The 226,703-nt window shown below is 72.0% G+C and carries 203 protein-coding genes, 1 pseudogene and 2 riboswitches (2 of these 206 only partly in view); of the genes and pseudogenes, 86 read left to right on the forward strand and 118 right to left on the reverse strand.

The features are described from left to right. From ACIRG6_RS00665 to ACIRG6_RS00675, 3 genes are all read right to left on the reverse strand, one after another. Window positions 1-464: the 5' portion of an ABC transporter permease gene (locus ACIRG6_RS00665; RefSeq protein WP_318218181.1), read on the reverse strand. 355 nt of this gene lie to the left of the window's left edge; 464 of the gene's 819 nt are visible here — the first part of the coding sequence; it begins with the start codon at window positions 462-464; its stop codon lies beyond the left edge, outside the window. A 119-nt stretch (window positions 465-583) separates the two neighbouring features. Then, complete coding sequence (locus tag ACIRG6_RS00670; RefSeq protein ID WP_239771498.1) at window positions 584-1,558, reverse strand: ABC transporter ATP-binding protein; 975 nt, start codon at window positions 1,556-1,558, stop codon at window positions 584-586. A 120-nt stretch (window positions 1,559-1,678) separates the two neighbouring features. Further along, window positions 1,679-2,905 (reverse strand): NYN domain-containing protein, encoded by a 1,227-nt coding sequence (locus ACIRG6_RS00675; RefSeq protein ID WP_365020622.1) that lies wholly within the window; start codon window positions 2,903-2,905, stop codon window positions 1,679-1,681. Window positions 2,906-3,130: 225 nt separating this feature from the next. Here ACIRG6_RS00675 and ACIRG6_RS00680 point away from each other — a divergent pair, with 225 nt between their 5' ends. Then, window positions 3,131-3,295, forward strand: a complete 165-nt coding sequence (locus tag ACIRG6_RS00680) for a hypothetical protein (RefSeq protein WP_350718875.1) — start codon at window positions 3,131-3,133, stop codon at window positions 3,293-3,295. 83 nt (window positions 3,296-3,378) lie between these two features. Here the strand turns inward: ACIRG6_RS00680 and dnaE are convergent, their stop codons facing one another. After that, window positions 3,379-6,918, reverse strand: coding sequence for a DNA polymerase III subunit alpha (gene dnaE / locus ACIRG6_RS00685; RefSeq protein WP_239771374.1), 3,540 nt, complete (start codon window positions 6,916-6,918; stop codon window positions 3,379-3,381). Window positions 6,919-7,153: 235 nt separating this feature from the next. Here dnaE and ACIRG6_RS00690 point away from each other — a divergent pair, with 235 nt between their 5' ends. The 5 genes from ACIRG6_RS00690 to ACIRG6_RS00710 all read left to right on the forward strand — a co-directional run bounded on the left by ACIRG6_RS00690 (window position 7,154) and on the right by ACIRG6_RS00710 (window position 12,168). Continuing rightward, complete coding sequence (locus ACIRG6_RS00690; RefSeq protein WP_364677833.1) at window positions 7,154-8,479, forward strand: DUF2252 domain-containing protein; 1,326 nt, start codon at window positions 7,154-7,156, stop codon at window positions 8,477-8,479. 69 nt (window positions 8,480-8,548) lie between these two features. Next, entirely contained in the window at window positions 8,549-9,256 is a 708-nt protein-coding gene (locus ACIRG6_RS00695; protein WP_403320089.1) for a hypothetical protein, read from the forward strand. An 85-nt stretch (window positions 9,257-9,341) separates the two neighbouring features. Next, window positions 9,342-10,142 carry a DsbA family protein gene (locus tag ACIRG6_RS00700; RefSeq protein WP_364677832.1) on the forward strand — a complete coding sequence of 267 codons (801 nt, stop codon included), beginning with the start codon at window positions 9,342-9,344 and terminating at the stop codon, window positions 10,140-10,142. 85 nt (window positions 10,143-10,227) lie between these two features. After that, window positions 10,228-11,913 (forward strand): alkaline phosphatase D family protein, encoded by a 1,686-nt coding sequence (locus ACIRG6_RS00705; RefSeq protein WP_364817760.1) that lies wholly within the window; start codon window positions 10,228-10,230, stop codon window positions 11,911-11,913. Between the two features lie 99 nt (window positions 11,914-12,012). Beyond that, complete coding sequence (locus ACIRG6_RS00710) at window positions 12,013-12,168, forward strand: hypothetical protein (RefSeq protein WP_403320091.1); 156 nt, start codon at window positions 12,013-12,015, stop codon at window positions 12,166-12,168. Here the strand turns inward: ACIRG6_RS00710 and ACIRG6_RS00715 are convergent. Then, window positions 12,153-12,743, reverse strand: a complete 591-nt coding sequence (locus tag ACIRG6_RS00715; protein ID WP_403320093.1) for a dienelactone hydrolase family protein — start codon at window positions 12,741-12,743, stop codon at window positions 12,153-12,155. The genes ACIRG6_RS00710 and ACIRG6_RS00715 overlap by 16 nt on opposite strands. Before the next feature lie 105 nt (window positions 12,744-12,848). Between ACIRG6_RS00715 and ACIRG6_RS00720 the strand changes: the two genes are divergently transcribed. Then, complete coding sequence (locus tag ACIRG6_RS00720) at window positions 12,849-13,973, forward strand: mechanosensitive ion channel family protein (RefSeq protein ID WP_318218189.1); 1,125 nt, start codon at window positions 12,849-12,851, stop codon at window positions 13,971-13,973. Window positions 13,974-14,000: 27 nt separating this feature from the next. Here the strand turns inward: ACIRG6_RS00720 and ACIRG6_RS00725 are convergent, their stop codons facing one another. The 5 genes from ACIRG6_RS00725 to ACIRG6_RS00745 all read right to left on the reverse strand — a co-directional run bounded on the left by ACIRG6_RS00725 (window position 14,001) and on the right by ACIRG6_RS00745 (window position 18,551). After that, window positions 14,001-15,587 carry a Na+/H+ antiporter gene (locus tag ACIRG6_RS00725; protein WP_364677826.1) on the reverse strand — a complete coding sequence of 529 codons (1,587 nt, stop codon included), beginning with the start codon at window positions 15,585-15,587 and terminating at the stop codon, window positions 14,001-14,003. 89 nt (window positions 15,588-15,676) lie between these two features. Further along, window positions 15,677-16,150: a GNAT family N-acetyltransferase gene (locus ACIRG6_RS00730; protein ID WP_351135830.1), complete on the reverse strand. Its 474-nt coding sequence runs from the start codon at window positions 16,148-16,150 to the stop codon at window positions 15,677-15,679. After that, window positions 16,147-17,091, reverse strand: coding sequence for an RluA family pseudouridine synthase (locus tag ACIRG6_RS00735; protein WP_364677823.1), 945 nt, complete (start codon window positions 17,089-17,091; stop codon window positions 16,147-16,149). Before ACIRG6_RS00735 ends, ACIRG6_RS00730 begins: the two co-directional genes overlap by 4 nt. 57 nt (window positions 17,092-17,148) lie before the next feature. Further along, window positions 17,149-17,742: a signal peptidase II gene (lspA, locus tag ACIRG6_RS00740; protein WP_359392937.1), complete on the reverse strand. Its 594-nt coding sequence runs from the start codon at window positions 17,740-17,742 to the stop codon at window positions 17,149-17,151. 68 nt (window positions 17,743-17,810) lie between these two features. Continuing rightward, window positions 17,811-18,551, reverse strand: coding sequence for a TraR/DksA family transcriptional regulator (locus ACIRG6_RS00745; protein ID WP_364817756.1), 741 nt, complete (start codon window positions 18,549-18,551; stop codon window positions 17,811-17,813). A 612-nt stretch (window positions 18,552-19,163) separates the two neighbouring features. On the opposite strand from ACIRG6_RS00745, the gene ileS reads away from it, so the two are divergent. After that, on the forward strand, window positions 19,164-22,334 hold the full coding sequence (gene ileS, locus ACIRG6_RS00750; protein WP_403320094.1) for an isoleucine--tRNA ligase: 3,171 nt from the start codon (window positions 19,164-19,166) through the stop codon (window positions 22,332-22,334). A 179-nt stretch (window positions 22,335-22,513) separates the two neighbouring features. Here ileS and divIVA read toward each other — a convergent pair whose 3' ends face one another. The 16 genes from divIVA to rsmH form a co-directional block, all read right to left on the reverse strand. Next, window positions 22,514-23,683: an apical growth/hyphal branching protein DivIVA gene (gene divIVA / locus ACIRG6_RS00755; RefSeq protein WP_350718849.1), complete on the reverse strand. Its 1,170-nt coding sequence runs from the start codon at window positions 23,681-23,683 to the stop codon at window positions 22,514-22,516. A 55-nt stretch (window positions 23,684-23,738) separates the two neighbouring features. After that, on the reverse strand, window positions 23,739-24,023 hold the full coding sequence (locus ACIRG6_RS00760; protein ID WP_189228257.1) for a YggT family protein: 285 nt from the start codon (window positions 24,021-24,023) through the stop codon (window positions 23,739-23,741). A gap of 80 nt (window positions 24,024-24,103) precedes the next feature. Next, a complete protein-coding gene (locus ACIRG6_RS00765; protein ID WP_189228256.1) occupies window positions 24,104-24,745 on the reverse strand; it encodes a cell division protein SepF in 642 nt (213 codons plus the stop codon). A gap of 129 nt (window positions 24,746-24,874) precedes the next feature. Next, on the reverse strand, window positions 24,875-25,594 hold the full coding sequence (locus tag ACIRG6_RS00770) for a YggS family pyridoxal phosphate-dependent enzyme (RefSeq protein ID WP_225633703.1): 720 nt from the start codon (window positions 25,592-25,594) through the stop codon (window positions 24,875-24,877). A 6-nt stretch (window positions 25,595-25,600) separates the two neighbouring features. Beyond that, complete coding sequence (gene pgeF / locus ACIRG6_RS00775; protein WP_318218196.1) at window positions 25,601-26,329, reverse strand: peptidoglycan editing factor PgeF; 729 nt, start codon at window positions 26,327-26,329, stop codon at window positions 25,601-25,603. Next, complete coding sequence (gene ftsZ, locus ACIRG6_RS00780; protein WP_189228253.1) at window positions 26,326-27,528, reverse strand: cell division protein FtsZ; 1,203 nt, start codon at window positions 27,526-27,528, stop codon at window positions 26,326-26,328. Before ftsZ ends, pgeF begins: the two co-directional genes overlap by 4 nt. 287 nt (window positions 27,529-27,815) lie before the next feature. Beyond that, window positions 27,816-28,610 (reverse strand): cell division protein FtsQ, encoded by a 795-nt coding sequence (gene ftsQ / locus ACIRG6_RS00785; protein ID WP_365020628.1) that lies wholly within the window; start codon window positions 28,608-28,610, stop codon window positions 27,816-27,818. Window positions 28,611-28,635: 25 nt separating this feature from the next. Beyond that, window positions 28,636-29,730, reverse strand: a complete 1,095-nt coding sequence (murG, locus tag ACIRG6_RS00790) for an undecaprenyldiphospho-muramoylpentapeptide beta-N-acetylglucosaminyltransferase (RefSeq protein WP_225633676.1) — start codon at window positions 29,728-29,730, stop codon at window positions 28,636-28,638. A gap of 6 nt (window positions 29,731-29,736) precedes the next feature. Beyond that, window positions 29,737-31,107, reverse strand: a complete 1,371-nt coding sequence (gene ftsW, locus ACIRG6_RS00795; RefSeq protein WP_364677811.1) for a putative lipid II flippase FtsW — start codon at window positions 31,105-31,107, stop codon at window positions 29,737-29,739. 76 nt (window positions 31,108-31,183) lie between these two features. Further along, a complete protein-coding gene (murD, locus tag ACIRG6_RS00800; protein ID WP_318218199.1) occupies window positions 31,184-32,590 on the reverse strand; it encodes a UDP-N-acetylmuramoyl-L-alanine--D-glutamate ligase in 1,407 nt (468 codons plus the stop codon). A gap of 8 nt (window positions 32,591-32,598) precedes the next feature. Beyond that, a complete protein-coding gene (gene mraY / locus ACIRG6_RS00805) occupies window positions 32,599-33,690 on the reverse strand; it encodes a phospho-N-acetylmuramoyl-pentapeptide-transferase (RefSeq protein ID WP_189228554.1) in 1,092 nt (363 codons plus the stop codon). Further along, the gene (locus ACIRG6_RS00810) at window positions 33,690-35,105 is read right to left on the reverse strand and encodes a UDP-N-acetylmuramoyl-tripeptide--D-alanyl-D-alanine ligase (protein WP_318218200.1); all 1,416 of its coding nucleotides are present in this window, start codon (window positions 35,103-35,105) and stop codon (window positions 33,690-33,692) included. The genes mraY and ACIRG6_RS00810 overlap by 1 nt, the downstream gene beginning before the upstream one ends. 28 nt (window positions 35,106-35,133) lie before the next feature. Further along, the gene (locus ACIRG6_RS00815; protein WP_403320096.1) at window positions 35,134-36,654 is read right to left on the reverse strand and encodes a UDP-N-acetylmuramoyl-L-alanyl-D-glutamate--2,6-diaminopimelate ligase; all 1,521 of its coding nucleotides are present in this window, start codon (window positions 36,652-36,654) and stop codon (window positions 35,134-35,136) included. Between the two features lie 187 nt (window positions 36,655-36,841). Continuing rightward, a complete protein-coding gene (locus ACIRG6_RS00820) occupies window positions 36,842-38,809 on the reverse strand; it encodes a peptidoglycan D,D-transpeptidase FtsI family protein (protein WP_403320097.1) in 1,968 nt (655 codons plus the stop codon). After that, entirely contained in the window at window positions 38,806-39,267 is a 462-nt protein-coding gene (locus ACIRG6_RS00825) for a hypothetical protein (RefSeq protein WP_318218203.1), read from the reverse strand. Before ACIRG6_RS00825 ends, ACIRG6_RS00820 begins: the two co-directional genes overlap by 4 nt. A 58-nt stretch (window positions 39,268-39,325) precedes the next feature. Continuing rightward, window positions 39,326-40,258 (reverse strand): 16S rRNA (cytosine(1402)-N(4))-methyltransferase RsmH, encoded by a 933-nt coding sequence (gene rsmH / locus ACIRG6_RS00830; RefSeq protein ID WP_381688463.1) that lies wholly within the window; start codon window positions 40,256-40,258, stop codon window positions 39,326-39,328. A gap of 451 nt (window positions 40,259-40,709) precedes the next feature. Here rsmH and ACIRG6_RS00835 point away from each other — a divergent pair, with 451 nt between their 5' ends. From ACIRG6_RS00835 to ACIRG6_RS00850, 4 genes are all read left to right on the forward strand, one after another. After that, window positions 40,710-41,258: a beta-class carbonic anhydrase gene (locus ACIRG6_RS00835; protein ID WP_359398412.1), complete on the forward strand. Its 549-nt coding sequence runs from the start codon at window positions 40,710-40,712 to the stop codon at window positions 41,256-41,258. Window positions 41,259-41,530: 272 nt separating this feature from the next. Continuing rightward, a complete protein-coding gene (locus ACIRG6_RS00840; protein ID WP_403320098.1) occupies window positions 41,531-42,604 on the forward strand; it encodes an AAA family ATPase in 1,074 nt (357 codons plus the stop codon). Further along, window positions 42,604-43,968, forward strand: a complete 1,365-nt coding sequence (locus ACIRG6_RS00845) for a DUF58 domain-containing protein (RefSeq protein WP_364677802.1) — start codon at window positions 42,604-42,606, stop codon at window positions 43,966-43,968. Before ACIRG6_RS00840 ends, ACIRG6_RS00845 begins: the two co-directional genes overlap by 1 nt. A gap of 109 nt (window positions 43,969-44,077) precedes the next feature. Then, window positions 44,078-46,420, forward strand: a complete 2,343-nt coding sequence (locus tag ACIRG6_RS00850; RefSeq protein ID WP_403320747.1) for a transglutaminase TgpA family protein — start codon at window positions 44,078-44,080, stop codon at window positions 46,418-46,420. A 182-nt stretch (window positions 46,421-46,602) separates the two neighbouring features. On the opposite strand, the gene ACIRG6_RS00855 is transcribed toward ACIRG6_RS00850, so the two are convergent. The 3 genes from ACIRG6_RS00855 to ACIRG6_RS00865 form a co-directional block, all read right to left on the reverse strand. After that, complete coding sequence (locus ACIRG6_RS00855) at window positions 46,603-47,013, reverse strand: DUF3040 domain-containing protein (RefSeq protein WP_225633584.1); 411 nt, start codon at window positions 47,011-47,013, stop codon at window positions 46,603-46,605. Between the two features lie 279 nt (window positions 47,014-47,292). Beyond that, entirely contained in the window at window positions 47,293-48,120 is an 828-nt protein-coding gene (locus ACIRG6_RS00860; RefSeq protein WP_403320099.1) for a class I SAM-dependent methyltransferase, read from the reverse strand. A gap of 131 nt (window positions 48,121-48,251) precedes the next feature. After that, the gene (locus tag ACIRG6_RS00865; RefSeq protein WP_364677800.1) at window positions 48,252-48,818 is read right to left on the reverse strand and encodes an SAV_6107 family HEPN domain-containing protein; all 567 of its coding nucleotides are present in this window, start codon (window positions 48,816-48,818) and stop codon (window positions 48,252-48,254) included. Between the two features lie 185 nt (window positions 48,819-49,003). On the opposite strand from ACIRG6_RS00865, the gene ACIRG6_RS00870 reads away from it, so the two are divergent. Both ACIRG6_RS00870 and ACIRG6_RS00875 read left to right on the forward strand, forming a co-directional pair. Then, on the forward strand, window positions 49,004-49,633 hold the full coding sequence (locus ACIRG6_RS00870; RefSeq protein ID WP_364677798.1) for a TetR/AcrR family transcriptional regulator: 630 nt from the start codon (window positions 49,004-49,006) through the stop codon (window positions 49,631-49,633). Window positions 49,634-50,116: 483 nt separating this feature from the next. After that, window positions 50,117-51,607, forward strand: a complete 1,491-nt coding sequence (locus ACIRG6_RS00875; protein ID WP_403320101.1) for a phytoene desaturase family protein — start codon at window positions 50,117-50,119, stop codon at window positions 51,605-51,607. Between the two features lie 40 nt (window positions 51,608-51,647). Here the strand turns inward: ACIRG6_RS00875 and ACIRG6_RS00880 are convergent, their stop codons facing one another. The 6 genes from ACIRG6_RS00880 to ACIRG6_RS00905 form a co-directional block, all read right to left on the reverse strand. After that, window positions 51,648-52,586, reverse strand: coding sequence for an SCO2102 family sporulation regulator (locus tag ACIRG6_RS00880; protein WP_403320103.1), 939 nt, complete (start codon window positions 52,584-52,586; stop codon window positions 51,648-51,650). Between the two features lie 56 nt (window positions 52,587-52,642). Continuing rightward, entirely contained in the window at window positions 52,643-53,566 is a 924-nt protein-coding gene (gene metF / locus ACIRG6_RS00885; protein ID WP_364677792.1) for a methylenetetrahydrofolate reductase [NAD(P)H], read from the reverse strand. A 124-nt stretch (window positions 53,567-53,690) separates the two neighbouring features. Next, a complete protein-coding gene (thiE, locus tag ACIRG6_RS00890) occupies window positions 53,691-54,347 on the reverse strand; it encodes a thiamine phosphate synthase (RefSeq protein ID WP_318218214.1) in 657 nt (218 codons plus the stop codon). A gap of 126 nt (window positions 54,348-54,473) precedes the next feature. Continuing rightward, complete coding sequence (locus ACIRG6_RS00895; protein ID WP_189228232.1) at window positions 54,474-54,839, reverse strand: Rv2175c family DNA-binding protein; 366 nt, start codon at window positions 54,837-54,839, stop codon at window positions 54,474-54,476. A gap of 66 nt (window positions 54,840-54,905) precedes the next feature. After that, window positions 54,906-56,147 (reverse strand): NAD(P)/FAD-dependent oxidoreductase, encoded by a 1,242-nt coding sequence (locus tag ACIRG6_RS00900; RefSeq protein ID WP_403320105.1) that lies wholly within the window; start codon window positions 56,145-56,147, stop codon window positions 54,906-54,908. Between the two features lie 32 nt (window positions 56,148-56,179). Beyond that, window positions 56,180-56,530, reverse strand: coding sequence for a hypothetical protein (locus ACIRG6_RS00905; RefSeq protein ID WP_239771405.1), 351 nt, complete (start codon window positions 56,528-56,530; stop codon window positions 56,180-56,182). A gap of 51 nt (window positions 56,531-56,581) precedes the next feature. Beyond that, window positions 56,582-56,693: riboswitch (TPP riboswitch) on the forward strand. On the opposite strand from ACIRG6_RS00905, the gene thiO reads away from it, so the two are divergent. The 5 genes from thiO to ACIRG6_RS00930 all read left to right on the forward strand — a co-directional run bounded on the left by thiO (window position 56,691) and on the right by ACIRG6_RS00930 (window position 62,011). Next, window positions 56,691-57,899, forward strand: a complete 1,209-nt coding sequence (gene thiO / locus ACIRG6_RS00910; RefSeq protein WP_350718812.1) for a glycine oxidase ThiO — start codon at window positions 56,691-56,693, stop codon at window positions 57,897-57,899. Its footprint overlaps the riboswitch before it by 3 nt. Then, entirely contained in the window at window positions 57,896-58,096 is a 201-nt protein-coding gene (gene thiS / locus ACIRG6_RS00915) for a sulfur carrier protein ThiS (protein ID WP_189228228.1), read from the forward strand. Before thiO ends, thiS begins: the two co-directional genes overlap by 4 nt. Before the next feature lie 3 nt (window positions 58,097-58,099). After that, window positions 58,100-58,897, forward strand: a complete 798-nt coding sequence (locus ACIRG6_RS00920; protein ID WP_318218217.1) for a thiazole synthase — start codon at window positions 58,100-58,102, stop codon at window positions 58,895-58,897. A gap of 199 nt (window positions 58,898-59,096) precedes the next feature. After that, complete coding sequence (gene pknB, locus ACIRG6_RS00925; RefSeq protein ID WP_403320109.1) at window positions 59,097-61,085, forward strand: Stk1 family PASTA domain-containing Ser/Thr kinase; 1,989 nt, start codon at window positions 59,097-59,099, stop codon at window positions 61,083-61,085. Between the two features lie 47 nt (window positions 61,086-61,132). Then, window positions 61,133-62,011, forward strand: a complete 879-nt coding sequence (locus ACIRG6_RS00930; protein ID WP_403320111.1) for a deoxyribonuclease IV — start codon at window positions 61,133-61,135, stop codon at window positions 62,009-62,011. A 19-nt stretch (window positions 62,012-62,030) separates the two neighbouring features. Here ACIRG6_RS00930 and ACIRG6_RS00935 read toward each other — a convergent pair whose 3' ends face one another. Beyond that, the gene (locus ACIRG6_RS00935; protein ID WP_318218220.1) at window positions 62,031-62,678 is read right to left on the reverse strand and encodes a sulfite oxidase-like oxidoreductase; all 648 of its coding nucleotides are present in this window, start codon (window positions 62,676-62,678) and stop codon (window positions 62,031-62,033) included. A 182-nt stretch (window positions 62,679-62,860) separates the two neighbouring features. Between ACIRG6_RS00935 and bfr the strand changes: the two genes are divergently transcribed. Continuing rightward, complete coding sequence (gene bfr, locus ACIRG6_RS00940; protein ID WP_351135801.1) at window positions 62,861-63,364, forward strand: bacterioferritin; 504 nt, start codon at window positions 62,861-62,863, stop codon at window positions 63,362-63,364. Here the strand turns inward: bfr and ACIRG6_RS00945 are convergent. Further along, window positions 63,361-63,594, reverse strand: coding sequence for a (2Fe-2S)-binding protein (locus tag ACIRG6_RS00945; RefSeq protein ID WP_073723846.1), 234 nt, complete (start codon window positions 63,592-63,594; stop codon window positions 63,361-63,363). The genes bfr and ACIRG6_RS00945 overlap by 4 nt on opposite strands. 175 nt (window positions 63,595-63,769) lie before the next feature. Next, the gene (locus ACIRG6_RS00950) at window positions 63,770-65,122 is read right to left on the reverse strand and encodes a class II 3-deoxy-7-phosphoheptulonate synthase (protein WP_318218221.1); all 1,353 of its coding nucleotides are present in this window, start codon (window positions 65,120-65,122) and stop codon (window positions 63,770-63,772) included. A gap of 105 nt (window positions 65,123-65,227) precedes the next feature. On the opposite strand from ACIRG6_RS00950, the gene ACIRG6_RS00955 reads away from it, so the two are divergent. Together ACIRG6_RS00955 and ACIRG6_RS00960 are read left to right on the forward strand one after the other, a co-directional pair. Beyond that, a complete protein-coding gene (locus ACIRG6_RS00955; RefSeq protein WP_225634270.1) occupies window positions 65,228-65,284 on the forward strand; it encodes a trp operon leader peptide in 57 nt (18 codons plus the stop codon). Between the two features lie 105 nt (window positions 65,285-65,389). Continuing rightward, window positions 65,390-67,369, forward strand: a complete 1,980-nt coding sequence (locus ACIRG6_RS00960; RefSeq protein WP_403320114.1) for an anthranilate synthase family protein — start codon at window positions 65,390-65,392, stop codon at window positions 67,367-67,369. Here the strand turns inward: ACIRG6_RS00960 and ACIRG6_RS00965 are convergent. The 5 genes from ACIRG6_RS00965 to ACIRG6_RS00985 all read right to left on the reverse strand — a co-directional run bounded on the left by ACIRG6_RS00965 (window position 67,321) and on the right by ACIRG6_RS00985 (window position 72,204). After that, window positions 67,321-68,316 (reverse strand): 2-hydroxyacid dehydrogenase, encoded by a 996-nt coding sequence (locus ACIRG6_RS00965; protein ID WP_403320116.1) that lies wholly within the window; start codon window positions 68,314-68,316, stop codon window positions 67,321-67,323. The genes ACIRG6_RS00960 and ACIRG6_RS00965 overlap by 49 nt on opposite strands. Before the next feature lie 61 nt (window positions 68,317-68,377). Continuing rightward, on the reverse strand, window positions 68,378-69,406 hold the full coding sequence (locus ACIRG6_RS00970; RefSeq protein ID WP_318218223.1) for a 6-phosphofructokinase: 1,029 nt from the start codon (window positions 69,404-69,406) through the stop codon (window positions 68,378-68,380). Between the two features lie 52 nt (window positions 69,407-69,458). Then, window positions 69,459-70,136 (reverse strand): response regulator, encoded by a 678-nt coding sequence (locus ACIRG6_RS00975; RefSeq protein WP_239771424.1) that lies wholly within the window; start codon window positions 70,134-70,136, stop codon window positions 69,459-69,461. Beyond that, window positions 70,133-71,383, reverse strand: coding sequence for a MacS family sensor histidine kinase (gene macS, locus ACIRG6_RS00980; protein ID WP_364677778.1), 1,251 nt, complete (start codon window positions 71,381-71,383; stop codon window positions 70,133-70,135). The genes ACIRG6_RS00975 and macS overlap by 4 nt, the downstream gene beginning before the upstream one ends. Before the next feature lie 26 nt (window positions 71,384-71,409). Then, window positions 71,410-72,204 (reverse strand): lysophospholipid acyltransferase family protein, encoded by a 795-nt coding sequence (locus ACIRG6_RS00985; protein WP_364677952.1) that lies wholly within the window; start codon window positions 72,202-72,204, stop codon window positions 71,410-71,412. 192 nt (window positions 72,205-72,396) lie between these two features. Between ACIRG6_RS00985 and ACIRG6_RS00990 the strand changes: the two genes are divergently transcribed. Continuing rightward, on the forward strand, window positions 72,397-73,200 hold the full coding sequence (locus tag ACIRG6_RS00990; protein WP_239771427.1) for an alpha/beta hydrolase: 804 nt from the start codon (window positions 72,397-72,399) through the stop codon (window positions 73,198-73,200). Then, window positions 73,193-73,855: a hypothetical protein gene (locus ACIRG6_RS00995; protein WP_403320117.1), complete on the forward strand. Its 663-nt coding sequence runs from the start codon at window positions 73,193-73,195 to the stop codon at window positions 73,853-73,855. The genes ACIRG6_RS00990 and ACIRG6_RS00995 overlap by 8 nt, the downstream gene beginning before the upstream one ends. Before the next feature lie 30 nt (window positions 73,856-73,885). Here the strand turns inward: ACIRG6_RS00995 and ACIRG6_RS01000 are convergent, their stop codons facing one another. The 6 genes from ACIRG6_RS01000 to ACIRG6_RS01025 all read right to left on the reverse strand — a co-directional run bounded on the left by ACIRG6_RS01000 (window position 73,886) and on the right by ACIRG6_RS01025 (window position 79,174). Then, window positions 73,886-74,632, reverse strand: coding sequence for an endonuclease/exonuclease/phosphatase family protein (locus tag ACIRG6_RS01000; protein ID WP_350718795.1), 747 nt, complete (start codon window positions 74,630-74,632; stop codon window positions 73,886-73,888). A gap of 141 nt (window positions 74,633-74,773) precedes the next feature. Further along, entirely contained in the window at window positions 74,774-75,727 is a 954-nt protein-coding gene (locus ACIRG6_RS01005) for an ROK family glucokinase (protein WP_189228211.1), read from the reverse strand. Window positions 75,728-75,782: 55 nt separating this feature from the next. Beyond that, entirely contained in the window at window positions 75,783-76,316 is a 534-nt protein-coding gene (locus ACIRG6_RS01010; RefSeq protein ID WP_403320121.1) for a DUF5304 domain-containing protein, read from the reverse strand. A gap of 57 nt (window positions 76,317-76,373) precedes the next feature. Continuing rightward, entirely contained in the window at window positions 76,374-77,546 is a 1,173-nt protein-coding gene (locus tag ACIRG6_RS01015; protein WP_364677773.1) for an ArsA family ATPase, read from the reverse strand. Between the two features lie 293 nt (window positions 77,547-77,839). Further along, on the reverse strand, window positions 77,840-78,280 hold the full coding sequence (locus tag ACIRG6_RS01020; protein WP_239771433.1) for an SRPBCC family protein: 441 nt from the start codon (window positions 78,278-78,280) through the stop codon (window positions 77,840-77,842). A gap of 138 nt (window positions 78,281-78,418) precedes the next feature. Continuing rightward, window positions 78,419-79,174, reverse strand: a complete 756-nt coding sequence (locus ACIRG6_RS01025; protein ID WP_351135935.1) for a metallophosphoesterase family protein — start codon at window positions 79,172-79,174, stop codon at window positions 78,419-78,421. A gap of 351 nt (window positions 79,175-79,525) precedes the next feature. On the opposite strand from ACIRG6_RS01025, the gene ACIRG6_RS01030 reads away from it, so the two are divergent. Beyond that, window positions 79,526-81,322: an AMP-dependent synthetase/ligase gene (locus ACIRG6_RS01030; RefSeq protein WP_350718788.1), complete on the forward strand. Its 1,797-nt coding sequence runs from the start codon at window positions 79,526-79,528 to the stop codon at window positions 81,320-81,322. Window positions 81,323-81,471: 149 nt separating this feature from the next. Here the strand turns inward: ACIRG6_RS01030 and ACIRG6_RS01035 are convergent, their stop codons facing one another. Further along, the gene (locus ACIRG6_RS01035; protein ID WP_403320124.1) at window positions 81,472-82,614 is read right to left on the reverse strand and encodes a glycosyltransferase family 4 protein; all 1,143 of its coding nucleotides are present in this window, start codon (window positions 82,612-82,614) and stop codon (window positions 81,472-81,474) included. 136 nt (window positions 82,615-82,750) lie between these two features. On the opposite strand from ACIRG6_RS01035, the gene ACIRG6_RS01040 reads away from it, so the two are divergent. After that, complete coding sequence (locus ACIRG6_RS01040; RefSeq protein WP_364677769.1) at window positions 82,751-84,004, forward strand: glycosyltransferase 87 family protein; 1,254 nt, start codon at window positions 82,751-82,753, stop codon at window positions 84,002-84,004. A 22-nt stretch (window positions 84,005-84,026) separates the two neighbouring features. Here ACIRG6_RS01040 and ACIRG6_RS01045 read toward each other — a convergent pair whose 3' ends face one another. The 5 genes from ACIRG6_RS01045 to ACIRG6_RS01065 form a co-directional block, all read right to left on the reverse strand. Next, window positions 84,027-85,217: a hypothetical protein gene (locus tag ACIRG6_RS01045; RefSeq protein WP_403320126.1), complete on the reverse strand. Its 1,191-nt coding sequence runs from the start codon at window positions 85,215-85,217 to the stop codon at window positions 84,027-84,029. 49 nt (window positions 85,218-85,266) lie between these two features. Then, window positions 85,267-86,283 carry a C40 family peptidase gene (locus ACIRG6_RS01050; RefSeq protein ID WP_403320128.1) on the reverse strand — a complete coding sequence of 339 codons (1,017 nt, stop codon included), beginning with the start codon at window positions 86,281-86,283 and terminating at the stop codon, window positions 85,267-85,269. Window positions 86,284-86,495: 212 nt separating this feature from the next. Next, window positions 86,496-87,536: a C40 family peptidase gene (locus ACIRG6_RS01055; RefSeq protein WP_318218234.1), complete on the reverse strand. Its 1,041-nt coding sequence runs from the start codon at window positions 87,534-87,536 to the stop codon at window positions 86,496-86,498. 252 nt (window positions 87,537-87,788) lie between these two features. Beyond that, a complete protein-coding gene (locus ACIRG6_RS01060) occupies window positions 87,789-89,138 on the reverse strand; it encodes an NYN domain-containing protein (RefSeq protein WP_403320130.1) in 1,350 nt (449 codons plus the stop codon). An 82-nt stretch (window positions 89,139-89,220) separates the two neighbouring features. Then, the gene (locus ACIRG6_RS01065) at window positions 89,221-89,460 is read right to left on the reverse strand and encodes a hypothetical protein (protein WP_052841425.1); all 240 of its coding nucleotides are present in this window, start codon (window positions 89,458-89,460) and stop codon (window positions 89,221-89,223) included. Window positions 89,461-89,617: 157 nt separating this feature from the next. Between ACIRG6_RS01065 and ACIRG6_RS01070 the strand changes: the two genes are divergently transcribed. From ACIRG6_RS01070 to ACIRG6_RS01080, 3 genes and pseudogenes are all read left to right on the forward strand, one after another. Beyond that, the gene (locus ACIRG6_RS01070) at window positions 89,618-90,379 is read left to right on the forward strand and encodes a rhomboid family intramembrane serine protease (RefSeq protein WP_318218235.1); all 762 of its coding nucleotides are present in this window, start codon (window positions 89,618-89,620) and stop codon (window positions 90,377-90,379) included. Next, a complete protein-coding gene (locus tag ACIRG6_RS01075) occupies window positions 90,376-90,657 on the forward strand; it encodes an Lrp/AsnC family transcriptional regulator (protein WP_077797603.1) in 282 nt (93 codons plus the stop codon). The genes ACIRG6_RS01070 and ACIRG6_RS01075 overlap by 4 nt, the downstream gene beginning before the upstream one ends. A 25-nt stretch (window positions 90,658-90,682) precedes the next feature. Then, window positions 90,683-90,889, forward strand: a pseudogene (locus ACIRG6_RS01080) (glycerate kinase); the annotation flags it as partial. On the opposite strand, the gene ACIRG6_RS01085 reads toward ACIRG6_RS01080, so the two are convergent. The 6 genes from ACIRG6_RS01085 to ctaE all read right to left on the reverse strand — a co-directional run bounded on the left by ACIRG6_RS01085 (window position 90,835) and on the right by ctaE (window position 97,959). Beyond that, the gene (locus ACIRG6_RS01085) at window positions 90,835-92,211 is read right to left on the reverse strand and encodes an aminotransferase class V-fold PLP-dependent enzyme (protein ID WP_365020659.1); all 1,377 of its coding nucleotides are present in this window, start codon (window positions 92,209-92,211) and stop codon (window positions 90,835-90,837) included. The pseudogene ACIRG6_RS01080 and the gene ACIRG6_RS01085 overlap by 55 nt on opposite strands. Before the next feature lie 165 nt (window positions 92,212-92,376). Continuing rightward, a riboswitch (SAM riboswitch) is annotated at window positions 92,377-92,493 on the reverse strand. 85 nt (window positions 92,494-92,578) lie between these two features. Next, window positions 92,579-93,643: an anthranilate phosphoribosyltransferase gene (gene trpD, locus ACIRG6_RS01090; RefSeq protein ID WP_350718771.1), complete on the reverse strand. Its 1,065-nt coding sequence runs from the start codon at window positions 93,641-93,643 to the stop codon at window positions 92,579-92,581. 131 nt (window positions 93,644-93,774) lie between these two features. Next, entirely contained in the window at window positions 93,775-95,412 is a 1,638-nt protein-coding gene (qcrB, locus tag ACIRG6_RS01095; protein WP_364677758.1) for a cytochrome bc1 complex cytochrome b subunit, read from the reverse strand. Continuing rightward, window positions 95,409-96,467 carry a cytochrome bc1 complex Rieske iron-sulfur subunit gene (gene qcrA / locus ACIRG6_RS01100; protein ID WP_364677756.1) on the reverse strand — a complete coding sequence of 353 codons (1,059 nt, stop codon included), beginning with the start codon at window positions 96,465-96,467 and terminating at the stop codon, window positions 95,409-95,411. Before qcrA ends, qcrB begins: the two co-directional genes overlap by 4 nt. Further along, entirely contained in the window at window positions 96,464-97,273 is an 810-nt protein-coding gene (qcrC, locus tag ACIRG6_RS01105) for a cytochrome bc1 complex diheme cytochrome c subunit (RefSeq protein WP_239771448.1), read from the reverse strand. The genes qcrA and qcrC overlap by 4 nt, the downstream gene beginning before the upstream one ends. 65 nt (window positions 97,274-97,338) lie before the next feature. Continuing rightward, the gene (ctaE, locus tag ACIRG6_RS01110) at window positions 97,339-97,959 is read right to left on the reverse strand and encodes an aa3-type cytochrome oxidase subunit III (RefSeq protein WP_077797597.1); all 621 of its coding nucleotides are present in this window, start codon (window positions 97,957-97,959) and stop codon (window positions 97,339-97,341) included. Window positions 97,960-98,147: 188 nt separating this feature from the next. Between ctaE and ACIRG6_RS01115 the strand changes: the two genes are divergently transcribed. Next, window positions 98,148-98,549, forward strand: a complete 402-nt coding sequence (locus ACIRG6_RS01115; protein WP_239771449.1) for a response regulator — start codon at window positions 98,148-98,150, stop codon at window positions 98,547-98,549. A gap of 132 nt (window positions 98,550-98,681) precedes the next feature. On the opposite strand, the gene ACIRG6_RS01120 is transcribed toward ACIRG6_RS01115, so the two are convergent. The 4 genes from ACIRG6_RS01120 to ctaC all read right to left on the reverse strand — a co-directional run bounded on the left by ACIRG6_RS01120 (window position 98,682) and on the right by ctaC (window position 103,170). Then, complete coding sequence (locus tag ACIRG6_RS01120) at window positions 98,682-99,956, reverse strand: L,D-transpeptidase (RefSeq protein WP_364817701.1); 1,275 nt, start codon at window positions 99,954-99,956, stop codon at window positions 98,682-98,684. 129 nt (window positions 99,957-100,085) lie between these two features. Next, entirely contained in the window at window positions 100,086-100,484 is a 399-nt protein-coding gene (locus ACIRG6_RS01125) for a cytochrome c oxidase subunit 4 (RefSeq protein WP_364677753.1), read from the reverse strand. Continuing rightward, entirely contained in the window at window positions 100,481-102,214 is a 1,734-nt protein-coding gene (ctaD, locus tag ACIRG6_RS01130; RefSeq protein WP_239771453.1) for an aa3-type cytochrome oxidase subunit I, read from the reverse strand. Before ctaD ends, ACIRG6_RS01125 begins: the two co-directional genes overlap by 4 nt. Then, complete coding sequence (gene ctaC / locus ACIRG6_RS01135; protein WP_189228185.1) at window positions 102,211-103,170, reverse strand: aa3-type cytochrome oxidase subunit II; 960 nt, start codon at window positions 103,168-103,170, stop codon at window positions 102,211-102,213. The genes ctaD and ctaC overlap by 4 nt, the downstream gene beginning before the upstream one ends. 327 nt (window positions 103,171-103,497) lie before the next feature. Here ctaC and ACIRG6_RS01140 point away from each other — a divergent pair, with 327 nt between their 5' ends. After that, the gene (locus ACIRG6_RS01140) at window positions 103,498-104,880 is read left to right on the forward strand and encodes a cysteine desulfurase/sulfurtransferase TusA family protein (protein ID WP_364677750.1); all 1,383 of its coding nucleotides are present in this window, start codon (window positions 103,498-103,500) and stop codon (window positions 104,878-104,880) included. Between the two features lie 123 nt (window positions 104,881-105,003). Here the strand turns inward: ACIRG6_RS01140 and ACIRG6_RS01145 are convergent, their stop codons facing one another. Beyond that, window positions 105,004-105,978, reverse strand: coding sequence for a carbohydrate kinase family protein (locus ACIRG6_RS01145; protein WP_350718760.1), 975 nt, complete (start codon window positions 105,976-105,978; stop codon window positions 105,004-105,006). A 133-nt stretch (window positions 105,979-106,111) separates the two neighbouring features. Between ACIRG6_RS01145 and ACIRG6_RS01150 the strand changes: the two genes are divergently transcribed. Further along, window positions 106,112-106,321 (forward strand): hypothetical protein, encoded by a 210-nt coding sequence (locus tag ACIRG6_RS01150; RefSeq protein WP_364677748.1) that lies wholly within the window; start codon window positions 106,112-106,114, stop codon window positions 106,319-106,321. Between the two features lie 117 nt (window positions 106,322-106,438). Continuing rightward, entirely contained in the window at window positions 106,439-107,977 is a 1,539-nt protein-coding gene (locus ACIRG6_RS01155; RefSeq protein WP_365020661.1) for a hypothetical protein, read from the forward strand. A gap of 111 nt (window positions 107,978-108,088) precedes the next feature. On the opposite strand, the gene ACIRG6_RS01160 is transcribed toward ACIRG6_RS01155, so the two are convergent. Then, window positions 108,089-108,445 carry an iron-sulfur cluster assembly accessory protein gene (locus ACIRG6_RS01160; protein ID WP_030405042.1) on the reverse strand — a complete coding sequence of 119 codons (357 nt, stop codon included), beginning with the start codon at window positions 108,443-108,445 and terminating at the stop codon, window positions 108,089-108,091. A 251-nt stretch (window positions 108,446-108,696) separates the two neighbouring features. Here ACIRG6_RS01160 and nadA point away from each other — a divergent pair, with 251 nt between their 5' ends. Further along, window positions 108,697-109,881, forward strand: a complete 1,185-nt coding sequence (gene nadA, locus ACIRG6_RS01165) for a quinolinate synthase NadA (RefSeq protein WP_239771457.1) — start codon at window positions 108,697-108,699, stop codon at window positions 109,879-109,881. Window positions 109,882-109,939: 58 nt separating this feature from the next. Here nadA and ACIRG6_RS01170 read toward each other — a convergent pair whose 3' ends face one another. Beyond that, the gene (locus tag ACIRG6_RS01170; RefSeq protein WP_364684566.1) at window positions 109,940-110,728 is read right to left on the reverse strand and encodes an SDR family oxidoreductase; all 789 of its coding nucleotides are present in this window, start codon (window positions 110,726-110,728) and stop codon (window positions 109,940-109,942) included. Further along, on the reverse strand, window positions 110,725-111,822 hold the full coding sequence (locus tag ACIRG6_RS01175; protein ID WP_318218248.1) for a 3-oxoacyl-ACP synthase III family protein: 1,098 nt from the start codon (window positions 111,820-111,822) through the stop codon (window positions 110,725-110,727). Before ACIRG6_RS01175 ends, ACIRG6_RS01170 begins: the two co-directional genes overlap by 4 nt. Before the next feature lie 70 nt (window positions 111,823-111,892). Between ACIRG6_RS01175 and ACIRG6_RS01180 the strand changes: the two genes are divergently transcribed. Beyond that, on the forward strand, window positions 111,893-112,648 hold the full coding sequence (locus ACIRG6_RS01180) for an SDR family NAD(P)-dependent oxidoreductase (protein ID WP_318218249.1): 756 nt from the start codon (window positions 111,893-111,895) through the stop codon (window positions 112,646-112,648). 62 nt (window positions 112,649-112,710) lie between these two features. Here ACIRG6_RS01180 and ACIRG6_RS01185 read toward each other — a convergent pair whose 3' ends face one another. The 14 genes from ACIRG6_RS01185 to ACIRG6_RS01250 form a co-directional block, all read right to left on the reverse strand. Further along, window positions 112,711-113,916 carry a cytochrome P450 gene (locus ACIRG6_RS01185; protein ID WP_318218250.1) on the reverse strand — a complete coding sequence of 402 codons (1,206 nt, stop codon included), beginning with the start codon at window positions 113,914-113,916 and terminating at the stop codon, window positions 112,711-112,713. After that, on the reverse strand, window positions 113,913-115,154 hold the full coding sequence (locus ACIRG6_RS01190) for a phthiocerol/phthiodiolone dimycocerosyl transferase family protein (protein WP_350725627.1): 1,242 nt from the start codon (window positions 115,152-115,154) through the stop codon (window positions 113,913-113,915). Before ACIRG6_RS01190 ends, ACIRG6_RS01185 begins: the two co-directional genes overlap by 4 nt. 232 nt (window positions 115,155-115,386) lie before the next feature. Further along, on the reverse strand, window positions 115,387-116,043 hold the full coding sequence (locus ACIRG6_RS01195) for a response regulator transcription factor (protein WP_318218252.1): 657 nt from the start codon (window positions 116,041-116,043) through the stop codon (window positions 115,387-115,389). A 248-nt stretch (window positions 116,044-116,291) separates the two neighbouring features. Next, complete coding sequence (locus tag ACIRG6_RS01200) at window positions 116,292-116,525, reverse strand: ferredoxin (RefSeq protein ID WP_381688331.1); 234 nt, start codon at window positions 116,523-116,525, stop codon at window positions 116,292-116,294. Beyond that, window positions 116,522-117,886, reverse strand: a complete 1,365-nt coding sequence (locus ACIRG6_RS01205) for a cytochrome P450 (protein ID WP_318218253.1) — start codon at window positions 117,884-117,886, stop codon at window positions 116,522-116,524. The genes ACIRG6_RS01200 and ACIRG6_RS01205 overlap by 4 nt, the downstream gene beginning before the upstream one ends. Next, window positions 117,883-118,974 carry a terpene synthase family protein gene (locus tag ACIRG6_RS01210; protein WP_239771469.1) on the reverse strand — a complete coding sequence of 364 codons (1,092 nt, stop codon included), beginning with the start codon at window positions 118,972-118,974 and terminating at the stop codon, window positions 117,883-117,885. Before ACIRG6_RS01210 ends, ACIRG6_RS01205 begins: the two co-directional genes overlap by 4 nt. Window positions 118,975-118,982: 8 nt before the next feature. After that, window positions 118,983-120,050 (reverse strand): polyprenyl synthetase family protein, encoded by a 1,068-nt coding sequence (locus ACIRG6_RS01215; protein WP_239771471.1) that lies wholly within the window; start codon window positions 120,048-120,050, stop codon window positions 118,983-118,985. Beyond that, window positions 120,047-121,402 (reverse strand): cytochrome P450, encoded by a 1,356-nt coding sequence (locus tag ACIRG6_RS01220; RefSeq protein ID WP_225633227.1) that lies wholly within the window; start codon window positions 121,400-121,402, stop codon window positions 120,047-120,049. Before ACIRG6_RS01220 ends, ACIRG6_RS01215 begins: the two co-directional genes overlap by 4 nt. Before the next feature lie 57 nt (window positions 121,403-121,459). Continuing rightward, window positions 121,460-122,695, reverse strand: coding sequence for a cytochrome P450 (locus tag ACIRG6_RS01225; protein ID WP_318218255.1), 1,236 nt, complete (start codon window positions 122,693-122,695; stop codon window positions 121,460-121,462). Between the two features lie 269 nt (window positions 122,696-122,964). After that, window positions 122,965-126,090 carry an efflux RND transporter permease subunit gene (locus tag ACIRG6_RS01230; protein WP_364817686.1) on the reverse strand — a complete coding sequence of 1,042 codons (3,126 nt, stop codon included), beginning with the start codon at window positions 126,088-126,090 and terminating at the stop codon, window positions 122,965-122,967. A 152-nt stretch (window positions 126,091-126,242) separates the two neighbouring features. Further along, window positions 126,243-126,929, reverse strand: coding sequence for a response regulator transcription factor (locus ACIRG6_RS01235; protein ID WP_350725640.1), 687 nt, complete (start codon window positions 126,927-126,929; stop codon window positions 126,243-126,245). Then, a complete protein-coding gene (locus ACIRG6_RS01240; RefSeq protein ID WP_364684559.1) occupies window positions 126,926-128,146 on the reverse strand; it encodes a sensor histidine kinase in 1,221 nt (406 codons plus the stop codon). The genes ACIRG6_RS01235 and ACIRG6_RS01240 overlap by 4 nt, the downstream gene beginning before the upstream one ends. A gap of 219 nt (window positions 128,147-128,365) precedes the next feature. Next, complete coding sequence (pspAA, locus tag ACIRG6_RS01245) at window positions 128,366-128,650, reverse strand: PspA-associated protein PspAA (RefSeq protein WP_189228165.1); 285 nt, start codon at window positions 128,648-128,650, stop codon at window positions 128,366-128,368. 20 nt (window positions 128,651-128,670) lie between these two features. Then, window positions 128,671-129,456 carry a PspA/IM30 family protein gene (locus ACIRG6_RS01250; RefSeq protein ID WP_267461902.1) on the reverse strand — a complete coding sequence of 262 codons (786 nt, stop codon included), beginning with the start codon at window positions 129,454-129,456 and terminating at the stop codon, window positions 128,671-128,673. A gap of 270 nt (window positions 129,457-129,726) precedes the next feature. Between ACIRG6_RS01250 and ACIRG6_RS01255 the strand changes: the two genes are divergently transcribed. The 3 genes from ACIRG6_RS01255 (at window position 129,727) to ACIRG6_RS01265 (ending at window position 132,350) form a co-directional block, all read left to right on the forward strand. Continuing rightward, window positions 129,727-130,365, forward strand: coding sequence for a DUF3043 domain-containing protein (locus ACIRG6_RS01255; protein ID WP_318218711.1), 639 nt, complete (start codon window positions 129,727-129,729; stop codon window positions 130,363-130,365). A gap of 83 nt (window positions 130,366-130,448) precedes the next feature. After that, window positions 130,449-131,186 carry a class I SAM-dependent methyltransferase gene (locus tag ACIRG6_RS01260; RefSeq protein WP_364817683.1) on the forward strand — a complete coding sequence of 246 codons (738 nt, stop codon included), beginning with the start codon at window positions 130,449-130,451 and terminating at the stop codon, window positions 131,184-131,186. Between the two features lie 69 nt (window positions 131,187-131,255). After that, window positions 131,256-132,350 carry a S1C family serine protease gene (locus ACIRG6_RS01265; protein ID WP_403320146.1) on the forward strand — a complete coding sequence of 365 codons (1,095 nt, stop codon included), beginning with the start codon at window positions 131,256-131,258 and terminating at the stop codon, window positions 132,348-132,350. Window positions 132,351-132,410: 60 nt separating this feature from the next. On the opposite strand, the gene ACIRG6_RS01270 is transcribed toward ACIRG6_RS01265, so the two are convergent. Then, a complete protein-coding gene (locus ACIRG6_RS01270) occupies window positions 132,411-132,623 on the reverse strand; it encodes a hypothetical protein (protein ID WP_189228162.1) in 213 nt (70 codons plus the stop codon). Window positions 132,624-132,804: 181 nt separating this feature from the next. Between ACIRG6_RS01270 and ACIRG6_RS01275 the strand changes: the two genes are divergently transcribed. Next, window positions 132,805-134,004 (forward strand): bifunctional adenosylcobinamide kinase/adenosylcobinamide-phosphate guanylyltransferase, encoded by a 1,200-nt coding sequence (locus ACIRG6_RS01275; protein ID WP_350725649.1) that lies wholly within the window; start codon window positions 132,805-132,807, stop codon window positions 134,002-134,004. A gap of 3 nt (window positions 134,005-134,007) precedes the next feature. Here ACIRG6_RS01275 and ACIRG6_RS01280 read toward each other — a convergent pair whose 3' ends face one another. Continuing rightward, window positions 134,008-134,754, reverse strand: a complete 747-nt coding sequence (locus tag ACIRG6_RS01280) for a class I SAM-dependent methyltransferase (RefSeq protein WP_364684552.1) — start codon at window positions 134,752-134,754, stop codon at window positions 134,008-134,010. Window positions 134,755-134,904: 150 nt separating this feature from the next. On the opposite strand from ACIRG6_RS01280, the gene cobT reads away from it, so the two are divergent. Then, window positions 134,905-135,963 carry a nicotinate-nucleotide--dimethylbenzimidazole phosphoribosyltransferase gene (gene cobT / locus ACIRG6_RS01285; RefSeq protein ID WP_364684550.1) on the forward strand — a complete coding sequence of 353 codons (1,059 nt, stop codon included), beginning with the start codon at window positions 134,905-134,907 and terminating at the stop codon, window positions 135,961-135,963. Between the two features lie 545 nt (window positions 135,964-136,508). Here cobT and ACIRG6_RS01290 read toward each other — a convergent pair. Continuing rightward, window positions 136,509-137,255 (reverse strand): hypothetical protein, encoded by a 747-nt coding sequence (locus ACIRG6_RS01290; RefSeq protein WP_364684548.1) that lies wholly within the window; start codon window positions 137,253-137,255, stop codon window positions 136,509-136,511. Between the two features lie 139 nt (window positions 137,256-137,394). On the opposite strand from ACIRG6_RS01290, the gene ACIRG6_RS01295 reads away from it, so the two are divergent. After that, window positions 137,395-138,177 (forward strand): adenosylcobinamide-GDP ribazoletransferase, encoded by a 783-nt coding sequence (locus ACIRG6_RS01295; protein ID WP_403320151.1) that lies wholly within the window; start codon window positions 137,395-137,397, stop codon window positions 138,175-138,177. Between the two features lie 3 nt (window positions 138,178-138,180). Here the strand turns inward: ACIRG6_RS01295 and ACIRG6_RS01300 are convergent, their stop codons facing one another. Further along, window positions 138,181-138,969 (reverse strand): endo alpha-1,4 polygalactosaminidase, encoded by a 789-nt coding sequence (locus ACIRG6_RS01300; RefSeq protein WP_403320154.1) that lies wholly within the window; start codon window positions 138,967-138,969, stop codon window positions 138,181-138,183. Window positions 138,970-139,201: 232 nt separating this feature from the next. Between ACIRG6_RS01300 and ACIRG6_RS01305 the strand changes: the two genes are divergently transcribed. The 7 genes from ACIRG6_RS01305 to ACIRG6_RS01335 all read left to right on the forward strand — a co-directional run bounded on the left by ACIRG6_RS01305 (window position 139,202) and on the right by ACIRG6_RS01335 (window position 149,988). Next, entirely contained in the window at window positions 139,202-140,740 is a 1,539-nt protein-coding gene (locus ACIRG6_RS01305) for a leucyl aminopeptidase (protein WP_350726789.1), read from the forward strand. 398 nt (window positions 140,741-141,138) lie between these two features. Beyond that, on the forward strand, window positions 141,139-142,527 hold the full coding sequence (gene lpdA, locus ACIRG6_RS01310; RefSeq protein ID WP_364684544.1) for a dihydrolipoyl dehydrogenase: 1,389 nt from the start codon (window positions 141,139-141,141) through the stop codon (window positions 142,525-142,527). Between the two features lie 64 nt (window positions 142,528-142,591). Next, the gene (gene sucB, locus ACIRG6_RS01315) at window positions 142,592-144,376 is read left to right on the forward strand and encodes a 2-oxoglutarate dehydrogenase, E2 component, dihydrolipoamide succinyltransferase (protein ID WP_403320157.1); all 1,785 of its coding nucleotides are present in this window, start codon (window positions 142,592-142,594) and stop codon (window positions 144,374-144,376) included. A 207-nt stretch (window positions 144,377-144,583) separates the two neighbouring features. Next, the gene (locus ACIRG6_RS01320; protein WP_161167398.1) at window positions 144,584-145,207 is read left to right on the forward strand and encodes a GntR family transcriptional regulator; all 624 of its coding nucleotides are present in this window, start codon (window positions 144,584-144,586) and stop codon (window positions 145,205-145,207) included. 422 nt (window positions 145,208-145,629) lie between these two features. Then, complete coding sequence (gene aceE / locus ACIRG6_RS01325; protein WP_318218266.1) at window positions 145,630-148,332, forward strand: pyruvate dehydrogenase (acetyl-transferring), homodimeric type; 2,703 nt, start codon at window positions 145,630-145,632, stop codon at window positions 148,330-148,332. Window positions 148,333-148,387: 55 nt separating this feature from the next. After that, entirely contained in the window at window positions 148,388-149,368 is a 981-nt protein-coding gene (locus ACIRG6_RS01330) for a helix-turn-helix transcriptional regulator (RefSeq protein ID WP_403320160.1), read from the forward strand. 98 nt (window positions 149,369-149,466) lie between these two features. Then, complete coding sequence (locus tag ACIRG6_RS01335) at window positions 149,467-149,988, forward strand: DUF4240 domain-containing protein (protein WP_318218713.1); 522 nt, start codon at window positions 149,467-149,469, stop codon at window positions 149,986-149,988. A 29-nt stretch (window positions 149,989-150,017) separates the two neighbouring features. On the opposite strand, the gene ACIRG6_RS01340 is transcribed toward ACIRG6_RS01335, so the two are convergent. Both ACIRG6_RS01340 and ACIRG6_RS01345 read right to left on the reverse strand, forming a co-directional pair. Then, complete coding sequence (locus ACIRG6_RS01340; protein ID WP_365023948.1) at window positions 150,018-150,746, reverse strand: peptidoglycan recognition protein family protein; 729 nt, start codon at window positions 150,744-150,746, stop codon at window positions 150,018-150,020. Window positions 150,747-150,893: 147 nt separating this feature from the next. Beyond that, window positions 150,894-151,382, reverse strand: coding sequence for a GNAT family N-acetyltransferase (locus ACIRG6_RS01345; RefSeq protein ID WP_350721863.1), 489 nt, complete (start codon window positions 151,380-151,382; stop codon window positions 150,894-150,896). Window positions 151,383-151,445: 63 nt separating this feature from the next. Here ACIRG6_RS01345 and ACIRG6_RS01350 point away from each other — a divergent pair, with 63 nt between their 5' ends. Continuing rightward, a complete protein-coding gene (locus tag ACIRG6_RS01350) occupies window positions 151,446-152,351 on the forward strand; it encodes a TIGR01777 family oxidoreductase (RefSeq protein WP_318218270.1) in 906 nt (301 codons plus the stop codon). A gap of 381 nt (window positions 152,352-152,732) precedes the next feature. Beyond that, window positions 152,733-154,136, forward strand: coding sequence for an NAD(P)/FAD-dependent oxidoreductase (locus ACIRG6_RS01355; protein ID WP_403320162.1), 1,404 nt, complete (start codon window positions 152,733-152,735; stop codon window positions 154,134-154,136). Between the two features lie 31 nt (window positions 154,137-154,167). Here ACIRG6_RS01355 and ACIRG6_RS01360 read toward each other — a convergent pair whose 3' ends face one another. Beyond that, window positions 154,168-155,631, reverse strand: a complete 1,464-nt coding sequence (locus ACIRG6_RS01360; protein ID WP_225636285.1) for a regulator — start codon at window positions 155,629-155,631, stop codon at window positions 154,168-154,170. A gap of 258 nt (window positions 155,632-155,889) precedes the next feature. On the opposite strand from ACIRG6_RS01360, the gene lipB reads away from it, so the two are divergent. From lipB to ACIRG6_RS01380, 4 genes are all read left to right on the forward strand, one after another. Next, window positions 155,890-156,696 (forward strand): lipoyl(octanoyl) transferase LipB, encoded by an 807-nt coding sequence (gene lipB / locus ACIRG6_RS01365; protein ID WP_364684527.1) that lies wholly within the window; start codon window positions 155,890-155,892, stop codon window positions 156,694-156,696. 176 nt (window positions 156,697-156,872) lie between these two features. Next, the gene (gene lipA / locus ACIRG6_RS01370) at window positions 156,873-157,838 is read left to right on the forward strand and encodes a lipoyl synthase (RefSeq protein WP_239768554.1); all 966 of its coding nucleotides are present in this window, start codon (window positions 156,873-156,875) and stop codon (window positions 157,836-157,838) included. A gap of 273 nt (window positions 157,839-158,111) precedes the next feature. After that, window positions 158,112-158,315 (forward strand): SCO2195 family GlnR-regulated protein, encoded by a 204-nt coding sequence (locus ACIRG6_RS01375; RefSeq protein WP_403320164.1) that lies wholly within the window; start codon window positions 158,112-158,114, stop codon window positions 158,313-158,315. 68 nt (window positions 158,316-158,383) lie between these two features. After that, on the forward strand, window positions 158,384-159,085 hold the full coding sequence (locus ACIRG6_RS01380) for a DUF4191 domain-containing protein (RefSeq protein ID WP_189228142.1): 702 nt from the start codon (window positions 158,384-158,386) through the stop codon (window positions 159,083-159,085). Window positions 159,086-159,203: 118 nt separating this feature from the next. Here ACIRG6_RS01380 and ACIRG6_RS01385 read toward each other — a convergent pair whose 3' ends face one another. Continuing rightward, window positions 159,204-159,671: an RDD family protein gene (locus ACIRG6_RS01385; RefSeq protein WP_189228141.1), complete on the reverse strand. Its 468-nt coding sequence runs from the start codon at window positions 159,669-159,671 to the stop codon at window positions 159,204-159,206. Window positions 159,672-159,902: 231 nt separating this feature from the next. On the opposite strand from ACIRG6_RS01385, the gene glnA (ACIRG6_RS01390) reads away from it, so the two are divergent. The 5 genes from glnA (ACIRG6_RS01390) to ACIRG6_RS01410 all read left to right on the forward strand — a co-directional run bounded on the left by glnA (ACIRG6_RS01390) (window position 159,903) and on the right by ACIRG6_RS01410 (window position 164,598). Next, entirely contained in the window at window positions 159,903-161,312 is a 1,410-nt protein-coding gene (glnA, locus tag ACIRG6_RS01390) for a type I glutamate--ammonia ligase (protein WP_189228140.1), read from the forward strand. 130 nt (window positions 161,313-161,442) lie between these two features. Next, on the forward strand, window positions 161,443-161,703 hold the full coding sequence (locus ACIRG6_RS01395) for an SCO2583/SCO2584 N-terminal domain-containing protein (protein WP_239768548.1): 261 nt from the start codon (window positions 161,443-161,445) through the stop codon (window positions 161,701-161,703). 130 nt (window positions 161,704-161,833) lie between these two features. Next, the gene (gene htpX / locus ACIRG6_RS01400) at window positions 161,834-162,751 is read left to right on the forward strand and encodes a zinc metalloprotease HtpX (RefSeq protein ID WP_364677488.1); all 918 of its coding nucleotides are present in this window, start codon (window positions 161,834-161,836) and stop codon (window positions 162,749-162,751) included. Window positions 162,752-162,756: 5 nt separating this feature from the next. Next, window positions 162,757-163,335 (forward strand): PspA-associated protein PspAB, encoded by a 579-nt coding sequence (gene pspAB, locus ACIRG6_RS01405; RefSeq protein ID WP_403320166.1) that lies wholly within the window; start codon window positions 162,757-162,759, stop codon window positions 163,333-163,335. A gap of 78 nt (window positions 163,336-163,413) precedes the next feature. After that, complete coding sequence (locus ACIRG6_RS01410) at window positions 163,414-164,598, forward strand: winged helix DNA-binding domain-containing protein (RefSeq protein ID WP_364677485.1); 1,185 nt, start codon at window positions 163,414-163,416, stop codon at window positions 164,596-164,598. A gap of 155 nt (window positions 164,599-164,753) precedes the next feature. On the opposite strand, the gene ACIRG6_RS01415 is transcribed toward ACIRG6_RS01410, so the two are convergent. Beyond that, complete coding sequence (locus tag ACIRG6_RS01415) at window positions 164,754-165,068, reverse strand: hypothetical protein (protein ID WP_189228135.1); 315 nt, start codon at window positions 165,066-165,068, stop codon at window positions 164,754-164,756. A 174-nt stretch (window positions 165,069-165,242) separates the two neighbouring features. Here ACIRG6_RS01415 and ACIRG6_RS01420 point away from each other — a divergent pair, with 174 nt between their 5' ends. From ACIRG6_RS01420 to ACIRG6_RS01460, 9 genes are all read left to right on the forward strand, one after another. Next, a complete protein-coding gene (locus ACIRG6_RS01420; RefSeq protein ID WP_364677483.1) occupies window positions 165,243-165,602 on the forward strand; it encodes an arsenate reductase family protein in 360 nt (119 codons plus the stop codon). An 83-nt stretch (window positions 165,603-165,685) separates the two neighbouring features. Then, window positions 165,686-165,844, forward strand: coding sequence for a hypothetical protein (locus ACIRG6_RS01425; protein WP_364677481.1), 159 nt, complete (start codon window positions 165,686-165,688; stop codon window positions 165,842-165,844). A 120-nt stretch (window positions 165,845-165,964) separates the two neighbouring features. Next, complete coding sequence (locus tag ACIRG6_RS01430) at window positions 165,965-166,678, forward strand: RlpA-like double-psi beta-barrel domain-containing protein (RefSeq protein WP_364677479.1); 714 nt, start codon at window positions 165,965-165,967, stop codon at window positions 166,676-166,678. Window positions 166,679-166,905: 227 nt separating this feature from the next. After that, the gene (gene glnII, locus ACIRG6_RS01435) at window positions 166,906-167,937 is read left to right on the forward strand and encodes a glutamine synthetase (protein ID WP_318218280.1); all 1,032 of its coding nucleotides are present in this window, start codon (window positions 166,906-166,908) and stop codon (window positions 167,935-167,937) included. A 390-nt stretch (window positions 167,938-168,327) separates the two neighbouring features. After that, the gene (locus ACIRG6_RS01440) at window positions 168,328-168,924 is read left to right on the forward strand and encodes a winged helix-turn-helix domain-containing protein (RefSeq protein ID WP_403320169.1); all 597 of its coding nucleotides are present in this window, start codon (window positions 168,328-168,330) and stop codon (window positions 168,922-168,924) included. Window positions 168,925-168,984: 60 nt separating this feature from the next. After that, window positions 168,985-170,004 carry an SDR family oxidoreductase gene (locus ACIRG6_RS01445; protein WP_403320172.1) on the forward strand — a complete coding sequence of 340 codons (1,020 nt, stop codon included), beginning with the start codon at window positions 168,985-168,987 and terminating at the stop codon, window positions 170,002-170,004. Between the two features lie 52 nt (window positions 170,005-170,056). Further along, window positions 170,057-171,319, forward strand: coding sequence for a sensor histidine kinase (locus ACIRG6_RS01450; protein WP_403320174.1), 1,263 nt, complete (start codon window positions 170,057-170,059; stop codon window positions 171,317-171,319). Continuing rightward, complete coding sequence (locus tag ACIRG6_RS01455) at window positions 171,304-171,957, forward strand: response regulator transcription factor (protein ID WP_318218284.1); 654 nt, start codon at window positions 171,304-171,306, stop codon at window positions 171,955-171,957. Before ACIRG6_RS01450 ends, ACIRG6_RS01455 begins: the two co-directional genes overlap by 16 nt. 132 nt (window positions 171,958-172,089) lie before the next feature. Further along, complete coding sequence (locus ACIRG6_RS01460; protein WP_403320177.1) at window positions 172,090-173,628, forward strand: DUF1996 domain-containing protein; 1,539 nt, start codon at window positions 172,090-172,092, stop codon at window positions 173,626-173,628. A gap of 72 nt (window positions 173,629-173,700) precedes the next feature. Here the strand turns inward: ACIRG6_RS01460 and ACIRG6_RS01465 are convergent, their stop codons facing one another. Continuing rightward, a complete protein-coding gene (locus ACIRG6_RS01465; RefSeq protein WP_364817661.1) occupies window positions 173,701-174,129 on the reverse strand; it encodes a hypothetical protein in 429 nt (142 codons plus the stop codon). Window positions 174,130-174,268: 139 nt separating this feature from the next. Here ACIRG6_RS01465 and ACIRG6_RS01470 point away from each other — a divergent pair, with 139 nt between their 5' ends. The 3 genes from ACIRG6_RS01470 to ACIRG6_RS01480 all read left to right on the forward strand — a co-directional run bounded on the left by ACIRG6_RS01470 (window position 174,269) and on the right by ACIRG6_RS01480 (window position 178,216). Next, window positions 174,269-176,188 (forward strand): hypothetical protein, encoded by a 1,920-nt coding sequence (locus ACIRG6_RS01470; RefSeq protein ID WP_403320180.1) that lies wholly within the window; start codon window positions 174,269-174,271, stop codon window positions 176,186-176,188. A 181-nt stretch (window positions 176,189-176,369) separates the two neighbouring features. Beyond that, window positions 176,370-177,434: a PDR/VanB family oxidoreductase gene (locus tag ACIRG6_RS01475; protein WP_403320181.1), complete on the forward strand. Its 1,065-nt coding sequence runs from the start codon at window positions 176,370-176,372 to the stop codon at window positions 177,432-177,434. 65 nt (window positions 177,435-177,499) lie between these two features. Next, window positions 177,500-178,216: a TetR/AcrR family transcriptional regulator gene (locus ACIRG6_RS01480; RefSeq protein WP_364677464.1), complete on the forward strand. Its 717-nt coding sequence runs from the start codon at window positions 177,500-177,502 to the stop codon at window positions 178,214-178,216. A 1-nt stretch (window position 178,217) separates the two neighbouring features. Here ACIRG6_RS01480 and ACIRG6_RS01485 read toward each other — a convergent pair whose 3' ends face one another. The 7 genes from ACIRG6_RS01485 to ACIRG6_RS01515 form a co-directional block, all read right to left on the reverse strand. Next, entirely contained in the window at window positions 178,218-178,571 is a 354-nt protein-coding gene (locus tag ACIRG6_RS01485) for a 5-carboxymethyl-2-hydroxymuconate Delta-isomerase (protein WP_403320184.1), read from the reverse strand. A gap of 49 nt (window positions 178,572-178,620) precedes the next feature. Next, the gene (gene pulA / locus ACIRG6_RS01490; RefSeq protein WP_403320186.1) at window positions 178,621-184,047 is read right to left on the reverse strand and encodes a pullulanase-type alpha-1,6-glucosidase; all 5,427 of its coding nucleotides are present in this window, start codon (window positions 184,045-184,047) and stop codon (window positions 178,621-178,623) included. A 144-nt stretch (window positions 184,048-184,191) separates the two neighbouring features. Beyond that, window positions 184,192-185,565 carry an alpha-amylase gene (locus ACIRG6_RS01495; protein ID WP_403320188.1) on the reverse strand — a complete coding sequence of 458 codons (1,374 nt, stop codon included), beginning with the start codon at window positions 185,563-185,565 and terminating at the stop codon, window positions 184,192-184,194. Window positions 185,566-185,714: 149 nt separating this feature from the next. After that, window positions 185,715-187,397, reverse strand: coding sequence for a glycoside hydrolase family 13 protein (locus ACIRG6_RS01500; RefSeq protein WP_403320190.1), 1,683 nt, complete (start codon window positions 187,395-187,397; stop codon window positions 185,715-185,717). 150 nt (window positions 187,398-187,547) lie between these two features. Beyond that, window positions 187,548-188,459, reverse strand: a complete 912-nt coding sequence (locus tag ACIRG6_RS01505) for a sugar ABC transporter permease (protein ID WP_239768510.1) — start codon at window positions 188,457-188,459, stop codon at window positions 187,548-187,550. A 13-nt stretch (window positions 188,460-188,472) separates the two neighbouring features. Further along, window positions 188,473-189,477 (reverse strand): carbohydrate ABC transporter permease, encoded by a 1,005-nt coding sequence (locus ACIRG6_RS01510; RefSeq protein WP_225636307.1) that lies wholly within the window; start codon window positions 189,475-189,477, stop codon window positions 188,473-188,475. A gap of 107 nt (window positions 189,478-189,584) precedes the next feature. Further along, complete coding sequence (locus ACIRG6_RS01515; protein ID WP_239768508.1) at window positions 189,585-190,856, reverse strand: extracellular solute-binding protein; 1,272 nt, start codon at window positions 190,854-190,856, stop codon at window positions 189,585-189,587. Between the two features lie 378 nt (window positions 190,857-191,234). Here ACIRG6_RS01515 and ACIRG6_RS01520 point away from each other — a divergent pair, with 378 nt between their 5' ends. Both ACIRG6_RS01520 and ACIRG6_RS01525 read left to right on the forward strand, forming a co-directional pair. Further along, window positions 191,235-192,269 carry a LacI family DNA-binding transcriptional regulator gene (locus tag ACIRG6_RS01520; protein WP_189228115.1) on the forward strand — a complete coding sequence of 345 codons (1,035 nt, stop codon included), beginning with the start codon at window positions 191,235-191,237 and terminating at the stop codon, window positions 192,267-192,269. 84 nt (window positions 192,270-192,353) lie between these two features. Next, window positions 192,354-193,217: a phosphatase PAP2 family protein gene (locus tag ACIRG6_RS01525; protein ID WP_364677456.1), complete on the forward strand. Its 864-nt coding sequence runs from the start codon at window positions 192,354-192,356 to the stop codon at window positions 193,215-193,217. 146 nt (window positions 193,218-193,363) lie between these two features. Here the strand turns inward: ACIRG6_RS01525 and ACIRG6_RS01530 are convergent, their stop codons facing one another. After that, entirely contained in the window at window positions 193,364-196,366 is a 3,003-nt protein-coding gene (locus ACIRG6_RS01530) for a bifunctional [glutamine synthetase] adenylyltransferase/[glutamine synthetase]-adenylyl-L-tyrosine phosphorylase (protein WP_350721839.1), read from the reverse strand. 193 nt (window positions 196,367-196,559) lie between these two features. Between ACIRG6_RS01530 and ACIRG6_RS01535 the strand changes: the two genes are divergently transcribed. Then, window positions 196,560-197,003: a VOC family protein gene (locus ACIRG6_RS01535; RefSeq protein ID WP_364677453.1), complete on the forward strand. Its 444-nt coding sequence runs from the start codon at window positions 196,560-196,562 to the stop codon at window positions 197,001-197,003. A gap of 197 nt (window positions 197,004-197,200) precedes the next feature. On the opposite strand, the gene ACIRG6_RS01540 is transcribed toward ACIRG6_RS01535, so the two are convergent. From ACIRG6_RS01540 to ACIRG6_RS01550, 3 genes are all read right to left on the reverse strand, one after another. Continuing rightward, a complete protein-coding gene (locus ACIRG6_RS01540; RefSeq protein ID WP_364677451.1) occupies window positions 197,201-198,955 on the reverse strand; it encodes an NAD+ synthase in 1,755 nt (584 codons plus the stop codon). A gap of 65 nt (window positions 198,956-199,020) precedes the next feature. Then, window positions 199,021-199,647, reverse strand: a complete 627-nt coding sequence (locus ACIRG6_RS01545) for a DUF305 domain-containing protein (RefSeq protein WP_364677449.1) — start codon at window positions 199,645-199,647, stop codon at window positions 199,021-199,023. Beyond that, window positions 199,644-200,312 (reverse strand): DUF3105 domain-containing protein, encoded by a 669-nt coding sequence (locus ACIRG6_RS01550; protein ID WP_364677447.1) that lies wholly within the window; start codon window positions 200,310-200,312, stop codon window positions 199,644-199,646. Before ACIRG6_RS01550 ends, ACIRG6_RS01545 begins: the two co-directional genes overlap by 4 nt. A 309-nt stretch (window positions 200,313-200,621) precedes the next feature. Here ACIRG6_RS01550 and glnA (ACIRG6_RS01555) point away from each other — a divergent pair, with 309 nt between their 5' ends. Continuing rightward, window positions 200,622-201,983 (forward strand): type I glutamate--ammonia ligase, encoded by a 1,362-nt coding sequence (gene glnA, locus ACIRG6_RS01555; protein ID WP_189228109.1) that lies wholly within the window; start codon window positions 200,622-200,624, stop codon window positions 201,981-201,983. Window positions 201,984-202,100: 117 nt separating this feature from the next. On the opposite strand, the gene ACIRG6_RS01560 is transcribed toward glnA (ACIRG6_RS01555), so the two are convergent. Further along, window positions 202,101-202,520 carry a DUF7144 family membrane protein gene (locus tag ACIRG6_RS01560; protein WP_403320196.1) on the reverse strand — a complete coding sequence of 140 codons (420 nt, stop codon included), beginning with the start codon at window positions 202,518-202,520 and terminating at the stop codon, window positions 202,101-202,103. A gap of 492 nt (window positions 202,521-203,012) precedes the next feature. Here ACIRG6_RS01560 and ACIRG6_RS01565 point away from each other — a divergent pair, with 492 nt between their 5' ends. Continuing rightward, window positions 203,013-203,228 carry a hypothetical protein gene (locus ACIRG6_RS01565; protein ID WP_318218302.1) on the forward strand — a complete coding sequence of 72 codons (216 nt, stop codon included), beginning with the start codon at window positions 203,013-203,015 and terminating at the stop codon, window positions 203,226-203,228. 43 nt (window positions 203,229-203,271) lie between these two features. On the opposite strand, the gene ACIRG6_RS01570 is transcribed toward ACIRG6_RS01565, so the two are convergent. The 8 genes from ACIRG6_RS01570 to ACIRG6_RS01605 form a co-directional block, all read right to left on the reverse strand. Continuing rightward, window positions 203,272-203,481 (reverse strand): DUF397 domain-containing protein, encoded by a 210-nt coding sequence (locus ACIRG6_RS01570; protein ID WP_403320199.1) that lies wholly within the window; start codon window positions 203,479-203,481, stop codon window positions 203,272-203,274. Beyond that, window positions 203,478-203,702, reverse strand: coding sequence for a DUF397 domain-containing protein (locus ACIRG6_RS01575; protein ID WP_403320201.1), 225 nt, complete (start codon window positions 203,700-203,702; stop codon window positions 203,478-203,480). Before ACIRG6_RS01575 ends, ACIRG6_RS01570 begins: the two co-directional genes overlap by 4 nt. After that, window positions 203,699-204,550, reverse strand: coding sequence for a helix-turn-helix domain-containing protein (locus tag ACIRG6_RS01580; protein WP_403320204.1), 852 nt, complete (start codon window positions 204,548-204,550; stop codon window positions 203,699-203,701). The genes ACIRG6_RS01575 and ACIRG6_RS01580 overlap by 4 nt, the downstream gene beginning before the upstream one ends. Window positions 204,551-204,664: 114 nt before the next feature. Then, on the reverse strand, window positions 204,665-205,534 hold the full coding sequence (locus ACIRG6_RS01585) for an alpha/beta fold hydrolase (protein ID WP_403320205.1): 870 nt from the start codon (window positions 205,532-205,534) through the stop codon (window positions 204,665-204,667). 115 nt (window positions 205,535-205,649) lie between these two features. Then, window positions 205,650-206,870, reverse strand: a complete 1,221-nt coding sequence (locus ACIRG6_RS01590; protein WP_364677439.1) for an MFS transporter — start codon at window positions 206,868-206,870, stop codon at window positions 205,650-205,652. A gap of 105 nt (window positions 206,871-206,975) precedes the next feature. After that, window positions 206,976-207,938, reverse strand: a complete 963-nt coding sequence (locus ACIRG6_RS01595; protein WP_403320752.1) for an endonuclease/exonuclease/phosphatase family protein — start codon at window positions 207,936-207,938, stop codon at window positions 206,976-206,978. A 276-nt stretch (window positions 207,939-208,214) separates the two neighbouring features. Beyond that, window positions 208,215-208,838: a TetR/AcrR family transcriptional regulator gene (locus ACIRG6_RS01600; RefSeq protein ID WP_364677436.1), complete on the reverse strand. Its 624-nt coding sequence runs from the start codon at window positions 208,836-208,838 to the stop codon at window positions 208,215-208,217. A gap of 52 nt (window positions 208,839-208,890) precedes the next feature. After that, window positions 208,891-210,483 (reverse strand): MFS transporter, encoded by a 1,593-nt coding sequence (locus ACIRG6_RS01605; protein WP_364677434.1) that lies wholly within the window; start codon window positions 210,481-210,483, stop codon window positions 208,891-208,893. A gap of 226 nt (window positions 210,484-210,709) precedes the next feature. Between ACIRG6_RS01605 and panB the strand changes: the two genes are divergently transcribed. The 3 genes from panB (at window position 210,710) to ACIRG6_RS01620 (ending at window position 213,589) form a co-directional block, all read left to right on the forward strand. Further along, window positions 210,710-211,585 (forward strand): 3-methyl-2-oxobutanoate hydroxymethyltransferase, encoded by an 876-nt coding sequence (gene panB / locus ACIRG6_RS01610; protein ID WP_239768490.1) that lies wholly within the window; start codon window positions 210,710-210,712, stop codon window positions 211,583-211,585. A gap of 160 nt (window positions 211,586-211,745) precedes the next feature. Further along, window positions 211,746-212,774, forward strand: coding sequence for an ATP-binding cassette domain-containing protein (locus ACIRG6_RS01615; RefSeq protein WP_364677432.1), 1,029 nt, complete (start codon window positions 211,746-211,748; stop codon window positions 212,772-212,774). After that, window positions 212,771-213,589 carry an ABC transporter permease gene (locus tag ACIRG6_RS01620; RefSeq protein WP_318218312.1) on the forward strand — a complete coding sequence of 273 codons (819 nt, stop codon included), beginning with the start codon at window positions 212,771-212,773 and terminating at the stop codon, window positions 213,587-213,589. The genes ACIRG6_RS01615 and ACIRG6_RS01620 overlap by 4 nt, the downstream gene beginning before the upstream one ends. 6 nt (window positions 213,590-213,595) lie before the next feature. Here the strand turns inward: ACIRG6_RS01620 and ACIRG6_RS01625 are convergent, their stop codons facing one another. Beyond that, complete coding sequence (locus ACIRG6_RS01625) at window positions 213,596-217,408, reverse strand: BTAD domain-containing putative transcriptional regulator (protein ID WP_403320209.1); 3,813 nt, start codon at window positions 217,406-217,408, stop codon at window positions 213,596-213,598. A 160-nt stretch (window positions 217,409-217,568) separates the two neighbouring features. Between ACIRG6_RS01625 and ACIRG6_RS01630 the strand changes: the two genes are divergently transcribed. Then, window positions 217,569-218,363 (forward strand): site-2 protease family protein, encoded by a 795-nt coding sequence (locus ACIRG6_RS01630; RefSeq protein ID WP_189228096.1) that lies wholly within the window; start codon window positions 217,569-217,571, stop codon window positions 218,361-218,363. On the opposite strand, the gene ACIRG6_RS01635 is transcribed toward ACIRG6_RS01630, so the two are convergent. After that, window positions 218,356-218,544: a hypothetical protein gene (locus tag ACIRG6_RS01635; RefSeq protein WP_189228095.1), complete on the reverse strand. Its 189-nt coding sequence runs from the start codon at window positions 218,542-218,544 to the stop codon at window positions 218,356-218,358. The two genes, ACIRG6_RS01630 and ACIRG6_RS01635, sit on opposite strands and share 8 nt — an antisense overlap. 88 nt (window positions 218,545-218,632) lie before the next feature. Then, window positions 218,633-219,340 (reverse strand): NADPH-dependent F420 reductase, encoded by a 708-nt coding sequence (gene npdG / locus ACIRG6_RS01640; RefSeq protein ID WP_318218315.1) that lies wholly within the window; start codon window positions 219,338-219,340, stop codon window positions 218,633-218,635. Between the two features lie 131 nt (window positions 219,341-219,471). On the opposite strand from npdG, the gene ACIRG6_RS01645 reads away from it, so the two are divergent. Further along, complete coding sequence (locus tag ACIRG6_RS01645; RefSeq protein ID WP_364677428.1) at window positions 219,472-220,074, forward strand: hypothetical protein; 603 nt, start codon at window positions 219,472-219,474, stop codon at window positions 220,072-220,074. 417 nt (window positions 220,075-220,491) lie between these two features. After that, a complete protein-coding gene (locus ACIRG6_RS01650) occupies window positions 220,492-221,793 on the forward strand; it encodes an MFS transporter (protein WP_364677426.1) in 1,302 nt (433 codons plus the stop codon). On the opposite strand, the gene ACIRG6_RS01655 is transcribed toward ACIRG6_RS01650, so the two are convergent. Beyond that, window positions 221,794-222,024, reverse strand: coding sequence for a hypothetical protein (locus ACIRG6_RS01655; RefSeq protein ID WP_318218318.1), 231 nt, complete (start codon window positions 222,022-222,024; stop codon window positions 221,794-221,796). A gap of 57 nt (window positions 222,025-222,081) precedes the next feature. Here ACIRG6_RS01655 and map point away from each other — a divergent pair, with 57 nt between their 5' ends. Next, window positions 222,082-222,939, forward strand: a complete 858-nt coding sequence (gene map / locus ACIRG6_RS01660) for a type I methionyl aminopeptidase (RefSeq protein ID WP_364677424.1) — start codon at window positions 222,082-222,084, stop codon at window positions 222,937-222,939. Between the two features lie 14 nt (window positions 222,940-222,953). On the opposite strand, the gene ACIRG6_RS01665 is transcribed toward map, so the two are convergent. Next, window positions 222,954-223,598, reverse strand: coding sequence for a PhzF family phenazine biosynthesis protein (locus tag ACIRG6_RS01665; RefSeq protein WP_364677422.1), 645 nt, complete (start codon window positions 223,596-223,598; stop codon window positions 222,954-222,956). Window positions 223,599-223,875: 277 nt separating this feature from the next. Here ACIRG6_RS01665 and efeO point away from each other — a divergent pair, with 277 nt between their 5' ends. The 3 genes in view from efeO to efeU are tightly spaced (at most 15 nt apart) and all read left to right on the forward strand, a layout consistent with a single transcriptional unit that may run on beyond the window. Beyond that, complete coding sequence (efeO, locus tag ACIRG6_RS01670; protein ID WP_364677420.1) at window positions 223,876-225,030, forward strand: iron uptake system protein EfeO; 1,155 nt, start codon at window positions 223,876-223,878, stop codon at window positions 225,028-225,030. 15 nt (window positions 225,031-225,045) lie between these two features. Beyond that, window positions 225,046-226,299, forward strand: coding sequence for an iron uptake transporter deferrochelatase/peroxidase subunit (gene efeB, locus ACIRG6_RS01675; protein ID WP_318218322.1), 1,254 nt, complete (start codon window positions 225,046-225,048; stop codon window positions 226,297-226,299). Window positions 226,300-226,301: 2 nt separating this feature from the next. Beyond that, window positions 226,302-226,703 carry the start of an iron uptake transporter permease EfeU gene (gene efeU / locus ACIRG6_RS01680; RefSeq protein ID WP_364677417.1) on the forward strand. 471 nt of this gene lie beyond the right edge of the window, so only the first 402 of its 873 coding nucleotides appear in the window; the start codon lies at window positions 226,302-226,304; its stop codon lies beyond the right edge, outside the window.

The following is a 226,703-nucleotide window of genomic DNA, read 5'->3' on the forward strand; positions in this document are numbered from 1 at the left end:
ATCGGCAGCCCGAACAGCAGGCATCCGACCACCGCCGTCACCACGGTCCCCGGCACGGTGAAGGACGCGTACGCGCCCGCCGCGCCCAGGACCACCGCGGCCGGCGGCACCGGCAGCGTCGCGTAGTGGTCGAGGCCGCCGCTCGCGCGCAGCTGCCCGAAGTACTGGGCGAGGAGGTTCAGCGCGACGAAGGCCACGACGAGCACCGCCGACCCGGCGACCACGGCCTGTGCCTCGCCGCCGCCGTCCACGACGCCGCGCATCAGGATCATGATGCCGATCGACTGGAACGTGGCCACGAACAGCAGCGGGATACGCGCGACCCGCGCCCGGGACAGCTGCGCCCGGTACACCGCCACCAGGGAGGGCCACAGCCGCGCCCGGGGCCCGAGTGCGGCTGCGACGCCCCGCTCCTCGGCGGCCGGGGCACCGTCGGGCAGGACTTCGGCGGGTACGACACTCACGTCGTGCTGCTCCCCTTCACCACTCGTCGCTGAGCCAGTCTGCACTTAGCCAGTCCTCACGCAGGCGCTCGCCCCGTCCGGTACGGACGCGGCGTCGCGCGTTCTCACCGCTCGCGCGCTCACGCCCTGACCAGCCCCTGCCGCGCGGCACCGCCCAGCGCCAGGTACACGTCCTCCAGGCTGGGCGTGGCCAGGGTGAAGTCGTCCAGCGCGGCGAACGCGGCCCCGCCGGTGACGGTGGCCACGACCGTGCGGGCCTCCTCCGGGGCGAGCCGCAGCGTCCAGCGGCGTCCCGACTCGGCGGCCCGGTCGCGCAGCGCGGCGACCTCGGGCACGCCCAGCGGGGCGCTCTCGCGCCACACCAGGTCGACACGGACCTCGCCGGCGACCTGCTCCTTGAGTCCGGCCGGGGTGTCGCAGGCGATCACACGGCCGCGGTCGAGGACGGCGACCCGGTCGAGGACGGTCTCGGCCTCGATGACGTTGTGGGTGACGAGCAGCACGGTCGTACCGCGCTCGGCACGCCGGCGGTCGACGGCGGCCCAGACGGCGCGCCGTGCCACCGGGTCCATGCCGGTGGTGGGCTCGTCCAGGACGAGCAGCGGGCGCTCCCCCACCAGCGCGGCGGCGAAGCAGGCCAGGCGCCGCTGTCCGCCGGAGAGCTTCTTGAGCGGGCGCGAGGCGATGGGGGTCAGGCCCAGTTCGTCGAGGACGGCGTCCCGCTCGGCGCGTGCGTCGGCGGCGTCCAGGCCGCGCAGCCGCCCGGTGGTCTCGGCGGCGAGCGAGACGGTGAGCTCGTCCAGGGCGCTGGACTCCTGACCGAGGTAGGCGAGGATCCGCGCGGCCCGCTCGGGATGGCGCACGATGTCGTGGCCGAGGATCTCCACGCTGCCGCTGTCGGGCCGCATCAGGCCGGTCAGCTGGCGGACGAGGGTGGACTTTCCCGCGCCGTTCGGCCCGAGCAGTCCGAAGATCTCACCGCGGCGGATCTCCAGCGTCACGTCGTCGGTGGCGCGGACCTCGGGGGCGGCGGGAACGCCGCGCCGGCCGCGTACCGCCGCATAGGTCTTGATCAGTCCGCGCACCACGCACACGGCATCGCCACCGGGTCGAAGTGCCTGGGTCGCGCGCGTATTCACAAGGGACGAGAGTACGTGGTCGTGAACCCCGCCTCGCCCTGGGGTCCGCCCATAAGCATCAATTCGGCCGGGGCTTCACTCCCCGGCGGGAGCGCGCTCGGTGGCGGTCCGCACGTCGATCTCCCGCCAGAACCCGGCCCTGATCGCGTACCGGTCGTGCTCGTCGATCTGGTCGTCCTTGTGGGCCAGCAGTCCGAAGCGGGCGGCGTACCGCAGCAGCTCCCCGTCGACCCGGTGCGGGATGCGGGGGTACATGCCCGACAGTTTCTGCAGGTGGCCGTGGTCACCGAGGCGTTCCACCCAGCGGCGGGCGAAGACCTGCCCGACCTCGTACGGGTCGCCGCCGACCGTGGTGATGTCCTCCTCGCGGTCGGCCCAGCGCTGCTCGGCCGTGGTGAGCTGGGCCAGGGTCGGCAGTGCGACGGCCTCGGCCGGCTCGGCGGCGGGCCGGTCGACCCAGCCCTTGTCGGAGGACCAGCGCAGGGTGGCGGTCGGCGGGGGCGCGGCGGACGGGGCGCCGGACGGGGCGCCGGGGGCGCGCAGCGAGGCCAGGTCCTTGGGGGTGGGGACGCCCCTGGCGGGCGTCGCGCGCTCCTCGCTGCCGTTGCGTGCGGCGGCGTCCGCCGCGGGATGCGCGGGTTCCCGGGCGGGCCGTTCGGCCGCGGCGGACAGGGCGGACTCGGGCAGCGGCGCGGACAGGATCGCGGCGATCTCGGGCCGGGGCACGGGGGGCGGGGCGCAGATGCCGCCGACCTCCTTGGCGCGCACCGCCTTGGTGATCCAGGCGCGGTCCAGCACGCGGCGCTCGTCGGCCTCGGCGACCAGGTCCTCGGACTGGTTGTAGTCGCCGTCGGCGGCCTGCACGGCCCACAGGTGGACGGCGACACCGTGTTCCTTGGCGGCCATCATGCCGGGCAGCAGGTCGCCGTCGCCGGTCACCAGGACGACGTCGGAACAGGCCCGGTTGCGGGCCAGCTCGGTCAGTTCGGCGTGCATGGCCGCGTCCACGCCCTTCTGCGCCCAGCGGCCGTCACTGCGTGTGAGGGCGCCGAGGCGGACGGTGACCCGGGGCATCACGCGCAGCCGGCGGTGTTCGGGCTGCGGGACGCGGTCGGGGGCGCCGTCGAACCAGTAGATGCGCAGCAGGGGCTGCTGCGTGTCGGACTCGGCGCGATCGCGCAATCCCTGGATGAGGGCGGCGTGATCGACGGTGATGCGCGAGCGCGAGGGCTCCCCGGCGAGGAGACTGGCGGCCGCCCCCAGCAGGTACCCGGCGTCCACCAGGACGATGCAGCGGTCCACGCGATCCACCCTCTTTCCGGGAGGTTTGCTTCGGGCTTCCTTCGAGTCTGCCCGACGGCGCGGAGGTTAACGGCCCGAACTCGATCTTCGGCGTGGCGTTTCGGCGGTCCGCGGCCCGATGAGCCGTGTCACGCACGGTAATTACCCGATATGCGTTCTTTTTCAGTCTATGTGAATCTGATGCGGTACCTGGCCCGACAGATCCCCCTCAGGAGGTAGATCACCATGGCCAAGAACAAGAACAACCGTGAGCGTAAGCAGTCCCAGTCCGCCCGTGCCCCGCAGGCCGCCGAGTCGGCCGTGCTGGACCGCGAGGAGCAGCACGCCCCGCCGCTGTCGCCCGGCGACGCGGCCTCCCGCAAGCGGCAGAAGCGCTTCGGCCACAACTGACGTCCGGCGCACGGGCCCTTGCGCCCGCCGTGACACGAAGGGGCGCACCCGATGCCGGGTGCGCCCCTTCGCCGCTTCGGTCGTCAGCCCGCCAGGCAGGACGGGCCGAGCAGCACCTTCAGGTCACCGAACAGCGCCGGATCGGGCTTCACCCGGTGCCGGTCCAGGCGCAGCACCGTCGTCTTCGTCGGCCCCTGGAGCTTGATCCGCACCTCGCTGTCGCCCCGGTGGTGGGTGAGGATCTCGCCGAGGCGGCTGACCATCGGCGGAGTGACCCGGGTCGCCGGGATGGTGAGGACCACGGGTGCGTTGGCACCCGCGTTGGACAGGTCGGGGATCATCAGCTCCATCGCGACCAGCCGCGGCACGTCCTCCCGCTTGTCGAGGCGTCCCTTGACGAACACCACGGCGTCCTCGACGAGTTGGGTGGACACCAACTGGTAGGTCGCGGGGAAGAACATGCACTCGATGGAGCCGGCCAGGTCCTCGACGGTGGCGATGGCCCAGGCGTTGCCCTGCTTGGTCATCTTGCGCTGGAGGCCGGAGATGATGCCGCCGATGGTGACGACCGCGCCGTCGCCGAAGTCACCGCCGGTGAGCTGGGAGATGCCCGCGTCGGCCTTGTCGGACAGCACGTGCTCCAGGCCGAAGAGCGGATGGTCGGAGACGTACAGACCGAGCATCTCCCGCTCCTGCGCGAGCAGATAGGTCTTGTCCCACTCCTCGTCGCTGAAGGTGACGTCGAGCCCGAAGCCGGGCTCGTCGTTCTGCTCCTCGCCCATGCCGCCGAAGAGGTCGAACTGGCCCTCGGCCTCCTTGCGCTTGACCGCGACCACGTTGTCGATCATCGGTTCGTACTGCGCGGTGAGGCCCTTGCGGGTGTGGCCCATCTCGTCGAAGGCGCCGGCCTTGATCAGCGACTCCGTCGTCCGCTTGTTGCAGACGACCGCCTCCACCTTGTCCAGGTAGTCGGGGAAGGAGGTGTACTTCCCCTTGGCCTTGCGGCACCTGATGATCGAGTCGACCACGTTGGTGCCCACGTTGCGGACGGCGGAGAGGCCGAAGAGGATCACGTCGTCGCCCTGCGCGGCGAAGTTCGACATGGACTCGTTGACGTTGGGCGGGAGCACCTTGATGCCCATGCGGCGGCACTCGTTGAGGTAGACCGCCGACTTGTCCTTGTCGTCCTTGACCGAGGTGAGCAGCGCGGCCATGTACTCGGCGGGGTAGTTGGCCTTGAGGTACGCCGTCCAGTACGAGACCAGTCCGTACGCGGCCGAGTGCGCCTTGTTGAACGCGTATCCGGCGAACGGGACCAGCACGTCCCACAGCGCCTGGATGGCCTCGTCGCTGTAGCCCTTCTTGCGGGCGCCGGCCTGGAAGAGGACGAAGTTCTTCGCCAGTTCCTCGGGCTTCTTCTTGCCCATCACGCGGCGCAGGATGTCGGCCTCGCCGAGCGAGTAGCCCGCGATGATCTGGGCGGCCTTCTGCACCTGCTCCTGGTAGACGATCAGGCCGTAGGTGACCGCCAGGACCTCCTGGAGGGGTTCCTCCAGCTCCTTGTGGATCGGGGTGATCTCCTGGAGGCCGTTCTTGCGCAGCGCGTAGTTGGTGTGCGAGTCCATGCCCATGGGGCCGGGACGGTAGAGCGCGGAGACGGCGGAGATGTCCTCGAAGTTGTCGGGCTTCATCAGCCGCAGCAGCGAGCGCATCGGGCCGCCGTCGAACTGGAAGACGCCGAGCGTGTCACCGCGCTGGAGCAGTTCGAAGGTCGTGGGGTCGTCCAGCGGCAGCGACAGGAGGTCGAGGTCGACGCCCTTGTTGGACTTCACCATCTTGACGGCGTCGTCCATGATCGTGAGGTTGCGCAGGCCGAGGAAGTCCATCTTCAGCAGGCCGAGCGACTCGCACTGCGGGTAGTCCCACTGCGTGATGGTCACGCCGTCCGTGTGCCGCACCCAGATGGGGGCGTGGTCGACGATGGGCTCGCTGGACATGATGACGCCGGCGGCGTGCACGCCCATCTGCCGGACCAGGCCCTCGACGCCCTTGGCGGTGTCGATGACCTTCTTCACATCCGGCTCGTTCTCGTACATCGAGCGGATCTCGCCGGCCTCGCTGTACCGCGGGTGCGTCGGGTCGGTGATGCCGTTGAGGTCGATGCCCTTGCCGAGGACGTCGGCGGGCATGGCCTTGGTGAGCCGGTCGCCCATCGCGTACGGGTAGCCCAGCACGCGCGCGGAGTCCTTGATGGCGTTCTTCGCCTTGATCTTGCCGTACGTGCCGATCATGGCGACCTTGTCGGCGCCGTACTTCTCCGTCACGTACCTGATCACCTCGACGCGCCGGCGCTCGTCGAAGTCGATGTCGACATCGGGCATGGAGACGCGCTCGGGGTTGAGGAACCGCTCGAAGATCAGGCCGTGCGGGATGGGGTCGAGGTCGGTGATGCCCATCGCGTACGCCACGATCGAACCGGCCGCGGAGCCTCGGCCGGGGCCGACGGCGATGCCCTGGTTCTTGGCCCACATGATGAAGTCGGCGACCACGAGGAAGTAGCCCGGGAACCCCATCTGGATGATGACGTCCATCTCGTACTCGGCCTGCTTCTGGCGGTCCTCGGGGACGCCGCCGGGGAAGCGGCGCTCCATGCCGCGGCGGACCTCCTCCTGGAACCAGGTGATCTCCGTGTAGCCCTCGGGGATGTCGAACTTCGGCATGAGGTCGCGCTTCTCGAACATGCCGTCGGTGTCGACCATCTCCGCGACCAGGAGCGTGTTGGCGCAGCCCTCCTGCCAGGCGTCCGAGGAGTCGATGGCGTACATCTCGTCCGTGGACTTCAGGTAGTAGCCGGTGCCGTCGAAGCGGAAGCGGTCCGGGTCGGAGAGGTTCTTGCCGGTCTGGATGCACAGCAGGGCGTCGTGGGCGGTCGCCTCGTGCGCGTAGGTGTAGTGCGAGTCGTTCGTCACCAGCGGCGGGATGCCGAGCTTCTTCCCGATCTCCAGCAGGCCGTCGCGGACCCGGTGCTCGATCTCGATGCCGTGGTCCATCAGCTCCAGGAAATAGCGGTCCTTGCCGAAGATGTCCTGGTAGTCGGCGGCGGCCTTGAGGGCCTCGTCGAAGTGGCCGAGGCGCAGCCGGGTCTGCACCTCCCCGGAGGGGCAGCCGGTGGAGGCGACGATCCCCTCGGACCACTGGGAGATGGTCTCCTTGTCCATCCGGGGCCACTTCTGCAGCCAGCCCTCGGCGTACGCGTCGGAGGAGAGGCGGAAGAGGTTGTGCAGCCCCGTCTTGTTGGTCGCCCACATCGTCTTGTGGGTGTAACCGCCCGAGCCGGAGACGTCGTCGCGCTTCTGGTGCGGCTGGCCCCACTGGATCTTGCGCTTGTTGCGGCGCGACTCGGGAGCGACATACGCCTCGATCCCGATGATCGGGGTGATTCCGGCCTTCTTCGCGGAGTGGAAGAAGTCGTACGCCCCGTGCAGGTTGCCGTGGTCGGACATGGCGATGTGCGTCATGCCCATCTCATTGCACGCGTCGAACATGTCCTTCAGCCGCGCGGCACCGTCCAGCAGCGAGTACTGGGTGTGGACGTGCAGGTGCGTGAACGGCGGCTTGGACACGTGCGGCCTCCTGGGAAAACTCTGGGCGACGGGCTGCGGTCAGTCCGGGGGGTCAGCGTCGAAGTCTATGCCCCGGGACTGACACTCCGGGGCCCCGGCCGCGTACCTTCGTGCGGGGCCCCGCGTGTCGGACCGGCCCCGGGCCGCGGGCACTCCCGCATGCCCTCGAACGTTGGTCCGAGTGCAGTTTCCGCCCCACTCGCCACGCACCACCCGTACCAGGAGGCACCCAGCGATGTCGGTTCCGCAGCTCAGCGACGAGCACCGCGGCGAGGAGATCCTCGCCGTCTTCGACACCGCCTTCGGCGAGCTCCTGGCCGCCGACCCCGCCGCGTTCCGCGTGAAGTTCCGCAAGATGGCGGCCTCGGCCTTCGCCTTCTACCGGGGCACGGCGTGCCTCTTCTACCACGACCTGGACGCGGAGACCGCGGGCGGCCCGTACCTGGACGAGCGGACCTCCCGGGTGTGGATCCACGGCGACCTGCACGCGGAGAACTTCGGCACGTACATGGACTCGACCGGCCGCCTGATCTTCAACGTCAACGACTTCGACGAGGCCTACGTCGGCCCCTTCACCTGGGACCTCAAGCGCTTCGCGGCGTCCATCGCGCTGATCGGGTACGCGAAGGCGCTCAGTGACGAGCAGATCACCGAGCTGGTGCGGGTGTACGCGGGCGCGTACCGCGAGCGGATCCACTCGCTGGCCACGGGCGCCAAGAGCGACGAGGTGCCGCCGTTCACGCTGGACACCGCGGAGGGCCCGCTGCTGGGCGCGCTGCGCGTCGCCCGTTCGCTGACCCGGTTCGGGCTGCTGGACTCGATGACGGAGATCCGCGACTTCGAGCGCCGCTTCGCCGACGGCGGCGGCTCCGTCGAGCTGGACGCGGCCACCCGGTACAAGGTGCTGGCCGCCTTCGACGGCTATCTGGAGACGCTCCCGGAATCGTCGCTGACCCGCCCGGACTCCTACCGCGTCAAGGACGTCGTCGGCCGCCGGGGCATCGGTATCGGCTCCGCCGGCCTGCCGTCGTACAACATCCTCCTGGAGGGCAACAGCGACGCCCTGGAGAACGACGTGGTGATCTACGTCAAGCAGGCCCAGACCCCGGCGGTCTCCCGGCACATCACCGACCAGGCGATCCGGGACTACTTCCAGCACGAGGGCCACCGCACGGTGATCTCCCAGCGCGCGCTCCAGGCGCACGCCGACCCGTGGCTGGGCTGGACCGAGCTGGACGGCGCCGGCCAGCTGGTCGCCGAGGTCTCGCCGTACGCGGTGGACCTGGACTGGGGCGACATCGACGACCCCGAGGAGATCGCCGAGGTCGTCGCCGATCTGGGCCGGGCCACGGCCGCGATGCACGCGGCGGCGGACGACCAGTCCGGGGAGTCCCTGGTGCCGTTCTCCACCGAGCGGGCCATCGACGCGGCCATCGCGGCCGACGAGGAGGGCTTCGCGCCCCTGCTGGTCGACTTCGCCCACGGCTACGGGGCACGCGCGCGCGCCGACCACCAGACCTTCGTCGACCTCTTCCGCAACGGCCGGATCCCGGGTCTGTGACCGCCGGCTCTCTCACAGGGACCCTTTAGGGGCCTCTTACCGGTCCCCATGACACACTCTTGACTCGCTATGGACATATCCGGAACCCCGCTCAGAGCCGTACGCGCGGCGCTGTTCACGGCACTCGTCGTGACCCTCAGCACCACGTCGCACGTGCTGCTGTCCGGGGTCCCGCTGCCGCTGAGCACGGTGGCCGCGGTCGCCGCCGCCGTGTTCCTGATCGCGTACGCCCTGGCCGGACGGCGCGAGCGCGGCTTCGGGCCGATCGCCGCCCTGCTGATCCCGCTGGAGCTGGCCGCCGACACCGTCTTCACCACCGGCCAGCACGTCTGCTACGGCAGGGCGGGCGGCCCCGTCGCGGGTCCCCTGCGCTCGGTGGGCTTCGACGTCCTGTGCGGCGACGGCATGGGCCTGGGGACCGGGGTCGGCACGCCGTTGACCCGGGTGACCGGTGCCGACACCGACCGGGTGGCGGCCCTGCTCGCCCACGCCGACCCCGCGACCGCCTGGCTGCTGCTGGGCGCGCACGTCGGGGTCGGCCTGGTCGCGGCGGCCTGGCTGCGGCGCGGCGAGCGCGCGCTGGGCCGGCTGCTGAGCGCGGTGGCCGCGACGACCTTCCGTCCGCTCCTGCTCGCCGTCGCGGCCGTGGCCGTCCGCCGGGCCCCGGCGGTGCGCCGCCCGGCCCCGGTGGTCCGCCGCACCGCCGGCGCCCGCGAGCGGATCCTCACGCACTCCCTGGGACGGCGCGGACCGCCGGTCTCGCTCGCCCTCGTGTGACCCCCCGGTCACCGAGCGCCGACAGCCAGCCCCCGTACCCGTTTCCGCACACCCCCGTGTGCGCGTCCCCGGAGAGAACATCACCATGAGCAAGCGGAACAGCCAGTCGGCGAAGACGGCGGCCCGTGAGCGCCTGCGCGAGGAGCGCGAGCGCCAGGCCAAGCGCGACAAGGCCAAGCGGCAGGTCATCGTGGCCTGCTCCCTCGTCGGCGTGCTGGCGATAGCCGGCGGCATCAGCTACGCCGTCGTGCAGATGAACAAGCCCACCGGCTGGGAGAAGGCCGCCGAGGCCGAGGTGGTGGCCCCGGCCCACACCTCGGGCAAGGACGGCACCACGATCGTGGCCGGCGACTCCAAGTCCGACAACGTGATCCACCTCTACGAGGACCCGCGCTGCCCGGCCTGCGCCTCCCTCGAGCAGAACCTCGGCGAGACCATCAACAAGGGCATGGAGGACGGCGACTACAAGCTCTCCTTCACGATCGGCACCTTCCTCGACGGCAACCTCAGCGGAGAGGGCTCCAAGAACGCCCTCAGCGCACTGGGTGCCGCGCTGAACGTCGGCACGGACGCGTTCATCGACTACAAGACCGCGCTGTACTCCTCCGAGTACCACCCCTCGGAGAGCACCGACGAATTCGCCAAGGACGACTACCTGATCAAGGTGGCCAACACGGTCGACGCCCTGAAGAACAACAAGAAGTTCCAGGACGACGTGAAGCAGGGCACCTACGACGCGTGGGCGATGCGCATGAGCAAGTCCTTCGACGACGCCGACGGTGTCCAGTCGACCCCGACCATCAAGATCAACGACAAGGTGATCGAGAACCCGAGCACGGCCGCCGACTGGCAGAAGGCGCTCAAGGACGCGGGCGTCACCAAGTAACCCGAGTCACCGGGCAGTCGACGAGCGGGCGAACTTTCGCGAGTTCGCCCGCTCGCGCGCATACCGATCAGTAACCTGATCGGCCGTGACCAGTCGACACAGATCATCCGAAGAGACCTTCCCCTCGTCCGCCGAGCGCGCCGGCTCCCGCGCGCCCAGCCGCCGTGCGGTCGTCAAGGCCGCGGCGGCCGGCGCCGTCCTCGCGGCACCGCTCGCCGCGGCACTGCCCGCCGGTGCCGCCGACGCCGCCCCCGCCTTCCTGCACGGCGTCGCCTCCGGCGATCCGCTGCCCGACGGCGTCCTGCTGTGGACCCGGGTGACGCCGGTGCCCGAGGCCATACCGGGTTCGGGCATCGGCCCGGACACCGAGGTGAGCTGGGTCGTCGCCACCGACAAGGCGCTCACGAACATCGTCGCCAAGGGGTCCCTCACCGCGACCGCCGCCTCCGACCACACGGTCAAGGCGGACATCCGGGGCCTCGCCCCCGCCACGGACTACTGGTACCGCTTCTCGGCGGGCCCCACCGACTCCCCCGTCGCCCGTACCCGGACCGCCCCCGCGGCCGACGCGGCCGTCACGGGCCTGCGCTTCGGCGTGGTCTCCTGCGCCAACTGGGAGGCCGGCCACTTCTCCGCGTACCGCCATCTCGCGGCGCGCGGCGACCTGGACGCCTGGCTGCACCTGGGCGACTACATCTACGAGTACGGCACCGGCGAGTACGGCACCCGCGACACCGTCGTACGGCAGCACGCGCCCACCCACGAGATCGTCACCCTCGCCGACTACCGCACGCGGCACGCCCGGTACAAGACGGACCCCGACCTGCGGGCGCTGCACGCCGCGGCGCCGGTCGTGGCCATCTGGGACGACCACGAGTTCGCCAACGACGCCTGGTCGGGCGGCGCCGAGAACCACACCGAGGGCGCGGAGGGCAGCTGGACGGCGCGTCAGGCCGCCGCGAAGCAGGCCTACTTCGAGTGGATGCCGGTACGCCCGGCGATCGCCGGCACCACCTACCGCCGGCTGCGCTTCGGCAAGCTCGTCGACCTCTCCCTCCTGGACCTGCGCTCGTTCCGCTCGCAGCAGACCGCCGTCGGCAACGGCGACGTCGACGACCCGGACCGCACCCTCACCGGCCGCGCCCAGCTCGACTGGCTCAAGTCCGGCCTGAAGTCCTCCGACACCGCCTGGCGGCTGGTCGGCAACCCGGTGATGATGTCGCCGTTCGCGGTCGGCTCGCTCCCCGCCGAGCTGCTGAAGCCGCTCGCCGAGCTCCTCGGCCTGCCGAAGGAAGGGCTCGCCCTCAACACCGACCAGTGGGACGGCTACACCGACGACCGCCGCGAACTGCTGGCCCACCTGCGCGCCAACGCGATCCGCAACACCGTGTTCCTGACCGGCGACATCCACATGGCGTGGGCCAACGACGTGCCGTACAACGCGGCCACGTACCCGCTGTCCGGCTCGGCGGCCACGGAGTTCGTCGTCACCTCGGTGACCTCCGACAACCTGGACGACATCCTGAAGGTCCCCGAGGGCACGGTGTCCGCGGTCGCCGCGCCGGTCATCCGGGCGGCCAACCGGCACGTCCACTGGGTCGACACCGACCGGCACGGCTACGGCGTGCTGGACGTCACCGCCGAGCGCGCGCAGATGGACTACTACGTCGTCTCCGACCGCACCGACCCGAACGCGACCTCCACGTGGGCGCGTTCCTACCGCACCCGCAGCGGCACGCAGCACGTCGAGCGGGTCTACTCCCCCGTCTGATCCCCGCCGGTCCGCTCGTACCGGCGGTTTTCGGCCGTTCCGGCACGACGAGCGGATCACCGCGAAGAGACCGCGTGACTACGGCGGGTGGTGTGAACGGTGCACCGAACCGGGACACGCCACCCGCCGGAGAACCCCGCCCACCAGTGCCCCGAGGGCCGCGACACCTGCGCCCGCCAGGCGGGAGCCGACCGGTTCACCACCGGCCAGGTGCAGCGCGTGCAGGACAGCTGGGCGGCCTACCGGGCCGGCTGATCCCGCTCCAGCGAGTCGAGGAAGCCGAGCGCCACCCGCCAGGTGGCCTCGGCCGCCTCCTCGTCGTAGTCCGACAGCCCGGGGTCGGTGTAGAGGTGACCCGCCCCGGCGTACCGGTACACCTCGACGTCGGCGCCGGCCCGGCCCATCTGGAGGTACCAGGCGCTGAGCCAGTCGTCCGTCTCGAACGGGTCCGGCTCGGCCACGTGCAGCTGCACCGGCAGGTCGTCCACCGAGGCGTTGGCGGCGATGTCCGAGGTGCCGTGCAGGAGCAGCAGCCCGCGCGCCCGGTGATCGCCGAGGGCGAGGGTCTGCGCGATGGAGGCACCCAGCGAGAACCCGGCGTACACCAGCCCGCGCTCGGAATAGGGCGCGGCGGCCAGCACGGCCCGCTTCAGCAGCTCCTCCCTGCCGATCTCGTCCTGGTACTGCCTGCCCTCCTCGACCGTGTCGAACGTCCGCCCCTCGAAGAGGTCCGGGGTCCAGACCTGGTGCCCGGCGTCGCGCAGGCGGTCGGCGGCCTGCCGCACCGCGGGCCTCGGGCCGTGGGTCGAGTGAAAGAGCACGATGTTCATGAGGCCATGGTGCCAGCCGGGTGCGACAGGGCGACGGGCGGTGACACCCGGCGGGGGACACAAGTCACAGGTTCATGTTCGGGCCGGGCCGGTTACGTTCGAGGGATGGAGACCGTACTCCGCCCACTGATCGTGGTCGGCGGCTCCGTCCTGCTGACCCTGGTCATCGGATGGGCCACCGACCTGCTGCTGCGCAAGGCCGACGGACGGCACCCCGAGACGCCCCTGTGGGGGCTGCTGCGCCGCGCCCGCATCCCGTACCAGCTCGTGCTGTGCGCGGCGCTGCTGAGAGGGACGTACGTCGAGGCACGGGTGTTCCCGGAGCACCAGGTGGGGGTCGGCCGGACGCTGACGCTGGTGCTGATCGGCTCGGCGGCCTGGCTGGTGATCCGGATCGCCGGGGCCGTCGTCGAGACGTCGTACTCCCGCTACGCCCACGCCCACGCCCAGCGCGACCCGGCCCGGGTGCGGCGGGTGCGCACCCAGGTGTCGCTGATCAGGCGGGTGGTCTCCGCGGTCGTCGGCGTCGTCGCCGTGTCGTCGATGCTGCTGACGTTCCCGGCGATGCGCACGGCCGGCACCTCCCTGCTGGCCTCGGCCGGTGTCCTCGGCATCGTGGCCGGCATCGCCGCGCAGTCCACGCTGGGCAACCTGTTCGCGGGGCTGCAGATCGCCTTCGGCGACATGGTGCGCATCGGCGACACGGTCGTGGTGAACGGCGAGTGGGGCACCGTCGAGGAGATCACGCTGACCTTCCTGACCGTGCGCACCTGGGACGAGCGCCGGATCACGATGCCGGTGTCGTACTTCACGTCCAAGCCGTTCGAGAACTGGTCGCGCGGCACCCCGCAGATGACCGGCGTCGTCTACTGGCACCTGGACCACACCGCCCCGCTGGACGCGATGCGCGAGCGGCTGCGGGACATCCTGCGCGGCTGCCCGGCCTGGGACGGGCGGGCCTACAACCTGACCGTCACGGACACCACCCCGAACACCATGCAGGTACGGGCGCTGGTGACGGCGAAGGACGCGGACGACATCTGGACGGTACGGGTCGAGGTGCGCGAGCAGATGATCCGCTGGCTGGCCGACGAGCACCCCTACGCCCTGCCCCGCGTCAACACGGCGGACGCGGACCGGCGCCCCGGCCGCGACGGTTTCCCCCTCTCCCGGCGCTCGCCGGACGGGGAGGCCCGCCGCTTCCCGCACCAGTCGCGAAAGGCCCTGTGACCCGGGGCCACCGGCCCGGCGGCGCGGTCAGCGCAGACTGCGGACGTCCAGGTGGCGCAGCACCCGGTCGACGATCTCCGGGTCGGCTCCGGGTTCGCTGCGTGCCGCCAGCACCTCGTGGCGCGCGGCACTGAGCATCTCGCCCTGGATGCGGCGGATCCGCTTCAGCCGCCGGGCCCGCTGCAGCTGCGCCTCGCGCCGCTCCTCGTCGCCGATGTCCGGGCTGATCCGGATGCCGATGTCGAAGGCCCGCCGCAGCATCTGCTCGGACAGCTCCTCCGGCAGTTCCTCGACCGCCTCGATCTCCTTGAGCCGCTGCTTCGCCGCCTTCGCCGCGCGCACGGCGAGCGCCTTCTCGTAGTCCTTCTCGCGCTCGGTGTCCGACCGCACCCCGAGCCGGTTCACCAGCCACGGCAGCGTCAGGCCCTGGAGCAGCAGCGTCACCATGATCACCCCGAAGGCGATGAAGACGATCTCCTCCCGCTTCGGGAACGGGGAGCCGTCGGCCGTCTCCAGCGGGATCGCGAGCGCCAGCGCCACCGAGGCGACACCGCGCATCCCCGACCACCACATGACGACGGTCTCCCGCCAGCTGGTCGGGATGTCCTCGTCGTGGTCGCGCCGGGCGTGCAGCCGCTGGGTCAGCCAGGTGGCGGGCAGCAGCCACGCCAGCCGGACGAGGATCACCACGCCGACGACCGCGCCGGCCCAGCCCAGCAGTTCGGTCCAGCGCCCGGAGGCCGTGCGGATGGCGTTGTGCAGCTCCAGTCCGATCAGTCCGAAGGCGACGCCCGTGACGAGGGTGTCGACGACGTCCCAGACCGTGTGCCCGGCGAGCCGGGTCATCACGTCGTCGGCGCCGACCGCGTACTCGGCGAGGAACATGGCGGTGGTCAGCACGGCGAGGACTCCGGAGCCGTGGAGCTCCTCGGCCAGCACGTAGGACACGTACGGCACCAGCAGCGTCAGCCCGATCTGCAGGGTCGCGTCCCCCAGCACGTCCAGCAGCTTGTTGGCGCCCCAGCCCAGCGCGAGGCCCACCGCGACGGCGACGACGGCGGACAGCACCAGGTCGAACCCGGCGCTCCAGGGCGAGAAGGAACCGCTGACGGCCGCGGCGATGGCCACGTGGTAGAGGACGATGGCCGTCACGTCGTTGAAGAGCCCCTCGCCCTCCAGGATGGACACCAGCCGGCGCGGCAGCCCGAGCTGGCCCGCGACGGCGGTCGCCGCGACCGGGTCGGGCGGCGCCACCAGCGCGCCGAGCGCGAAGGCGGCGGCGATCGGCAGACCCGGCACGATCGCGTGGGCCACGGTGGCCACGCACGCCGTGGTGACGAACACCAGCGCGACCGCCAGCAGGAAGATCGGGCGTTTGTTGGCCGCGAACTGTCGCCAGGACGTGCGCCGCACGGCCGCGTACAGCAGCGGCGGCAGCAGCGCGGGCAGGATGAGTTCCGGCGGGATGTCGACGTTGGGCACGAAGTCGAGCAGTGCCAGGACGATGCCGAGGAGCGTCATCAGCACGGGCGCCGGCAGCCCCAGCCGGTCCCCGATCGGGACGCTCAGCAGGGCCCCGAGCAGCAGCATGAACAACAGGGCCAACTGATCCACGGTCACCGCTCCGGTGGGGTCTCGGCGTGCACACGGCGGGTCCCAAGCCTGCCATGTCACCGGCCCCACCAGCCGGTCCGGCTCGGCTCCTACAGGACGCGCCGCATCGCGCGGTGGGGTATCCCCGCGTCGGGGAACTCCGGTCCGTACGCCTGGTACCCCAGTCGCTCGTAGAAACCCAGGGCGTGCGTCTGCGCGTGCAGGTCGACCGCGGTGAGTCCGCGCGCGCGTGCCGCGTCCTCGACGGCGCGCACCAGCGCGGCCCCGACGCCCAGTCCGCGGGCGTCCTGGACGACGGCGAGCCGTCCGAGGGAGCCGACGGCCGGATCCCCGTCGCCGTTCTTCGCCGCGGCGGCCGCGCCGTGCAGCAGCCGCGAGGTGCCGAGCGGTACCCCGTCCTCCCGGACCGCGAGGACATGCACGGCGCCGGCGTCGTACGCGTCGTACTCGATGTCCTCCGGGACGTTCTGTTCGGCGACGAAGACGTCCTTGCGCACCGCGAAGCACGCCTCCCGGTCGGCGGGGTCCTCGGCGACGCGCACCTCGTAGACCTGGGTGCTCATACGTAGGTCTCCTCGCGGACCCGGTCCAGGGCCTGCTGGAGGTCCTCGGGGTAGTCGCTGGCGTACTCGACCCACTGTCCGTCGCCGGGGTGCTCGAAGCCGAGCCGTACGGCGTGCAGCCACTGGCGGGTCAGGCGCAGCCGCTTGGCGAGGGTGGGGTCGGCGCCGTAGGTGAGGTCGCCGACGCAGGGGTGGCGGTGGGCTGCCATGTGGACGCGGATCTGGTGGGTGCGGCCGGTCTCCAGCTTCACGTCGAGCAGGGACGCGGCGCGGAACGCCTCGATGAGGTCGTAGTGCGTGACGGAGGGCTTGCCCTCGGCGGTGACGGCCCACTTGTAGTCGTGCTGGGGGTGGCGGCCGATGGGGGCGTCGATGGTGCCGCTGGTCGGATCGGGGTGGCCCTGCACGAGCGTGTGGTAGCGCTTGTCGACCGTGCGCTCCTTGAACTGGCGCTTGAGCGAGGTGTACGCCCGCTCCGACTTCGCCACCGCCATCAGGCCGGAGGTGCCCACGTCGAGGCGGTGCACGATGCCCTGCCGCTCGGCGGCGCCCGACGTGGAGATGCGGTATCCGGCGGCGGCCAGTCCCCCGATGACGGTCGGGCCGCTCCAGCCGGGCGACGGGTGGGCGGCCACGCCGACCGGCTTGACGATCACGACCACGTCCTCGTCGTCGTGCACGATCTCCATGCCCTCGACGGGTTCGGCGATCACCTGCACCGGCGCGGGCGCCTGGGGCATCTCGACCTCGAGCCAGGCGCCGCCGTGCACCCGCTCCGACTTGCCGACCACCGATCCGTCGACCTGCACCTTGCCCGCCGCGGCGAGTTCCGCGGCCTTGGTACGGGAGAAGCCGAACATGCGGGAGATGGCGGCGTCGACGCGCTCGCCCTCCAGGCCGTCGGGCACGGGCAGGGTACGGATCTCGGGAAGCGTGCTCACCCGTCGAGTATGCCGGACGGGGCGGACAGTCCCGCACGCCCGTCCGGCACGGGGCGCTCAGTCCCGGTGCACGGTCCCGTCCGGGTCCAGGCCGCGGAAGGAGAGGATCACGATCAGGATGCCGCCGCAGACGATCGCCGAGTCGGCGAGGTTGAAGACGGCGAAGTGCTTGGGCGCGATGAAGTCCACGACGGCGCCCTCGAAGACGCCGGGCGAGCGGAAGATCCGGTCGGTGAGGTTGCCGAGCGCGCCGCCGAGCAGCAGGCCGAGCGCGATCGCCCACGGCAGGCTGTGGAGCTTGCGCGCGAGGCGGGCGATCACGACGATCACGGCCGCCGCGATCACCGTGAAGATGACGGTGAAGGCCTCGCCGAAGCCGAAGGCCGCGCCCGCGTTGCGGATCGCGGCGAACCTCAGCCAGTCACCGACGATCTCGATCGGCTCGTGGTGCTCCAGCTTGGCGACCACGATCATCTTGCTGACCAGGTCGAGAAGGTACGCGAACACGGCGACCGCGAACAGTACGGCGACCCGGCGCTTGCCCCGAGGGCGCTCCGGAGCCTGCTCCTGCTCGGCGTCGGGCCGCTCCTGTCCGTCCCCCGCCGCGTCCGGGGTGTCCGGCGTACCGATGATGCGCTCCGCCTCTGCCACGTGAGTCCCTCAGCCTAGGTACCTGACTGAGGACGAGGGTACGGCACGCCTTCCGTCCCGGCTGCGGCTCAGTACCGGCGTTCCTGCTTCTGTTTGCACTCCACGCACAGGGTGGCCCGTGGGAAGGCCTGCATGCGTGCCTTGCCGATGGGATTGCCGCAGTTCTCGCACAGACCGTAGGTGCCCGCGTCGAGGCGTTCGAGGGCGCGTTCGGTCTGGGTGAGCATCTCGCGCGCGTTGGCGGCCAGCGCCAGTTCGTGCTCGCGCGTGATGTTCTTGGTGCCGGTGTCCGCCTCGTCGTCGCCGGCGCCGTCCCCGGAGTCCCGCATCAGGCCCTGCAGCGACCGCTCCGACTGGTCGATCTCGGTGCGCAGGCGGTCCGCCTCGGACTGGAGTTCCCCGCGGGCCTCCTCGACCTCTGCCGGGGTCCAGGGGTCCTCGCCGGGGCGTACCGCGAGGTCGCCGGGCTCCGCGGCGACGCCGCGTGCCTTCGGAACCGCGGACTTGGCCGCCGTGGCCGTGCCAGGAGTCTTCTTCGCAACCACCGTCGTGGCTCCCGTCTGCTCCGCGGCCTCGGCCGCGCCCGCCTTCTTCGCCGTGTTCTTCTCGGCCGTGCTCTTCTTCACCGGGCTCTGCTGCTTCGCCGCGGCCTTCTTCGCCGTGGCGCTCTTCGCCGTGGCGTTCTTGGCCGCGCTCCTGTCCACGGCGTTCCTCTTCGCCGCGGTCTTCTTCGCGGCCGTCGTCTTCTTGGCAGCGGACTTCTTCGCCGTCGCCTCCGACTGCTCTACGGCGGTCTTCTTCGCCACCATGGCCGCGGCCCCTTCACATATTGTGATCTTGCTCGCGAATCGTGCTGGGACGATAAATCGACTCGGGTCCCGCGGCAACGGGGCACGCCGCCCGATTCGCCCGCCCACCGCGCGCGCGTGGCGAGCATGCATGCGTTGTGCCCAGCTCCCCGCCCGGTAATCCGCCCCTCCCGCTCCCGGCAGAGCCCGCCGGAAGCCGGACGCCGGAGCTCGGCATTCGGGTCACGCCGGGCCGCCCGACGCCTTCGCCGTGCCCGGCGCCGAAACCGGTCGGCCGCTGTCCGCGCGGCGCCGTACACTGGGCGGAGCGAAAAGCGTGGATGGGGACGAGTAGCGGCGTACGCAGCCCAGAGCGACCCGGGGACGGTGGGAGCCCGGGGGCGAGCGCGACGTGAAGATCACCCCGGAGCCGCCGGAAGAAAGACGTGACGGGAAGGTCACGGCGAGTAGACCCGGTTCGCGACCCCAATGAGGGGGCTCACCGGCGCACACGACGCACCGGGGGGCCAAGGAGGGTGGTACCGCGGGAGCGCGCCGCACACAGCGGCGTACGTAGCCTTTACGGCTCTCGTCCCTCCGACGGAAGGCAGTACGTCCGCCGGAGGAAGATCGATGACGCAGTACCGTCAGGTGCCCGCCCAGGTCGACCTGCCCGCGCTCGAGCACGCCGTGCTCGACTTCTGGCGCGAGCAGAAGATCTTTGCCAAGAGCCTGGAGCAGTCCGAGGGCCGCCCCGAATGGGTGTTCTACGAGGGTCCGCCCACCGCCAACGGCATGCCGGGCGCCCACCACATCGAGGCCCGCGTCTTCAAGGACGTCTTCCCCCGCTTCCGCACCATGCGCGGGTACCACGTGGGCCGCAAGGCCGGCTGGGACTGCCACGGTCTGCCGGTCGAGCTGGCGGTGGAGAAGGAGCTGGGCTTCTCCGGCAAGCAGGACATCGAGGCGTACGGCATCGCCGAGTTCAACGCCAAGTGCCGCGAGTCGGTGACCCGCCACACCGACGCCTTCGAAGAACTCACGACGCGCATGGGGTACTGGACCGACCTCCAGGACCCGTACCGCACGATGGACCCCGAGTACATCGAGTCCGTGTGGTGGTCGCTGAAGGAGATCTACGGCAAGGGCCTGCTGGTCCAGGACTACCGCGTCGCCCCCTGGTGCCCCCGCTGCGGCACCGGCCTGTCCGACCACGAGCTGGCGCAGGGCTACGAGACGGTCGTCGACCCCTCCGTGTACGTCCGCTTCCCGCTGACCTCCGGCCCGCTGGCCGGCGAGGCCTCGCTGCTGATCTGGACGACCACCCCCTGGACGCTGGTCTCCAACACCGCCGTCGCCGCGCACCCCGGCGTGACCTACGTCGTCGCGACCGACGGCGAGGAGAAGCTGGTCGTCGCCGAGCAGCTGGTGGAGAAGGCCCTCGGCGAGGGCTGGGAGACCACCGGCCAGTCCTTCACGGGCGCGGAGATGGAGCGCTGGACGTACCAGCGCCCCTTCGAGCTCGTGGAGTTCCCGAGCGCCGGCGAGGGAACCCATGGGCACAGCCCCGAGGCCGCCCACTTCGTGGTGAACGCCGAGTACGTCACCACCGAGGACGGCACCGGTCTGGTCCACCAGTCCCCCGCCTTCGGCGAGGACGACCTCAAGGTCTGCCGCTCCTACGGCCTGCCGGTCGTCAACCCGGTCCGCCCGGACGGCACCTTCGAGGAGGGTCTCCCGCTGGTCGGCGGTGTGTTCTTCAAGAAGGCCGACGAGCAGCTCACCGAGGACCTGGCCACCCGGGGCCTGCTGTTCAAGCACATCCCGTACGAGCACAGCTACCCGCACTGCTGGCGCTGCCACACCGCGCTGCTGTACTACGCGCAGCCGTCCTGGTACATCCGCACCACGGCGATCAAGGACCGTCTCCTCCAGGAGAACGAGAAGACCAACTGGTTCCCGGACTCGGTCAAGCACGGCCGGTACGGCGACTGGCTGAACAACAACATCGACTGGGCGCTCTCCCGCAACCGCTACTGGGGCACCCCGCTGCCGATCTGGCGCTGCGAGGACGACCACCTCACCGTCGTCGGCTCCCGCGCGGAGCTGACCGAGCTGACCGGCACCGACCAGTCCGCGCTCGACCCGCACCGCCCCTACATCGACGAGGTCACCTTCGCCTGCCGCCACGACGGCTGCGGCAAGACGGCCACGCGCGTGCCGGAGGTCATCGACGCCTGGTACGACTCGGGCTCGATGCCGTTCGCGCAGTGGGGCTACCCGTACAAGAACAAGGAACTCTTCGAGTCCCGCTACCCGGCCCAGTTCATCAGCGAGGCCATCGACCAGACCCGCGGCTGGTTCTACACGCTGATGGCCGTCGGCACCCTGGTCTTCGACAAGTCCTCGTACGAGAACGTCGTCTGCCTCGGCCACATCCTCGCCGAGGACGGCCGCAAGATGTCCAAGCACCTGGGCAACATCCTGCAGCCGATCCCGCTGATGGACCAGCACGGCGCCGACGCCGTGCGCTGGTTCATGGCGGCCGGCGGTTCCCCGTGGGCGGCCCGCCGCGTCGGCCACGGCACCATCCAGGAGGTCGTCCGCAAGACGCTCCTCACCTACTGGAACACGGTCGCCTTCCAGGCCCTGTACGCCCGCACCACCGGCTGGGCGCCGAGCGAGGCCGACCCGGCCCCGGCCGAGCGTCCCGTGCTGGACCGCTGGCTGCTGTCCGAACTGCACGCGCTCACCGACCAGGTGACCCAGGCGCTGGAGAGCTACGACACCCAGCGCGCCGGCAAGCTGCTGTCCGCGTTCGTCGACGACCTGTCCAACTGGTACGTCCGCCGCTCGCGCCGCCGCTTCTGGCAGGGCGACAAGGCCGCGCTGCGCACGCTGCACGAGGTCGTCGAGACGGTCACCGAGCTCATGGCCCCGCTGACCCCGTTCATCACCGAGCGGGTCTGGCAGGACCTGATCGTGCCGGTCACCCCGGGCGCCCCGGAGTCGGTCCACCTGGCCTCCTGGCCGGAGGCGGACCTGACGGCCATCGACCCGGAGCTGTCCAAGCAGATGGTGCTGGTGCGCCGCCTGGTCGAGCTGGGCCGCGCCACGCGCGCGGAGTCGGGCGTCAAGACCCGGCAGCCGCTGCGGCGCGCGCTGATCGCCGCGACGGGCTTCGACGCGCTCTCCCCCGAACTGCGCACGCAGATCACGGAGGAGCTGAACGTCGAGTCCCTCGCGTCGCTGAGCGAGGTCGGCGGCTCCCTGGTCGACACGACGGCGAAGGCCAACTTCCGTGCGCTGGGCAAGCGGTTCGGCAAGCGCGTCCAGGACGTCGCCAAGGCCGTCGCCGCCGCGGACGCCGCCGCCCTGTCCCTCGCCCTGCGCGAGGGCACGGCGTCGGTCGAGGTCGACGGTGAGACGGTCACCCTCGCTCCCGACGAGGTGATCATCACCGAGACGCCGCGCGAGGGCTGGTCGGTCGCCTCGGACTCGGGCGCGACGGTCGCCCTCGACCTGGAGATCACGGAGGAGCTGCGCCGCGCCGGCCTCGCCCGTGACGCGATCCGCCTGATCCAGGAGGCCCGCAAGAACAGCGGTCTCGACGTCGCCGACCGCATCGCGCTGCGCTGGATGGCCACGGACCCGGCGTCCGTCGCCGCCCTGACGGAGCACGCCGCGCTGATCGCCGACGAGGTCCTCGCGACGGACTTCGCCCAGGGGGAGGCGGACGACGCGTACGGGACCCCGTTCACGGACGAGGGCCTGTCCCTGACGTTCCGGCTCCGCAAGCAGTAACGAACACGACGAAAGGCCCGGCCCCCTCAACCGGAGGGGCCCGGGCCTTTCGTCGTACCACCGCCGCCGTAGCCGCGGGCAGTCGTGCCTCCCCGGCCCCGCACCGCACAAGGGCGGGCCCCGGGTCAGAAACCCGGGGCCCGCCCTGAACGCCGCCGAAGGCTACGCCGTACTACAGATCAGTTGTCGTCCTCGTCGATCAGGAACCCTCGCATCGGCGAAGGCGCCTGCCCCATCGGCGACGGACCCTGCGGCCGCACCGGCGCCATCGGCTGGGTCATCGCCGGCGACATCTGCTGCTGACCGCCGTACGACGGACCGGACTGGCTCGGCCCGCCGCCCATCGACTGGTTGCCGCCGTAGGACGGGGCACTCGCGCCGGCCGGTGCCATCGAGGGCGCCGGGGACGGCGGGAGCGAGGCCGTCGCGGGCGTACGCGGCGGCGCGAGCGAGTCGTCCGCCTGGGTCTCCAGCTGACGCAGCTGGGACTCCAGGTACGACTTCAGCCGCGTCCGGTACTCGCGCTCGAAGCCGCGCAGGTCCTCGACCTTGCGCTCCAGCGTGGCGCGGGCGGACTCCAGGGAGCCCATCGCGACACGGTGCTTCTCCTGCGCGTCCCGCTCCAGGGCGTCGGCCTTGGCACGGGCGTCCCGCTCCAGACCCTCGGCACGCGAACGCGCCTCGCCGACGATCTTGTTGGCCTCGGAACGCGCCTCGGCGATCGCCTGGTCGGCGGTCTGCTGGGCGAGCGAGAGGACACGGGCGGCACTGTCGCCGCCGGGACCACCCTGACCGGGCAGGCCGGGGCCACCGGGGCCCTGCGGACCGCCCATGGGGCCGCCCATCGGACCGGGACCCATCTGGCCCTGCATCGGACCCGGGCCCTGGCCCATCGGCCCCGGACCCTGGCCCATCGGACCGGGACCCTGCGGGCCACCCTGACCGCCGGGGCCGGCGGGCAGCTGCGGAGCACCGCTGGGCAGCTGGGGCGGGCCACCCATGGGGCCACCCATCTGCTGCTGCGGCGGGCCCGATATGCCGGCGGGCACCGGAGCGCCGGGACCTCGCATGCCCTGCTGCGGCATGCCGCCCTGCTGCTGTGGATGCTGCTGGTGCTGCTGCTGATCCTGGGGCGGTTCCGGGGGCTTGCGCATGTTCTGCTGGTTCTGCGCAGCCGCGCGCGTCGCCGCGGCCAGCTTGGCACGCAGGTCTTCGTTCTCGCGGAGCAGCCGGGTCAGTTCGGCTTCGACCTCGTCGAGGAAGGCATCGACCTCGTCCTCGTCATAGCCTTCTCGGAGGCGGACGGTCGTGAACTGCTTGTTCCGCACGTCCTCAGGGGTCAACGGCATCTCTTCACCTCAACGTAGTCGTCGGCATTCGGCAAGCCCGTATCTCTCTCATCGCTCACAGCCGGCTCACGATATAGATCAGGATGTAAACGATGATCATCAGTACGAAGAAGGACAGGTCGAGCGCCACGCCCCCGAGACGCAGCGGCGGGATGAACCGCCGCAGAAGCTTCAACGGTGGATCGGTGACAGTGTAGGTGGCCTCCAGAACGACCACCATCGCCTTGCCGGGTTGCCACGAGCGGGCGAACTGGAAGACGTAGTCCATGACCAACCGGAAGATGAGCACGATGAGAAAGCACATCAGCGCGATGTAGACGACATCCAGGACCACGCTCATGACCTGTGCTTCCCTCTCCCCTGAACCATCTCTCGGACCCGTCCTCGGATCCGTGCTCTTGCTCTAACCGGTCGTGCGTCTCAGCTCTGGTTGAAGAACCCGCCCTCTGCGATGCGGGCCTTGTCCTCCGCCGTGACATCGACGTTAGCAGGAGACAGCAGGAACACCTTCTGCGTCACCCGCTCGATACTGCCGTGAAGACCAAACACCAAACCGGCCGCAAAGTCGACAAGTCGCTTCGCATCTGTGTCATCCATCTCAGTGAGATTCATGATCACCGGAGTGCCCTCACGGAAGTGTTCCCCGATGGTACGGGCCTCGTTGTAGGTCCGGGGGTGAAGTGTGGTGATCCGGTAGGGCTCTCGTTCGGACACGACCTTGGGCATGATGACCGGTGCGCTCTTTTCCAGGCTTGCGCGTTCTTGTGTGATGGATGCCACGGGCGCGATGCGCGCCGGGCGGCCCGATTCCGCCCCGAGCGAAGCGGAACGGGGCACCGGCTCGCGCTGCACGGGCGGTTGGACGATTCTTACCTCTTCGTCCCTTTGGGGCTGATGTGAACCGTGCGACTGGTGCGCCGGTTCGTGCCGCCGGTGGTCCCGCTCGGGCTCCGGGTCCAGTTCGGGTTCGAAATCGTCGTCGGGGTCGAACCCCCGGCCGTCGTACCCATCGTCCTCCACGAGGCCGAGGTAGACCGCCATCTTGCGCATCGCGCCGGCCATGCTCTGAGTCCTCCGCTCTGTGGTGGATCGGCTGACGACTGCCAAATGCCCGCGATCCACTAGGTCGTTGCCTCCGCCTTTCGGCGGTAATGACCATATTTTCTGCTGTGGTCCGACTTCTTGGCGACGTTACCCGAGCCTGGGTCGGACTCCGAGTACCGCGGTGCCGACGCGTACATGTGTCGCTCCGGCGGCCACGGCCTGTTCGAGGTCCGCACTCATCCCTGCGGAAACCATGTTCGCAGCCGGATGGGCTCGGCGCAGGTGGGTCGACAAATCCATGAGGTGCTCGAACGCCGCCTGTTGGCGTCCGGCGTACTCGCCGGTGAGCGGTGCCACGGTCATCAGCCCGTCGAGCCGAAGTCCGTCCGACCCGGCGACCAGATCGGCCAACTCTTCGATTCCCGCGGGCGCGACGCCACCGCGCTCGCCGCGCGCGCTCTCCCCCGCGTCGAGCGCCACCTGGAGGAGTACGCCCACCTCGCGGCCGGCACGCACCGCTTCCCTCGACAGGGCCGTGACGAGCTTGGCACGGTCGACCGACTGCACGACATCCGCATAACCGACCACGGACCGCACCTTATTGGTCTGCAACTGACCGACGAAATGCCACGAAAGCGGCAGATCCGAGCAGGCGGCGGCCTTGGGTGCCGCGTCCTGGTCGCGGTTCTCGGCGACATGGCGCACGCCGAGTCCGGAGAGAATGCGCACATCGTCGGCCGGATAGGTCTTGGTGACCACGATCAGGGTCACTTCGTCGCGGCGCCGGCCCGCGGCCTCACACGCGGCGGCGATGCGCTCTTCCACTTTCGCCAGATTTCCGGCGAGTTCGTCCTTACGGTCCGTCATGCCCCATCAGTCCAGCCAGACATAGCCCGCGAGCCGCCCGGTGGTGCGGTCGCGTCGGTACGAGAAGTGGTCCTTCGACTCCCGGGTGCACACCGGCGACTGCGCCAGGTCGCACACCCCGAGCCCTTCGAGCTGCGCGCGCACTCCGGCGCTCACGTCGAGGGCCGGCGTGCCCCAGCTCGTCACGGCGTGCGCCGCCGGTTCGAGCGCGGCGACCTCGGCGCGCATCTCCTCGGGCACCTCGTAGCACCGGCCGCACACGGCGGGTCCGGTGCGGGCGACGATCCGGGCGGGGTCGGCGCCTAGTTCGGTCATCGCCCGTACGGCGGCGGGGACGACCCCGGCGACCAGGCCGGGCCGGCCCGCGTGGGCCGCGGCGGCGACGCCGGCGACGGGGTCGGCGAGCAGGACGGGTACGCAGTCGGCGGTGAGGACGGCGAGGGCGAGACCGCGTTCCGCGGTGACGACCGCGTCGACCCGCGGGACCGGACGGTCCCCCCAGGGTGCGTCGACCACGGCGACGTCGGCCCCGTGCACCTGGTTCATCCAGACCACCCGGGCCGGGTCGACGCCCAGCGACTTCGCGGCCAGTTCGCGGTTGGCCGTCACGGCGGCCGGGTCGTCGCCGACCGCCCCGCCGAGGTTGAGCTCCTCGTACGGAACGGCGCTCACTCCGCCCCACCGGTCGGTGAAGCCGAAGTGCGCGCCGTTCACGGTGTCGCGCTGTCCTATCACTTCAGGAAGTCCGGCACGTCCAGTTCCTCGGCCGCGCTGTCCGAGTAGGTCCGGGACGGCGGGACCGGCGGCGGGGCGACCGGCGGCAGGTCGCTGACCGGCTCCGGTGCCGGGACCGGCTCCGGCTCCTCCTTCGGCTTGACGCTGCCGAGCGAGCCGAAGGACGGGCGGCTCTCGGGCTGCCGTGCCGGGGCGGGCTCCTCGCGCTTGGCCGAGGCCGAGCCGAGGACGTTGTCCCGCTTGGACGGCGGCTGGCCCCCGTCGAAGCCGGCCGCGATCACGGTGACCCGCACCTCGTCGCCGAGGGCGTCGTCGATGACCGCGCCGAAGATGATGTTGGCCTCGGGGTGCGCGGCCTCACTGACGAGCTGGGCGGCCTCGTTGATCTCGAACAGGCCGAGGTCGGAGCCGCCGGAGATGGACAGCAGCACGCCGCGCGCGCCATCGATGGACGCCTCGAGGAGCGGCGAGGAGATCGCCATCTCGGCCGCGGCCACCGCGCGGTCGTCGCCGCGGGCCGAGCCGATGCCCATGAGGGCCGAACCGGCTTCGGACATGACCGACTTGACGTCGGCGAAGTCCAGGTTGATCAGGCCCGGCGTGGTGATGAGGTCGGTGATGCCCTGCACACCGGACAGCAGCACCTGGTCGGCGGACTTGAACGCGTCGAGCACGCTGACCTGGCGGTCCGAGATGGACAGCAGCCGGTCGTTGGGGATGACGATGAGGGTGTCGACCTCTTCGCGGAGTTCGGCGATGCCGTCCTCGGCCTGGTTGGCGCGGCGCCGTCCCTCGAAGGTGAACGGGCGCGTGACCACGCCGATGGTGAGGGCGCCGAGCGAGCGGGCGATGTTGGCCACGACGGGTGCCCCGCCGGTGCCGGTGCCGCCGCCTTCACCGGCCGTCACGAAGACCATGTCGGCCCCCTTGAGGACCTCCTCGATCTCCTCGCGGTGGTCCTCGGCGGCCTTGCGGCCGACGGCCGGGTTGGCTCCGGCGCCGAGTCCGCGGGTGAGTTCGCGGCCGACGTCCAGCTTGACGTCGGCGTCGCTCATCAACAGAGCTTGCGCGTCGGTGTTGATGGCGATGAACTCGACGCCCTTGAGACCGACCTCGATCATCCGGTTGATGGCATTGACACCACCGCCGCCGACACCGATGACTTTGATGACTGCGAGGTAGTTCTGCGGTGCTGCCACGTCGAAGGCCTCTCGCCTCGAGTTACGTGTCGGCGGATCACCGGAGCACTGATGCCCCGCGACCCGACGACTGATGCCGAATGGGACGGTCCGTAGCGCCGACCCGAACCCTAACGCTGAAGTTTAGGGTTACCAGTGTGTCTGTTCCTTGAAGTCTTCTGAACAGGACACTAAGTCGACAAGTGGCGCGCGTTCAACGAACACGCCGAACCTCCCGTTTTTCTTTTCACCCTATGTGATCAGCCGTAGCGCTGCCCAACCAGGGTGCTGGCCTGCACGTATACCCGTCAACTCCCCGATGACGCGGGGGCGGTGGGCACGCTGACGTCGAAGTACCGTGCGCCGGGCGTCGCTTTCATCAACGCGGTGAGCACCCTGGCCTTCCGCTCGCCCTGTTCGCCGCTCCCCCAGGCCACGGTCCGGCCGTCGCCCAGCTCCAGCGAGATGTCGTCGTAGGAACGGACCTTGACCAGGCGGGTCTGCCGCGCGACCGCGTCCGGTACGGCACCCGCGGCCCGTACCGCCTCGCGCACCAGACGGTCCTCGCCGAAACGGCGCAGACTCGCCGCGGCCGGACCCGAACGCGCGGGCTCCAATTTCAGTGCGGGCACGCCTTTCGGCGCCCCGGAAACCGTGGCGTAGCGGACGCCTTCATCGTCCACTTCCACGAAGTTTCGGCCTTTTTGCACCACCAGAACCGGGGTGCGTTCGGTCACTTTCAACGCGATTCCGTCGGGCCAGGAACGCACTACGTCGACCTCGTCGATGCGGGGCAATTTCCGGCTGAGCCGGGCCTCGATCGCCTCGGTGTCGACGGAGACCAGCGCGTCCCCGACGGGCACGTCGGCGGCCTCGCGGACCTGGTCCGGCGTCAGGACGCGGGTGCCGGAGACCGACACCCGTTCCACGCGCAGCCAGTTCGACCCGTACAGCACCCAGAGCGTCACGCCTCCGGCGAGCACGAGAGCGACGGCCAGGATGATGATCGTACGAAGACGGGACGGCCTGAACCGCCCGGTGCCGGGCGGGCCGGACGACTCCTGCTGGCGTTCACCGCGTTCGGCGGTGGTCGGTCCGGCCACGCTCCCTGCCTTCCGTCATGCGTCTTCAGCGGTGTGCGCGGGCGGCGATCGCCTCGTACACCATGCCGACGAGGAGGTCGTCGGCGTCCCGGCGGCCGAACTCGGCGGCGGCGCGGGACATCTCGTACAGCCGGTGCGGATCGGCGAGCACGGGCAGGACGTTGTGCTGCACCCACTCGGGCGTCAGTTCCGCGTCGTCGACCAGCAGTCCGCCGCCGGCCTTCACCACCGGCTGGGCGTTCAGCCGCTGTTCGCCGTTGCCGATGGGCAGCGGGACGTAGGCGGCCGGGAGTCCGACGGCGGAGAGTTCGGCGACGGTCATCGCGCCCGCGCGGCAGAGCATCATGTCGGCCGCGGCGTACGCGAGATCCATCCGGTCCAGGTAACTTACCGGGATGTACGGGGGCATCCCCGGCATCTGGTGGACCTGCGGCAGTTCGTTCTTCGGGCCGACCGCGTGCAGGATCTGGATGCCGGCCTGCTGGAGCCACGGCGCGACCTGCTGGACCACCTCGTTGAGGCGCCGGGCGCCCTGCGAGCCGCCGGAGACCAGCAGCGTGGGCAGATTGGGGTCGAGGCCGAACGCGGCCCGGGCCTCGGGCCGTACGGCGGCCCGGTCCAGGGTGGAGATGGAGCGGCGCAGCGGGATGCCGATGTAGCGGGAGTTGCGCAGCTTGCTGTCCGGCGTGGAGACGGCGACCTGGGCGGCGTACCGGGAGCCGATCTTGTTGGCCAGTCCGGGCCGGGCGTTGGCCTCGTGGATCACGATCGGCACGCCGAGCCGCTTGGCCGCCAGGTAGCCGGGCAGCGCGACGTAGCCGCCGAAGCCGACCACGGCGTCCGCCTTGGTGCGTTCCAGGATCTGCTCGGCCGCCTTGATGGTGCCGCGCAGCCGGCCCGGGACGGTGATCAGCTCGGGCGTGGGCTTGCGCGGCAGCGGGACGGCCGGGATCAGCGCCAGCTCGTATCCGCGCTCGGGCACCAGCCGGGTCTCCAGACCGCGTTCCGTGCCCAGGGCTGTGATGCCCACGGTCGGATCCTGCCTGCGCAGGGCGTCCGCGAGGGCGAGCGCGGGCTCGATGTGGCCCGCGGTTCCTCCGCCGGCGAGTACGACATGCACCGAAATTCACCGCTCTCCGGACGAGCGCGCCGCCGAGGCACGCCGTCGCATCGTGTTCCGACTCCGGGGGTTCCGTTTGGGCCCGGAGCCCCCGGTTCCCCCCGTTCCCCGCTTTCTACCAAAGCGAGGTTGCCGCAGCGCAAGCGCCGCCCGCGCACCGGGCTCGTCGCGGGCGAAGGCGATGAGCAGACCGATGGCGAACATGGTCGGCAGCAGGGCGGATCCTCCGTAGGAGAACAGCGGGAGGGGGACACCGGCGATCGGCAGCAGCCCGAGGACCGCACCGATGTTGATCACGGCCTGGGCCGTGATCCAGGTGGTCACGCCTCCCGCGGCATACCTGACGAAGGGGTCCTCCGTGCGTCCGGCCACGCGGATACCCGCATAGCCTAGAGCCGCGAACAGGGCGAGCACCGACAGCGTCCCCGCCAGGCCCAGTTCCTCACCGGTGACGGCGAAGATGAAGTCGGTGTGAGCTTCGGGGAGTTCGCCCCATTTCTCCACGCTGGCGCCGATCCCGGATCCGAACAGTCCGCCCGAGGCGAGGGCGTAGATGCCGTGCACGGCCTGCCAGCAGGAGTCGCCCGGTCCGGGGTCGGTGGCGCCGATGCAGTTCAGCCGGGCCATGCGGTTGGGGCTGGTCTTGATGAGGAGCACGCCGAGCAGCGCGGCGACGGAGAGCACGCCGGCGAACAGCCGGGTGGGCGCGCCCGCCAGCCACAGCAGACCGAAGAGGATCGCCGTGAGGATGATCGCCGTCCCCATGTCGCCGCCGATCATGATCAGCCCGAGCAGCATGAAGGCGGCCGGCACCAGGGGCACGAGCATGTGCTTCCACTGGGTCAGCAGCTTCTTGTCCTGCTTGCGCGCGAGCAGGTCGGCGCCCCACAGCACCAGGGCGAGCTTGCCGAACTCGCTCGGCTGGATCTGGAAGGAGCCGCCCAGGGAGATCCAGTTCTGGTTGCCGTTGACCGCCATCCCTATCCCCGGCACCTGCACGAGGATCATCAGGAAGACGGCCGCGGCGAGGATGGGGTAGGCCAGTGCCCGGTGCAGTTTCACCGGCATCCGCATCGCGGCCACCAGCAGCCCGGTGCCGATGAGGGCGGCCAGGAACTGCTTGCGGAAGAAGTACGAGCCCGGCAGGGAGAGCTGGAGCGCGGTGATCTGGGAGGCCGAGTAGACCATCACGAGGCCGAGCACGGTGATCAGCAGGCTGCCGCCGAAGATCAGGTAGTAGGAGGTCAGTGGCCGGTCCCAGGCGCGGCGGAGACGGAGATAGAGGCCGAGGACCGGGTTCTCGTGCGGCGGCCCCGACGCGGGCGGCCGTTTGACGGCCCGCTGCACGGGCGGACGTCCGGTGCGGCTACCGGGCATCGCGGCCTCCGCTGTACATCGGCCTGGACCGTCCCACGCGTCCCTCCCGAGATCACCCGGCGCAGGAGCGGCCGGGTCAGGCGCCGAGTTCGCGAACGGCTTCCGCGAACGCGTCACCGCGCTTGTTGTAGTTGGTGAACATGTCCATGGAGGCACAGGCCGGAGCCAGCAGCACCGTGTCGCCGGGCCGCGCGAGCCGCCGGGCCTCCTGGACGGCCTGGAGCATCGCCCCAGTGTCGGTCCGGTCGAGGTCGACGACGGGTACTTCCGGGGCGTGTCGCGCCAGGGCTTCGCGGATCAGCGCGCGGTCGGCGCCGATGAGAACGGCGCCGCGCAGTCGCTTGGCCGCGCCCGCGACAAGCTCGTCGAAGGTGGCGCCCTTGGCCAGTCCGCCCGCGATCCACACGATCGACTCGTAGGCCGCCAACGAGGCCTCGGCGGCATGGGTGTTGGTCGCCTTGGAGTCGTCCACGTACGCCACCTCGTCGACGTCGGCGACGTGCGCGATGCGGTGGGCGTCGGGCGTGAAGGCCCGCAGTCCGTCGCGGACGGCGGCCGCGGAGACGCCGAAGGCGCGGGCGAGGGCCGCCGCGGCAAGGGCGTTGGCGATGTTGTGCGGGGCCGGCGGGTTGACGTCGGAGACCTCGGCGAGCTCCTGGGCGTTCTTCTGCCGGTTCTCCACGAAGGCGCGGTCGACCAGGATGCCTTCCACGACGCCGAGTTGGGAGGGACCGGGGGTGCCCAGGGTGAAGCCGATGGCCCGGCAGCCCTCTTCGACGTCGGCCGCGCGGACCAGGTCCTCGGTGGCCTTGTCGGCGACGTTGTAGACGCAGGCGACGCGATTGCCCTCGTAGACACGGCCCTTGTCGGCGGCGTACGCCTCCATGGAGCCGTGCCAGTCGAGGTGGTCGGGGGCGAGGTTGAGGACCACGGCCGAGTGGGCGCGCAGGGAGGGCGCCCAGTGGAGCTGGTAGCTGGACAGCTCCACGGCGAGGACGTCGTACTCCTCCTCGCCGGTGACCGCGTCCAGCAGGGAGACGCCGATGTTGCCGACGGCGGCCGTGCGCAGGCCGGCCGCCTTCAGGATGGAGGCCAGCATCTGGACGGTGGTCGTCTTGCCGTTGGTGCCGGTGACGGCCAGCCAGGGCGCGGCGTCGGGGCCGCGCAGGCGCCAGGCCAGTTCGACGTCGCCCCAGACCGGGACGCCCGCCCGGTGGGCCGCGGCGAACAGCGGCTTGTCCGGCTTCCAGCCGGGTGCGGTGACGATCAGCTCGGTGCCCTCGGGGAGCGTGTCGCCGTCGCCGAGGCGCACGGTGACACCGAGCGCCTCGAGTTCGGCCGCCTGCGTCCGCGCGCGCTCGTCGTCGCCGTCGTTGACGACGGTGACGTGCGCGCCGAGGCCGTGCAGGACCTTGGCCGCCGGGACGCCGGAGACGCCCAGCCCGGCGACGGTGACGTGCTTGCCCGTGAATTCCGAAGGCACCGAGGAGGTCACTTGTCCGCTGCCCATCCCGCGTAGAAGAGGCCGAGTCCGACGATCACGCAGATGCCCTGGATGATCCAGAAACGGACCACGACAAGGACCTCGGACCAGCCTTTGAGTTCGAAGTGGTGCTGAAGTGGCGCCATCCGGAAGACGCGCTTGCCGGTGAGGCGGAAGGAGCCGACCTGGATGACCACCGACATGGTGATCAGGACGAACAGGCCGCCGAGGATGGCCATCAGCAGTTCGGTGCGCGAGCAGATCGCGAGACCCGCCAGCACGCCGCCGAGCGCGAGCGAACCGGTGTCGCCCATGAAGATCTTGGCCGGCGAGGTGTTCCACCACAGGAAGCCGAGGCAGGAACCCATCAGCGCGGAGGCGACCACCGCCAGGTCGAGCGGGTCGCGCACCTCGTAGCAGGCGCCCGGGTTGGTCAGGGTCAGCGCGTTGGCGCAGGACTCCTGGAACTGCCAGACGCCGATGAAGGTGTAGGCGCCGAAGACCAGGACGGAGGCGCCGGTGGCGAGCCCGTCGAGGCCGTCGGTGAGGTTCACGCCGTTCGACATGGCGAGGATCATGAACAGCGCCCAGACCACGAACAGCACCGGGCCGATGGTCCAGCCGAAGTCGGTGATGAACGACAGCTTGGTGGACGCCGGGGTGTTGCCGCGGTTGTCCGCGAACTGGAGCGCGAGGACCGCGAAGGCGATGCCGACGATGAGCTGGCCGGCCATCTTCGCCTTGGCCCGCAGGCCCAGCGAACGCCGCTTGACGATCTTGATGTAGTCGTCGAGGAAGCCGACCAGGCCCATGCCGACCATCAGGCCCAGCACCAGCAGACCCGAGAAGGTCGGCCCCGCGTCGGCCTCCTCGTCCAGGTAGCCGGTGATCACCTTGGCCAGGAAGTAGGCGATGACCGTCGCCAGGATGAAGGCGATACCACCCATGGTCGGCGTACCGCGCTTGCTGGCGTGCTCGCGCGGGCCGTCGTCGCGGATGTACTGGCCGTAGCCCTTGCGGGCCAGCAGCTTGATCAGCAGCGGGGTGCCGACCAAGGTCAGGAAGAGGCCAATGACTCCCGCGAACAGGATCTGCTTCATCATCGGGCGGCGACCTCACCCTCGGCGCCGGTCTCGAGCAGCGCCGTGGCGACGCTCTCCAGCCCCACCGAACGGGACGCCTTCACGAGTACGACGTCCCCCGGGCGCAACTCGCTGCGCAACAGGTCGATCGCCGCCTGTGCGTCGGACACGTGCACCGACTCCTCACCCCACGAACCCTCGTTATATGCGCCCAGTTGCAGCCATCGGGCTTCCCTGCCCCCGACCGCGACGAGCTTGCTGACGTTGAGCCGGACGGCGAGCCGTCCGACCGCGTCGTGCTCGGCGAGCGCCTCGTCCCCGAGCTCGGCCATCTTGCCGAGCACCGCCCACGTCCGGCGTCCCTTGCCCATGGCGACCAGCGCACGCAGCGCGGCCTTCATGGACTCGGGGTTCGCGTTGTAGGCGTCGTTGACGACCGTCACGCCGTCCGGGCGCTCGGTGACCTCCATCCGCCAGCGGGAGAGGGAGCCCGCCTCGGAGAGCGCGGTGGCGATCTCGTCTGCGGACATGCCCAACTCGTGGGCGACGGCGGCCGCGGCGAGCGCGTTCGACACGTGGTGCTCACCGTACAGGCGCATGGTCACATCACTTGCACCGGAGGGTGTGTGAAGGCTGAAGGAAGGCTGTCCGCTGTCCGTGAGTCGCACGTTCTCGGCGCGAACGTCCGCTTCGTCGGACTCTCCGAAAAGGATCACCTTCGCCTTCGTACGGGAGGACATGGCGCGTACGAGGGCGTCGTCCGCGTTGAGGACCGCGACGCCGCCCTCCTCGGCCGGCGGAAGCGCCTCGACGAGTTCGCCCTTGGCCTGGGCGATCTGCTCCCGGCCGCCGAACTCGCCGATGTGGGCGCTGCCGACGTTGAGGACGAGGCCGATCCTCGGCGGGGTGAGTTCGGTGAGGTAGCGGATGTGGCCGATGCCGCGGGCGCCCATCTCCAGGACGAGGAACTTCGTCTCGTCGGTGGCGGTGAGGGCGGTCAGCGGCAGCCCGATCTCGTTGTTGAGCGAGCCCGGTGTGAACACCGTCGGCGCCTTGCGCTGGAGGACCTGCGCGATGAGGTCCTTGGTGCTGGTCTTGCCGGCGGATCCGGTGAGGGCCACGAGGGTGGTGCCGAGGCGCCGTACGACGTGGCGGGCGAGGGCACCGAGGGCGGCCTGGACGTCGTCCACGACGATCGCGGGCACGCCGACGGGGCGGGAGCCGAGCACGGCCACCGATCCCGCCTCCACGACCGCCGACGCGAAGTCGTGGCCGTCCACGCGTTCGCCGACGAAGGCGACGAAGAGGCTGCCCGGCCCGGCCTCCCGGGAGTCCCGGACCACTGGTCCGGTGACCTCGACGGACGCGTCCGGTATGTCGTGCATCTGCCCGCCGACGACTTCTGCGATCTCGGCGAGGGAGAGGGCGATCACAAGTTCATCCCCTGGGTCTTCAGGATTTTCATCCCTGGGTCTTCCGGATGGCTTCGCGAAGCACCTGGCGGTCGTCGAAGGGGCGGACCACTCCGGCGATGTCCTGGCCCTGCTCGTGGCCCTTGCCCGCCACCAGCACGGTGTCTCCGGGCTGGGCCCGGGCGACGGCGGCGGCGATCGCGGCGGCCCGGTCCTCGAAGACCTGGACCTCGCCGCGCTCGTGCGCGGGCACGGACGCCGCGCCCTGCAGCATGGTGGCGAGGATGGCCAGGGGGTCTTCGGAACGGGGGTTGTCGGAGGTCAGTACGGCCGTGTCGGCGAACCGGGCCACGGCGGCGCCCATCGGCTCCCGCTTGGTGGTGTCCCGGTCGCCGCCGCAGCCGAGCACGGCGTGCAGCTTCCCCCCGGTCACCTTGCGCAGGGCCCGCAGCACGGACTCGACCGCGTCGGTCTTGTGGGCGTAGTCGACCACCGCGAGGTAGGGCTGGCCCTCGTCCACGCGCTCCAGCCGGCCCGGCACGCCCGGCACGGCGGCGATGCCGTCGGCCGCGGTCTGCGGGTCGAGGCCGGCGGCGGCCAGGGCGGCGATCGCGGCGAGGGTGTTGGCCACGTTGAAGGGACCGGCCAGGGGCGACCTGGCGGTGATCCGCTCGCCCTTGGGGCCTACCGCGGTGAACGTCGAGTCCATCGGTCCGACCGTGACGTCCTCGGCGCGCCAGTCGGCGTCGGGGTGGCCCTCGGCGGAGTAGGTGACGACGGGGACCGTGGCCTCGTTCACGAGCCGGCGGCCGTACTCGTCGTCGGTGTTGACGACCCCGAGCCTGCTGCGCTCCGGCGTGAACAGCTGCGCCTTGGCCTGGAAGTAGTCCTCCATGCCGGAGTGGAACTCCATGTGCTCCGGGCTGAGGTTGGTGAACACCGCCACGTCGAAGACGCAGGCGTCCACCCGGCCGAGCACCAGGGCGTGGCTGGAGACCTCCATGGCGACCGCCTCGGTGCCGCGTTCGCGCATGACCGCGAACAGGGCCTGGAGGTCGGTGGCCTCGGGCGTGGTGCGCTCGGACTTGATGCGTTCGTCGCCGATGCGCATCTCGACCGTGCCGATGAGGCCGGTGGTCCGCGCGGTGCGCAGGCCGCCCTCGACGAGGTAGGCGGTGGTGGTCTTGCCGGAGGTGCCGGTGATGCCGATCTGGAGGAGATCGCGGCCGGGGTGGCCGTAGATCGTGGCCGCCAGTTCGCCCATCCGCGCACGCGGGTCGTCGACGACGAGCGCCGGCAGCCCGGTGGCGGCGACGCGTTCCGCGCCGGCCGGGTCGGTCAGCACGGCGGCGGCGCCGAGTCCGGCGGCCTGGGTGACGAAGTCGGCGCCGTGGGCGCGGGCTCCGGGGAGGGCGGCGTACAGGTCACCGGGGCGGACGGCGCGGGAGTCATGGGTGATGCCCGTGACCCCCGCGGTGCTGTCCGGCGCGGTGACACCCAGCTGATCGGCGAGTTCCGCGAGGGGTGTGGCGGAGACCTGCACCGGCCGGGGCGGTCCCGGATATGTCACGGGGTGGCCCTTCTGGGTGGATTGGGACTGATCAGCGTGTGGCACGGCGGTGAGCGTACCGGGCCCACCCGCCTCCGGGCGAAGTGAGGGGCGGGGGCTGCTCTGGTTCCCGGGATCCGGGGTGATCGTTGTCACGGATGGTTCCTGGTGGCTCGGTGCTGGCTGAGTGCGGGGATCTCTCGGCCGGTCAGGGCTTGAAGTCGACCGGAAGCTTGGCGGGTGCGGCCCCGGTCGGCGGGACCTGAAGGGTCTTCAGCGCGAACTCCATGACCTGCTTGTAGATGGGGCCGCAGATCTGGCCGCCGAAGTAGTTGCCCGCGGTGGCGTTCTGGATGGCGCAGTAGACGGTGACGCGGGGCTTGTCGGCGGGGGCGAACCCGGCGAACGACGAGGTGTAGCCGTTGTACTTGCCGGTGGCCGGATCCACTCGGTTGGCCGTGCCCGTCTTGCCCGCCACGCGGTAGCCGGGGATGCGCGCCTTGGTGCCGGTGCCTTCCTCGTCGTCGACGACGGACTCCAGCATCTGCGCGAGGGTCTTGGCGGTCTTCTCGCTGACCACACGGGTCTTCTTGGGCTCGGGAGCCGGGGTGAAGTGTCCGTCGTCCCCCTTGGTGCCGCGCACGAGCGTGGGTTCGACGCGGACGCCGCCGTTGGCGATCGTCGAGTACACGGAGGCCGCCTGGAGCGCGGTCACGGAGACGCCCTGGCCGAAAGGAATCGTGTACTGCTGCGAGGTCGACCACTGGTCGGGCGGCGCGAGGATGCCCCTGGTCTCGCCGGGGAAGCCGAGCCCGCTGTAGTCGCCGAGGCCGAACTTGCGCAGGTAGGAGTAGAGCACCCTGTTGGCCTCCTGCTGGGTCTTGCCCAGCTCGCCGGTGGCCATGATCGTGCCGATGTTGCTGGACTTGGCGAGCACGCCGTTGAGCGTGAGGTACCAGGTGCGGTGGTCGATGTCGTCCTTGAAGAGCCGGTCGCCGCGCTTGAGCCGGTTGGGGACGGTGATGTGGGTCGCCGGCGTGGCGACGTTCTCCTCCAGCACGGCCGCCATCGACAGCACCTTGGCGGTGGAGCCGGGCTCGAAGGCGTCCTGGAGGGCACCGTTGCCGAGCGCCTCGGGGTTCGCGTGGGCCAGGTCGCCCGGGTCGAAGCCGGGTGAGTTGGCCATGGCCAGGATCTCGCCGGTGCGGGTGTCCTGGACGATGACGTAGCCGCCGTCCGCCTTGGACTCCTCCACCTGCCGGCTGATGGCGTCCTGCGCGGCCCACTGGATGTCGCGGTCGATGGTGAGCTCGACGTCGCTGCCGGGTACGGCGCGCGTCTCGGAGGCGCCGGCGGTGGGCACCTGGCGTCCGCCGGACTGCACGTAGCGGATCTCGCCGTCCTTGCCGGCCAGCGTCTCGTTGAGCTGCCGTTCGAGGCCGCCGCCGCCCTTGCCGTCGGCGCCGACCCAGCCCAGGACGCCGGCGGCGAGGTCGCCGGCCGGGTACACGCGCTTGCTGCTGGGGTCGGCGAGGACGCCCGCGAGGACGTTGACGGCGGACTTGTCCGTCTCGGCCTTCTTGCCGAGCGCGGCCTTCAGGTCCTTGATCTGGTTCCAGACCTGCGGGGTCTGCCGCTGGGCGAGCCGGACGTAGCGCAGCTTCTTGTTCGCCGGGCGGAGCCGGTCGACCAGTTCCTGCTGGTCCGTGCCGAGGATCGGCGCGAGGAGCGCCGCCGCCTGTTCGGGGCCGTCGCCGATCTTCAGTGCCTCGCGGGTGAACATCGTGGGGTCGGCCGTGATGTCGTAGGCGTCCACGGTGGTCGCGAGGGCCACGCCGTTGCGGTCGGTGATGCCGCCGCGGTCGGCGGTCAGGGTGTGCACGACGTAGCGGTTCTGCTCGGCCTTGGCGGCGTAGGTGCCGGCGTCGACGGCCTGCACCTGGAGCAGGCGTACGACGAAGGCGGCCAGGACGAGGGTCAGCGCGAGGCCGATCATGCGCAGCCGGGGCCGGGGGCTGCCCAGCCGGATGGTGCGGGGGGCGCGCGCCCGGGGCGGGCCGGGCCGGCGGGCCGGGCGGGCGCCGGGTCCAGGCTGCCGCCGGGCACCGGGACGGACGGGCCTCGCGGGTCCGGGCACACGGCGGCGCGGCGGTTCCCTGTCGGACACTTCCGTCACCTGCCGGGAGTCGGGGTCGGGGTGGCTGGGACCGCCGGGGCGGACCGCGCGATCAGCGCCTCCGGGGCGAGGACGAGCGGGACGGTGTTGACCGCCGCCGGGCTGGGCGAGCCCTTGACGGTGCCGTCGGGGGCGAGGAAGGCGGGATCTCCGCCGGGCACCATGCCGAGTTCGCGGGCGCGGTACTGCAGGGCCTGCGGAGCGGAGTAGGAGTCGATGTCCCGCTGCAGCGCCTGTTCCTCGTCGGTGAGACTCTTCGTCTCCCGTTCGAGGTCGTCCAGCTGGAACGAGCCCTCGCTCAGGGCGGAGTTCAGGACCAGGAGCCCGATGAGACCGCCGCCCAGCAGGAGCACGACGAGGAGGACGAAGGGTGCCCGGGCGGCCTGGCGTCCGCCGCCGGGCGGAAGCAGCCGGGCGAGCCGGGCGGCCCTCCCCTTCAGCTGAGGTTTCCCGCTCACTCGCCCTCCCCTCGGTCCGGGTGACACACCCGCACCCGCCTGGCCTGCCTCACTCGTTTCACCCGATGGACTCCCTGACCCGCTCGGCTCCGCGCAGCCGTGCCGGTGCCGCCCGCCGGTTCTCCGCGATCTCCTCCTCGGTGGGAAGTTCGGCACCGCGCGTGAGCAGCTTGAGCCGCGGCTGGTAGCGCTCGGGGACGACGGGCAGTCCGGGCGGCGCGGTGGTGGCGGCACCGGCCGCGAACACCTGCTTGACCAGCCGGTCCTCCAGGGAGTGGTACGACAGCACGGCGATCCGTCCGCCCACGGCGAGCGCCTCGACGGCGGCCGGGATCGCCCGTTCCAGGACGGACAGTTCGCCGTTGACCTCGATGCGCAGGGCCTGGAAGGTGCGCTTGGCCGGGTTGCCCCCGGTGCGCTTGGCGGCCTGCGGCAGTGCGGCGCGGATCAGCTCCACCAGCCGGGCGCTGTTGCTGAACGGCTCCTTCTCGCGCTCCCGCACGATCGCGGAGACGATCCGCTTGGCCTGCTTCTCCTCGCCGTAGGCCCGCAGGATGCGCACGAGCTCGCCCGGAGGGTAGGTGTTGAGGACCTCGGCGGCGCTCATGCCGGTCGTCTGGTCCATGCGCATGTCGAGCGGGGCGTCCTGGGCGTAGGCGAAGCCCCGGTCGGCCTCGTCGAGCTGCATGGAGGAGACGCCGAGGTCGAACAGCACGCCTTGGACGCGGGGGACGCCGAGCCGGTCGAGGACCTCGGGCAGCTCGTCGTAGACGGCGTGCACCAGGGTGGCGCGCTCCCCGTACGGGGCGAGCCGCTCGCCGGACAGGCGCAGGGCCTCCTTGTCCCGGTCGAGGGCGACGAGACGGGCCTCGGGGAAGCGGTCGAGCAGCGCCTGGCTGTGCCCGCCGAGCCCGAGCGTGCAGTCCACCACCACGGCTCCCGGCTCCTGGAGGGCGGGTGCCAGCAGGTCCAGGCACCGCTGGAGCATCACCGGGACGTGTCGACTCTGGCTCAAGTGGGGCGGCCTCTCGGGTCCGGCACGGCGTCACGCACCGCCGGGTCCCCTCCCGCTCGCTCGTGAAGGGGAGGCCTGCCGGCGCCGGAAGCGTCAGCCGGCCAGGAGCGGGAGGAGGCCGAGCCGTACGTACGCGCCGCGCACGTGGGGAGATCTGGTGGGACATCGCCCAGGTCTCCGGGGTGTTCAGTCCAGCAGGGAGAGCTTCGCCTCCCGCTTCGCGTCACTTTAGTCCACCCTGTCGCCCGGTCAATCAACCGGCCTGCGCGTCGCGGACGCCGGCGTCCGCAAACCGGTGCGACGGGGCTTTTCACCCGTACAGGCGCATTCTCACGCGCTGTGGATTGGCTCACAACAAGCCGTGATGGCGTTCTTTGTCCCTCTTCACAGCGGGCCCGGGGCAGGAGCGGCCAGTAACGTCATGGTTATGACGACTTCCGCATCGGTTCCCGCAGGCTCAGAATCCGCCATAGTCGGCGACAGCACCGTCACCGACCGGCTCGTCGAGGCGAACGAGCGCTATGCCGCCGCGTTCACCGACCCCGGGATGGACGCCCGCCCGGTCCAGCGCGTCGCGGTCGTGGCCTGCATGGACGCGCGGCTCGACCTGCACGCCGCGCTCGGCCTCCACCTCGGTGACTGCCACACCATCCGCAACGCGGGCGGTGTCGTCACCGACGACGTGATCCGCTCCCTCACCATCAGCCAGCGGGCGCTGGGCACCCGCAGTGTGGTCCTCATCCACCACACCGGCTGCGGCATGGAGACCATCACCGAGGAGTTCCGGCACGACCTGGAGCTGGAGGTCGGCCAGCGTCCCGTGTGGGCGGTGGAGTCCTTCCGGGACGTCGAGCAGGACGTCCGCCAGTCGATCGAGCGGGTGCGGACCTCACCGTTCCTGCTGCACACCGAGGACGTGCGCGGTTTCGTCTTCGACGTGAAGACGGGCCGGCTGAGCGAGGTCACGCCCGCCTGACCCTCGCCGCCTCGGCCGCTCCCGTGCCGGCCGTCCCCGCCGCGCAAGACCCGCAAAGGTCGTAAGACCCGACATATCGAGGTCAGTTGTCCACAGGCGAGTGACACGAATCGGTAACGGCGGCAAGAATGCGGGGAAGTGGTGTCGCGCGGAACTGTTTCCGCGCGGCGCCCGTGATTCGGGGTGGGCCGGCCGGCCGTACGGGGCCGGCCAGGAATGCTGGGGTACCCCTCGCTTCCCAGGGAGCGCGGGGCAAGGCCGAGGAGGGCCGGGTGACGACCTATGACGATCAGGCGAGCCATGGGGGCGCCCCCGCGCGAGCGTATTCGAGCGTGGGGGATGATCTGACCGCCGTGGTCGAGCGGGTGCGTGGTTCGGTGGAAGGCGTGATCGAGGGCAAGCCCGAGGTCGTACGGCTCTCGCTGACCGTGCTGCTCGCCGAGGGACATCTGCTGATCGAGGACGTCCCGGGAGTCGGCAAGACCATGCTGGCCAAGGCGCTGGCGCGGTCGATCGACTGTTCCGTGCGGCGGATCCAGTTCACGCCGGACCTGCTGCCCTCGGACATCACCGGGGTGTCCATCTGGGACCAGCAGCGCCGGGACTTCGAGTTCAAGCCGGGCGCGATCTTCGCCCAGGTGGTCATCGGCGACGAGATCAACCGCGCCTCGCCGAAGACGCAGTCCGCGCTGCTGGAGTCGATGGAGGAGCGCCAGGTCACCATCGACGGCCAGACCTACGAGCTGCCCGCCCCCTTCATGGTGGTGGCGACGCAGAACCCGGTCGAGATGGAGGGCACCTACCCGCTGCCGGAGGCCCAGCGCGACCGCTTCATGGCCCGTGTCTCCATCGGCTATCCCAGCCCGGACGCCGAGCTGCAGATGCTGGACGTGCACGGCGGGGTGAACCCGCTGGACGACCTTCAGCCGGTGGCGCACGCGCACGAGATCCTGAAGCTGATCGAGGCGGTCCGGGGCGTCCACGTCGCGGACCCGGTCCGGCGGTACGCGGTGGACCTGGTCGCCGCGACGCGGACCCACCCGGATCTCAGACTCGGCGCCTCACCGCGCGCCACGCTGCATCTGCTGCGCGCGGCGAAGGCGTCCGCCGCCCTGAGCGGCCGGGAGTACGCGCTGCCCGACGACGTGCAGGCGCTCGCCGTCGCCGTCCTGGCGCACCGCCTGCTGCCCACCGCCCAGGCCCAGCTCAACCGCCGTACGGCCGAGCAGGTCGTCCAGGAGATCCTGCAGCGCACCCCGGTGCCCGCGGCGCCCCAGCAGCAGACCGGCTACGGCATGGGCCGCGGTGAGCCGGCGTACGGCCAGCAGCCGCCGCGGAGGCTGTGATGGACGCCGGGGGGACGGGCCGGGCGGAGGGCGACCGCGGTGAGGCGGGCGGTGTCCGCACCGCCCTGGCGGGACTGACCACCCGCGGGCGTTCCTTCCTGGCCGCCGGCGTCGCCGCCGCGATCTGCGCGTTCGTGCTCGGGCAGGACGACCTGCTGCGGGTCGGGCTGCTGCTGGGCGTGCTGCCGCTGGTGTGCGCGACGGTGCTCTACCGCACCCGCTACCGGGTCGCGGGCAGCCGCCGCCTCTCCCCCGGGCGGGTGCCCGCGGGCAGCGAGGCGCGGGTCCATCTGCGCATCGACAACGTCTCGCGGCTGCCCACCGGTCTGCTGATGCTCCAGGACCGGGTGCCCTACGTGCTCGGGCCGCGCCCTCGTTTCGTGCTCGACCGGGTGGAGCCGGGCGGCCGCCGTGAGGTGTCCTACCGGGTCCGCTCCGACCTGCGGGGCCGCTATCCGCTGGGCCCGCTCCAGCTGCGCCTGACCGACCCGTTCGGCATGTGCGAGCTGACCCGGTCCTTCTCCACGTACGACGACCTGACCGTGATCCCGCGCGTGGAGCCGCTGCCGCCGGTGCGGCTGAGCGGCGAGGCGACGGGGTACGGCGACGGGCGGCAGCGTTCGCCGGCACTGGCGGGCGAGGACGACGTGATTCCGCGCGGGTACCGCTACGGCGACGACCTGCGCCGCGTGCACTGGCGTTCCACCGCGCGCTACGGGGAGCTGATGGTGCGCCGCGAGGAGCAGCCGCAGCGCGCCCGGTGCACGGTGTTCCTGGACACCCGGGCCGCGGCCTTCGAGGGCGCGGGCCCCGACTCGGCCTTCGAGTGGGCCGTGTCGGGCGCGGCATCGGTGCTGGTGCACATGCTGGAGCGCGGGTACTCCGTCCGGCTGCTCACCGACACCGGTGACTCGGTGCCCGGTGAGGGCGCCGACGGGTTCGCGGGCGTGAGCCAGGGGACGGCCGACGCGGCCGGGCTGATGATGGACACCCTCGCCGTGATCGACCACTCCGACGGCACGGGCCTGTCCCGGTCCTACGACGTGCTGCGCGGCGGGAACGAGGGGCTGCTGGTGGCGTTCTTCGGCGATCTGGACGAGGAGCAGGCCACCGTGGCCGCCAGGATGCGGCAGCGCAGCGGCGGCGCCGTCGCCTTCGTGCTGGACAGCGAGACGTGGCGGCGGGAACCCTCCGACGTGCCCGGCCCGTCGGACGGGAGCGGGGAGCGGCTGCGGATGCTGCGCGAGGCGGGCTGGAGCGCCGTGGGCGTGCCACGGGGCGCCGGCCTGGAGGAGCTGTGGCGGCTGGCGGACCGGGAGCGCACGGGCCTCGCGGCGGCGAGCGGCCGGGAGGGCACACGATGAGCGGACGGCCACGACCGGCACCGCGGGGTCGGGCGGCGACGCGTCGTGAAGAGGGGGCGTGGTGAGCGGGCGGGCACGGCTGGCGTTGTGGGCGTGGGGGGCCACGCTGATGGCGGCGTGCGCGCTGCTGCCCCTGGTCGACCCGGCCTTCTGGATCCTGGAGGCGGCGGTCCTGCTGGCGGTCCAGTCGGGGGTGGGTGCGGCGGCCCGCCGCGTGCCGCTGGCCCGGCCGCTGACCATCGCCGCGCAGGCCGTGGTCGGGCTGATGCTGCTCACCCTGGACTTCGCCCGTCAGCAGGCCCTCGCCGGGCTGATCCCCGGTCCGGAGGCCTTCCGGCACTTCGCCGAGCTGCTGCGGCAGGGCGGCGACGACATCGCGCGCTACGCGATCCCCGCGCCGCTCGGCTCCGACGGCATCCGTCTGATGCTGGTCGGCGGCGTGCTGGTGATCGGCCTGCTGGTGGACACCCTCGCGGTGACCTTCCGCAGCGCGGCCCCGGCGGGGCTGCCGCTGCTGGCGCTGTACTCCGTGGCCGCGGGGCTGTCCGACGGCTCCGCCGACTGGCTGTGGTTCCTGGTCGCGGCGGCCGGCTATCTGATGCTGCTGCTGGCCGAGGGCCGCGAGCGGCTCTCGCAGTGGGGCCGGGTCTTCGGCGGGGCACCGCGCCTGCCGGGCGGCGACCGCGGCGGCGCGGTGGCCCCGGTGCGCACCGGGCGCCGTATCGGCGCGCTGGCACTGGGCGTGGCCCTGGCGGTGCCGCTCGCGCTGCCCGCGATGGACGGCGGACTGCTGGACGGCGCCGGGACGGGCGTCGGCTCCGGCACCGGGGGCGGCGGCACGATCTCCGCGGTGAACCCGCTGGTCTCCCTGCGCGACAGTCTCAACGTCGACGAGGACCGCCAGGTCCTGTCCGTGAAGACCGACTCGAGCGACATCTCCGGCCTGTACCTGCGGATCGTGTCCCTGGACGACTTCGACGGCAGCACCTGGAAGCCGTCCAAGCGCACCATCACCGCCGTGCCGGGGGGCACCTTCCCCACGCCGGCCGGCCTCGGCCCCGACATCGAGCGGGTGGAGACCGAGACCACGATCTCGGCCGCGGACTGGTACGCCCAGGACTGGCTGCCGATGCCGTACCCGCCGAGCGGCGTCCGGATCGGCGGCAACTGGCGCTACGAGCCCGTCGGCATGACGCTGGTCGGCGACCACGGCCAGAACACACGCGGGCTGACGTACGAGGTGCGGAGCCTGGACGTGCGGCCGACGGCGGAGCAGCTGGCCGCGGCACCGCGGCCGCCGGCGGCCCTGCGGCGGGAGTACACCGAGCTGCCGGACTCGCTGCCGCCGGTGGTGGCGCAGACCGCCCGGGACGTGACCGAGGGGGCGTCGAACCCCTATGAGCAGGCGGTCGCGCTCCAGGAGTACTTCGCGATCACCGGTGGGTTCGAGTACGACACCCAGGTGCAGGTCGGCAGCGGTTCGCAGGCGATCGCCCGCTTCCTGAAGGACAAGCAGGGCTTCTGCGTCCACTTCTCGTTCGCCATGGCGGCGATGGCCCGTTCCCTGGACATTCCGGCGCGGGTCGCGGTCGGGTTCGCGCCGGGCTCCCCGCAGGCGGACGGTTCGGTGTCAGTGGGGCTGCGGGACGCGCACGCCTGGCCCGAGCTGTACTTCGAGGGGGTGGGCTGGACCCGGTTCGAGCCCACGCCGACGCGGGGTTCGGTGCCCTCCTACACGGTGGAGAACACGCCGGGCAACGCGGTCCCCGACCCCGCGCTGCCGTCCCGGGACGCGACGTCGGAGCCGTCGGCGGCGCCCTCGACGAGCGAGAGCTGCTCGGCCCAGCAGAGGAAGCTGGAGGCCTGCCCGGGTGAGTCGGCGGCGGCGGTGCCGGTCGCGGGCGGCGGCGGACCGAAGTGGTACGCGGTCCTGGCCTGGTCGCTGGGCGGGCTCGCGGTACTGGTGCTTCCGCTGGCACCGATGCTGTGGCGGATGCGGATCCGGTCGGTCCGGCTGGGGGCGCACGGGCGGAGCGAGGCGGACGCGGTGCCGCACGTCCTGGCGGTGTGGGAGGAGCTGACCGACACGGCCTGGGACTTCGGTATCCCGCCGGAGGAGTCGCAGACGCCGCGCAGGGCGGCGGCCCGGATCGTCCGGCTCGGGCAGCTCGACGCGGCCGCGGCGGCCGGGGTGCACCGGGTGGCGGACGCCGTGGAACAGGTTCTCTACGCGCCCCGGCCGCGTCCGGCCGCGGGGCTCACGGAGGACGTGCACCGCGTGAGCGCGGGCCTGCGGGCCACGGTCAGCCGCGGGACGGCCCTGCGCGCGCGGTTCGCCCCGCGTTCCACCGTCCGGGTGGTCTGGGCCGCGTCCGCCCGGTGGGCGGCCCTGAAGCGGCGGGTCTCGGCGGCCCGGCCGACGCTGCGGAAGGCGTCGGGGCAGCAGGGCTGAGTCTCCCGAGCGGAAGAGGCACCGGGTCCGGCCGTCACCCGACGGTCCGGGCCCGGTGCCGGTGCCGCGCCTTGAGAGAAGGGGCAGCCGCACGCGTGAGGGGACAGCGAAACGCGTGAGGGGGTGACCACCGATTCGGTGGTCACCCCCTCACGCGACTGTCGTGGTGGGCCAAGAGCCGGCTACTGACCGCCTTGCTGCTCGTCCCGGCGCCGCTGCCAGCGCTCCTCGATGCGGTCCATCATGGAGCGTCTTTGCCGCGCCTGGCGGCCTGCCTGTGGTCCGGCGCCCACGGCTCCCGCTGCGGGCTGCTCGCCCGGCTTGGGAGCCTTGCGCCAGCCGGTCACGGCGAGGACCGCACAGCCCAGCATGACGAGGAAACCCACCACGCTGAGCCAGACCTGCTTGGCGACCATACCGGCCATGAGGAGCGCAATTCCCACGAGGAAGCCCGCGACCGCCTGGTAGACCCGCCGCCGGGTGTACGTACGCAGCCCGCTTCCCTCGAGCGCCGACGCGAACTTGGGATCTTCGGCGTACAGCGCTCGCTCCATCTGCTCGAGCATGCGCTGCTCGTGCTCCGAGAGCGGCACGGAGTCCTCCTCATCGTGCAGTCGCCGGGGCGACCCGGGGGGTCCCTTCAGGATAGGCAGGGAATCGCCCCCGTGAAACCCGCCCCTCTACGCCAATTGGCCAACCGGACTCCGTCATGGCCGCGCCGGCTCGCTGACATTCCCATTCCCCAGCGGCCGACCCGTCATGCCGGGCGGTCTCCCTCGATCATACGGCGCCGGGCCCCCGTTCGGGGGGCCTGTGGCGTACTCCATCTGCAGCCGCGGCCCTGATCAGCGGCCTACCTCCCGAGTCGGCGCTCAGGCCTCCTCGGTCCCCCGCGTCTCACCGAGCACATGAAGTTGCGTGGCCACGGAGTGGAAGGCGGCGAGCTCGGCCGCCGCGGCCTCGAGCCCCAGCAGCGCGTCCAGGGCGCCGGGCTCGGTGTCCACCAGCACCCCGGGGACGAGATCGGCGAAGACCCGCACGCCGTGCACGCCGACGACCCGGAGCCCCGCGTCCTCGACCAGGCCGGTGAGCTGCTCCGCGGTGAACCGGCGGGGCATCGGATCGCCCGTGCCCCAGCGGCCGTCCGGGTCGTCGAGTGCCTGCCGGGCCTCCGTGAAGTGGCCGGCGAGGGCCCGCGCCAGCACGGCGCCGCCCAGACCGGCGGCGAGCAGGCTGAGGACGCCCTCGGCGCGCAGGGCGGCCACCGCGTTGCGGACGCCCTCCGCGGGGTCGTCGACGTACTCCAGGACGCCGTGGCACAGCACCACGTCGTGACCGCCGCGCTCGACGACGTCGAAGAGGCCGTGGACGTCGCCCTGGACGCCCCGTACCCGGTCGGCGACGTCGGCCTCGGCGGCCCGGCGCTCCAGGGCGAAGAGCGCGTTGGGGCTGGGGTCGACGACGGTGACGCGGTGACCGAGGCGGGCCAGGGGCACCGCGAAGTTGCCGCTGCCGCCGCCGGTGTCCAGGACGTCCAGCGCCTGGCGGCCCGTGGCCTTGACCCGGCGGTCGAGGGCGTCCTGGAGGACCTCCCAGACCACGGCGGTGCGCAGGGCGGCGCGGGACCGGGAGGGGTCGGAGCGCAGCGACGCCGCTTGGGCGCGGTGGGGGGAGGCGGGCGGGCGCATCGGGTCCGACACGGCAGTTGACTCCTCGGCGCGGCACCGCCTCTGGCAGGGGCGGAGCGAACGGGCTGCCTCCCCCGGCCCGGGTGCGGGAAGGGGCAGGCTTCAGGCGTCTCCCACCCTATTGCCTCCGGTGCGCCGGCCGGTCACTCCGGGTACCCGCCGCCCGCCGCCGGCGCACGGCCCGGGTGCTGCGTCTCCGTGTCGGGGCGGGGCTGGGGCAGGACCGGCTGGAGGACGAGCATCCGCTCCACGATGCGCAGGAACATCGACACGTCGCGTATCAGGTCGTCGGCGTCCCGGCTGCCCGCCGCTCCCTGGATGCCCGCCTCGGCCCGGGCCCTGCGCCCGGCGCCCGAGGCGAACAGCGCGCTCCAGTCGGCGAGCTCGGGCGCGATCTCGGGGAGCACCTCCCAGGCGCTCCGGATGCGGGCCCGGGCCCGCGGGGTGGTCTCGGGCCGGCCGCGCGCCGCGAGCACGGCGGCGGCGGTGCGCAGGGCGGCGAGGTGGGCCGTCGCGTACCGCTCGTTCGGTGTTTCGAGGACGCCGGCCTCCTCCAGCCCGGCGCGGGCCTGGGCGAGCAGGTCGAGGGCGGCGGGCGGGGCGGATGACCGGCGGAGCACGGGGTGCACGTCGCTCGCCGGGCCGTTCAGTGAGGGGGCAGGGCCGGCTGCGCGGGGCCGCCGGGCGGCGGCTGCGGACGAGTGGGCCATGACGATCCTCCTGTCGTCTCCGTGACGGCACGCCCTGGCAGGAGGTGCCGTATGTGCCCATCGTGCGGTATGCCACTGACAATCCGTTCCGACCTGGACTTTTGTTGCGATCGTGTGTTCGGGGCCCGCTGAGCCGCCGGGCCCTGCGGTCACCGTGCCGGGCAGGGGGCTGTGAGAATCGGGTCATGGAAAGCAGCAGCACCGCCTCGCCGGGCAGCAGCCGGCGCGAGGCCACCCGGCAGAAGCTCTACGAGGCGGCCGTGACCCTCATCGCCGAGCAGGGCTTCTCCGCCACCACCGTGGACGAGATCGCCGAGCGCGCCGGCGTCGCGAAGGGCACGGTCTACTACAACTTCGCCAGCAAGTCCGTCCTCTTCGAGGAGCTGCTGCGGCACGGTGTCGGGCTCCTGACGGCCTCGCTGCGGGAGGCGGCGGAGCGCACGGCCCGGGAGGGCCGGGGCCGGGTCGACGCCTTGGACGCGATGATCCGCGCCGGGCTGGTCTTCATCGACCGCTACCCCGCCTTCACCCAGCTGTACGTGGCCGAGCTGTGGCGGACCAACCGGGCCTGGCAGTCGACGCTGCTGGTGGTCCGGCAGCAGGCCGTCGCGGTGGTGGAGGACGTGCTGCGCGACGGGGTGGCCGGTGGTGAGTTCAGCGAGGAGATCGACGTGCCGCTGACCGCCGCCGCGCTGGTCGGCATGGTCCTGGTGGCGGCGCTGGACTGGAAGTCGTTCCAGCCGGAGCGCTCCCTCGACGACGTGCACGCGGCCCTGTCCCGGCTGCTCCAGGGGCGGGTGACCGGCTGCGGCTGACACGCGGGCCGGCCACGAAGAACGCCGGTCCGTGGTGGCCGCGTCCCCCGCGGGCCACCGTCGGACCGGCGCCTTCTCCCCCGTACGTCCCCCCGTGGGCCCCCGTTCTCGGTCGTCCCCCGGGATCCCCCGTGCCTCGCTTCCGCCGGCCGCGGCCGGCGGAAGGAGCGGATCGCGGGCCCGGCTCCGTTCCGGCGCCCCGTGTCGCCGGTGCCGGAGCCGTGCCCCTCTCCGTGCCCCAACTCTCTCGTCATCGCAGGTCGGGGCCCATCCGCGCGCGTACTCATCTCCTCGGCTAGGTACGGGTACTCAGTCCTGCGCGGCCGTGCCCACCGGGGCGGCGCACCGACCGGTCACCCGCACGCCCGTCGGGGTACTCAGCGAGGCCCGCGGTACGGCAGCAGCCGTGCGGGCCGGGGGCCGCCCGGGACCCTCACGGCCCCTCGGACCGGGCTGTCGGTGGCGGCGGATAAAGTCCCTGGCATGGCACGGATTGCGGTGATCGGCGCCGGGATGGGCGCGATGGCGGCCGCCGCCCGGCTGGCCGTCGCGGGCCACCGGGTGGCGGTGTACGAGCGGACCGGGACGTACGGCGGGGCGGTGCGCCGCTTCGAGCGGGACGGCTTCTCCTTCGACACCGGCCCCGGCCTGCTGCCCCTGCCCGCGGTCTGGCGCGACCTGTTCGTCAAGACCGGCAAGGAGCCGCTGGAGTCCCGCGTCGAGCTGGTCCAGGTCGACCCGTCGTCACGGCACGTGTTCGCGGACGGCACGGAGGTCTCGCTGCCGAACGCCTCGCGGGCGGGTGTGGTCGCCGCCCTGGACGAGGCGCTCGGCGCACCGGCCGGGCAGCGCTGGGGCGACCTGCTGGTGCGGGCCCGGGAGGCCTGGGACCGCACGCGCCGGCCGCTCCTCGAGGAGCCCCTGTGGCCCGACTGGCAGGTGCTGGCCGAACGCGAGCCCTACCCGGCGGTCCCCCACAAGCGGCTGCTGCGCACCCGTCGGGCCGGCACGCTCGCCGAGGTCGCCGCGTGGGAGCTGCGGGACCCCCGGCTCACCGCCCTGCTGGAGAGCCACGCGCTCGCGTACGGCCTCGATCCGCGGACCGTCCCGGCGAACGCGGCCGTGCTGCCGTACATGGAGCACGCCTTCGGCATGTGGTACGTGCGCGGCGGTCTGCGGGAGCTGGCGCGGGCGGTGTACGAGCGGTGCCAGGAGCGCCGGGTCGAGTTCCGCTTCGACACCGAGGTCACGGGGATCGTCGAGAAGGACGGCCGGGTGGCGGGCGTGGAGCTGGCCGGCGGTGAGGTGGCCGAGGCGGAGTTCGTGGTCGCCGGTGTGGCGCCCGGCGTGCTGGACCGCCTCGCCGGGGACACGGTGGTGCGCGGTGCGGGCGGGGTTCCGCCGCAGCGCGGGGCGGCGAGCCGGGTCACGGTGCTGCTGGCGCTGCGGGGCGGCCGTCCCGAGGGCACGGCGCACCGGACGGTGGTGCACGCCCGGGACCGCGCGGGCGAGCTGGACTCCCTGTTCGGTGCCGCGCCCGGTGCGCCCGCGGGTCCGACCGTCACCATCCTGCGGCCCGACGACCCGGGGCTGGTCCCCGGCCCGGACCACGAGGCGGTCACGCTCAGCTCGGTGGTGCCCTCCGGCGCCGACGCCGAGGGCGGTGCCGAGCGCCTCGTCGCTGTCGCCGAGCGGGCCGTGCCGGGGCTGCGCGACCGTCTCCTGTGGCAGGAGGTGCGCACCCCTGCCGACATCGCGGCGGAGACCGGAGCGGCGGGCGGCGCGGTTCCGGCCCCGGCGCTGGCGGCGGCGGGCGGCCGGCTGCTGCACGCGGGCAACAGCACGGCTCTCGCGGGGCTGTTCACGGCGGGCGGCTGGTCGCATCCCGGCGGCGGGCTGCCGCACGCGGGCATGTCGGGCGCGCTGGTCGCCGGACTCGTCGTGGAAGGACCGGACTTCCGGGGCTCTCAGTGACCGGCGGGACGGCCGGGCCCGTCACCGGGCCCGGGTGCCGTCAGAAGCGGTACTGCTCGTCGTATCCCTGACCCGGGCCCTGCGGCTGGCCGTTGCCCTGGTACGGGTACGCCTGCTCCGGCGGGAGTTCGCCGCCGTACGGGTCGTCGCCGGTGCGCTGCTGCGGGACCCAGACCCCGCCGGGCGGGGTCTCGCCGCCGTAGCCGCCGGGGGTACCGGCGGGGTACTGGCCCTGCCCGTAGCCCTGCTGGTCGTACTGCGCCGTACCGGTGGTGTCGTAGCCGCCGGTGTCGTACGACCCGCCGCCGTAGGTGTGGGTGCCGATGTACGGGTCGGAGTAGGCGGCGTACTGCTGCTGGCCGGTGTCGTAGCCGTAGCCCTGCTGGCCGTAGCCGGAGTAGTCGTAGGCGTAGGACTGGTCGGGGCTCTGCGCGGCCGGTGTCTGCTGGTCCTGGCCGTAGCCGTCGCCGTACACCCCGTACGAACCGGTGTCGTCCGGCATGGGCTGCGGCGCGTAGACGGCGGTGGTCTCGGCGGGGCGGACCGGGGTGAAGACGTCGTCGCTGTCGTGGTCGTCGTGGCCGTAGGAGAGACCGTCCTGGCCCGGCGCGCGGTCCTCGTGGGTGCCGGGGGCGGCGTCGTCCGCCTCCAGGCCGGAGACCTCCAACGTCGGTTCCTGGCGGGCCCGTTCGGGACGGCGGCGCTTGCTGCCCACCAGGCCCGCCGGGGCGTTGACCGCCCATCCGGCCTCGAAGCCGCGGCGGAACGACAGGGTGACGTAGGTCTGGCCGACCGCGAAGGCGGCGGCACCCAGCCCGATGACCAGCACGTTCGACATCAGCACACCGGCCACGACGCCGGCGAACCCGCCGAAGGCGAGCAGCCGCCAGCGCAGCCGCGCCTTGTACTGCAGCAGCACCTCACCGAGCAGCCACAGCGCGACGATGCCGAACGCGATGTAGAGGACCGTCCAGCCCATGTACGCCCCTCTCCCAGTGGCCGTTACGCAGTGTGTCGCAAATACGTGCGGCCGGTCTAGGCCCGCGGGGGGTGGTGCAGGCCCAGGTTCTCGTAGATTTCCAGCGTCGCCGTGGAGTTGTTGAGCGTGATGAAGTGCAGCCCGGGCACACCCTCGGCCAGCAGCCGCGCGCAGAACTCCGTGGCGAACTCGATTCCAATGGAGCGTACAGCCGCCGGATCGTCCTGTGCCGCGAGGATGCGCTCTTTCAGTCCGGCCGGGAACGAGGCGTTGCTGAGTTTGGGCAATCTCTCCAGCATCTTCACACTGGTCACGGGCATGACCTCGGGGATGACCGGGGTCTCGCAGCCGGCCGCGGCGACCCGGTCGCGCAGGCGCAGGTACGACTCGGGCTGGAAGAACATCTGCGTGATCGCGTAGTCGGCGCCGGCCCGGCACTTGTCGACGAAGTGCGTCACGTCGGTGTCCCAGTCCGCGGAGCGCGGATGCATCTCCGGGAAGGCCGCCACGCCGACGCAGAAGTCGCCCGACTCCTTGATCAGCCTGACCAGCTCGGCCGCGTAGGTGAGGCCCTCGGGGTGCGGGATCCAGTCGGCCGTCGGGTCACCGGGCGGGTCGCCGCGCACGGCCAGCATGTTCCGGATCCCCGCGTCGGCGTACTGGCCGATGATGTTGCGCAGCTCCGCGACGGAGTGGTCGACCGCGGTCAGGTGGGCGACCGGGGTCAGGGTCGTGTCGGCGACGATCTGCTCGGTCTCCTTGACCGTGCCCGCGCGGGTGGAGCCGCCCGCGCCGTAGGTCACGGAGACGAAGTCGGGGGCGACCGCCTCCACCCTCCTGAGCGCACTCCACAGGTTCCTCTCGCCCTTGGGCGTCTTCGGCGCGGAGAACTCGAACGAGTACGTCGTCTTGCCGGCGGCGAGGATGTCCCGCACGGTGCGTGCGCGATCAGTCCTGGTGGATGCGGTTCCGAGGGCCATACGGGCAGGTTAGCCAGGGAGTGGCGGCCCCCCAACCGGATGCGGGACATTTGTCCGTATTGTCGGCTTGTTGTCCATCCCTTGGACACATGCCTGCGGCAACCGCGCCGGACGTCCTCCCGGCCTACGCCTGCCGCAGGCGCTTCGCGAACTCGGCCGCCGCCGCACCGGGGTCGTCCGCCGCGGTGATGGCGCGGACGACGACGACCCGGCGGGCGCCCGCGTCCAGCACCTCGTCGAGGTTGCCGAGGTCGATGCCGCCGATGGCGAACCAGGGGCGGTCGGTGCCCAGGGACGCGGTGTACCGGACCAGGTCGAGGCCGGGCGCGTGGCGGCCGGGCTTGGTGGGGGTCGGCCAGCAGGGGCCGGTGCAGAAGTAGTCCACGCCCTCCTGGGCGGCGGCCGCGGCGGCCTCGGACTCGGCGTGCGTGGAGCGGCCGACGAGGACGTCGTCGCCGAGGATCGCCCGGGCGGCGGGCACCGGCAGGTCGCCCTGGCCGAGGTGCAGCACGTCGGCGCCGGCGGCGTGGGCGACGTCCGCCCGGTCGTTGACCGCGAGGAGCCTGCCGTGGCGGGCGCAGGCGTCGGCGAAGACCTTCAAGTGTTCCAGTTCCTCCGCGGCCTCCATGCCCTTGTCGCGCAGCTGCACGATGTCGACGCCGCCGGCCAGCACCGCGTCCAGGAATTCGGGCAGGTCGCCCTGGCTCCTGCGGGCGTCCGTGCACAGGTAGAGCCGGGCGTCGGCGAGCCGGGCGCGTGCGGTGGCGGCGGTCTCGGACATACGTGTGTCCCCCCAGATCGGTGACGTACGGCGGCGGGCGGCGGCGTGGCGTACGGCCGCCGCCGGTGGCGGCCGTGGCGTACGGACCGCGGGCGTCGCGGCCCGTACGCCGGGCGGTGTGTCAGGTCAGACGGCGAGCGCCTGGGCGCGGCGCTTCACCTCCGTGCCGCGATTCTCGCTCAGCGCCTGCGCGGGGGTGCCGGGCAGGGTCGGGTCGGGCGTGAAGAGCCACTCGAGCATCTCCTCGACCGTGAAGCCGTCGTCCCGCAGCAGGGTCAGGGTCCCGACCAGGCCCTTGACGACCTTGTCCTCGTCGATGAAGGCCGCCGGGACGTGCAGCGCGCGGTTCTCACCACGGCGTACGGCGATGAGCTGGCCTTCCTTGATCAGCTGCCGCACGCGGGTCACCTCGACGCCGAGCATTTCGGCGATGTCGGGGACGGTGAGCCAGGCGGGTACGAGAGCATCGATCTTTGCGTCAATCTCGGTCACGTCTCAAGCCTGCCATCTGGCACCGACAGTCGGAAGCCGGACCCGTCCCAACCCGCCGACGGGGGACTACGCCGTCGCCGCCTTCAGCGGCCGCGCGGGGTCGACGAGCAGCCGCGGGTTCATCCTGGCGCCCGCCTCGATCAGGCGCCTGCCCTGGGCCAGGTCCCGGGGGCGGCCCACCGCCAGCAGGGCGATCAGCCGCTCGTCGCGCAGCCAGCAGACCGTCCAGGCGGGACCGGAGGGGTCGCCGCGCCACAGGGTGCTGTCGGCGGACGTGTGATGCCCCGCGTACTGGACGAACCGGCCGAACTGCTCGGACCAGAAGTACGGCACCGGGTCGTAGACCGGCGGGGCCTCGCCGGTGGCGGCGCCGACGATGTCGGCGGCGACCGTGCGCGGGCCCTGGAGGGCGTTGTCCCAGTGGTGGACGAGCAGGCGCTCCCCGTAGCGGCCGGAGGGGAAGGAGGCGCAGTCGCCGACCGCGTGGACGTCGGGCACGGAGGTGCGCAGGCGGTCGTCGGCCAGGACCTCGCCGTGCGGGCCGAGCTCGATGCCGGAGCCGGCGAGCCAGGCGGTGGCGGGCCGGGCGCCGATGCCGACGACGACGGCGCCGGCGGGCAGCCGCGAGCCGTCGTCGAGGACGACGTGACCGGGCTCGACGCGCTCCACGCGCGCGTGGGTGCGCAGGACGGCGCCCGCGTCGGCGTACCAGGCGGTCATGGGGGCGGCGACCTCGGCGGGCAGCGCACCGGCGAGCGGCCGGTCGGCGGCCTCCACGACGGTCACCGCGCAGCCCGCCTCGCGCGCGGCGGTGGCGAACTCGGCGCCGATCCAGCCCGCGCCGACGACCACGATGTCGTGCTGCCGGGCGAGCACCGGGCGCAGCCGCTCGGCGTCGTCCAGGGTGCGCAGCAGGTGCACGCCGGGAACGCCCTCGGCACCGGGCAGCCGGACCGGTTCGGCGCCGGTCGCGACGACGAGGACGTCGTACGGCACGGGCCCGGCGGAGGTGTCCAGGACGTGCGCGCCGGGGCGCAGGCCCAGCGCCTCGCAGCCGAGCCGCAGCTCGATGCCGAGCGCCTCGAAGTCGACGTCGAAGGCGGAGCCCTCGGCCGTGCCGAGCAGGACGGCCTTGGACAGCGGGGGGCGGTCGTACGGCTGGTGGGGTTCGGCGCCGATCAGCGTCACGGTGCCGGCGAAGCCCAGTTCGCGCAGGGCGACCGCCGTCTGCACGCCCGCCATGCCCGCACCGACGACGACCACGCGACGCTCCGCGTCCGCTCCCCGCTCCTGCGTCTGCTCGTTCACCTGATCACCTTAGACACCCGGCAAATCGCCGGTCAGTCCTCGTGCGCGGTGATCTCCTCCACAACGCTCGTCCCGCTGCCCTGCCGCGATTCCCACTCCCAGGTCTCCTCCAGCCGCACCCGCCCGTCGGGCAGGTCGACGACCGTCGACACGCAGTGCCCCGACGAGGTGCTGCCGTCGGTCCTGAGCTGCACGTACCGGAAGTCGAGCCGGTCGCCCGCGCGGGTGCCCACCAGCCGGCCGCGGACGACGTCGCCGCCCGCGTACTCGGCCCAGACCTCGCCGTCCTCCTCGTGGTAGGTGAACCGGGTGCGGGTCCCCACCTGGCCCGGGGCCTGGTCGGCGACCGGGGCGAGGACGAGACCGTCGAGCGAACGGGCCACGGTGGAGGCTCCCTTACGAGTTCGGCGCGCTGCGGGCTAGGGTGGCCACCGTAAAGCACTCGCGGGAGCCCGGACGCACCGGGCTGAGAGGGAGGCTGGCGGCCTCCGACCGTACGAACCTGATCCGGGTCATGCCGGCGAAGGGAGGGGCTGGACGCCCATGTCGTCCCCATCGATCGCACCGTCCGTACCACCCCGCACGCAGGACGTCCTCGTCGTGGGCGGCGGGATCATCGGCCTGGTCACGGCCTGGCGGTCCGCGCAGCGCGGGCTCGCCACGGCCCTGGTGGACCCCGAACCGGGCGGCGGCGCCGCCCAGGTGGCGGCCGGGATGCTGGCCGCCGTCACGGAACTGCACTACGGCGAGCAGACGCTGCTCGCGCTGAACCTCGCCTCGGCCCGCCGCTATCCGGAGTTCGCCGCCGAGCTGGCCGACCTCACGGGCCACGACCTCGGTTACCGCCGCTGCGGCACGCTGGCCGTGGCGCTGGACGCCGACGACCGCGCCCATCTGCGGGAACTGCACGCGCTGCAGGAACGCTCGGGCCTGGAGTCCGAGTGGCTGTCGGGGCGCGAGTGCCGGCGCCTGGAGCCCATGCTCGCGCCGGGCGTGCGCGGAGGGCTGCGGGTGGACGGCGACCACCAGATCGACCCCCGGCGCCTGGCCGGCGCGCTGGTGGCCGCCTGCGAGCGTGCGGGCGTGGTCTTCCACCGGGTGTGGGCCGACCGGCTCACCGTCGCAGGGGACCGGGCGACCGGCGTCGTCACGGCCGACGGCACGGTGCTGGAGGCCGGGCAGGTGGTGCTGGCCGGGGGCAGCCTGAGCGGGCGCCTCGCGGGCGTGCCGGACGCCGTGCTGCCGCCGGTGCGGCCGGTGAAGGGGCAGGTGCTGCGCCTGACCATGCCCCGGGCGCACGGACCGCTGCTGAGCCGGACGGTGCGTGCCGTGGTGCGCGGCAACCCCCTCTACCTGGTGCCCCGGGAGAGCGGCGAGCTGGTCGTCGGCGCCACCAGCGAGGAGCTGGGCTGGGACACGACGGTGACCGCGGGCGGCGTCTACGAGCTGCTGCGCGACGCCCACGAGCTGGTCCCCGGCATCACCGAGCTGCCCCTCACGGAGACCCGCTCGGGCCTGCGCCCCGGCTCCCCGGACAACGCCCCGCTGCTCGGCCCGACCGGGCTCGAGGGGCTGCTGCTGGCCACCGGGCACTACCGCAACGGCGTGCTGCTGACCCCGGTCACCGGCGACGTCATGGCGCACGTCCTGACCACCGGGGAGCTCCCGGAGGAGGGCCGCCCCTTCACTCCCCGGCGCTTCGGCGCCGCCGCCCTCACGCAGCACACCGTCCTCACGGAGCAGACCGTATGAACATCTCCGTCAACGGGGAGCCGCGCGAGGTGGCTCCCGGCACGGCCCTGGACGCCCTGGTGGGCACGCTCACCGCGGCGCCGTCCGGAGTGGCCGCCGCCCTGAACGAGACCGTCGTCCCGCGCACGCAGTGGTCCGCCACCGCCCTGTCCGACGGCGACCGCGTCGAAGTCCTCACCGCCGTCCAAGGAGGCTGACCCATGGCCGACGATCCCTTCGTCCTCGGCGGTACGGCCTACACGTCCCGCCTGATCATGGGCACCGGCGGCGCGCCCAGCCTGGACGTGCTCGAGCACGCGCTGGTGGCGTCCGGCACGGAGCTGACGACCGTCGCGATGCGCCGGGTGAACCCGTCCGTGCACGGGTCCGTGCTGTCGGTCCTGGAGAAGCTCGGCATCCGGGTGCTGCCGAACACGGCCGGCTGCTTCACCGCCGGGGAGGCCGTCCTCACCGCCCGCCTGGCCCGCGAGGCCCTCGGCACGGACCTGGTCAAGCTGGAGGTCATCGCCGACGAGCGCACCCTGCTGCCGGACCCGATCGAGCTGCTGGACGCGGCGGAGACGCTGGTGGACGACGGCTTCACGGTGCTGCCGTACACCAACGACGACCCGGTCCTCGCCCGGAAGCTGGAGGACGTCGGGTGCGCGGCGATCATGCCGCTCGGGTCGCCGATCGGGTCCGGGCTCGGCATCCGCAACCCGCACAACTTCGCGCTGATCGTGGAGCACGCGCGCGTGCCGGTGATCCTGGACGCGGGGGCCGGTACGGCGTCGGACGTGGCGCTGGCGATGGAGCTGGGGTGTGCGGGGGTGATGCTCGCCTCGGCGGTGACGCGGGCGCAGGAGCCGGTGCTGATGGCGGCCGCCATGCGCTCCGCGGTGGAGGCGGGGCGGTTGGCCCGCCGGGCCGGGCGGATTCCGCGGCGGCACTTCGCGGAGGCGTCGTCTCCTGCGGAGGGCTTGGCGGTACTGGATCCGGAGCGGCCCGCTTTCCAGTGAGCGTGCACTGTCCTGACCTCGTGTTCTCCCACCCGCGCACCACTCGTTTCCGGCCGGCCGAGCGGTGGGCCTCGCCGGCGGGGGCCGGGCGCCGTCGGCGGCGTGCGGCGGGTGGGAAGCGTCACAGGTGCGCTTCAGTACCGCGGTGACGGGGCTGGACGCCCGCGGGGTGTCCGTGCCTGCTCGTACACTCGCCTGCGTGGACACGACCCTTCAGGACCCTCTGGTCGGGCAGGTGCTCGACGGCCGGTACCGCGTCGAGGCGCGGATCGCGGTCGGCGGGATGGCCACGGTCTACCGGGCCGTGGACACCCGCCTGGACCGTGTGCTCGCGCTGAAGGTGATGCACCCGACGCTCGCCACCGACGCCACCTTCGTCGAGCGGTTCATCCGCGAGGCCAAGTCGGTGGCCCGGCTCGACCACCCCAACGTCGTCCAGGTCTTCGACCAGGGCGCCGAGGGGGCGTACGTCTATCTGGCGATGGAGTACATCGCCGGCTGCACCCTGCGCGACGTGCTGCGCGAGCGCGGGGCGCTGCAGCCGCGGGCCGCGCTGGACATCCTGGAGCCGGTGCTGGCCGCGCTGGGCGCCGCCCACCGGGCCGGGTTCGTGCACCGGGACATGAAGCCGGAGAACGTGCTGATAGGGGATGACGGCCGGGTCAAGGTCGCCGACTTCGGGCTGGTGCGGGCCGTGGACACGGTCACCAGCACCACCGGGTCGGTCCTGGGCACGGTCTCCTACCTGGCGCCCGAGCAGATCGAGCACGGCACCGCCGATCCGCGGGTCGACGTGTACGCGTGCGGTGTCCTCCTCTACGAGATGCTGACCGGCGGCAAGCCGCACGACGGGGACTCCCCCGCCCAGATCCTCTACAAGCACCTCCACGAGGACGTCCCGCCGCCGTCGGCCGCCGTCCCGGGGACGGCGTACGCGCTGGACGAGCTGGTCGCGTCGGCGACCGCGCGCACCCCGGAGGTCCGTCCGCACGACGCCGTGGCGCTGCTGGCGCAGGCCCGTGAGGCACGTGCGGCACTGACCGCCGAGCAGCTGGACGCCGTGCCGCCGCAGGCCCTCGCCGCGGAGCACGACAGCGCCGAGGACCGCACGAGCGTGATCCCGCGCGCGCTGACGTCCCCCACGCTCGGCTTCGCTCGCGCGGGGGGACCCCCATCGCGGCCGCTGCCCGTGAACGAGGACGAGGACGTCCTCCCGGGCGGCGAGGCCCCCGCGGACGGGGTCCACCGCACCAGCCGGTTCACGGCTCCCCCGCCGCTGCCGCCGCGGCGCCGCCGCCCGCAGGTGAGACGGGGCCCGCTGGCGATCGTCGTCGCCGTGCTGCTGGTCCTCGGCGTCGGCACGGGTGTCTGGTACATCAACTCCGGCCAGTTCACCAAGGTGCCGCCGCTGCTGTCGAAGACCGAGGCGCAGGCCGAGGACCGGCTGGAGGAGGCCGGTCTGGACGTCGGCACGGTCCGGCACGCCTACAGCGACACGGTCGAGCGGGGCACCGTCATCAGCACCGACCCCGGAGTCGGCACCCGGATCCGCAAGAACGACTCGGTGTCGTTCACCATCTCCGACGGCCCCGACACCGTGAAGCTGCCGGACGTGCAGGGCTACAAGCTGGACCGGGCGCGGAGCGTGCTCAAGGACGAGGGGCTGGAGCCGGGCATGGTGACCCGGGCGTTCAGCCAGGACGTCCCCAAGGGCTTCGTGATCTCCACGGACCCGAAGACGGGCACCGAGGTGCGCGCGGGCTCCGCCGTCGCACTCGTCGTCAGCAAGGGCCGCCCGATCGACGTGCCCGACGTCACCGGCGACGACCTGGCGGACGCGAGGACGGAGCTGACGGACGCCGGTCTGAAGGTGAAGGTCGCCACCGAGCAGGTCACCTCCGAGTACGACAAGGGCCAGGTCGCCCGTCAGACGCCGGACGCCGGCAGCCGCGCCGCCGAGGACGACACGGTGACGCTGACGGTGTCCAAGGGCCCCGAGATGATCGGGGTCCCGGACGTGACCGGCGACAGCGTGGACGACGCGAAGCGGAAGCTGGAGGACGCCGGGTTCGGGGTGAAGGAGGACCGCGGGCTGCTCGGGCTGTTCGGCGACACCGTGAAGGAGCAGTCCGTCGAGGGCGGGGAGACGGCGCCCAAGGGGTCGACCATCACGATCACCATCAGGTGACGGCTCTCACGGTCCGGTCGCACGACCGGGCATGACACCCTGAATGGGTGAACAGTCAACAGTCCGCCCTCCCGCGCAACCCCGTCGGCGGTCACGTGCCCGTGGCCGGCGGCCTGCACTCCGTGGGCCTGTCCTACGCCCGCGACCTGCGGGCGGAGGCCGTACAGGTCTTCGTCGCCAACCCGCGCGGCTGGGCCACCCCGGCCGGCAACCCGCGGCAGGACGAGGCGTTCCGGGAAGCCTGCGCCACCGAGTCGATCCCGGCGTACGTGCACGCGCCGTACCTGATCAACTTCGGTTCGCACACCGAGGCGACGGTGGAGCGGTCGGTCGAGTCGCTGCGGCACTCGCTGCGGCGCGGGCGCGAGATCGGGGCGCTCGGGGTGGTCGTGCACACCGGCAGCGCGACGGGCGGCCGGGACCGTTCGGTGGCGCTGAAGCAGGTGCGGGAGTTCATGCTGCCGCTGCTGGACGAGCTGACCCACGACGACGACCCGTACCTGCTGCTGGAGTCGACCGCCGGCCAGGGCGCGTCCCTGTGCTCGCGGACCTGGGACTTCGGGCCGTACTTCGAGGCGCTGGACGCCCACCCGAAGCTGGGCGTGTGCCTGGACACCTGCCACATCTTCGCGGCCGGGCACGACCTGACCGGCCCGGCGGGCATGCACCAGACCCTGGACCTGCTGGTGGACACGGTCGGCGAGGGCCGGCTGAAGCTGATCCACGCCAACGACTCCAAGGACGTGACGGGCGCGCACAAGGACCGGCACGAGAACATCGGCGCCGGTCACATCGGCGAGGACCCGTTCCGGGCGCTGATGACGCACCCCGCCACCGAGGGTGTGCCGCTGGTGATCGAGACGCCGGGGGGCAAGGAGGGGCACGCCGCGGACGTGGAACGGCTGAAGAAGCTGCGCGACGGCTGACGCCCGCGCCGGCCGCGGGTCAGAGCTCGGGGCCGTCCCCGGGCTCCTCCTGGTAGGAGTAGCGCTGCTCCCGCCACGGGTCGCCGATGTTGTGGTAGCCGCGCTCCTCCCAGAAGCCGCGGCGGTCGGCGGTCATGTACTCGATGCCGCGGACCCACTTCGGGCCCTTCCAGGCGTACAGGTGGGGGACGACCAGGCGGAGCGGGAAGCCGTGCTCGGCGGTCAGCAGCTCGCCGTCCTTGTGGGTGGCGAAGAGGGTGCGTTCGGCGGCGAAGTCGGACAGCCGGAGGTTGGAGCTGAACCCGTACTCCGCCCACACCATCACATGGGTGACGGCGGGCCCGGGCGGGGCGATCTCGAGGATCGTGCGGGCCGGGACGCCGCCCCACTCGGAGCCGAGCATGCTGAACTTCGTCACACAGTGCAGATCGGCCACGACCGTGGTGTACGGCAGTGCGGTGAACTCCTCGTGGGTCCAGCAGTGCTTGTCGCCGTCGGCGGTGGAGCCGAAGACCCGGAACTCCCACCGCTCGGGCCGGAACTTGGGGACCGGACCGTAGTGCGTGACCGGCCAGCCGCGCTGGAGCCGCTGTCCCGGCGGAAGCTCGAACTGCGGCGTCTCTCCCGAACCGCCCTCTCCCGACCCGTGTTCCACCGGCTGACCCATGCCTCCATCCTGACAGACCCGGACCGATGCCCCTGACACGCCCCCCTTACATCGGACGGAAAGGGGCAAATCTCAGTAAGCACGTACGTACTTACTAAGTCGAGACTTACTGGACGATCTTCGATGCCGGTGCAATCATGCGGCGCAACCCGCCAGTTCCCGCGTGGAAGGAGCCTTACGCGATGCAGGGCGACCCCGAGGTCATCGAGTTCCTCAACGAGCAGCTGACCGCCGAGCTCACCGCGATCAACCAGTACTTCCTGCACTCGAAGCTGCAGGACCACAAGGGCTGGACCAAGCTCGCGACGTACACGCGCGCCGAGTCCTTCGACGAGATGCGTCACGCCGAGCTCCTCACCGACCGCATCCTGCTCCTCGACGGCCTGCCGAACTACCAGCGGCTCTTCCACGTGCGGGTGGGCCAGAGCGTGACGGAGATGTTCCAGGCCGACCGGGAGATCGAGGTCGAGGCCATCGACCGGCTGCGCCGGGGCGTGGAGGTGATGCGGGCCAAGAACGACATCACGTCGGCCAACGTCTTCGAGGCGATCCTCGCCGACGAGGAGCACCACATCGACTATCTGGACACCCAGCTGGAGCTGATCGACAAGCTGGGCGAGTCGCTCTACCTGTCGACGGTCATCGAGCAGTCCCAGCCGGACCCCTCGGGACCGAAGCTGGTCTAGGCGGCCTCTGGGAGCTCGGCGAGGACCGGTTCACCCTGGTCGGCGAGCTGCCGGCGGGGGCAGGCGCCGCGGCCGAGGAGTGCCTGGATGCGCCGTACGCAGCCGCCGCAGTCGGTGCCGGCCTTGCAGGCGGAGGCGATCTGCCGGGGCGTGCAGGCGCCGGCTTCCGCGTGGCTCTTCACCTGTTCCTCGGTGACACCGAAGCAGCTGCAGACGAACACGCGGTTCACCTCCCGAGCGGGTTACAAGGTCGTGCCGTACCGACGACGACCGGAGGGCCTGCTGGTCGGTGAGGCAAACCTAACCTTACTCATCACGCGGGGGCGGCAAAAGCGGAGAGGGCGCGGATCGTGTGTGACCCGCGCCCCATTCCGTGTTCCTGCCGCCCGGGTCAGGGGCGGACCGTCACTGGTCCCGGTACATCTCCGCCACCAGGAAGGCCAGGTCGAGCGACTGGCTGCGGTTCAGGCGCGGGTCGCAGGCCGTCTCGTAGCGCTGGTGCAGGTCGTCGACGAAGATCTCGTCGCCGCCGCCCACGCACTCGGTGACGTCGTCACCGGTGAGCTCGACGTGGATGCCGCCCGGGTGGGTGCCGAGCGACTTGTGCACCTCGAAGAAGCCCTTGACCTCGTCGAGCACGTCGTCGAAGCGGCGGGTCTTGTGGCCGGAGGCCGCCTCGTAGGTGTTGCCGTGCATCGGGTCGGTGATCCAGGCGACGGTGGCACCGGACGCGGTGACCTTCTCCACCAGCTCGGGGAGCTTGTCGCGGATCTTGTCCGCGCCCATCCGGACGATGAACGTCAGCCGGCCGGGCTCGCGCTCCGGGTCCAGGCGCTCGATGTACTGCAGCGCCTCCTCGGCCGTCGTCGTCGGGCCGAGCTTGATGCCGACCGGGTTGCGGATCTTCGAGGCGAACTCGATGTGCGCGTGGTCCAGCTGCCGCGTGCGCTCACCGATCCACACCATGTGTCCGGAGACGTCGTAGAGCTGCCCGGTGCGGGAGTCGACGCGGGTGAGCGCCGACTCGTAGTCGAGCAGCAGCGCCTCGTGCGACGAGTAGAACTCGACGGTCTTGAACTCCTCCGGGTCCGTGCCGCAGGCCCGCATGAAGTTCAGCGCGCTGTCGATCTCCCGGGCGAGCTGCTCGTAGCGCTGGCCGGACGGGGACGACTTCACGAAGTCCTGGTTCCAGGCGTGCACCTGGCGCAGGTCGGCGTAGCCGCCGGTGGTGAAGGCGCGCACCAGGTTCAGCGTGGACGCCGACGCGTGGTACATGCGCTTGAGCCGCTCGGGGTCCGGGATCCGGGCCTCTTCGGTGAAGTCGAAGCCGTTGACGGAGTCGCCGCGGTAGGTCGGCAGGGTGACGCCGTCACGGGTCTCGGTCGGCTTGGAGCGCGGCTTGGAGTACTGGCCGGCGATCCGGCCGACCTTCACCACGGGCACGGAGGCGGCGTACGTGAGCACGGCGCCCATCTGGAGCAGGGTCTTGAGCTTGTTGCGGATGTGGTCCGCGGACACCCCGTCGAACGCCTCGGCGCAGTCGCCGCCCTGGAGGAGGAACGCCTCTCCCTTGGCGACGGCCGCCATCCGGGCGCGCAGCTGGTCGCACTCGCCCGCGAAGACGAGCGGCGGATACGACTCGAGGTCCGCGATCACTGCGCGCAGAGCCTCGGTGTCGGGGTACTCGGGCTGCTGCGCCGCGGGCAGGTCTCGCCAGGTGTTGCCAGCGCTCGCGCTGGTCTTAGCGTTCACGGTCACGGCCTCAACACTACGGGGTCGGATGACCGCTCCCGCCCCCATGCCCAGGGAGTGAGACACGCGGAACACCCTGTGGACGGACCGCGGTGGGGTACGCTGCGCCGTATGTTCGCGCACTCGACCCAGAACTGGTGGTGGACCGCTCCTCCGGCGGCCCACTGACTGCGCGTACGCAAGACTTCGCGAAGGCCGCCCGAGAGGCGGCCTTCGGTGTTTTCGCGACCAGGGCCGTTCCTCTCGCCGAGAGAACGAGAAGGACACGGACCCATGCCACAGTTCGACCTGCGCGCCCTGACCGCCGGCGACCGCCCGTTCGCCCTGCTCCGCCGCCGCACCCCGGGCCACGCGCCCGACACCGTGGAGCTGCTGCTCGGCCCGGTGACGGAACACGACCGGCTCGCCGCCCTGCCCGACGAGGGGCTGGCGCTGGTGCCCTTCCGGCAGATCCGCGAGCGCGGCTTCGACGTGCGCGACGACGGCACCCCGCTGCTGGTGCTGACCCCCGAGGAGCGGTACGACCTCCCGCTCGCCGACGCCCTGGAGCAGCTGCCCGCACACGACGTCCGCGTCGAGGACGGCGGCTTCGACGTGGACGACGAGGAGTACGCGCGGATCGTCGGACGGGTGCTGGACGAGGAGATCGGGCGGGGCGAGGGCGCCAACTTCGTGATCCGGCGGACGTACGAGGGGCACGTCCCCGGGTTCGGGCGCGCCGACGCGCTCGCCCTGTTCCGGCGGTTGCTGGAGGGCGAGCGGGGCGCGTACTGGACCTTCGTGGTGCACACCGGGGAGCGGACGCTGGTGGGCGCCAGCCCCGAGGTGCACGTGCGGATGTCCGGTGGAAGGGGCGGGCGCGCAGCGCCCACGGTTGAGGGTGGCGGTGGGAGACGGGCGGGCACGGTCGTCATGAACCCGATCAGCGGGACGTACCGCTATCCCGCCGAGGGGCCGACCCCCGAGCACCTGCTGGACTTCCTCGCCGACGGCAAGGAGATCGAGGAGCTGTCGATGGTGGTCGACGAGGAGCTCAAGATGATGTGCACCGTCGGCGACATGGGCGGTGTCGTCGTCGGGCCCCGGCTGAAGGAGATGGCGCACCTCGCGCACACCGAGTACGAGCTGCGCGGCCGTTCCTCGCTGGACGTGCGGGAGGTGCTGCGGGAGACGATGTTCGCGGCGACGGTCACCGGCTCGCCGGTGCAGAACGCCTGCCGGGTCATCGAGCGGCACGAGGTCGGGGGGCGCGGCTACTACGCGGGTGCGCTGGCGCTGCTCGGCCGGGATTCCGGCGGTGCCCAGACCCTCGACTCCCCGATCCTCATCCGTACCGCCGACATCGACGCCGACGGGCGGCTGCGGGTCCCGGTCGGCGCCACGCTGGTGCGGGGCTCGGACCCGGCGGGCGAGGTCGCGGAGACGCATGCCAAGGCGGCCGGGGTGCTGGCGGCGCTGGGGGTGCGTCCCGCCCGGCCGCGTGCGGAGGCCGGGCGGCCGAAGCTGGCCGACGACCCCCGGGTGCGGGCGGCGCTGGACGGGCGCCGGGCCGCGCTGGCGCCGTTCTGGCTGCGGATGCAGGAGCCGTCGGACGCGCTCACGGGACAGGCTCTCGTCGTCGACGCGGAGGACACCTTCACCGCGATGCTCGCCCACGTGCTGCGCTCGGCCGGGCTCGGCGTCACCGTCCGCCGGTACGACGAGCCGGGGCTGCGCGAGGCGGTGCTCGGGCACGACGGCCCGGTGGTGCTGGGGCCCGGCCCCGGTGACCCGTCCGACCTCGCCGATCCCAGGATGCGCTTCCTGCGCGCGCTGACCGCCGACCTGCTCCTCCCCCACGCTCGGCTTCGCTCGCGCGGGGGGACCCCCACCGGCCGGCACGGCGTCCTGGGGGTCTGCCTGGGGCACGAGCTGATCGCGGCCGAGCTGGGCCTGGACATCGTCCGCAAGGAGGTGCCGTACCAGGGGGCGCAGACGGAGATCGACCTGTTCGGGCGGCGGGAGACCGTCGGCTTCTACAACAGCTTCGTGGCCCGCTGCGACGACGCGGCGGCCGCCGGGCTGGCCGCGCACGGGGTGGAGGTGAGCCGGAGTGCCGCGCACGAGGTGCACGCGCTGCGGGGTCCGGGCTTCGCCGGCGTGCAGTTCCATCCGGAGTCGGTGCTGACGCTGAACGGCGCGGCGATCGTGCGGGAGCTGGCCGGTCAGCTGCGCGGCACGAGCACGTTCTCCGAGCGGCGGCCGGCCCGGTAGTCGAGGACGTTGCGCACCGTGGCGTCGACGATCTGCCGGACGGCGTACTCGGTGTAGTACGCCTGGTGCGAGGTGACCAGGACGTTCGGGAAGGTGACGAGGCGGGCCAGCGTGTCGTCGGCGATGGCCTCCAGGGACTTGTCGAGGAAGAACAGGCCCGCCTCCGCCTCGTACACGTCCAGGCCGACGCCGGCGAAGCGGCCCGCGCGCAGCTCGCCGACCAGGGCCGCGGTGTCGATGAGGCCGCCGCGGCTGGAGTTGACCAGGATCGCGTCGTCCTTCATCGCCTTCAGGGCGTTCGCGTCGATCAGGTGCTGGGTCTCGGTCATCAGCGGGACGTGCAGGCTGACCAGGTCGGACTCGGCGAGCAGCTCGTCCTTGGGGACGTAGCGCATGCCGAGCTCCAGGCAGGCGGGGTTCTCGGCGACGTCCCAGCCGAGCAGCCGCATGCCGAAGCCGTGGGCGATGCGGGTGAAGGCCTCGCCGATCTTGCCGGTGCCGAGCACGCCGACGGTGCGGCCGTGCAGGTCGCGGCCCATCAGCCCGTGCAGGCGGAAGTCGAAGTCACGGGTGCGGGTGGAGGCCCGCACGATGCGGCGGTTGACGGCCATGGCGAGGGTCCAGGCGAACTCGGCGACCGAGTGGGGCGAGTAGGACGAGACCCGGGCGACGGTCACGCCGAGCCGCTCGGCCGTGTCGAGGTCGACGTTGTTGAAGCCGGTGGAGCGCTGGGCGACCATCCGGGTGCCGCCGGCCGCGAGGATCTCCAGGACGGGCGCGCCGAGGTCGGCGTTGACGGACGTGGAGACGATCTCGTGGCCGGCCGCGATGGGGGCGGTGTCCTCGGTGAGGAAGACGTCCAGGCAGTGGATGTCGTGGTGGCCGAGGAAGGCCTCCTCGATCAGGGGCTTCTCGTCGGCCTGGACGCCGAACGCCAGGATCTCCATGACCGCTCCCGTTCCGCTGGACTCCGGGCCGAATATACGGCGCCGGGCCCGCGCCCGCCGGTCAGCCGAAGAAGACCCCGACCTCCTCGTAGAGCTTGGGGTCGACCGTCTTGAGCCGGGCCGTGGCCTCGGCGATCGGGACGCGGACGATGTCCGTGCCGCGCAGGGCGACCATGGTGCCGAAGTCGCGGTCGTGGACGCAGTCGACGGCGTGCAGGCCGAAGCGGGTCGCCAGCCAGCGGTCGAAGGCGCTGGGCGTGCCGCCGCGCTGGATGTGGCCGAGGACGGTCGTCCGGGCCTCCTTGCCGGTGCGTTCCTCGATCTCCTTGGCCAGCCACTCGCCCACCCCGGACAGCCGGACGTGCCCGTAGGAGTCCAGCGAACGGTCCTTGAGCACCATGTCGCCGTCCTTCGGCATCGCGCCCTCGGCGACGACCACGATCGGGGCGTACGACGCCCGGAACCGGGAGGTTACCCAGGCGCACACCTGCTCGGTGTCGAAGCGCTGTTCGGGGATGAGGATGACGTTGGCGCCGCCGGCCAGGCCCGAGTGGAGGGCGATCCAGCCGGCGTGGCGGCCCATGACCTCCACGACCAGGACGCGCATGTGGGACTCGGCGGTGGTGTGCAGCCGGTCGATGGCCTCGGTGGCGATGCCGACCGCCGTGTCGAAGCCGAAGGTGTAGTCGGTGGCCGACAGGTCGTTGTCGATCGTCTTGGGCACGCCGACGCAGGGCACGCCGTACTCGTCCGAGAGGCGGGCGGCGACGCCCAGGGTGTCCTCGCCGCCGATGGTGATGAGCGCCTCGACGCCGAGCTTCGCGAGGTTCTCCTCGATGCGCCGGATGCCGTGCTCGTGCTGGAACGGGTTGGTGCGCGAGGAGCCGAGGACGGTGCCGCCGCGGGGCAGGATGCCGCGGACGGCCGGGATGTCGAGGCGGACGGTGTCGCCCTGCAGGGCACCGCGCCAGCCGTCACGGAAGCCGGTGAACTCGTAGCCGTACTCCTGCACGCCCTTGCGGACGACGGCCCGGATGACGGCGTTGAGCCCGGGGCAGTCGCCGCCTCCGGTCAGTACTCCGACCTTCATCGCACAACCCCTTTGCCACGGCGGGTGGTTGGGGTCACTGTCCCGCGTGGGGTCAGGCGTCGTCCAGACCCCGTTCTATCGCGTACCGCACGAGCTCCACCCGGTTGTGCAGCTGGAGCTTGCCGAGGGTGTTCTGGACGTGGTTCTGCACGGTGCGGTGGGAGATGACGAGGCGTTCGGCGATCTGCTTGTAGCTCAGGCCCTTGGCGACCAGGCGCAGCACCTCGGTCTCGCGGTCGGTGAGCCGGGGCGCGCCGGGCTCGCCGGTCTCCGGGGCGGGGGCCGGTTCGGAGGCGAGGCGGCGGTACTCGCCGAGGACCAGCCCGGCCAGGCCCGGGGTGAAGACGGGGTCGCCGACGGCCGTGCGGCGCACCGCGTCCTGCAACTCCTCGGTGGAGGCCGACTTCAGCAGGTAGCCGGTCGCGCCGGACTTCACCGCCTCCAGCACGTCGGCGTGCTCCCCGCTCGCGGACAGCACGAGGACGCGCAGCTTCGGGTCGGCGCCGACGACCTCCTTGCAGACCTGGACGCCGGGCTTGCCGGGCAGGTTGAGGTCGAGCACGAGGACGTCGGGCGCGGCGGCCCGGGCGCGGCGCACCGCCTGGTCGCCGTCGCCGGCGGTGGCGACCACCTCGAAGCCGGACTCGGCGAGGTCCCGGGCCACGGCGTCGCGCCACATCGGGTGGTCGTCGACCACCATCACCTTGATCGGATCCTGTCGCTCGGTCATCGGTCTGCCTTCCCCCGTGCGGTACTTCCGGTGTCCATGGATGTGCTCGGCGCCTTCGGCGCCCTGAGTTCGACCTCCGTGCCCTGCCCGGGCACCGAGATCAGCTCGGCCGTGCCGCCGAGGTCGCGCAGCCGGCCCCGGATGGAGAGGGCGACGCCGAGCCGCCCCTCGCCCTCGGCCTCGGCGAGCCGTCCCTCGGGGATGCCGGGTCCCTCGTCGCGGACGGTGACGATCACCTCGTCCGGCTCGTCCTCGACGAGGATCCACGCGCGCGCGTCCTCGCCGACGTGCCGGCGGACGTTGTCCAGGGCGGCCCCCACGGCGGCGGCGAGCTCGCGTGCCGCGGCCGGGGCCAGCGGCACCGGGGCGCCGGGCTCGGCGAGGTTCACGCGCGCCCCGGCGTACGGCGCGAGCAGTGCGCGCAGGTCGACGGGGCCGTCCGGGGCGCCGTCCTCCGGTTCCTCCACCGCCCGTACGACGGCGCCCTCGGCGGTGTCCTCCGACACCCGGGAGACGGGGACCAGTCCGCCGGAGACCAGGGTGCGCAGCGCGACCTCCTGCTCGCCGGCCATGCGGCCCAGCTCGGCCGCCTCACCGCCGATGACGGCGCCGCGCCGCTGCACCATCGCGAGGACCTGGAGGACGCTGTCGTGGATGTCCCGGGCGAGCCGCTCCCGTTCCCTGGTCGCCGCCTCGATCTCCAGCGCGCGGGCGAGGGTGCGCTCGGAGGCGCGGGCGACCTCGACGACGTAGCCGATGGCGATGGAGGCGACCCAGACGAGGATCACGTTGTGGACGGTGTCGCGGGCCGGGGTGCCGCGTTCGACGAGGTTGGCGACGGCGACGAGGGTGGAGGCCACGGCCGCCCAGCGCCAGCCGCCCTTGACGGCGAAGGCCAGGACGGAACCGGCGGTCCATATCGACGGCAGGGTCGGCCCGCCGTCCATGACCCGCTCGTGCGCGTCGGCGAACGGGGTGAGCAGGATGCCGGTGAGCGCGACCGTGAGGTCGGCGGCGAGGAAGCCCTTGGTGCAGCTGACCGCGCCCGAGACCTTGGGGAGGGTCGCCAGGGTCCAGACGAAGAGGACGGCGTAGTAGGCGACGGCGAGCCAGGGACGGGCGAAGCCGGACCAGGCGGTGGTGAAGAAGCCGATCGCGTACAGCATGGTGAGCACGCGGTAGCCGGCGAGCGCGCGCCACAGCGGCTGCTCGACCGACATCCTCATGACTCTCTCGCGCCTGGCCATGTCCCCCACCCCCGGCCCCGGCCCGGCTAGGGCTCGGTCCCCTGCTCGGCGCCCCGGTCCCGCTCGGCCGCCTTCTCCTTCGCGGTCTGTTCCTTCTCCGCCTGGGCGAGCGCGGCCTTCGCCGCCTTGCCCGCCTCCTTCTCGGCCTTCGCCGCCTCCGCGAGCTGCCGCTTCATGGCGGTCGCGTACATGTCGACGTACTCCTGGCCGGAGAGCTTCATGATCTCGTACATGACCTCGTCGGTCACCGCGCGGAGCACGAAGCGGTCGTGCTCCATGCCCTGGTAGCGGGTGAAGTCCAGGGGCTTGCCGATGCGGATGCCGGGGCGCATCAGCTTCGGCACCACCTTGCCGGGCGGCTGGATCTTCTCGGTGTCGATCATGGCGACCGGGACGACCGGGGCGCCGGTGGCGAGCGCCACGCGCGCGAGGCCGCCGGGCTTGCCTCGGTACAGCCTGCCGTCCGGGGACCGCGTGCCCTCGGGGTAGATGCCGAAGAGCTCGCCGCGTTCCAGGACCTCTATGCCGCTCTTGATGGCGGCCTCGCCGGCGCCGCGCGCGCCGGAGCGGTCCACGGGGAGCTGGCCGACGCCCTTGAAGAACGCGGCGGTCAGCCGGCCCTTGACCCCGGGCGTGTTGAAGTACTCGGCCTTGGCGATGAAGGTCACCTTGCGGTCGAGGACGGCCGGCAGGAAGAACGAGTCGGAGAACGACAGGTGGTTGCTCGCCAGAATGGCGGGGCCCTCGGCCGGGATGTGCTCCAGGCCTTCCACCCAGGGCCGGAAGGCGAGCTTCAGCGAACCCCCGACGGTGACCTTCATCGCGCCGTACAACAACCGAGTGCCTCCTGTGTCTGTGGCTCAGACCCTATCCCGGAGCACCGTCAATGGCCCCGACGGCCCTGGTCGGTGTCAGTGCGGTCGCGTACGGTGAAGTACCCGCAAGTACCGCACACGCGTCCATCGCACCCGACGGTCCGGCTGTGCCGGCCCCTGACGACAGGAGACCGAGACGTGCCGGTCCTGCCCGGAGCCGAGCCGTTCCGCCACGAGGGCGGGGAGGCCGGCGTCCTCCTCTGCCACGGTTTCACCGGTTCCCCGCAGTCCTTGCGCCCGTGGGCCCGGTACCTCGCGGAGCACGATCTGACGGTCGCGCTGCCGCTGCTGCCCGGGCACGGCACGCGCTGGGAGGACATGCAGGTCACCGGCTGGCAGGACTGGTACGCGGAGGTGGACCGCGAGCTGCGGGCCCTGCGGGAGCGCTGCGAGCGTGTGTTCGTGGCCGGCCTGTCGATGGGCGGGGCCCTGGCGCTGCGGCTCGCCGCGAAGCACGGCGACGCGGTGTCGGGTGTCGTGGTCGTCAACCCGGCGAACCGGATGCACGGCGTGGCCCAGCACGCCCTTCCGGTGCTGCGGCACCTGCTCCCCGCGACCAAGGGCATCGCCAGCGACATCGCCAAGCCGCTCAGCACGGAGCTGGGGTACGACAAGGTGCCGCTGCACGCGGCCCACTCGCTGCGTACGTTCTTCCGCCTCGCCGACGGCGACCTGCCGCAGGTGACGCAGCCGCTGCTGCTGCTGCGCAGCCCGCAGGACCATGTGGTGCCGCCGGCCGACTCGGCGCGCATCCTCGGCCGGGTGTCGTCGACGGACGTGACGGAGGTCCTGCTGGAACAGAGTTACCACGTGGCGACGTTGGACCACGACGCGGACCGGATCTTCGCGGAGAGCATCGCGTTCATCGGCCGGCTCGCGCCCGGTTCCGTCAAGGAGCCGGAGCACGGTCTCGGTGAGGAAGGGACGACCGCAGGTGGCTGAGCACGACTCCGACCGCGAGGACCGGGAGGAGCGGGGAGAGCGGGAGGAGGTGCGGAACGTGGAACGGGACCGCGAGCGTGACGTCGAGCGGGAGGACCGCGAGGGGCCGGGCCCCGGGGAGGAGCGCGCACCGCAGGAGCAGGCCGTGCCCTTCGACGAGGCCGCGGCCTGGGCGGCGATCGTCGCCGGGTACGGCGAGGAGCCGCCGGACCCGCCGGGCGCCAAGCCGTTCAAGTCGGTGGAGGACCTGGCCCTCCTGGAGCCGGAGACGAACGACGACAAGCCCGAGCCGGAGCGGCCCGCCTCGGCCCGTCCGCTGGGCAGCTCCGTCGCCTTCGCCCCGGGTGTCGGACCGCGTGACCACAGCCTGGCCGAGCCCGCCGACGACGATCTCGGCGAGGAGGACGAGGGCCACTTCGTGCCGCCCGAGCCGCCGCCGCTGCCCGAGGGCGACACCACGGCGAAGTTCGCCTGGCTGGGTGTCCTCGGCGGCCCGGTGCTGCTCCTGCTGGCGGTGGTGCTCGGCTGGGACATGACCTGGTGGCTGACGACCCTGAGCATCGGCGGCTTCCTCGGCGGCTTCGCCACGCTGGTCATGCGGATGCGCACGGGCGACGAGGACGACGACGACCCGGGGCGGGGCGCGGTGGTCTGAGGCCGGCGCCGGCCTGGGCGCCGGAGGGCCTCAGGCCGCGGGCACGCGCAGGGCGGTCAGGACCGGGAGGTGGTCCGTGGCCGCCCTCAGGTCGTCCTCGGCCACCCCGGGGAGTCCCGCCGGCACCCCGCAGCCCAGCACCTCGATGCCGTCGGTCGCGAAGACCGCGTCGATGCGCTGATGCGGGTCGGTGGGGGTGGAGGTGTACTCGCCGCCCCAGGGCGCGGCGGTCCAGCAGTCCCGCAGCCCGTCGCCGAGCCGCCGGAAGACGCGCCCGCCGGGACGTTCGTTCAGGTCTCCGCCCGCCACCACGTGCTCCACGCCCATGCCGGCGACCCGGTCGAGGAGCAGGCCGGCCTGCGCGTACCGCTCGTCCTTCTGCAGCGACAGATGACAGCTCACGACACCGAGACGGGCCCCGCCGAAGCGGACCACGGCGGTGGCGAAGCCCCGGCGGTGCAGGCCGGGGGTGAGCGGGAGCAGTACGTCCTCGGTGCGCTCCACGGTGGCTCGCAGGGAGCACAGGAGCGCCGGCCCGGCGGCCGTGGCGCCCCCGGAGAGGAGCACCAGCCCGGAGGCCGCGGCGAGCCGGGTGAGCTTCTTGCGCCAGCGGAAGAAGCGGGGGGCCTCCTGGAGGAGGACGAGGTCGGGGGCGCAGGCGGCGATCACGCGGGCGAGGGCGTCGGTGTCGTCGCGCATCGAGCGGATGTTGTAGCTGAGGACCCGGATGACGGCGGAACCGTCGGGTTCGGTGCGGGAGTTGGGGAGCGGCTCCATGTGGATCACAGTACGCCCCACGGCTCGGGGCGCGAGGACCGTGGGCGACTGCCGGTTCGTCGTGGCTCGTCGTGCCCGCGGGGCGGAGCCCCGACTGGGCTCCGCCCCGCGCCCCTTCGGGGACGTCCGGGTTCCGGACCTCTACATGATCGGGTCGGGCTCGCGGGCCAGGTCGGCTGCGCCTACCAGGCCGGCCTTGTTGCCGAGCTGGGCTGCGATCACATCGGCGACCGGGCGCCAGTTGCCGCCGACCAGCCAGCGCTTGTACGACTTGCGGATCGGGTCGAGGACCAGGTCTCCCTCGTCGGAGAGACCGCCGCCGACGATGAAGGCGGACGGGTCGAAGAGCGAGGCCAGGTCGGCGAGGCCGGCGCCGGCCCAGCGGGCCAGTTCGCGGTAGGAGTCGACGGCGACCGGGCAGCCCTGCCGCGCGGCGACCGAGATGTGCTTGCCCTCGATGCCGTCGGGGGTGCCGTCGCCCAGCGCGAGCAGCACCTCGGCGCGCTCGGGGGTGGCGTTGGCGCGCTGCTTGGCGTAGCGCACGAGGGCGCGGCCGGAGGCGTACTGCTCCCAGCAGCCCTGCGAGCCGCAGCCGCACAGCAGGCCGTCCGGCACCATGCGGATGTGGCCGAACTCGGCGGCCACGCCGAAGTGACCGCGGCGCAGCTTGTTGCCGATGATGATGCCGCCGCCGAGGCCGGTGCCGAGGGTGATGCAGATGACGTTGCGGTGGCCCTTGCCCGCGCCGAACTTGTACTCGCCCCAGGCCGCGGCGTTGGCGTCGTTCTCCACGACGACCGGGAGGCCGACGCGGGCCTCGACCTTCTCCTTGAGCGGCTCGTTGCGCCAGTCGATGTTCGGCGCGAAGTAGACCTCGGAGCGCTGGCGGTTGACGTATCCGGCGGCGCCGATGCCCACGCCGACGATCTCGTGTCCCGCGCGTGCGCCCTCCACCGCCGAGGCGATGGCGTCCACGATGGCCTCGGGCGTGGTGGGGGTCGGCACCTTGAAGGTCGAGAGGATGTTGCCTTCCTCGTCGACCACGCCGGCCGCGATCTTCGTGCCGCCGATGTCGACGCCGATGGTGAGTCCCATGAATCCCTCAGTTTCGGTCGAGCCCCGCTACGGCCAACCGTACCCGAGGGGGGCCTCAGTCCAAGTCGATACGTTGGCCGGGGCCGGTGCCCTCGTCGCCGTCGTCGCGGGGTTCGTCCAGGTCACGGGCGTCGTCGGCGCCGGTTGTCCCGGTGGTCCAGCGGCGCTCCTGGTTCTGGACGGCGGAGCGGTAGGCGGCGAGGAGTTCACCGCCGGCGGCCGCGAGGTGGTCGAAAACATCCGGATTGCGTTCGATGACCGGTTCGACGGCGGCCTTGGCCTGCTGGACGACCTGGCGGACCACCTGCTGGGCGGCCGGTCCGGCGACCTGGCCGAGCAGCGGGGTCTGGAGGCCGGACAGCTTCTCCGCGACCGTGTCGACGAGCCTGCGCAGTTCCTCGGCGGCCGAGCCCGGCTGCGGCCCGTACTCGGCGCGGCGGCGGGCCTTCTCGGCCTCCAGGTCCTCGGCGCACGCCGTCGCCCAGGCGTCGGCGTCTGCCGCCCGCGCCTCGTCGGCCAGTCCGGCCGGCCCGACCGCGTCGGCCTCGTCGTGGCGAGCCGCCTCGGACGGGGGGAGATCTTCGCTCATGACGGACTCCTGACTACGGTTCGTCCTTACGACGTTACCCGAACGGGCGGGGCGGGATCAGCGTCCCCGAGGCCACAGCCGGGGGTCCGGCGCGAACCGGACGGCGAGGGTCCCGTCCCGCAGGGCGGCCCCCTCGACGGTGCAGCGGCGCAGTGCGGAGGGCAGCGGCACGATCCGCCGGAACGGACCGGCGGTGACGACGAGTTCGTCGCCGCGGCGGACGAGGTCGAGATCGTCGCGTATGGCGCCGGGCAGGGGGATGTGCCAGACGAGGACGCCGTCGTCGGCCAGCCGGTCGGAGACGGGCCACTCGACCGGGGTGACGTCGGGGTTGACGCCCGGTGCGTCGAGGGCGGCCAGGTCGTCCGCGCCCCGCGGGTCGTGTCCCAGGTGGGCGACGGTGCGGACGTCGTACGCCCCCCGCCACTCGTCCAGTGCCTTGCGCTGCTGGGCGAGAGGGCCGGCGAGCCAGCTGTCCGCGGGGGCGTCCTCGGGCAGGACGCGGTTGGCGACCAGCAGGTCGGTGCGCACGCCGCGCAGGGCGAGGCCGAGGCGGGCGGTGCGCAGGGCGTCCGCGCCGGCGGGGCCGGGCTCGGCGACGAGCCGTACGACGGTGTGCCGGTCGGCGAGGACGGCCTCGGCGGCGGCCAGTTCCAGGTCCCAGCGGGCGGCGGCCTCGTACAGCGACTCGGCGGGCATGGGGACGCCCGCGAGCCGGCCGAGGACGGGACGCAGGGCGCGGGCGGCCTGCCGCTCGGGCGGGAGCAGGCGGCGCAGGTAGCGGCGCAGCTCCTCGGGGAGGGCGAGCAGGGCGAGGGCGCGCGGGGCGGGCGGGAGGTCGACGACGAGGAGTTCGTGGGCCTCGGCGAGGGCGGCGTCGCGCACGGCCCGCAGCAGGGCGAGTTCCTCGGCGCCGGGCAGGGGGGTGAGCTCCTCGGCGTCCAGGCGGGCGGCGCCGAGCAGGTCGAGGGCGGAGGCGGCGCGGTCCTGGAGGGCGGCGAGGCCGTCCCGGAAACCCTCGGCGGCGTCGGGCCGCCGGACCGTGAGGCCGGGTTCGACGGTGACCGGCTCCGAGCCGGTGCGCACCCCGAGCGCGGCGCCGAGGGTGTCGTCGCGGTCGGCGCCGAGCAGAAGGGTGCGGGTGCCGGCACGGGCTGCGGCGAGCGCGGTGGCGGCCGCGACGGTCGTACGACCGCTGCCGCCCGGGCCCGTGATCAGGATGGTGCGCATGAGGCTGAACGCTACCTTCGCGTCCGCGCCGGGCGACCGCGCCGACCTGCCGCGTCGCCCACGGGGGCGTCCCGCGCCGTGCGCCGCCCCGGCACCGGCGTGCCGCCGCCGGCGGCCACGGCACGGGGGAAACGGTCCGGGGCCCCTGACCCGCGGCGCGGCAGCCGCCGGGACGCGGAGGGACACCGCCGGACGGTCAGGCGTTCCCGGCACATCCGCCCGGCGCCGCAGCGCCGTCGCGGAGAGGTCCGCGGCGGCCGGCGTCGGCCCGGTGCGGACCGGGACGGGACCCGCTACTTCGGGGTCGACTCCACGCGCTTCTTCAGGCCCGCCAGCGCCCGGTCGATGATGACCTTCTCGGCCTTGCGCTTGATCATGCCGAGCATCGGGATCTTGACGTCGACCGTGAGCCGGTACGTGACCTCCGTGCCCGTGCCCGCCGGCCGGAGCAGGTAGGAGCCGTCGAGCGAGCGCAGCATCTGGGACTTGACCAGCGTCCAGGACACCTCGTGCGCGCCCGTCCAGGTGTACGCCAGCGTCTGGTCGTCCTTGATCGCCCCGGCGTCCATGACGAGTCGGACCTGCTCGGCACGCCCCTGCGCGTCGCTCGCGAGGACCTGCGCCTCCTTCACCTCACCGGTCCAGTCCGGGTAGCGGGCGAAGTCGGCGATCACCTCCATGACGTCGGCCGGTGGCGCCTCGATCGTGATGCTCGAGCTGGTGTGTTCCGCCATCGCCGTGGCTCCTCCAGATGCGGGCCGGTACTGCGGGTCGTCGTGCGCCGGAGCGCGCACGTGTGTGCCGCGTGAAGGCTATCGCGCACGGGCAAAGCGGATGTCACCACCTGCCTGCGACAGTCCGGCCGCGCGGGCTCACCACTCCAGCGCCCACGGCTTCCCCGTCGACGCGAAGTGGCCGACGTTCACGCACTCGGTCGCCCCGATCCGCATCCGCCGCACCAGCGGCTGGTGCACGTGCCCGAACAGGGCGTAGCGCGGCCGGGTCCGCCGGATGGCGTCCAGCAGCGCGCGGCTGCCCCGCTCGAAGCGCCGCGCCACCGTGTCGTAGACGAGTTCCGGCACCTCCGGCGGGATGTGCGTGCACAGCACGTCCACCTCGCCGACGGCCTCGATCTTCGCGGCGTACTCCTCGTCGCTGATCTCGTACGGCGTGCGCATCGGGGTGCGCAGCCCGCCGCCGACGAAGCCGAAGACCCGGCCGCCGATCTCGACGCGCTCCCCGTCCAGCACGGTCGTGCCCGGTCCGGCGTACTCCGGCCACAGCGGCGGCATGTCGACGTTGCCGTAGGTGGCGTAGGTCGGCGTAGGGAACGCGGCGAACAGCTCGGCGTACTGCCCGCGCACCGCCCGCTCGATCAGCCGTGCCCGGTCGTCGCCGACGCCCGCCCACAGCCGGGCCCCCAACTCCCGTGCCTCGGCGAAGCGGCGGGCGGTGCGCAGCTCGACGATGCGGTCGGCGTTGGCCTTGCCGAACAGGTCGGGGAAGATCCCGCGCGAGTGGTCGGCGTAGTCCAGGAAGAGGACCAGGTCCCCCAGGCAGATCAGGGCGTCGGCGCCTTCGCCGGCCCTGGCCAGGTCGCGTGCGTTGCCGTGCACGTCGCTCACCACATGGACGCGCGTCGTCGTGTTACCGGCCGGTGTGGGTGCCATGGCGATCAAGCGTAAGTGTGTGCGGCATGCGTGAACAGTGGCGGTCGGACCTGCGGTTACTGGCTGGTCGGTCAAGGCGTCGACTACTCTGCGCCAAGGAAACCCCATCCGTGTGACGCAGCGAACATCTCGCGGGGACCCCCTGTCGGAGACGCCATACCGGCGGGTAACGTCCGGGCAGTCCAGTCGTGCTCAGGATTTCAACATGTGAATTCCGCATGTTTTTCCTCGAGCACTTGCCCGAGCCTTGGACCGCACCGTCGCATCACACAACGTCGTGGCGCCGGCGCCCTATGAGGAGCAGCAGTCTTGCGCGAGTTCAGCCTTCCGGCTTTGTACGAGGTCCCTGCGGACGGAAATCTGACCGACATCGTCCGCAGAAACGCCGCGCAGCACCCCGACGTCGCCGTCATCGCCCGCAAGGTGGGCGGCGCCTGGCAGGACGTGAGCGCCGTTGCCTTCCTCGCCGAGGTGCACGCCGCCGCCAAGGGCCTCATCGCCTCCGGTGTCCAGCCGGGCGACCGGGTCGGCCTGATGTCCCGTACGCGCTACGAGTGGACCCTGCTGGACTTCGCGATCTGGAGCGCGGGCGCGATCACCGTGCCGGTGTACGAGACCAGTTCGCCGGAGCAGGTGCAGTGGATCCTCAGCGACTCGGGCGCCACGGCGTGCGTCGTGGAGTCGGCCGGGCACGCCGCCGCCGTGGAGTCGGTCCGCGAGCAGCTACCCGCCCTCAAGAACGTCTGGCAGATCGACGCCGGAGCCGTGGACGAGCTGGGGCGTCTCGGCGGGGACGTCACGGACGAGGCGGTCGAGGAGCGCAGCTCGATCGCGAAGGCCGACGACCCGGCGACCATCGTCTACACCTCGGGCACCACCGGCCGCCCCAAGGGCTGTGTGCTCACCCACCGCAGCTTCTTCGCCGAGTGCGGGAACGTCGTCGAGCGCCTGCGCCCCCTGTTCCGCACGGGCGAGTGCTCCGTCCTGCTGTTCCTCCCGCTCGCCCACGTCTTCGGCCGCCTCGTGCAGGTCGCGCCGATGATCGCACCGATCAAGCTGGGCTGCGTCCCGGACATCAAGAACCTCACCGACGAACTGGCCGCCTTCCGGCCCACGCTGATCCTGGGCGTGCCCCGCGTCTTCGAGAAGGTCTACAACTCGGCGCGTGCCAAGGCGCAGGCCGACGGCAAGGGCAAGATCTTCGACAAGGCCGCCGACACGGCGATCGCGTACAGCAAGGCCCTGGACACCCCGTCGGGCCCGTCCGTCGGCCTGAAGATCAAGCACAAGGTCTTCGACAAGCTCGTCTACAGCAAGCTCCGCACGGTCCTCGGCGGGCGCGGCGAGTACGCCATCTCTGGTGGCGCGCCCCTCGGCGAGCGGCTCGGCCACTTCTTCCGCGGCATCGGCTTCACGGTGCTGGAGGGCTACGGCCTGACCGAGTCCTGCGCGGCCACCGCCTTCAACCCGTGGGACCGGCAGAAGATCGGCACGGTCGGCCAGCCGCTGCCCGGCTCGGTGGTGCGCATCGCCGACGACGGCGAGGTGCTGCTGCACGGCGAGCACCTGTTCAAGGAGTACTGGAACAACCCGTCGGCGACCGCGGAGGCGCTCGCCGACGGCTGGTTCCACACCGGGGACATCGGCACCCTCGACGAGGACGGCTACCTGCGCATCACCGGCCGCAAGAAGGAGATCATCGTCACCGCGGGCGGCAAGAACGTCGCCCCGGCCGTGATCGAGGACCGCATCCGGGCGCACGCGCTGGTCGCGGAGTGCATGGTGGTCGGCGACGGGCGGCCGTTCGTGGGGGCGCTGGTCACCGTGGACGAGGAGTTCCTCGGCCGCTGGTGCGCGGACCACGGCAAGCCGGCCGGTTCGACGGCGGCGTCGCTGCGTGAGGACCCGGATCTGATCGCCGCGATCCAGTCGGCGGTCGACGACGGCAACGCGGCGGTGTCGAAGGCGGAGTCGGTGCGGAAGTTCCGGGTTCTCGGTGCGCAGTTCTCCGAGGAGTCGGGGCATTTGACTCCGTCGTTGAAGCTGAAGCGGAACGTGGTGGCGAAGGACTACGCGGACGAGATCGAGGCGCTGTACGAGAAGTAGTCGAGCGGGGGCCCATGAGGGTGCCCCCTTTGTCGCCGTGGGCAGGTGCCGGTGCGTCGTGGCGTGGCGCGCCCACGCGGCGGAGCCGCACAATGTCACAGCCCCGCGCCCCTGGCGGCATGCAGTCACCTGCGCCACGAGGCCGCGCGTTACAGCAGCGCCTTCAGGTGCTCCGCCAGCAGGTCCCAGCGCCACTTCTCCTCGACCCAGGAGCGGCCCCGCTCGCCGATCCGGCGGCGTAGCTCCGGATCGGCGAGGAGGGTGGTGACGCGGTCGGCCGTCTGCGCGGCGTCGCCGCCGCGTACGACCCAGCCCGTCTCGCCGTCGAGTACCGCGTCCGGGGCGCCGCCGGAGTCGCCGGCGACGACGGGCAGGCCGGTCGCGGAGGCCTCCAGGTAGACGATGCCGAGCCCCTCCACGTCCAGCCCGCCCCGCCGGGTGCGGCACGGCATGGCGAAGACGTCCCCGGCGCCGTAGTGCGCGGGCAGCTCGGCCCACGGCACGGCGCCGGTGAAGCGGACGGAGTCGGCGACGCCGGTGTCCTGGGCGAGGCGGCGCAGGTCCTTCTCGTAGGGGCCGCCGCCGACTATCAGCAGGACGGCGTCCGGCTCGGCGGCGAGGATGCGCGGCATCGCCCGGATCAGCGTGTCCTGGCCCTTGCGCGGCACCAGCCGCGAGACGCACACCACGACGGGCCGGTCGGTCAGCCCGAGCCGGGCCCGCACCTCGTCACCGCCGCTGTCCGGGTGGAAGGTCTTCTCGTCCACGCCCGGCGGCAACTGCACCATCCGCGCGGCGGCCCGCGGTGTGAGCGCGCCCGCGATCCGCGAGCGCGTGTACTCGCCGAGGTAGGTGATCGTGTCCGTCGACTCCCCGATCCGGCGCAGCAGTTGCCGGGCGGCGGGCAGCTGGGCCCAGCCGGCCTCGTGCCCGTGGGTGGTGGCGACGATCCGCTCGGCGCCCGCCTTGCGGAGTGCGGGCGCCATCAGCCCGAGGGGCGCCGCCGCCCCGAACCACACCGACGTGCACCCGTGCTCGCGCAGCAGCCCGACCGCCCGCCGGGTCGCGCCCGGCGTGGGCAGCAGCATCGTCGTACGGTCGCGTACGACGGTGAAGGGCTGCTCGGCGTCGAAGGCGGCGGTGGCCTCGATGCCCTCCCGGCTCCGCTTCCAGGTGGAGGCGTAGACGACCAGCCGCTCGGGGTCCAGGCGCAGCGCCATGTTGTGCAGGAAGGCCTGGATGCCGCCCGGGCGGGGCGGGAAGTCGTTCGTCACGATCAGGGTCTTGCGCATCGCCGCCGACCCTACCGAACCGGCCGTCCGGGGCGGTGCCCGGCCGTGCCGGTGGCACCCACACCGACGTGCGGGACATCATGGCCGGACCGGCAGGACGGGCGACGGGACGGGCGCGGGACGGGCGGAGAGCGACGTGGAGACGACGGACACGGGGCGGCGGTGCCCGGCCTGGCTGCCCACGGCCGGGCTGCTCGCCGCCTGGGCCGCGACGCGGCTGGCGCTGCTGCTGTTCGTGCTCAAGGTGTGGATCTTCCCGGGCCCGGACGTCACCAGCGACGTGTCGGTCATCTACCGGGGCTGGTACGACGTTCTGTCCGGCGGATCGTTTCCGTCGGACGACGTCACCTGGCAGTACCCGCCCGCCGCCGCCCTCCCGGTCCTCTCCCCGGGCCTGCTGCCCTTCCTCGACTACCCGACCGCCTTCTTCGTCCTGGCCTGCGCGGCCGACCTGGTCGTCCTCGTCCTGCTGCGGTGCGGGGGCGGCGGCGCCGGCAGATCGGCGCTGGGCGTCTGGGTGTGGGTGGTGGGCGTTCCGCTGCTCGGGCCGACGGTGTACGCCCGCTACGACGTGATGGTCACCGCCGTCGCGGTGGCCGCGCTGCTCGCCGCGGGCCGGCATCCGCGGGCGGCCGGTGCGCTGGCGGCGCTCGGGGCGCTGCTGAAGGTGTGGCCGGTGCTGGTCCTCGTGGGGATCCGCCGGCGCGCGGCCTGGGCCGCCGCGGCGCTGACCGGTGCCGGGCTGGCGGCGCTGTTCGCGGTGGCGATGCCGGGGGCGTTCGCCTTCCTGACGTTCCAGCGCGACCGGGGCACCGAGGTGGAGTCGCTGGGTTCGCTGGTCTTCCACCTCGCCCGGCACGCCGGCTGGGACGGGCAGGTGCTGCTCAACTACGGCTCCGTGGAGTTCCTCGGCCCGCACGTGGAGACGGTGAGTACGGCCGCGCTGGCGCTGACCGGGACGGCGTTCGGCTGGCTGCTGCTGTGGCGGGTGGCGGCGTCCCGGTTCGCGGCGCACACGGCGGCGGACGCGGCCTTCGTGGCGGTGCTGATGTTCACCGTCACCAGCCGGGTGATCAGCCCCCAGTACATGGTGTGGCTGATCGGCGTCGGGGCGGTGTGCGGGACCTTCCGGGCCGGCCGGATGCGGGTGCCGGTGGCGCTGGTGCTGGCGGCGACCCCGGTGACGGTGCTGGAGTTCCCGGTCTGGTTCGGCCATGTGGTGGCGAGCGACACGCTCGGCGTCACGCTGCTGTTCGTCCGCAACGGCCTGCTGGTGGCCGCCGCGCTCGTCGCGGCCCGCGCCCTGTGGCGCGACACGGTGCCGCGCCGCCGCGGCGTCCCCGTGCCGCCGCGCCCGGCCCGCGCCGACGAGGCAGCCGTGCCGCGCTGACCGCCCGGCGGCCGTACCCCGCTCAGCCGAGCTGCTCGCGCAGGTACTCCCGCCACCGCGCCGTGAACGCGTCCTGGGTCGTGCCGAGCACGTCCCGCAGCGCGTCCTCGACCGCGCCCGCGCGCCCGTCGTGGGCGCCCACGGCCCGGTAGAAGGCGTCCAGCCGGTCCTCGCCCCACTGGTCGGCGATCATCCGGCAGGCCAGCCAGCCGCCTTCGTAGGCCCGGGCGAGTTCGTCCGCCTCGCCGGTGAAGCCGAAGTCCTCGTCCGTGGGCAGCCCGCCGGGCACCCGGCCCTCGGACACCGCGCGGGTCAGTTCGGCGGCGGCCTGGGAGGGCTCGCGTCCGTCGGCGCGGTAGCCGACCCAGTCGGCGTAGCCCTCGGACAGCCACAGCGGGGTGGCGGCGGTGGTGTGGACGCGCGTGGCGACGTGGGTGGTCTCGTGGGTGAGCACGACCTGTTTGCCGAGGCTGCCGAGCAGCCCGTACGCGTCGGGGTTGACGATGATCCGGTCCGCGGGCGCCTGCTCCCGGCCGCCCGTCTCGCCGGTGGTGACCGCGGCGATGCCCCGGTAGGAGGAGGCGGGCGAGCCGAGGAGCCCCGCCATCCCCTCCAGCGACTCGGGCACCACTACGACGATGCGGCGGGCCCAGTCGCCGTCCCAGGCGTCGGACACGGCCGGCACCGCGCGCTCGGCCAGCTCCGCGTAGCCGCGCAGCGACCCGGTGGACTGCCCGACGCCGAGGACGAGGCTGTGCTCGCCCCGCACCACCCGTACCGGGCCCTGGTCCCACGGCTGCTGACCGGACTGCTTCGCGGGCCGGTCGGATTCCACGGACCACCGTCCGTCCTCCTCCCGGCTCAGCCGCACGGTGCGGGCGGTCGTGAGGGCGCCCCGGTCGTAGCCCTCGACGCGGTAGCTGAGGTCGACGTCGGCGGTGGCGGTGTCGCCGGTGCGGTGCAGGCCGGTCACGCGGTACGACCAGGCGGCCAGCGGGACCGCGCTCAGGTTGCCGAAGCCGGTCCCGGAGCCGGTGCGGGCCCAGGCCGTCCGGTCGTGGGCCAGGACGGCCGCCGCACGCCGGTCCAGGACCCGCTGCACCTCGGTCCGGACGGGGTCGGGCGCGGTCCGGCCGCCGCAGGCCACCAGGGAGACCAGCAGCAGGCACAGCGCCACCACCGAGGAACCCGACACCCGCCTTCGACCAGCCACCTCTCCGATCGTACGGGCGCCGGGCCGCGGCGGCCGGGGTTCGGGGAGGTCAGACCCTGGTGACCGAGGAGACCGGCATCATGCCGACCGGGTCGTAGCGCACCGGGGCGCCGGGGTAGGGCGCGTGGATCACCTGGCCGTTGCCGGCGTACATGCCGATGTGGCTGGCGTCGTCCCGGTAGGCGACCAGGTCTCCGGGCCGTGCCTCGGAGAGCGGGATCTGCCGGCCCGCGTACCGCTGCGCCTGCGAGGTGCGCGGCAGGCCGACGCCGGCCTGGGCGTACGCCCACTGGGTCAGGCCCGAGCAGTCGAAGCCGGAGGGGCCGTTGGCGCCCCAGACGTAGGGCCTGCCGAGCGCGGAGCGGGCGGCGGCGAGGGCGGCCGCCGACCGGCCGGAGGCGGGTACGGCGCCGCCGAGGGCGGGCAGGCCGGCGCGGCCGGAGCGGGAGGCGCGGCCGTAGGCGGCGCGTTCGCCGGCCGGGAGGGTGTCGAGCAGCCGCCGGGCCTCGGCGAGCTTGCGCTCGACGGTCTTCTTGTGGGCGGCGACGGCCTTGCGGCCCTTCTCCAGCTCGGCGAGCTTGCGCGCGGCCTCGGCGCGGTCCTGGGAGAGTTCGCGCATGGCGCTCCGGAGCTCCCGGAGCTCACCTGCCTGGCGGGTGGTGATCCGGTCGAGCACGGAGGCCTTGTCCAGGTAGTCGTCCGGGTCGGCGGAGAGCAGCAGGACGAGGGACGGGTCGACGCCGCCCGCGCGGTACTGGGCTCCGGCGAGCGAGCCGAGCCCGTCCCGCATGGTGTTGATCCGCTCCTGCTTGCGGGCGATCTCGTCCTGCGCGGCGCCGACCTGCTCGCGCAGGGCGTCGGTGCGCTCGTCGGCCTTGTTGTAGGCCTCGGTCGCCTTCTCCGCCTCCGTGTGGAGGCGGTCCACCTCGGCACGTGTGTCGTCGTGCGGCGCGGCCACGGCCGCCGGTACGGCGCTCAGGACGGCGGTGGCGACGGAGAGAAGGCCGATGGCGGCGGTGGCGCCGCGATCGAACCCGGACGGTGCAAGGCGGCGATGGGACCCCACGGGAAGCCGCACTCCTTCCGCTGGCGGACGGGAAACGCGGCAGACAGTAGCCCCGCGGCGGGGCGGCGACCAACGACCTCACGAGGGTGCGCGACACGACGCCCCGCCGCTGACGCAGGTCACCGGCGGGGCGGACGGTCAGAACGCCGTGCCGTGATTCCCCCGAACGGGCGGCACGACCAGGACGTTTTCGGATGTTCCCGGAACGGGGATCAGACGCGGACGCCCCACATGAAGGGGCCACCGATGGTGTCCATCGACTCGTAGCGGACGACCGTGCCGGTGCGCGGCGCGTGCAGGACCTGGCCGTTGCCGGCGTAGAGGCCCACGTGGTGCAGGTCGTTGAAGAAGAAGACGAGGTCGCCGACCTGGAGGTCGCTCATCGAGGAGATGCGCGTGCCGTAGTTGGCCTGGGCCTCGGAGGTGCGGGGTATGCCGACGCCGGCCTGGGCGTAGGCCCAGGAGGTGAGGCCCGAGCAGTCGAAGGAGGACGGGCCGGTGGCGCCGTAGACGTACGGGGTGCCGATCTTGCTCTGGGCGGCGGAGAACGCCGCGCCGGCGCGGCCCGAGGCGGACGCCGTGGAGCCGGAGAGGGCCTGGCGCTCGCTGCTGCGGGTGGCGCGGTCCTGCTCGGCGGTGAGGGCGGCCTTCTCCGCGGCGGTGAGCGTGTTGAGGAGCTTCTGGGCCGAGGAGAGCTTGCCCTGGACTTCCTTCTTCTTCTTGCCCAGTTCGGTGCGGGTGGCCGAGAGGTCCTTGAGCTTCTTGGAGGCCTCGGCGCGCTGCTGGGCGAGGTCGCGCTGCTTCTCCTGGATCTTCTTGAGGGCCTCGACCTGCTGACCGCTGAGCTGGTCGAGCGTGGAGGCCTTGTCCAGGTAGTCGTCCGGGTCGGCGGACAGGAAGAGCTGGAGGGAGGGGTCGATGCCGCCGGAGCGGTACTGGGCGCTGGCCATCGAACCGAGGCCGTCGCGCAGCTCGTTGAGCTCCTCCTGGCCGCGGGCGACGTTGTCCTGGATGGTGGAGATCTCCTTCTGGAGCTTCTCCTGCTTCTCCTTGGCCCCGTTGTACTTCTCGGTGGCCTGCTCCGCCTCTTCGTAGAGCTTGTCGACCTTGGCCTTGACCTCGTCCTTGCTCGGCTTCTCGCTCGGCGCGGCGTTGGCCGCCTGCGAGCTGAGAGCGACTGCGGCTGCCGCTGCGGTGGTGAGCACGGTCACACGCGTGCGGCTCGGCTGCTTGGGACGACGGTGGGACGCCACGGAGTCGAGCTCCTTCTTGGAGGGGGATCATCACCCGATCGCGGGTTCGAAGGCAGACCCTAGTGACCAAGTCGTGATGAGTTCAAATCCTCAAGTGAAAATAGTGAGACCGGTGAGGCATATTTTGCCGTGAACTCACGTGCGGTGAGCCCCCCTTGACAGCGCGTCGCATCGAGTGGCCCTCAATTCGGGCAAGCGGCCCGTATGTTGCGCTTGGGGCGGACGGCACCCCGGGGACATACTGCCCAGGGCTCAGCCGCGCGAGAACCGCTTGAGGAGGACCACCGAGGCCACCGGCCGCGCCCCCGCCTTCGCCACCCCGTCGGCGACCTCGCGGTCGGTGGAGACGACGATGACCGGCCGGCCCGGCGGCTCGGCCCGCACCAGCTGGCGGATCAGCTCGTCCGCGGTGACGCCGGCCTTGGAGAACAGCACCCGCACCCCGCGCGGCGGTGCCAGCAGCACCGGCGCGGCCAGTTCGGCCCCGTCGAAGACGCAGGTCGTCTCGGCGCCGGTCTGCGCCGCGAGCTGGGAGAGCTGACCGAGCAGCCGCAGCCGCTGCTTCTCCAGCGGCATCTGCGGATAGCCGGTCTTGGTGACGTTGTAGCCGTCGACGACCAGGTGCGCCTGGGGCAGCGCGAGCAACTGGTCGAGGATGGCGGGGTCGTGCTCGGACAGGGCGCGGGCCGCGATGTCCTTCGGGGTCATCCGGCCGGGCTCGACCGCGTCCACCGTCTCGGCGGGCCGCACCGCCACCGGGGGCAGCGCGAGCTCCCGGCGCAGCCCCTGCGTGGCGTCCAGCAGTGTGTCGAGGAGCAGCCGTACGCGCATGTCCTCGACGCTGCGTCCTTCGCGGGCCGCCCTGCGGCTGGCCTCCAGCGCGGCCTCCGTCTCGCCGAGTCGGGCCTTGAGCCGCCGGCTCTCGCTCTCGGCGGCGGACACCTGGGCGTTCGCCTCGGTGCGGACGGTGTCTATCTCGTCCCGCACCTTGCGCAGGGCGGCCTCGCCGCGCTTGACGTCGCTGAGGGCGGAGCGCAGCTTGCGGTGCAGCGACTCGGCCTCCTTCTTCGCCGCGTCCAGCTCGCCGCGCAGCCGCTCCGTCTCGGTCCTGGTGTGCTCCCGGGCCCGGGCCAGCTCCTCGTGCAGCCGCTCCAGCTCCGCGCGGCTCTCCTCGTCGGCGCGCTCGGCGTCCGCGCGCTGCGCCTCCTCGCCGGCGGCGGTCACCAGCTTCACCCAGCCGTGCGGGCGCAGTACGTAGGCCGCGGCCGCCACGTCGAGGGGGTCCGCGGCCGGGGGCGGGGAGCCGGAGTCGAGGGCGCCGGCCAGCTCCGGCTGGGCCTCTCTGAATTTCTCGCCGATCCGCTGCCGGAACAGGGGGTCGGTCTCCACGGCGGCGGCCATGGCGTTGCCGGCGAACTTCGCCCGGCGGTTGGGGGCGAAGCGGGCGTACTGTCTCAGCTGTGCGGGCAGTTCGCCGAGGGTGAGTCCGCCGAAGCCGTCGGACACGATCTGCACGACCCTGCGGCGCACTCCGTCGGGCAGCGGGCGGTCGAGCACCTCAGCGGCGCCGTCGTCCGGCCCCCCGCCGTGTGTCTCCACCATCCCTCACCCCACTACCTCTGCTGCCTGCGCATGCCTGTCCGCGATCCCGGTACGGGACCACGGCCCGCGGAACCCGCTCCTGTCAGGAAGCGGCGCCCGGCCTGTCCACGAGTTCCACCTGGTCCACGGCGTTGCACCAGCGGCACCGCACCGACTCGATGGTCTCACTGAGCACCTCGCGCTCCTCGACCGTCGGCTCACCGGCCAGATCGAGGTGCACGTACTCGACGACCTTCGAGGCGCGGGTCACGTCGAACCGGGTGAGGTTGCCGCAGAGGGTGCAGCGCCACCGCGTCGTGTCGGTCGGCAGGGGAACCGTCATCGTGGCTGTTCGCTCTCTATCCAGTGTCCGTGACGCGCCGGCCTCCCCGGTGCGTGTGGCTCGTAACCCTACGGCCTGGCGGGTACCCGCCGCCCGCGCGTCCACGGCGGCGAGGCGGTATGGGCGGTTGTGCCCGATTGCGTCATGCTCTGTATTCATGATCCGCAACTGGAGCACGGCGGCCCTCGGAAAGGTCAGGACGCTCGGCACGGCCCGCACCCCGCGGAACCGCACGGCGCCGGTGACGTACGCGCTGATCATCCTGTGCTGCCTGCTGTTCCTGGTCAGTCCGGCGTCGGGCCTCAATCCGGCCCACGGGACCGGGGAAGAGCTGCTGGCCGCGCAGCGCGCCTGGTTCCGCCGCTGGGGGGTGATCCCCGCAGAACTGTTCGAGGGCTCCCCCGGCGCCGCCCTCACCCCCGCCACGGCACTGTTCGTCCACGGCAGCTGGGTCCATCTGCTCGGCAACATGCTCTTCCTCTACGTCTTCGGCGCGATGACCGAGGCGCGGATGGGGCGGCTGCAGTTCCTGCTGTTCTACCTCGGCTGCGGCTACCTGGCGCTGCTGGGCTACGCGGCGGCCAACGCCCACTCCCAGGAGCCCCTGGTCGGGGCCTCGGGGGCGATCTCCGCGATCCTCGGCGCCTTCCTCTTCCTGTTCCCGCGCGCCCGCGTGACCAGCCTCCTGCCCTTCCTGTTCTTCCTGCCGCTGCGCTTCCCGGCCTGGGTGGTGCTGCCGTTCTGGGCGTCCCTGCAGGGGATGGCGGCGGGGCGGGCCGGTGACGGGCCGGGGGTGGCCTACCTCGCGCATCTGGTGGGCTTCGGGCTCGGCTTCGTCTTCGCCTGGGTGCGGTTCGGCGGTGGGACTAGAGTTGGGGACGTTCCAGTGACGGCCCCCGAGGGAGAGAACCAGCCGTGATCAGCGCGATCGTCCTCATCAAGACCAGCGTGGACCGGATCCCCGAGATCGCGGAGCAGATCGCCTCGCTGGAGAACGTCAGCGAGGTCTTCTCCGTCACCGGCACCTACGACCTGATCGCGATGGTGCGGGTCAATCAGCACGAGGACCTGGCGGAGGTCATCCCCGGCCGGATCAGCAAGATCCCGGGCGTGGAGGGCACGGACACGCACGTGGCGTTCCGTACGTACTCGCAGCACGACCTGGAGGCGGCGTTCGCCATCGGGCTCGACAACTGAGTTCTTCGTGAAGAATTCTTCGCTCGAGGTGGCCCGGCGGGCCGAGCTGTCCGGCCGTCCGGTCCTCGCCGTGGCCGGCGCCCTCGGGGAGGGCGCGCAGGAGGTGCCGGGTGTGGGCGCCCGGCACGGCGTCCTGCCCGCCCCGACGGCCCCGGCACAGGCACCGGGGCGGGGGACTCAGGCAGCGGCGGCGGAGGTGTCCGGCACGCAACGCCCGTCCTCGGTGCGGTAGTTCCAGCGGGCGCCGTCACTCACCAGCTCCTTGACGGCGTTCACGAACCGCTCGACGTGCTCGTCCGGGGTGCCCGCGCCGAAGCTGACCCGGATGGCGTTGAGGGACTTCTCCCCCGGTGCCGCCTCGGGGGCGCCGCACTCGCCCTGCGTCTCGGGGTCGCTGCCGAGCAGGGTACGCACCAGCGGGTGGGCGCAGAACAGGCCGTCGCGCACGCCGATGCCGTACTCCGCGGAGAGGGCGGCGGCGAAGTGCGAACTGTTCCAGCCGTCGACGACGAAGGAGAGGACGCCGACACGGGGGGCGTCGTCACCGAAGAGGGACAGGACCCGGACCTCGGGCACCGCGGCGAGCCCTTCGCGGACCTTGCGGATCAGGTACTCCTCGCGGGCGACCAGCGTGTCGAACCCGGCCTCGGTGAGCGCCTTGCAGGCCGAGGCGATGGCGTAGGCGCCGATGACGTTGGGCGACCCGGCCTCGTGGCGGGCGGCGCTGTCGTGCCACTGCACGTCCACGCCGCCGTCGGCGCGCCGGCTGACGCTGCGGCTGGCACCGCCGCCCGCGAGGTACGGCTCCGCCTCGCGCAGCCAGTCGGCGCGGCCCGCGAGGACGCCGGAGCCGAAGGGGGCGTACAGCTTGTGCCCGGAGAAGGCGACCCAGTCGACGTCGAGGTCACGGACGTCGAGCGGGTGGTGCGGGGCGAGCTGGGCGGCGTCCAGCACGATCCGGGCACCGTGCGCGTGCGCGGCGGCGGCCAGCTCACGGACCGGCCACAGCTCGCCGGTGACGTTGGAGGCGCCGGTGACGCAGACCAGGGCGGGCCCGTACGGCTCGCGGGCGGCGAGGGCGCGCTCCAGGGTCCCGACGGCCTCGGCAGGGGTGCGCGGGGCGTCCAGGTAGGTCACGTCCGCGTCCCGCCAGGGCAGCAGCGAGGCGTGGTGCTCGGTCTCGAAGACGAAGACCCGGCAGCCGGCCGGGAGGGCGGCGGCGAGCAGGTTCAGGGAGTCGGTGGTGGACCGGGTGAACACCACCTGGTCGGCCTCCCGGCAGCCCAGGAACTCGGCGACGGTCTTCCGGGCGTTCTCGAACAGGTCGGTCGACAGCTGCGAGAGGTACCCGGCGCCGCGGTGCACGCTGCCGTAGTACGGGGCGTAGGCGGCGACGTCGTCCCAGACCCGCTGGAGCGCGGGCGCGCTGGCGGCGTAGTCGAGCGCGGCGTAGGTGACCTCACCGCCGGTGACGAGCGGCACGGTGACATCCCGGCCCAGAACGGGCAGCGGGGCACAGACGGACTGGTCGGCGGCGACGGCGGAGACGGACATGGGGGTACTCCCGTGAAGGCAGAGGACATCGCCACGCGAGCGCGCACGGCTCGAGCGTGGGACGGAAAGGAAAAGGGGATGCGGAGGCGGGGCTCTGCGGCCCTATCGCATTCGCTGATTCACGGGAGACTCCCTCGGACGACCCAGGACCCCTGGTGTGCGAGGGGTCCGCGCTTGCCGTGAACCTTGCTGTCCACGACCTGGTCTTCACCCGGGGCACCCCGCCACGGACGGAGGGTTGCCGGACAGTCGGCCGGGGCCTCATGACTGTCACTCATGACCTGGAAAGGAACGTACGTGAAGTGATCGCCGCCCCGCAACCCGAGTCCGGATCGCGGGACGGACGTCACTGTCCCCGGGCCGGGACCTACGCGTTGCTGGCGGCCACCCAGCGCTCCAGGGTCCGCCTGGCCGCGCCGGAGTCGATGGACGCGGCGGCCTGCTCCATGCCGGCCCGGATCCGCTCGGTCAGCGGTCCCTCGCCGGGCTTCAGGGCCACCAGGGCCGCCGCCGAGTTCAGCAGCACCGCGTCCCGGACGGGACCCGGCTCGCCGGCCAGCAGACGGCGGGCGACGTCGGCGTTGTAGGAGGCGTCGGCGCCGCGCAGCGCCTCGACCGGCACCAGTTCGAGGCCGACGTCCCGGGGGTCGAAGGCCTCCTCGGTCACCGTGCCGTCCCGCACGACCCAGACCCGGGAGGTGGAGGTCGTGGTCAGCTCGTCCAGGCCGTCGTCGCCGCGGAACACCAGCGAGGAGTTGCCGCGTTCGGCGAACACCCCGGCGATGATCGGGGCCATCCGGGGGTCGGCGACACCGACCGCCTGGGCCTTCACCTTCGCCGGATTGGTCAGCGGTCCGAGGAAGTTGAACACGGTCCGCACGCCCAGCTGGCCGCGCGCGGTCGCCACGTGGCGCAGCGCGGGGTGGAACTTCACGGCGAAGCAGAAGGTGATCCCGGCCTCCTCGGCGACCTGGGCCACCCGCTTCGGGGTCAGCTCCAGATTGACCCCGAGCTTCTCCAGCACGTCGGACGCGCCGGACGCCGAGGAGGCGGCACGGCTGCCGTGCTTGACGACCTTCGCGCCGGTGCCGGCGATGACGATGGCCGACATGGTGGAGATGTTGACGGTCTTGGCGCCGTCGCCGCCGGTGCCGACGATGTCGACGGTCTCACCGGGCACCTCGATGACGTGCGCGTGCTCGTACATCGACCGCACACAGCCGGAGATCTCGTCGACGGTCTCGCCCTTGGCCCGCAGCGCCGTCGCGAACCCGGCGATCTGCACGTCGGTCGCCTCACCGCGCATGATCAGGTCCATCGCCCAGGCGGTGTCGTCGACGGACAGGTCACGGCCGTCCAGCAGTCCGTTCAGCAGGGCGGGCCAGGAGCGGCCCGCCGCGATGTCGCCTCCAGCGGGGGTCACAGCGCTCATGAGCCGCTCCTGATCGTGTGCATCGTGGAAAGGGAGTGTGGTCCCACCCTATCCAGCCCCCGGGCACGGCGAAGGGCCCCGTCCGCAGACCGGACGGGGCCCTTCGACCGTCGTGTGGCGACGCTGGAGGGTCAGTGGTGGCCGTGGCCGCTCGTGATCTCCTTGTACTCCTCGACGGTCGGCTTCGGAATCTGCGACTCCGGGCCGTAGTACGCCTTGCTGAGCTTGGCGCGGAGCTTCTCCGAGCCCTTCGGCTTGCGCTCGACGCCGTTCTCGTCGACCGTCGGGCCGATCTCGGCCGGCTTGTACTGCTCGTGCGACGTGAGGGTGTGCAGCGCGCCCTGGCTGAGCGGCTCGTGGACCTCGATGAACTCACCGTGCGGCAGGCGCTTGATGATGCCGGACTCGCGTCCGTGCAGCACCTTGTCCTTGTCGCGGCGCTGGAGGCCGAGGCAGATCCGCTTGGTGATCACGAAGGCGATGACCGGGCCGACGAAGAACCCGATCCGGACGAACCAGGTGACCGCGTTGATCGACAGGTGGAAGTGCGTGGCGACGATGTCGTTGCCACCACCGATCAGCATGATGATGTACGCCGTCACCCAGGCGACGCCGATGGCCGTACGGGTCGGGGCGTTGCGCGGCCGGTCCAGGATGTGGTGCTCGCGCTTGTCGCCGGTCACCCACGACTCGATGAACGGGTAGACGGCGATGGCCGCGAGGAAGATACCGAAGATCAGCAGCGGGACGAACACACCCAGGACGAGCGTGTGACCCCAGAAGTTGATCTCCCAGCCGGGCATGGCACGGACGAGACCCTCGGCGAAGCCCATGTACCAGTCGGGCTGGGCTCCGGTCGACACCTGGTCGGGCCGGTAGGGGCCGATGCTCCAGATCGGGTTGACCGACACCAGGCCGGCGACGGCCGCGATCACGCCGAAGACCAGGAAGAAGAAGCCTCCGGCCTTGGCCATGTACACCGGCAGCAGCGGCATGCCGACGACGTTGTTGTTGGTCTTGCCGGGGCCCGCGAACTGCGTGTGCTTGTGGTAGAAGACCAGGATCAGGTGGCCCACCATCAGGCCGAGCATGATGCCCGGCAGCAGCAGGATGTGGATCGAGTAGAACCGGGCCACGAAGTCGTGGCCGGGGAACTCCCCGCCGAACAGGAACATCGAGATGTACGTGCCGACGATCGGCACGGACAGGATCGCGCCCTGCGTGAAGCGGACACCGGTGCCGGAGAGCAGGTCGTCCGGGAGCGAGTAGCCGGTGAAACCGGTGAACATGCCGAGGACGAACAGCAGGAAGCCGAACAGCCAGTTGACCTCACGCGGCTTGCGGAACGCACCGGTGAAGAAGACGCGCATCATGTGCACGAACATGCCGGCGAGGAAGATGATCGCCGCCCAGTGGTGGATCTGCCGGATGAGCAGACCACCCCGGATGTCGAAGCTGATGTTCATCGTCGAGGCGTACGCCTCGCTCATCAGCTGGCCCTGCAGCGGCACGTACGAACCGTGGTACGTGACCTCGTTCATCGACGGGTGGAAGAACAGCGTCAGATACACACCCGTGAGGATGATGATGATGAAGCTGTACATGCACACTTCGCCGAGCATGAACGACCAGTGGTCGGGGAAGATCTTGCGCATGTTGGCCTTGGCCAGGGAGTAGATCCCGAGCCGGCCGTCGGCCCAGTCGGCGACACGTTCGCCGGCCGGTGCCTTCCCGCGTGAGCGGGACTCGTTGGTCGCTGTCGTGCTCATCCGCGCTCCCAGAAAGCAGGACCGACGGGCTCTTCGAAGTCGCTGAGCGCCTCGAGATAGCCCTCGTCGTTCACGCCGATGCGCAGCTGCGGCAGGGCGTGACCGGCGGGACCGAAGATCACCCGGGCACCGTCGGAGAGGTCGAAGGTGGACTGGTGGCAGGGGCACAGCACGTGGTGCGTCTGCTGCTCGTACAGGGAGATCGGGCAGCCCACGTGGGTGCAGATCTTCGAGTACGCGACGATGCCCTCGTGCGACCACTCGAGCTCGCGCTTGTCCTTGATGTTCTCCGGCTGGATCCGGACGATCATCAGGGCGGCCTTGGCGATCTCGTTCTGGAATTCCTCGTCGTGCTCCTCCAGGCCCTCGGGCTTGGCGAAGGTCAGCGAGCCGACGGCGACGTCGGAGGGACGCAGCGGCTCGTTGGTGTTCATGTTGACGAGCAGCTTGCCCTTGGACCACAGGGTGTGGCGAAGCTTGGTGCCGGGCAGCGGACCGAGGTCGCGCAGCAGCACGACGCCGGAGAGCGGCACCAGGGTGAGCGCGCCCAGCATCGTGTTGCGGATCAGCTTGCGGCGCCCGATCACGGACTCCTTGGCACCCTGCTTGAAGTCCGCGTGGACCTTGGCACGGACCTCGGGGGACGCCTCGATCGGGTGACGCTCGTCGGCGACCTCCTCGTCGGACATCAGGGTGCGCGCCCAGTGGACGGCGCCCGCGCCGATCGTGAACAGCGCCACGCCCAGCGTCAGGCCGAGCGCGAAGTTCATCGCGTTCACGTGCCCGAGCGGGAAGACGTAGATCGACGTGTCGTGCGGGATGGTCACGAACGAGGCGATGAAGCCGGCGGTGGCCAGCATCGACAAGGTGAACAGGAACGCGACCGCGCGCTCGGACCGCTTGGCGGCCCGCTCGTCGATGTCCTGGATCCGGTGCTCGTGGGGCGGCAGCCCCGGGTCGGCGAACGGGTGGGCCTCGTCCGCGACCTTCACCGCGCCGTGCGTGGTGCCCTGCTCAGCGGGCAGGTTCTCTTCTGGGATGTCTTGGCTACTCATGACTTCTTGGCCTTTGCGGTCCGGGCGGCAACCCACACGGCGACGGCGATGCAGGCACCGAGGCCGAAGATCCAGCCGAAGAGGCCCTCGCTGACCGGCCCGAGGCCGCCCAGCGACAGACCGCCGGGGCTGACGGTCTCGTCACCGTTGACCGCGTTCAGGTAGGCGATGATGTCCTTCTTGTTCTGCTCCGACATGGTCGTGTCGGGGAAGGAGGGCATGTTCTGCGGGCCGGTCTGCATGGCCTCGTAGATGTGCTTCGGGTCGACACCTTCGAGGCTGGGCGCGTACTTGCCGTGCGTCAGCGCGCCGCCCTTGCCGGTGAAGTTGTGGCACTGGGCGCAGTTGGTGCGGAACAGTTCACCGCCCTTGGCGATGTCCGCGCCCTCCGGGCCGTACTTCTCCTCCGTCGGGATGGCCGGACCGGCACCCAGCGAGGCGATGTAGGCCGCCAGCTGGTCGATCTCGGCCTGCGAGTAGAGGTTCGGCTTGTCCGGGATCTGCGCGCCCGGCTGCTGGGCCGGCATACGACCGGTGGCCACCTGGAAGTCGACGGCGGCGGCGCCGACGCCGACCAGGCTCGGACCGTCGGTGGTGCCCTGACCCCCGGTGCCGTGGCAGCTGGCGCAGCCGACGGCGTAGAGCTTCTTGCCCTCGTCGATGGCGAGGGACTGGGCGGATTCATCGGCCTGCGCCTTGCTCGCGGGCGCGAACGCGGCGTACAGCCCCCCGGTGCATGCCAGCGCGAGGAGTAGGACGACGAGCGCCGCCAGCGGATGGCGTCGTCGTGCGGAGAGCTTTTTCACGGATTACCCCGGTGTCAGGATCTTCTGCGTCGATGCTTCTGGTATTGCGCGGGTGCTTGCCGCGACTACTTGATCATGTAGATCGTGGCGAAGAGGCCGATCCAGACGACATCGACGAAGTGCCAGTAGTAGGACACGACGATGGCCGCGGTCGCCTGCTCGTGGGTGAACCTCCGGGCCGCGTAGGTGCGGCCGAGGACCAGCAGGAAGGCGATGAGGCCGCCCGTCACGTGCAGTCCGTGGAAGCCGGTGGTCAGGTAGAACACCGAGCCGTACGGGTCCGACGAGAGCGAGAGGCCCTCGTGCTTGACCAGTTCGGTGTACTCGAACACCTGACCGCCGATGAAGATCGCACCCATCACGAAGGTGACGATGAACCACATCCTGAGCTTCTTCACGTCACCGCGCTCGGCGGCGAACACGCCGAGCTGACAGGTGAGGGAGGAGAGCACCAGGATCGTGGTGTTCGTCGCGGAGAACGGGAAGTTCAGCGCTTCGGCCTTCTCGGACCAGAAGTCCGGGCCGGTCACCGATCGCAGGGTGAAGTACATCGCGAAGAGGGCCGCGAAGAACATCAGCTCGGAACTCAACCAGATGATGGTTCCGACGCTGGTGAGGTTCGGCCGGTTGACCGACGGGTGCGCGTGCCCGGTTTCTACTGTCGTTGCTGTCGCCACGACCGACATTATGTCGGTCGCTTATCCCGCCCTCACCCCGGGGGGTGCCGTTCGGTGTGTTCGCCCCCTCTGTAGTGCCCGTATGGCCCATCGAACGGCCCGTCGAAGCCGTGTCCGAACCAGTGTTGACGGGCTGTTCAAGGGAGTAGCATCCGGCGCAACGGGCACGACAGTCTCCACCGCGTATCGGAGGAAGCATGCAGGCGACCGCCACGGTGCTGGTCTACAGCGACGACTCCAACACCCGCGAACAGGTGCGGCTCGCGACCGGCCGCCGGCCGGCTCCGGACGTGCCCGTGGTCGAGTTCGTGGAGTGCGCGACGCCGGCCGCCGTCATCAGGGAGCTGGACAAGGGCGGGATCGACGTCTGCGTCCTGGACGGCGAGGCCGTCCCCATGGGTGGCATGGGCGTGTGCCGGCAGATCAAGGACGAGATCTTCCACTGCCCGCCGGTGCTGCTGCTCATCGCCCGGCCGCAGGACGCCTGGCTGGCCACCTGGAGCCGTGCGGAGGCCGCTGTGGCGTCGCCGGTGGAGCCGGTGGAGTTCGCGGGTGCGCTGGCCGCGCTGTTGCGGCAGAAGCGGCTGCAGGGCGTTTAGGGGCGCCTGAGGGAGCGGGGGTGCGGGTGGTGTGGCGGGCGCGGCGCCGTCGTGGCTTGTCGCGCCCACGCGGCGGAGCCGCATGTCGGACACAGCCCCGCGCCCCTGACGGCGCCGCCCCGAAGGGCGTCTTCAGGCACTCTCCGGGCGCAGACGGGCCTGCTCCGCCGTGCCGGCGTCGTTGGCCGCGCCGCCCGTGAGGGCGCTGCCCTGGCGCCACTTGGTCCAGGCCAGGTTCCAGTCGCCGTAGCCGTTGTCGAAGGTCTCCATGGTCTTGCCGCCCGAGTTGACCACCTGGACGATGTCGCCCTCCTGGACCTCGCCGAAGAACCACTTGGCGTTGTCGGTGCTCATGCCGACGCAGCCGTGGCTGACGTTGGCGGAGCCCTGGGAGCCGACGGACCAGGGGGCGGCGTGCACGTACTCGCCGCTCCAGGTGACCCGGGTGGCGAAGTACACCGGCAGGTCGTACGAATCCGACGAGCCCTCGGCGATGCCGACGGTGGTGCTGCGCATGCGTACGAAGGGCTCCTTGCCCAGCACGACCTTGACGCCGTTGCGGGTCTCGAAGCCGGGCTTGCCCGTGGTGACGGGGACCTTCCGGACCTCCTCGCCGTCCCGGTAGACCGTCAGGGTGTGCGTGGAGGCGTCGGTGACGGCGACGACGCGGTCATCGGTGGTGATCTTGAGGGACTTGGCCTTCCCGCCCCACATCCGGTCACCGATCTTGATGCCGTCGAGGTTGCTGCTGACCTCGATGGTGGCGTGGGCGGGCCAGTACTCCTGGGGCCGGTAGTGGAGCTTCTTGTCGTCCACCCAGTACCACGCGCCCTGCACCGCGGGCGTCGACTGCACCTTCAGGGCGCGCTCCACCACGGCCCGCTGGGCCTTGTCCGCGACCGGCCGGCTCAGTTCCGCCGTGATGGGCTGGCCGACACCGTACGCGCCCGCCTCGGGTCCGAAGGTGACGTCCAGCGTCTTCTTGGCGGTGGGCTTGCCGGTCTCGAAGGTGAGGACCTTGCGGCCGGGTGCGCCGTCCCCGTCCTCGGTGCTGACGCGCACCGTGTAGCGGGCGCCGGCGGCCAGCGGGGAGGTGCTGTGCCAGCGGGATCCGTCGGCGGAGAGTTCGCCCGCCACGTAGCGTCCCGCGGCGTCCACGGCCGTGACGTCCGTGATGCGCCCGTCGGCGCCCTCGGCGACGACCTCCAGGGGCTTGTCCGGGTCGGCCTTCTTCCCGGCGTCCGTGGGGCCGTTGAAGGAGATCTGGCCGGCCGCGTCGTAGGGCGTGGCCGACAGCGGGTTGTCGTCGCCCGTGCAGGCGGTGACGCTCGCGCCGAGAGCGATCACCAGCAGGGTGCAGCCGACGACCGTACGCCCCCGCGCCTGGAAGTGAACCGTGTTGCTCATGCCCTCACGCTAGAGAGTGACGTCAACGGAAGCACGGTGGGTAATCCGTACGAGTGACAGGGTTACGGCATGCGAAGAGGCCCGGACGCTCCTGACGGAGTGTCCGGGCCCCTGTGCGCTCAGCGCCTGCTACTGGGTGCGGTTCTCACCGCGGTAGTACTCGAAGACCCAGCCCCACAGGCCGACCAGGATGACCGGCAGCGAGAAGTACATGATCCACCAGCCGACGGCCACGCCCAGGAAGGCGAGGGCTCCGCCGATGCCGAGGGACAGCGGCTGCCAGCTGTGCGGGCTGAAGAACCCGACCTCGCCGGCGTCGTCGGCGACGTCCGCTTCCTTGTTGTCCTGCGCCCCGGCGTCGACCCGCTTGGCCGTGAAGGCCAGGTAGAAGCCGATCATGAGGCACAGGGCGAAGGCCAGGAAGAGGGCCGTGGCGCCCGCCGGCTCCTTCGCCCACACACCGTAGGTGACCGCGACGGCGAGGATGAAGAGGCTCAGCCAGAGGAAAATCTTGCCCTGGATCTTCACTTGCCGGCCTCCTTGCCGCCAGCGAGGGTCTTTTCACCGTGACCGACGTTCTCGAGCTGGTCGAGCGCGGAGATCTCCGGGTGGTGCAGGTCGAACGCCGGGGATTCGCTGCGGATGCGCGGCAGGGTGAGGAAGTTGTGCCGCGGCGGCGGGCAGGAGGTCGCCCACTCGAGCGAGCGGCCGTAGCCCCACGGGTCGTCCACGCCGACCGGCTTGCCGTACTTGGCCGTCTTCCAGACGTTGTAGAAGAACGGCAGGATCGACATGCCGAGCAGGAACGAGGCGATCGTCGAGATCGTGTTCAGGGCGGTGAAGCCGTCGGCCGCCAGGTAGTCGGCGTAGCGACGCGGCATGCCCTCGGCGCCCAGCCAGTGCTGGACCAGGAAGGTGCCGTGGAAGCCGACGAACAGCGTCCAGAAGGTGATCTTGCCGAGGCGCTCGTCGAGCATCTTGCCGGTGAACTTCGGCCACCAGAAGTGGAAGCCGGCGAACATCGCGAAGACCACGGTGCCGAAGACGACGTAGTGGAAGTGCGCCACCACGAAGTACGAGTCGGAGACGTGGAAGTCCAGCGGCGGCGAGGCCAGGATGACGCCGGTCAGACCACCGAAGGTGAAGGTGATCAGGAAGCCGATCGTCCACAGCATCGGCGTCTCGAAGGACAGACTGCCCTTCCACATGGTGCCGATCCAGTTGAAGATCTTCACACCGGTCGGGACCGCGATCAGGAACGTCATGAACGAGAAGAACGGCAGCAGCACACCGCCGGTCACGTACATGTGGTGCGCCCACACCGTCACCGACAGACCCGCGATCGCGATGGTGGCCGCGATCAGGTTCATGTAACCGAACATCGGGCGGCGGCTGAAGACCGGGATGATCTCACTGACGATGCCGAAGAACGGCAGCGCGATGATGTACACCTCTGGATGCCCGAAGAACCAGAACAAGTGTTGCCACAGCAACGCTCCGCCGTTGGCCGAGTCGAAGACGTGCGCACCGAACTTGCGGTCCGCCTCCAGCGCGAACAGGGCCGCGGCCAGCACCGGGAAGGCCAGCAGGACCAGCACACCGGTCAGCAGGACGTTCCAGGTGAAGATCGGCATGCGGAACATGGTCATGCCGGGGGCACGCATGCAGATGATCGTGGTGATGAAGTTGACCGAGCCGAGGATGGTGCCGAAGCCGGAGAAGGCCAGACCCATGATCCACAGGTCACCGCCGATACCCGGCGAGTGCACCGCGTCGGACAGCGGCGAGTAGGCGAACCAGCCGAAGTCGGCCGCGCCCTGCGGGGTCAGGAACCCGCCCACCGCGATCGTCGAGCCGAACAGGTACAGCCAGTAGGCGAACATGTTCAGCCGGGGGAAGGCCACGTCCGGCGCGCCGATCTGGAGCGGCATGATCCAGTTCGCGAAGCCGGCGAACAGCGGCGTCGCGAACATCAGCAGCATGATCGTGCCGTGCATCGTGAACGCCTGGTTGAACTGCTCGTTCGACATGATCTGCAGACCCGGGCGGGCCAGCTCGGCGCGCATGAAGAGCGCCATCACACCGCCGATGCAGAAGAACGCGAACGACGTGACCAGGTACAACGTACCGATCGTCTTGTGGTCCGTGGTGGTCAGCCACTTGACGACCACTTCACCACGCCTCTGGCGCCGGACCGGCAGCTCGTCCTCGTAGTGGGACCCTGCCGCGGCACCCTGGGGTTCGTTGAGGATGCTCACAGGTTGTTCGTCTCCCGGTTCTTCTCGTGGCTCGTCTGCGCGATGCCGGCGGGAACGTAACCGGTCTGCCCCTTCTTCGCGAGGTCCTGGAGGTGCTGCTCATAGCGCTCCGGGGAGACGACCTTCACGTTGAACAGCATCCGGGAGTGGTCCACGCCGCACAGCTCGGCGCACTTGCCCAGGAAGGTGCCCTCCTTGTTGGGGGTCACCTCGAAGGCGTTGGTGTGGCCCGGAATGACGTCCTGCTTCATCAGGAACGGCACCACCCAGAAGGAGTGGATGACGTCCCGCGAGGTCAGCACGAAGCGGACCGTCTTGCCCTTGGGAAGCCAGAGGGTCGGGCCCGGGTTGTTGGTCTGCGGGTTCCGCGTTCCGGGGGTGCCGCAGTCGTAGACACCGCCGGCGTTCGCCGGGAAGTCCTCCTTGAACCGGTTCGGAATCGCTTCCAGTTCCTTGGAGGTCTGGGCGTCACCGGTGGAACCGGCGACGTCCTCGATGTGGTTGAAGCACCAGCTCCACTGGAAGCCGACCACGTTCACCGTGACGTCGGGCTTCTTCTTGAGGCTCAGGAGCTCGGACTCGTCACGAGCGGTGAAGTAGAACAGCACCGAGACGATGATGAGCGGAACCATGGTGTACAGCGCCTCGATGGGCATGTTGTACCTGGTCTGCGGAGGAACTTCGACCTTGGTGCGGCTGCGCCGGTAGAAGAATGCACACCACAGGATCAGGCCCCACGTCAGCACGCCGACGGCGAGCGCGGCGGCCCAGGAACCCTGCCACAGGGAGAGGATCCGCGGAGCCTCTTCCGTGGTCGGGGTGGGCATGCCAAGGCGGGGAAAGTCCTTGTATGTGCAACCGGTGGCGGTCGCCAGGACCAGGCCCGCGGTCAGTGCCTGCAGCAGCTTCCGCCGCATCGGGCGCCGCGGCGAGCGGTCGGAGCCGTTGGGACTCACGTAGCGCCTTCCCGAGAGTCTCGCCCGCGCTGTTCGGCTGCGGCCTTCTCGGTGGTCGGTCGCCGCCCTGCGTCGGGCAGGGGTTTGATGTTTATGCGGACCAAACCCTAGCCGACGCCCTCCGGGGGGTCGCGGGGAGGGTGGCATACGCGCCGGGGGTCACTCTTTAAGGGTGGGATGGAGGGCCTACGGGGGTGGGAGCTGCGGTTGTTCGGCGGCTGACGGGGCGTCGTGGCCGTTCGCGCCCACGCGGCGGAGCCGCATGTCGGACACAGCCCCGCGCCCCCTGACGGGGCGCTGCACCACCCGGCGTTCTAGCGTTGCTGTGTGGCCTACTTCGATGCTGCTTCCGCTGCTCCCCTCCATCCCGTTGCCCGGCAGGCCCTGTTGGCCTCGCTCGACGAGGGGTGGGCCGATCCTGCCCGGCTCTACCGGGAAGGGCGGCGGGCCCGTCTGCTGCTCGATGCCGCCCGGGAGGCCGCCGCCGAGGCGGTGGGGTGCCGGGCGGACGAGTTGGTGTTCACCCCGTCGGGGACGCGGGCGGTGCACACGGGGGTGGCCGGTGCGCTGGCGGGGCGGAGGCGCGTCGGACGCCACCTGATCGTGTCAGCGGTCGAACACTCCTCCGTGCTGCACGCGGCCGAGGTCCACGAGCAGGACGGCGGCACCGTCACCCAGGTCCCCGTGGACCGGACGGGGGCGGTCGACCTGGCGGCGTACGCGGCGGCCCTGGGCGGCGACACCGCGCTGGCCTGTCTCCAGTCGGCCAACCACGAGGTGGGCACCGAGCAGCCGGTGGCGGAGGTGGCGGAGGCCTGCCGGGCCGCGGGGGTGCCGCTGCTGGTGGACGCGGCCCAGTCGCTGGGCTGGGGGAAGGTGGCGGGCGACTGGTCGCTGCTCACGGCGAGCGCCCACAAGTGGGGCGGGCCGTCGGGGGTCGGCCTGCTGGTCGTGCGCAAGGGCGTGCGGTTCGCGCCGCAAGGGCCCGGGGACGAGCGGGAGTCGGGCCGGGCGCCCGGTTTCGAGAACCTCCCGGCGATCGTGGCCGCGGCGGCGTCGCTGCGGGCGGTACGGGCCGAGGCGGCCGAGGAGGCGGCCCGGCTGCGGGAGCTGACGGAGCGGGTCCGGGCACGCGTGCCGGCGCTGGTGCCGGACGTGGAGGTGGTCGGTGATCCGGCGCGCCGGCTGCCCGGCGTCGTCACCTTCTCGTGTCTCTATGTCGACGGGGAGACCTTGCTGCACGAGCTGGACCGGGCGGGCTTCTCGGTCTCGTCCGGCTCGTCCTGCACGAGCAGCACCCTGACGCCGAGCCATGTCCTGAGGGCGATGGGCGTGCTCAGCGAGGGCAACGTCCGGGTGTCGCTGCCGCCGGGGACACCGGCCGAGGACGTCGAACGGTTCCTGGAGGTGCTGCCGGGCACCGTGGCCGCGGTCCGGGAGAAGCTGGGGGCGCCCACGGGGACGGAGGCCGTCCGGGAGACGGCGGCCGACCTCGTCGTGGACGCGATCGGCCGCCGCTGCCCCATTCCGGTGATCGAACTGGCCAAGGTCATCGCCGACGTCCCCGTCGGCGGCACGGTCCGCGTCCTCTCCGACGACGAGGCGGCCCGCCTGGACATCCCGGCGTGGTGCGAGATGCGGGGCCAGGAATACCTGGGCGAGGAGCCGGCGGACAAGGGGAGGGCGTACTTGGTCCGCCGGGCGGGTTGACGCCGCAAGGGGCGCGGGGCTGTGCCGGCATGGGCTCCGCCGCGTGGGCGCGACCAGCCCCCGCACACCCGCACCCGACGACGCACCTCCAGGGGCAGCCCCTTGGTCGCCCCGCTCACCACGTCAGCGCAGGTGCGCCTGCACCTCGACGGCGGCCTCGTCCCCGTACGCCTTGGTGAACCGCTCCATGAAGTGCCCCCGCCGCAGCTGGTACTCCTGAGTGCCCACCGTCTCGATGACCAGCGTGGCGAGCATGCACCCGACCTGCGCCGCCCGCTCCAGCGACACCCCCCACGCCAGTCCCGACAGGAACCCCGCGCGGAAGGCGTCGCCGACGCCCGTGGGGTCGGCCTTGCGCTCCTCGTCCGGGACGCCGACCTCGATGGTCGCCTCGCCGGCCCGCTCGATCCGCACGCCCCGCGCGCCGAGGGTGGTGATGCGGTGGCCGACGCGGCCGAGGATCTCCTCGTCCGTCCAGCCGGTCTTGGTCTCGATGAGCCCCTTCTCGTACTCGTTGGAGAAGAGGTAGGTCGCCCCGTCCAGCAGTATCCGGATCTCGTCGCCGTTCATCCGGGCGATCTGCTGGGAGAAGTCGGCGGCGAAGGGGAGGGAGCGGGCGCGGCACTCCTCGGTGTGCCGGAGCATCGCCTCCGGGTCGTCGGCGCCGATGGAGACCAGGTCGAGGCCGCCCACGCGGTCGGCGACGGTCTTGAGCTCGATGAGGCGGGCCTCGCTCATCGCGCCCGTGTAGAAGGAGCCGATCTGGTTGTGGTCGGCGTCGGTCGTGCAGACGAAGCGGGCGGTGTGCAGCGTCTCGGAGATGCGCACCGAGTCGGTGTCGACGCCGTGCCGCTCCAGCCAGGCGCGGTACTCGTCGAAGTCGGAGCCCGCGGCGCCGACCAGGACCGGACGGGTGCCGAGCTGGCCCATGCCGAAGGCGATGTTCGCGGCGACACCGCCGCGGCGCACGTCGAGCTTGTCCACCAGGAAGGAGAGCGAGACCGTGTGCAGCTGGTCCGCGACGAGCTGGTCGGAGAAGCGGCCGGGGAAGGTCATGAGGTGGTCGGTGGCGATGGAGCCGGTGACTGCGATGCGCACGGCGTGGACTCTCTCCTGCGGGGAGGCGGGGTTGACAGTTCACGCTACCCGGCGGCGCGCCGTCTCCGAAGCAGGCGAAACTACCCGATAGTAGAACTTCCTACGCCGTCCGGAACGTGCCTACGGTTCCCTTATGACGAACCCGAAGACCGTCGCACCCGCCCCGGCCGACCTGGAGGGCGATCTGGCGTCGCTGCGCGGCGACTGCGCCCGGATGGCTTCCCGCTGGTCGCCGCCCGTACGGGTGTCCGCCCGCCCCGTCCCCCTGTCGATGATCCACGGCGTGCGGGTGCCGGGGACGTCGGCCCGGTTGCTGGAGGCGATGGAGGACTACGGCGACTAGGACCCGCCCCTCCGGCGCTCCCGCGGCCGTTCAGGTGACACGCGCCGCCGAGGGGAACCGGATCCTCACCCACCGCGTCCCATCGCTGTCCCCAGCAACAGCCGAAGGAGCGATGCGGTGAACACCGAGCGACCCGACAACGACGACGCCCCGGCCGCCGACGAGGCCGGCACCGGGCGTCCCGAGCGGCGGCGTCCCCCGGCGGTCGCCGTCGCGTCCGTCGCCGCTGCCATGCTGCTCGTGGGGGGCGGCGGGGCGTATCTGGCCACGTCCGCCTCCGGTGGCGGCTCGGACGGCGGTACGTCATCGGGGGCGCCGGGCGACGACACTCCGCCGCCGCTCGCCCTCGACGGCTACGGAGCACCGCCCCCGGGCGGCCCGGGCGGCGGTGACACGAACGGCATCGCGCCCGGCGAGCCCAACCCGTACGGCGTCACCTACCGCGCCGGCGGCCCGCTCCCCGAGGGACCCGGCTCGGCGCCCGTGTACCGGGCGAAGGACGAGGTCGGCCGGGCGGAGGTGGCCCGCCTGGCGAAGGCCCTCGGCATCGACGGGGCGCCGCGGCTCCAGGGCGAGGCCTGGAAGGCCGGAAACGCCAAGGACGGTGCGGGCCCGCTGCTCACCGTGAGCCGGCAGGCGCCGGGCACCTGGACGTTCCAGCGCTACACGCCCGGCACCGACGACTGCAAGAAGGGCGCCGTGTGCAAGGCGCCGTCGGCCGACGGGACACCGGTGAGCGAGGCGGCCGCGAAGAAGGCGGCGGCTCCGGTGCTGAAGGCGCTGGGCCAGGACGACGCCAAGCTGGACGCGGGCCAGGTCATGGGTGCCCGGCGGGCCGTGAACGCCGACCCCGAGGTCGGGGGGCTGCCGACGTACGGCTGGACGACCGGCGTGGTCGTCGGCGCGCGGGGCGAGGTGGTCGGCGGCAGCGGCCGGCTGGCGGCGCCGGTCAAGGGGGACACGTATCCGGTCCTCGACGCCAGGGAGACGCTGGCGCTGCTGAACTCGCCGGGCGGCGGCCCCCGGGCCGGCATCGGCGGCTGCGCGGGGCCGGTGCCGCTGGAGGAGGGCACGCGGGAGGCGCCGTGCGAGCCGTCCACGGCGACGGGCGCACCGGGGAAGCCGGAGAAGCCGGAGACCTCCGACCGGCAGACGATCACGGTCCGGGAAGCGGTGTTCGGGCTGGCCGCGCATCCGGTGCGGGGGCGGCCGACGCTGGTGCCGTCCTGGCTGTTCGAGGTGCGCGCGCCGGGCACCGCGGACCCCTTCACGGTGACGTATCCGGCCGTCGACCCGAAGTACCTGACCTCCCCCGCCCCGTCCCCGTCCGACGGGCCGACCTCGGCACCTGCGTCGCCCCAGGACGTGCGGGTGAGCGGCTGGACGGCCGAGGGCACCGAGCTGACCGTGCACTTCAGCGGCGGGGTGTGCGCCGACTACGACGCGGCGGCGAAGGAGGACGCGGGGCGGGTGACGGTCACGGTGACCGAGACGCCGCATCCGGACCGGATCTGCATCCTGATCGCCAAGGAGTACGAGCGGACGGTGACGCTCGACAAGCCGCTCGGCGACCGGAAGGTCGTGGGGACGGACGGCAAGGAGATCCCGGTGTTCAAGCCCGGCGCGCGGCTTCCGGCACCCTCCGGTCACCGCTGACGCCCACCGGCTGGACGCCGTCGGCCGAAAAGGGCGGCCGGAGAGCCGAAAAGGGGCGGCGGCCCGGGGGAGAACCCCCGGGCCGCCGCCCTTCGCACGGTGTCGCGCGGCTCAGCTGAAGGAGTCGCCGCAGGCGCAGGAGCCCGTCGCGTTCGGGTTGTCGATCGTGAAGCCCTGCTTCTCGATCGTGTCCACGAAGTCGATGGTGGCACCGCCGAGGTACGGGGCGCTCATGCGGTCGGTGGTGACCTTGACCCCGCCGAAGTCCTTCACGACGTCGCCGTCGAGCGAACGCTCGTCGAAGAAGAGCTGGTAGCGCAGGCCGGAGCAGCCGCCGGGCTGGACGGCGACGCGCAGCGCCAGGTCGTCACGGCCTTCCTGGTCGAGCAGGGCCTTGACCTTGGCCGCGGCGGCGTCGGTCAGGATGATGCCGTCGGTGACGGTGGTGGTCTCGTCCGATACGGACATCTACATCTCTCCCGGGTTGTACGGAGACTGCTTGCCGACGGTTCCAACCGACGGGGCCGCGGATTCATTCCGGGACGGACCCGTGGTGTGCTCCTCGGCCTTCTCTTCATGCTCGCACATGCCCCGGGGCGCGGACAGCGGCTCGGGGACCGGGATTCACGTCACATCGACATGAGCGGCATCGTCAAAGTGACGTGAAGCGGTTATGATATATAGCGTCAGTTCGACGAAAAGTAGAAAGGGTGCGTGTCGTGACCACCGCCCAGCCCCAGGAGCTCGACGTGCAGCCGACGCCCCTCGCCCTGTTGCTGCTCGGCCGCGAGGCCGACCCGAGGAGCGAGCGCGGCGTGGAGTGCCCCGGCGACCTGCCCTCGCCCTCCGACCCGGACCTGGTCGCGCGCGCCCGTGCGGCCAAGGAGAAGCTCGGGGACAAGGTCTTCGTCCTCGGACACCACTACCAGCGCGACGAGGTCATCCAGTTCGCGGACGTCACGGGCGACTCCTTCAAGCTGGCCCGGGACGCCGCCGCGCGCCCCGAGGCCGAGTACATCGTCTTCTGCGGCGTCCACTTCATGGCGGAGTCGGCGGACATCCTGACCTCCGACGACCAGAAGGTGGTCCTGCCCGACCTCGCGGCCGGCTGTTCCATGGCGGACATGGCCACCGCCGAGCAGGTCGCCGAGTGCTGGGACGTGCTGACCGAGGCCGGGATCGCCGAGCAGGTCGTGCCCGTCTCGTACATGAACTCCTCGGCGGACATCAAGGCGTTCACCGGGAAGCACGGCGGCACCATCTGCACCTCCTCCAACGCCGAGCGGGCCCTGAACTGGGCCTTCGAGCAGGGCGAGAAGGTGCTGTTCCTGCCCGACCAGCACCTGGGCCGCAACACCGCGGTGCGGGACATGGGCATGTCCCTGGAGGACTGCGTCCTCTACAACCCGCACAAGCCGAACGGCGGGCTGACGGCCGAGGAACTGCGCGCCGCGAAGATGATCCTGTGGCGCGGTCACTGCTCGGTGCACGGCCGCTTCAGCCTGGACTCGGTGAACGACGTGCGCGAGCGCATCCCGGGCGTGAACGTCCTGGTCCACCCCGAGTGCCGGCACGAGGTCGTGGCCGCGGCGGACTACGTCGGCTCGACCGAGTACATCATCAAGACCCTGGAGGCGGCCCCGGCCGGTTCCAAGTGGGCGATCGGCACCGAGCTGAACCTGGTCCGGCGGCTGGCGAACCGTTTCGCCTCCGAGGGCAAGGAGATCGTCTTCCTCGACAAGACGGTCTGCTTCTGCTCGACGATGAACCGGATCGACCTGCCGCACCTGGTCTGGGCGCTGGAGTCCCTCGCCGAGGGCACCCTGGTCAACCGGATCGAGGTCGACCAGGAGACCGAGGCGTTCGCGAAGCTGGCGCTGGAGCGGATGCTGGCGCTGCCGTAGCCTCCGCCGTCCGGGCCGGCCCGCCGGCCCGGACTCCCCGGCGGGCGGCCCCGCTCGTTCAGGCGGGGTGACCGCAGAAGGGCGCGGAGATGCTCAGTCCGCCGTCGACCACCAGGTTCTGGCCGGTGATGTACTCGGCGGCGGGCGACAGCAGGAAGTCCACGGCGTCGGCCACCTCCCGCGGTGAACCCGCCCGGCCCTTGGGGATGTGCGGCACGATGTCCCCGTCCGTCAGGCCCGTGGCACCGAGATAGTGGTCCAGGGAGTCCGTCCGGATCATCCCGCCGGTCACCGCGTTCACGTTGACGCCCCGGGGGGCCAGCTCGGCGGCGAAGTAGCGCACCCACGCCTCCAGGGCCGCCTTCTGCGCCCCGATGGCGGCGTAGCCGGGCATGGCGCGTCCGGCGGCGAGCGAGGACACGGCCACGATCCGGCCGCCCCGGTCCATCAGGCGGACGGCGTGCTGGGCGGCGACCACGAAGGACTGGGAGTTCATGGCGTGGCTGCGGGCGAGATGGCGCAGCTCCACCTGGTCGACGCTCTTGGCGGGGCCCGCCGCGGCGTTGGCCACCAGGTGGTCGAGGCGGCCGTGCCGGCGCTCGACGAAGTCGAACAGTTCCGCCACCGCCTCGGGGTCCTCCACGTCCGCGCGGAAGAGACTGCCCTCGCCGCCGGCCTTCTCGACCTCCTCCAGCGCGGTCCGCGCCGCCTCCTCGTCCCGCTTGTAGTTGATCACCACGTGGCCGCCGCGGCGGGCGAGCGCGCACGCCACCGCGCGCCCGATGCCCCGGGAGGCCCCGGTGACGAGGCTGACCTCGTGCGGTGCGTCCGTCTCGGGATGCGTCATGCCGCCCCCACCAGGCCGGCGCCGAAGTCCTCCGGCGCGCACCAGCGCAGCACGGTCCCGCCGTAGCTCATGCCCGAGCCGAACGACACCAGGAGGACGTCGTCGCCCGGCCGCAGCCGGCCGCTGTCCACGGCGTCCACGAGGGCCAGGATCACGCTGGACCCACTGGTGTTGCCGAAACGGTCCGCCACCACGACGGCCTTCGACTCCGGCTGGCCCAGCTCGCGGACCAGCCTGCGCAGCAGGGTCGGGTTGGCCTGGTGGGTGACGATGAGGTCGACGTCGTCCAGCGTGGTGCCGGCCGCCTTGACCACCTGCTCCGCGAAGTCGGGCACCACGTCCAGGGCGAAGTCGCGTACGCCCCTGCCGTCCATGCGCATGTAGTTGGGCCCGCTGAAGCGGTTGGGCAGGCCGCCGGGCGGGTCCTGACGCTCCGTGAAGGCGACGTCGTACAGCTCCGGTTTGGTGCGCATCAGCGTGGGGCCGACGCCGCTGCCCTCCCGGCACGCCTCCAGCAGGTAGCAGCCGGCGCCGTCCCCGAAGATGGCGTGTCCCGTGCGGTCCTCGGGGTCCAGGCACTGGGCGACCGTGTCGGCGATGACGACGGCGACCCGGTGGTAGTCCCCGGAGCGGATGTACTTCACGCCCACGTCCAGGGCGAAGACCCCGCCCGCGCAGCCTCCGGCGTTCACGTCGAAGCCCCGGATGTCGTACAGGCCCGCCTTGCGCAGCACGGCCGCCGCCATGGCGGGGAGCATGTGGTCGGGTGTCCCCGTGCAGCAGATGACCAGGTCGATGGTCCCGGGGTCGATGTCGGCGCGCGTGCAGGCGTCCCGGAGTGCCTCGACCGCCAGGTCGGAGGTCAGCTGGCCGGGCCGGGCCACCCGGCGCGTGTGAATTCCCAGCTTTTCCCGGATCCATTCGTCGCTGGTGTCGAAGCGGGCGACGACATCCGCGTTCGACACTTCCAGATCGGGGACGTAACGTCCTATCGACCGAATTCCCACGGGCATCGGAGACGAATTTCGCACCGTCCGCACACTCCTTACGTCATTTGCGATATCGTGGGCAATCCCAAGAAATGCTTGCCGCATTCGGGCCGCTCGACCACTATGGAATCGCCCCTACCGCGGTTTTCCGCTTTCTTCCGAGGAAAGGCCTGCCATGCCTCGTCCCGTCGCTCTTGTCACCGGTGGAACCTCGGGTCTGGGTCTCGCGACCGCCGAGCGGCTGCTCGCCGACGGCGTGCGGCCGGTGCTGCTCGGACGCTCCCGGGAACGGGGCGAGCGGGCGGTGCGGCGGCTGGGTCCCGAGGCGGTCTTCGTGGCCGGGGACGTGGCCGCGGAGGGCGACGTCGAGCGGGCCGTCGGCGTCGCGGCCGAGCGCGGGGTGCTCCGGGCCGCGGTGAACTGCGCCGGCCGGGCGCACGCGGCGCGGGTCGTGGGCCGCTCGGGCCCGCACTCGCTCAAGGAGTTCGCCGACGTGGTCGAGTCGAACCTGGTGGGCACCTTCAACGTGGTGCGCCTGGCCGCCGAGCTGATGGCCCGCAACGAGCCCGTGGACGGGGAGCGGGGTGTCATCGTCAACACCGCCTCCATAGCGGCCTTCGACGGTCAGACCGGGCAGGCCGCCTACGCCGCCTCCAAGGCCGGGGTGGCGGGCATGACCCTGCCGCTGGCCAGGGATCTCGGCGGGGTCCTGATCCGGGTGGTCACCGTGGCTCCGGGCCTGTTCGACACTCCGGCGGCCGAGGTCCTGCCCGACGACAAGAGGACCGCGCTGGCCGGTGTCGTACCGCATCCGCGCAGGTGGGGCCGGGCGGAGGAGTTCGCCGAGCTGGTGGTCCACATCCTCGCCAACCGCATGATCAACGGTGAGACCATCCGGCTGGACGGCGGTCTGCGGCTGCCGTCCCGCTGAGCGCGGCCCGCTGCCACGGGGGCCGCGCCCGGCGGGTACCGACCGGCGCGGCGCCCTGGCGGCTACCACGCCACCGGCAGTTCCTGGCACCCGTACACGATGGCCCCGTCCCGCATCCGCACCTGCTCGGCCGGCACCGCCAGGCGCAGGTGCGGCAGCCGGTCGAGCAGCACCTGGAAACCGATGCGCAGCTCGGCCCGGGCCAGTTGCTGGGCCACGCACTGGTGCACGCCGAAGCCGAAGGCGATGTTGCCGGAGGGCACGCGTGCGACGTCGAAGCGGTCCGGCTCCTCGAAACGGTCGGGGTCCCGGTTGGCGGCGGGCAGCGACACGGTGACCGTCTGCCCGGCCCGCACCGTCTGTCCGCCGAGCTCCACGTCCTCCTTGGCGCCGCGCGAGATGCCGAACTGGATGACGGTCAGATAGCGCAGGAGTTCCTCGACGGCACCGCTCATCAGGCCCTCGTCGGCGCGCAGGGCGGCGAGCTGGTCCGGGTGGGTCAGCAGGGTATAGGTGCCCAGCGAGAACATGTTGGCGGTCGTCTCGTGGCCCGCGGTGAAAAGCTGGAACGCCACACTGGTCAATTCCACGTCGCTGAGTTCGGCCGACTGCACGAGCCCGCTCAGCAGGTCGTCGGCCGGCTCCTTGCGTTTCGTCGCGACGACGTTCGCGAGGAATTCGAAGATGATGCGGTAGCACTCCTTCACCTCGTCGGCGGAGGAATCGATGCGCAGCATCTTCTCGGAGACCGGCTGGATTTCCTGCCAGTCGCCGTACTGGATTCCCAGCAGGTCGCAGATGACCCGGGACGGCAACGGCATGGCGAACGCGGTGACGAGGTCGGCGGTGGTCGCGCCGTCCGCCTGCATCCGGTCGACCAGTTCGTGCGCGACCGCGGCGATCTTCGGTTCCATCTCGCGCATGCGCCGGGTGCTCAGTTCACCGGTGAGCAGCCGGCGGTACTTGGTGTGGTCCGGGGGGTCCATGCCGACGAACATGCCCGGCACGTCCTCCTCGGGCGGCTGCCCGTCGCCCAGGACGTCGTGCACCGCCGAGTGCCGGATGCGCGGGTCGGAGCTGAACCGCGGGTCGGACAGCACCTGCCGGGCGAACTCGTGCCGCGTGACGATCCATCCCTCGTGGCCGTCCGCGTAGGTCAGCGGGGCCACGGGGCAGCGCGAGCGCATCTCGGACAGCTCCGGCGGGGGGTCCAGCGGGTGGACTCGCTCCGTCGGGATACGTGGGGCCCTGGCTCCCTGCTGGGTCATGCGCGCTCCTGGTTCGTGGTGCGGGCGCGGAGCAACTCCGCGGTACGGTCCGCGAGGGCCGTGCGCTCCTGCGCGGAGAGCAGTCCCTCGGGCGAGGTGATCTCGATGCTGAGCCGGCCCCCGTAGGAGGTCACGACGAACAGCAGCAGGCCGTGCATGGTGGTCGTGGTGTAGCCGCGGAAGTCCGTCACGCGCAGGCCGGCGGGTGCCGTGAACTCCGGCAGCGGGCCGAGGTTGGTCACGACCAGGTCGACGGAGACGGGTTCGGCGGCCGCGAACTGGCCGGCCTGGAGGATGGCGCGCTCCGCCTCGCCGCTGTCGATGGCCTTGTCCAGCCGCTCCTTGATCACGCGGCCGACCTCGGTCGGGTCGGCGCCGCGCGGCACCGGGACCGACGTCTCCACGCCGCTGACGAAGTTGGTGGACTCCTCGACGGTCACCGGCGGATCGGTCCGGCCGCGCAGGTCCACCGGGCAGCCGCAGACCAGGTCGGGCGTGCCCGGATCGGGCCGCCCCTCCCGTACCGCCACGGTCGCCGCGCCGGCCACGAAGGCGTGCACCGAGCTCCCGTCGGCCCGCAGCGACGCGCGCAGCGAGGAGGTCTCGCGCGCGTCGAGCCGCAGTCGCCCGGGGACCACCGGCAGCGGCGGCGGGGACGGCGCGGCGGCCAGCGCCGCGCGCAGTGCCGCCCGGTCGACGGCGCTCTCGTCGACGCCGGCCGGGCCGCGGGTCTTCAGCAGGGTCTCGGCGGACAGCTGGGCGGGGGCCTCGGGGGCGGCGTAGGGCGGGGTCCGGCCCTCGGTGAGCGCGGTGTAGTTGCGGCACAGCTTCTCCAGCAGGGTGACGCCGCCGCGCCCGTCGATCATGCTGTGGTGCAGCACGAGGATGACGTGCGCGGTGTCCTGGCCGCGCACCAGGACGAGCCGGCACAGTCCGCGGCGGGAATCCAAGGGGCGTGCCATCTCCGCCAGGTAGGCCGATTCCCGCTCCGTCCCGGCCCCCGCGACGTCCCGGACGGTGGTCTCGGGCCGCTGTCCGGGCGGGATCCGGAAGAAGTAGCCCTTCTCGTCCCGGCCGAGGCTGCCGGTCAGCAGCGGGACGGCGTCGCACAGTGCCTCGAACGCCCGTATCAGCCGGTCCGTGTCGACGGCGCCGTCAATCGCTATGGAATAAGAACCGGACCAGTCGACAAATGCGTGATACGCCTCGCTGGGATCCAAATACCGCAGCCTCGACATCAAGCACTCATTCCCGTCGCGTCAATTCGAGCCGTACAGCGCACGCCGGCCGTTTCCGAAAGGAAGCAGGAAAAACTCTCACCGCCTGCGCGGAACCAGTATTTCCGCACGCCGACGGGGTGTCTTCGGCCTAAGAACCAGGTCCCCGGCCCGCCTCCCGGCGAGGCCGGTCGTCCTTGATCCTGGACCATGGACCAGGTGACGACCGGCCACGGCGGGGGTGCCGCCGGCGTCAGGCGCTGCGGCGCCGCAGGGGGTGGCCGTAAGGGGCGGAGAACGAGCCCAGGGCCGCGATCAGCTGGGTCCGGGTGCTGACCCCGGACTTCGCCAGCACGTTGGAGACGTGGAACTTGACGGTCTTCTCGCTGACGGACAGGGCCGCCGCGATGGCCTTGTTGGACAGTCCCTGGCACAGCAGGTTCAGGACGACGTTCTCCCGCTCGGTGAGCCGGTCCCGCAGGTGGTGGTCCACGCCCGGGGTCGCGTAGCCGGCCCGGATGGCCTGGAGCATGCATCCGGTGAGCTCCGGCGAGGCGTAACCGCCGCCCGACACGACCGCGTGCACCACGTGGACCAGCTCGTCGTTGGCCGCGTCGCGGTGGACGACACCGCACACGTTGCCCCTGACCAGATCGGCCAGTCGCTCGGGCGTCACCGTCTCGATGCCGTAGACCACGACGAGCGGGGCGTGGTGGACCGCCTTGGCCAGTTCGTGGACCGCTTCGGCGAGCCCCGCCTCCAGCAGGACGACGTCGGGCCGGTGCTCCACGACCCGCTTCACCGCCTGCCGTTCGTCCGCCGCCTCGGCGAGCACGGAGATGCCGGTGTCCTGCGAGAGCAGCGTCCGCACGCCGAATCTGGCGTGCGGGTGGTGGTCGCAGACGACCACCCGCACAGTGTCAGCTAGAGAATCGAACGACGCGTTGTGCGTGAGGCCGACCGGCAATGCGCTCCCCTACCCCGTTATCGTTACTCTTCAGTAGCGTCTGCGGGAGGCGCAAAGAAACCTTTCGTCGAAAAGTGAACCAAGTGCGCGGCGCCCCCATAACCACGGGCAGGCTAATCGAACGTCGGTGCCCCCACAAGAGAGTTCCGACGACCGGCCCGGTTTCTGCCGCGCCCACGAGGGGATCTTCGTCAGTCTTTCCCGTCTCCGTACCCGGCCTTTACCGTGGTGGACACGGAAATGGCGCCGCACGGACAGTTCTCCGAGGCGGTCCTCACCGAAAGTTCTCGGCCAGGTGGCGCGAATTGCGTCATCAATACGACCGTCCCGTCACCGTCCCGCTGGTCGAACACGTCCGGGGCGCTCAGCGCGCACATGCCCGAGCCGCAGCAGCGCTCGGTGTCCACCGTGATGCGCAGGCTCACGGGCACGCCACCGGCTTCCGGGGCCGGACCGCGCTCGCCGTCATCGGCATGTGATCGGGGTTGACCGTCGCCCACGGCATCTCCCTGACGGCGACCCCGTCGGGGAGCGTCAGCCGCCAGCGGCGGACGATCATGCCCAGGACCACGTGCATCATCGCCCAGGCGAACTGCTCGCCGATGCAGTGCCGCGGCCCCGCCCCGAACGGTGTGTACGCGCCCTTCGGCAGACTGGCGGCCGGCCGTTCCAGCCAGCGGTCCGGGTCGAAGCGCAGCGGGTCGGGGAAGAGCTCGGGGTCCCGGTGCACGGCGTACGGGCTGTAGAACAGCTCGGTGCCGGCCCTGACGTGCCCGCTGCCGAGGGGGAAGTCCCGCACGGCCCGCCGCGAGATGACCAGGATCGGCTGCCGCACCCGCATCAGCTCCTGCAGCACCCGTCGGCTGTAGGGCAGATCGCCGACGTCGGCCATCGTGAAGTCCCGGTCGCCGACGACCTCCTCGGTCTCCGCGCGCACCCGCTCCTCGATCTCCGGGTGGCGGGCGAGTTCGTAGAACAGCCAGGCCATGGCGGTGGCCGCGGTCTCCGACCCGGCCATGGTGACCGACACGATCTGGTTGCAGAGCTCCTCGTCGGTCATCCCCTTCCCGGTCTCCTCGTCCCGGGCCGCCAGCAGCATGGCGAGCATGCCGGCCCGGCCGGGTTCGGCCGTCCCCCGCCGGTAGGCCAGCATCACGCGGCTGATGGCGTCGCGGAGATCGGCGAAGGCCCTGTCGAACCGGCGGTTCATGGGCAGCGGCAGCTTCTCCAGCAGGTCGCCCGGCGACACCGTGCGCCACATGATGGCCTCCAGGACGACGGGCAGGATGCCCGCCAGTTCCTCGTGGGCCGCCCGGTCGACGACCGAGCCGAACATGGTGCGGGCCAGGATGTTGAAGGTGATGTCCCGCATGGCCTTGTCCACCGGGATCCGCGCGCCGGCCCGCCAGCCGGCCGTCTTCTCCTCCGTGACCTCGCGCATCACCTCGACGTAGCGGGTGATCTCGTCCCGGTGGAACGACGGCTTGATCATGGCCTGCTGGCGGCGGTGCTCGTCGCCGTAGGCGTGGATCACGCCGTTGCCCGTCAGCGGCCGGACCTTGTCGTAGAACCGCCCCTTGTCCAGCAGGTCCTTGCGGTCCGTGAGCAGGGTGTGGATCAGCGGCGGCGAGGTCACGAACAGGGAGGGCATGGGGCCGAGATCGACGCGCACCAGATCGCCGTGGGCGCGCAGCGAGGTCAGGAACCCCAGCGGCCCGCGCATCAGCGCCAGGGCGTGGCCCAGGCCCGGCACCCGCCCGGGGGCGGTCGCGTAGGAGGTGCTCACGCGGGGACCTCCTCGGCCCGCGGCAGCGAGCAGTAGGCGCGGTCGCTGAAGACCGTGCGGTCCCGGTGCAGCGTCAGCACGCCCGAGCGCACCCCGTTCCACCGGTGGCCCGGGCCGTTGTACCGGGACGTCAGGTACGACCACTGCAGGTTGCCGGCCATCATGTGCCACAGCGCGTCCAGATAGGCGCGGATGTCCTCGCGCCGGCCCAGTTCGCCCGCCTCGATGGCCGCGCGCGCCGCCATGAACTCGGCCCGCTTGCCGTCGACCAGGGCGAACAGCCGGTCCACGGCCTCCTGGAGGCCGAGTCCCTCGCTCAGGCGCAGTACCGACAGGGCGTTGACGTAGTCGTCCATCATCGCTTCGGCCCGGAACGAGAACATGTCGTTGGTCAGCATGATGTGGACCAGGGCCGTGTCGACGATCTCGCGCAGCTCCCGGTGGCGCCGCAGGTCCTCGGTCAGGTCGATGCCCAGTCCGTACTCGCCGAGCACGAAGTACATGCCCATGCCGACGCTGTCCTTGCGGACCTCGATGTACGTCTCGTAGTCGAACACCCGGTCCTCGGAGCGGGAGGTGATCTCATGGACGCAGCCGGCGAGGAAGCGCCGGACCTCCCCCATGAACCGGTCCCACACCGCGGGCGGCATGTCCGCGCGCATGTCCTTCCACAGCCCGTGCAGCACCGAGCCCCACGCGAAGTCGGCGCCGTCGGCCTGGTCGTCGAGGATGCCCGCCACGCGCCGGAACGTCTCCTGGGCCGCCGCCGGATCCTTGCCGATCTTCGCGCGGTCCACCATCGCGTTGTCGAACACCGAGAGGTACTCGGTGTACTTGCACAGGTGGCGCAGCCGGTCCTCGCGGGCCGTCGGCAGCACCAGACAGGTCCACAGGGAGGCGGTCTCCTCCAGGAGCAGCTCCATCTCCCGCGGGTCCGTCATCGCGAACCCCATGGCCTCCTTGACCCAGGCGTCCGACTCCGCGCGGATGTCGTCCGTGCGCGGGTGGCTGCACGCGGGCAGCAGGTAGGGGAACTCGGGCAGGTAGATCTCCGTGCCGTCCGAGAACGGCTTGGGGATGGTCGACATGGAGTCACTCACCTTTCACGGTGCACGGAGGTCGCCGCCAGCGCCTCCAGCTCGGTCAGCGCGGAGGGATCCACCCGGGCCCCGCGCAGGGCGCGGACCGCGCCGGCGTGCCGCTCGCGGATCATCCGCTCGACGACGGCCGTGGCTCCGGTCGCCCGCACCACGTCCCGCAGTTCGGCGAGGCCGTCCAGGTCCAGCCGTGCGTCCCCGTAGAGCAGGTCCAGGCGTGCGCGCTGCCCCTCGTCGGCGCGCTGGCGGGCCACGGCGATGAGGGCGGTCGGCTTGCCCTGCCGGGCGTCGTCCGAGGGTTCCTTGCCGGTCAGCTCGGACGCCCCGAACAGCCCGATCAGGTCGTCGCGCAGCTGGAAGGCCTCGCCCAGCAGCAGGCCGAACGTGTCGTACGCCGCCAGCAGTTCGCCGCTGGCGTCGGCGAGGGCGCCGCCGATCTGGAGGGGGTAACGGACGGTGTAGCTGGCCGTCTTGTGCCGGATGATCTTCAGCGCGTCGTCGAGGCGGCCGCAGCGGGTCTCACCGACCAGGTCGAGGTACTCCCCGTAGACCGCCGACTGGCGCAGCCGGGCGAACAGCCGCCTGGCGACCTCGCGCCGGGTGACCAGCGGGCTGTTGTGGAACAGCTCCTCCGACCAGATCAGGCAGGCGTCCCCGACGAGCAGCGCGCCGCTCTGCCCGAAGGTCCGGCTCTCGCCCGGCCAGTCCTGCTCCGCGTGCCACTTGTCGAGGGACAGGTGGACGGTGGGCCGGCCGCGCCGCAGGTCGCTGTTGTCGATGATGTCGTCGTGGATCAGGGCCGCGGTGTGGAAGAGCTCCAGTGCCGCGGCCACGGTGATGACCTCGCGGTCGTCCGGGGACCCGCCGGCGCCGCGCCAGCCCCAGTAGCAGAACAGCGGGCGGATCCGCTTGCCCCCGTCGAGCGTGAAGTCGCGCAACAGCGCCAGCGCCGTACGGGCCGCCGGGTCGGACTCCCCGGCGAGCCGCTCCCGGAGGAAGGCGTCGAGACTGCCGTTGACCCGCCCGGTGACCGCCGCGCTCTCCGTCAGCGCGTCGGTGACGGTCACTTGACGCGCCTGACGACCTTCATGGGCAGCTCCCCGGGAACCAGGGCGCCCATGGCTATCGGCTTCACCGGCTCGCCGGTGATCGGCTGCACCGACCACTGCTGCATCAGGGTGGCGAGAACGGTCTGGGTCTCGAACCACGAGAAGGACTCGCCGATGCAGTTGCGGACGCCCGCGCCGAACGGCATGAACGCGCTGCGCGGCACCTGCTTGGCCCGCTCGGGCAGCCAGCGGTCCGGGTCGAACGCCTCGGGGTTGTCGTAGGTCTTCGGGTCGTGGTGGACCGCGTAGATGGAGTAGAGGACCTCGGTGCCGGCCGGGATGAGGTGACCGCCGAGTTCCGTGTCCTGCACGCACTTGCGGCCCAGGGCCCACACCGGCGGGTACATCCGCAGCGCCTCCTGGATGACGCGCCGCGTGTAGTCCAGGTCGCGCAGGTCACCGGCCTCGACAGGGCGGTCGCCGACCACCTTGTCGACCTCCTCCTGCATCCGGCGCTGCACCTCGGGGTGGCGGCCGAGCAGCATGCAGGTCCAGCTCATGGCGCTCGGCGTGGTCTCGGACCCCGCCGTCAGGAGCGTCATGAACTCGTCCTGGATCTGCTTGTCGGTCATCTCCTTGTTGCCGCCGGCCTGCGCCGCGAACAGCAGGGTCATCAGGTCGTCGGCCTGGTCGGAGGCGCCCTTGGCCCGGTAGTCGGCGATGATGCGGCGCCCCATCGAGTACAGCCGGCCGATGGCGCTGTGGAACTCGCGGCTGGACTGGGTGGGGATGCGGTCCAGGAGGGCCGGGGGAATGGCCGCGCGCTTCTCGACGCCGGAGATCACGACGGGCATCGACTTGTACACCTCGGCCACGTCCTGCTCCACCATGTCCGTGGAGAACAGCGCCTTGATGACGATGCGTACGGCCAGTTCGTAGAACATGTTGTACATGCCGACGCGCTGGCCGTCGCGCCAGGTGCCGAAGACGTCGGTGGCGGACTCCCGCATGACGTCGACGTAGGTGCCGATCTTCTCGTGGTGGAAGGCCGGCTGCATCAGCAGGCGCTGCCTGCGGTGGAAGTCGCCCTCCGACAGCAGGATCCCGTTGCCGAGCAGCGGACGGGCCTGGTCGAACTGCATGCCCTTCTCGAAGGACTTGGCCTTGCGGACCAGGATGTCGTACAGCATGTCGTGGTCGCTGACCACGTAGGCCTGCTTGGTGCCGAGCCAGATCCGTACCAGGCCGCCCTGCTCGCTCACGCTCTGGAAGAACCGCAGCGGATTGCGGAACATCTGCACGGCGTGGCCCGCGAGCGGAATGCGTCCCGGCATGGGAGGAACGGACGGTGCGGCGGTCGCGAGAGCCATGGTTGTCTTGCCTCCGTGTGGGGTGGGGCGGCGGGTGGACGAGTCGGCGTGGCCGGGTCAGGACCAGGTGACCGGCAGCTCGGCGAGGCCGCGGAAGACGAAGCCGCCCGGCAGGTACCGCGGCTCGAAGCCGTCGGCGAGGCGCAGGCCGGGGAAGGTCTCCACCAGCGTCTCCAGGGCGATCCCGGCCTCCAGCCGGGCGAGCGCGGCGCCGACGCAGAAGTGGATGCCGTGGCCGAACCCCAGGTGCCGGGGCGGTCCCTGGCGGTCGAGCCGGAAGGTGTCGGGGTCCTCGACCCACTCGGGGTCGCGTCCCGCGGCCGCGAACATCACCCGCAGCCGGGCGCCTTCGGGGACCTCCGTGTCACCGATGCGCCTGGCCCGGGTGGCGACCCGGGGGGCGCCCTGCACCGAGGAGTCGAAGCGCAGGGTCTCCTCCACGGCGGCGCCGGCCAGGGTCGGGTCCTTGACGAGCGCTTCCCACCGGTCGCGTTCCCGCAGGAGCTGGTGGACGGCGTTGGAGATCAGGTTGGTGGTGGTCTCGTGCCCGGCCGCGATCATCACGCGCAGCGCGACCACGGCGTCCTCGACCGTGCACACCGGGTCGTCCGCGTCGGCGGCCCGCACCAGTTCGGTCAGCAGGTCGTCGGCCGGCTCGCTGCGGCGGCGCTCCAGCAGGCCGAGCACGTACTTCTCGTAGGTGACCACGTTGCCGGCGCAGTGCACCTGCTGCTCCGGGGGGAGCGGGACGACCTGGAGGGCGAGCCAGTCGTTGTTCCACGCCTTGACCGTGGCCCGGTCCTCCTCCGGGATGCCGATGATGTCGCAGATCACCGTCATGGGGAGCGGGTAGGCGAACTCCTGGAGGAGGTCGCACCCGTCCTTGTCCGCGAGGCCGGCGGCGAGCCGGGCGGCTATCTCCCGGATCGAGGCCTCGCGGCGCCGCAGGACCCGCGGGGAGAAGAACTCGCTGACGAGGTTGCGGAAACGGGTGTGGGCCGGCGGGTCGACGTTGTAGAGGGCGACCCGGAAGAACAGCGAGCCGTCCAGGATCTCCTTCGCCTCCGGGCAGAAGGGGTACGAACCGTCGAGGTTGTAGCGGCTGGTGAAGTCCCCGTGGTCCCGTTGCACGGCCTCGATCTCGGCACGTCCCGTGACGATCCACTCGTCCAGCGCGGCCTGGTGGACGACCGGCTCCGTCTGCCGTGCGCGGGCGAACGCCGCGTAGGGGCAGGCGGTGTACTCGGGGGACATCGGGTCGAAGAGTTCTGCCGCGGAAGTGTCGGACGACATCGGGAGCGCTGGCCTCCTGCTGCGAGGCGGGGGACCGGCCGCCGGCGGGCGGCGGGATCCTGTCCGCATGATCGGGTCTCAGGATCACCGACCGGCTCCGGGGGTGTCTTCCGCCGAGAGGCCAGGTTCCACGTGCCCGGCCAAGGGCGAGGAAGCGCGCTTCCCTGGTCGCCGGACCAGGTCGCCCGGCACACCGGACCAGGTCGACACAGCACACCGGGCACCCGTACGCGACGGGTGCCCGGTGTGGTGCGGGGTGGTGCGAAGGGTCAGCGCTGGGCCAGCTGCGGCTCCGGCTCGTCGTCGGAGGCCGCCTCCTGGGAGGGGGCCTCACCGCGCTTCGCCGCCCGCTTCTTCGCGCGCCGCTCCTTGCGCAGCTCCAGCATCGCGTAGAGCGTCGGGACCAGCAGCAGGGTCAGCAGCGTCGAGGTGATCAGACCGCCGATCACCACGACCGCCAGCGGCTGGGCGATGAAGCCGCCCTCGCCGGTGACGCCCAGCGCCATCGGCAGCAGGGCGAAGATCGTCGCCAGGGCCGTCATCAGGATGGGCCGCAGACGGTGCCGGCCTCCCTCGATCACCGCTTCGACGACGCCGTGTCCCTGCTTGCGGTACTGGTTGATCAGGTCGATCAGCACGATCGCGTTGGTGACCACGATGCCGATCAGCATCAGCATGCCGATCATCGCCGGGACGCCCATCGGGGTGCCCGTGGCGATCAGCAGGCCGATCGCGCCGGTCGCCGCGAACGGGATCGACACCAGCAGGATCAGCGGCTGGGCCAGTGACCGGAAGGTGCCGACCAGCAGCATGAACACGATCGCGATCGCCGCGAGCATGGCCAGGCCGAGGTTCTTGAACGCGTCGTCCTGGTCGGCGGTGACGCCGCCGATCTCGGCCGTGGCGCCGGCCGGCAGGTCAAGGCCGTTGATCTTCGACTGGAGGGCCGTGCCCACCGCGCCGGTGTTGTCGCCGGTCGGCTTGGCGGTGATGGTCGCCGCGCGCTGACCGTCGATGCGGGTCATCGACACCGGGCCGTCCACCAGCCGCACGGTGGCGATGTCGCCGAGCTTGGCCGCACCGAGGTTCAGGGCCTTCAGCTGCGCCATCGTCTCGGCGGGCTGGGCCGACCTGATGACGACGTCGCGCTCGGTGTCGTCGAGGACCGCCTTGGCGGCCGGGGTGCCGCGCACCGCCTGGGCGACGGCCGCGCCGAGCGTCTGGTCGGTGAACCCGGCCTCGGCGGCCGCGGCGTCGGCCTTGACCGAGATGCGCGGCACGCTCTGCGCCAGGTCGCTGGTGACGTCGGTGACGTCGTCGAGCCCGGCGACCGCCTTGCGGACCTCCTCCGCGGCCTCGCGGAGCACCTGCGCGTCGGCCGCCTTCACGACGACGCTCAGGTCCTGGCTGCCGAAGCCGTCACCGGCGGCGACCGTGGTGGTGCCGATGCCGTCGAGCTTCGCGAGCCCGTCCTCGATGTGGTCCTGGACGTCCTCGGCGTTCGCCGAGTCCTCCAGCATCAGCTGGTACGAGGCCTGGTTGGTGTCCGTGCCGCCGCCGAAGGCGGCCATGAAGCCGGACGAGCCGACGGTGACCTGGAAGTCCTTGACGCCCTCGGTGTCGGCGAGCAGCTTCTCGACCTTCCCGGCCTGGGCGTCGGTCGCCGCGAGGCTGGTGCCCGGCTTCAGCTCCTGCTTGATGCTGAGGACCTTCTGCTCGCCCTGGTCGAAGAAGTTGGTCTTCAGCAGCGGCGCCATGCCGAACGTGCCGATCAGCACGACGACCGCGATGGCCACGCTGGTCAGGCGGCGGCGGGTGGCGAAACGCAGGACCGGGACGTAGAGACGCTGCAGGCGGCTCTTCGCCTCCTTCTCCTCGGCCAGGCGGCGGGCCTCCTCCGCGTCCTGAGGGGTGCCCTTCGGCGGGCGCAGGAACCAGTACGACAGCACCGGGACGACCGTCAGCGACACCAGCAGGGACGCCAGCAGCGCGGCGGTGACGGTCAGGCTGAAGGAGCCGAACAGCTCACCGACCATGCCGCCGACCAGACCGATCGGCAGGAACACGGCGACGGTGGTGAGCGTGGAGGAGGTGACCGCTCCGGCGACCTCGCGGACGGCCCTGAGGATGGCCTCCTGGCGCTCCTCGCCGTAGCCGAGGTGCCGCTTGATGTTCTCCAGGACCACGATCGAGTCGTCGACCACGCGGCCGATGGCGATGGTGAGCGCGCCCAGCGTCAGCATGTTCAGCGACAGGTCGCGCGTCCACAGCACGATCAGCGCCAGCACCACCGACAGCGGGATGGAGACCGCGGTGACCAGGGTGGAGCGGATCGACGCCAGGAAGACCAGGATGACCAGGACCGCGAAGAGCAGACCGAGCCCGCCCTCCGTGGTCAGACCCGAGATGGCCTTGGAGACCGCCGGGCCCTGGTCGCTGACGACGGTGAGGGTGGCGCCGGAGCCGAGCTGCTCGCGCAGGTCGGGCAGCTTGTCCTCGACGGCGTTCGAGATGGCGACCGCGCTGCCGTCGTGGTCCATGGTGACGGCGACGGCGAGGCTCGGCCTGCCGTTGGTGCGGGTGAGCGAGTCGGCCTTGGCCTCCTCCTCCTTGACGGTGGCGACGTCACCGAGGCGCACCGGCTTCTTCACGCCCTCGCCGGTGACCATCAGGTTCTGGATCTGCTCCAGCGAGGTGAAACCGCCGCCGACCTGGACGGTGCGGTTGGCGCCGCCCTCGTCGAACGAGCCGGCCGGGACGGTCGCGCCGCCCGACTGCAGGGACTGGGTGAGCGCCAGGGGGCTCACCCCGGCCTTCGCGAGCTTCGCCTGGTCGGGGGTGACGGTGACCTGGAGGTCCCGCACGCCGTCGACCACGACCTGGGCGACCCCGTCGATGTCCTTCAGCTCCGAGACGACCGTCTTGTCGAGCTGGTCGGCCAGCGCCTGCTGGTCCTTGTCCGAGGTGACGGCGAGGACGACGGTGGGGATGTCGTCCGTCGAACCGGAGATGACCTGCGGGTCCACGTCGTCCGGGAGCTGGGCGCGGGCCCGGTTGACGGCCTGCTGCACGTCGGCGACGAGCTGCTGGGTGCCGTTGCCGTAGTCGAAGGACGCCATGATCACGGCGTTGCCCTCGCTGGCCGTGGAGGTGATGCCCGAGACGCCGTCGACCGCTTCGAGGCTGTCCTCGATCGGTTCGACGACCTGCTTCTCGACCACGTCGGGCGAAGCGCCCTGGTACGGCGCCAGCACGGACACCATGGGCAGTTCGATGGTGGGCAGCAGCTGCTGCTTGAGCTGGGGGATGGCGATCGCGCCGAAGACGAGCGCGACGATCGACATCAGGCCTATCAAGGCCCGTTGCGCGAGGCTGAATCTCGACAGCCAGGACATGGATCAGGGTCTCTCTTCTGTGGCCGAGCGGAGGAAGGGCACAAGTGAGCGCCTACCTCACACCCTGAGCCATCCACGCCCCCGGATCCCTAGGCCCCAGGTCCATTTCCTTATCCGGCGCATACTCCCGCCGCAGTACGGCCGGGTGGTGATCACTCCACCCTTGGACGTACCAGCCCGGATTCGTACGCAATGACCACCAGCTGGGCCCGGTCGCGGGCGCCCAGCTTGGCCATCGCCCGGTTGACGTGCGTCTTCACGGTGAGCGGGCTGACCTCCAGCCGCTCGGCGATCTCGTCGTTGGAGTGTCCGCCGGCCACCTGCACCAGCACCTCGCGCTCCCGCACGGTCAGCGAGTCCAGCTTCTGGGCGCGGGCCGGGTCGCGGTCCGCGTCGTCCGCGCTGCCCCCCTGGGCGAGGAAGCGGGCGATGAGCCCCTTGGTGGCGGTCGGGGACAGCAGTGCCTCGCCGCCGGCCGCGACGCGGATCGCGCTGAGCAGTTCCTCCGGCTCCGAGCCCTTGCCGAGGAAGCCGGAGGCACCGGCGCGCAGCGACTGCACCACGTAGTCGTCGACCTCGAAGGTGGTCAGTATGACCACGCGGACATGGGCGAGGGCGGGGTCGGCGCTGATCGTCCGGGTGGCGGCGAGGCCGTCCGTGCCGGGCATCCGGATGTCCATCAGCACCACGTCGGGCCGGTGCTCGGCGGCCAGCCGTGCCGCCTCGGCGCCGTCGGACGCCTCCCCCACCACCTCCATGTCGGGCTCGGAGTCGACGAGCACTCTGAAGGCGCTGCGCAGCAGTGCCTGGTCGTCGGCGAGCAGGACACGGATCGTCATACGGCATCCTTCGCGGCGTCGTCACGGTTCCTGACGGGAAGGATCGCATGGACCCGGAAGCCGCCTCCGTAGCGGGGACCGGTGGTGAGGGTGCCGCGCACGGCGGTGACGCGCTCGCGCATGCCGAGCAGCCCGTGTCCGCCGCCGTCGGCGGGGGCGTCCGTCCCGCCGGCGCCGTCGTCGAGGACGGTGACCTCGATGTTCGGTCCCACCCGGACGATGCTGACCTCGGCCTTCGCCCGCGGCCCGGCGTGCTTCTGCACGTTGGTCAGGGCCTCCTGGATGATCCGGTAGGCGGCCAGGTCGACGGCGGTGGGCAGGGTGGTGCCCTGGTCGGCGCGGGCCACCTCGATGTGCAGGCCGGCGTGGTGGAAGGTGGCGACGAGTTCGTCGAGCCGGTCCAGGCCGGGGGCCGGTTCGGTCGGGGCCTTGGGGTCGTCGGACTGGCGGAGCAGGCCGACGGTGGCGCGCAGCTCGTTGAGCGCGGACCGGCTGGCCTCCCGTACGTGGGCGAGGGCCTCCTTGGCCTGGTCGGGCCGCTTGTCCATGACGTGGGCGGCGACCCCGGCCTGGACGTTGACCAGGGCGATGTGGTGGGCGACGACGTCGTGCAGGTCGCGGGCGATGCGCAGCCGCTCCTCGGCGACGCGGCGGCGGGCCTCCTCCTCGCGGGTCCGCTCGGCCTTCTCGGCGCGTTCCCGGATGGCCCGGACGAAGGCGCGGCGGCTGCGGACGGCGTCCCCGGCGGTGGCGCCGATGCCGGTCCAGGCGAAGACGGCGAGGTTGTCCTGCGCGTACCAGGGCAGGGGGCCGGCCAGCATGGCGACGCCGGTCAGCACGGTCATGGTGAGCAGGCCGACCCGCCAGGTGGTGGAGCGGTCGGTGGTGGCGGCGACGGTGTAGAGGGCGACGACGGCGGACATGACGACGGGGGCGCGGGGGTCGCCGGTGACGCACTCGACGATCGAGAGGCAGCCGGTGAACGCCAGGACCGCCAGCGGGGCGCGGCGGCGCAGGACGAGCGCGGCGGCGCCGAGCACCATGAGCAGCAGGCTGAACGGGTCGGGGGTGCGGACGCCCCAGGTGACGCCGTCGGGGCCGTGCGGGTCGGCGAAGGATCCGGCGACCATGCACGCGAGGACGGCGGCGGCGAGGGCCGCGTCCAGGGCGGAGGGGTGCGCGCCCAGGCGGAAGCGGGCGCGGGCGAGGGTGCTCACGCGGATTTACGGTAGCGGGGTGGACGTCGGTGCGTGCGGCACCCGGCGATCCGCCGGGCGACCCGGGGGCCGCGCCCCCGGACCCCGCTTCGGCCCTGAACGGGCCTCGTCCTCACACGCCGGACGGGCTGACGGTGGACGCCGTCGCCCAGGGGCCGGACGGGCCGAAGGTGACCGGCGTCGCCGACGTGCCGGAGCGGCCGGCGGTGAGCGGCGTCCTCAGGAGCCGTCCGGGATCAGGCCGTCGTCGCTCAGGAGTTCCTGGACCTCCTCCAGGGTGGCGTCCTGGGAGGGCAGGATCAGGTCCGACGGCTCCAGGGAGTCGTCCGGCAGTGGTTCGCCCAGTTCGCGGACCTTGGCCAGCAGGGCCTGGAGGGTCGCGCGGAAACCGGGGCCGTCACCGTTCTCCATCTCGGCGAGGAGTTCGTCGTCCAGCTTGTTCAGCTCGGCGAGGCGGCCGTCGGCCAGCGCCACCTGTCCCTCCCCCATGATCCTCACGATCATGTCGCCCTCCTAGGCGTGGGCTACTGCTTGTCGAAACGCGGGGTGTCCTGCGGCTGCTGCTGGGGCTGCGACTGGCCCTGGCCGCCCTCGAGGGCCTGCCGGTCGGAGGTGCTGCCGCCGGCCAGCTCGGCCTTCATGCGCTGCAGCTCCAGCTCTACATCCGTACCACCGGAGAGCCGGTCCAGCTCGGCCTGGATGTCGTCCTTGTGCATGCCCGACTGGTCGTCCAGGGCACCGGAGGCGAGCAGCTCGTCGATGGCACCGGCCCGCGCCTGGAGCTGGGCGGTCTTGTCCTCGGCCCGCTGGATCGCCAGGCCCACGTCGCCCATCTCCTCGGAGATGCCGGAGAACGCCTCGCCGATGCGGGTCTGCGCCTGGGCCGCCGTGTAGGTGGCCTTGATGGTCTCCTTCTTCGTACGGAAGGCGTCCACCTTGGCCTGGAGGCGCTGGGCCGCGAGGGTGAGCTTCTCCTCCTCGCCCTGGAGGGTGGCGTGCTGCGTCTCCAGGTCGGTCACCTGCTGCTGGAGCGCGGCACGGCGGGAGAGGGCCTCGCGGGCCAGGTCCTCGCGGCCCAGCGCCAGCGCCTTGCGGCCCTGGTCCTCCAGCTTGCCCGACTGGGACTGGAGCTGGTTGAGCTGAAGCTCCAGGCGCTTGCGGCTGGTCGCCACGTCGGCGACGCCGCGGCGCACCTTCTGCAGCAGCTCCAGCTGTTTCTGGTACGAGTAATCGAGGGTCTCGCGCGGGTCCTCGGCCCGGTCAAGGGCCTTGTTGGCCTTTGCGCGGAAGATCATCCCCATACGCTTCATGACACCGCTCATGGGCTTCGCGCGCCCCCTTCTGACCGACTCCAGCTCCAGCGACTGCAACAGAACCCACAGTACGGGCCCTGCATCCATTACCGCACTGTTCGGGGACGGATGCGCTCATCCCCAAGGACGACTGCGTACGCTCCCGGTCCGGCGTAGGGAGTAGGTGCTCCCCGGGGAGACGTCCCCGACCCCGGACCGGGCCTGTACGGCTACGTCCCCTCTGTCCCCTTACGGACGACTGGCGTTGCCGGATCGTTCCCCACCGGGCTGGGGTCCACACTCCCCCACCCCGTACCCTTGGGTTTTGTGTTCCGTAGCCGTGCCAAGGAAGAGAAGGCCCCGAGCGCCGTCAAGGCGCAGGTGACCGACTCCAAGCAGCCCCGCGACCCGCAGGCCCCGAAGGGCAGGCCCACGCCCAAGCGCAGTGAGGCCCAGTCCCAGCGCCGCAGCGTCGCCAATACGCAGATGACGCGCAAGGAGGCCGCCAAGCGCCAGCGCGAGGAGCGCCGCTCCGCGATGGAGCGGCAGCGCCAGGCGCTGGCCAGCGGCGACGAGCGGTACCTGCCGGCCCGCGACAAGGGCCCGGTCCGCAAGTTCGCGCGCGACTTCATCGACTCGCGGTTCAACATCGCCGAGTACTTCCTGCCCATGGCCGTGGTCATCCTCGTGCTGAGCATGATCCGCGTGGCCTCGCTGCAGAACGTCGCGCTGCTGCTGTGGCTGGTCGTGATCGTGCTGATCGTGCTCGACTCGCTCGTCACCGGCTTCCGGCTGAAGAAGCGCCTCGCCGAGCGCTTCCCCGACGACCGCAAGCGCGGCGCGGTCGCCTACGCGCTGATGCGCTCGCTGCAGATGCGCCGGCTCCGGCTGCCCAAGCCGCAGGTCAAGCGCGGGGAGCGGCCCTGAGCACCACGCCGTTCGCCGGGGGCGCGGCCGACGCCGGGCTGGACAAGCCGGGTGGTCTGCGGGACGTCGTAGGGCAGGAGCTGGTGGCCCGGCAGCTCGACGAGCAGATAGCCGGCCGTTTCCCGGTCGGCAAGCGGCTGCGGGTGCTCGACGTCGGCATGGGCCAGGGCACCCAGGCGCTGCGGCTGGCACGGGCCGGGCACCAGGTGACCGGCCTGGAGCGGGACGCCACGATGATCGCCGCGGCGCGTGAGGCCCTGGCGGGCCAGCCGGAGGGCATCCGGGAACGGATGCGGATCATCGAGGGCGACGGCCGGGACACCGGCGTGCACTTCCTGCCGGGCAGCTTCGACGTGGTGCTGTGCCACGGCGTGCTGATGTACGTCGAGGAGCCCGACCCGCTGCTGGCCGGGCTGGCCCGCATGCTCGCCCAGGGCGGTCTGCTGTCGCTGCTCGTCCGCAACGGGGACGCCCTCGCCATGCGCCCGGGCCTGGGCGGCGACTGGGCCGGCGCGCTCGCCGCCTTCGACACCACCGCCTGTCTCCCCCATTCTCGAACCGACTCGAACGGGGGGACCCCCACCCGCCTCGGGCTGGACGTCCGCGCGGACCGGCTGGCGACGCTGACGGCCAAACTCGCGGGCATCGGCGCCCCGCTGCACGCCTGGTACGGCGTCCGGGTCTTCACGGACACGGCGGCCGACGGTGCCGCGGCCCCGGACGACCCCGAGACGCTGCTGGCCGTCGAGGAACGGGCCGGCCGGACGGACCCGTACCGCGGGGTCGCGGCGCTGCTGCATCTGTGCGGGGTGCGGGGGTAGGGCCCCCGGCGGCGCTCGTTCGGGTGCTGTACGGAAGCACGACGCCCGGGACCCCGTGAGACTCGGGGCATGGACGTTTCCCGCACCCGTGTGTCCCGGTTCCGTGTCCCTGTCGCCACGCTGGCGTGCTCCCTGCTACTGGTCACCGGCTGCTCCGCGGCAGGCTCGGGTGCCGGGTCGGGGTCCGGCACCGGCAGCGGGCGGGAGGCCACCGCGGACCGGGCCGCCGCACCGGCCGCGGTCGACGACCTGCAGACCGACTACCAGCGGGTGATCAGGGACGTCCTGCCCTCGGTCGTACAGATCCAGGCCGGGGACGACCTGGGCTCGGGGGTCGTGTACGACGACCAGGGCCACGTCGTCACCAACGCCCATGTCGTCGGGGACCGGACGAGCTTCCAGGTGACGACCGCCCACAGCGAGGACTCGCTGTCCGCGCGGCTCGTCTCCTCCTACCCCGAGCAGGACCTCGCGGTCGTCAAGCTGGACACGGTGCCCGACGGGATGAGGGCGGCCGGGTTCGAGGACTCGGCGAAGGTCGAGGTCGGACAGATCGTGCTGGCCATGGGCTCGCCGCTCGGGCTGTCGTCCAGCGTGACGCAGGGCATCGTGTCGGCGACCGGACGGACCGTCACCGAGGCCCGCAGCGGCGGCGGTACGGGGGCGACCCTCGCCGACATGGTGCAGACCTCGGCGGCCATCAACCCCGGCAACAGCGGCGGCGCCCTGGTGAACCTGGACGGCCGGGTCATCGGCATCCCGACGCTCGCCGCGACCGACCCCGAACTCGGCGACAGCGCGGCACCCGGCATCGGGTTCGCGATCCCGTCGTCGACGGTGAAGCGGATCGCCGGGCAGATCATCGAGAACGGCAAGGTCACCGACTCGGGACGGGCGGCACTCGGCATCACCGCCCGGACGGTCGTCGACAACGGCTACCAGCCGGCCGGCGTGGCGATCGTCAGCGTCGTCGCGGGCGGTGCCGCCGACAAGGCGGGCCTGCGGGCCGGGGACGTCATCACCGGGCTGGGCGACGCGGACATCACCACGATCACGTCGCTCTCCGAGGCCCTGGCGTCGATGCGGCCGGGCGAGCGCACGAAGGTGACGTACACCCGCGGCGGCGACAAGCGCACCGCCGAGGTGACGCTGGGCGAGCAGTGACGCGGGAGGGGGCGGCCCTGTCGTGGCCGCCCCCTCCCCCGACGCCGGTCAGGCCGTCGTTCAGGCCTCCTCGGCGTGCAGGCTCATCGGCCCGTAGATCTCCGTCGAGTCCTCGAACAGCCGCACCTGGTCCGTGCCGCCCTCCTGGAGGTCCTTCCAGTGCTCCCCGATCCAGGACTCGGCGTCCCCTTGCGTGGTGAACTCCTCGGGCTGCACCGCGGGCTGGACCTCCGTCCCGCCGGCCGTCTCGAACCGCCACGTCCATGCCGCCATGTACGCCTCCAAGATGTGAGCACATGCAGAGCGGAAGCCGGATCTTGGTCCGGCTCCCGGTCGCAGCCTATGCGCTGAGCCGGGCGCGTCGTAGAAGGCCGGGGCACGACCGCGGGGGCCGGCCGCGTAACTCGGGGGCCTCGGGCGCGCACGTCGTGGGGTGACCGGCGAAAATCGGGGCGTGGACGTGACTCTGCTCGGCACCGGTGCCCCCGCGGGACTCCCCCGCCCCGACTGTCCCTGCGCGGCGTGTGCCGCGGCCCAGGGCGAGAACGCGCGCGCGGCGACCGCGCTGCTGGTGGACGGGGCGCTGCTCCTCGACCTGACGCCCGGTGCCGCGTTCGCCGCCGCGCGCGCCGGGCACTCCCTGAGCGGCGTACGGCAGGTGCTGCTGTCGCACCCGCACGACGGCCCCGCCGTGGAGGTGCCGGCCGGGCTGCCGCAGCCGGGGCGGGTGCCGGACGGGAGGGAGCTGGCGCTGCTGACGGGGCACCGGGTGCGGGCGGTGGCGCTGGACGCGCCGGGCACCGGGTACGCCGTGACCGGGCCGGACGGACAGCGGCTGCTGTATCTGCCGCCGGGCGGGGCGCCGGCCGGGCTGGAGGAGCCCGCCGAACCCTACGACCTGGTCCTCGCGGACCTCGTGGGGCGCCCGGACGCGCTGGCGAAGCTGCGGGCGGTGGGCGCGGCGGGGCCGACGACGGACGTCGTCGCCGTCCATCTCGGCCACGACGTGCCGCCGGGCCGGGAACTGGCGCGGCGGCTCGCGGCGGCGGGGGCGCGGGCGGTGCCGGACGGGACGACGCTGACGGTGGGCGTGTACGAGGACGTGCCCGACGTGCCGCGGCGGACGCTGGTGCTGGGCGGGGCCCGGTCGGGGAAGTCGGTGGAGGCCGAGCGGCGGCTGGAGTCCTTCCCCGGCGTGCTGTACGTGGCCACCGGCGGCTCCCGCAACGGGGACACCGAGTGGGCGGCCCGGGTCTGCGCGCACCGCGAGCGCCGGCCGGGTTCGTGGCGCACCGTCGAGACCTGCGACCTGGTCCCGCTGCTGAAGGACGACGGGCCGCCGCTGCTCGTCGACTGCCTGTCGCTGTGGCTGACGGACGCGATGGACGCCGTCGGCGCGTGGGACGACGCCGAGTGGGCCGACGGCGGGGAGCGGGCGCTCCGGGACCGGGTGCGGGAGCTGACGGAGGCGGTGCGCGCCACCCGGCGCACGGTCGTCGCCGTGTCGAACGAGGTCGGGTCGGGGATCGTGCCGGCCACCGCGTCGGGCCGCCGCTACCGGGACGAACTCGGGCGGCTGAACGCGGCGTTCGCCGACGAGTGCGAGCAGGTGCTGCTGGTGGTGGCGGGCCAGGCGCTGGTGCTGCGCGGCTGACGGCTACGCCTCCTTGCGGGCGATGAGACGGGGGTCCCGCTCGCCGGTGAGGACCGTGCAGCCGCGGGCCTCCAGCTCGGCGCGCAGGCCCACCGGGTGCGAGGTGCCCGGCGGCAGGGCGAACAGGCGGCGCGGGTCGGCGACGTCCAGGAGGAGATGGCCGCCGGGGCGCAGGACGTGGAGGGCTGCGTGCAGTTCGGCGCGCGGGTTGGGGACGCGTTCCAGGTGGTGGAAGAGGCTGACGACGTCGTAGCGGGCGCGGAGCCGGGCGGCGATGTGCGGGTCCGTCAGCCGGCCGACGTACGCCTCCTCGACGCGGTCGGCCGCGCGGGCCCGCAGGACCCGGTGCGTGGGGTCCGCGCCGTCGAACGAGGTGTACGGGAAGTATCTCCGCGCCCTGCGGGGGAAGTCGGCGTCGCCGGTGCCCACGTCCAGCCAGCTCTCGGGCTCGGGACAGCGGCGGAGCAGCGCGCGGGCGGCCAGCACGTGTCTGAGGCGGATGCCGGCCCGGACGGCGGGGTGTTCGGGCCGGGGCGCGAGCAGGGGGTTGCGGAAGGTGTGCCGGCAGTCCCGGCACCGGTCGAGGACGGAGCGGGTGGGTGCGCCCTGCCGCGGGCCCTGGCGGCCGGGCCGGGAGCGCAGCCGCCGCGAGCCGCACCAGGGGCAGTCCGCGCGGTGCGGTCCGTAGAGGGGGACGGGAGGCACCTGGGGCAGGGGAGGCGGCACCGAGGGGGCGAAGTGCGCGGACATGGGCGGCTCCCGACGGGTGGAGGATGGCGTACGACAATCCAGCGCAAAACGTTACGTAGGGGATGGCGATCCGGAGGGCAACGACGCCGGTCCGGCGCGGTGCGGATGTGACCTCCGTGGTGTTCGACCGGGGCCGGTACTGTTCGGCGAATGAGCTCGCTGAATCTCGACGACTTCACCGATCTGATCGAGCGCCCCGACGGCGGGGTGCGCCGCGACGCAGAGGCGCGCCGGGAGCGTCAGGTCGTGCCGCCCGGGTCGCTGGGCCGACTGGACGACCTGGGTGAGTGGCTGGCCGCGGCGCAGTCCGCCGTGCCGGTACGGCCGGTCGAACGGCCCCGGGTGGTGCTCTTCGCCGGTGACCACAAGGTCGCCGAGCTGGGCGTGTCGGCGCGGCCCGCGGGCGGCGCGGGTGAGCTGGTGCGCGAGGTGCTGGAGGGCGGCCGGCCGGTGTCGGTGCTCGCGCGGCGCCTCGGGGTGCCGGTGCGGGTGGTCGACATGGCCCTGGACTGCGACCCGCAGACGCTTCCGGCCGAGGTCGTGAAGCACCGGGTGCGGCGCGGCGGCGGGCGCATCGACGTCGAGGACGCGCTGACCCTCGAGGAGGCGGAGGCCGCCTTCCGGGCCGGGGTGGCGGTGGCCGACGAGGAGGCCGACTCCGGCACGGATCTGGTGGTGCTCGGCGATGTCAGCGTGGGCGGGACGACGGCGGCGGGTGTGCTGGTCGCTGCGCTGTGCGGGACGGACGCGTCGGTCGTCACCGGCCGCGGCGGGCTGGCCATCGACGACCTGGCGTGGATGCGCAAGTGCGCGGCGATCCGGGACGCGCTGCGGCGGGCGCGGCCGGTGCTCGGCGACCAGTTGCAGCTGCTGGCGACGGTGGGCGGCGCCGACCTCACGGCGATGACGGGCTTCCTGCTGCAGAGTGCGGTGCGGAAGGTGCCGGTGATCCTGGACGGCGTGGTGACCGCGGCGTGCGCGCTGGTGGGCCAGCGGGTGGCGTTCCGGGCGCCGGACTGGTGGCTGGCGGCGCACGACAGCGGGGAGCCGGGGCAGGCGAAGGCGCTGGACCGGATGGCACTGGAGCCGCTGCTGGCGCAGGGCGTGACGGTGGGCGAGGGCGCGGGCGGTCTACTGGCGTTGCCGCTGGTCCAGGCGGCGGCGGCACTGGCGGCGGAACTACCGGAGGTCTCCGACACGGGCGAGTGAACGAGCCCGGCGTTGCCGGGTCCCCGGAGGTGTGCGGCGGAGGTGGGTGACGCGGCCCGGCGCCGGCGGGGTGCCCGGCGCGGGCGCGGGCCGGGGGTGGGCAGCGCAGCCCGGCACTGGAGGGGGTACCCGGCGTGGGCGCGAGCCGGGGGTGGGCCGCGGAGCCCGGCGCTGCCGGGGTGCCGCTGCGCCCACCCGTGCCGCCCCAGCGGCACGACTGCCCGCAGCTACGGCGGCACGGCAGCGGCCCGCAGCTCAGCGGAGCCCGAAGTGGCGATGGCCGTCAGTCGCGTACGGCGGGAAGGGGACGTGTCGGGGGGTGTCCGCCCGCAGCGGTTGGCGCGTCCGCGCCGGGTACTTCTGTGGCCGACCGATTCCGCGCCGTTCCGAGGACGGACACCCCCCGGCGCGGCCCCGACCCACAGACCACCGAAGGCGCTACGCGCACCCCCACCGAACCCCCACAGGCCGCCGCAGGCACGACGCACCACCGCCGGAGGCACCCGCAGGCACCCCGCGCCACCGCCGGAGGCACCCCGCGACCCTCACAGCCGCGGTGGGTCCGGGCGGCCGCCGATCCAGTCCTGGAGGGCGCGGCGCGGGCCGGACCAGCGGCGGTCGTGGTGGTAGGCCCGCAGGCGGGACTTGGCCCGGGCGCGCGGCCGGCGGCCGTAGAAGCGGCGGGCCCAGAAGGAGCCGGGCCGGGCCAGCCTGACGGCGCCGATCAGGGCGACGAGCGGGACGATCACGCCGAAGATCGCGAGGCGCGCCTTCCCCTTGGCCAGGGCGAGGAGGGAGAAGAGGAAGTTGCCCGCCACGGTCGCGATGACGTTGGTGCGGTCCTGCAACTCGTCCTGGGAGAGGTTGTCCACACCGAACGGCGTGAAGCCGGCGAGGACCAGGCCGACCAGCGCCGCGGTGATCACCACCACCTCCACGCTCTGGCGGCCGGCCTCGGTCCAGTAGACGTCGTCGAGGTGCAGGATCAGCGCGAACTCGTCCAGGACGAGCCCCGCCCCGATGCCGAAGACCACCGCCGCGAGGGCGGACCCGAACCCGTGCCGCCCGCCGGCGACCGCGCCGAAGCCGCCGACGACGGTGAGGACGACCCCGGGGACCACGTGGTGGATGTGCACCCCGCCCGTCTCCACGTTCCCGAACGGGCCCTTGCCCGCCCGGATCAGCCGGGTGACGATCCGGGTGATCACGAACGTCAGCACGAAGGCGCCGAGGGCGAGGAGCAGCGGCAGTTTGCCCGGTTCGACGACGTTCCGCTGCCACCAATCTCCCATATGCGCAGATTACGGTGACACGCCCGGTGCGGCGGTGCCGCTTGCTCTGATCGGCCGGAGGCCCGGGGGCCGTCCCCCGGACGACGCGGCATCCCCGGGCCCCGGAAGTGCCCCGGTGGCCACCGGGTAGTCTGCGCCGGTGCTCAGGACCCCCTCCCCCCACGGCCTCCGTTTCGCGTTCGGCACCCTCACCGTGCTCCCGGTCCGGGTGACCCGCTGGGACCGCGGGGCGGCGCGCGGCGGCATGCTGTGCGCCCCGCTGGCCGGGCTGGCCGTCGGGGCCGCTGCCGCCGCCACCGGGCTCGTGCTGCTGTCCCTCGGCGCCGGCACCCTGCTCGCCGCGGTCGCCACCGCCGCCGTGCCCGCCGTGCTCACCCGGGGCCTGCACCTGGACGGGCTGGCCGACACCGCGGACGGACTGGGCAGCGGGAAGCCCGCCGAGGACGCACTGCGCATCATGAAGCAGTCGGACATCGGCCCGTTCGGCGTGATCACCCTCGTCTTCGTACTGCTGGCCCAGGTGGCCGCACTGACGCAGGCGTACGACGGCTCATGGGCGCGGGGCGCGCTCGCCGCCGTGGTCTCGGCGACCGCCGCCCGGCTGGCGCTCACCCTGGCCGCCCGCGCCGGGGTCCCGGCCGCGCGCCCGGAGGGGTTGGGCGCGGCGGTCGCCGGGGTGGTCCCGGCGTGCGGGGCACTGGGCGTGGCCGTCGCCGTCACGGCGGCCGGGGCGGCGGCCGGCGCGTTCCTCGGCACGCGCGACGCGGTCCGTACGGCGCTCGCCGTGCTGTGCGCCGTCGCCGTCGCCGAACTGCTGCTGCGGCACTGCGTCCGCCGCTTCGGCGGGGTCACCGGTGACGTCTTCGGCGGGGTCGCGGAGACGGCGGCCACGGCCGCGCTGGTCGTCCTGGTGCTGGGCTGACGCTCAGCAGGCCTCGCGCCACGCGCCGAGCTCGTACTTCTTCAGCATCGAACTCAGCCGCAGCTCACGGGAGTCGGCGCAGAAACGGTCGGTCGGCAGCTCGTACTCGACGTGGAAGACCGCCTTGTCCGCGTCGACGAACGGCTTGTTGTCGGCGCACTCGCCGTACTGGGCGCACTGCTCGTTGACCGCGAAGTCGAAGTCGTCCACCAGCTCCGGTATCTGGTCGAGGTCGTTCTTCAGGCCGACGGCCATGCCCCGGTCGTGGGCGAGCTTCGCGATCAGCCGGTTGTAGCGGAGCTGGTCGCCGGCGGTGAGCGGGAAGCCGGTCTCGTTCCGGTAGCCGTCCATGTTGTCCGGCTCGACGGCGTCAAAGCCCTTGTCGCGGCACATGTCGAGGCGTTCGGCCATCAGCGGCTCCAGGACGTCCGTCGCCCGGATGTCCAGCCAGCGTTCGCCCCCCCAGCCGTTGCCCTTGCCCAGCACCGACTCGGGGAAGTCCGCCGCGTCGGGGCGGAAGTCCTCCCAGGCGCCGGTGGACACGTAGCAGATGACCTTGCGGCCGTCGTCGTGCAGAGAGGCCACCGTGGACGCGGTGTGGTCGAAGCCGTCGATGTCGTAGACCGGTACGTCGACGGTGGTGTCGAGCCTGCCGCTGAGCTGCCACTGCCAGGCGGTGCCGGGGCGCGGCTGCCAGTGGCCGGCGTCGTCCCGCCCGTCGTCCTCGGGGGACGCGGACGAGCACCCCGCGAGCAGCAGGAGCAGGGCTGTGACCAGGGCCGGGCGTCTCATGGGGCGTGCTCCAGGGGTGGGGGCGGCGTACCCCAGGAATGATCCCGTACGCGCGGGAAACGCGGGGCGCGGGAGCGAGCGGGCCGCGGCGCGAGCGTAGGCTCGTGCCGGGTGTACTCCTGCCCAGGTGGATACCGCACCGCAGGAGGGATCTAGGGTCGGTTGTCGGGCCCGGTCGACCCACCCGCATTCGGCCATACAGGACTTCATACGGAAGCGAGATTTCACCACCGTGACTGCTCTCACTCTCTCCACCGCAGCGGTGCCCGGCCTGCGGGCCGACGCGATCGTGATCGGTGTCGCCAAGGGCGCACGCGGCCCGGTCGTCGCACCGGGCGCCGAGGCCGTGGACAAGGCGTACGACGGCAGGCTCGCCGACGTGCTGGAGACCCTCGGTGCCTCCGGTGCGGAGGGCGAGGTGACGAAGCTGCCCGCGCCGTCCGGCTTCAAGACCCCCGTCGTGGTGGCGGTGGGCCTGGGCGCCGAGCCCGAGAAGGACGCCGGTTTCGACGCCGAGGCGCTGCGCCGGGCCGCCGGTGTCGCCGCCCGCGCGCTCGCCGGCGCCAAGAAGGCCGTCTTCGCGCTGCCGCTGACCGAGGCCGCCGACGCCGGCGCCGTCGGTGAGGGCGTGGTGCTCGGCGCGTACTCCTTCGACGCGTACAAGGAGAACGGCCGTCAGGCGCAGGGCGCCGCGAAGGCGAAGAACGGCAAGGCGCCGCTGGCCGAGGCCGCGCTGCTCGGCGGCAAGCCCCGCGACAAGGCGTACAAGGCCGCGATCGAGCGTGCCACGGCCGTCGCCGAGGAGCTGAACCGCGCCCGCGACCTGGTCAACACCCCGCCGAACGACCTGAATCCCGAGTCGTTCGCCGCGATCGCGCAGGCCGCCGCCAAGGAGCACGGCATCAAGGTGCAGGTGCTCGACGAGAAGGCGCTGACCAAGGGCGGCTACGGCGGCATCCTCGGTGTCGGCGCCGGTTCGGCGTCGGGGCCGCGGCTGGTGAAGCTGTCGTACACCTCGTCCAAGGCGACGAAGTCCCTCGCCTTCGTCGGCAAGGGCATCACCTACGACTCGGGCGGCATCTCGCTGAAGCCGGCCGGGCACAACGAGACGATGAAGTGCGACATGGCCGGCGCCGCCGCCGTGTTCGCCGCGGTCGTCGCCGCCGCGCGCCTGGGCCTCGAGGTCAACGTCACCGGCTGGCTGGCGCTGGCCGAGAACATGCCGTCCGGCTCCGCCACCCGCCCGGGTGACGTGCTGCGCATGTACAGCGGCAAGACGGTGGAGGTCCTCAACACCGACGCCGAGGGCCGTCTCGTCCTCGCCGACGCCCTGTGGGCGGCCTCGCAGGAGAAGCCGGACGCGATCATCGACGTGGCGACGCTGACCGGCGCGATGATGCTGGCGCTGGGCAGCCGTACGTACGGGGTCATGGCGAACGACGACGCGTTCCGTGCCGCGGTGCACGAGGCGGCCGAGGAGGTCGGCGAGCCGGCGTGGCCGATGCCGCTGCCGGAGCACCTGCGCAAGGGCATGGACTCCGCGACCGCCGACATCGCCAACATGGGTGAGCGGATGGGCGGCGGGCTGGTGGCCGGCCTGTTCCTGCGCGAGTTCGTCGGCGAGGGCATCACCTGGGCGCACCTGGACATCGCGGGTCCGGCCTTCAACGAGGGCGGGCCGTTCGGGTACACGCCGAAGGGCGGCACGGGTACGGCGGTGCGGACGCTGGTGCGGGTCGCGGAGCTGACGGCCGCGGGCGACCTCGGCTGACGGTGCGTACGAGCCGGGGGCGCGGGTGACGGCGCCTACGAGCTCGGGGGTGCGGGTGACCGTGCGACGTCGGGCCCGTCGTGGCTCGTCGCGCGGTTCCCCGCGCCCCCGGCGGCGTGACCTCGGCGTCGGGAGCAGGCGGACGTGAGCGGTCGCGCCCACGCGGCGGAGCCGCAGGCCGATACCGCCCGCGCTCCTTCCCGCGTTCCCCCTCCCCCGGCCACGAGGGAACGTGGGGTGTCTCACACCCCGGCCCCACGTCTCGTTCGCCTTCCACAAGTGCGAAGATGGGGCTCGGCAGGACAGGGCCCCAACCAAGGGCCGAAGAACGAGCGGCCGGACACCAGCCGCCAGCCGGTCACCGACGACCGGTGGCGCACATGCATGGAGGACGTGACGTGGCGAACGACGCCAGCACCGTTTTCGACCTAGTGATCCTCGGCGGTGGTAGCGGTGGTTACGCCGCGGCCCTGCGAGGGGCGCAGCTGGGTCTGGACGTCGCCCTGATCGAGAAGGACAAGGTCGGCGGCACCTGCCTGCACAAGGGTTGCATCCCCACCAAGGCCCTGCTGCACGCGGGTGAGATCGCCGACCAGGCCCGCGAGAGCGAGCAGTTCGGTGTGAAGGCCACCTTCGAGGGCATCGACGTACCGGCCGTCCAGAAGTACAAGGACGACGTGATCTCGGGCCTGTACAAGGGCCTGCAGGGTCTGATCGCCTCGCGCAAGGTGACCTACATCGAGGGTGAGGGCCGTCTGTCCTCCCCGACCTCGGTGGACGTCAACGGGCGGCGCATCCAGGGCCGCCACGTCCTGCTGGCGACCGGCTCCGTGCCGAAGTCGCTGCCGGGCCTGGACATCGACGGCAACCGGATCATCTCCTCCGACCACGCCCTCGTCCTGGACCGCGTGCCGGAGTCCGCGATCATCCTGGGCGGCGGCGTCATCGGCGTCGAGTTCGCCTCCGCGTGGAAGTCCTTCGGCACCGACGTCACGATCATCGAGGGCCTCAAGCACCTCGTGCCGGTCGAGGACGAGAACAGCTCCAAGCTGCTGGAGCGCGCCTTCCGCAAGCGGGGCATCAAGTTCAACCTGGGCACCTTCTTCGACAAGGCCGAGTACACCCAGGACGGTGTCAAGGTCACCCTCGCCGACGGCAAGGAGTTCGAGGCCGAGGTCCTGCTCGTCGCCATCGGCCGCGGCCCGGTCTCGCAGGGCCTGGGCTACGAGGAGGCCGGGGTCGCCATGGACCGCGGCTACGTCCTGGTCGACGAGTACATGCGGACCAACGTCCCGACCATCTCCGCCGTCGGCGACCTGGTCCCGACGCTCCAGCTCGCGCACGTCGGCTTCGCCGAGGGCATCCTGGTGGCGGAGCGGCTGGCCGGTCTGAAGACCGTCCCGGTCGACTACGACGGCGTGCCGCGGGTGACGTACTGCCACCCCGAGGTCGCCTCCGTCGGCATCACCGAGGCCAAGGCCAAGGAGATCTACGGCGCGGACAAGGTCGTCGCCCTCAAGTACAACCTGGCCGGCAACGGCAAGAGCAAGATCCTCAAGACCACCGGCGAGATCAAGCTCGTCCAGGTCAAGGACGGTGCCGTGGTCGGCGTCCACATGGTCGGCGACCGCATGGGCGAGCAGGTCGGCGAGGCCCAGCTGATCTACAACTGGGAGGCGCTGCCCGCCGAGGTGGCCCAGCTCATCCACGCCCACCCGACGCAGAACGAGGCGCTCGGCGAGGCCCACCTGGCGCTGGCCGGCAAGCCGCTGCACTCCCACGACTGACCTTCCCTCGGTCACTGGGCGCGACGACACAGACTTCCGCAATTCGTAAGGAGCAACCGAAACCATGGCGGTTTCCGTAACCCTTCCGGCGCTCGGCGAGAGCGTCACCGAGGGCACCGTCACCCGTTGGCTCAAGGCCGAGGGTGAGCGCGTCGAGGCCGACGAGCCGCTGCTCGAGGTCTCGACCGACAAGGTCGACACCGAGATCCCGGCCCCCGCCTCCGGCGTGCTGTCCTCCATCAAGGTCGCCGAGGACGAGACGGTCGAGGTCGGCGCCGAGCTGGCCCTGATCGACGACGGCACCGGCGCCCCGGCCGCCGAGGCCGCCCCGCAGGCCGAGCAGGTCGCCGAGCCGGCGCCCGAGCCCGCCGCGGCCGCGCCGTCCACCGAGCAGGCCGCCCCGGCGCCCGCTCCCACCGCCGAGGCCGCTGCCGGCGGCTCCGCCGAGGGCACCGACGTGGTCCTGCCGGCGCTCGGCGAGTCCGTCACCGAGGGCACCGTCACCCGCTGGCTGAAGTCGGTCGGCGACAGCGTCGAGGCCGACGAGCCGCTGCTCGAGGTGTCCACCGACAAGGTCGACACCGAGATCCCGGCCCCCGCCTCCGGCACCCTGCTGGAGATCGTGGTCGGCGAGGACGAGACCGCCGAGGTCGGCGCCAAGCTGGCCGTCATCGGCGAGGCGGGTGCCGCCCCGGCCCAGCCCGCCGCCCCCGCGCAGCCCGAGCCGGCCCCGGCTCCGCAGCAGGCCGCCCCGGCTCCGGCCCCGGCCGCCCCTGCCGCTCCGGCCCCGCAGGCGCCCTCGGCTCCCGCCCCGCAGCAGCAGACCGCCCCGGCGCCCGCCCCGGCTCCGGCCGCCCCGGCGCCCGCGCCGGCCCCGGCTGCCGCTCCGGCCGCCCCGGCCGCCGCCCAGCCGGTGGACGAGGGCGCCTACGTCACCCCGCTGGTGCGCAAGCTCGCCGCCGAGAACGGCGTCGACCTGTCCACCGTCAAGGGCACCGGCGTCGGCGGCCGCATCCGCAAGCAGGACGTCACCGCCGCCGCGGAGGCCGCCAAGGCCGCCGCTCCGGCTCCGGCCGCCGCTGCCGCCGCGCCCGCCGCGAAGAAGGCCCCCACCCTGGAGGCCTCCCCGCTGCGTGGCCAGACCGTCAAGATGCCGCGCATCCGCAAGGTCATCGGCGACAACATGGTCAAGGCGCTGCGCGAGCAGGCCCAGCTGTCGTCGGTCGTCGAGGTCGACGTCACCCGCCTGATGAAGCTGCGCGCCCGGGCCAAGGACGCGTTCGCGGCCCGTGAGGGCGTCAAGCTCTCCCCGATGCCGTTCTTCGTCAAGGCCGCCGCCCAGGCGCTGAAGGCCCACCCGGCCATCAACGCCAAGATCAACGAGGCCGAGGGGACCATCACCTACTTCGACACCGAGCACATCGGTATCGCGGTGGACTCCGAGAAGGGCCTGATGACCCCGGTCATCAAGAACGCCGGTGACCTCAACATCGCCGGTATCGCCAAGGCCACGGCCGAGCTGGCGGGCAAGGTCCGCGCCAACAAGATCACTCCGGACGAGCTGTCCGGCGGGACCTTCACCATCAGCAACACCGGTTCGCGCGGCGCCCTGTTCGACACGATCATCGTGCCGCCGGGCCAGGTCGCCATCCTCGGCCTCGGTGCCACGGTCAAGCGTCCGGCCGTCATCGAGACGGAGGAGGGCACGGTCATCGGCGTCCGCGACATGACGTACCTGACCCTGTCCTACGACCACCGTCTGGTGGACGGCGCCGACGCCGCCCGTTACCTGACGGCGGTCAAGGCGATCCTGGAGGCGGGCGAGTTCGAGGTCGAGCTCGGCCTGTAATTCCCCTGCCAGTGGGTCCCCACGGTGCCCCCGCCCGGAGCTTCCCGGGCGGGGGCACCGTCGCGTTCCGGCGGCGGCACGCTGTGTAAGTCTCGTCTCACCTGCGTAAAAGCGCCCCCGTGCGCCCTTCCCGCGCGCCGCGGCGGCCGTATTGTCTAAGCGTCAACGCCCCAGGGGTCCGAAGGGGACCCTCCCGAAGGAGCTCTCATGACCGCGCCCGTCGTCCACTCGCTGCGGGAACAGATCCGCGAGCACATCCTGGAAGGGATCATCAGCGGACGCTGGCAGCCGGGCGAGCGGATCGTGGAGCGGCGGATCGCCACCGAGCTGGAGGTCAGCCAGACCCCGGTCCGGGAGGCGCTGCGCGAGCTGGAGTCACTGCGGCTGATCGAGTCGGCGCCGAACAAGGGCGTACGCGTACGCAATCTGACCGCCGCCGATCTGGAGGAGAGCTACCCGGTCCGGGCGGGCCTGGAGGCCATCGCGGCGGAGCTGGCCGCGGAGCGGCTCGCCGAGGACTGCTCGGTCCTGGAACCGCACGTGGCCGCGCTCTACGAGGCCGACCGGGTGGCCGACGGGACGGCCCAGGTGCGGCACACGGTGGGCTTCCACCGGGAGCTGGTGCGGGCGGCCGGCAACTCGGTGCTGCTGCACACGTGGGAAGGGCTGGGCATCGAGGTGTTCACGGCGCTGTCGATACGGTGGCTGGGGACGGTGCAGCAGTCGTACGCGGAGGAGCACGAGGAACTGGTCGCGGCGTTCCGGCGTCACGATCCCCGTATCCCCGAGATCGTGAAGGCCCACGTCCTGGGCTGCGCCCCGCGCGCCTAGTCTTCCGCCCCCGCCGCCCCTCCCCTCCCGGTGGGCTGCGCCCCCAGACCCCCGATCCGCGCCCGCGCGGCGGAGCCGCATACCGACGCAGCCCCGCACCCCTTCAGGGGCGCGGGGAACTGCGCGATCAGCCACGACGCACCCACAGCCGCCGAATCATCGAACCACCCGAGCTCCCCCGCGCTCACCTGCACAAACGCCAAACAGAACAGTCACCCCGTGCCACCGCCGGAGGCACCGCGTGCCGACTTTCTCGGGATCGAGAGGTTTTGGCCCTCAACCCTTTGATCGATCATCGATCAGGGAGTTACAGTCACCGACGGGCTTGCACCCCAAGCCCCACGCCCTGTCCTGCCAAAGACCTAGGGCACCCCCGAACCCTTGACTTGAGGGAACCCCCTTCGACTGAGGAAGGCGGCGACATGACCGACCCCAACGCCATCCAGCCGAGCGAGCTCGACCAGCTCCCGGACCGCGACCCCGAGGAGACCGCCGAGTGGCGGGCCTCCCTGGACGCCGTCACCAAGGCGGCCGGGCCGCACCGTGCCGCGTACCTGATGCGCCGCACACTGGAGCGCGCCGAGGGCGCCGGCATCGCCCTGCCGAAGCTCCTCGAGACGGACTACGTCAACACCATCCCCACCTCCGCCGAGCCCACCGTGGACGGCGACGAGGAGATGGAGCAGCGGATCACCGCCTGGAACCGCTGGAACGCGGCGGCGATGGTGACCCGCGGGAGCAAATACGGCGTCGGCGGCCACATCGCCACCTTCGCCTCCGCGGCCTGGCTGTACGAGACCGGCTTCAACCACTTCTTCAAGGGCAAGGAGGGGGACGGCTCCGGCGACCAGCTCTACATCCAGGGCCACGCCTCCCCCGGCATCTACGCCCGCGCCTTCCTCGACGGCCGGCTCAGCGAGGAGCAGCTCGACAACTTCCGCCGCGAGGCCGGCGGCAACGGCCTGCCGTCCTACCCGCACCCGCGCCGTCTGCCCTGGCTGTGGGAGTTCCCCACCGTCTCCATGGGCCTCGGCCCGATCTCCGCGATCTACCAGGCGCGCTTCAACCGCTACCTGACCAGCCGCGGCATCAAGGACCTGACGAACTCCCACGTGTGGGCGTTCCTCGGCGACGGCGAGATGGACGAGCCGGAGTCCACCACCGCGCTCACCCTCGCCTCCCGTGAGGGCCTGGACAACCTGACCTTCGTCATCAACTGCAACCTGCAGCGCCTCGACGGTCCGGTCCGCGCCAACTTCAAGATCGTGCAGGAGCTGGAGGCCCAGTTCCGCGGCGCCGGCTGGAACGTCGTGAAGTCGCTGTGGGGCACCGCCTGGGACGAGCTGTTCCAGCTCGACACCACCGGCGCGCTCGTACGCCGGCTGCGCGAGGTACCGGACGCGCAGGTGCAGACGTACCAGACGCGCGACGCGGCCTACATCCGCGAGGACTTCTTCGGCAAGGACCCGGCGCTCGTCGAGATGGCCAAGCTGCTGTCCGACGACAAGATCCTCGAGTGCTTCCACTACTCGCGCGGCGGCCACGAGTCCCGCAAGGTCTACGCCGCGTACCGGGCCGCGCTCGCCCACAAGGGCGCGCCGACCGTGATCCTGGCCCAGACGGTCAAGGGCCACACCCTCGGCCCCGGCTTCGCGTCCAAGAACGCCAACCACCAGATGAAGAAGCTCTCGGTGGACGAGTTCAAGGACATGCGCGACCTGCTCGGCCTGCCGATCAAGGACAGCGACTTCGTCGACGGCGTGGTCCCCTACGGCCACCCGGGCGCCGACTCCCCCGAGGTCCGCTACCTCCAGGAGCGCCGCGCCGCCCTCGGCGGTCCGGCCCCGGCCCGCCGCGTGCACCCGCTGGCTCCGCTGCCGGCCCCCGCCGACAAGGCGTTCGCCTCCTTCGACAAGGGCTCCGGCACGCAGAGCGTGGCCACCACCATGGCCTTCGTCCGCCTGGTCAAGGACCTGGTCCGCGACAAGGAGACCGGCAAGCGCTGGGTGCCGATCGTCCCCGACGAGGCGCGCACCTTCGGCATGGAGTCGCTGTTCCCGTCGCTGGGCATCTACTCGCCCAAGGGCCAGACGTACGAGCCGGTCGACCGCGACCAGCTGATGTACTACAAGGAGGCCGAGAACGGCCAGATCCTCAACGAGGGGATCACCGAGGCCGGGTCGATGGCCGACTTCATCGCCGCTTCGACGTCGTACGCGACGCACGGCGAGGCGATGATCCCGTTCTACATCTTCTACTCGATGTTCGGCTGGCAGCGCACGGCCGACCAGATGTGGCAGCTCGGCGACCAGCTCGGCCGCGGCTTCCTGGTCGGCGCCACCGCCGGCCGGACCACGCTGACCGGTGAGGGCCTCCAGCACGCGGACGGCCACTCCCCCGCGATCGCGGCGACCAACCCGGCCGCGCTGTCGTACGACCCGGCGTTCGCGTACGAGATCGCGACGATCGTCAAGGACGGTCTGCGCCGTATGTACGGCGAGGCGGCCCCGGACGAGGACCCGAACGTCTTCTACTACCTGACGGTCTACAACGAGCCGATGCCGCAGCCGGCCAAGCCGTCCGCGCCCGGCGTCGACGAGGGCATCGTCAAGGGCCTGTACCGCTTCAACACGGCGGAGTCGGCGGGTCTGACCCCGGTCGCCAACGCCCCGCGCATCCAGCTGCTGGGCTCGGGTACGGCGATCCACTGGGCGCTCAAGGCGCAGCGTCTGCTCGCCGAGGAGTGGGGCGTGGCCGCCGACGTGTGGTCCGCGACCTCCTGGACCGAGCTGCGCCGGGACGCGCTGGACGCCGACGCGGCGCTGCTGCGCGGCGAGGAGCGGGTGCCGTACGTCCGTCAGGCGCTCCAGGGTGCCGAGGGTCCGGTGCTGGCCGTCTCCGACTACATGCGCCAGGTCCCGGACCAGATCGCGCAGTGGGTCGAGCAGGACTGGTCCTCGCTGGGTGCCGACGGCTTCGGTCTGTCGGACACCCGTGAGGCCGCCCGCCGCCACTTCGGCGTGGACGCCGAGTCCATCGTCGTCGCGGCCCTGGCCCAGCTCGCCAAGCGCGGCGAGGTCCAGGCGACGGCCGTGAAGGAAGCGCGCGAGCGCTACGGCCTGTGAGGCCCTGACCCGAGGAGGCCCCCGCTTCGGCGGGGGCCTCCTGCATGATGTGGGCATGCGTGCTGCCCGCCTCATCAAGATGGTGCTGCTGCTCCAGTCCCGCCCGGCCATGACCGCCGCGGAGCTGGCCCGGGAGCTGGAGGTGTCGGAGCGGACCGTGACGCGGGACGCGCAGGCGCTGTCGGAGGCGGGCGTGCCCGTGTACGCCGAGCGGGGCCGGGCCGGGGGTTACCGGCTGATCGGCGGGTACCGGACGCGGCTCACGGGGCTCGCGCGCGGCGAGGCGGAGGCGCTGTTCCTGTCCGGGGTGCCGGGGGCGCTGCGCGAGATGGGGCTGGAGGACGCCGCGTCGGCGGCCCGGCTGAAGGTGTCGGCCGCGCTGCTGCCCTCCCTGCGGGACGCCTCCCGCACGGCCGCCCAGCGGTTCCACCTGGACGCGCCGAGCTGGTTCCGGGAGCCGCGGACGCCCGAGCTGCTGCCGGCGGTCGCGGACGCGGTGTGGGACGACCGGCGGATCGCCGCGCGCTACCGGCGTGGGGAGGAGGAGGTCGTCCGCGAGCTGGAGCCGTACGGGCTCGTGCTGAAGGCGGGGGTCTGGTACCTGTGCGCACGGGTGCCGGACGGCGGCTCGTTCCGGGTGTACCGGATAGACCGGTTCACGGCGGTGGAATCCGGCGGGGAGCGGTTCGCGCGGGACGAGGAGTTCGACCTGCCCGCGTTCTGGGCGGAGCGGGCCGAGCAGTTCGCGCGCTCGATCCTGCGGGCCGAGGTCGTGGTGCGGCTGTCCGAGCGGGGCGTGCGGGAGCTGCCGTACGCCGTGGACGCCCCGGCCGCCCGGGAGGCTCTGGAGGCCGCCGGCGCGCCGGACGCGGACGGGTGGGTGACGGTGACGGTGCCGGTGGAGTCCGAGGAGGTGGCCCACACCCAGCTGAGGGCGCTCGGACCGGAGGTGGAGGTACTGGCACCCGGGGAACTGCGTGAACGCTTCGCACGGGACGCCCGGCGCCTCGCCGCGCTGTACCGGGACGGGACCTGACCGCACCCGACGGCCCGGCGGCCCCGGCCCGCCCGGAGATAACGATCCGCTCCGCTCCACGTGCGTGGCACCTCTTCAGGGCCGATGCTGGACCCGTGATGGACGAGACGGAGTTCTGGGAGCTGATCGACTCCACCCGGCGGGGCGCCGAAGGCGACCCCGAGGACCAGGCAGACCTGCTCCTGGAGCGGCTCCTCGAACTGGACCCGGACCTCGTCCTGGACTTCGCCCGCCACTTCGAGGCCCGCTACAACCGGGCCTGCACGTGGGACCTGTGGGGTGCCGCGTGGGTGCTGCTCGGCGGAGCGAGCGACGACGCCTTCGACTACTTCCGGTGCTGGCTGATCGGTCAGGGCCGCGAGGTGTACGAGGGCGCGGTGCACGAGCCCGACTCGCTCGCCGAGCTGCTGGACGACTTCGACGAGGAGCTGGACGGCGACGGGGAGGAGCTCGGCTACGCGGCCGACGAGGCCTACGAGCAGCTCACCGGCACCGTCGCCCCCGACCTCGGCATCGCACCGCCCCCCACGGAACCGCTGGGCACCCCGATCGACCTGGAGGACGACCGGGCCGTCGCCGAACGGCTCCCTAGGCTGTGGGAGCGCTTCGGGGACGGCTGAGACCTGCTGGGACGGCCCCCGCCGCCCGGTCAGCCGGTCCTTCCCTGGAGGCGGGCCGCGAGGTCCCTGATGTGCGGGAGGCGGGCGGACAGGGCCTCGCCCGGGCAGTTGGTCCGGTAGCCCTCCCCGTGCCCCGCGACGGCGGGCAGGGTGGCGGTGCTGCCGGCGGCGTACCGGCTGAGGCCGTTGCTGGAGACCAGGCGGACCGTCCCGCGCGGGTCGGTATCGGTCGGGCCCAGTTTCCAGGCGGTCAGCGCCGCGATCGCGTCGGTCAGCGCGTCCGGCACGGGGACGCCCGCGGTGAAGGTGCCGAGGGCGGCGATGCCGGTGGTGCGGTGGTTGAAGCCCTGGGTGTGGGCTCCGGTGACGGGGCGGTCGATGCCGCCGGCACGGCCCTCGTAGATGGTGCCGCAGCGGTCGACGACGAAGTTGTAGCCGATGTCGTCCCAGTTCCGGGCGCCGGTCTGTCCCCCGTAGACCCCGCGGAGGATGCCCGGCACGTCGGCGCAGTCGTAGCCGTTCGGTGTGTCGGTGTGGTGGACGAAGACGGCGCGGATCTCGTCGTCGTAGCGCGGGGCCGGCTGGGTGCGGGCGTCACCGCCCAGCCAGACCGAGCGGGGCACGACGGGCGGCCGCGGGGCGGTGTGCGGGGCCGCGGTGGCCGAGTGGGCGTTCGTCTCGACGGCCCGTTCCACCCCGCTCGCGCACAGCACCAGCGCCGCGACGGCGGCGAGGCCGGGCAGGCAGCCGAGCAGCATCCGGGCCGGGGCCGGTATGCGGTCCGGACGCCGTTCCCGGGGGCCGCGCGGACCTCGGAAGACACGCATGGTCCCACTGTCCGGTCAATCCGCCCCGTCCGCGACGCGAGCCGGGCCGGGCGGTGGAACCGTCCGGCACCGTGGGCCCTACGTCAGCCGCTGCCCCATCAGCACGTCGTCGACGTACTCGCCGTCGAGGCGGAACTCCTCCGGCTGGACGCCCTCGACGACGAAGCCCTCCGACTCGTAGAGCCCCCGGGCCGCGGTGTTGTGGCCGAGGACGCGCAGGGTGATGCGGCGGGCGCCCAGACTGCGGGCCTCCTCGACGGCGCCGCGGACGAGGGCCCGGCCGACGCCGTGACCGCGGGCCGCGTCGGCGACGGCGAGGCCCCGGATCTGGCGTACGTGGGCGTTGGAGGCCAGTGGCGTCGGGAAGCCGAGGCGGACGTAGCCGACGAGGGTGCCGTCGAGTTCGGCGACGAGGTGGTCGTCGGGGCCCGAGCGCTCCCCGAAGAAGGGATCGTCCGGTCCCGGCGGGGGCGAGACGGCGTGCTGGTACGACCAGGTCGCGCGGTCGAGCCGGCGCAGCGGCTGCTCGTCCTCGGGCCGGGCTCGGCGTATGCGGGGAACTGGCATGGCGATCACTGTACGGCGCGCGCCCGGACAGAGGTTTCCGGCGGATCCGGGCAGGATGGACGCATGGACGACTCGGAACGTTCCCGTATCGCGGTGGCCGGCGCGTCCGGTCTCATCGGCAGCGCACTGGTGCGGTCCCTGACCGCGGACGGGCACGAGGTGGTGCGCCTGGTGCGCCGCGCCCCGCGGGGTGCGGACGAGGTCCGGTGGGACCCCGCCGCGGGACGCGTGGACGCGGCCGGGCTCGAGGGGTGCGACGCCGTGGTCAACCTGGCCGGGGCGGGGGTCGGCGACCGCCGCTGGAGCGAGGCGTACAAGGCGCGGATCCGCGACAGCCGGGTGCTCGGCACCAGGGCGCTCGCCGAGGCCGTCGCCTCGCTGGAGCGGCCGGTACGGGTCTTCGTGAACGGCAGCGCGATCGGCTTCTACGGGGAGACCGGCGGGCGGCCCGTCGACGAGAGCGCGCCCGCGGGCGAGGGTTTCCTGCCGTCGGTGTGCGTGGAGTGGGAGGACGCGGCGGCGCCCGCCCGGGAGGCGGGCGTGCGGACGGTGTTCGTCCGGACCGGGCTGGTCGTCGCCCGGCACGGCGGGGCCTGGGGGCGGCTGTTCCCGCTCTTCCGGGCGGGGCTCGGCGGACGGCTGGGCGACGGGTCGCAGTACTGGTCGTTCGTGGCGCTGCACGACGAGGTGGCCGCGATCCGGCACCTCCTGGACCGGGACGACCTGTCCGGCCCGTTCAACGTCACCGCCCCGCACCCGCTGACGAACCGTGAGATCACCGCGGCGATGGGGCGCGTGCTGCACCGGCCGACGCTCTTCGCCGTGCCCGCGCCGGTGCTGCGGACCGTGCTCGGCGAGATGTCCGGCGACGTTCTGGGCAGCGCCCGCGTACTGCCGGCCCGCCTCCTGGAATCGGGCTTCCGCTTCGCCTTCCCGGAGATCGAAGGGGCGATCCGGGCGGCGCTGTGAGAGAGGGGCGAGCCCCCTTGTGACCGTTTGACGGCCGTAGTGCAGCCATATGCGACCGCCGTGCGACCGTGCCCTGCCTCCGTGCGACTCCCCCTGACCGGTCACGGCCTTAATCTCGGGATGAACTCGGGTATCCCTCAAGCCGGTTGGGGGCATGACGTCTCCAGCGGCCGCGCGACCTCCAGGGGGTGTCGTTTGGATCGGGACGCAGCAGATCGGCGGTTCTTCGTCAGCGCCGGTGAGCGGTATCCGGCTCGTCCGGACGCGAGGCGGAGGAGGGAGTCGACGCGGAGCGTCGGCGAGTGACGACAACGCCGCAGGTGGGCGTGCCAGACCCCGCGTCTGCGGCATGATCCGAACGACACCCCCTAGGAGGGGCACGTGCTTGAGCCCGCGTACCAGGCGGACGTCGTCGTCGTGGGGGCCGGGATCGCCGGCCTCGCCGCGGCGCATCGGCTGACCAGCGCAGGAGTGACGACCACGGTCCTGGAGGCCGCCCAGGGAGTGGGCGGCCGGATGGCGACCGAGAAGGTCGACGGATTCCGGCTCGACAGGATCGGACAGCTGCTCTCCACGGCGTATCCCGAACTGCGCCTCACCCCCGGGCTGGACGGCCTCGCGCTGCTGCCGTTCGCGCCCGGGGTGCTGCTGCACAGCGAGGGCCGCCACCATCGCGCGGGCGCCCCGGCCGGCACCCGGGGCGCAAGGGGCGCACTCCATACGGTGCGCGCCCTGGCGAGCGCCCCTCGGGCGGTTTCCGCGCCCCGGCGCACGCTCCCCGCGCCCCGGGTGCCGGGCCGGCCCGTAGCCGCCCCCCGGCCGCGGACGGGCGCCCCGCTGGGCACCGCCGTCGACCAGGCCCGGCTCGGCGCCGCGCTGACCCGCCTCGCGAGCACCCCGGCCGAACGGCTGCTGGCGCGCCCGGAGCTGCCCGCCGCGCAGGCGCTGGCGGCCCGCGGACTGCCCGCCCGCACGATCGACGGCTTCCTGCGTCCGCTGCTCGCCGCCCTGCTGCACGACCCGGACCTCACCACCTCCAGCCGGTGCGCCGACCTCGCGCTGCGCGCCTTCGCGAGCGGGCGGCCGGTGCTGCCCGAGGGCGGGGCGGAGACCGTGCCGGAGCTGCTGGCGCGGACGCTGCCGCCGGGCACCGTGCACACCGGCGTCCGGGTCACCGCGGTCGCCACCAACGCGGTGACCACCGCCGAGCACGGCGTCATCCGCTGCCGGGCCGTCCTGGTGGCGACCGACGCCCGCGCCGCCGCCGAACTGCTGCCGGGCCTGCGGGTGCCGGACTTCCATCCGGTGACGGTGGTGCACCACACGACCGACGAGCCCCCGGCGACCGGCGCGTCCCTGCTGCTCGACGCGGACCGCGGCGGGCCGGTCGCGCACACGGCGGTGGTCAGCCACGTGGACCCGTCGCGCGCGCCGGCCGGCCGCGCCCTGGTCTCCTCGACGGTCCTCGGCCCCGTCCCGTCCGACGTCGACGCGGCCGTACGCATCCATCTGGCCCGCCTCTACGGCACGCCGACCGGCCGCTGGGAGACCCTGGCCGTGCACCACACGGCCGAGGCGGTGCCCGCCATGCGCCCGCCGCACGACCCGCACCGGCCGGTACGGCTGCTGGCCGGCCTGTACGTGTGCGGCGACCACCGTGACACGAGCACCGTCCAGGGCGCGCTGCACTCGGCCCACCGGGCGTCGGCGGCGATCCTGACGGACCTGGGCGCTGGCCGGTCGATGCACAAGGCCGAGTCCCTGTCCACGGCACGCGCCGCCTAGAGGGCGTCGTCACCCCAGGGCCGCCACGTCGTCACCCCAGGGCCGCCACCTTGTCGCGGTAGCCGCGCACGGGTGCCGCGTCCCGGTACGGCTCCAGCCGCCGTTCGAAGTCGCGCACGTACTCCGCCGCCCGTACCGACCGCATCTCGGCCGCCTGCCCGGCCGCTTCGGCGGCCAGCTGGCAGGCCTGGTCGAGTTCGCCGAGGCCGAGGCGGGCGGTGGCGAGGACGACCCGGCAGAACAGCCGGCTGCGGGCGTAGGCGGGGGCGCGCAGTTGCAGGGAGCGCTCCGCGTGCTGGGCGGCGGCGCGGAACTGCTGGAGGTCGCGGTGGCAGTGCCCGAACTCGTCGGCGAGCTGTGCCTCGTCGAAGAAGCGCGCCCAGTGCGGCACCTCGTCCCCGGGCCGGGCGGCCTCCAGGGCGCGCTCGGCCCGCACCAGGGCGGCCGTGCACGCCCGCACCTCGCCGAGGACGCCGTGCGCCCGCGCCTCGGCGGCGTGCAGCAGCGTCTGCACGACCGGCGGCGCGGAGGTGCCGACGCCCTGCTGGGCGACGCGCGCGAGCTGCACGGCCTCGCGGCCGTGGCCGAGGTAGACGGCCTGGCGGCTCATGGTGACCAGCACGTACGAGCCGTACGCCCGGTCCCCGGCCGCCTGGGCGAGCCGCAGCGCCTGCACGAAGTAGCGCTGGGCGAGCCCGTGCGCGGCGATGTCGTACGACGTCCAGCCCGCGAGCCGGGTCAGGTCGGCGGCGGCGGCGAACAGCCGGCGGCCGGTCTGCTCGCCGTAGGTGCCGCGCAGCATCGGCTCCAGCTCGTGCTCCAGGTAGCGCACGAGGGCCTGGCGGGCATGGCCGCCGCCGTACCGGTCGTCGAGGCTGCGGAACAGCTCGCCCACCGAGCGCAGCGCGGCGAGGTCGCCGCCGGTGACCTTCTGGCCGGGCCCGCGGTCGGCCGGCACCCGCCGGCGTGAGGGGGCGAGCGGCACCGGGCCGCCGGGGAACGCCGGACGGCCCTGCGCGGGGATGCGGACGGGCACCTCCGAGCGGGCCACCTTCTCGTCGGCGCGGCCGATCAGCCAGTCCCGGCTGGGCACGACGAGTCCGGCCGGGGTGAAGGCGATCTTGCGCAGCTCGGCGTGGCTGCCGGAGTCCTTGCGCCACAGCCCGCCGACGATGTCGACGGCCTCCTCCGGGGTGGCGGCGAACTCGAGGCCCGCGTACACGGGGGCGCAGGCGTCCAGGCCGAGGTCCTGAGCGCTGAGGCGGCGGCCGAGGCGCCGGGTGAAGACCTCGGCGATCAGGGCGGGGGTGGTGCCGCGTGGCTGCTGGCCGCGCAGCCACCGGGTGACGGACGTCTTGTCGTATCTCAGGTCCAGGCCGTGTTCGAGTCCGAGCTGGTCGACGCGACGCGCGAGACCCGCATTGGAGAACCCCGCTTCGGCGATGAGCGCGGCGAGCTGGCGGTTGGGGGTGCGCTGCGCGGGTCGTTCCGTCATGGTGCGGTGCGGTCTCCTGCCTTCCGGGCCCTTCGATATGCCCGGAGCGCCTGTGAGCAGCCCTTATGGCCTCGTGAACGGCGCGAATGTAGCGGAGAGTAAGCAGCCGATCGCACCATTCCTCTGCCATTCATCCGATCGTGTGAGGATTCCCTGTCGAGCTGACGGACAGCGGCCCCCCGACGGAGGTCAGGCAGGCGGTCGTACAGTGGCGTGGGCACGGTTCGTGCCTTACGACCTTCCAGGGAGGCTCTTGCCGTGAGTGAGCTTCGGTTCATCCGAATGGGGTTCGGCGCCGAGCGCGTCGAGTACCAGGAGGCATGGGACGAGCAGCGCCGGGTGCACGCCGCGCGGTTCGCCGACGAGGTCCCGGACACCGTGCTGCTTCTCGAACACCCGCCGGTCTACACGGCCGGGCGGCGCACCGCGGACGAGGAGCGCCCGCTCGACGGCACGCCGGTCATCGACGTGGACCGCGGCGGCAAGATCACCTGGCACGGACCGGGCCAGCTGGTCGGCTACCCGATCCAGAAGCTCCCGCGCCCGGTCGACGTCGTCGCGCACGTGCGGCGGCTGGAGGAGGCGCTGATCCGCACCTGCGCCGACTTCGGCGTCGAGACCACCCGGGTCGAGGGCCGCAGCGGGGTCTGGGTCCTCGGCGACCCGGTGGAGAAGCGCCCGGCGCGACATGGAGGGGCGGGCCTCTCTCTCGACTTCGACCCGCGTCTGACCGACGAGGAGTTCGACCCCCGCCTCAACGGGCCGGAGTACGCCCCGTCCAACGCGGGCCAGCGCCGCGAGGACCGCAAGATCGCGGCGATCGGCATCCGGGTGGCCAAGGGCGTCACCATGCACGGCTTCGCCCTGAACGTGAACCCCGACAACAAGTGGTTCGACAAGATCATTCCGTGCGGCATCCGCGACGCGGGCGTCGCGTCCCTGGCGAACGAGCTGGGCCGGGACGTGACCATCGAGGAGGTCCTCCCGGTGGCGGAGCGCCACCTGCGGGACGTCCTGGAGAACGCGGACCTCAAGCCGAGGCTGATCGAGAAGACCCCGGCGTGATCTCGGCGCCGGCGGCATAAACCCAGCCGGTCCGGTGTTTGAGGGCAAGGCCCGTTCAGGGCCGAAGCGGGGGCCTGGGGGCCGCAGCCCCCAGCAAGGCCAGCACCCTCGCCGGGCATCAAATCAACGGGCGTACCCTGAAGGTCGCCGAAGAATCAATCGCTAGGGAGCCGGTCGTGTCCGCAGTCGCACCCGACGGACGCAAGATGCTGCGCCTGGAGGTCCGCAACAGCCAGACCCCCATCGAGCGCAAGCCCGAGTGGATCAAGACCCGGGCGAAAATGGGCCCCGAGTACACGAAGATGCAGAACCTCGTGAAGAGCGAGGGCCTGCACACGGTCTGCCAGGAAGCCGGCTGTCCCAACATCTACGAGTGCTGGGAGGACCGCGAGGCGACCTTCCTCATCGGCGGCGACCAGTGCACCCGGCGCTGCGACTTCTGCCAGATCGACACCGGCAAGCCCGAGGCGCTCGACCGCGACGAGCCGCGCCGGGTGGGCGAGTCCGTGGTCACCATGGACCTGAACTACGCCACCATCACCGGCGTGGCCCGTGACGACCTGCCGGACGGCGGCGCCTGGCTGTACGCGGAGACGGTGCGCCAGATCCACCAGCAGACGGCGGAGCGCCAGGAGGGCCGCACCAAGGTCGAACTGCTGGCCCCCGACTTCAACGCGGTGCCGGAGCTGCTCCGCGAGGTCTTCGACTCGCGCCCCGAGGTCTTCGCGCACAACGTCGAGACCGTGCCGCGCATCTTCAAGCGGATCCGCCCCGGCTTCCGCTACGAGCGCTCCCTGAAGGTGATCACCGAGGCCCGCGACTACGGCCTGGTGACCAAGTCCAACCTGATCCTCGGCATGGGCGAGACCCGTGAGGAGATCAGCGAGGCGCTCAAGCAGCTGCACGAGGCCGGCTGCGAGCTGATCACCATCACGCAGTACCTGCGCCCGTCCGTGCGCCACCACCCCGTGGAGCGCTGGGTCAAGCCGCAGGAGTTCGTGGAGCTGAAGGAGGAGGCCGAGCAGATCGGCTTCTCCGGCGTGATGTCCGGCCCGCTGGTGCGCTCGTCCTACCGCGCCGGGCGGCTCTACCGGATGGCGGTCGAGAAGCGCGACACCGTCGTCGCCGGCCAGGCCGTCTGACGCACCGTCAGCCTCCGCCCGCCCGGCGGAGGCGCACCGCGTGTGAATTCACGCACAAGACACTACTCGGCAGTAGTGGCCGATACACCGCGGCCCCGACCGTCCTCGCAGATGAGGGCACCTGGTCGGGGCCGCGTCGCCGTTCCGGGCCCCGGCACCACCGCTTCATGTGCGTTTGACCGGCGGGTCACGTCCTGGTAACACCAATCAGTGACCCTGGAATCACAGCACGTACACCCGCACCCGGATCCGTACCGAGGGGGGACCTCCACCATGCAGGCCGCGCCCGTTCGCGCCACCGCCATCCCGTCGTTCACCGACGCCCTGCGCGCCGTCGAGTCGCTGCTGATGGGCAGCGGCCAGCGCACCGCCCGGCGCAACGCCTGGACCTCCGTGCTGGAGGACCGCCGCCGGGCCAAGGAGCGGATCGAGACCGAGCGGGTCCTGCAGCAGCAGGTCGTCGCCGGCCGCCGCTGACCTCCCCCGTACGGCGGCGCCGGGCACTGCCGTCGTCGGCGCCTTCCCGGCCACGTAGACTTCACGACATGGCGAGGAAGGAACCTGCAGCGGACGCTGCGAATCCCGGGCGACTGAAGCAGATCGCTCTGACCTACAAGATGACCCGCAAGGCCGACAAGAAGATCGGTCTTGTGCTCGCGGGTGTCGGCATCGTCGTCTTCGGTGTCCTCCTCGCGATCGGTTTCCTGATCGGTCACCCCATCTATCTCGGCATCCTGGGCCTGCTGCTCGCCTTCCTCGCGACGGCGATCGTCTTCGGGCGCCGGGCCGAGCGGGCGGCCTTCGGGCAGATGGAGGGCCAGCCGGGCGCCGCCGCGGCGGTACTGGACAACATCGGCCGGGGCTGGACGACGACCCCCGCGGTGGCGATGAACCGCAGCCAGGACGTGGTGCACCGCGCGGTCGGCAAGGCCGGCATCGTGCTGGTCGCCGAGGGCAACCCGAACCGGGTGAAGTCCCTGCTGGCGGCCGAGAAGAAGAAGATGAACCGGATCGTCGCCGACGTGCCCGTCCACGACCTGATCGTGGGCACCGGCGAGGACCAGGTCGAGCTGAAGAAGCTGCGCACGACCATGCTCAAGCTTCCGCGCGTCCTGACCGGCCCGCAGGTCACCGCGACCAACGACCGGCTGCGCGCGCTGGGCGACCTGATGAGCAACATGCCCCTGCCCAAGGGCCCGATGCCCAAGGGCATGCGGATGCCCAAGGGCGGCAACCCCCGACGCTGAGCCCGGCACGACCCAGCACTCGCACCCGAACGCGGTACGGCGATGGGGGCGCCCGACGAGCCAATCTGCGGCTACCGCCGCGTGGCTGCGGGCGCCCCCATCGCCGTAGGACCGCGTGCTAGATCCGGACCTCCACGGTGCGCGCCAGCCGGTCGTGCAGCCCCCGGCCGTCGCGGTCCCAGATGAGCGCGGGGATCGCGACGCACAGCAGGACCGATCGCAGCAGCGCGCGCGCCGGGCTGACGCGGCCCGTGCCCAGCTCCACCACGCGCAGACCGAAGAGGCGCTTGCCCGGGGTGAAGCCGAGCGTGCCGACGGTCAGGACGCTGAGCACGAAGAAGATCAGCAGCGCCCAGTTGCTCGCCGTCTGGCCGTAGCTGCCCGTGATCAGGCCGTATGCGATCAAGGAGCACAGGGCCCAGTCGACGGCGAGGGCGCCGAGCCTGCGGCCCGGACGGGCGATGGAGCCCGGCCCCTCCTCCGGCAGCCCGAGCTGCTCGCCCCGGTATCCGAGATCGGCGCCGGCCCCTTCGATGGCCGCGCGCGGCCCGGAGAGCCACGATCCGATTGCTTGCCTGTTGTCCACCCGTCCACGGTACTGCGCCCCCATATGCCCCAAGGACGGCGGGGTGCGCAGCGGGGTGTGCCGGGCCCGGATGGGGCCTAGGCTGGAAGGGAGCCGGTTAACTTCTGCGAAACAAATGGGTCACGCCCGAGAAATCACCCGTCCTTAGGGTCGAGGCAGCGTGTGCCACCCGCACTGGCCGCACGAACGATCTACCACCCCGGCGGGACGGTCGGGAGTAGGAGGAGCTGGATGTTCCAGAACGCCGACGAGGCCAAGAAGTACATCGCGGACGAGGACGTCAAGTTCGTCGACGTCCGGTTCTGCGACCTGCCGGGCGTCATGCAGCACTTCACGTTGCCCGCCGAGGCGTTCGACCCCGACGACGAGCAGGCCTTCGACGGATCCTCGATCCGCGGCTTCCAGGCCATCCACGAGTCGGACATGTCCCTGCGCCCCGACCTGTCCACGGCGCGCATCGACCCGTTCCGCCGGGACAAGACCCTCAACATCAACTTCTTCATCCACGACCCGATCACGGGCGAGCAGTACTCCCGCGACCCGCGGAACGTGGCGAAGAAGGCCGAGGCCTACCTCGCCTCCACCGGCATCGCCGACACGGCGTTCTTCGGTCCCGAGGCCGAGTTCTACGTCTTCGACTCCGTCCGCTTCGCCACCAGCGCGAACGAGTCCTTCTACCACATCGACTCCGAGGCCGGCGCCTGGAACACCGGTGCTCTGGAGGACAACCGCGGTTACAAGGTCCGCTACAAGGGCGGCTACTTCCCGGTCCCGCCGGTCGACCACTTCGCCGACCTGCGCGCCGAGATCTCCCTGGAGCTGGAGCGGTCCGGCCTCAAGGTCGAGCGCCAGCACCACGAGGTGGGCACCGCCGGCCAGGCCGAGATCAACTACAAGTTCAACACGCTGCTCGCCGCCGCGGACGACCTCCAGCTCTTCAAGTACATCGTGAAGAACGTGGCCTGGAAGAACGGCAAGACGGCGACCTTCATGCCGAAGCCGATCTTCGGTGACAACGGCTCGGGCATGCACGTCCACCAGTCGCTGTGGAGCAACGGCGAGCCGCTGTTCTACGACGAGCAGGGCTACGCCGGCCTGTCGGACACCGCCCGCTACTACATCGGCGGCATCCTCAAGCACGCCCCGTCGCTGCTGGCCTTCACCAACCCGACGGTGAACTCCTACCACCGCCTGGTGCCGGGCTTCGAGGCGCCGGTGAACCTGGTCTACTCGCAGCGCAACCGCTCCGCCGCGATGCGTATCCCGATCACGGGCTCGAACCCGAAGGCCAAGCGCGTCGAGTTCCGCGCCCCGGACGCCTCCGGCAACCCGTACCTGGCCTTCTCGGCCCTGCTCCTCGCGGGTCTGGACGGCATCAAGAACAAGATCGAGCCGGCCGAGCCGATCGACAAGGACCTCTACGAGCTGGCTCCCGAGGAGCACGCCAACGTCGCGCAGGTCCCGACCTCCCTCGGCGCCGTCCTCGACCGCCTCGAGGCCGACCACGAGTTCCTCCTCCAGGGCGACGTCTTCACGCCGGACCTGATCGAGACGTGGATCGACTTCAAGCGCGCGAACGAGATCGCCCCGCTCCAGCTGCGTCCGCACCCGCACGAGTTCGAGCTCTACTTCGACGTGTGATCGACTCTTCAGGCCGTCCGGCGTCCCCGCTCCTGTCCCCAGGGGCGGGGACGCCGTCGTTTGCGCGGGCCGGCCCTCCTGGTGTACCAACACGGATGTTCGATCGACGGGAACGGGGAGAGGGGCGGGGATGTCCGAACGGGACGACGAGCAGCGGGAGTTCGACCTCACGTGGGCTGACGGAGCCGAGCACAAGGAGCCGTCCGCCCGTGCCCGGATGCTGGCCGCGCGCTGGAAGGAGAACCCTCCCGGACCGGTGCCCTTCCGTGCCGACCCCGATCACGTGGGATCCGGCCGCCGCTCCTCGTGGGTGTCCACCGCCGTGGTGCTCGGCAGTGTGGCCGCCGTGATCGTGCTGCTCGGGTACATCAACTTCCGGGCGCCCTACTAGGCGCCTTGCCGCCTCTTCTTTGCCGCCCGCCTCTTCTTTGCCGCCTCCGGTACCGGCCGCGACCCGTTCCTGGGGTGCGCCGGGTGCACACTGGACAACGGGACGAGTGCGCGACTGCGGGGTGATGCAGATGCAGAGCCGCTTCCGGAGCGACCGGCGGCTGACCGTGCGCATGGGAATCACGCTGTTCCTGCTCGGCCTGCTGTACGTGGGCTTCATCGCCGCGCTGATCGTGCTGCTGAAGTCCTGGGTCCTCGTCGTGGTGATCGTGGCCCTGATGTTCGGGGCGCAGTACTGGTTCTCCGACCGGATCGCGCTGTTCGCGATGCGGGGCCGGATCGTGGAGCGGGACGAGTACCCGGAGCTGCACGGAGTGGTCGACCGGCTGTCGGCGATGGCCGGCATGCCGAAGCCGGTGGTCGCCGTGTCGGCGATGGACATGCCGAACGCCTTCGCGACCGGGCGGAACCCTGACAACGCGGTGATCTGCGTGACCACCGGGCTGCTGCGCCGGCTGGAGCCGGCCGAGCTGGAGGGGGTGCTCGCGCACGAGCTGTCGCACGTGGCGCACAAGGACGTCGCCGTGATCACGGTCGCGTCCTTCCTGGGCGTGATCGCGGGGCTGGTCGTGCGCTTCGCCTTCTACTCGCAGCTGTTCGGCGGCGGACGGAGGGACCAGAACACCCTCATCGTGTTCGCGGCCGTGATGGGCGTCTCCGCGGCGGTGTACGCGCTCAGCTTCCTGCTGATCCGGGCCCTGTCCCGGTACCGGGAGCTGGCCGCGGACCGGGCCGCCGCCCTGCTCACCGGCCGTCCCTCGGCGCTGGCCTCCGCGCTCACCAAGGTGACCGGCGACATCGCCCGCATCCCGACGAAGGACCTGCGCACGGCGCAGGCCTTCAACGCCTTCTACTTCACGCCCGCCTTCGGCGCCGAGCCCGGCCTCGGACGGCTGTTCACCACGCACCCCAGCCTGGAGCAGCGGCTCGACCAGCTGGGCCGGATCTCCGCCGAACTGGGTGAGGCGGCGGCGCCCGGAAAGGCCTGAGAAGGATGGGCCTGCTGGACATCCTGCTCGGCCGCTCCAAGCCCGTCCCGCCCGACCTGGACCGGCTCTTCGCGCTGCCCGCGGCGGCGGTGGGCCTGCAGTCGGCGGCCGGTTTCACGCCGACCGGGCAGGGCGCGGTGTGCTTCGCCACGGTCGAGGGCGCCGCCTTCGAGCAGACGCACCGGGAGGTCCGGGCCCTGCTGGACGCGGACGCCGGCCGGACCCCGGTGGAACTGAGCCACGACTCCTACGGCTACTCCTGGCTCGTCTCGCACCGCTCCCCCGACCAGCTGCCGCAGCTCGTGAACGACCTGCACGCGGTGAACAGCTCGATGGAGGTCAACGGTTTTGGACCGCAGCTGCTGTGCTCCCTGGCCGGCTTCCGCGACGACGACGGGCGGCGGCTCGCGCTCGTCTACCTCTACAAGCGGGGCACCTTCTACCCCTTCGCGCCCCTGCCCGGTGACCGGCAGCAACGGGACAACGCGCTGGAGCTGCGGATACGGGCGGTGCTCGCCGACGAGCTGCCGGTCGAGGACGACCTGGGGCGCTGGTTCCCGGTGTGGGGCGCTCCGGGGCTGTGACCCGCACGGGCACCGCCGCTGTCAGTGGTGTCGGGCAGGATGGCCGCACCGAGACGCGACGGGCGGGCGGAGGCCGGTATGGGTGAAGGACGGCGGCACATCGGGACGGCGGAGCGGCGGGCCAGGCTCGCGCTGCGCCAGCGACTGGCGCGCGGGGCCCGGGCGGGCAGCCCGGAGGAGGTCGCCGGTTCACTGGTCGCCCTGCACGGCACGGACCCCTCGACGGTGTACCTGGCCGTCGGCGCACGGCTGGCGGACCCGGCGAAGACGGTGGGCGAGACGGAGCGGGCGCTGTACGAGGACGGGGCGCTGGTCCGGATGCACGGCATGCGGCACACCGTGTTCGTCTTCCCGGCCGGGCTGACGGCGGTCGTGCACGCCTCGACCGGTCTCGCGGTGGCCGCCCGGGAGCGGGCCGCGCTGCTCAAGCACATGGCGGCGGCCGGTGCGCCGGACGCGGCCTGGCTGGCGGAGGTCGAGGAGTCGACGCTGGCGGCGCTGGCCCGGCGCGGGCAGGCGACGGCGGCCGAACTGGCCCGCGACGAGCCGCGGCTGAAGGAGCAGTTCGCGTACGCGGCCGGGAAGAACTACGCGGGCACGCACACGGTCTCCACCCGGCTGCTGAAGGTGCTGGGGGTGGAGGGCAAGGTCGTGCGGGGCCGGCCGCTGGGTTCGTGGACGTCCAGCCAGTTCCGCTGGGCGCCGGCGCCCGAGCATCCCGAGCTGGACACCGCCGGGGCGCAGGCCGAGCTGCTGCGCCGGTGGCTGGGGGCGTGCGGGCCGGCCACCGAGGAGGACCTGAAGTGGTGGACGGGGTGGCGGGTGACGGAGGTGCGCCGGGCGCTGGCCGCGATCGGCGCGGAGACGGTGTCGCTGGACGAGGGCGCGGGGTACGTGGTCGCCGGTGACGCCGGTCCGGTGGCGGCGCCCGCGGAATCCTGGGCCGCGCTGCTGCCCGCGCTGGACCCGACGGCGATGGGCTGGCGGCACCGGGACTGGTATCTGGCGCCCGCGCTGCGGCCGATGCTGTTCGACCGCAGCGGCAACGTCGGCCCGACGGTCTGGTGGGACGGCCGCGTGATCGGCGGCTGGGCCCAGCGGGCCGACGGGGAGATCGTCTGGCGGCTCCTGGACGGCGAGGGCATCGGCCGGGAGGCGGAGGCCGCGATCACGGCGGAGGCGGAGCGTCTGCGGGGCTGGGTGGGGACCACCCGGATCACCCCACGCTTCCGGACGCCGCTGGAGCGGGAGCTGTCGGCGTAGGGCGAGCGACTCTCGACGCCGGTCAGGACACTCAGCCCGTCCGGCTTTTGAGGACGAGGCCGGTCAGGCCGAAGCGGGGGTCCGGGGGCGCGGCCCCCCGACACGGCAACCTCGGCGCCGGGCACCGTCGGAAGAAGCGGCACCCGGCGCCCGCGTCACCGCGAGTACCGCATCAGCGCCCGCACCATGTGGCACGTCGTGTCCGACGGCGGGTGCACGCCGATCGTCTCCGCGGCGCTGCGTATCGTCTCGTTGCGGGCCTGGTTCGGCAGGTAGACGCCGGAGTCGAGCAGGGCGATGGCGAGTCGCATCGCCTTGAGCCGGCGGTTGTGCGTGACGTACCACTCGCGGGGGCGGCCCGCCGGCAGCGGGCTCTTCTCCACGGGCTGGTACGGCAGGTCGAGCAGGACGGGTCGCTTGGCGGTCGACTGGGTGGGCAAGGGCTTCTGCTTCAGTGCGGCTGCGGGCACGGGCATCCTCCTGTCGCGGTCGGGGCGCCGTCCGGACACCCCGGCGACACCCTCGAACACTGCTTCTATTTTACCGCCCCCCACTGACAAAAGCCCCTGGCCACAAGGGCTTTCGGGGTTGCTGAGGCGTGCGGGGAGAACGGGTTTCGCGCCCCTCGGGCTACCGTGTGCGGCATGGAGATCTGGATCAACCCGGCCTGTTCCAAGTGCCGCAGCGCCATCAGCCTGCTCGACGCCGAGGGCGCCGACTACACCGTCCGCCGCTACCTGGAGGACGTACCGAGCGAGGACGAGATCCGCGAGGTCCTCACCCGCCTCGGCCTCGAACCGTGGGACATCACCCGCACCGGCGAGACCGACGCCAAGGAACTCGGACTGAAGGACTGGCCCCGTGACGAGGCGTCACGCGACCGCTGGGTCGCCGCGCTCGCCGCGCACCCGAAGCTGATCCAGCGCCCGATCATCACGGCGGAGGACGGAACGGCCGTCGTGGGCCGCTCCGAGGAGGCGGTACGGGACGCTCTGTCCCGCTGAGTCCCGGCGACCGCCCATGCGGCGCACTCGGCGCGGAGCGCCCTGTTACGCCGCCCGGTTCGGCCGGTGTCTTCCGGCGCCTGATGACCGTGCGCTCGGTGGTGTTCGCGAACGGCCAGTGGGGCGACGGCGCGGAGACCGGTGAGGCCGAGCTCACCCGGCAGACGGAGGGCCTGCTCCAGTACGTCGACGACAACGTGGTGGCGTACGAGGACGGCGACGACGTCCCCGGGGCGAGCTGACCTGCCCTCCCCCCGGCTGTGACGCAGGTTACTTCGGCGGATCCCCGTGACCGCTGAGTAACCTCGTTCGGTATCTCGTACATAGCGGCGTACGCTCCCCTACCTCTTCAGGAGGCGCGCATGTCGCGCAGGAGAAGTCTCGGTACGAAGAAGAAGATCGCGCTGCTGGTGAGCGCCGCGTCGGTGGCGGGCGGCGGGGCCTTCGTGATGGCGAACGCCTCGAACGCCGCGCAGACCACCCAGAACGCGCAGACCAAGTCCGCCCAGGACTCCACCGTCTGCCAGGGCCTGGCCACCGCGCTCGGCAACAACCAGCGGTTCATCGACGGCCAGCGGGCCGCCCCCGACGCGCAGTCCGAGGCGCGGATCGCCAACCGCGAGGCGGTCATCGAGGAGATCGAGCGCCAGCAGGAGGCGTCCGGGTGCGCGGTGGGGGAGTCGGCTCAGGACTCCCAGGCCGCGCGGCCGCCGCAGGACGGCCAGGACGCCGGGCAGGAGACGGGCCAGGACGCCGGGCAGGCGGGAGCCGGGCAGGAAGAGGCCGGACAGCAGGCCGGTGACCAGGCGGGCGGCGCCGCGCAGGCCGGTGAGCAGGTCTGCAACGGCTCCACCGTCACCCTCTCCGGCGAGGGCGGCGCACCCGCGGCCTCCAGCAACCAGTTCCCGGTGGGCACCAAGCTCAAGGTGACCAACCTGGACAACGACAAGTCGACAACGGTGGAGGTCGACTCGGTCTCGGGGAGCTGCGTGCTGCTCAACAACGCGGCGTTCGAACAGGTCCGGGAGCAGGGCAAGTTCCTCATCCGCCGGGCGCTGATCGAGAAGGTCGGCTGACCTCCTCTCCTCTTCGCCGCCCTCCACGCCTCCGCTCGGCCCGCGCCGAGCGGAGGCGTGGGCCGTGAGACGCGCCTCATCACCCCCAGGTAACACGGGGTTCACATACGGGCAACGGACGGGAAATCGCCTGTTGACACGCTGCACGGCAGTAGACGCGGCGCCCAGTGCCGCAGCGCCGCAGCACCCGCAAGTGCGCCCAGACCCACCCCGAAGGATGTGGCCCCGTGACCTTCAAGGCTGAGTACATCTGGATCGACGGCACCGAGCCGACGGCCAAGCTCCGTTCCAAGACGAAGATCATCACGGATGCCCCGGCCGGACTGGACGCCCTGCCGATCTGGGGTTTCGACGGGTCCTCCACCAACCAGGCCGAGGGCAGCTCCTCGGACTGCGTGCTCAAGCCGGTCTTCTCCTGCCCCGACCCGATCCGCGGCGGCGACGACATCCTGGTGCTGTGCGAGGTCCTCGACACGGACATGACGCCGCACCCGAGCAACACCCGGGCCGCGCTGGCCGAGCTCTCCGAGCGCTACGCCGCGCAGGAGCCGATCTTCGGCATCGAGCAGGAGTACACCTTCTTCAAGGGCTCCCGCCCGCTCGGCTTCCCCGAGGGCGGCTTCCCGGCCGCGCAGGGCGGCTACTACTGCGGTGTCGGCTCGGACGAGATCTTCGGCCGTGACGTCGTCGAGGCGCACCTGGAGAACTGCCTGAAGGCCGGCCTCGGCATCTCCGGCATCAACGCCGAGGTCATGCCCGGCCAGTGGGAGTTCCAGGTCGGCCCGCTGGCGCCGCTGGAGGTCTCCGACCAGCTGTGGGTGGCCCGCTGGCTGCTCTACCGCACCGCCGAGGACTTCGAGGTCTCCGCCACCCTGGACCCCAAGCCGGTCAAGGGCGACTGGAACGGCGCGGGCGCGCACACCAACTTCTCCACCAAGGCGATGCGCGAGGGCTACGACGCGATCATCACCGCGTGCGAGTCGCTCGGTGAGGGCTCCAAGCCGATGGACCACGTCAAGAACTACGGCGCGGGCATCGACGACCGCCTGACCGGCCTGCACGAGACCGCCCCGTGGAACGAGTACTCGTACGGCGTATCCGACCGCGGCGCCTCGGTCCGCATCCCGTGGCAGGTCGAGAAGGACGGCAAGGGCTACATCGAGGACCGCCGTCCCAACGCCAACGTCGACCCCTACGTGGTGACCCGCCTGCTGGTGGAGACCTGCTGCTCCGCCCTGGAGAAGGCCGGCCAGGTCTGATCCGTGCCGTCTAGAGAGGGGGCGTCCGCCGTCGTGGCGGGCGCCCTTTTGCGACGTCGGTTTCCGGCCGACGAGGCGTCAGGAGACGCCGGAAGACGTCCAAGCAGTGAGAGGACCCTCCTGCCGCGCGCGGCCGTCTGCTTCAATGGACCCATGTCCGCCTTCCAGAAGCACGCAGCGACGGGTCGCCACGACCTCGAGCCCTTCTGGCCTTCCCGTCAGCACCACGACTTCGACCGGGTGTGTTGCCGCGCGACGATCGCGCCGGCCCTGTGAAGCCGTAGTCCCGGCTTTCGCCGACGCGCACGACGTACGTCCCCGACGCCCCGGCCGCTGAGCCGCGGCCGTCGTCCTCCCGACGAACTCCTCGCGCGAAAGAGCTGACCTCTCATGGCGACCACTCGTTCCCTCTCCACCGCTCCCGTCACCGCCTCCGCCCCCGCCGCCCCGGCCCGCCACCGGCTGCGGGCCGTGGACCGGGACGAGGTGGTGGACGTCACGGACTTCCTGCCGCCGGGCGCCACCTGGCTGCCCGCTCCCCCGCACACCCTGCCCACCCTGCCGGGCCGGCCGCCCATGGTCGGCTACCTGGTGCTCGTCCCCGCCGACCAGCAGCCGCCCTTCCCGCCGGTGGCCGTGGCCGGCACGGCGCAGCAGGACGCCAAGGACGCCAAGGACGCCGACGTCGCCGGCGACCCGCTCGTCCGGATCGACGCCGCACGCCGGACCGCCTCCGTGGACGGACGCCAACTCGATCTGACCTACCTGGAGTTCGAGCTGCTCGCCCACCTCGTCGCGCACCCGCACCGCGTGCACACCCGCGACCAGCTGGTCACCACGGTGTGGGGCTACGGCCACGTCGGCGACGGCCGCACCGTGGACGTGCACGTCGCCCGGCTGCGCCGCAAGCTGGGCGCCGAACACCGGCGGACGATCCAGACCGTGCGGCGCGTCGGCTACAAGTACACGCCGCCCACCGGACGCTGAGGCTCTGCTGTCGGCAGAGGGCCGTTCCCCCGGGCCACCGCACCGGGCAGAGTGACCCGCATGAGGCTACTGGTGCTGGGCGGTACGGAGTTCGCGGGACGGGCCGTGGTGGAGGCGGCGCTCGGGCGTGGCTGGGAGGTGACCGTCTTCCACCGGGGGAGGCACGCGCCACCGCCCGGGGTGCGGTCGCTGCACGGCGACCGCACCGCGCCCGACGGGCTCACCGCCCTCGCCGAGGGCACCTGGGACGCCGTCGTCGACACCTGGTCGGCGGCGCCCCGCGCGGTGCGGGACACGGCGCGGCTGCTGGCCGGCCGCGCCGGACGGTATGTGTACGTGTCGAGCTGCTCGGTGTACGCGTGGGCCCCGCCCGCCGGGTACGCGGAGGACGCCCCGCTGGTCGAGGGCGCGGCGGCGGACGCCGGGCAGAGCGACTACGCCCGGGACAAGCGGGGTGCCGAGCTGGCCGTCCTGGAGGCCTTCGGCGCGGACCGCTCGGTGCTCGTGCGCAGTGGGCTGATCCTCGGCCCGTACGAGAACATCGGGCGGCTGCCGTGGTGGCTGGACCGCGTCGCGCGCGGCGGCCCGGTGCTCGCGCCCGGCCCCCGGGACCTGCCGTTGCAGTACGTCGACGTCCGCGACCTCGCCGCTTGGACCCTCGGCGCGGTGGAGCAGGAGCTGAGCGGGCCGTACAACCTGGTCTCCGCGCCGGGGCACACCACCATGGGCGGCCTGCTCGACGCCTGCGTCCGGGTCACGGGCGGCGCGGCCGAGCTGCGCTGGACGGCCCCCGGCACCGTCCTCGGCGCGGGTGTGCAGCCGTGGACGCAGCTACCGGTGTGGGTGCCGCCGGGCACCGACCTGCACGACGCGCTGCACACGGCCGACGTCTCCCGGGCACTGGCGACGGGACTGCGCTGCCGGCCGGTCACCGAGACCGTCGCCGACACCTGGACGTGGCTGCGGGACATCGGCGGCACCGCGCCGCTGCGCCCGGACCGGCCGCCGGTGGGGCTGGACCCGGAGACCGAGGCGAAGGTGCTCGCGGCGGACGGGGGTGTACCTGGCACCACCTCCTGACCGGGGGGCCTGACCCCGTGACCCGCTTGTTCGGCTCCGCGAGACTGAGGCCATGAGCTTCGAGACGAGCGACGGCGGCGGGATGCGGGTACGGAACGTGGGCCTGGCGGCCGTACGGGGGCTCGCCCTGGCACTGATCTGCCTCCCCGGCGCGGTGCTGTGCTTCTGCCTGACCCTGGTGTCGATCGCGCTGATCCCCATCGGGGTCGGCATCGTCACCACCCCGTGGGTGCTGACGGGGGTGCGGGCCTTCGCGGACCGGCGGCGGCTGCTGGCCGCCGAGTGGGGCGGGGTGCGGATCCCGCGGGCGTACCGGCCGCTGCCGGCGGACGCCAACCCGTGGGCCCGCACCTTCGGCATGCTCGGCGACCCGGCGACCTGGCGGGACTTCCGCTGGCTGCCGGCCGACATGACGGCGGGCTTCGTCACCGCGTTCCTCGCCTTCGCGCTGCCCTTCTACCCGCTGGAGGGGTTCGCGATCGCGGCCGGACTGTGGCGGGTGCTGCCCGACGGCTACTGGTACGGCTTCGTGCACGTCACCGACCAGACCTCCGCGTTCTACGCCGCCGCCCTGGCCGTCGTCCTCCTCGTGCCGGCCCTCTGGCTCGTCCCGCGCGTGCTGCACGCCCACTTCCGGCTCACCGCCGTCCTCCTCGGCGCCGGTGAGGGCGAACTGGCCGAGCGGGTGCGGGTGCTGACCGAGACGCGCCGCGACGCCGTCGACACCTCCGCCGCCGAACTGCGCCGCATCGAACGGGACCTGCACGACGGGGCACAGGCCCGGCTGGTCGCCATGGGCATGGACCTGGGCACCATCGAGGCGCTGCTCGAGAAGGACCCGGCGAAGGCCCGCGAGCTGCTGGCGCAGGCCCGGCAGTCCTCCGCCGAGGCCCTGACGGAACTGCGCGAGCTGGTGCGCGGCATCCACCCGCCGGTCCTCGCCGAACGCGGACTCGGGGACGCGGTACGGGCGCTGGCGCTGCGGCTGCCCCTGCGGGTCGAGACCGACGTGGACCTGCCCGGCCGCGCGGAGGCGCCCGTGGAGTCGGCCGCGTACTTCGCGGTCAGCGAGCTGCTCACCAACGCCGTGAAGCACTCCGGCGCCGACCGGATCTGGGTCGACGTGCACCACGCGGACGGGCAGTTGCGCGTCTCCGTCACCGACAACGGCAAGGGCGGTGCGGTGGCCGGCGCGGGGTCGGGGCTGGCCGGGGTGGAGCGGCGGCTGGGTACATTCGACGGCGTCCTGGCCGTCAGCTCCCCGGCGGGCGGCCCCACGATGGTCACCATGGAGATCCCTTGCGCGTTGTCCTAGCCGAAGACCTGTTCCTGCTGCGCGACGGACTGGTCCGGCTCCTGGAGGCCCACGGCTTCGAGATCGCCGCGGCCGTCGAGTCCGGCCCCGAGCTGACCCGGGCGCTGGCCGAACTGGAGCCGGACGTCGCCGTGGTCGACGTCCGGCTGCCGCCCACGCACACCGACGAGGGCCTGCAGTGCGCGCTCGCCGCCCGCCGGGAGCGGCCGGGGCTGCCGGTGCTGGTGCTGTCGCAGCACGTGGAGCAGCTGTACGCGCGTGAGCTGCTCGCCGACGGCACCGGCGGGGTCGGGTATCTGCTCAAGGACCGGGTGTTCGACGCGGAGCAGTTCGTCGACGCCGTACGGCGGGTGGCGGCGGGCGGTACGGCGATGGATCCGCAGGTCATCCAGCAGCTGCTCAGCCGGCGTGCGGCGGAGGACCGGCCGCTGGAGCGGCTGACGCCCCGGGAGCTGGAGGTGCTGGAGCTGATGGCGCAGGGGCGGACGAACGCGGCGATCGCGGGCCGGCTCGTCGTCACGGAGCGCGCGATCGCGAAGCACACCGCGAACATCTTCGCCAAGCTGAGCCTGGAGGTCTCGGACGACGACAACCGCCGGGTCCTGGCGGTTCTGGCCTATCTCGACCACGGCCGCTGAGTCACACCGGTCCCACAGGACTCCCCAATTCCCGAGACGGGTGAACACCCCCGGAGCGGCTTCCGTATGGAAGGGAGCCGCTTCACTCCTGTCGGGCGCCTCGATGCCCCGCAAGGAAGTCAGAGGAGTTCCATGGGACGCAACACAAGAAAACGCCGAATGCCGCTGGCCGCCAAGGCCGTTGCCGGGGCGGCGGCCCTGGCGCTCGGTGGGGGCGGGCTGGTCTGGGCGAACTTCTACGCCTCGGCCCACGAGGAGCACTCACCGCACAACCGGACGAGGTCGGCCGCGGCGCAGGTCGCGACCATCAGCTGTCCCGACGTCGGTCAGCGGATCTCCGACGTGCCGGACCGGGCCCGCGGAGAGGTGGACGGCGAGCTGGCCACGCTGGACAGCCAGATCACCGACGCCTATCAGCGGCTCGCCACCACGCGGCGTGCGCAGGCCGGGGACTCCCGGTTCGTCGACAACGCCATCCTCGTGCCGCTCAGGGACCGGCGGAAGGCGATCATCGACCGGATCCAGCTGGAGATCAACCGGGCCGGCGGCCGGGCGGACGACAACCTGGACGACCTGGCCACGTGCCAGGGCCGGCCCGCGGACCAGCCGCAGGACGGCGACGGTGGCCAGGGCGGCGGTCAGGGCGGCGACGGCGGTCAGGACAACGGCGGCCAGGGCGGTGACGGCCAGGACGACGGCGGCCAGGACGACGGCGGCCAGAACCAGGACGACAACGGCAACGGTGTCGCGGGCCCGGTGGCCGACGACTTCATCGACATCAACGACGTCCAGCCGAACTCGCGCAACAGCCGCAACGGCCTCGCCGCGGACGGCGACGGCGGCTCCACCGGCACCTTCACCACCGACTGCGGTGTCAACGAGAACAACCTGTTCAACAGCGACAACCTGATCGCCGCCCCCGGTGTCGACAACGGCGCGCACCACACCCACGACTACGTCGGCAACCAGGACAACGACGCCTTCTCCAGCGACGACGACCTGGCGAACGCCGACACCTCGTGCCGCAACCAGGGCGACAAGTCCACCTACTACTGGCCGGTGCTGCGGCTCCAGGACGGTACGCAGGAGTTCGACGCCGGCGACCAGGGCGGTGGCGCCGAGGGCAACATCGGCAAGATCCTCAAGCCCGCCCAGGCCGAGCTGAGGTTCGCCGGCAGCCGGCAGGGCGACGTGGTCGCGATGCCGAAGTTCCTGCGCATCATCACCGGTGACGCCAAGTCCTTCACCAACGGCGACGCGAACGCCAACAGTTCCTGGAGCTGCACCGGCTTCGAGGACCGGCAGGTCACGGACAAGTACCCGCTGTGCCCCGACGGCAGCCAGGTGGTGCGGACGACCAACTTCCAGAGCTGCTGGGACGGCCAGAACATCGACAGCGCCAACCACCGCACCCACACGGCGTTCGTCGACGAGAACGGCAACTGCCCGGACGGCTTCCAGGCCATCCCCCAGCTCCAGGTCCGCCTGGTGTACGACATCCCCACCCCGACCGTCGAGAACGGCCAGGTGCGCAACCCGTACGCCGTGGACAGCTTCCCGGAGCAGCTGCACAAGCCGATCACCGACCACAACGACTTCATCAACGTCATGGACGACGACCTGATGAACAAGGTGGTCGACTGCATCAACAACGGCGAGGACTGCACGTAGTCCCCCGGCGACGGACCCGGGAGGGCCGGTGACGGACGTCCGTCACCGGCCCTCCCCCGTTCCCGCGGGCGGTCAGCTCCCGTGGCCGCCGTGCCCGGCCGGGTGCGTGCCGCCCCCGTGCCGCGCCCCCTGCTCCAGGGTGCCGCCGAGCCGGCCGCGCAGACCGGCCACGACGTCCTCGTGGCCGACGGCGACCCATTTGCGGCCGACGAGGTAGTAACCGCCGTAGTCCTTGGCTGTGTTGATCCACTCGCGCTGTCCGCGGTCGGTGGCGAAGGTGGCGAGGATGTACTTCTCGTCGCCCTTCTCGCAGATGGCCTGGCGGATGGTGTCCGCGTCGGTCTGCAGGTCCGGCTCGCACTCGGCCTCGGCGGCCAGGTGCTCCAGGCTCCCGGCCGCCGTCTTCGGGACGGCCTCGCCGTCCCCCTCGGACGCGCAGCCCGTCAGCGCCAGTACCGTCACCGCTCCGGCCAGCGCGAGCCTCGGTCGGGTCAGCCTCATGTGTTCCTCCGGTCCCTTCCGGCGACATGCCGCACGGAGCCCCCGGCGCGGGGCTCCGGCCATCGATACGGCGGCGGAGCGCGAAGCGCTCAACGGCACCCCCGGGTGACCACGGGCCGACTGGCTCGTTCTGCTGGACGTGCAGTCACAGGATGTCGCCAAACGCCCCGCACCGTCCGCCGGTGACCCGGTCGTCGACGTCGAGCAGGCCGAAGCCGCGCTCGTCGAGCACTACCCGGGCCTGGTCCGCCTCGCCTACCTCGTGCTGTCGCCGGACCTCGGCCGCAGCCGCCGGGTGCTGACCGCGCACGCCCTGACGCAGCGCGCGCTGCCCAGGAACCGGACGACGACGCCCGTGATCCCGGCCCAGTCGACCGGCCGTGAGGGCGACCCGGGGTACGCCCTGGTGCGGCTGCGGGTCGTGCGGACGGCACTGGAGGCGGGGCTGCCGCTGCGGCGCAGGGCGTGGCCCAGGCGGTCCCAGCTGCCGCCGCTGCTGCCCCAGGTGTGGGGGCTCAAGCTCTTCCCGCGCTCGGGCGGCGCCGACGAACTCGCTCTGGACCAGCGGCTGTCCGCCCTGTCCGGCCCGGCCCGGGCGGCGTACGCGCTGCGCGGTCTCGACCGGCTCCCCGACAGCGACGTACGGCGGCTGCTCACGGCCGCCGGGGTCGCCGACGCCGACGCCGCGCTGCGCGAGGCCGACGAGGTGGCGGACCAGTACGCACTGCTCGGCTCCCCCGAGTTCGACCCCTGCTCGCTCCAGGCCCGGCCCACCGATCTGATGCGGCGCCGCCGGCACGCCAAGGCCGCCCTGGTCGCCGGGGCGGCGCTGGTGGTGTGCGGGGCACTGCTGACCCTGCCCGGCGACGGCTGGGGACCGGACGGCGCCGCCGCCCCGGCGTATGCGCGCAACCCGGCGGCCGAGGCGGCGCTCGACCCCGGCAGGCTGACCAAGGCCGCTCCCGCCGCCTGGAAGACGTCCGCGCGCACCGACTTCTCGGTGTGGCCGGCGCGCGGTGCCCTCACCGGCGACAAGGAGCTGCTGCGCCGGGCCCTCGCCGTCTGGGCCCGCCCCGGCGGGAACGTGCGGGTCTCGGCGACGGCGGGCACCGCGAGCGGCGGGCCGGCCGGACCGCCGCAGCTGCTGTACGCCGGGACCGTCGACACCGCGCACGTGGTGATCCTCTACGACGGTCTGCGCGTCGTCCGCTACGCCGAGCCGAAGGACGGCACGGCGGGCGCCGCCCTCGACTTCGCGCGGGCCGACGGGGCCGGCCGGGCGGAGGCGACGGCCGTGGTGCTGGGCCGGGCCGACGGCAACGTGCGCTATCTGACGGCGCCCTGGGTGACGAAGGCGGCCGAGCGGGACCTGGCGAAGCCGGGTTCCGGAGCGATGGACCTGACGCTGACCGACGGTGTGACCTCGCCGCTGGCCACCCCGGTCCAGCGCACCGGCGCCTGCACGTCGTGGAACGTGCTCCAGCTGACCGACGGCTCGCACACCCGGCTGGCGAGCGACCTCGGCGAGCTGGTACCGGCCCACCTCACCACCGGGCGGCCCGGCAAAACCAAGGAGGTCTCCGGTGCCAGGGCCCTGCACGCCTGGGCGCCGTACGCCTGCTCCCTCGGGGCCGTGCGGGGGCAGGGGGTGCGCACGGTGAACGCGTGGGAGTTCGCGAGCCAGCCGCTGCCCGACGAGGCCGGGTCGGGCGAGTGGATGTGCACACGGGCCGAGACCTGGCGGGGGGACGGGGCCCGGGTGATGGCGCAGTTCCGGACGCCGGGCGGGGCGCAGGGCGCGGTGGCCGCGAAGGCCCAGGACGTACCGGCGTGCGGCAGACGCGATCCGCACGTGCTGGCCGGGGTGCTGTGGAAGTCGGAGGGCGGCCGCTGGTACCTGCTGGCCGCCGGCAGCCGGGACACGGAGTCGATCGAGGCGACGGGCAAGGTCAGGGGCTCCGCCGACGGCAACCTGCTGACGGCCGCGGCCGAGCGGGGCGCGCAGGCCGAGCTGAAGGGCGTCCTGGAGAACGGGCGGACGATCGGCGGGCTGCGCTAGGGCCTGTCTGACGATTCCCGTCTGCCTCGCGACGCCATGCACGCCGCAAGGCCGCCCTCCGGGCGACGACGCGAATTGTCAGACAGGCCCTAGCCACCGGAGCCCACGCTTGCTGACACCAGTGTCAACAAGTACCCGCACAAGGGTTCCTGCCGGGCCTACTCGTCAGTACATTGACGTCATGTCCAATAAGCATGTCTCCACGCTGAAGACCCTGGTGGTGGTGGCCGGCGCCGCGCTGGTCGTCCGGCGGGCGATACGGGGCCGGAGTTCGGCCTCGCCGCCGGGGACGACGACCGCCGCCCGGGCGCCGGTCTCCGGACGGACCGGGGCCCGTGGCCCCAAACTGCTGGTCACCGCGCACGAACGTCTGGCCGACGGGGTGGTCGGGATCCGTCTGGAGGGACACGACCTGCCGCGCTGGGAGCCGGGAGCCCACGTGGACCTGGTCCTGCCGTCGGGGCTGGTCCGGCAGTACTCCCTGTGCGGCGATCCCGAGGACACCTCGTCGTACACCGTCGCCACGCGGCTGGTCGAGGACGGGCGGGGCGGCTCGCGCGAGGTGCACGAGCAGGTGCAGGAGGGGACGGAGCTGGAGGTGCGCGGACCCCGCAACCGCTTCCCGCTGGTCGAGGCCCCCGCCTATGTCTTCGTCGCCGGCGGCATCGGCATCACCCCGATCCTGCCCATGCTGCGGGCACTGCCGGAGGGCACCGAGTGGCGGCTGCTGTACGGCGGGCGGACGCGGGCCTCGATGCCGTTCCTGGAGGACGTCGAGAAGCTGGACGCGGACCGGGTCACCGTGGTCGCCGAGGACGAGGACGGGCTGCCGGACCTGGACGCCTTCCTCGCGGATCTCCCCGAGGGGGCGGCGGTCTACTGCTGCGGCCCCGAGGGGCTGATGGCGGCCGTCGAGGAGCGGCTCCCGGAGGGCACCGCCCCGCACGTGGAGCGGTTCGCGCCGCGTACGACGGCGACCGGCGACGGGGAGTTCGAGGTCGAGCTGCACCGCAGCGGGCGCACCCTGACCGTGGCCGCCGGCTCGTCCGTGCTGGCCGCCGTGCGCACCGAGCTGCCGAACACGCCGTACTCCTGCGAGCAGGGCTGGTGCGGGACCTGCCAACAGCGGGTGCTGGAGGGCGAGATCGATCACCGGGACGAGCTGCTGACCGACTCGGAGCGCGGCGACTCGATGCTCATCTGTGTCTCGCGCGCCAGGAGTACGCGGCTCGTGCTGGATCTGTGAGACCGGTGAACACCATGCCCGGTCCAGCCCGTTCGAGGGCCGGATTCGATCGGTAAGGTGTTCGTATGACTACCGGGGTGCGCCGCAGAATGGGCGTGGAGGAGCGGCGGCAGCAGCTGATCGGCGTCGCGCTCGATCTGTTCAGCCGCCGCTCGCCCGACGAGGTCTCCATCGACGAGATAGCGTCGGCCGCGGGCATCTCGCGCCCGCTGGTCTACCACTACTTCCCCGGCAAACTCAGCCTCTACGAGGCCGCGTTGCAGCGTGCCTCCAGCGATCTGGCGGCCCGGTTCGCGGAGCCCCGGGAGGGTCCGCTCGGGGCGCGGCTGCTGCGGGTGATGGGGCGCTACTTCGACTTCGTCGACGAGCACGGCCCCGGGTTCTCGGCCCTGATGCGCGGGGGCCCGGCGGTCTCCGCGGGCGGAGCCTGCTCCCTGACCACGGTGTCCACGACCAACGCTCTCGTCGACTCCGTACGGCAGGCCGCGTACGTCCAGATCCTTTCGCACCTGGGCGTCACCGACCCGCCCGCGCGCCTGGAGCTGGTCGTCCGTTCCTGGATCTCGCTCGCCGAGTCGACGGCCCTGATCTGGCTGGACGGCCGGCGCATCCCGCGCGCCGAGCTGGAGGCCCAGCTCGTGCACGACTTCGCCGCGCTGCTGGCGGTGAGCGCCACCCACGACGAGGAGATGGGCGCCCTGCTGCGCGGCATCCTGGAGGACGAGCCGGCCGACGGACCGTTCACGGACCTGGCCGGCCGGCTGATCCGGCTGGCGTCGTAGCTCAGACCTCGGCCTTGCGGTAGGACGGGTCGAGGTCGCGCACCTCGGCCGACAGGTGCAGGGTGACCCCGTCCCTGGGCTCGACGTGCTTGCGCAGCAGCTCCACCACGGCCTCGGCGAGCTGGGCCTTCGTCTCGTCGGACCGTCCGGCGAGCAGGGCGACCGAGACGTTCACGATGGCGTGCCCCTCCTGCTCGGCGCCGACGATGGCGTCCTCGCCGCGCAGGACCCGCGTCTTGCAGGCCTCCAGCCGCGCGGCGGCCGTCTCGACGACCACCGGGTGCAGGGCGAGCGCGAACTCCTCCCAGTCGACGTCGTCGAGAGGTCCGGAACGCTCGATGGTGATCTGCGGCATGGGTGCTCCTGTTCGTCGGCGGACAGGAGCACCCTAACCGCGGGTTCCGCTAGCCCGCGCGGGTGAAGACCGCCACCGTGCGGGCCGGGACCGTGAAGGTGCCCGAGTCCCGCGCGTAGGCCGCCTTCTTCACGACGGGGTCCGCTCCGGACGCCTGCACCGGGTGCAGTCGGTAGCCGGTCCCGGCCGCCTCGCCCACCCGCTGCCGCTGCTCCTGCGGGGTCGCGTTGAAGACGACGACCAGGTCACCGAGGCGCATGGTGATCACGCCGGGTGTCTCGTCCTTCCCGGAGAGCGGGAAGGAGAGCCGGGACTGCACCTGGCCGGCCGTGGCGAGGGAGAAGTCCTGCTCGCTCGTCCGGATCTTCAGCAGGTCCCGGTACGCGGCCGAGGCGCCCTTGATCTGCGGGCAGCCGACCGACACCGAGGTCAGCAGGGGCGCCGCATAGGGCCACTTGTCCTTGTTGTCGGCGGCCGGCGGCAGCCCGCGGCCGAAGCCGTTGCCGTCGGCGCAGTTCCAGTGGATGGCGTTGAACCAGTCGCCGCTGTCGAAGGAGTTGCGGTCCAGCGACTTGGACCGCAGCAGGTCGGTGCCCGCCTGGGAGAGCGCGGGGCCCTGCGAGAGGCCGGCGGTGGCCATGGCGAGGACCTGCATGCGGGCCCGGTCGTCGGCGGACGTGCCCTTCGGCAGCTTGAAGGCGAGCGCGTCGAACAGGGACTCGTTGTCGTGGGCGTCGGCATAGGCGAGGGCGTCGCCCGGGGCCTCGGTGTATCCGGCGGGGGCGCCGTCGTAGTCGACCTCGGAGCCCTTGACCTGCTTGCCGTCGGTGTCCGTGAAGCGGTAAGCGGCGAGGTTGCCGGAGAGGCCGACCTTGATCAGGTCCTGGTAGTGCAGCAGGCGGGCCTTCTGCTCTGCCTCGGTGCCGTTCTCCTTCGAGGAGTTGGGGTCGGTGTACAGGCCGGAGGCGAAGCCCTGGACGCCGGGGTCGGCGTCGAAGGGGCCGCCGCCGCGCACGGCGTCGCGGGCCCGGTCGGAGAAGGTCGCGATGCCGGTGCCGGCCATGTTCTTCTGGGTGGCCTGGACGAAGCGGGCGTCGTCGGCGACCTCGCCGAAGTTCCAGCCCTCGCCGTACAGGATGATCTTCTTGCCGTCGACGCCGTCCTTCGCGACGGTCAGGGCGTCCAGGGCCTTGCGGACGGCGAGGATGTTGGCCTTCGGGTGGTGGCCCATGAGGTCGAAGCGGAAGCCGTCGACCTTGTACTCCTTGGCCCAGGTGACGATCGAGTCGACGACCAGCTTGCCCATCATGGCGTTCTCGGTGGCGGTGTTCGCGCAGCAGGTGCTGTTCGCGACCGAGCCGTCGGCCAGCAGCCGCTGGTAGTAGCCGGGCACGATCCGGTCGAGGACGGAGGTGTCCGCCTGGCCGCTCGCCGCCGTGTGGTTGTAGACCACGTCCATGACGACGCGCAGGCCGTCGTCGTTGAGCGCCTTGACCATCCTGCGGAATTCGACGGTGCGGGCGGTGCCGTCGGGGTCAGTGGCGTAGGAGCCCTCGGGGACCGTGTAGTGGTACGGGTCGTAGCCCCAGTTGTAGGCGTCCTTGGCGGCGGCCTTCGCCACGCACTCCTGCTGCTTGTCGGAGTCGGCCGGGTAGGACGCGGGGTCGCAGTCGGCACTCGCCCGGTCGGACTCCTTCTCCGGGATCGTGGCGATGTCGAAGGCGGGCAGCAGGTGCACGTAGGACGTGCCGGCCCGCGCCAGCTCGCGCAGGTGCTTCGAGCCGTCGCTGTCCTTGTCGGTGAAGGCGAGGTAGGTGCCCCGGTGGTCCGGGGCGGCCGTCCTGTCCGCGACGGAGAAGTCGCGGATGTGCAGCTCCTGGATCTGGGCGTCCCTGAGCGGCACGGCCTCGGGCTTGGTGTAGTCCGACCAGCCGCGCGGGGCGAGCGCGCGGTCGTCGAGGTCGACGACGAGGCTGCGCTCGGAGTCGGTGGTCAGGGCGACCGAGTAGGGGTCGGTGACCTTGTTGGTGACGACCTGGCCGGCGCTGGGCGCCCACACCTGGACGACGTACCGGTAGGGCTTGCCCTTCCAGGACGCCGGGCCGGTGACGGACCAGACGCCGGTGGCGTCGTCGCGCCGCATGCCCACGGTGCGGTCGCCGATCTCCAGCTTCACGCTCTGCGCGGTCGGCGCCCACACGGACAGCGTGGGGCGGCCGTGGCGGAAGACCGGGCCGAGGCCGGCCTTGGTGGCACCGGCGTAGAGGTCGTCCAGGGCGCCGGCGGTCTGGACGCCGGTCGCGGCGAGCACGGCCCCGTTGGCGGCACGCTGCGAGGCGACGACCTGGCCGCGCAGGGCCTCGCGGACCAGGTCGCGGTCGCGCGGGTCGACGGACCAGGCGGTGTACGCCTTCAGGTGGGGGAACTTCGCCTTCTGGGCGTCCGTGAGGGTGGTCCTCGTCAGGCGGAGCCACCGGGCGTCGTCGCCGGTGAGGGTGCCGTTCGCGGCCTTGACCGAGCCGCTGCGGGAGGCGAGCAGCTGGGTGGAGGCAGCGCCCTCGGAGCCGTTCCAGGCGAGGGTGTCGCGGTCGATCCAGACCGCCTTGGCGGTGGTGAGGTCGACGGCGGCGGCCGAGCCCGCGGGCTGCGGCAGCAGGTACTTCTCCTGGCCGCTCACCAGCCACACCTCGTGGCCGTTCGCCTTGAGGTCCAGGGCCTGGTCGGTGGGCAGGTCCTTCTCGTCGCCCTTGTGGAGGATGTAGTTGAGGCTGGTGGCACCCTCGGTGAGGGGCACCTCGAAGACCGCGCCATAGGAGTCGGTCTTCACCGGTGCCAGCGGCTTCGACCAGTCGGTGGGGTTCGCGGCGCCCGTCCAGACGTGCAGGCCCCAGCCGTCGTAGTTCCCGTCGGCGCGGTGGTAGTGCAGAACGGCCTTGGTGGTGTCCTGGGCCGGGTACTCCGGCCGTTCGGTGACGACCTGCTCCTTGCCCTGCTCGATCCACACCTCGCCCGTCTTCGTGACGTCGATGGTGCGGTCGGCTGCGACGTCCTTGTTCCCGTCCTTGTCGATGACGAGGAAGCCGACGTTCGACGCGCCCGGCTCGAGCTTGACGTAGGCGAAGGCGCCGTAGGCGTCCCGGCCGGTGAAGGGGTGGGTGGCGGGCCAGGTGGTCGCCTCGCCGTCGGCGAGGTCGCCCCAGGCGTACAGGCCCCAGTCGCCGTAGTTCCCGTCCTGCCGCTTGTAGTGGACGATCGCGTAGTCGCGGGAGGCGGCGGTGGGCGGCTGTTCGACGGGCGGGGTGCCGGTCGTCGAGGCGGCGGTGGCGCTCGCGGTGCGGCCCGCCGAGTCGACGACGACCGCCTTGTAGCGCAGGGCGGTGCCGGCCGGGGTGTCCTCGCCGATGGTCTGGGTGACCTTGTAGGGGGCGTGGTCGGCGGTGCCGAGGGTGCGCCAGGTGCCGTCGCCGGTCTGGGCGGCGAAGACGACGCGGTTCAGCTGTCCGCCGTCGACGTCGGCCGTCAGTTCGACGGTTCCGGTGGCGCCGGGGGCCGGGGCCTTCAGGGTGATCGTCGGCGCGGTGGCGGGCGCGGCGAGCGGGCCGGCGGCCTTGAGGACGATCGCCGAGCCGGCGGGCACGGTGACGGTGACCTTCTTGTCGGCGCCGGACCGCACGGTGGCGTCGGTGCCGTAGAGGCCGCGGAAGGTCATGCCGGCCGAGCCGGTCGCGAAGGTGGCCGTCCTCGCCTCGTCGGCGTTGTTGAGGGCGACGACGTACTCGGTGCCGCTCTTGGCATCGGTGCGGGAGAAGGCGTAGACGCCGGCTCCGTCGGCCGCGTAGCGCTCGGTCTGGACGCCGTCGGCGAGGGCCGGGTTGGCCTTGCGGAGCCCCGCGAGGGCCCTGATCTGCCGGTACAGCGGTGCGTTCGTGTCGTAGGCGGCCTCGGCGTGGGTGCGGTCGGTGCCGAGCTGGTCGTCGTCCAGGTAGTCGGCGGTGCGGGAGGCGAACATCGGCTGGCGGGCGTCCTTGTCGCCGCCGGCGCCGGTGAAGCCCTGCTCGTCGCCGTAGTAGATCACCGGGTTGCCGCGGCTGAGGAACATCAGCTCGTTGGCCAGCTTGTCCTTCTTCAGCAGCTCGGCGTCGCCGGCCCCCGGGTCGTCCTGCTGGAGGAAGGTGCCGAAGCGGCCCATGTCGTGGTTGCCGAGGAAGGTGACCTGCTCGTAGGCGTTGGCCTTGTCGGTCGTGTACTTCCAGTCGTCACCGAAGACGGAGGCGAGCTTCCGGGCGCTGCCGCCCTGGGAGACGTACGCGCGGGCCGCGTCCTGGAAGGGGAAGTCCAGCGTGGAGTCCAGGCGGCCCTGGGTGACGTACGGGGAGGTGACGGAGGTGTCGGCGGAGTAGACCTCGCCGAACATGAAGAAGTCGTCGCGGCCCCGCTTCGCCGCGTAGGCGTCCAGCGCGGTGGCCCACTGGGTCCAGAACTCCATGTTGACGTGCTTCACGGTGTCGATCCGGAAGCCGTCGATGGCAAAGTCCTTCACCCACCGCTCGTAGATCTTCTCCATGCCGCTGACGACCTCGGGCCGTTCGGTCCACAGGTCGTCGAGGCCGGAGAAGTCGCCGTACGTGGCCGACTCGCCGGCCCAGGTGGAGTCGCCCCGGTTGTGGTACATGGCCGGGTCGTTGAGCCAGGACGGGACCTTGAGGTTCTTCTTCGCGGCCGGCACCGTCGGCGTGCGCGGGAAGGACCCGGTGTCCACGCGGGGGAAGCGGCGGGTGCCGTCGGAGTGGTCGGCGTCGTCGAAGGGCTGCCCGTCCGCGGTCAGGTACGGGAAGGCGCCCTTGGAGAGGTAGTCGTAGGACTTCTCCTCGTAGTCGACGACGTCGGCGGTGTGGTTGGTGATGACGTCGAAGAAGACCTTCATGCCCTTGGCGTGCGCCTTGGAGATCAGGTCCTTGAGGTCCTGGTTGGTGCCGAAGTGCGGGTCGACCTGGGTGAAGTCGGTGATCCAGTAGCCGTGGTAGCCGGCGGAGGCGTTCTCGCCGGTGCCCTGCACGGGCTGGTTCTTGAAGATGGGCGCCATCCAGATGGAGGTGGTGCCCAGGCCCTTGATGTAGTCGAGCCTCTCGGTCAGGCCCTTGAGGTCGCCGCCCTGGTAGAAGCCCTTGTCGGTGGGGTCGTAGCCGGTGGTGAGACGGGTGCCGGTCAGGCCGCCCTTGTCGTTGCGGGTGTCACCGTTGGCGAAGCGGTCCGGCAGGACGAAGTAGAACTGCTCGCGGGTCAGGTCGTGGCGGGCGGCGGTCTTCGCCAGCTTCGCGTCCGACGGGGGTGCGGGCGGGGCGTCCGCCCGCGCGGCGAGGGGTGTCAGGAGTGTCGCCGCGAGCGCGGCGACGGTGACGGCCGCGATCCGCGGGGCGGCGGCCCCTCCGGATGCGGCGGTGCGGCGCTTCACAGGCGCCGGCCATCTCGGTATCACCGGTGTGAACTCCTTGCGATTACGGCTCGATCGGGTCCGACCCCGGCGTGACCGTAGCGCCGACGCAAGTCTTGCGGCAAGGGCCGTGAAAGTAACGGAAAGGAATTTCACGGCCCTTGCTCATGACACGTGCTCAGCGGCCGGTCAGCAGCCGGACCTGCCCGCGTACAGGGCGAGCGCCGTGTTGGCTCCCAGGGTCGCGGTGAACTGGCCGGAGCCGTTCACGGTCACCGGCCTGTTGCCCTGGACGTCGCAGTACGTCCCGGCCGGCAGCGAGGTCTGGTAGGTGCGGGTCAGCGCGCCCGACTCGTGGTTGATGGCGACGTAGCCCTTGGTGCCGCGCCCGAAGGCGATGGCGTCGTTGCCGTTGTCCCACCAGTTCGTGACCGCCTGGCCGCGCGTCGCGTTGCGGAAGGCGACCATCGACTTGATCTCCGGCCAGGCGTGCTGGCACTTCCAGCCGTCCTGCCAGCAGGCGTTCACCCGGCCGCCGTTGGGGGGCCCGGCGTCCGTGCTGGACCACTCGTAGCCGGAGTTGACGTCGGGGGCGCCGTAGGGCCAGGCCAGCATGAAGACGTTGGCCAGGGTGTAGGTGGCGTTGTCCTTGTAGCTGAGCGTGGAGCCGTTGCGCTCGGTGTCGTGGTTGTCGACGAAGACACCGGAGACGCCGCTGTTCATGTAGCCCCAGCCCTCGCCGTAGTTCTTGAGGTAGGCGAGGTTCTCGTTGTTGAAGACGCGCTTGAGGTCGTAGGCGTACCGGAACTCCTGCACGTCGCCGTTGCCGGTGTACTCGGTGGGCTGGACGGCCTCGCCGGCGCCGTAGATCACCTCCTGCTTCCAGTACACGGACGGGTTGGACAGCCGGGACTTGATGGTGGCCAGGTCGGCGGCCGGGATGTGCTTGGCGCCGTCGACCCGGAAGCCGTCGACGCCGAGGGAGAGCAGGTCGTTGAGGTAGCCGGCGATCTTCCCGCGGACGTACTCCTCGCCGGTGTCCAGGTCGGCGAGGCCGACCAGCTCGCAGTGCTGGACGTTGTACCGGTCCTGGTAGTTGGTGACCTGGGCGGTGCAGTCGTCGAAGTCGTACGAGGAGTACAGCCCGGGGTAGGTGTACTTCGTGTACGACGAGCCGCCGGTTCCGGTGCCGCTGCCCGCGGACATGTGGTTGACCACGGCGTCGGCGACGACCTTCACCCCGGCCGCGTGGCAGGTGTTCACCATGTTCTGGAAGGCCGCGCGGTCGCCGAGCCGGCCCGCGATCCGGTAGCTGACGGGCTGGTACGACGTCCACCACTGCCCGCCCTGTATGTGCTCGGCAGGCGGGGAGACCTGCACGTAGCCGTACCCGGCGGGGCCGAGGGTGGTGGTGCACTCCTTGGCGACGGAGGCGAAGTCCCACTCGAAGAGGACCGCGGTGACGTCCTTGGTGCCGGGCGGGGAGGCCTGTGCGTTCGTTGGGCTCATGACAAGGGCGGCCGCCGCCAGAGCGACGGCCCCCGTGAGGGCTCTGCGTGCCATGTGGGGGTTCCTTCTTCGTTGAAGGCTCTTGCTGAAAGCTTCAGCAAGATTTCGGTGACGCAGATGGTAAAGGCCCGCCGCCCGAAAGGGCAGCGGGCCGTACGCAATTGAACGAAGATTCTTGCCGGACCTCCGTCGGCCGGCGGCCGTCAGGCCGTCGTCCACCACACGGTCGTGTCGGCCGGCACCTTCGCCTCGCCGTTCGCCTCGGTCACCTCGCCGCTGGCCAGCAGCACGCGGCCGTGGGCGGGCACCGCCACCGACTCGCCGGTGGTGTTGGCCACGCACACGAACTCCCCGCGCCGGAAGGCCAGGACGCCCTCGGGGGCCCGCAGCCACTCCACGGCGTCGCCCGCGCCCAGGTCGGCCTGCTCGCGGCGGACGGCCAGCGCGGTCCGGTACAGCTCCAGCGTCGAGCCGGGCTCGCCGGTCTGGGCCTCGACGCTCAGCTCGCCCCAGCCCGCGGGCTGCGGGAGCCAGCTGCCGCCGTCGCCGAAGCCGTACGACGACCCCGTACGCGTCCACGGGATCGGCACCCGGCAGCCGTCGCGGAAGCCGTCCTGGCCGGCGCCGCGGAAGTACGCCGGGTCCTGGCGCACCTCGTCGGGCAGGTCGACGACGTCCGGCAGGCCGAGCTCCTCGCCCTGGTAGACGTAGGCCGAGCCGGGCAGCGCCAGCATCACCAGGGTGGCCGCGCGGGCCCTGCGCAGGCCCAGCTCACGGTCGCCGGCCAGCCGGATCTGGGTGCCGAGGCCCGCCGAGTTGGCGAAGCGGGTGGCGTGCCGGGTGACGTCGTGGTTGGACAGCACCCAGGTGGCCGGGGCGCCGACCGGACGCATGGCGTCCAGCGTGCGGTCGATGACCGTCCGCAGCTCCTCGGCGTCCCAGTGGGTGCCCAGGTACTGGAAGTTGAACGCCTGGTGCAGCTCGTCGGGGCGGACGTAGTTCGCGGTGCGCTCGACGGTCGGGGTCCACGCCTCGGCGACGAAGATCCGCTCACCGGAGTACTCGTCGAGGATGAGCCGCCACTGCCGGTAGATGTCGTGGACGCCGTCCTGGTCGAAGAACGGCATGACATCGTTGCCCAGCAGCTTCAGCTGCTCGTGCGATCCAAGGTCGGGCAGCCCCTGCGCCTTCACCATGCCGTGAGCGACGTCGATGCGGAAGCCGTCCACGCCCATGTCCAGCCAGAAGCGCAGGATGGAGCGGAACTCGTCGCCGACGGCCGGGTGCTCCCAGTTGAAGTCGGGCTGCTCGGGGGCGAACAGGTGCAGGTACCACTCCCCCGGCGTGCCGTCGGGCTCGGTGACCCGGGTCCAGGCGGGGCCGCCGAAGATGGACTCCCAGTCGTTGGGCGGCAGCTCGCCGTTCTCGCCCTTGCCGGGGCGGAAGTGGTAGCGGTCGCGGGACGGGGAGCCGGGGCCCTCGGCGAGGGCGCGCTTGAACCACTCGTGCTGGTCGGAGGAGTGGTTCGGGACCAGGTCGACGATGATGCGCAGGCCCAGCCCGTGGGCGTCGCGGATCAGCGCGTCCGCGTCCAGAAGGGTGCCGAACATGGGGTCGACGGCCCGGTAGTCGGCGACGTCGTAGCCGGCGTCGGCCTGCGGGGAGGCGTAGAAGGGGCTGAGCCACACGGCGTCCACGCCCAGGTCGCGCAGGTACGGCAGGCGGGTGCGGACACCCTCCAGGTCGCCCATGCCGTCGCCGTTGCTGTCGGCGAAGCTGCGCGGGTACACCTGGTAGATGACCGCGTCGCGCCACCAGTCGCGGCGCCGCGTGGCGGTTGCGGTGGCAGAGGCGGGGGCCGGTGCGGCGGAAGGCTGCTGGCTCATGGCGTCCTTGTACGTAACGGGGCGGTTCGGGTCATGGATGCGTGGTGGTGTCCGGCGACGGGGGACGAGGCGGCCGCGGTGCCGGCGGGGTCGGATGGGCACCGCGGCCGCCACCCGCGCGGTGAGGCGCGGGAGTCGGTGGGGCGGGCGTCAGCCCTTTGTGCCGCCGGCGGTGAGGCCGGTCACCAGGTTCTTCTGCACCAGGTAGAAGAACGCGGAGACGGGTATCGCGACGAGCACGGCGGTGGCCGCCATCAGGTTGCGCTGCGCGTCGTGCTCGCTGACGAAGCTCTGCAGACCGACGGCGAAGGTGTACTTCGAGTCGCTCAGCATGAACGTCGAGGCGAAGGCGACCTCGCCGAAGGCCGTGATGAAGCTGTAGAAACCGGCGACCGCGAGACCCGGCTTGGCGAGCGGGAGGATCAGCCGGAAGAAGGTGCCGAAGGGGTTCAGCCCGTCGACCCGGCCGGCCTCGTCGATCTCGAACGGGATGGTGTCGAAGTAGCCCTTGAGCAGCCACGCGCAGTAGGGCACCGCGGTCGAGCAGTAGACGAGGATCAGACCGAAGTAGTTGTCGATGAGCTGCAGCTCGGACAGGATCTGGTACATCGGCACGATCAGCACCGCGATGGGGAACATCTGGGTGACCAGCAGGACCCACATCAGCTTCCGGTAACCCGGGAAGCGCATCCGCGAGACCGCGTAGCCGGTGGTGGCGGCGACCATGACGCCGATGACCGTGGTGCCCAGCGAGACGATCAGCGAGCTCTTCAGCCAGTCGAAGAAGTTGGTGTGCTGGAGCACGAAGGCGTAGTTGTCGAAGGTCATCTTCGACCAGATGCCCCCGGGGTGCAGGTAGTCGTCCTTGTCCGGGCCGAGGGACAGGTAGACCAGCCAGGCGATCGGGAAGAGCGCGACGAGGCTCGCGACGATCAGGATGCCGTGGGAGGCCAGGGACGAGGCGCGGCTGCGCTCGCTGCGGCCGCGCACCCGGCGCTTCGGCGCGGCGGGGGCGGGGGCCTGGTCGGCCGGCGCCCCGGCCGGCACGGTGGTGGTGGTCATGGTGGCTCCTGCCTCAGTTCGCGAGCTGCTGCTCATTGCGGTTCAGCCAGCGGCGGTAGAAGGAGGTGAAGACGATCAGGATGGCCAGCAGCAGGATGCCGTAGGCGGCGGACTGCGCGAAGTCGCGCGGCTGCTGTCCGAAGCCGAGCTGGTACGCCCAGGTGACGAGGATCTGGGCGTCGGGGGCCGTGTTGCCGAAGAGCAGGAAGATCACGGCGAACTGGTTGAACGTCCAGATGATGCCCAGCAGCACGACGGTGGAGCTGACGGACCTGAGCCCCGGCAGGGTGACGTAGCGGAACCGCTGCCAGGCGTTGGCACCGTCCATCTCCGCCGCCTCGTACAGGCTGGCGTCGATGGACTGGAGGCCGCCGAGGAGCGAGACCATCATGAACGGCACACCGCACCAGGTGTTGACCATGATCGCGGCGAACCGCTGCCAGAAGACGTCCTCGAGCCACAGCGGCGTCGGCAGGTGCAGTGTTTCGAGGGCGGAGTTGATGATGCCGCTGTCGGCGAGCATGAAGCGCCAGCCGAAGACGGTGACGAAGGTCGGCACCGCCCACGGCAGGACCAGGATCAGCCGGTAGAAGGTGCGTCCGCGCAGCTTCTGGTTGAGCAGCAGCGCGAGGCCGAGACCGATGAAGTAGTGCAGGCCGACACAGAGCGCCGTCCACACGATCGTCCAGATGAAGTGCGACCAGAACCGGTCGTACGCCGTCGGTCCCCACAGGATGTCGGCGTAGTTGTCCAGGCCGATGAACTTGTAGGTGGCGTCGATGTGGTTGACACCGATGGTGCGCGCGGAGTTGAGGCTGTTGGCGTCGGTCAGCGTGAGATAGAGGCCGTACACCAGCGGGTACAGCACGAGGACGCCGAGCACGACGGCCACCGGCGCGATCATCGCGTAGGCGTACCAGTGCTTCTGGTATCCGTCTTTCACACGCCGGCCGAGGCCGGGCCGCGGGGTGCGGTCACCGCGGCGCTTGCCGGTCGCGCGGTCGATGGCGACTGTCATGGTTCGACACCTTCGGGAGCAGCAGGAAGATCAAGGGGTACGACGCGCGGGCCGGTGGCCGCCGGATCCCCTCCCCCCTGGGCGGGGGACCCGGCGGCCACACGGACTCACTTGCCGAAGTCCGGCACCAGCTTGGTCATCGCGGTCTCGACGTCACCGAGGCCCTCGTCGAGGGACTTCTTGCCGCCGGCGATCTGGGGCAGCTCGTCGTCCAGCGGGCCCCACAGGGAGCTGTACTCGGGCAGCGCCGGGCGCGGCTGGGCGGCGGGCAGGACCGTCTGGTAGCCGGCGATGCCCGGGTCGGCCTTGACCTGGGCGGTGTAGGCGTCGTCGCGGGTCGGCAGCGTGGAGTTCTTCAGCGCGACGGTCTCCTGCGACTTCGCCGACGTCATGAAGTTCACGAACTTCAGCGCCGCGTCCTGGTGCGCCTTGTCCGAACCGGCGTACACCGACAGGTTGTGGCCGCCGGTCGGGGCGCCCGCCTTGCCGGCGGAGCCGGCCGGGACGGTGACGATGCCGAGGTTGTTCTTGTCCTTGAACGCCGAGCCCTTGTAGAAGTTGGTGATCTCCCACGGGCCCTGGATCGTCGAGGCGACCTTGCCGTTGACGAACGCGTCCTGGATGTGCGCGTAGGCGTCGGCGGTGGTGTCGGCCTTGTGCAGGCCCTTGCCGTTGAACAGGCTCAGCCAGGTGCCGTAGGCCTTCTGGGCCGCGGGCGACTTGACGGTGATCTTCTTGGCGTCGGCGTCGACCGTGTCGGTGCCCTCGCCGTACAGGAACGGCTGGGCGTAGTAGCCCGCGGTGGAGCCCCAGAAGCCGTCGACGCCGGTCTTGTCCTTGATGGTGGCGGCGGCCTTCTTCAGGTCGTCCCAGGTCTTGGGGGCCTGGACGCCGGCCTTCTCGAACAGGGCCTTGTTGTAGACGAAGGCGAGCGTGTCGGTGACCAGCGGCACGCCGTAGGTCTTGCCCTCGTACTTGGCCTGCTCGATCAGGTTGGGCTGGAACTTGGCCTGGTCGGCGAGGGCCTCGGTGCCGTCGAGCGGCAGGAAGAAGCCCTTCTTGGCGAAGGCGGGGGTCCAGCCGACCTCGGAGCGCAGCACGTCCGGGGCACCCTTGGAGCCGGCGGCGGTGTCGAACTTGTTCTGCGCCTGGTCGAACGGCACGTTGACGAAGTTGACCTTGATGCCCTTGTTGGCGGCCTCGAACTCCTTGACCAGGGCCTTGTAGGTCGGCGCCTCGTTGGTCGCGTTGGAGGTGTCCCAGTAAGTGATGGTGACCGGTCCGCCGGACTCGCTGTCGCTGTCGCCGTCCCCGCCGCACGCCGTCGCCGCGAGGGCGAGGGACGCCACCAGAGCGGTGGCCGCTATGCCACGCCGCATGAGTTCTCCTTGAGGTGAAAGCCCGTGTGGTGCAGGGTCGCGGGCCCGTCCGCCGCTCCTGCCGACACCGACCGCGTCATTGCCGCCGTCGGGCGACGTGAACGTAACAGCGATGTAAGCGCGGCGAAAGGTCTTGCTGCAAAAAAGTGCAAGAGATCTCCGAAGTTATCCGTGCGTGACCTCTCAGCGACCGTCGTGAGACGCTTGTTTACAGGCCACGAGCGGTATCGGGCCGGTTGTGCAAGACTCTGCAAGCTCTTGCCGCCACATTCTCGAGGGAGCGCGATGACGCAGCAGCCCGCGCCGGGCCGTCCAACTGGCCGCCCACGGCGCCCGGTCGGTGTGCAAGGCGCCCTCCGACAGGTACAGTCCACCCCTGTGACCACACGGCTTGCCGACATCGCCGCCCAGGCGGGCGTGAGCGAAGCGACGGTCAGCCGCGTCCTCAACGGGAAGCCGGGCGTCGCCGCCACCACCCGACAGTCCGTGCTCGCCGCCCTCGACGTCCTGGGCTACGAGCGCCCCGTGCGACTGCGGCAGCGCAGCGAGGGCCTGGTCGGTCTGATCACCCCGGAGCTGGAGAACCCGATATTCCCGGCCCTGGCCCAGGTCATCGGCCAGGCGCTGACCCGCCAGGGCTACACGCCGGTCCTCGCCACCCAGACCCCGGGCGGCTCCACGGAGGACGAACTGACGGAGATGCTGGTCGACCGCGGGGTCGCCGGCATCATCTACGTCTCCGGACTGCACGCCGACACCACCGCCGACATGGAGCGCTACGAGCGGCTGCGCGCCCAGGGCGTGCCCTTCGTCCTGGTCGACGGCTTCTCGCCGAAGGTGCAGGCGCCGTTCATCTCCCCCGACGACCGCGCCGCGATGAGCCTGGCGGTCACCCACCTCGTCTCGCTGGGCCACACCCGCATCGGGCTGGCCCTCGGTCCGAAGCGGTTCGTGCCGGTGCAGCGCAAGATCGAGGGCTTCGTCCGCACCGTCCAGGAACAACTGGACCTCGACGCGCGGACCGTGGAGACGGAACTCGTCCAGCACTCCCTCTACACCCTCGAGGGCGGCCAGGCCGCGGCCACCGCGCTCATCGAGCGGGACTGCACGGCGGTGGTCTGCGCCAGCGACATGATGGCACTGGGCGCCATACGGGCGGCCCGGCAGCGTGGACTGGACGTGCCCAAGGACGTCTCGGTCGTCGGCTTCGACGACTCGCCGCTGATCGCCTTCACCGACCCGCCGCTGACGACCGTCCGCAAGCCGGTCCCGGCGATGGGGCAGGCGGCGGTGCGCACGCTCCTGGAGGAGATCGGCGGGACACCCGCGCCGCACAGCGAGTTCGTGTTCATGCCGGAGCTGGTGGTGCGCGGTTCGACCGCCTCGGCTCCGGGCGACCGGCACCGGTCCTGACCGCTCCCCCGGGCAGCGGGTGCGGCCCGGAACCGGCAGGGGGATGATCGGTGGGAGACGGCTTTTCTGGCAGACTTCATGCCTATGGGTGACGCGACCGTGAGGACTCGGGAGCGCCTGGAAGAGGGCGCTCCGCACCCCGTCACGGAGGAGACGGGGCGGGGGTTCGTGCGCCGTCTCCGCAGGCCGCGCCGGCCCCGCCTGTGGTTCGAGATCCTGCTGATCGCGCTCAGCTACTGGACGTACTCGCTCGTCCGCAACGCCGTGCCGGAGCAGCGGGGGCAGGCGCTGCGCAACGCCGACTGGATCTGGCGGGTCGAGCAGCAGCTCGGGATCGCCGTGGAGGACTCGGTCAATCGTGCCGTCGACTCGGTGACTTGGCTGGTCGTCGGCATGAACTACTACTACGCCACATTGCACTTCGTGGTGACGCTGGGTGTGCTGGTCTGGCTGTTCCGCAGCCATCCGGGACGGTACGCGGCGACCCGTCTGGTCCTCTTCGCGACGACGGGTGTGGCCCTGCTCGGTTACTACCTGTATCCGCTCGCCCCGCCCCGGCTGATGAACGGCGGGCACTTCATCGACACGGTGAAGGTCCACCAGACGTGGGGGTCGATGGCGTCCGGGGACCTGAAGAACATGTCCAACCAGTACGCCGCGATGCCGTCGATGCACATCGGGTGGTCGGTGTGGTGCGGGCTGACGATCTTCGCGCTGGCCTCGGTGCCGTGGGTGCGGGTGCTGGGGCTGGTCTATCCGGTGCTCACGCTGGTGGTGATCGTGGCGACCGCGAACCATTTCTGGCTGGACGCGGTGGGGGGTGTGCTGTGCCTGGCCTTCGGTTACGCGGTGGCCCGGGTGTGGTACGGGAGGCTGCCGTATGCGTTGCCCCGGGCGGTGCCGGGGGGTGGGGCGCGGCGGGGGTCGTGGGCGCCCACGCGCGCCTGAGGGGCGAGGTGAGGCCGGGGTGCGTGGCCCGGCGTTTGTGGCGTGCGGGGAGCTGGTGCGCAGGGGTGGGTCGTGTGGCCCGGCGTAGCGGGGTGCCGCTGCGCCCACCCGTGCCGCCCCAGCGGCACGACTGCCCGCAGCCGGGGTTACTCGTAGAACAGGTCCTCCACCACCGCTCGGGCGCGGCGGGCCGTGCGGCGGTATGCGTCGAGCATGTCGCCCGCGTGGCCGGGGCCGTGGCCGAGGTAGCGGCCCACCGCCGCGAGTTCGCGCGGGTCGGTCGGGAACGTGTCGCCGGCCCGTCCGCGCACCAGCATCACCGCGTTGCGCACCCGCGTCGCCAGCACCCACGCCTCGTCCAGCGTCGCGGCGTTCTCCTCGGAGATGAGCCCCGCCCGGGACGCCGCCGCGAGGGCCTGCCGGGTCCTGGTCGTGCGCAGACCCGGTTCCGCGTGGCCGTGCCGCAGCTGCATCAGCTGGACGGTCCACTCCACGTCGGACAGACCGCCCGGCCCCAGCTTGGCGTGCAGCTTGGGATCGGCGCCGCGCGGCAGCCGCTCGGACTCCATGCGGGCCTTGAGCCGCCGGATCTCCCGTACGGCCTCCTCGGACAGCCCGTGCGCCGGGTACCGCAGCGGATCGACCAGCTCGGTGAAGCGCCGCCCCAGGTCCTCGTCGCCGGCGACGAACTCGGCCCGCAGCAGCGCGTGCGACTCCCACGTCAGTGACCAGCGCCGGTAGTAGGCCGCGTACGACTTGAGCGTGCGCACCAGCGGTCCCGACTTGCCCTCCGGCCGCAGGTCGGCGTCGACGATCAGGGGCGGGTCGGCGCTGGGCACCTGGAGCAGGCGGCGCATCTCGGCGACCACCTTGTTCGCGGCGTCCGCGGCCTCCCGTTCGTCGACCCCGTCCCGGGGCTCGTGCACGAACAGGACGTCGGCGTCCGAGCCGTAGCCCAGCTCGTGCCCGCCGAACCGGCCCATGCCGATGACCGCGAACCGGGTGGGCAGGGTGTCCCCCCAGCCCTCGCGCACCACGGCCCGCAGGGTGCCCGCCAGCGTCGCCGCCGTCAGGTCCGACACCGCGGCGCCGACCCGGTCCACCAGGGCTCCCTGGTCGGCCTCGACGGGCTGCGCCTCGGTGCCGTAGGAGCCGACGATGTCGGCGGCGGCCGTACGGAACAGCTCGCGGCGCCGCACGCCGCGCGCCGCCGTGACCGCCTGGACCGCGCCGTCCGCGCGGCGCACCGCGGCGAGTATCTCCTGCTCCAGCTGGGCCCGCCCGCGCGGCGCAAGCCCCCCGGCGTCGCCGTCGCCGAGGAGCGCCACGGCCTCGGGCGCCCGCATCAGCAGGTCGGGGGCGAGCCGCCCGGCGGACAGCACCCGGGCGAGGTTCTCGGCCGCCGCGCCCTCGTCCCGCAGCAGCCGCAGGTACCAGGGCGTCTTGCCGAGCGCGTCGGAGACCTTGCGGAAGTTGAGCAGGCCCGCGTCCGGGTCGGCGGAGTCGGCGAACCAGCCCAGCAGCACCGGCAGCAGGGTCCGCTGGATCGCGGCCTTGCGGGTGACGCCGGAGGCCAGCGCCTCCAGGTGCCGCAGGGCGGCGGCCGGGTCGGCGTACCCGAGGGCGACCAGCCGCTCGCGGGCCGCGTCGGGGCGCAGCCGGGTCTCCCCCGGCGCCAGCTGGGCGACCGCGTCGAGCAGCGGCCGGTAGAACAGCTTCTCGTGCAGCCGGCGTACGACGGCGGCGTGCCGCCTCCACTCGCGCAGCAGCCCGGTGACCGGGTCGTTGCGCAGGCCGAGGGAACGGCCGAGGCGCCGCAGGTCGGCCTCGTCCTCGGGCACGAGGTGGGTGCGCCGCAGCCGGTGGAGCTGGATGCGGTGCTCCATGGAACGCAGGAAGCGGTACGCCTCGTCGAGCTGGGCGGCGTCCGCCCGGCCGACGTAGCCGCCGGCGGCGAGGGCCTTCAGGGCGTCCAGCGTCGTGCCGCTGCGCAGCGACGTGTCGGCCCGCCCGTGCACGAGCTGGAGCAGCTGCACGGCGAACTCGACGTCGCGCAGGCCGCCCGGGCCCAGCTTGAGCTGGCGGTCGACCTCGGCGACGGGGATGTTCTCCACCACCCGGCGGCGCATCTTCTGCACGTCGGCGACGAAGTTCTCGCGTTCGGCGGCCTGCCACACCAGGGGCTGGAGGGCGGCGACGTACTCGCCGCCGAGGGCCAGGTCGCCGGCGACCGGGCGGGCCTTGAGCAGCGCCTGGAACTCCCAGGTCTTGGCCCAGCGCTGGTAGTAGGCGACGTGGCTGCTGAGGGTGCGCACCAGCGGGCCGTTGCGGCCCTCGGGGCGCAGGTTGGCATCGACGGGCCAGATGGTGCCCTCGACGGTCGTCTCGGAGCAGATCCGCATCATGTGCGAGGCGAGGGAGGTCGCGGCCCGCAGCGCCTTGGTCTCGTCGGCCTCGGCGATGCCTTCCGCCGGCTCGCCCACGAAGATGACGTCGACGTCGGAGACGTAGTTCAGCTCGTGTCCGCCGCACTTGCCCATCGCGATCACCGCCAGCCGGCACAGCGCGGCGTCCTCGGGCGCGGCCTCCTCGGCGAGCCGCAGGGCGGCGCGCAGGGTGGCGGTGGCGAGGTCGGCGAGCTCGGCGGCGGTCTCGGCGACGTCGATGGTGCCGCACACGTCGCGGGCGGCGATGGACAGCAGGCAGCGCCGGTAGGCGACGCGCAGGGAGACGGGGTCGGTGGCCCCGGCGAGGCCGCCCTCGAACTCCGCCACGCCCCGGTGCAGGTCCCGCGGCTCGTAGGTGACGAGGGCCTGCCAGTCGCCGGCGTGCCGGGCGAGGTGGTCGGCGAGCGCCTCGGAGGCGCCGAGCACGCCGAGGAGACGGTCGCGCAGCGGCTTGGCCGCTATCAGGGTGTCCAGCAGCTCCCGGCGCGCGGTGGGGTCGGGCTGTGCCTCCAGGAGGCGGACCAGGCCGTGCAGGGCGAGGTCGGGGTCGGCGGTGGCGCCCAGCGCCTCCAGCAGGACCGGGTCGTTGCGGACCGGTGCCAGCTCCACGCCGTCCAGCAGCCGCTCGGCGGCCGAGGGATCGGTGAAGCCGTGCCGCAGCAGTCGCGTGAAGGTACTGCTCCTGCGCCCCGGCGCCGTCATCTCGGCCTCCTGTCGGACCTGCGGGACCGGTGGCACCGGACCCGTCGGATCAAGGTCGTACGGCCTTGAGCGTAACCGGGGAGCCGCGGCCGGGCGCAGGGGCGGACGGCGCCGTCCGTGATCCGGTGGCCGCCGCGCGGGGAGTTCCGTCCTTTCGGTGGCGCGGCGGGCCGTCATCGGCTTCGGTGAAGGCATGGACTTCACCCTCGAAGTGATCCCGCTGCCCGTGACGGACATCGACCGCGCCCGGGATTTCTACCGGGACAAGGTCGGCTTCCACGTCGACATCGACCAGGAGGTGATGCCGGGGATGCGGATCGTCCAGCTGACGCCCCCGGGCTCGGGCTGTTCGGTCGCCCTCGGCGACAGCATCTGGGAGATGTCCCCGGGTCCCAGGCCGGCTCCCGGTTCCTACCAGGGGCTCCAGCTGTGCGTCGCCGACATCAAGGCGGCCCACGCGGAACTGGTGGGCCGCGGCCTGGAGGTCTCCGAGCCGGTGCAGTACGCGCCGGACGACGGTGCCACGTTCATGTACTTCACGGACCCGGACGGCAACGGCTGGGCGATCCAGGAGTACCGGCGCCGGCGGACGGAGCCGCTGCACCAGGTGCTGGCGGACCTGAAGCGGCAGCGGTAGGGGGTGTCGTTCGGATCAGGCCGACTTCAGGCAACAGTGCCTTGCAACGGGCCCGAGCGGGGTCTGGTGCGTGCAGCTGCAAGGCGGAGGAGGGCGCCAGGGCGGAGCCCTGGCAACCGACGACAACGCCGCAGATGCGCGTGCCAGGCCCCGCGACCCCGGCAAGATCCGAACGACACCCCCTAGGCGCGCCGGCGTCAGGCCGTCTCCCGCCAGCGGTTGGTGATCGGCAGGCGGCGGTCCTTGCCGAAGCCCTTCGCCGAGATCTTGGTGCCCGGCGGGTACTGGCGCCGCTTGTACTCCGCGGTGTCCACCATGCGCAGCGTCCTGGTCACCAGCTCCCGGTCGTACCCGGCGGCGACGATCTCGTCCGCGCCCCGGTCCTGGTCGACGTACAGCGCGAGGATCGCGTCGAGCACCGGGTAGTCCGGCAGGGAGTCCGTGTCGACCTGCCCCGGGCGCAGTTCGGCGCTCGGGGGCTTGGTGATCGAGTTCTCCGGGATCGGCGGGGTCCGGCCGCGGTCCCGGGCGGCGCGGTTGCGCCACTCGGCCAGGCGGAAGACCGACGTCTTGTACACGTCCTTGATCGGGCCGTAGGCGCCCACGGAGTCGCCGTACAGCGTCGAGTAGCCCACCGCCAGCTCCGACTTGTTGCCGGGCGCCAGGACGATGTGGCCCTCCTGGTTGGAGATCGCCATCAGCAGCGTGCCGCGCAGCCGCGACTGGAGGTTCTCCTCCGCGAGGCCGGTCAGGCCGAGCGAGCCCATGTACGCGTCGAACATCGGCTCGATCGCCACGGTGCGGTAGTTCAGGCCGGTGCGCCGGGCCATCTCCGCCGCGTCGTCCTTGGAGTGCTCGGAGGAGTACTTGGACGGCATCGACACGCCGTACACGTTCTCCGCGCCGACCGCGTCGCAGGCGATCGCCGCGACCAGGGCGGAGTCGATGCCGCCGGACAGGCCGATCAGCACCGAGCGGAAACCGTTCTTCGTGACGTAGGCGCGCAGGCCGGTGACGAGGGCCGAGTAGACCTCCTCGTCGTCGTCGAGCCGCTCGGCGTACCCGCCGGTCAGCTCGGGCTCGTAGGCCGGGACCGGCTCCTCGGACAGGACGACCCGGTCGATGCGCAGCCCGTCGTCCACCACGCCGGCGGGCGCGGCCGCGGCCGCGCCCGGCAGGTCCAGGTCGAGCACCATGCAGCACTCGGAGAACTGCGGGGCCCGCGCCACGACCTCGCCGTCGGCGCCGACCACGATGGAGTCGCCGTCGAAGACGAGCTCGTCCTGGCCGCCGGTCATGGCGAGGTAGGCGGTGGTGCAACCGGCTTCCTGGGCGCGCTTGCGGACCAGTTCCAGCCGGGTGTCGTCCTTGTCCCGTTCGTAGGGCGAGGCGTTGACGGAGAGCAGCAGCCCGGCCCGCGCCGAGCGGGCGGCCGGCACCCGGCCGCCGTCCTGCCACAGGTCCTCGCAGATGGCGAGGGCGACGTCGACGCCACGCACCCGCAGCACCGGCATGGTGTCGCCGGGGACGAAGTAGCGGAACTCGTCGAAGACGCCGTAGTTCGGCAGGTGGTGCTTGGCGAAGCTCAGCACCACCTCGCCGCCGTGCAGCACGGCCGCCGCGTTCTGCGGGGCGCCGGCCGGCTGGCCGTACTTCGGCTGGGCGGTCGCCGAGCGGTCGAGGTAGCCGACGACCACGGGCAGGTCGCCGAGGCCCTCGTCGGCGAGGCGGGCCGCGAGGGAGCGCAGGCCCGCGCGGGAGGCCTCCACGAAGGACGACCGGAGGGCCAGGTCCTCGACGGGGTACCCGGTCAGCACCATCTCCGGGAAGGCCACCAGGTGGGCTCCCTGCTCGGCGGAGTGCCGGGTCCAGCGGACGACCGACTCCGCGTTCCGGGCGATGTCGCCGACACTCGAGTCGATCTGGTTCAGGGCGAGTCGTAGCTGAGGCACACGGCCAGTGTAATCGTCAGACCGACGCTATGGGGGGTGATCCCGTTTCCGGTGTCGGGCCGGCGTCAGGCCTCCGGTTTCGCGCCGCGCTCCGCCAGCAGGTCCGCCATCAGCCGGATCTCCGACTCCTGCGACTCCACCATTCCCCGGGCCAGCCGCTTCTCCACTCCGACCGTGCACTTGCTCGCGCAGCCCTCGGCCATGTGGACGCCGCCCTTGTGGTGCTCGGTCATCAGCTGGAGGTAGTAGACCTCGGCCTGCCGGCCGCTCAGGCCGGCGAGCTTCTTCAGCTGGGCGTCGGTGGCCATCCCGGGCATCAGCGAGCCCTCCCCCGCCGACGGCATGTCGCCCATGCCCATCCAGGTCATGGGCGGGTCGGACGACACCTTCGGCAGCCCCCACAGGTCGAGCCAGCCGATCATCATGCCCCGCTGGTTGGCCTGGGTCTGCGCGATGTCGTAGGCGAGCCGCCGCACCTCCTCGTCCTCGGTGCGGTCGCGCACGATGTACGACATCTCCACGGCCTGCTGGTGGTGCACCGACATGTCCCGCGCGAACCCGGCGTCCGCCGAGCCCGCGGACGGGGTGCCGGCCCCGCCGTCGTCGCCGGCGACCGCGTAGGTGATGGCACCCGCCGCGACGAGCACCGCCGCGGCGGACCCCGCGATCCAGCCTGCCCGCCTGGGTTTCACTGCGACAGCCCGTTGGTGCACGCGGCCCCCGGCTCGGGGGTCTGCTCGCCCTGGACGAACTTCTCGAAGAACTTGTCCACGTTCGGGTCGTCGGCGCCGGTCACCGTGCGCTGGTGGCCCCAGGCGGACAGCACGATCGGCTCCTTCTGCTTGTCGTCGGGGCTCATCAGCGAGTACGGCGTCTTCTTGACCTTGGCGGCCAGCTTCTCGACGTCGGCCTTCGGCGCCTTGTCGCTGTACGTCACCCAGACCGCGCCGTGCTCCAGCGAGTGCACGGCGTTCTCGTTGTTCAGCGGCTTGCTGTAGACGTCGCCGTCGCAGTTCATCCAGACCTGGTTGTGGTCGCCGCCGACCGGGGGCTCGACCGGGTACGTCACCTTCTTGGCGACGTGGTTGCGGGAGAGGGTGCCCTGCCAGGTCTGCACACCGTCCTCGCCGGCGACGAACTTGCCGGAGGTCTTGGAGTCGGTGGCCGCCGTGTCGTCGGAGTCGTCGGACTGCGAGCGCACGAGGACGACGCCGCCGACGACGAGACCGACGACGACCACGACGCTGATCCCGATCGTGAGGATCCGGTTCCGGCGGTCGCGGGCCTCCTCGGCGCGTCGCATCTCCGCTATGCGGGCCTGTCGCGCCGTGTTGCTGCTCTTCTTGGCGGAACCCATGGGGTGTGCCCTTCTGGGAAAACGGGGGGCGGTGAGTGCGCTGATCGTAATGGTGAGGGAGGGGTATTTCGTAGGGTGGTCACGTGATCCGACGCGGCGGGGCCACAGGAATGGCCCGATCGAACACGCGGCCTCTACGCTGCGGGTGAGCGGTACACGCGGTCCGGCCCCGTTCAGGCCGGGGCCGGCCGGCCGATCAAGGTCCGCAACGCGTACGAAACGGTGCTGTGGTGTGATGCTCAGGTGCCCGACCGCCTTCCCCTCTACCGGAGACAGGCGGCCTGACCAGCAAGGATGGGGAAGCGGAAGATGGACAAGCAGCAGGAGTTCGTGATCCGGACGCTCGAGGAGCGCGACATCCGGTTCGTACGCCTGTGGTTCACGGACGTGCTGGGCTTCCTCAAGTCCGTGGCCGTGGCCCCGGCCGAGCTGGAGCAGGCCTTCGACGAGGGCATCGGCTTCGACGGCTCCGCGATCGAGGGCTTCGCCCGGGTCTACGAGTCCGACATGATCGCCAAGCCGGACCCGTCGACCTTCCAGATCCTGCCCTGGCGCGCGGAGGCGCCCGGCACGGCCCGGATGTTCTGCGACATCCTCATGCCGGACGGCTCGCCGTCCTTCGCGGACCCGCGCTACGTCCTCAAGCGCGCCCTGGCCCGCACCTCCGACCTGGGCTTCACCTTCTACACGCACCCGGAGATCGAGTTCTTCCTGCTGAAGGACAAGCCGGTCGACGGCTCGGTGCCGACGCCCGCCGACAACTCGGGGTACTTCGACCACACACCGCAGAACATCGGCATGGACTTCCGCCGTCAGGCGATCACGATGCTGGAGTCGATGGGCATCTCGGTGGAGTTCTCCCACCACGAGGGCGCCCCCGGCCAGCAGGAGATCGACCTGCGCTACGCGGACGCGCTGTCCACGGCGGACAACATCATGACGTTCCGCCTGGTCATGAAGCAGGTCGCGCTGGAGCAGGGCCTGCAGGCCACCTTCATGCCGAAGCCGTTCTCGGAGTACCCGGGCTCGGGCATGCACTCGCACCTCTCGCTGTTCGAGGGCGACCGCAACGCGTTCTACGAGTCGGGCGCGGAGTACCAGCTCTCCAAGGTCGGCCGCTCCTTCATCGCGGGCCTGCTGCGGCACGCGGCGGAGATCTCCGCGGTCACCAACCAGTGGGTGAACTCGTACAAGCGCATCTGGGGCGGCAGCGAGCGCACGGCGGGCGCGGGCGGCGAGGCCCCGTCCTACATCTGCTGGGGCCACAACAACCGCTCGGCGCTGGTCCGCGTCCCGATGTACAAGCCCGGCAAGACCGGCTCGGCCCGCGTCGAGGTCCGCTCCATCGACTCCGGCGCCAACCCGTACCTGACCTACGCGGTCCTGCTGGCCGCCGGCCTGAAGGGCATCGAGGAGGGCTACGAGCTCCCGCCGGGCGCCGAGGACGACGTGTGGGCCCTGTCCAACGCCGAACGCCGCGCCCTGGGCATCGAGCCGCTCCCCCAGAACCTGGGCGAGGCCCTGGCCCTGATGGAGCACAGCGACCTGGTCGCCGAGACCCTCGGCGAGCACGTCTTCGACTTCTTCCTGCGCAACAAGCGGCAGGAGTGGGAGGAGTACCGGTCCCAGGTCACCGCGTTCGAGCTGCGGAAGTCGCTGCCGGTGCTGTAGGGGCGGGTCAGAGCGAGATTTCCGCTGTGGACGACGAAGGGGCCGACGGTCGGGGGATCGTCGGCCCGCTGGTGCGTCTTGCCCAAGTCCTCGGAATGGGCGGGGTGGCGACCCCGGTCAAGCGATGGCGATCCGTGCCATGCCCCACAGGATGATCAGGTCGAGCGTCATCACGCTGATCGACCACAGGGGGTAGTACGGGATGAACATGAACTGGGTCACCAGGCTGATCGAGGCGGTCGTCAGTCCGGCCGCGCGGCCCCAGCTCATCGCTCGCAGCATCCCGACACCGACGATGACCATCGCAACGCCTACGACGAGATGGATCCAGCCCCAGCTGGTGAGGTCGAACCTGTACTCGTAGTGCCGCGGAACGCCGAAGAGACGATCCTTGGCGATGCCGGCGATGCCCTGGAGGATGCTGAGGATGCCGCTGATGAGGAGCGGTACACCGAAGTATCTGATCGGTCCCGTCGGCCGGCCATCGTTCTGAGCGCCCCTGGTCTCGTGCCGTGCTCCATGAGGCATGTCCGCCATGACCTGTCAACCCTTCGACTTGGGGCGGTCGTCACCGCACCACACGGGGGCGGCGGGAAGCGAGCGCGTCCGTCGCGGTCCCAGCGTCACCCGCGAGTAGCCGCGCGGCGACCGCACTGGGGCATACGGGTCCGCTCCGGATAGCGGTGGGCGGAGTACGGCGATCGCACCGTCCCCGAAAATCCCTCGGACCTGCACACCGTTCATCGCACGGTCACGCGGACGGGGCGGGGCGGTGGCGGGCGGGGCGGCCGCGCGCGTCCCGGCCCCGGGAAAGGTTCCCCCACCGGGGGAAAGCGTGAAGACGGGGGCTCGTTCCCCGACCGCATGCACACACGGTGAACGCTCAACAACCCGCAGATGGTGGGTTGTTCGTCAGCATGCTTTGATCAGCGCGCGGCATCCCGGTGATCGGTTCCGGACTCCCCGATCCGGAGCCCGGGCGTGCACGCTCCACCGCTCCGATTCTTTCGCGCGAAGGGAAGACCTGTCATGAATCTCGTCCCCCAGGTCGAAACGGCTGAACTCTCCGACACGGACCTCGACCAGGTGTCCGGCGGCCATGTCGGCCTCGACGCCGGCGCGGCCGTCTTCACGGCCGGCGGTGGCGTCGCCGCGGGCCTGTACGCGGAGGCCGGCCCGGTCTCCGTCTGCGCCGGCCTCGGCGCCTCCGTGGGGCACGGCCAGGCGCGCACCACGAGCATCTGAGTCACAGCACGCCGGGCCCCGGACCACCGCGTCCGGGGCCTGCTCAGCTCCCGCCGGTGCCGGCCACGAACCCTGCCCATGCCGCCCGGGTGACGGCGAGGCGGGGGCCGTCGGGGCGCTTGGAGTCACGGATGTGGACGGTGGCGGTCGCGGTGGCTATGGCGACCTCGACGCAGTCGTTGCCGTCTCCGCTGCTGCTGTAGCTGCTCTTGAACCATGCCGCTGCGGCGGAATCCTTCAGGAGGGCACTCATGCCGCGGCTGCCTCAAGCCGGTCACGTGCCTTGACGAACTCCGCCCAGGCGGCCGGGGTGACGGCGAGGCGAGGGCCGTGCGGTCGCTTGGAGTCGCGGACATGAATGGCGGCGGGACCTATTGCGACCTCGACGCAGTCGCTGGGGTTGCTGGTATCGCTGTAACTGCTCTTGAACCAGGTCAGGTCGGCGAGGTCTCGGGATGTGTCCTTGCGACTCATGTCTCCCCCAGCAGTTGTTCGATGAAGGCCACTGATTCCCTGGCGCTCAGTGCCTCGGCCCGGATGATCCCATAGCGCAGTTCGAGGATGCGCAGGTGCCGGGGCTCCGTGACAGGCCGGTTGCCGAACTCGTCGTCGGCCCGGCCGACCGCAGTACCGTCGTCGAACTTGAGCACCTGAATCCGCCCCGCTCCCGGGTGGTCACCGCGAGATGTCAGCATCACCTGGATCTCTACGTGCCGCAGTTGCGCGACCTCCAGGAGATGTTCGAGCTGCCTGCGCAGGACCATCCTGCCGCCCACAGGCCTTCTGAGCGTCGCCTCTTCCTGGACAAAACTGAGTTCCGGGGCCGGGGCACGCTCGAACACCGCTTTGCGCCCCATACGCGCGGCGAGCGCACTCTCGATCTCGTCCTCCGAGAGAGCCGGCCGACGCGTACGGAGAAGGGCGCGCGCATACTCCTCCGTCTGGAGAAGCCCGTGCAGGCTGTAACTGCCGTACGAAAGCGACTCGACCGCTCGCGATTCCAACTTCGCCAAGTCACGCACCTGCTTGGGATACCGGACCTTCTTCACGTCCTCCCAGGTCGCGGCGAGGAGCCCGCTCGCCCCCAGCACCTCGTCCGCCTTCTCCAGGTACTCCCGCCGGGGAATCCGCTTCCCGCCCTCGATCTTGTAGACAAGGTCCTCCCCGTACCCCACCGCCGCCCCGAAGTCGCCCGCCCGCATCCCCACCGCCTCGCGCCGCAGCCTCAGCTGCCGTCCGACGGTGGCGATGACCGCCACGCCCCACTCGTCGTCCGGGTCGACCTCCCACCCCGGCTCGTCCGTCCCGCCGTCCACCGACATCCGCACCCCTCCGCCGTACGCGCCGTATCGCGACGCCGCTCACGGTAGGCGGGCGGGCCCGGGCGGATGAGGTGGTCGAGGCTCCCGGCACGCGAACGGGTGACCGACGGCTTCTCAGCGGCGGACGTTGTCCAGCAGCGACGTCAGGATCGCCTCGGCGTGGGTCCACAGCACGGCGCCGCCGATGCCGGGGACGACCCGGCGGTGGGCGTGGGGCAGGCGGGCGGCGAGCAGGGCGCCCTTGTCGGGCGAGTGGCTCGTGTCCTGTGCGCCGTACCAGATGTCCACCGGCACGGTGATCGCGTCGAGCGCGAACGGCCAGCGTCCCATGGCGAGGACGGTGTCCCGGGCGTATCCGGCGGCGCCCTGGGTGAATCCCTCGGCCAGGGCCTGGCGGTACGCGGTCGAGAACTCGGGGTTCTGGTAGACGGCGAGGTCGCAGGCGGGGCTGCCTCCCATGACCAGGTCCCACATCGCCTCCGCGTCGAAGCCCGCGAAGAACTCCTCGGTGGCGGCCGGGTCCCGCACGGCCCGTTCGGTCAGGGTGCGCAGCTCCGCTGGCAGGGCGGCGGCGAACTCGGGGGCCGCCACCTCGTCCGCGGCCGAGACCAGGGACAGCGCGCGGGCGGCTCCGGCCTCCGCGCAGGCCAGCGCGAACGGGGCGCCTTGCGAGTTGCCGACCACGGCCGGGCGGCCCAGGCCCCGTAGAGCGCACAGGGCGCGCACGTCGGCCGCGAAATCGGCGAAGGTGCGGCCGGGAACGGGCGTGGAGGCGCCCAGTCCGGGACGGTCGACGGAGATCAGGCGGACGCCGAGCGCGTCGACGACGCCCGCGCCGAAGCCGAGCCGGCGGCTCGTGGCCGCACCGGGACACAGTAGGACGGGCACACCGTCCCGGGCGCCCCACTCGGCCCAGCCGAGCAGGCGGCCGTCCGGCAGGCGCGTCTCACCGAGGCGGGCGGGATCGGCGGTGAAGGCAGCCATGGCCCGCATCATGCAGCGGGGCGGAGCGCCTCCGCACGGCCTTTTCCGCCGACCCGGCGGGCTGCACATCGGCCCGCCCCACCGCCGGGCCCGCCCAAGGGGCCGCGGCCCGCCGTCACCGCCGTACCGTCTCCGCCACCCCCGGTACGTGCCCCGCGACCACGCGCTCGCGGCCGACGGCCGCGGCGGTGGCCCGGCGGTCCACCGTGTAGGCCGTGGCCGCGACCGCCAGGCCGAGGACTGCCAGGGCCGCGCCCGCCAGGGCCGGGGACGTGGTGCCGAAGCCCGCCGCGAGGGTGAGGCCGCCGATCCAGGCGCCGCCGGCGTTGGCGAGGTTGAAGGCGGCCTGGTTGGCCGAGGAGGCGAGGGACGGGGCCGCGGAGGCCTTCTCCATGACCATCAGCTGCAGGGGCGAGCCGGTGATGAAGGCGGCCATGCCGAGCAGCGCCACCGCGAGGGCCGCCGTGACCTCCGTGCGCATCAGGAGGGGGAAGAGCGCGAGGACCACGACCAGGGAGGCGAGGCCGCCGAAGAGCGTGCCCCGCAGGGAGTGGTCCGCCAGCCGGCCGCCCAGCAGGTTGCCCGCGGTGGCGCCGACGCCGAAGAGGGCCAGCAGCAGGGTCACGCTCGCGTCGGCGAAACCGGCCGCGTCCGTGAGCATCGGCGTGATGTAGCTGTAGGCGGCGAAGAGCGCGCCGAAGCCGGCGACCGTGGTGCCGAGGGCCAGCCAGACCGGCAGGGAGCGCAGGGCGGCCAGTTCGCCGCGCAGGCCGGTCGTGGGGGCCGGGGCGTGGTCGCGCGGGATCAGTGCCACGAGGGCCGCTATCGCCGCGACGCCGATCGCGCTGACGCCGAGGAACGTGGCCCGCCAGCCGAGCTGCTGGCCCATGGCGGTGGCCGCGGGGACGCCGACGATGTTGGCGACCGTCAGGCCCAGGAACATCAGGGACACGGAGCGCGCCTTGCGTTCCGGTGCCACCATGCCGGTGGCGACGACCGCGCCGACGCCGAAGAAGGCGCCGTGCGGCAGACCGCTGACGAAGCGGGCGGCGAGCAGGGAGACCTCGCCGGGGGCGACGGCCGACAGCGCGTTGCCCACGACGAAGAGGACCATCAGGGCGATCAGGACCGTGCGGCGGGACATCCGCGCGGTGGCCGCCGCGAGCAGCGGGGCGCCGATGACGACGCCGAGGGCGTACGCCGAGACCAGGTGTCCGGCGGTGGGGATCGAGATGTGCAGGTCGTCGGCGACATCGGGCAGCAGGCCCATCATCACGAACTCGGTCGTGCCGATGCCGAAGGCGCCCACGGCGAGGGCGAGCAGGGCCAGGGGCATGAAGGGTCTCGCCTTTCGAGAGCGGAGGTGTGCGTACGGGAGGGGACTGTCGTATGTTCCCGTACGGAACAAAGACTCTCAGGGCGAGTATTCCGGCGGCGAATCTCAGGAAGCCGTTGTGTCGACCTTCACACGCGCGGCGATCGGCAGATGGTCGCTGCCGGTCTCCGGGAGGGTCCAGCTCGTCTCCGGTTCGACGCCCGTGACGAGGATCTGGTCGATGCGGGCCATCGGGAAGGACGCCGGCCAGCTGAAGCCGAAGCCGTCGCCCGCGGCGCCCTGCGGGGAGCGCATCTGGGAGGTGATCGCGGTGAGCGCGCGGTCGTTCATGGTGCCGTTGAGGTCGCCGAGCAGGATCTTGCGGGGCAGCTTCTCGTCGGCGATGGCCTCGCCGAGGGCGTCGGCGCTCTTGTCCCGCTGCCGGGCGGTGAAACCGGCCTCCAGCTTCACCCGGACGGAGGGCAGGTGGGCGACGTACACGGCGACCGGCCCGGAGGGCGTGGCCACGGTGGCGCGCATCGCGCGCTTCCAGCCCAGCCGGATGTCGACGGCCTTCACGTCGCTCACCGGGTACGTGCTCCACAGCCCGACGGTGCCGACGACCGCGTGGTGCGGGTACTTCGACTCCAGCGCCTTCTCGTACATCGGCACGGCGGACGCCTTCAGCTCCTCCAGGGCCAGCACGTCCGCGCCGGCGGCGGCCACGGCACGGGCGGTGCCGGCCGGATCGGCGTTGTCGGCGTTGACGTTGTGCGTGGCCACCGTGAGGTCGCCGCCGGCGCCGGTCTTGTCGAAGAGCAGGCCGCCGAAGAGATTCAGCCACACGCTCACCGGCAGGACGAGCGCGATCAGCGCCGTCGCCGACTTGCGGACGAGGGCGATCACGAACAGCACCGGGACCAGCAGGCCGAACCACGGCAGGAAGGTCTCGGTGAGGCTGCCGAGGTTGCCGACGGCGTTGGGGATGTGCGAGTGCGCCGCCATCACGACGGCCAGGACGACGGCCACCGCGGCCGTGATCAGGCCCCGGCGCCAGATCCGCCGGTCGCCGCGCCAGCCGGTGGCCATCCGGTCGAACAGGCGCCGGAGCCGGGGGCCCCGACGCTCGGGTCCCGAGCCGCCGTTGTCCGTCTCCGTCATGTACGCCTGCTGCGCCATACCGCCGCCTCACTGCCTGCCGTGCATACCGTCGCCCCCCGTGTCTCAGCACCCTAGGGGATGATCGGTTCCGTTCATGCCGTCCCATGACGGCCGTACGGGCACGAGGACGTACGAGCCTGCGTCCGGAGTTCCGAACACCCCTGGGGCCAGGGGCTTCTGTGACAGAACGCGCACATTCGCGCCCTACGGGCGGGGCGGGCCGACGGGGCCCAGACCACCGAGCAGCGTGTCGACGATCTGCGTGGCGAGATCCTCGGGGAGGTCGCCCTCCGGGCGCATGATCGCGCGGACCAGCATGGGGCCGACGACGATGTCGTGGAGCAGGTCCAGGTCGACGTCGTCGCGCAGTTCGCCGTTGTCGCGGCCGCGGCGCAGTATCTCGATGCCGAGTCTGCGCCGCGGGAGGATGACGGTGTTGTGGTAGGCCGCCCAGATCTTGGGGCTGGACTTCATCTGGGCGTACACGCTGTGCAGGATCGCCGACCGGTTGGTCAGGCCGCGCTGCCGCAGCGACTCGAGGACGACGATCAGGTCGTCGCGCATCGAGGTGCCCGGCAGGACCGGGTCCTCGGGCTCGGCGGCCCGCACCACGTCGACGAAGAGCTCCTCCTTGCCGCTCCAGCGGCGGTAGATGGTGGCCTTGCCGACGCCGGCCGTGCGCGCGATGCGCTCGACGGAGAGCTCGGCGAGCGGGACGCCCTGCTCCAGGAGCTCCAGCACGCCCTCGATGATGGCGCGCTCGACGGCCTCGCTGCGGGGTCGCCCCCGCGCGGGGAAGCCGTGAGGCGAGCGGCTGTCGAGGCTCACGTGCCGGGTCCTTTCGCTGGGCTGGGACGATTGTCCCTGGTGTGCGGCGGTACTACTCCATCGTGGCCACCGGCTCCGGTTCCCGCTCGGGCGACTCGGGCCGCGGGGTCCGGCCCGGCAGGTACACGGCCACCACGACCGCGCCGAGCACGGCGACACCCGCTCCCCACAGGGCGGTGACGTGCATGGCGTGCAGGAAGGCGTCGTGGGCCGGGCCGACGAGGGCCTTGCCCCGGGGGCCGAGCTTCTCGGCGACGCCGAGCGTGGCCTCGATGGACTCGCCGGCGGTGTGGCGCAGGCCGGCCGGGACCTGGCCGAGGCCGCCCTCGATGCCGTTGCGGTAGGCGGTGGACAGCACGGAGCCGAGGACGGCGATGCCGAGGGCGCCGCCGACCTGGCGGAAGGTGTTGCTGAGCGCGGAGGCCGAGCCGGCCTTCTCGCGGGGCAGGGCCTGCATGATGACGACGCTGGTCGGCGTCATGATGTGCGCCATGCCGGTGCCCATGAGGAAGAAGTAGACCTCCAGCAGCCAGACCGGCGTGTCCGCCTCCAGCGTGGCGAACGCGGCCAGCATGGCGGCGATGAGCAGCATCCCGGCCGTGGTCGTGGCCCGGTTGCCGAAACGGTCGACGAGGAGGCGGGCCCGGGGAGCGAAGATCAGCTGCGAGGCGGCCAGCGGCAGCATCAGCAGACCGGTCTCCAGCGGCGAGAAGCCGAGCACGCTCTGGGTGTAGAAGACGGAGAAGAAGGTCACGCCCATCAGCGCGAAGAAGACCAGCGCTATGGCGGCGATCGCGGCGGAGAACACCTTGTTGCGGAAGTACGTGACGTCGATGGACGGGTGGTCGCTGCGCTTCTCGTACACGACGAAGGCCACGAGCACGGCGAGACCCGCGCCGATCGTCGCCAGCACGGTCGCGTCCGTGAAGTCGGCGAGCTGACCGCCCTTGATGATGCCGTAGACCAGCAGGACGAGGCCGACGACGGACAGGACGACGCCGACCGGGTCGAGGCGGCCGGGGTTCGGGTCCCGGGAGTCGGGGACCAGCCACAGCATCAGCGCGAGGGCCACGACCACGATCGGCACGTTGACGAGGAAGACCGAGCCCCACCAGAAGTGGTCCAGGAGCAGCCCGCCGGTGATGGGGCCGATGGCGATGGCCAGGCCCACGCCGCCGGCCCAGATGCCGATGGCCTTCGGCTGTTCCTCACGCTCGAAGACGTTCATGAGGACGGCGAGGGTGGCGGGCATGACGAAGGCGGCGCCCAGGCCCATCACCGCACGGAAGGTGATGAGCTCGCCGGGCGAGCCGGAGAAGGCGGCGAGGGCGGAGCCGATGCCGAACACGGCCAGGCCGCCGAGCAGGACCTTCTTGCGGCCGAGCCGGTCGCCGAGCAGACCGGCGGTGAACAGCAGGCCGGCGAAGACGAGGGTGTAGGCGTTGATCGCCCACTCCAGCTCGCTCTGGGTGGCGCCCAGGCCGGTGGGCTCGGGGGTGGAGATGGTCTTGATGGCGACGTTCAGGATCGAGTTGTCGAGCACCACGATCAGCAGGCTCAGCATGAGCACACCGAGGATGGCCCAGCGGCGCCGGTGCACCTCTTCCGGTATGCGCCGGGAGGAAGAGTCGGCTGGAGTAGTCATGCCGCCAAGCCTAGAATCCTTTAGATACGAGACCGTTCCGTTCCGTAAGCCTCTTACCGAGCTCTTACATCGCCCCCTGCCCCGCCCCCCGCCGCACGCCGCCGGTCCCCGGCCGTACGACACGTGGCGAGGGTCCCCTAGCCGTCCGGCGGCACGAGGTGCCACCATGGGAGGGATCCGGGGACGCCGTCAGGGCGCCTCGAGATGACATGAAGGAGCCGTTGCCATGACGCAGCTTTCGGCTGCCCAGACGCCTCAGGCCAAGCCCGCCGACGGCGGCAGGGCGCTGTACGGGGGCAAGAGCACCCGCCGCATCACCGTCCGGGACATCACCGCCGCCAAGGAGCGCGGCGAGAAGTGGCCCATGCTCACCGCCTACGACGCGATGACCGCGTCCGTCTTCGACGAGGCCGGCATCCCGGTCATGCTCGTCGGCGACTCCGCGGGCAACTGCCACCTCGGCTACGACACCACCGTGCCCGTCACGCTGGACGAGATGATCATGCTCTCGGCCGCCGTGGTCCGGGGCACCAGCCGCGCCCTGATCGTGGCCGACCTGCCCTTCGGCTCCTACCAGGAGGGCCCGGTCCAGGCGCTGCGCTCGGCGACCCGGCTGGTCAAGGAGGCCGGCGCCGGGGCGGTCAAGCTGGAGGGCGGCGAGCGCTCGCACCGGCAGATCGAGCTGCTGGTCGAGTCCGGCATCCCGGTGATGGCACACATCGGTCTCACCCCGCAGTCCGTCAACGCTATGGGCTACCGGGTGCAGGGCCGCGGCGAGGAGGCCGCCCAGCAGTTGCTGCGCGACGCCAAGGCCGTACAGGACGCGGGTGCTTTCGCGGTCGTGCTGGAGCTGGTGCCGGCCGAGCTGGCCGCCGAGGTGACGCGCACCCTGCACATCCCGACCGTCGGCATCGGCGCGGGTCCGGAGACGGACGCGCAGGTGCTGGTGTGGACCGACATGCTCGGGCTGACCGGCGGACGGGTGCCGAAGTTCGTGAAGAAGTACGCCGACCTGCGCCAGGTCATGGGCGACGCGGCGAAGTCCTTCGCCGAGGACGTCGTCGGCGGAACGTTCCCGCAGGAGGAGCACTCCGTCCACTGAACCACCGCGGTACGACACCGGCCCCGCCGATCTTCCCCCGTCGGCGGGGCCGGTGCTTCTCGCTCCCCGGCCGGCGCCGCCGCGATGGCTGTCGGTGGGATGCCCGCGCTGTCGGCGGAATGTCGGTGGTTTGTCGGCGGCGCCTGACACCGTCGTCGGCATGAAGCGAATCGACAACACCCCCGAGGCCGCGAACAGCGCGGTCACCGTGCGGGGGCTGGTCAAGCACTACGGCGAGACCAAGGCGCTGGACGGCGTCGACCTGGACGTGCGCGAGGGCACCGTGATGGGCGTGCTCGGGCCGAACGGCGCCGGCAAGACCACCCTCGTCCGCATCCTGTCCACCCTCATCACCCCCGACGCCGGACAGGCGCACGTCGCCGGCTACGACGTCGTCCGGCAGCCGCGGCAGCTGCGGCGGGTGATAGGACTCACCGGGCAGTACGCGTCCGTGGACGAGAAGCTCCCCGGCTGGGAGAACCTCTACATGATCGGGCGGCTGCTCGACCTGTCCCGCAAGGACGCCCGCGCCCGTGCCGACGAACTGCTGGAGCGGTTCTCGCTCACCGAGGCCGGCAAGCGGCCCGCGGCCACCTACTCCGGCGGCATGCGGCGCCGCCTCGACCTGGCCGCCTCCATGATCGGGCACCCGGCCGTCCTCTACCTGGACGAGCCCACCACCGGCCTGGACCCGCGCACCCGCAACGAGGTGTGGGACGAGGTCAAGCGCATGGTCGGCGACGGCGTCACCGTGCTGCTGACCACCCAGTACATGGAGGAGGCCGAGCAGCTCGCCTCCGAGCTGACCGTCGTCGACCGCGGCAAGGTCATCGAGAAGGGCGGCATCGAGGAGCTGAAGGCGAAGGTCGGCGGGCGCACCCTGCGCGTCCGCCCGGTCGACCCGGCGCACCTGCGGCCGCTCGCCGGTTTCCTGGACGAGATGGGCATCACCGGGCTCGCCAACACCACCGTGGACACCCAGCGCGGGACCGTCCTGGTGCCGATCCTCAGTGACGAGCAACTGACCGCCGTGGTCGGCGCGGTCACCGCACGCGGCATCACCATCGCCTCCATCACCACCGAACTGCCCAGCCTGGACGAGGTCTTCCTGTCGCTCACCGGCCACCGCGCCAGTGCCCCGCAGGACGCCGCGCCCGTCACCGACGCCCGCGAGGAGGTCGCCGTATGAGCGCCGTCACCACCACCGCCACATCCGCTCCCGACGCCCGGATCTCGCTGCGCGGGCACCTGCGGCACACCAGCGCGCTGGTCCGCCGCAATCTGCTGTGGATCCGGCAGGACCCGGAGTCGATGTTCGACGCCATCCTGTTCCCGGTCATCTTCACGCTGTTGTTCGTCTACGTCTTCGGCGGCTCCATCGGGCAGTCGCTGGGCGGCGGGCAGCAGGCGTACGTGCAGTACGTCGTGCCCGGTCTGATGGCCATGATGGGCATGAACATGGCCCAGGGCGTGGGCACCGGCTTCAACCAGGACTTCAACTCCGGTGTCATGGACCGCTTCCGGTCCCTGCCGATCGGGCGTGGCTCGGTGCTGTTCGCCAAGATCGCCGTGGAACTGCTGCGGATGCTGTTCGCCACCGTGGTGCTGCTGATCGTCGGTGTCCTCGTCGGTTTCGACATCACCAACTGGCCCGGGCTGCTGGCCTCCGTGGGACTGTCGGTGCTGTTCGGCTCGGCCCTGATGTGGATCTTCCTCACGCTCGGCGTGATGATGAAGAACGCCCAGTCCGTGCAGGCGATGGGCTTCCTGGTGCTGATGCCGCTCCAGTTCGGCTCCTCGATCTTCGCGCCGACGCAGTCGATGCCGGGCTGGCTGAAGGCCTTCACGGACTACAACCCGCTGTCCAGCCTCGCCGACGCCGCGCGCGGCCTGATGGTGGGCGGCCCCGTCGCACACGACCTGTGGATGACGGTGGGCTGGTCGGTGGCGCTCACGGCGGTGATGGCGCCGATCGCGATCCACAAGTTCCGTACGAAGGCCTGACGCGGGTCAGACCAGGGCACCGGCCTCCTCCACGGAGAGGCCGGTGCCCTCGGCGTACGCGGCCTCGTAGGCCTCGGTGCCGAGTACGTCACGGACCCGCTCCACGGCCCGGGCGCGCGCGTCCCGCTCCAGGCCCATCGCGACGTGGTCCGGCGGCAACGACGCGTCGGCGGCACCGATGCAGCGCGCGGCGTCCACGGCCCGGCGCCCGCCGTCCAGCCGGGCCAGCGCCATCGCGGCGATGGTCAGGAACCCGGAGCGCATGTGCGGGGCGATGGCGGCGGACAACGGGTCGTCGGCCCGTTCCAGCGACTGCCGGACCTTGACCAGGCACTCCTCGTGGCGGTCCTCCAGCGTGGCGAGCCAGGCCTCCGCGGCGAGGATGAAGGCGTCGAAGACGACGAAGTGGGAGATGGAGAAGTTCTCGCGCAGCAGCCGCAGCTCCTCGCGGGCCTCGGCGGTCCGGCCGGTCATGCCGAGCCAGCCGGCGAGGTAGAGCCGGGCGGCCGGCATGGCGCCGTTGTGTCCCGTCCCCTCCGTCCGGGCGATCACCGCGCGCAGCATGGGCTCGCCCCGCTCGACGTCGCCCGCCTCCAGCAGCACGCTGCCGAGCCGGGCGTCCAGGATGTCCACCTGGGCGTGCGCGCCGAGCCGCCGGGCGAGTTCCGCGGCGGCCTCGTAGGAGGCGGCGGACCGCCGGTACTCGCCCTGGCGTTCCTGGGCCTCGGCGCGGGCGGACAGGGCCTCGGCGGTGCCCCAGGCGTCACCGAGGCGCCGGTAGATCTCCAGTGCCTCGTCGGCGTCACGGGCCGCGTCGCCCGCCCAGTCGGTGCGGTTGGCGAGCATCTGGGCGCGCATCTGCAGCGCACCGGCCAGCTCCCAGTCGAACCCCGGTGTCTCGCGGCAGGTGCGCACCGCGGCGTTCATGATCTCGCGCAGCCGGTCCATGTCGCCGGAGAGCATCACCGCGAAGAACCAGAGCAGGCCGGGAGGGGCGCAGGTCTGCGGCATGCCGGGTTCGTAGGTCTCGGCGATCACACGCAGTTTCCGCTGGGCCTGCGGACTCTGCCAGGCGTCCAGCTCGGTGTCCATGCAGGCGAGGTGGGCCAGGTGGACGCCGCGCCGGGCCTCGGCGAGCACCTCGCCGGTCATCGGGGGCGGGGCGGACGTGCACCGCTCCCACACCGGCTCGGCGCGCCGGACCGGCTCGTCGAACGGGTCCGGGCCGAGGGTCATGACCTCGCTGAACCAGTTGCGGGCCTCCACCCGCAGGTCGCGCATCTGCCAGTACCAGACCAGCGACAGCGCCAGGCTCAGCGCCTCCTGCTCGTCGCGCTCGGCGATGGCGTGGCGCAGGGCGGTGCGCAGGTTCTCGTACTCGCGCTCCAGCCGCTCGATGGCGGCCAGCTGCTCGGGGCCGCGCAGCAACGGGTCGGTGGTGCGGGCGAGTTCGCGGTAGTACGCCAGGTGCGCGCGCTCGGCGGCGGGCCGGCCGCCGGCCTCGTCGAGGCGCTCCCCGGCGTACTCCGCGACGGTCTCCAGCAGCCGGTAGCGCATGCCGTCGCTCCCGGACGGCGCGGCCACGACCAGCGACTTGTCGACGAGCGAGCCGAGCGCCTCCAGGGCGGCGGGCCCGCACACGGCCTCGGCGGCGGGCAGGTCGCAGCCGCCCGCGAAGACGGACAGGCGCCGCAGCACGTCCCGTTCCTCCTCGTCGAGCAGGTCCCAGGACCAGTCGACGACCGCGCGCAGGGTCTGCTGGCGGGGCAGGACGGTGCGGCTGCCGGAGGTGAGCAGGCGGAAACGGTCGTCGAGGCGGCCGGCGATCTGGCGCGGGGTGAGCATGCGCAGCCGGGCGGCGGCCAGTTCGATGGCGAGCGGCAGGCCGTCGAGGCGGCGGCAGATCTCGGCGCAGGCCGCCGCGGTCTCCTCGTCGGCGTCGGGACGGAAGCCCGGGCGGGCGGCGGCTCCCCGGTCGGCGAGCAGCCGCAGCGCGGCCGGCTCGGGCAGCGGCTCGACCGGGCGCAGCAGTTCGCCCGGTACGCCGAGGGGTTCGCGGCTGGTGGCGAGGACGGTCAGGTGGGGGCAGCGGGCGAGCAGTTCCTCGGCGAGGCGGGCGGCGGCGTCGACGACGTGCTCGCAGTTGTCGAGGACGATCAGCATGCGGCGCCGGCCGCAGTGCTCGACGAGGCGCTCGACGGCGGTGCCCTGACGGTCGGTCGCGGTGACGGCCCGCATCTCCTCGGCGCCGGCGCCGTACAGCACGGTCTCGCGGGCGCCGAGGGCGGTCAGCACGGCCTCCGGTACGGCGCCGGGGTCGTCGACGGGGGCGAGTTCGACCAGCCAGGCACCGTCCTGCGCCGAGTCCCCGGCGCCCTCGGCGGCCTCCTGCGACAGCCGGGTCTTCCCGGCGCCGCCGGGCCCGAGCAGGGTGACGAGCCGCGCGGTCGCCAGGTCGGAGCGCAGCGCCTGGATGTCGGCGTCCCGCCCGACGAACGAGGTGAGCCGGGCACGGAGGTTGCCCCGGGGCCGGAAGCCGGCCGCGGCGTCGGCGGTTGCCGGCGCGGTGGGGTGGGTCGCGGCGTGGTGGTCGGCCGCGGGGCGCGCCGCGGGGGCGGCGGGCGTCGTACGGCCGGGGGGCGCCGTGGGTGCCGTATGGCCGGGGGGTGCCGACGCGGGGGCGTGCGTCGCGGGGCCGGGGTGTGCCGCGGGGCCGGGGTGCTGCGGGGAACCGGCGTGCGTCGCGGGGCCGGCGAATTGCGCAGGGTCGGACGGCACCCCGGGACCTGGATGCGCCGCGGGACCGACGGCCTCCCCGGGACCGGCCGGCCTCCCGGACGTGGCATCCCCGGCAGGACCAGTCGGCCTCCCGGAACCGGCACCCCCCGCAGGACCAGCCGGCATCACGGGACCGGCGGCCCCCGCGGGACCGGCCGGTGCCGCGGACCCTGGGCGTGGCCCGGAACCGGCGGCCCCAGCGCGGTCGGCGGGCCCCGTGCGCCTCCCGGAGGCGGGGTGCGTCTCAGAGCCGTCGGCCGGCACCGCGCGCCCCCGGGAGCCGGGGTGCGCCGCCGAACCGCCGGCGGCCCCCGTGGGATTGAGCAACTCCCCGTGCAGCGCCCGCAGCTCGGGCCCCGGGTCGGTGCCGAGGCGGTCCGCGAGCAGGTGTCGTACGCCCTCGTAGGCGGCCAGCGCCTCGGCGGTGCGGCCGGTGTCGCGCAGGGCGCGCAGCCGCAGGGCCTGCAAGGACTCGTCCAGGGGGTGGCCGTCGCACAGCGCGGTCAGCCCGGGCAGGGCGTGCTCCGCCTGCCCGAGGTCCAGGGCGGCGGCGTGGCGGGCGCGCAGGACGTCCAGGTGCCGCATCTCCCAGCGGGCCGCCTCTGCGGTGCGGTCGGGCAGGTCGGCGAGGGCGGGGCCGCGCCACAGGGCGAGGGCGTCGTCGAGGAGTTCGGCCGCCTTGTCCGGGTCGCCGTCGGCGAGGGCGCGGGAGCCCTCCCCGGCCAGCCGGTCGAAGCGGTGCAGGTCGATGTCGTCGGGGACGGCGGTGAGCCGGTAGCCGCCGTCGGCGGAGGCGACCGCGTCCGCGCCCAGCGCCCGGCGCAGCCGTCCGACCAGTGCCTGGAGGGCGCCCGGCGCGTCGGCGGGCGGGCCGTCGCCCCACACCTCCTCCACCAGCAGCCCCACGGGCACGGCGCGGCCGGGCCTGAGGGCGAGCACGGTCAGCAGGGCACGCAGCCGCGCCCCGCCGACGGGGACGGCCGTGCCGTCGGGGCGGAGTGCCTGGGTGGTGCCGAGGATGCGGTAGCGCACGGGGTCCATTGTCCCTGGTGCCGTCGGGGCCGGTCACGGGGTTTGTCCGGTGCGGCGTGGCAGCGCCCGGCCGGGGCCTCGCCGAACACGTGCCGCGCCGGGTACGGTCGGGCAGTCCCCGTGCCCCCGCGGGTCCCGCCATGCGTACGCAAGTCAGTCAGGGAGTCCCATGACCGCCGCCACCACCCGTCCCAGCGACCGGCGGATCAGTCCCGTGTTCCTGGGCATCCTGGCCGTCATGGCGGTCACGGGGTGGGCCACCTGGACCGGGTTCGCCGAGCAGCCGGGCGTGGCCGTGTTCCTGTTCGTGACGGCCGCCTGGATCGTCTCGCTGTGCCTGCACGAGTACGCGCACGCGCGCACCGCGCTGCACAGCGGTGACATCTCGGTCGGCGCGAAGGGCTATCTCACGCTGAATCCGGTGAAGTACACGCACGCGCTGCTGAGCATCGTGCTGCCCGTGCTGTTCGTGATCATGGGTGGGATCGGTCTGCCGGGCGGTGCGGTGTTCATCGAGCGCAACCGCATCCGCGGGCGCTGGCGGCACAGTCTGATCTCGGCCGCCGGTCCGCTGACGAACGTGCTGTTCGCCGCCGTGTGCACGGCCCCGTTCTGGCTGGACGCGCTGGACGGCGTGCCGCGCGACTTCCGGCTCGCGCTCGCCTTCCTCGCGCTGCTCCAGGTCACGGCCGCGATCCTGAACTTCCTGCCGGTGCCCGGACTGGACGGCTACGGGGTGATCGAGCCCTGGCTGTCGTACGGCGTGCGGCGGCAGGTGGAGCCGTTCGCGCCGTTCGGACTGCTGTTCGTGTTCGCGCTGCTGTGGCTGCCGGCGGTCAACGGCGTGTTCTTCGACGCGGTCGACGCGATCCTGCGCGGGCTGGGGATCAGCGACTTCGACTCGTACTGCGGCTTCGAGCTGTACCGGTTCTGGCAGACCGACGAGTTCTGCTCGGTCAGTTAGCGACCGACTCGCGGCGCGGGGTCCGGCCGCGCTTGACGTAGTACCAGCACATGTTGGAGGACACGCCCGTCAGCAGCACCCAGACGACGCCGATCAGCACGCTGCCCTGCACGAAGGAGACGACGGCGGCGACCACGGCGAGCACGCAGACGATCAGGGCGTAGACGGCGAGGCGGGGCATGGGCGGGGCTCCTGTCGGGGGACACGTGCGGGTACTGCGGATACGGCCGGCAGACGCGTACCGGCACCCACCAGTGTCCCCCATCGCCTCAGACGTCGGTGACGCGGAGCCCGGCGTGTGCCTTGTAGCGGCGGTTGACGGAGATCAGGTTGGCGACCAGCGACTCGACCTGGTGGGCGTTGCGCAGCCGCCCGGCGAAGACGCCGCGCATGCCGGCGATGCGCCCGGCGAGGGCCTGCACGATCTCCACGTCGGCCCGCTCCTCGCCGAGCACCATGACGTCGGTGTCGATCTCGTCGATCTCCGGGTCCTGGAGGAGGACGGCCGAGAGGTGGTGGAAGGCGGCGGCGACCCGGCTGTCCGGCAGCAGGGCGGCGGCCTGCTCGGCGGCACTGCCCTCCTCGGGCTTGAGGGCGTAGGCGCCCTTCTTGTCGAAGCCGAGCGGGTTGACGCAGTCGACGACGAGCTTGCCGGCCAGTTCCTCGCGCAGGGACTCGAGGGTCTTGCCGTGCCCTTCCCACGGCACGGCGACGATCACGATGTCGCTGCGGCGGGCGGTCTCGGCGTTGTCGGCGCCCTCGATGCCGTGCCCGAGTTCCTCGGCGGCGGCCCGGGCGCGCTCGGCGGCGCGGGAGCCGAGGATCACTTTCTGGCCGGCCTTGGCGAGACGGTAGGCGAGGCCCTTGCCCTGCGGGCCGGTTCCGCCGAGCACGCCGACGACGAGCCCGGAGACGTCGGGCAGGTCCCAGGGGTCCTTGGCGGGGGCCTTCTGTGCGGCACTGTCGGTAGAGGTCATGGCCCGACCCTACGTCCGTCCCGGCCGCCGCACCGGTCCGGGTGCCGCGGGGCGGGGCGCCGTCCCCGGGTCGGGGGAATCCGGGGCGAACGCCGGGTCGGGCGGGCCGGGTTGCGGCAGGATGCGGGCGCATGGACGCCGTACGGGTAGCGCTGCTGCGGGACGTGCTCGCCGGGACCGAGTGGCTGGGGGCCACCCGGCGTTTCGCGGGTGCGCTGCGGGCGTCGGTGGTGCCGCACGGGGGCGGGCTGCTGCTGGTGGGCACGGCAGGGTACGAGCCGTGGCATCTGGCGGCCCATTTGGTGGACGAGGCCGCCTGGTCGGGGACGCCGGAGCTGGCGCCGACCCTGGTACGGCACGACGCGCGTCCGTCGGACCCGGCGCATCTGGCGGTGGGGCTGGGGCGGCTGGCGGCGGCCCGGCGCGGGGAGACGCTGCTGGTGGTGACGCCCGACGATCCCGGCGCCGCGCTGCTGGAGCGGGTGCACGACGCCCGGCGGGCCGGTGCGACGGTGCTGGCGCTGGGCAGCGGCGAGCGGGAGCTGACGGCCATGGCGCACGAGACGCTGACCGTGCCGGACGGTGCGGAGCTGGACCTGGACACGGTGCAGCACCTGGTCAGCGCGGCGGCCGGTGAGAACGCGGGGCCGCCGCCGCGGGGGCGCCGCCGGTTCCGTGACCGTCTCTCCCGCCTGACCGACCACCTCACGGCTCCGCCGCCGCCTCGCTGGTGAGCCGGCGGGGGGCGCCGCGTCCAGCGTGCGTGGCGAGACCCGCGTCCAGCGTGCGTGGCGCGACCGGGGGCCCTCGTGCGGCCGGGGGGTGAGTCGCGTGGCCCGGCGCTGCCGGGGTGCCTCCCCCACTCTCGGCTTCTCCCCCACGCTCGGCTGCGCTCGCGCGGGGGGGACCCCCATGAGCGGGGGGACCCCCACCGCCCACCCGTGCCGCCCCTGGGGGTACCTCCCAGGCCGTCCAGGCACTGGGGGAGGCACGACTGCCCGCAGCTGGGACGACCTGGCGGCGGCGTAGCGCGGTTGCAGGTGCGGCGGCGAGCGTGGTGGGCCGCAGGGGGCGGTGTCCGGGCCGCGGCGAGGCATCGCGTCGGGAAAAGCGGTTGCCCGCCGCATCCGTCCCGTCGACCATGGCCCCTCGTGACCGAAGACTCCCCCGCCCCGGCCGGGCTGCGTGCGTTGTTGCCCGATCTCTCGCCCTGGCGGGCCTCCGCCGATTTCCGGCGGTTGTGGGTGGCGGGGCTGATCACGAACTTCGGGAGTTTCCTGACGTTCGTCGCGCTGCCGGTGCAGGTCAAGGAGCTGACGGGGTCGGCCGCGGCCGTGGGCGCGATCGGTGCCGTGGAGCTGGTGCCGCTGGTGGTGTTCGGGCTGTACGGCGGGGCGCTCGCCGACGCCTGGGACAAGCGGAAGCTGATCCTGTGGACGGAGGCCGGCCAGGGCCTGCTGTGCGTGGTGCTGCTGGTCAACGCGCTGCTGCCGGGCCCGGCCGTATGGCCGCTGTACGTCGTCGCGGCCCTCACCTCCGCGCTCGGCGCGGTCCAGCGGCCCGCCCTGGACTCGCTGATCCCCCGGATCGTGGCGCACGAGCACCTGCCGGCCGCCGCGTCGCTGAACGCGCTGCGCTGGCAGGTCGGCGGGATCGCCGGTCCCGCGCTGGCCGGCGTCGTGGTGGCGTACGCGGGTCTGGGGTGGGCGTACGGGGTGGACCTCGTCACCTTCGCCGTGTCCGTCCTGCTGGGGCTCCGTCTCGCCGCGTCCCCCGCCTCGCACGAGGCGGCGAAGCCGTCCTGGGCGGCGATCGCGGAGGGCGCCCGGTACGCGTGGAGCCGCAAGGAGCTGCTGGGCACCTACGCGATCGACCTCGCCGCGATGTTCCTGGCGATGCCGCTCGCCGTGCTGCCGTTCCTGGCGGACGAGCTGGACGCCGAGTGGTCGCTGGGCCTGATGTACGCGGCGATCCCGGCGGGCTCGCTGCTGGTCGGCGTGAGCGGCGGCTGGACGTCGCGGGTGCACCGGCACGGGCGGATGGTGGTGCTGGCGGCCGTCGGCTGGGGCGTCGCGATCGCGGCCGCCGGGGTCGCCGGGAACGTGTGGCTGGTGCTGGGGTGCTTCGTCCTGGCCGGCGCCTGCGACATGGTCAGCGGCGTCTTCCGCGGGGCGATGTGGAACCAGACGATCCCGGACGAGCTGCGCGGCCGGCTCGCCGGGATCGAGCTGCTGTCGTACTCGGTGGGGCCGCAGCTCGGTCAGGTCCGGGCGGGCGGTACGGCCGCGCTCGTCGGGGTGCGGGCGTCGGTGTGGTCGGGCGGGCTGCTGTGCGCCGGCGCGGTGGGCCTGCTGGCGCTGTGCCTGCCCACGCTCATGGCGTACGACGCGCGGACGAACGAGCACGCGGTGCGGCTGCGCGAGAAACGCGCAGCCGCCGTGCCGAGTCCCTGATCAGTCCTCGTCGCCGCGTCCGGCCTGGGCGTCGTGCCACTTGGGGTCGTTCTCCCACTCCAGGTTCCGCTCACGCGCGGTCTGCATCGCGTGCTCGGCCTCCGCCCGGGAGGCGTAGGGCCCGAACCGGTCCTTGGCCGGGCACTCCGGACCCTCCTCGACCTTCTTGTGCTCCAGGCAGTAGTACCACTCGCCCGGTTTTCCGACCGTGCGCTTCTTGAACAGGGCCATGACCAGCTCCTCTCGCCACCGACATGTTCCCCCGTGCCCGCTGGTTAGACTCGCGGCATGTCTGGCCAGTCGCTGCTCGTACCAGGGGAGCTGTCTCCCACCCGTTCCGTCCCCGGAAACATCCGCCGGCCCGAGTACGTCGGCAAACCGGCGCCGGCGCCGTACACCGGACCGGAGGTGCAGACGCCCGAGACGATCGAGGCGATGCGCGTGGCCGGGCGGATCGCGGCGCAGGCGATGGCCGAGGCCGCGAAGCTGATCGCGCCGGGCGTGACGACGGACGAGCTGGACCGGGTCGCGCACGAGTACATGTGCGACCACGGCGCCTACCCCTCGACGCTCGGCTACCGCGGTTTCCCGAAGTCCCTGTGCACCTCCGTCAACGAGGTGATCTGCCACGGCATCCCGGACTCGACGGTGCTGCGCGACGGTGACATCGTCAACCTCGACGTGACGGCGTACATCGGCGGCGTGCACGGCGACAACAACGCGACCTACCTGGTCGGCGACGTGGACGAGGAGAGCCGGCTGCTGGTCGAGCGGACCCGGGAGTCCCTGGCCCGCGCGATCAAGGCGGTCAGGCCGGGCCGGCAGATCAACATCATCGGCCGGGTCATCGAGTCGTACGCGAAGCGCTTCGGGTACGGGGTGGTGCGGGACTTCACCGGGCACGGGATCAACTCGTCGTTCCACTCCGGGCTGATCGTCCCGCACTACGACAGCCCGCACGCGACGACCGTCATCCAGCCCGGGATGACCTTCACGATCGAGCCGATGCTGACACTCGGGACGCACGAGTACGACATGTGGGACGACGGCTGGACGGTCGTGACGAAGGACCGCAGGCGGACCGCCCAGTTCGAGCACACCCTGGTGGTCACGGACACCGGCGCGGACATCCTCACGCTGCCCTGACCGGCCGCCGGCCGTCAGCGCTCCAGGCGTACCCGTCCGCCGATCTCGATCCATCCCGCGGGCTGGGGCGCCGTGAGGATCTGTGAGCCGGCCCCCTGCGTGATGTTGAGGGCACGGCCCAGCCGCTCGGTCAGCAGCAGCGCCGCGGCCCCGGTCGCCTCGTCCTCGTCGATGCCGTCGTCGCGGCCGGGGAAGGCACGGGCCCGGACGCGGCCGGCCGCCTCGTCCTCCCAGGCCCAGGCGTAGATCCATTCCCCCGGCGGCGGCACCGGCAGCGCGTCGACCTCGGCGACACCGGCGTACTGGCGCAGGGTGCGCGGCGGGGCCCACTCGGGGCGTGCCTCGATCCAGCTGAACTCGCCGTCCTGACGGGCACCCACCACCCCGGCGGGGGTGACGAGTTCGGGCACGTCGAGCAGCCAGGCCGTGCCGACGCAGGGGTGGCCGGCGAACGGCAGGCGCAGGGTGGGCGTGTAGATGTCGACGACACCGCGCTCGGGGTCGTCGACGAACACGGTCTCGCTGAAGCCGAGTTTGCCGGCCAGCTCCTGCCGCTCGGCCCGCTCGGGCAGCACGGAGCCGTCCCGGACGACGCCGAGCTCGTTGCCGTATCCGCCGTTCGGCGCGCAGAAGACGCGCAGTACGTCGTAGTCAGTCACCGGGGCATTCAAGCATCGCCGGGGTGGCGGGGCGGTCCGGGCGGCCTTCACCGGGAGACGAGGGGGTCTTCCCGCAACGCACCACTTGACGTTCCCTTGACCTCCCCATGAACGCGTCTTTGAGCCACCGTGACCGACCTGTGCTCGTACATCGTCCATGAGATTCGGATCACCGTATCGACGGTTATCGCTCAGGAAAACCTTAGGTACGTTAGGCGAGCCTCACCTTCCCTATGAGGTCCGTCACGCGTACTTTCGGCCATCCCTTGGAGCCCGCATGCGAGCCGCCAGACTCTCCGTCGTCACCGCCGTCGCCACCGTGGCGGCCCTGACCGCCGTGACGGGATGCGCCGAGAAGAGCGACTCGGCGGACGGCGACCACGTCGTCACCGTCACGGCGAAGGACGACGCGTGCGACGTGTCGACGAAGCAGTTCCCGGCCGGGCACGTCGAGCTCGCCATCGAGAACAAGGGGTCCAAGGTCACCGAGGTCTACCTCCTGTTCCCCGACGACCGTGTGGTCACCGAGCGGGAGAACATCGGCCCCGGCACCAAGCAGCGGGTCACCGCCGAGGTGAAGGCCGGCGACTACCGGATCGCCTGCAAGCCCGGCATGAAGGGCAAGGGCATCCGCCAGGACGTCAAGGCCACCGGCGGCAAGGCCGCCGAGCGCGACCCGCGCCTGGACGGGGCCGTGGCGGCCTACCGGCAGTACGTGCAGCAGCAGGCCGACGAGACGCTGCCGAAGGCCGAGGCGTTCGCGAAGGCCGTCCAGGCCGGTGACCTGGAGGCCGCGAAGAAGGCGTACGCGCCCTCCCGCATCGGCTGGGAGCGCACCGAGCCGGTCGCCGAGTCCTTCGGCGACATCGACCCGAAGGTCGACGTCCGCGAGGACGGCCTGGAGGACGGCCAGGACCCGGCGACCGACTGGACCGGCTGGCACCGCCTGGAGAAGGCGCTGTGGCAGGACAAGAAGATCGGCGACCGCGAGAAGGAACTCGCCGGCGCGCTGGTCACCGACCTGAAGGACTGGCAGAACCGCGTCGGCACGGCCGACATCACCCCGACGTCCATGGCCAACGGCGCCAAGGAACTCCTCGACGAGGTCGCCACCGGCAAGGTCACCGGCGAGGAGGAGCGCTACTCGCACACCGACCTGGTCGACTTCAAGGGCAACGTCGAGGGCGCCCAGAAGTCGTACGAGCTGCTGAAGCCGGTCGCGCAGGAGAACGACGCGGCGCTGACGGCGGACCTCGACAAGCAGTTCGCCGCCCTGGACAAGCTGCTCGACCAGTACCGGCCGGGCCCGACGTCGTACGAGTTCACCTCCTACGACAAGGTCGGCAAGGCCGAGCGCAAGGAGCTGTCGGACGCGGTCAACGCGCTCGCCGAGCCGCTGTCCAAGCTCGCCGCCGCCGTGGTCGGCAAGTAGCACCGGAGGACGACGATGACGGACACGGACGGCAGGGCGCAGGCGCCCTCGCGCCGCGCGCTGATCGGCTGGGGCGGCGCGGGGCTCGCCCTCGGTGCCGCCGCGGCCGGCGGGGCGATGGCGATGGCCCGCACCGGTGACGACGTGGACCCGGCGGGTGCCGACGCGGGCGGCGCGATCGACTTCCACGGTGCGCACCAGGCGGGGATCGCCACCCCGGTGCAGGACCGGCTGCACTTCGCGGCGTTCGACGTGACCACCGACGACCGCGCCGAGTTCGTCCAGCTGCTGAAGGACTGGACGGCCGCGGCCCGGAAGATGACCGCCGGGGAACCGGTCGGCGAGGGGGCCTACGGCGGACTGGCCGAGGCCCCGCCGGACGACACCGGCGAGGCGCTGGGCCTCAAGCCGTCCCGGCTGACGCTCACCGTCGGCTTCGGGCCGTCCCTGTTCGGCAAGTTCGGTCTCGCCGGGCAGCGCCCCGAGGCGCTGGTCGACCTGCCGAAGTTCCCCGGCGACAACCTCGACAGGAACCGCAGCGGCGGCGACCTGTGCGTCCAGGCCTGCGCGGACGACCCGCAGGTCGCCGTGCACGCGATCCGCCAGCTGGCCCGCATCGGCTTCGGCAAGGTCGTCGTGCGCTGGTCCCAGCTCGGCTTCGGCAAGACGTCCTCGACGACGGCGGACGCGCAGACCCCGCGCAACCTGTTCGGTTTCAAGGACGGCACCCGCAACATCTCGGGCACGGAGACGGAGCGCCTGGACAAGCACGTGTGGGCCGGCGCGAAGGACGGGCCGGCCTGGATGACCGGCGGTTCGTACCTGGTCGCGCGGCGCATCCGCATGCACATCGAGACCTGGGACCGCACCTCGCTCCAGGAGCAGGAGGACGTCTTCGGCCGCGACAAGGGCGAGGGTGCCCCGGTCGGCAAGGCGAAGGAGCGCGACGAGCCGTTCCTGAAGGCGATGAAGCCCGACGCGCACGTCCGGCTCGCGCACCCCGACGCCAACGGCGGGGCGACGATCCTGCGCCGCGGCTACTCGTTCACCGACGGCACCGACGGTCTGGGCCGCCTGGACGCGGGCCTGTTCTTCCTCGCCTACCAGCGTGACGTGCGCGAGGGCTTCATCCGCGTCCAGCGCAATCTGGCGACGGACGCGCTCAACGAATACATCCAGCACGTGGGTTCGGCGGTCTTCGCGATCCCGCCCGGCGTCCGTGACGCGGACGACTGGTGGGGCAGCACGCTGTTCGCCAAGGAGGCGTAACCGTGTTCTCCAACTACCTGATCGGACTGCGGGAGGGCCTGGAGGCCTCCCTCGTCGTCTGCATCCTCATCGCCTACCTGGTCAAGACGGGCCGTAGGGACGCGCTGAAGCCGATCTGGGCCGGCATCGGTGTCGCGGTCGCCATCGCGCTCGGCTTCGGCTGTGTCCTCGAATTCGGCTCGCAGGAACTGACGTTCAAGGCGCAGGAGGCCCTCGGCGGCTCGCTGTCGATCGTCGCCGTGGTGCTGGTGACGTGGATGGTGTTCTGGATGCGGCGCACCGCCCGCCACCTGAAGTCGGAGCTGCACGGCAAGCTGGACGCGGCCCTGAAGATGGGCACGGGCGCGCTGGTGGCCACCGCGTTCCTCGCGGTGGGCCGTGAGGGCCTGGAGACCGCCCTGTTC

It is taken from the genome of Streptomyces flaveolus, from assembly GCF_044765825.1.
Lineage (GTDB): Bacteria > Actinomycetota > Actinomycetes > Streptomycetales > Streptomycetaceae > Streptomyces > Streptomyces flaveolus.

What these genes read in the sequence shown, in the direction of transcription:
- ACIRG6_RS00680 (WP_350718875.1), top strand. Translation starts at nt 3,131, where the DNA reads ATGGCCAAGAACAAGAACAACCGTGAGCGTAAGCAGTCCCAGTCCGCC.
- ACIRG6_RS00690 (WP_364677833.1), top strand. Translation starts at nt 7,154, where the DNA reads ATGTCGGTTCCGCAGCTCAGCGACGAGCACCGCGGCGAGGAGATCCTC.
- ACIRG6_RS00695 (WP_403320089.1), top strand. Translation starts at nt 8,549, where the DNA reads ATGGACATATCCGGAACCCCGCTCAGAGCCGTACGCGCGGCGCTGTTC.
- ACIRG6_RS00700 (WP_364677832.1), top strand. Translation starts at nt 9,342, where the DNA reads ATGAGCAAGCGGAACAGCCAGTCGGCGAAGACGGCGGCCCGTGAGCGC.
- ACIRG6_RS00715 (WP_403320093.1), bottom strand. Translation starts at nt 12,743, where the DNA reads ATGAACATCGTGCTCTTTCACTCGACCCACGGCCCGAGGCCCGCGGTG.
- ACIRG6_RS00720 (WP_318218189.1), top strand. Translation starts at nt 12,849, where the DNA reads ATGGAGACCGTACTCCGCCCACTGATCGTGGTCGGCGGCTCCGTCCTG.
- ACIRG6_RS00730 (WP_351135830.1), bottom strand. Translation starts at nt 16,150, where the DNA reads ATGAGCACCCAGGTCTACGAGGTGCGCGTCGCCGAGGACCCCGCCGAC.
- ACIRG6_RS00745 (WP_364817756.1), bottom strand. Translation starts at nt 18,551, where the DNA reads ATGGTGGCGAAGAAGACCGCCGTAGAGCAGTCGGAGGCGACGGCGAAG.
- ileS (WP_403320094.1), top strand. Translation starts at nt 19,164, where the DNA reads ATGACGCAGTACCGTCAGGTGCCCGCCCAGGTCGACCTGCCCGCGCTC.
- divIVA (WP_350718849.1), bottom strand. Translation starts at nt 23,683, where the DNA reads ATGCCGTTGACCCCTGAGGACGTGCGGAACAAGCAGTTCACGACCGTC.
- ACIRG6_RS00760 (WP_189228257.1), bottom strand. Translation starts at nt 24,023, where the DNA reads ATGAGCGTGGTCCTGGATGTCGTCTACATCGCGCTGATGTGCTTTCTC.
- ACIRG6_RS00765 (WP_189228256.1), bottom strand. Translation starts at nt 24,745, where the DNA reads ATGGCCGGCGCGATGCGCAAGATGGCGGTCTACCTCGGCCTCGTGGAG.
- ACIRG6_RS00770 (WP_225633703.1), bottom strand. Translation starts at nt 25,594, where the DNA reads ATGACGGACCGTAAGGACGAACTCGCCGGAAATCTGGCGAAAGTGGAA.
- ftsW (WP_364677811.1), bottom strand. Translation starts at nt 31,107, where the DNA reads ATGCCCGGTAGCCGCACCGGACGTCCGCCCGTGCAGCGGGCCGTCAAA.
- mraY (WP_189228554.1), bottom strand. Translation starts at nt 33,690, where the DNA reads ATGAAGCAGATCCTGTTCGCGGGAGTCATTGGCCTCTTCCTGACCTTG.
- ACIRG6_RS00835 (WP_359398412.1), top strand. Translation starts at nt 40,710, where the DNA reads ATGACGACTTCCGCATCGGTTCCCGCAGGCTCAGAATCCGCCATAGTC.
- ACIRG6_RS00845 (WP_364677802.1), top strand. Translation starts at nt 42,604, where the DNA reads ATGGACGCCGGGGGGACGGGCCGGGCGGAGGGCGACCGCGGTGAGGCG.
- ACIRG6_RS00850 (WP_403320747.1), top strand. Translation starts at nt 44,078, where the DNA reads ATGGCGGCGTGCGCGCTGCTGCCCCTGGTCGACCCGGCCTTCTGGATC.
- ACIRG6_RS00865 (WP_364677800.1), bottom strand. Translation starts at nt 48,818, where the DNA reads ATGGCCCACTCGTCCGCAGCCGCCGCCCGGCGGCCCCGCGCAGCCGGC.
- ACIRG6_RS00870 (WP_364677798.1), top strand. Translation starts at nt 49,004, where the DNA reads ATGGAAAGCAGCAGCACCGCCTCGCCGGGCAGCAGCCGGCGCGAGGCC.
- ACIRG6_RS00875 (WP_403320101.1), top strand. Translation starts at nt 50,117, where the DNA reads ATGGCACGGATTGCGGTGATCGGCGCCGGGATGGGCGCGATGGCGGCC.
- ACIRG6_RS00880 (WP_403320103.1), bottom strand. Translation starts at nt 52,586, where the DNA reads ATGGGCTGGACGGTCCTCTACATCGCGTTCGGCATCGTCGCGCTGTGG.
- metF (WP_364677792.1), bottom strand. Translation starts at nt 53,566, where the DNA reads ATGGCCCTCGGAACCGCATCCACCAGGACTGATCGCGCACGCACCGTG.
- thiE (WP_318218214.1), bottom strand. Translation starts at nt 54,347, where the DNA reads ATGTCCGAGACCGCCGCCACCGCACGCGCCCGGCTCGCCGACGCCCGG.
- thiO (WP_350718812.1), top strand. Translation starts at nt 56,691, where the DNA reads ATGTCGTCCCCATCGATCGCACCGTCCGTACCACCCCGCACGCAGGAC.
- thiS (WP_189228228.1), top strand. Translation starts at nt 57,896, where the DNA reads ATGAACATCTCCGTCAACGGGGAGCCGCGCGAGGTGGCTCCCGGCACG.
- ACIRG6_RS00920 (WP_318218217.1), top strand. Translation starts at nt 58,100, where the DNA reads ATGGCCGACGATCCCTTCGTCCTCGGCGGTACGGCCTACACGTCCCGC.
- ACIRG6_RS00935 (WP_318218220.1), bottom strand. Translation starts at nt 62,678, where the DNA reads ATGGGTCAGCCGGTGGAACACGGGTCGGGAGAGGGCGGTTCGGGAGAG.
- bfr (WP_351135801.1), top strand. Translation starts at nt 62,861, where the DNA reads ATGCAGGGCGACCCCGAGGTCATCGAGTTCCTCAACGAGCAGCTGACC.
- ACIRG6_RS00960 (WP_403320114.1), top strand. Translation starts at nt 65,390, where the DNA reads ATGCCACAGTTCGACCTGCGCGCCCTGACCGCCGGCGACCGCCCGTTC.
- ACIRG6_RS00965 (WP_403320116.1), bottom strand. Translation starts at nt 68,316, where the DNA reads ATGGAGATCCTGGCGTTCGGCGTCCAGGCCGACGAGAAGCCCCTGATC.
- ACIRG6_RS00970 (WP_318218223.1), bottom strand. Translation starts at nt 69,406, where the DNA reads ATGAAGGTCGGAGTACTGACCGGAGGCGGCGACTGCCCCGGGCTCAAC.
- ACIRG6_RS00975 (WP_239771424.1), bottom strand. Translation starts at nt 70,136, where the DNA reads ATGACCGAGCGACAGGATCCGATCAAGGTGATGGTGGTCGACGACCAC.
- macS (WP_364677778.1), bottom strand. Translation starts at nt 71,383, where the DNA reads ATGGCCAGGCGCGAGAGAGTCATGAGGATGTCGGTCGAGCAGCCGCTG.
- ACIRG6_RS00985 (WP_364677952.1), bottom strand. Translation starts at nt 72,204, where the DNA reads ATGAAGGTCACCGTCGGGGGTTCGCTGAAGCTCGCCTTCCGGCCCTGG.
- ACIRG6_RS01000 (WP_350718795.1), bottom strand. Translation starts at nt 74,632, where the DNA reads ATGGAGCCGCTCCCCAACTCCCGCACCGAACCCGACGGTTCCGCCGTC.
- ACIRG6_RS01005 (WP_189228211.1), bottom strand. Translation starts at nt 75,727, where the DNA reads ATGGGACTCACCATCGGCGTCGACATCGGCGGCACGAAGATCGCGGCC.
- ACIRG6_RS01010 (WP_403320121.1), bottom strand. Translation starts at nt 76,316, where the DNA reads ATGAGCGAAGATCTCCCCCCGTCCGAGGCGGCTCGCCACGACGAGGCC.
- ACIRG6_RS01015 (WP_364677773.1), bottom strand. Translation starts at nt 77,546, where the DNA reads ATGCGCACCATCCTGATCACGGGCCCGGGCGGCAGCGGTCGTACGACC.
- ACIRG6_RS01020 (WP_239771433.1), bottom strand. Translation starts at nt 78,280, where the DNA reads ATGGCGGAACACACCAGCTCGAGCATCACGATCGAGGCGCCACCGGCC.
- ACIRG6_RS01035 (WP_403320124.1), bottom strand. Translation starts at nt 82,614, where the DNA reads ATGCGCAAGACCCTGATCGTGACGAACGACTTCCCGCCCCGCCCGGGC.
- ACIRG6_RS01060 (WP_403320130.1), bottom strand. Translation starts at nt 89,138, where the DNA reads ATGGTGGAGACACACGGCGGGGGGCCGGACGACGGCGCCGCTGAGGTG.
- ACIRG6_RS01065 (WP_052841425.1), bottom strand. Translation starts at nt 89,460, where the DNA reads ATGACGGTTCCCCTGCCGACCGACACGACGCGGTGGCGCTGCACCCTC.
- ACIRG6_RS01070 (WP_318218235.1), top strand. Translation starts at nt 89,618, where the DNA reads ATGATCCGCAACTGGAGCACGGCGGCCCTCGGAAAGGTCAGGACGCTC.
- ACIRG6_RS01085 (WP_365020659.1), bottom strand. Translation starts at nt 92,211, where the DNA reads ATGTCCGTCTCCGCCGTCGCCGCCGACCAGTCCGTCTGTGCCCCGCTG.
- trpD (WP_350718771.1), bottom strand. Translation starts at nt 93,643, where the DNA reads ATGAGCGCTGTGACCCCCGCTGGAGGCGACATCGCGGCGGGCCGCTCC.
- qcrB (WP_364677758.1), bottom strand. Translation starts at nt 95,412, where the DNA reads ATGAGCACGACAGCGACCAACGAGTCCCGCTCACGCGGGAAGGCACCG.
- qcrA (WP_364677756.1), bottom strand. Translation starts at nt 96,467, where the DNA reads ATGAGTAGCCAAGACATCCCAGAAGAGAACCTGCCCGCTGAGCAGGGC.
- ctaE (WP_077797597.1), bottom strand. Translation starts at nt 97,959, where the DNA reads ATGTCGGTCGTGGCGACAGCAACGACAGTAGAAACCGGGCACGCGCAC.
- ACIRG6_RS01115 (WP_239771449.1), top strand. Translation starts at nt 98,148, where the DNA reads ATGCAGGCGACCGCCACGGTGCTGGTCTACAGCGACGACTCCAACACC.
- ACIRG6_RS01120 (WP_364817701.1), bottom strand. Translation starts at nt 99,956, where the DNA reads ATGAGCAACACGGTTCACTTCCAGGCGCGGGGGCGTACGGTCGTCGGC.
- ACIRG6_RS01150 (WP_364677748.1), top strand. Translation starts at nt 106,112, where the DNA reads ATGACGAACCCGAAGACCGTCGCACCCGCCCCGGCCGACCTGGAGGGC.
- ACIRG6_RS01160 (WP_030405042.1), bottom strand. Translation starts at nt 108,445, where the DNA reads ATGTCCGTATCGGACGAGACCACCACCGTCACCGACGGCATCATCCTG.
- ACIRG6_RS01170 (WP_364684566.1), bottom strand. Translation starts at nt 110,728, where the DNA reads ATGACGCATCCCGAGACGGACGCACCGCACGAGGTCAGCCTCGTCACC.
- ACIRG6_RS01175 (WP_318218248.1), bottom strand. Translation starts at nt 111,822, where the DNA reads ATGCGGCAAGCATTTCTTGGGATTGCCCACGATATCGCAAATGACGTA.
- ACIRG6_RS01180 (WP_318218249.1), top strand. Translation starts at nt 111,893, where the DNA reads ATGCCTCGTCCCGTCGCTCTTGTCACCGGTGGAACCTCGGGTCTGGGT.
- ACIRG6_RS01185 (WP_318218250.1), bottom strand. Translation starts at nt 113,916, where the DNA reads ATGACCCAGCAGGGAGCCAGGGCCCCACGTATCCCGACGGAGCGAGTC.
- ACIRG6_RS01190 (WP_350725627.1), bottom strand. Translation starts at nt 115,154, where the DNA reads ATGTCGAGGCTGCGGTATTTGGATCCCAGCGAGGCGTATCACGCATTT.
- ACIRG6_RS01210 (WP_239771469.1), bottom strand. Translation starts at nt 118,974, where the DNA reads ATGTCGACCATCCCCAAGCCGTTCTCGGACGGCACGGAGATCTACCTG.
- ACIRG6_RS01220 (WP_225633227.1), bottom strand. Translation starts at nt 121,402, where the DNA reads ATGGCTCTCGCGACCGCCGCACCGTCCGTTCCTCCCATGCCGGGACGC.
- ACIRG6_RS01225 (WP_318218255.1), bottom strand. Translation starts at nt 122,695, where the DNA reads ATGTCGTCCGACACTTCCGCGGCAGAACTCTTCGACCCGATGTCCCCC.
- ACIRG6_RS01230 (WP_364817686.1), bottom strand. Translation starts at nt 126,090, where the DNA reads ATGTCCTGGCTGTCGAGATTCAGCCTCGCGCAACGGGCCTTGATAGGC.
- ACIRG6_RS01235 (WP_350725640.1), bottom strand. Translation starts at nt 126,929, where the DNA reads ATGACGATCCGTGTCCTGCTCGCCGACGACCAGGCACTGCTGCGCAGC.
- pspAA (WP_189228165.1), bottom strand. Translation starts at nt 128,650, where the DNA reads ATGATCGTGAGGATCATGGGGGAGGGACAGGTGGCGCTGGCCGACGGC.
- ACIRG6_RS01250 (WP_267461902.1), bottom strand. Translation starts at nt 129,456, where the DNA reads ATGAAGCGTATGGGGATGATCTTCCGCGCAAAGGCCAACAAGGCCCTT.
- ACIRG6_RS01265 (WP_403320146.1), top strand. Translation starts at nt 131,256, where the DNA reads ATGGACGTTTCCCGCACCCGTGTGTCCCGGTTCCGTGTCCCTGTCGCC.
- ACIRG6_RS01270 (WP_189228162.1), bottom strand. Translation starts at nt 132,623, where the DNA reads ATGGCGGCATGGACGTGGCGGTTCGAGACGGCCGGCGGGACGGAGGTC.
- ACIRG6_RS01280 (WP_364684552.1), bottom strand. Translation starts at nt 134,754, where the DNA reads ATGTCCGCGCACTTCGCCCCCTCGGTGCCGCCTCCCCTGCCCCAGGTG.
- cobT (WP_364684550.1), top strand. Translation starts at nt 134,905, where the DNA reads ATGAGCTCGCTGAATCTCGACGACTTCACCGATCTGATCGAGCGCCCC.
- ACIRG6_RS01290 (WP_364684548.1), bottom strand. Translation starts at nt 137,255, where the DNA reads ATGGGAGATTGGTGGCAGCGGAACGTCGTCGAACCGGGCAAACTGCCG.
- ACIRG6_RS01300 (WP_403320154.1), bottom strand. Translation starts at nt 138,969, where the DNA reads ATGAGACGCCCGGCCCTGGTCACAGCCCTGCTCCTGCTGCTCGCGGGG.
- sucB (WP_403320157.1), top strand. Translation starts at nt 142,592, where the DNA reads ATGGCGGTTTCCGTAACCCTTCCGGCGCTCGGCGAGAGCGTCACCGAG.
- ACIRG6_RS01320 (WP_161167398.1), top strand. Translation starts at nt 144,584, where the DNA reads ATGACCGCGCCCGTCGTCCACTCGCTGCGGGAACAGATCCGCGAGCAC.
- aceE (WP_318218266.1), top strand. Translation starts at nt 145,630, where the DNA reads ATGACCGACCCCAACGCCATCCAGCCGAGCGAGCTCGACCAGCTCCCG.
- ACIRG6_RS01330 (WP_403320160.1), top strand. Translation starts at nt 148,388, where the DNA reads ATGCGTGCTGCCCGCCTCATCAAGATGGTGCTGCTGCTCCAGTCCCGC.
- ACIRG6_RS01335 (WP_318218713.1), top strand. Translation starts at nt 149,467, where the DNA reads ATGGACGAGACGGAGTTCTGGGAGCTGATCGACTCCACCCGGCGGGGC.
- ACIRG6_RS01340 (WP_365023948.1), bottom strand. Translation starts at nt 150,746, where the DNA reads ATGCTGCTCGGCTGCCTGCCCGGCCTCGCCGCCGTCGCGGCGCTGGTG.
- ACIRG6_RS01345 (WP_350721863.1), bottom strand. Translation starts at nt 151,382, where the DNA reads ATGCCAGTTCCCCGCATACGCCGAGCCCGGCCCGAGGACGAGCAGCCG.
- ACIRG6_RS01350 (WP_318218270.1), top strand. Translation starts at nt 151,446, where the DNA reads ATGGACGACTCGGAACGTTCCCGTATCGCGGTGGCCGGCGCGTCCGGT.
- ACIRG6_RS01360 (WP_225636285.1), bottom strand. Translation starts at nt 155,631, where the DNA reads ATGACGGAACGACCCGCGCAGCGCACCCCCAACCGCCAGCTCGCCGCG.
- ACIRG6_RS01375 (WP_403320164.1), top strand. Translation starts at nt 158,112, where the DNA reads ATGCAGGCCGCGCCCGTTCGCGCCACCGCCATCCCGTCGTTCACCGAC.
- ACIRG6_RS01380 (WP_189228142.1), top strand. Translation starts at nt 158,384, where the DNA reads ATGGCGAGGAAGGAACCTGCAGCGGACGCTGCGAATCCCGGGCGACTG.
- glnA (WP_189228140.1), top strand. Translation starts at nt 159,903, where the DNA reads ATGTTCCAGAACGCCGACGAGGCCAAGAAGTACATCGCGGACGAGGAC.
- ACIRG6_RS01395 (WP_239768548.1), top strand. Translation starts at nt 161,443, where the DNA reads ATGTCCGAACGGGACGACGAGCAGCGGGAGTTCGACCTCACGTGGGCT.
- htpX (WP_364677488.1), top strand. Translation starts at nt 161,834, where the DNA reads ATGCAGAGCCGCTTCCGGAGCGACCGGCGGCTGACCGTGCGCATGGGA.
- pspAB (WP_403320166.1), top strand. Translation starts at nt 162,757, where the DNA reads ATGGGCCTGCTGGACATCCTGCTCGGCCGCTCCAAGCCCGTCCCGCCC.
- ACIRG6_RS01410 (WP_364677485.1), top strand. Translation starts at nt 163,414, where the DNA reads ATGGGTGAAGGACGGCGGCACATCGGGACGGCGGAGCGGCGGGCCAGG.
- ACIRG6_RS01420 (WP_364677483.1), top strand. Translation starts at nt 165,243, where the DNA reads ATGGAGATCTGGATCAACCCGGCCTGTTCCAAGTGCCGCAGCGCCATC.
- ACIRG6_RS01425 (WP_364677481.1), top strand. Translation starts at nt 165,686, where the DNA reads ATGACCGTGCGCTCGGTGGTGTTCGCGAACGGCCAGTGGGGCGACGGC.
- ACIRG6_RS01430 (WP_364677479.1), top strand. Translation starts at nt 165,965, where the DNA reads ATGTCGCGCAGGAGAAGTCTCGGTACGAAGAAGAAGATCGCGCTGCTG.
- ACIRG6_RS01440 (WP_403320169.1), top strand. Translation starts at nt 168,328, where the DNA reads ATGGCGACCACTCGTTCCCTCTCCACCGCTCCCGTCACCGCCTCCGCC.
- ACIRG6_RS01445 (WP_403320172.1), top strand. Translation starts at nt 168,985, where the DNA reads ATGAGGCTACTGGTGCTGGGCGGTACGGAGTTCGCGGGACGGGCCGTG.
- ACIRG6_RS01450 (WP_403320174.1), top strand. Translation starts at nt 170,057, where the DNA reads ATGAGCTTCGAGACGAGCGACGGCGGCGGGATGCGGGTACGGAACGTG.
- ACIRG6_RS01460 (WP_403320177.1), top strand. Translation starts at nt 172,090, where the DNA reads ATGGGACGCAACACAAGAAAACGCCGAATGCCGCTGGCCGCCAAGGCC.
- ACIRG6_RS01465 (WP_364817661.1), bottom strand. Translation starts at nt 174,129, where the DNA reads ATGAGGCTGACCCGACCGAGGCTCGCGCTGGCCGGAGCGGTGACGGTA.
- ACIRG6_RS01475 (WP_403320181.1), top strand. Translation starts at nt 176,370, where the DNA reads ATGTCCAATAAGCATGTCTCCACGCTGAAGACCCTGGTGGTGGTGGCC.
- ACIRG6_RS01480 (WP_364677464.1), top strand. Translation starts at nt 177,500, where the DNA reads ATGACTACCGGGGTGCGCCGCAGAATGGGCGTGGAGGAGCGGCGGCAG.
- ACIRG6_RS01485 (WP_403320184.1), bottom strand. Translation starts at nt 178,571, where the DNA reads ATGCCGCAGATCACCATCGAGCGTTCCGGACCTCTCGACGACGTCGAC.
- ACIRG6_RS01495 (WP_403320188.1), bottom strand. Translation starts at nt 185,565, where the DNA reads ATGGCACGCAGAGCCCTCACGGGGGCCGTCGCTCTGGCGGCGGCCGCC.
- ACIRG6_RS01500 (WP_403320190.1), bottom strand. Translation starts at nt 187,397, where the DNA reads ATGAGCCAGCAGCCTTCCGCCGCACCGGCCCCCGCCTCTGCCACCGCA.
- ACIRG6_RS01505 (WP_239768510.1), bottom strand. Translation starts at nt 188,459, where the DNA reads ATGACCACCACCACCGTGCCGGCCGGGGCGCCGGCCGACCAGGCCCCC.
- ACIRG6_RS01510 (WP_225636307.1), bottom strand. Translation starts at nt 189,477, where the DNA reads ATGACAGTCGCCATCGACCGCGCGACCGGCAAGCGCCGCGGTGACCGC.
- ACIRG6_RS01515 (WP_239768508.1), bottom strand. Translation starts at nt 190,856, where the DNA reads ATGCGGCGTGGCATAGCGGCCACCGCTCTGGTGGCGTCCCTCGCCCTC.
- ACIRG6_RS01525 (WP_364677456.1), top strand. Translation starts at nt 192,354, where the DNA reads ATGGGTGACGCGACCGTGAGGACTCGGGAGCGCCTGGAAGAGGGCGCT.
- ACIRG6_RS01530 (WP_350721839.1), bottom strand. Translation starts at nt 196,366, where the DNA reads ATGACGGCGCCGGGGCGCAGGAGCAGTACCTTCACGCGACTGCTGCGG.
- ACIRG6_RS01535 (WP_364677453.1), top strand. Translation starts at nt 196,560, where the DNA reads ATGGACTTCACCCTCGAAGTGATCCCGCTGCCCGTGACGGACATCGAC.
- ACIRG6_RS01550 (WP_364677447.1), bottom strand. Translation starts at nt 200,312, where the DNA reads ATGGGTTCCGCCAAGAAGAGCAGCAACACGGCGCGACAGGCCCGCATA.
- glnA (WP_189228109.1), top strand. Translation starts at nt 200,622, where the DNA reads ATGGACAAGCAGCAGGAGTTCGTGATCCGGACGCTCGAGGAGCGCGAC.
- ACIRG6_RS01560 (WP_403320196.1), bottom strand. Translation starts at nt 202,520, where the DNA reads ATGGCGGACATGCCTCATGGAGCACGGCACGAGACCAGGGGCGCTCAG.
- ACIRG6_RS01565 (WP_318218302.1), top strand. Translation starts at nt 203,013, where the DNA reads ATGAATCTCGTCCCCCAGGTCGAAACGGCTGAACTCTCCGACACGGAC.
- ACIRG6_RS01570 (WP_403320199.1), bottom strand. Translation starts at nt 203,481, where the DNA reads ATGAGTGCCCTCCTGAAGGATTCCGCCGCAGCGGCATGGTTCAAGAGC.
- ACIRG6_RS01575 (WP_403320201.1), bottom strand. Translation starts at nt 203,702, where the DNA reads ATGAGTCGCAAGGACACATCCCGAGACCTCGCCGACCTGACCTGGTTC.
- ACIRG6_RS01580 (WP_403320204.1), bottom strand. Translation starts at nt 204,550, where the DNA reads ATGTCGGTGGACGGCGGGACGGACGAGCCGGGGTGGGAGGTCGACCCG.
- ACIRG6_RS01585 (WP_403320205.1), bottom strand. Translation starts at nt 205,534, where the DNA reads ATGGCTGCCTTCACCGCCGATCCCGCCCGCCTCGGTGAGACGCGCCTG.
- ACIRG6_RS01590 (WP_364677439.1), bottom strand. Translation starts at nt 206,870, where the DNA reads ATGCCCCTGGCCCTGCTCGCCCTCGCCGTGGGCGCCTTCGGCATCGGC.
- ACIRG6_RS01595 (WP_403320752.1), bottom strand. Translation starts at nt 207,938, where the DNA reads ATGGCCACCGGCTGGCGCGGCGACCGGCGGATCTGGCGCCGGGGCCTG.
- ACIRG6_RS01605 (WP_364677434.1), bottom strand. Translation starts at nt 210,483, where the DNA reads ATGACTACTCCAGCCGACTCTTCCTCCCGGCGCATACCGGAAGAGGTG.
- panB (WP_239768490.1), top strand. Translation starts at nt 210,710, where the DNA reads ATGACGCAGCTTTCGGCTGCCCAGACGCCTCAGGCCAAGCCCGCCGAC.
- ACIRG6_RS01615 (WP_364677432.1), top strand. Translation starts at nt 211,746, where the DNA reads ATGAAGCGAATCGACAACACCCCCGAGGCCGCGAACAGCGCGGTCACC.
- ACIRG6_RS01620 (WP_318218312.1), top strand. Translation starts at nt 212,771, where the DNA reads ATGAGCGCCGTCACCACCACCGCCACATCCGCTCCCGACGCCCGGATC.
- ACIRG6_RS01625 (WP_403320209.1), bottom strand. Translation starts at nt 217,408, where the DNA reads ATGGACCCCGTGCGCTACCGCATCCTCGGCACCACCCAGGCACTCCGC.
- ACIRG6_RS01630 (WP_189228096.1), top strand. Translation starts at nt 217,569, where the DNA reads ATGACCGCCGCCACCACCCGTCCCAGCGACCGGCGGATCAGTCCCGTG.
- ACIRG6_RS01635 (WP_189228095.1), bottom strand. Translation starts at nt 218,544, where the DNA reads ATGCCCCGCCTCGCCGTCTACGCCCTGATCGTCTGCGTGCTCGCCGTG.
- npdG (WP_318218315.1), bottom strand. Translation starts at nt 219,340, where the DNA reads ATGACCTCTACCGACAGTGCCGCACAGAAGGCCCCCGCCAAGGACCCC.
- ACIRG6_RS01645 (WP_364677428.1), top strand. Translation starts at nt 219,472, where the DNA reads ATGGACGCCGTACGGGTAGCGCTGCTGCGGGACGTGCTCGCCGGGACC.
- ACIRG6_RS01655 (WP_318218318.1), bottom strand. Translation starts at nt 222,024, where the DNA reads ATGGCCCTGTTCAAGAAGCGCACGGTCGGAAAACCGGGCGAGTGGTAC.
- map (WP_364677424.1), top strand. Translation starts at nt 222,082, where the DNA reads ATGTCTGGCCAGTCGCTGCTCGTACCAGGGGAGCTGTCTCCCACCCGT.
- efeO (WP_364677420.1), top strand. Translation starts at nt 223,876, where the DNA reads ATGCGAGCCGCCAGACTCTCCGTCGTCACCGCCGTCGCCACCGTGGCG.
- efeB (WP_318218322.1), top strand. Translation starts at nt 225,046, where the DNA reads ATGACGGACACGGACGGCAGGGCGCAGGCGCCCTCGCGCCGCGCGCTG.